The 230,686-nt window shown below is 39.4% G+C and carries 208 protein-coding genes, 2 tRNA genes and 7 pseudogenes (1 of these 217 cut by a window edge); 81 read left to right on the forward strand and 136 right to left on the reverse strand.

From position 1 onward, the window contains the following. Positions 1 to 515: 515 nt before the first annotated feature. Positions 516 to 1,661: a YbfB/YjiJ family MFS transporter gene (locus J5F42_RS00005; RefSeq protein ID WP_001263617.1), complete on the forward strand. Its 1,146-nt coding sequence runs from the start codon at positions 516 to 518 to the stop codon at positions 1,659 to 1,661. A 5-nt stretch (positions 1,662 to 1,666) separates the two neighbouring features. Here the strand turns inward: J5F42_RS00005 and J5F42_RS00010 are convergent, their stop codons facing one another. Then, positions 1,667 to 2,632 (reverse strand): CobW family GTP-binding protein, encoded by a 966-nt coding sequence (locus J5F42_RS00010; protein ID WP_097699522.1) that lies wholly within the window; start codon positions 2,630 to 2,632, stop codon positions 1,667 to 1,669. A 12-nt stretch (positions 2,633 to 2,644) separates the two neighbouring features. Beyond that, positions 2,645 to 3,013: a hypothetical protein gene (locus J5F42_RS00015; protein ID WP_097699521.1), complete on the reverse strand. Its 369-nt coding sequence runs from the start codon at positions 3,011 to 3,013 to the stop codon at positions 2,645 to 2,647. A 95-nt stretch (positions 3,014 to 3,108) separates the two neighbouring features. Between J5F42_RS00015 and J5F42_RS00020 the strand changes: the two genes are divergently transcribed. Continuing rightward, entirely contained in the window at positions 3,109 to 4,227 is a 1,119-nt protein-coding gene (locus J5F42_RS00020; RefSeq protein WP_097699520.1) for a DNA-methyltransferase, read from the forward strand. Between the two features lies 1 nt (position 4,228). Further along, entirely contained in the window at positions 4,229 to 4,921 is a 693-nt protein-coding gene (locus J5F42_RS00025) for a restriction endonuclease (RefSeq protein WP_078245146.1), read from the forward strand. Positions 4,922 to 4,967: 46 nt separating this feature from the next. Here the strand turns inward: J5F42_RS00025 and J5F42_RS00030 are convergent, their stop codons facing one another. The 15 genes from J5F42_RS00030 to rplU form a co-directional block, all read right to left on the reverse strand. Beyond that, the gene (locus J5F42_RS00030; RefSeq protein ID WP_097699519.1) at positions 4,968 to 5,855 is read right to left on the reverse strand and encodes a polysaccharide deacetylase family protein; all 888 of its coding nucleotides are present in this window, start codon (positions 5,853 to 5,855) and stop codon (positions 4,968 to 4,970) included. A gap of 12 nt (positions 5,856 to 5,867) precedes the next feature. After that, positions 5,868 to 6,752 (reverse strand): carbon-nitrogen hydrolase family protein, encoded by an 885-nt coding sequence (locus J5F42_RS00035; RefSeq protein WP_097699518.1) that lies wholly within the window; start codon positions 6,750 to 6,752, stop codon positions 5,868 to 5,870. 83 nt (positions 6,753 to 6,835) lie between these two features. Beyond that, on the reverse strand, positions 6,836 to 7,240 hold the full coding sequence (locus tag J5F42_RS00040; protein WP_097567224.1) for a hypothetical protein: 405 nt from the start codon (positions 7,238 to 7,240) through the stop codon (positions 6,836 to 6,838). A 15-nt stretch (positions 7,241 to 7,255) separates the two neighbouring features. Beyond that, entirely contained in the window at positions 7,256 to 7,519 is a 264-nt protein-coding gene (locus J5F42_RS00045) for an AtpZ/AtpI family protein (RefSeq protein WP_000743083.1), read from the reverse strand. Between the two features lie 4 nt (positions 7,520 to 7,523). Further along, positions 7,524 to 8,816, reverse strand: coding sequence for a glutamate-1-semialdehyde 2,1-aminomutase (gene hemL, locus J5F42_RS00050; RefSeq protein ID WP_078216928.1), 1,293 nt, complete (start codon positions 8,814 to 8,816; stop codon positions 7,524 to 7,526). 9 nt (positions 8,817 to 8,825) lie between these two features. Next, a complete protein-coding gene (locus J5F42_RS00055; RefSeq protein ID WP_000738955.1) occupies positions 8,826 to 9,380 on the reverse strand; it encodes a YceI family protein in 555 nt (184 codons plus the stop codon). Between the two features lie 264 nt (positions 9,381 to 9,644). Then, a complete protein-coding gene (locus J5F42_RS00060; protein WP_283491346.1) occupies positions 9,645 to 10,655 on the reverse strand; it encodes an alginate lyase family protein in 1,011 nt (336 codons plus the stop codon). 36 nt (positions 10,656 to 10,691) lie between these two features. Continuing rightward, the gene (gene obgE / locus J5F42_RS00065) at positions 10,692 to 11,774 is read right to left on the reverse strand and encodes a GTPase ObgE (RefSeq protein ID WP_283491347.1); all 1,083 of its coding nucleotides are present in this window, start codon (positions 11,772 to 11,774) and stop codon (positions 10,692 to 10,694) included. Between the two features lie 18 nt (positions 11,775 to 11,792). Further along, positions 11,793 to 12,599 (reverse strand): ABC transporter ATP-binding protein, encoded by an 807-nt coding sequence (locus J5F42_RS00070; RefSeq protein WP_000770467.1) that lies wholly within the window; start codon positions 12,597 to 12,599, stop codon positions 11,793 to 11,795. Next, the gene (locus J5F42_RS00075; RefSeq protein WP_078247539.1) at positions 12,596 to 13,459 is read right to left on the reverse strand and encodes an ABC transporter ATP-binding protein; all 864 of its coding nucleotides are present in this window, start codon (positions 13,457 to 13,459) and stop codon (positions 12,596 to 12,598) included. Before J5F42_RS00075 ends, J5F42_RS00070 begins: the two co-directional genes overlap by 4 nt. 11 nt (positions 13,460 to 13,470) lie before the next feature. Further along, positions 13,471 to 14,328, reverse strand: coding sequence for an ABC transporter permease (locus J5F42_RS00080; protein ID WP_000443383.1), 858 nt, complete (start codon positions 14,326 to 14,328; stop codon positions 13,471 to 13,473). Next, positions 14,328 to 15,332: an ABC transporter permease gene (locus J5F42_RS00085; protein WP_000947978.1), complete on the reverse strand. Its 1,005-nt coding sequence runs from the start codon at positions 15,330 to 15,332 to the stop codon at positions 14,328 to 14,330. Before J5F42_RS00085 ends, J5F42_RS00080 begins: the two co-directional genes overlap by 1 nt. Before the next feature lie 10 nt (positions 15,333 to 15,342). Further along, positions 15,343 to 16,992 carry an ABC transporter substrate-binding protein gene (locus J5F42_RS00090; RefSeq protein ID WP_283491348.1) on the reverse strand — a complete coding sequence of 550 codons (1,650 nt, stop codon included), beginning with the start codon at positions 16,990 to 16,992 and terminating at the stop codon, positions 15,343 to 15,345. Positions 16,993 to 17,108: 116 nt separating this feature from the next. Next, a complete protein-coding gene (gene rpmA / locus J5F42_RS00095) occupies positions 17,109 to 17,375 on the reverse strand; it encodes a 50S ribosomal protein L27 (protein ID WP_000940618.1) in 267 nt (88 codons plus the stop codon). Positions 17,376 to 17,388: 13 nt separating this feature from the next. After that, positions 17,389 to 17,703 (reverse strand): 50S ribosomal protein L21, encoded by a 315-nt coding sequence (gene rplU / locus J5F42_RS00100; protein WP_000119313.1) that lies wholly within the window; start codon positions 17,701 to 17,703, stop codon positions 17,389 to 17,391. Between the two features lie 232 nt (positions 17,704 to 17,935). Here rplU and flgL point away from each other — a divergent pair, with 232 nt between their 5' ends. Then, a complete protein-coding gene (gene flgL, locus J5F42_RS00105; RefSeq protein WP_283491349.1) occupies positions 17,936 to 20,422 on the forward strand; it encodes a flagellar hook-associated protein FlgL in 2,487 nt (828 codons plus the stop codon). 83 nt (positions 20,423 to 20,505) lie between these two features. Here flgL and J5F42_RS00110 read toward each other — a convergent pair whose 3' ends face one another. The 13 genes and pseudogenes from J5F42_RS00110 to J5F42_RS00170 form a co-directional block, all read right to left on the reverse strand. Then, positions 20,506 to 21,525: an aliphatic amidase gene (locus J5F42_RS00110; RefSeq protein ID WP_001215709.1), complete on the reverse strand. Its 1,020-nt coding sequence runs from the start codon at positions 21,523 to 21,525 to the stop codon at positions 20,506 to 20,508. A gap of 194 nt (positions 21,526 to 21,719) precedes the next feature. After that, on the reverse strand, positions 21,720 to 23,399 hold the full coding sequence (locus tag J5F42_RS00115) for a bifunctional chorismate-binding protein/class IV aminotransferase (protein ID WP_283491350.1): 1,680 nt from the start codon (positions 23,397 to 23,399) through the stop codon (positions 21,720 to 21,722). Further along, positions 23,400 to 24,272, reverse strand: coding sequence for a DUF2156 domain-containing protein (locus J5F42_RS00120; RefSeq protein ID WP_000461883.1), 873 nt, complete (start codon positions 24,270 to 24,272; stop codon positions 23,400 to 23,402). A 12-nt stretch (positions 24,273 to 24,284) separates the two neighbouring features. Then, the gene (locus tag J5F42_RS00125; protein ID WP_001171371.1) at positions 24,285 to 24,575 is read right to left on the reverse strand and encodes a chorismate mutase; all 291 of its coding nucleotides are present in this window, start codon (positions 24,573 to 24,575) and stop codon (positions 24,285 to 24,287) included. Between the two features lie 4 nt (positions 24,576 to 24,579). Then, the gene (gene lysA, locus J5F42_RS00130; RefSeq protein WP_283491351.1) at positions 24,580 to 25,797 is read right to left on the reverse strand and encodes a diaminopimelate decarboxylase; all 1,218 of its coding nucleotides are present in this window, start codon (positions 25,795 to 25,797) and stop codon (positions 24,580 to 24,582) included. A 47-nt stretch (positions 25,798 to 25,844) separates the two neighbouring features. Further along, positions 25,845 to 34,558, reverse strand: a pseudogene (gene imaA, locus J5F42_RS00135) (immunomodulatory autotransporter protein ImaA). Between the two features lie 53 nt (positions 34,559 to 34,611). Continuing rightward, entirely contained in the window at positions 34,612 to 35,085 is a 474-nt protein-coding gene (locus J5F42_RS00140) for a DUF4149 domain-containing protein (protein WP_128053600.1), read from the reverse strand. Positions 35,086 to 35,097: 12 nt separating this feature from the next. Further along, positions 35,098 to 35,616 (reverse strand): pimelyl-ACP methyl ester esterase BioV, encoded by a 519-nt coding sequence (gene bioV, locus J5F42_RS00145; protein ID WP_283491352.1) that lies wholly within the window; start codon positions 35,614 to 35,616, stop codon positions 35,098 to 35,100. Between the two features lie 2 nt (positions 35,617 to 35,618). Then, positions 35,619 to 37,271 carry an AAA family ATPase gene (locus J5F42_RS00150; protein ID WP_283491353.1) on the reverse strand — a complete coding sequence of 551 codons (1,653 nt, stop codon included), beginning with the start codon at positions 37,269 to 37,271 and terminating at the stop codon, positions 35,619 to 35,621. Continuing rightward, positions 37,258 to 38,514 carry a tRNA (N(6)-L-threonylcarbamoyladenosine(37)-C(2))-methylthiotransferase MtaB gene (mtaB, locus tag J5F42_RS00155; protein ID WP_283491354.1) on the reverse strand — a complete coding sequence of 419 codons (1,257 nt, stop codon included), beginning with the start codon at positions 38,512 to 38,514 and terminating at the stop codon, positions 37,258 to 37,260. The genes J5F42_RS00150 and mtaB overlap by 14 nt, the downstream gene beginning before the upstream one ends. Continuing rightward, positions 38,511 to 40,082: a mechanosensitive ion channel family protein gene (locus J5F42_RS00160; RefSeq protein ID WP_283491355.1), complete on the reverse strand. Its 1,572-nt coding sequence runs from the start codon at positions 40,080 to 40,082 to the stop codon at positions 38,511 to 38,513. Before J5F42_RS00160 ends, mtaB begins: the two co-directional genes overlap by 4 nt. Continuing rightward, a complete protein-coding gene (gene aroB / locus J5F42_RS00165) occupies positions 40,073 to 41,104 on the reverse strand; it encodes a 3-dehydroquinate synthase (RefSeq protein ID WP_097699507.1) in 1,032 nt (343 codons plus the stop codon). Before aroB ends, J5F42_RS00160 begins: the two co-directional genes overlap by 10 nt. A 4-nt stretch (positions 41,105 to 41,108) precedes the next feature. Further along, entirely contained in the window at positions 41,109 to 42,545 is a 1,437-nt protein-coding gene (locus J5F42_RS00170) for a COG3400 family protein (RefSeq protein WP_198973066.1), read from the reverse strand. Between the two features lie 56 nt (positions 42,546 to 42,601). Between J5F42_RS00170 and tgt the strand changes: the two genes are divergently transcribed. Continuing rightward, positions 42,602 to 43,717: a tRNA guanosine(34) transglycosylase Tgt gene (tgt, locus tag J5F42_RS00175; protein ID WP_097699505.1), complete on the forward strand. Its 1,116-nt coding sequence runs from the start codon at positions 42,602 to 42,604 to the stop codon at positions 43,715 to 43,717. Between the two features lie 254 nt (positions 43,718 to 43,971). On the opposite strand, the gene J5F42_RS00180 is transcribed toward tgt, so the two are convergent. The 19 genes and pseudogenes from J5F42_RS00180 to J5F42_RS00270 form a co-directional block, all read right to left on the reverse strand. Next, on the reverse strand, positions 43,972 to 44,958 hold the full coding sequence (locus J5F42_RS00180) for a lipid A biosynthesis lauroyl acyltransferase (protein ID WP_021174211.1): 987 nt from the start codon (positions 44,956 to 44,958) through the stop codon (positions 43,972 to 43,974). Further along, complete coding sequence (waaC, locus tag J5F42_RS00185; protein WP_283491356.1) at positions 44,955 to 45,977, reverse strand: lipopolysaccharide heptosyltransferase I; 1,023 nt, start codon at positions 45,975 to 45,977, stop codon at positions 44,955 to 44,957. The genes J5F42_RS00180 and waaC overlap by 4 nt, the downstream gene beginning before the upstream one ends. Continuing rightward, positions 45,974 to 47,428: a Ppx/GppA family phosphatase gene (locus J5F42_RS00190; RefSeq protein WP_187891944.1), complete on the reverse strand. Its 1,455-nt coding sequence runs from the start codon at positions 47,426 to 47,428 to the stop codon at positions 45,974 to 45,976. Before J5F42_RS00190 ends, waaC begins: the two co-directional genes overlap by 4 nt. Positions 47,429 to 47,437: 9 nt before the next feature. Beyond that, entirely contained in the window at positions 47,438 to 47,689 is a 252-nt protein-coding gene (locus J5F42_RS00195) for a YfhL family 4Fe-4S dicluster ferredoxin (protein WP_000055470.1), read from the reverse strand. 56 nt (positions 47,690 to 47,745) lie between these two features. Next, a complete protein-coding gene (locus tag J5F42_RS00200) occupies positions 47,746 to 48,303 on the reverse strand; it encodes a beta/alpha barrel domain-containing protein (RefSeq protein ID WP_097699615.1) in 558 nt (185 codons plus the stop codon). Next, on the reverse strand, positions 48,291 to 49,586 hold the full coding sequence (locus J5F42_RS00205; protein ID WP_283491357.1) for a tetratricopeptide repeat protein: 1,296 nt from the start codon (positions 49,584 to 49,586) through the stop codon (positions 48,291 to 48,293). Before J5F42_RS00205 ends, J5F42_RS00200 begins: the two co-directional genes overlap by 13 nt. 35 nt (positions 49,587 to 49,621) lie before the next feature. Then, positions 49,622 to 50,020 carry a YkgJ family cysteine cluster protein gene (locus J5F42_RS00210; RefSeq protein ID WP_078272663.1) on the reverse strand — a complete coding sequence of 133 codons (399 nt, stop codon included), beginning with the start codon at positions 50,018 to 50,020 and terminating at the stop codon, positions 49,622 to 49,624. 15 nt (positions 50,021 to 50,035) lie between these two features. Then, entirely contained in the window at positions 50,036 to 50,575 is a 540-nt protein-coding gene (locus tag J5F42_RS00215) for a hypothetical protein (protein ID WP_097699617.1), read from the reverse strand. After that, on the reverse strand, positions 50,572 to 51,105 hold the full coding sequence (locus J5F42_RS00220) for a hypothetical protein (protein WP_097699644.1): 534 nt from the start codon (positions 51,103 to 51,105) through the stop codon (positions 50,572 to 50,574). The genes J5F42_RS00215 and J5F42_RS00220 overlap by 4 nt, the downstream gene beginning before the upstream one ends. Continuing rightward, positions 51,095 to 52,075, reverse strand: a complete 981-nt coding sequence (locus J5F42_RS00225; RefSeq protein WP_097699618.1) for a hypothetical protein — start codon at positions 52,073 to 52,075, stop codon at positions 51,095 to 51,097. Before J5F42_RS00225 ends, J5F42_RS00220 begins: the two co-directional genes overlap by 11 nt. Further along, entirely contained in the window at positions 52,068 to 52,721 is a 654-nt protein-coding gene (locus J5F42_RS00230) for a lysophospholipid acyltransferase family protein (RefSeq protein WP_097699619.1), read from the reverse strand. The genes J5F42_RS00225 and J5F42_RS00230 overlap by 8 nt, the downstream gene beginning before the upstream one ends. 33 nt (positions 52,722 to 52,754) lie before the next feature. After that, positions 52,755 to 54,068, reverse strand: a complete 1,314-nt coding sequence (gene miaB / locus J5F42_RS00235; protein WP_080304554.1) for a tRNA (N6-isopentenyl adenosine(37)-C2)-methylthiotransferase MiaB — start codon at positions 54,066 to 54,068, stop codon at positions 52,755 to 52,757. 9 nt (positions 54,069 to 54,077) lie between these two features. Then, positions 54,078 to 54,320, reverse strand: coding sequence for a nuclease (locus J5F42_RS00240; protein WP_000780061.1), 243 nt, complete (start codon positions 54,318 to 54,320; stop codon positions 54,078 to 54,080). 60 nt (positions 54,321 to 54,380) lie between these two features. Continuing rightward, a complete protein-coding gene (locus tag J5F42_RS00245; RefSeq protein ID WP_283491358.1) occupies positions 54,381 to 55,610 on the reverse strand; it encodes an adenosine deaminase in 1,230 nt (409 codons plus the stop codon). Further along, positions 55,595 to 56,731: an amidohydrolase family protein gene (locus tag J5F42_RS00250; RefSeq protein WP_097699621.1), complete on the reverse strand. Its 1,137-nt coding sequence runs from the start codon at positions 56,729 to 56,731 to the stop codon at positions 55,595 to 55,597. The genes J5F42_RS00245 and J5F42_RS00250 overlap by 16 nt, the downstream gene beginning before the upstream one ends. Positions 56,732 to 56,740: 9 nt before the next feature. Continuing rightward, the gene (locus tag J5F42_RS00255; RefSeq protein ID WP_283491359.1) at positions 56,741 to 57,460 is read right to left on the reverse strand and encodes a cytochrome c biogenesis protein CcdA; all 720 of its coding nucleotides are present in this window, start codon (positions 57,458 to 57,460) and stop codon (positions 56,741 to 56,743) included. A gap of 55 nt (positions 57,461 to 57,515) precedes the next feature. Next, entirely contained in the window at positions 57,516 to 60,086 is a 2,571-nt protein-coding gene (locus J5F42_RS00260) for an ATP-dependent Clp protease ATP-binding subunit (RefSeq protein ID WP_097699622.1), read from the reverse strand. A 72-nt stretch (positions 60,087 to 60,158) separates the two neighbouring features. Continuing rightward, a pseudogene (locus J5F42_RS00265) lies at positions 60,159 to 60,918 on the reverse strand (DNA-methyltransferase). Then, entirely contained in the window at positions 60,915 to 61,604 is a 690-nt protein-coding gene (locus J5F42_RS00270) for a BsaWI family type II restriction enzyme (RefSeq protein ID WP_198973079.1), read from the reverse strand. The pseudogene J5F42_RS00265 and the gene J5F42_RS00270 overlap by 4 nt, the downstream one beginning before the upstream one ends. Positions 61,605 to 61,716: 112 nt before the next feature. On the opposite strand from J5F42_RS00270, the gene J5F42_RS00275 reads away from it, so the two are divergent. Both J5F42_RS00275 and J5F42_RS00280 read left to right on the forward strand, forming a co-directional pair. Then, on the forward strand, positions 61,717 to 62,331 hold the full coding sequence (locus J5F42_RS00275) for a hypothetical protein (protein WP_097699623.1): 615 nt from the start codon (positions 61,717 to 61,719) through the stop codon (positions 62,329 to 62,331). Between the two features lie 12 nt (positions 62,332 to 62,343). Continuing rightward, a complete protein-coding gene (locus J5F42_RS00280) occupies positions 62,344 to 63,456 on the forward strand; it encodes a DNA methyltransferase (protein WP_097699624.1) in 1,113 nt (370 codons plus the stop codon). 18 nt (positions 63,457 to 63,474) lie between these two features. Here the strand turns inward: J5F42_RS00280 and xseA are convergent, their stop codons facing one another. The 7 genes from xseA to hopF form a co-directional block, all read right to left on the reverse strand. Then, complete coding sequence (xseA, locus tag J5F42_RS00285) at positions 63,475 to 64,737, reverse strand: exodeoxyribonuclease VII large subunit (RefSeq protein ID WP_097699625.1); 1,263 nt, start codon at positions 64,735 to 64,737, stop codon at positions 63,475 to 63,477. A gap of 12 nt (positions 64,738 to 64,749) precedes the next feature. Further along, positions 64,750 to 65,805 carry an RIP metalloprotease RseP gene (gene rseP / locus J5F42_RS00290; RefSeq protein ID WP_198973078.1) on the reverse strand — a complete coding sequence of 352 codons (1,056 nt, stop codon included), beginning with the start codon at positions 65,803 to 65,805 and terminating at the stop codon, positions 64,750 to 64,752. Next, the gene (locus J5F42_RS00295; RefSeq protein WP_097699626.1) at positions 65,802 to 66,470 is read right to left on the reverse strand and encodes a MotE family protein; all 669 of its coding nucleotides are present in this window, start codon (positions 66,468 to 66,470) and stop codon (positions 65,802 to 65,804) included. Before J5F42_RS00295 ends, rseP begins: the two co-directional genes overlap by 4 nt. Beyond that, the gene (locus J5F42_RS00300; RefSeq protein ID WP_097699627.1) at positions 66,463 to 66,891 is read right to left on the reverse strand and encodes a flagellar export protein FliJ; all 429 of its coding nucleotides are present in this window, start codon (positions 66,889 to 66,891) and stop codon (positions 66,463 to 66,465) included. The genes J5F42_RS00295 and J5F42_RS00300 overlap by 8 nt, the downstream gene beginning before the upstream one ends. Further along, positions 66,888 to 68,123, reverse strand: coding sequence for an adenylosuccinate synthase (gene purA / locus J5F42_RS00305; RefSeq protein WP_097699628.1), 1,236 nt, complete (start codon positions 68,121 to 68,123; stop codon positions 66,888 to 66,890). The genes J5F42_RS00300 and purA overlap by 4 nt, the downstream gene beginning before the upstream one ends. Before the next feature lie 100 nt (positions 68,124 to 68,223). Continuing rightward, on the reverse strand, positions 68,224 to 69,633 hold the full coding sequence (gene hopG, locus J5F42_RS00310) for a Hop family outer membrane protein HopG (RefSeq protein ID WP_283491360.1): 1,410 nt from the start codon (positions 69,631 to 69,633) through the stop codon (positions 68,224 to 68,226). 12 nt (positions 69,634 to 69,645) lie between these two features. Beyond that, entirely contained in the window at positions 69,646 to 71,082 is a 1,437-nt protein-coding gene (gene hopF / locus J5F42_RS00315) for a Hop family outer membrane protein HopF (protein WP_283491361.1), read from the reverse strand. A gap of 158 nt (positions 71,083 to 71,240) precedes the next feature. Here hopF and J5F42_RS00320 point away from each other — a divergent pair. From J5F42_RS00320 to nikE, 3 genes are all read left to right on the forward strand, one after another. Continuing rightward, positions 71,241 to 71,316, forward strand: a tRNA-Ala gene (locus J5F42_RS00320). A gap of 105 nt (positions 71,317 to 71,421) precedes the next feature. Then, positions 71,422 to 72,444 carry an ABC transporter permease gene (locus J5F42_RS00325; RefSeq protein WP_025455362.1) on the forward strand — a complete coding sequence of 341 codons (1,023 nt, stop codon included), beginning with the start codon at positions 71,422 to 71,424 and terminating at the stop codon, positions 72,442 to 72,444. A 9-nt stretch (positions 72,445 to 72,453) separates the two neighbouring features. Continuing rightward, entirely contained in the window at positions 72,454 to 74,004 is a 1,551-nt protein-coding gene (gene nikE / locus J5F42_RS00330) for a nickel ABC transporter ATP-binding protein NikE (protein ID WP_283491362.1), read from the forward strand. 48 nt (positions 74,005 to 74,052) lie between these two features. On the opposite strand, the gene J5F42_RS00335 is transcribed toward nikE, so the two are convergent. From J5F42_RS00335 to J5F42_RS00345, 3 genes are read right to left on the reverse strand one after another with little or no spacing between them, the layout of a single operon-like run. Continuing rightward, on the reverse strand, positions 74,053 to 74,592 hold the full coding sequence (locus tag J5F42_RS00335; RefSeq protein ID WP_283491363.1) for a DUF2393 domain-containing protein: 540 nt from the start codon (positions 74,590 to 74,592) through the stop codon (positions 74,053 to 74,055). A 6-nt stretch (positions 74,593 to 74,598) separates the two neighbouring features. Further along, positions 74,599 to 75,687 (reverse strand): prohibitin family protein, encoded by a 1,089-nt coding sequence (locus tag J5F42_RS00340; RefSeq protein ID WP_001121047.1) that lies wholly within the window; start codon positions 75,685 to 75,687, stop codon positions 74,599 to 74,601. Positions 75,688 to 75,707: 20 nt separating this feature from the next. Then, positions 75,708 to 77,186, reverse strand: coding sequence for a DEAD/DEAH box helicase (locus J5F42_RS00345; protein ID WP_283491364.1), 1,479 nt, complete (start codon positions 77,184 to 77,186; stop codon positions 75,708 to 75,710). Positions 77,187 to 77,368: 182 nt separating this feature from the next. Here J5F42_RS00345 and J5F42_RS00350 point away from each other — a divergent pair, with 182 nt between their 5' ends. The 12 genes from J5F42_RS00350 (at position 77,369) to hcpE (ending at position 87,652) form a co-directional block, all read left to right on the forward strand. Next, positions 77,369 to 78,397 carry a flagellar basal body P-ring protein FlgI gene (locus tag J5F42_RS00350; RefSeq protein WP_045005292.1) on the forward strand — a complete coding sequence of 343 codons (1,029 nt, stop codon included), beginning with the start codon at positions 77,369 to 77,371 and terminating at the stop codon, positions 78,395 to 78,397. After that, positions 78,394 to 78,711, forward strand: a complete 318-nt coding sequence (locus tag J5F42_RS00355; RefSeq protein WP_000609418.1) for a hypothetical protein — start codon at positions 78,394 to 78,396, stop codon at positions 78,709 to 78,711. The genes J5F42_RS00350 and J5F42_RS00355 overlap by 4 nt, the downstream gene beginning before the upstream one ends. Then, positions 78,708 to 79,853, forward strand: coding sequence for an acid survival sensor histidine kinase (gene flgS, locus J5F42_RS00360; RefSeq protein ID WP_097682287.1), 1,146 nt, complete (start codon positions 78,708 to 78,710; stop codon positions 79,851 to 79,853). The genes J5F42_RS00355 and flgS overlap by 4 nt, the downstream gene beginning before the upstream one ends. A 203-nt stretch (positions 79,854 to 80,056) precedes the next feature. Further along, positions 80,057 to 80,491 (forward strand): DNA starvation/stationary phase protection protein, encoded by a 435-nt coding sequence (gene dps / locus J5F42_RS00365; RefSeq protein ID WP_000846455.1) that lies wholly within the window; start codon positions 80,057 to 80,059, stop codon positions 80,489 to 80,491. 21 nt (positions 80,492 to 80,512) lie between these two features. After that, positions 80,513 to 80,797, forward strand: a complete 285-nt coding sequence (locus tag J5F42_RS00370) for a DUF2018 family protein (protein ID WP_001206051.1) — start codon at positions 80,513 to 80,515, stop codon at positions 80,795 to 80,797. Beyond that, positions 80,790 to 81,185 carry a hypothetical protein gene (locus J5F42_RS00375; protein WP_097699634.1) on the forward strand — a complete coding sequence of 132 codons (396 nt, stop codon included), beginning with the start codon at positions 80,790 to 80,792 and terminating at the stop codon, positions 81,183 to 81,185. Before J5F42_RS00370 ends, J5F42_RS00375 begins: the two co-directional genes overlap by 8 nt. Before the next feature lie 9 nt (positions 81,186 to 81,194). After that, a complete protein-coding gene (locus J5F42_RS00380) occupies positions 81,195 to 82,118 on the forward strand; it encodes a polyprenyl synthetase family protein (protein ID WP_097699635.1) in 924 nt (307 codons plus the stop codon). Further along, positions 82,118 to 83,467 (forward strand): glutamyl-tRNA reductase, encoded by a 1,350-nt coding sequence (hemA, locus tag J5F42_RS00385; RefSeq protein ID WP_097699636.1) that lies wholly within the window; start codon positions 82,118 to 82,120, stop codon positions 83,465 to 83,467. Before J5F42_RS00380 ends, hemA begins: the two co-directional genes overlap by 1 nt. 3 nt (positions 83,468 to 83,470) lie before the next feature. Continuing rightward, positions 83,471 to 85,204, forward strand: coding sequence for a proline--tRNA ligase (proS, locus tag J5F42_RS00390; RefSeq protein WP_283491365.1), 1,734 nt, complete (start codon positions 83,471 to 83,473; stop codon positions 85,202 to 85,204). An 11-nt stretch (positions 85,205 to 85,215) separates the two neighbouring features. Then, positions 85,216 to 86,136 carry a hydroxymethylbilane synthase gene (gene hemC, locus J5F42_RS00395; protein WP_097699638.1) on the forward strand — a complete coding sequence of 307 codons (921 nt, stop codon included), beginning with the start codon at positions 85,216 to 85,218 and terminating at the stop codon, positions 86,134 to 86,136. After that, the gene (locus J5F42_RS00400; RefSeq protein WP_283491366.1) at positions 86,136 to 86,501 is read left to right on the forward strand and encodes a c-type cytochrome; all 366 of its coding nucleotides are present in this window, start codon (positions 86,136 to 86,138) and stop codon (positions 86,499 to 86,501) included. Before hemC ends, J5F42_RS00400 begins: the two co-directional genes overlap by 1 nt. Before the next feature lie 92 nt (positions 86,502 to 86,593). Beyond that, complete coding sequence (hcpE, locus tag J5F42_RS00405) at positions 86,594 to 87,652, forward strand: Sel1-like repeat protein HcpE (protein ID WP_283491367.1); 1,059 nt, start codon at positions 86,594 to 86,596, stop codon at positions 87,650 to 87,652. A gap of 761 nt (positions 87,653 to 88,413) precedes the next feature. On the opposite strand, the gene J5F42_RS00410 is transcribed toward hcpE, so the two are convergent. From J5F42_RS00410 to dsbK, 4 genes are read right to left on the reverse strand one after another with little or no spacing between them, the layout of a single operon-like run. Continuing rightward, positions 88,414 to 88,944, reverse strand: a complete 531-nt coding sequence (locus J5F42_RS00410) for a hypothetical protein (protein WP_000729685.1) — start codon at positions 88,942 to 88,944, stop codon at positions 88,414 to 88,416. Next, on the reverse strand, positions 88,944 to 90,116 hold the full coding sequence (locus J5F42_RS00415; RefSeq protein WP_283491368.1) for a glutathionylspermidine synthase family protein: 1,173 nt from the start codon (positions 90,114 to 90,116) through the stop codon (positions 88,944 to 88,946). The genes J5F42_RS00410 and J5F42_RS00415 overlap by 1 nt, the downstream gene beginning before the upstream one ends. 23 nt (positions 90,117 to 90,139) lie before the next feature. Beyond that, entirely contained in the window at positions 90,140 to 90,790 is a 651-nt protein-coding gene (locus J5F42_RS00420; RefSeq protein WP_283491369.1) for a UPF0323 family lipoprotein, read from the reverse strand. A gap of 15 nt (positions 90,791 to 90,805) precedes the next feature. After that, positions 90,806 to 91,603, reverse strand: coding sequence for a protein disulfide-isomerase DsbK (gene dsbK, locus J5F42_RS00425; protein ID WP_283491370.1), 798 nt, complete (start codon positions 91,601 to 91,603; stop codon positions 90,806 to 90,808). A 106-nt stretch (positions 91,604 to 91,709) separates the two neighbouring features. On the opposite strand from dsbK, the gene kdsB reads away from it, so the two are divergent. From kdsB to J5F42_RS00440, 3 genes are all read left to right on the forward strand, one after another. Next, complete coding sequence (gene kdsB, locus J5F42_RS00430) at positions 91,710 to 92,441, forward strand: 3-deoxy-manno-octulosonate cytidylyltransferase (RefSeq protein ID WP_283491371.1); 732 nt, start codon at positions 91,710 to 91,712, stop codon at positions 92,439 to 92,441. Positions 92,442 to 92,634: 193 nt separating this feature from the next. Next, positions 92,635 to 94,086 (forward strand): porin HopA, encoded by a 1,452-nt coding sequence (hopA, locus tag J5F42_RS00435; protein WP_097699830.1) that lies wholly within the window; start codon positions 92,635 to 92,637, stop codon positions 94,084 to 94,086. 127 nt (positions 94,087 to 94,213) lie between these two features. Beyond that, positions 94,214 to 94,288: transfer RNA gene (locus J5F42_RS00440), tRNA-Asn, on the forward strand. A 34-nt stretch (positions 94,289 to 94,322) separates the two neighbouring features. Here J5F42_RS00440 and J5F42_RS00445 read toward each other — a convergent pair. Then, positions 94,323 to 95,480, reverse strand: a complete 1,158-nt coding sequence (locus J5F42_RS00445; RefSeq protein ID WP_198973112.1) for a SulP family inorganic anion transporter — start codon at positions 95,478 to 95,480, stop codon at positions 94,323 to 94,325. Between the two features lie 254 nt (positions 95,481 to 95,734). Here J5F42_RS00445 and hopM point away from each other — a divergent pair, with 254 nt between their 5' ends. Beyond that, positions 95,735 to 97,816, forward strand: a complete 2,082-nt coding sequence (gene hopM, locus J5F42_RS00450) for a Hop family outer membrane protein HopM/HopN (RefSeq protein WP_275093975.1) — start codon at positions 95,735 to 95,737, stop codon at positions 97,814 to 97,816. A 210-nt stretch (positions 97,817 to 98,026) separates the two neighbouring features. Then, on the forward strand, positions 98,027 to 98,860 hold the full coding sequence (locus J5F42_RS00455) for a sulfite exporter TauE/SafE family protein (protein WP_097699832.1): 834 nt from the start codon (positions 98,027 to 98,029) through the stop codon (positions 98,858 to 98,860). Between the two features lie 393 nt (positions 98,861 to 99,253). On the opposite strand, the gene msrB is transcribed toward J5F42_RS00455, so the two are convergent. The 6 genes and pseudogenes from msrB to J5F42_RS00485 all read right to left on the reverse strand — a co-directional run bounded on the left by msrB (position 99,254) and on the right by J5F42_RS00485 (position 105,112). Further along, complete coding sequence (gene msrB / locus J5F42_RS00460) at positions 99,254 to 100,333, reverse strand: peptide-methionine (R)-S-oxide reductase MsrB (protein ID WP_097699921.1); 1,080 nt, start codon at positions 100,331 to 100,333, stop codon at positions 99,254 to 99,256. A gap of 123 nt (positions 100,334 to 100,456) precedes the next feature. Continuing rightward, positions 100,457 to 101,803: a DNA repair protein RadA gene (radA, locus tag J5F42_RS00465; protein WP_165561108.1), complete on the reverse strand. Its 1,347-nt coding sequence runs from the start codon at positions 101,801 to 101,803 to the stop codon at positions 100,457 to 100,459. A gap of 111 nt (positions 101,804 to 101,914) precedes the next feature. Next, positions 101,915 to 102,148, reverse strand: a complete 234-nt coding sequence (locus J5F42_RS00470) for a ribbon-helix-helix domain-containing protein (protein ID WP_000858681.1) — start codon at positions 102,146 to 102,148, stop codon at positions 101,915 to 101,917. 165 nt (positions 102,149 to 102,313) lie between these two features. Next, positions 102,314 to 103,294 (reverse strand): iron-sulfur cluster assembly scaffold protein NifU, encoded by a 981-nt coding sequence (locus tag J5F42_RS00475; protein ID WP_001052011.1) that lies wholly within the window; start codon positions 103,292 to 103,294, stop codon positions 102,314 to 102,316. Between the two features lie 21 nt (positions 103,295 to 103,315). Then, entirely contained in the window at positions 103,316 to 104,479 is a 1,164-nt protein-coding gene (locus J5F42_RS00480; protein ID WP_000941688.1) for a NifS family cysteine desulfurase, read from the reverse strand. 167 nt (positions 104,480 to 104,646) lie between these two features. Then, positions 104,647 to 105,112 (reverse strand): annotated as a pseudogene (locus tag J5F42_RS00485) (helix-turn-helix domain-containing protein). A gap of 80 nt (positions 105,113 to 105,192) precedes the next feature. Here J5F42_RS00485 and J5F42_RS00490 point away from each other — a divergent pair. Next, positions 105,193 to 105,804: a YbhB/YbcL family Raf kinase inhibitor-like protein gene (locus J5F42_RS00490; RefSeq protein ID WP_430407957.1), complete on the forward strand. Its 612-nt coding sequence runs from the start codon at positions 105,193 to 105,195 to the stop codon at positions 105,802 to 105,804. A 69-nt stretch (positions 105,805 to 105,873) separates the two neighbouring features. Here the strand turns inward: J5F42_RS00490 and J5F42_RS00495 are convergent, their stop codons facing one another. The 5 genes from J5F42_RS00495 to J5F42_RS00515 are packed head-to-tail and all read right to left on the reverse strand — an operon-like array spanning position 105,874 to position 110,638. Beyond that, the gene (locus J5F42_RS00495) at positions 105,874 to 106,728 is read right to left on the reverse strand and encodes a beta-1,4-N-acetylgalactosamyltransferase (protein WP_283491372.1); all 855 of its coding nucleotides are present in this window, start codon (positions 106,726 to 106,728) and stop codon (positions 105,874 to 105,876) included. Further along, the gene (locus J5F42_RS00500; protein WP_000523487.1) at positions 106,703 to 107,008 is read right to left on the reverse strand and encodes a hypothetical protein; all 306 of its coding nucleotides are present in this window, start codon (positions 107,006 to 107,008) and stop codon (positions 106,703 to 106,705) included. Before J5F42_RS00500 ends, J5F42_RS00495 begins: the two co-directional genes overlap by 26 nt. Before the next feature lie 51 nt (positions 107,009 to 107,059). Then, positions 107,060 to 108,166 carry a 1-deoxy-D-xylulose-5-phosphate reductoisomerase gene (dxr, locus tag J5F42_RS00505; RefSeq protein WP_283491373.1) on the reverse strand — a complete coding sequence of 369 codons (1,107 nt, stop codon included), beginning with the start codon at positions 108,164 to 108,166 and terminating at the stop codon, positions 107,060 to 107,062. Beyond that, positions 108,167 to 108,967, reverse strand: coding sequence for a phosphatidate cytidylyltransferase (locus tag J5F42_RS00510; protein ID WP_283491374.1), 801 nt, complete (start codon positions 108,965 to 108,967; stop codon positions 108,167 to 108,169). Positions 108,968 to 108,979: 12 nt separating this feature from the next. Then, a complete protein-coding gene (locus J5F42_RS00515) occupies positions 108,980 to 110,638 on the reverse strand; it encodes an SLC13 family permease (protein ID WP_283491375.1) in 1,659 nt (552 codons plus the stop codon). A gap of 95 nt (positions 110,639 to 110,733) precedes the next feature. Here J5F42_RS00515 and mnmG point away from each other — a divergent pair, with 95 nt between their 5' ends. From mnmG to hcpA, 3 genes are all read left to right on the forward strand, one after another. Continuing rightward, the gene (gene mnmG / locus J5F42_RS00520; protein WP_283491376.1) at positions 110,734 to 112,599 is read left to right on the forward strand and encodes a tRNA uridine-5-carboxymethylaminomethyl(34) synthesis enzyme MnmG; all 1,866 of its coding nucleotides are present in this window, start codon (positions 110,734 to 110,736) and stop codon (positions 112,597 to 112,599) included. A 10-nt stretch (positions 112,600 to 112,609) separates the two neighbouring features. Beyond that, on the forward strand, positions 112,610 to 113,791 hold the full coding sequence (gene dapE / locus J5F42_RS00525; protein WP_283491377.1) for a succinyl-diaminopimelate desuccinylase: 1,182 nt from the start codon (positions 112,610 to 112,612) through the stop codon (positions 113,789 to 113,791). 473 nt (positions 113,792 to 114,264) lie between these two features. Beyond that, entirely contained in the window at positions 114,265 to 115,017 is a 753-nt protein-coding gene (gene hcpA / locus J5F42_RS00530) for a Sel1-like repeat protein HcpA (protein ID WP_001936337.1), read from the forward strand. 205 nt (positions 115,018 to 115,222) lie between these two features. Here hcpA and htpG read toward each other — a convergent pair whose 3' ends face one another. Further along, the gene (gene htpG / locus J5F42_RS00535; protein ID WP_097699758.1) at positions 115,223 to 117,088 is read right to left on the reverse strand and encodes a molecular chaperone HtpG; all 1,866 of its coding nucleotides are present in this window, start codon (positions 117,086 to 117,088) and stop codon (positions 115,223 to 115,225) included. 102 nt (positions 117,089 to 117,190) lie between these two features. Beyond that, positions 117,191 to 118,543, reverse strand: coding sequence for an outer membrane beta-barrel protein HofA (gene hofA, locus J5F42_RS00540; RefSeq protein WP_283491378.1), 1,353 nt, complete (start codon positions 118,541 to 118,543; stop codon positions 117,191 to 117,193). Between the two features lie 158 nt (positions 118,544 to 118,701). Between hofA and J5F42_RS00545 the strand changes: the two are divergent. Together J5F42_RS00545 and J5F42_RS00550 are read left to right on the forward strand one after the other, a co-directional pair. Continuing rightward, positions 118,702 to 118,867 (forward strand): annotated as a pseudogene (locus J5F42_RS00545) (glycosyltransferase family 8 protein). Then, complete coding sequence (locus J5F42_RS00550) at positions 118,848 to 119,951, forward strand: glycosyltransferase family 8 protein (RefSeq protein ID WP_283491379.1); 1,104 nt, start codon at positions 118,848 to 118,850, stop codon at positions 119,949 to 119,951. Before J5F42_RS00545 ends, J5F42_RS00550 begins: the two are co-directional and overlap by 20 nt. A 14-nt stretch (positions 119,952 to 119,965) precedes the next feature. On the opposite strand, the gene J5F42_RS00555 is transcribed toward J5F42_RS00550, so the two are convergent. Continuing rightward, complete coding sequence (locus J5F42_RS00555) at positions 119,966 to 121,204, reverse strand: Mrp/NBP35 family ATP-binding protein (protein WP_283491380.1); 1,239 nt, start codon at positions 121,202 to 121,204, stop codon at positions 119,966 to 119,968. Here J5F42_RS00555 and J5F42_RS00560 point away from each other — a divergent pair. After that, positions 121,169 to 124,261 carry an OLD family protein gene (locus J5F42_RS00560; RefSeq protein ID WP_283491381.1) on the forward strand — a complete coding sequence of 1,031 codons (3,093 nt, stop codon included), beginning with the start codon at positions 121,169 to 121,171 and terminating at the stop codon, positions 124,259 to 124,261. The genes J5F42_RS00555 and J5F42_RS00560 overlap by 36 nt on opposite strands. Positions 124,262 to 124,276: 15 nt before the next feature. Then, positions 124,277 to 124,660, forward strand: a complete 384-nt coding sequence (locus J5F42_RS00565; protein ID WP_050841314.1) for a hypothetical protein — start codon at positions 124,277 to 124,279, stop codon at positions 124,658 to 124,660. Between the two features lie 288 nt (positions 124,661 to 124,948). Here J5F42_RS00565 and J5F42_RS00570 read toward each other — a convergent pair whose 3' ends face one another. The 10 genes from J5F42_RS00570 to J5F42_RS00615 form a co-directional block, all read right to left on the reverse strand. Then, entirely contained in the window at positions 124,949 to 125,251 is a 303-nt protein-coding gene (locus J5F42_RS00570) for a hypothetical protein (protein ID WP_097699221.1), read from the reverse strand. A gap of 19 nt (positions 125,252 to 125,270) precedes the next feature. Next, complete coding sequence (fabH, locus tag J5F42_RS00575; RefSeq protein ID WP_097699220.1) at positions 125,271 to 126,263, reverse strand: ketoacyl-ACP synthase III; 993 nt, start codon at positions 126,261 to 126,263, stop codon at positions 125,271 to 125,273. A gap of 24 nt (positions 126,264 to 126,287) precedes the next feature. Continuing rightward, a complete protein-coding gene (plsX, locus tag J5F42_RS00580) occupies positions 126,288 to 127,307 on the reverse strand; it encodes a phosphate acyltransferase PlsX (protein ID WP_014658411.1) in 1,020 nt (339 codons plus the stop codon). A gap of 77 nt (positions 127,308 to 127,384) precedes the next feature. Next, on the reverse strand, positions 127,385 to 127,531 hold the full coding sequence (rpmF, locus tag J5F42_RS00585) for a 50S ribosomal protein L32 (protein ID WP_000290431.1): 147 nt from the start codon (positions 127,529 to 127,531) through the stop codon (positions 127,385 to 127,387). Positions 127,532 to 127,546: 15 nt separating this feature from the next. Beyond that, positions 127,547 to 127,903, reverse strand: coding sequence for a DUF177 domain-containing protein (locus tag J5F42_RS00590; RefSeq protein ID WP_097699219.1), 357 nt, complete (start codon positions 127,901 to 127,903; stop codon positions 127,547 to 127,549). A 25-nt stretch (positions 127,904 to 127,928) separates the two neighbouring features. After that, positions 127,929 to 128,342: a nucleoside-diphosphate kinase gene (gene ndk / locus J5F42_RS00595; RefSeq protein WP_000813727.1), complete on the reverse strand. Its 414-nt coding sequence runs from the start codon at positions 128,340 to 128,342 to the stop codon at positions 127,929 to 127,931. A gap of 66 nt (positions 128,343 to 128,408) precedes the next feature. Beyond that, the gene (gene metK / locus J5F42_RS00600) at positions 128,409 to 129,566 is read right to left on the reverse strand and encodes a methionine adenosyltransferase (RefSeq protein ID WP_000655155.1); all 1,158 of its coding nucleotides are present in this window, start codon (positions 129,564 to 129,566) and stop codon (positions 128,409 to 128,411) included. A gap of 65 nt (positions 129,567 to 129,631) precedes the next feature. Further along, positions 129,632 to 130,642, reverse strand: coding sequence for a UDP-3-O-(3-hydroxymyristoyl)glucosamine N-acyltransferase (gene lpxD, locus J5F42_RS00605; RefSeq protein WP_097699218.1), 1,011 nt, complete (start codon positions 130,640 to 130,642; stop codon positions 129,632 to 129,634). A 9-nt stretch (positions 130,643 to 130,651) separates the two neighbouring features. After that, positions 130,652 to 131,479: an enoyl-ACP reductase FabI gene (gene fabI / locus J5F42_RS00610; RefSeq protein WP_097699217.1), complete on the reverse strand. Its 828-nt coding sequence runs from the start codon at positions 131,477 to 131,479 to the stop codon at positions 130,652 to 130,654. Positions 131,480 to 131,488: 9 nt separating this feature from the next. Next, positions 131,489 to 132,193, reverse strand: a complete 705-nt coding sequence (locus J5F42_RS00615; protein WP_097699216.1) for a triose-phosphate isomerase — start codon at positions 132,191 to 132,193, stop codon at positions 131,489 to 131,491. A gap of 213 nt (positions 132,194 to 132,406) precedes the next feature. Here J5F42_RS00615 and J5F42_RS00620 point away from each other — a divergent pair, with 213 nt between their 5' ends. Genes J5F42_RS00620 through clsC form a run of 4 tightly spaced genes read left to right on the forward strand, consistent with a single transcriptional unit; the run spans position 132,407 to position 137,588 of the window. Further along, complete coding sequence (locus J5F42_RS00620; protein WP_001183639.1) at positions 132,407 to 133,174, forward strand: fumarate reductase cytochrome b subunit; 768 nt, start codon at positions 132,407 to 132,409, stop codon at positions 133,172 to 133,174. A 9-nt stretch (positions 133,175 to 133,183) separates the two neighbouring features. Further along, positions 133,184 to 135,328 (forward strand): fumarate reductase flavoprotein subunit, encoded by a 2,145-nt coding sequence (locus J5F42_RS00625; protein ID WP_097699215.1) that lies wholly within the window; start codon positions 133,184 to 133,186, stop codon positions 135,326 to 135,328. Beyond that, a complete protein-coding gene (locus J5F42_RS00630) occupies positions 135,321 to 136,058 on the forward strand; it encodes a fumarate reductase iron-sulfur subunit (RefSeq protein ID WP_097699214.1) in 738 nt (245 codons plus the stop codon). Before J5F42_RS00625 ends, J5F42_RS00630 begins: the two co-directional genes overlap by 8 nt. Before the next feature lie 21 nt (positions 136,059 to 136,079). Next, positions 136,080 to 137,588: a cardiolipin synthase ClsC gene (gene clsC / locus J5F42_RS00635; RefSeq protein WP_097682774.1), complete on the forward strand. Its 1,509-nt coding sequence runs from the start codon at positions 136,080 to 136,082 to the stop codon at positions 137,586 to 137,588. A gap of 5 nt (positions 137,589 to 137,593) precedes the next feature. On the opposite strand, the gene J5F42_RS00640 is transcribed toward clsC, so the two are convergent. The 6 genes from J5F42_RS00640 to J5F42_RS00665 form a co-directional block, all read right to left on the reverse strand. Continuing rightward, positions 137,594 to 138,127 carry a TIGR00645 family protein gene (locus J5F42_RS00640; protein WP_000890440.1) on the reverse strand — a complete coding sequence of 178 codons (534 nt, stop codon included), beginning with the start codon at positions 138,125 to 138,127 and terminating at the stop codon, positions 137,594 to 137,596. A 513-nt stretch (positions 138,128 to 138,640) separates the two neighbouring features. Continuing rightward, on the reverse strand, positions 138,641 to 139,453 hold the full coding sequence (locus J5F42_RS00645) for a hypothetical protein (protein ID WP_097699213.1): 813 nt from the start codon (positions 139,451 to 139,453) through the stop codon (positions 138,641 to 138,643). A gap of 21 nt (positions 139,454 to 139,474) precedes the next feature. After that, the gene (locus tag J5F42_RS00650) at positions 139,475 to 140,017 is read right to left on the reverse strand and encodes a DUF1882 domain-containing protein (protein ID WP_000138071.1); all 543 of its coding nucleotides are present in this window, start codon (positions 140,015 to 140,017) and stop codon (positions 139,475 to 139,477) included. A 10-nt stretch (positions 140,018 to 140,027) separates the two neighbouring features. Further along, complete coding sequence (locus J5F42_RS00655) at positions 140,028 to 141,278, reverse strand: serine hydroxymethyltransferase (protein ID WP_097699212.1); 1,251 nt, start codon at positions 141,276 to 141,278, stop codon at positions 140,028 to 140,030. Further along, positions 141,278 to 142,783 (reverse strand): lysine--tRNA ligase, encoded by a 1,506-nt coding sequence (gene lysS / locus J5F42_RS00660; RefSeq protein WP_283491382.1) that lies wholly within the window; start codon positions 142,781 to 142,783, stop codon positions 141,278 to 141,280. The genes J5F42_RS00655 and lysS overlap by 1 nt, the downstream gene beginning before the upstream one ends. Positions 142,784 to 142,792: 9 nt before the next feature. After that, positions 142,793 to 143,494: a CvpA family protein gene (locus J5F42_RS00665; RefSeq protein ID WP_001921684.1), complete on the reverse strand. Its 702-nt coding sequence runs from the start codon at positions 143,492 to 143,494 to the stop codon at positions 142,793 to 142,795. 224 nt (positions 143,495 to 143,718) lie between these two features. On the opposite strand from J5F42_RS00665, the gene J5F42_RS00670 reads away from it, so the two are divergent. From J5F42_RS00670 to pseI, 3 genes are read left to right on the forward strand one after another with little or no spacing between them, the layout of a single operon-like run. Further along, positions 143,719 to 144,990 carry an apolipoprotein N-acyltransferase gene (locus J5F42_RS00670; RefSeq protein ID WP_283491383.1) on the forward strand — a complete coding sequence of 424 codons (1,272 nt, stop codon included), beginning with the start codon at positions 143,719 to 143,721 and terminating at the stop codon, positions 144,988 to 144,990. Positions 144,991 to 144,992: 2 nt separating this feature from the next. After that, positions 144,993 to 145,634, forward strand: a complete 642-nt coding sequence (locus J5F42_RS00675) for an ABC transporter ATP-binding protein (protein ID WP_078216059.1) — start codon at positions 144,993 to 144,995, stop codon at positions 145,632 to 145,634. A 3-nt stretch (positions 145,635 to 145,637) separates the two neighbouring features. Next, positions 145,638 to 146,660 carry a pseudaminic acid synthase gene (gene pseI, locus J5F42_RS00680; RefSeq protein ID WP_164538823.1) on the forward strand — a complete coding sequence of 341 codons (1,023 nt, stop codon included), beginning with the start codon at positions 145,638 to 145,640 and terminating at the stop codon, positions 146,658 to 146,660. Between the two features lie 77 nt (positions 146,661 to 146,737). Here pseI and J5F42_RS00685 read toward each other — a convergent pair whose 3' ends face one another. The 7 genes and pseudogenes from J5F42_RS00685 to cbf2 form a co-directional block, all read right to left on the reverse strand. Then, a complete protein-coding gene (locus J5F42_RS00685; protein ID WP_000482614.1) occupies positions 146,738 to 147,952 on the reverse strand; it encodes an LlaJI family restriction endonuclease in 1,215 nt (404 codons plus the stop codon). Further along, entirely contained in the window at positions 147,945 to 149,294 is a 1,350-nt protein-coding gene (locus J5F42_RS00690) for an McrB family protein (RefSeq protein WP_097699817.1), read from the reverse strand. The genes J5F42_RS00685 and J5F42_RS00690 overlap by 8 nt, the downstream gene beginning before the upstream one ends. Further along, a pseudogene (locus J5F42_RS07880) lies at positions 149,269 to 150,037 on the reverse strand (hypothetical protein). The gene J5F42_RS00690 and the pseudogene J5F42_RS07880 overlap by 26 nt, the downstream one beginning before the upstream one ends. Further along, positions 150,024 to 151,268 carry a DNA cytosine methyltransferase gene (locus J5F42_RS00705; RefSeq protein WP_000049816.1) on the reverse strand — a complete coding sequence of 415 codons (1,245 nt, stop codon included), beginning with the start codon at positions 151,266 to 151,268 and terminating at the stop codon, positions 150,024 to 150,026. The pseudogene J5F42_RS07880 and the gene J5F42_RS00705 overlap by 14 nt, the downstream one beginning before the upstream one ends. A 512-nt stretch (positions 151,269 to 151,780) precedes the next feature. After that, positions 151,781 to 152,344: an elongation factor P gene (gene efp, locus J5F42_RS00710; RefSeq protein WP_021176142.1), complete on the reverse strand. Its 564-nt coding sequence runs from the start codon at positions 152,342 to 152,344 to the stop codon at positions 151,781 to 151,783. Between the two features lie 21 nt (positions 152,345 to 152,365). Continuing rightward, a complete protein-coding gene (locus J5F42_RS00715; RefSeq protein WP_000960453.1) occupies positions 152,366 to 153,289 on the reverse strand; it encodes a class II fructose-bisphosphate aldolase in 924 nt (307 codons plus the stop codon). Between the two features lie 16 nt (positions 153,290 to 153,305). Next, on the reverse strand, positions 153,306 to 154,205 hold the full coding sequence (cbf2, locus tag J5F42_RS00720) for a peptidylprolyl isomerase CBF2 (RefSeq protein ID WP_021176144.1): 900 nt from the start codon (positions 154,203 to 154,205) through the stop codon (positions 153,306 to 153,308). Positions 154,206 to 154,352: 147 nt separating this feature from the next. Between cbf2 and J5F42_RS00725 the strand changes: the two are divergent. The 13 genes and pseudogenes from J5F42_RS00725 (at position 154,353) to J5F42_RS00785 (ending at position 165,344) form a co-directional block, all read left to right on the forward strand. Continuing rightward, positions 154,353 to 154,570: pseudogene (locus J5F42_RS00725) on the forward strand (hypothetical protein). A gap of 111 nt (positions 154,571 to 154,681) precedes the next feature. Continuing rightward, positions 154,682 to 155,410, forward strand: a complete 729-nt coding sequence (locus J5F42_RS00730; RefSeq protein ID WP_097699696.1) for an EI24 domain-containing protein — start codon at positions 154,682 to 154,684, stop codon at positions 155,408 to 155,410. Next, positions 155,404 to 156,171 carry a flagellar biosynthetic protein FliR gene (gene fliR, locus J5F42_RS00735; RefSeq protein ID WP_000883725.1) on the forward strand — a complete coding sequence of 256 codons (768 nt, stop codon included), beginning with the start codon at positions 155,404 to 155,406 and terminating at the stop codon, positions 156,169 to 156,171. The genes J5F42_RS00730 and fliR overlap by 7 nt, the downstream gene beginning before the upstream one ends. A 9-nt stretch (positions 156,172 to 156,180) precedes the next feature. Then, the gene (locus J5F42_RS00740) at positions 156,181 to 157,356 is read left to right on the forward strand and encodes a molybdopterin molybdotransferase MoeA (protein ID WP_097699697.1); all 1,176 of its coding nucleotides are present in this window, start codon (positions 156,181 to 156,183) and stop codon (positions 157,354 to 157,356) included. A 60-nt stretch (positions 157,357 to 157,416) separates the two neighbouring features. After that, complete coding sequence (prfB, locus tag J5F42_RS00745) at positions 157,417 to 158,508, forward strand: peptide chain release factor 2 (protein ID WP_078247452.1); 1,092 nt, start codon at positions 157,417 to 157,419, stop codon at positions 158,506 to 158,508. A 69-nt stretch (positions 158,509 to 158,577) separates the two neighbouring features. Beyond that, positions 158,578 to 159,309, forward strand: coding sequence for a protein phosphatase CheZ (cheZ, locus tag J5F42_RS00750; RefSeq protein WP_077643254.1), 732 nt, complete (start codon positions 158,578 to 158,580; stop codon positions 159,307 to 159,309). Between the two features lie 2 nt (positions 159,310 to 159,311). Further along, entirely contained in the window at positions 159,312 to 160,592 is a 1,281-nt protein-coding gene (locus J5F42_RS00755; RefSeq protein WP_283491385.1) for a peptidase U32 family protein, read from the forward strand. 32 nt (positions 160,593 to 160,624) lie between these two features. Further along, positions 160,625 to 160,888 carry a tetratricopeptide repeat protein gene (locus tag J5F42_RS00760; protein WP_001127843.1) on the forward strand — a complete coding sequence of 88 codons (264 nt, stop codon included), beginning with the start codon at positions 160,625 to 160,627 and terminating at the stop codon, positions 160,886 to 160,888. Then, complete coding sequence (locus J5F42_RS00765) at positions 160,879 to 161,358, forward strand: CiaD-like domain-containing protein (protein ID WP_198973086.1); 480 nt, start codon at positions 160,879 to 160,881, stop codon at positions 161,356 to 161,358. Before J5F42_RS00760 ends, J5F42_RS00765 begins: the two co-directional genes overlap by 10 nt. 235 nt (positions 161,359 to 161,593) lie before the next feature. Beyond that, positions 161,594 to 162,271: an acid response regulator transcription factor ArsR gene (arsR, locus tag J5F42_RS00770; RefSeq protein ID WP_000573710.1), complete on the forward strand. Its 678-nt coding sequence runs from the start codon at positions 161,594 to 161,596 to the stop codon at positions 162,269 to 162,271. Positions 162,272 to 162,294: 23 nt separating this feature from the next. Next, on the forward strand, positions 162,295 to 163,578 hold the full coding sequence (gene arsS / locus J5F42_RS00775) for an acid-sensing histidine kinase ArsS (protein WP_283491386.1): 1,284 nt from the start codon (positions 162,295 to 162,297) through the stop codon (positions 163,576 to 163,578). 71 nt (positions 163,579 to 163,649) lie between these two features. Then, positions 163,650 to 164,621 carry a porphobilinogen synthase gene (gene hemB, locus J5F42_RS00780; RefSeq protein ID WP_283491387.1) on the forward strand — a complete coding sequence of 324 codons (972 nt, stop codon included), beginning with the start codon at positions 163,650 to 163,652 and terminating at the stop codon, positions 164,619 to 164,621. Further along, positions 164,622 to 165,344, forward strand: a complete 723-nt coding sequence (locus J5F42_RS00785; protein ID WP_097699701.1) for a YebC/PmpR family DNA-binding transcriptional regulator — start codon at positions 164,622 to 164,624, stop codon at positions 165,342 to 165,344. Positions 165,345 to 166,022: 678 nt separating this feature from the next. Here the strand turns inward: J5F42_RS00785 and J5F42_RS00790 are convergent. Further along, complete coding sequence (locus J5F42_RS00790) at positions 166,023 to 166,940, reverse strand: tetratricopeptide repeat protein (RefSeq protein ID WP_097699695.1); 918 nt, start codon at positions 166,938 to 166,940, stop codon at positions 166,023 to 166,025. Between the two features lie 152 nt (positions 166,941 to 167,092). Between J5F42_RS00790 and rfaJ the strand changes: the two genes are divergently transcribed. Then, positions 167,093 to 168,187 (forward strand): HP0159 family lipopolysaccharide 1,6-glucosyltransferase, encoded by a 1,095-nt coding sequence (gene rfaJ / locus J5F42_RS00795; RefSeq protein ID WP_097699694.1) that lies wholly within the window; start codon positions 167,093 to 167,095, stop codon positions 168,185 to 168,187. 4 nt (positions 168,188 to 168,191) lie between these two features. On the opposite strand, the gene J5F42_RS00800 is transcribed toward rfaJ, so the two are convergent. From J5F42_RS00800 to recA, 6 genes are read right to left on the reverse strand one after another with little or no spacing between them, the layout of a single operon-like run. Beyond that, positions 168,192 to 169,148: a PDC sensor domain-containing protein gene (locus tag J5F42_RS00800; protein WP_000952282.1), complete on the reverse strand. Its 957-nt coding sequence runs from the start codon at positions 169,146 to 169,148 to the stop codon at positions 168,192 to 168,194. 21 nt (positions 169,149 to 169,169) lie between these two features. Next, a complete protein-coding gene (locus J5F42_RS00805) occupies positions 169,170 to 169,658 on the reverse strand; it encodes a shikimate kinase (RefSeq protein ID WP_097699692.1) in 489 nt (162 codons plus the stop codon). Positions 169,659 to 169,662: 4 nt separating this feature from the next. Continuing rightward, on the reverse strand, positions 169,663 to 170,259 hold the full coding sequence (locus J5F42_RS00810) for an AMIN domain-containing protein (protein WP_001883549.1): 597 nt from the start codon (positions 170,257 to 170,259) through the stop codon (positions 169,663 to 169,665). A 15-nt stretch (positions 170,260 to 170,274) separates the two neighbouring features. Beyond that, positions 170,275 to 170,550, reverse strand: coding sequence for a hypothetical protein (locus J5F42_RS00815; protein WP_077655413.1), 276 nt, complete (start codon positions 170,548 to 170,550; stop codon positions 170,275 to 170,277). Next, positions 170,543 to 171,823 carry a phosphopyruvate hydratase gene (eno, locus tag J5F42_RS00820; protein ID WP_097699690.1) on the reverse strand — a complete coding sequence of 427 codons (1,281 nt, stop codon included), beginning with the start codon at positions 171,821 to 171,823 and terminating at the stop codon, positions 170,543 to 170,545. Before eno ends, J5F42_RS00815 begins: the two co-directional genes overlap by 8 nt. A 10-nt stretch (positions 171,824 to 171,833) precedes the next feature. Then, on the reverse strand, positions 171,834 to 172,877 hold the full coding sequence (gene recA / locus J5F42_RS00825) for a recombinase RecA (protein ID WP_000963119.1): 1,044 nt from the start codon (positions 172,875 to 172,877) through the stop codon (positions 171,834 to 171,836). A gap of 98 nt (positions 172,878 to 172,975) precedes the next feature. On the opposite strand from recA, the gene J5F42_RS00830 reads away from it, so the two are divergent. Continuing rightward, positions 172,976 to 173,839: a menaquinone biosynthesis family protein gene (locus tag J5F42_RS00830; protein WP_000626279.1), complete on the forward strand. Its 864-nt coding sequence runs from the start codon at positions 172,976 to 172,978 to the stop codon at positions 173,837 to 173,839. Here J5F42_RS00830 and J5F42_RS00835 read toward each other — a convergent pair. The 8 genes from J5F42_RS00835 to ccoN all read right to left on the reverse strand — a co-directional run bounded on the left by J5F42_RS00835 (position 173,836) and on the right by ccoN (position 179,996). Beyond that, positions 173,836 to 174,603: a hypothetical protein gene (locus tag J5F42_RS00835; RefSeq protein ID WP_097699689.1), complete on the reverse strand. Its 768-nt coding sequence runs from the start codon at positions 174,601 to 174,603 to the stop codon at positions 173,836 to 173,838. The genes J5F42_RS00830 and J5F42_RS00835 overlap by 4 nt on opposite strands. Positions 174,604 to 175,214: 611 nt before the next feature. Further along, entirely contained in the window at positions 175,215 to 175,796 is a 582-nt protein-coding gene (locus J5F42_RS00840; protein ID WP_078262334.1) for a hypothetical protein, read from the reverse strand. An 11-nt stretch (positions 175,797 to 175,807) separates the two neighbouring features. Continuing rightward, positions 175,808 to 176,392 (reverse strand): hypothetical protein, encoded by a 585-nt coding sequence (locus J5F42_RS00845; protein ID WP_001222042.1) that lies wholly within the window; start codon positions 176,390 to 176,392, stop codon positions 175,808 to 175,810. Positions 176,393 to 176,492: 100 nt separating this feature from the next. Continuing rightward, complete coding sequence (locus J5F42_RS00850) at positions 176,493 to 176,699, reverse strand: DUF4006 family protein (RefSeq protein WP_000670529.1); 207 nt, start codon at positions 176,697 to 176,699, stop codon at positions 176,493 to 176,495. 10 nt (positions 176,700 to 176,709) lie between these two features. Further along, on the reverse strand, positions 176,710 to 177,588 hold the full coding sequence (gene ccoP / locus J5F42_RS00855; protein WP_097699488.1) for a cytochrome-c oxidase, cbb3-type subunit III: 879 nt from the start codon (positions 177,586 to 177,588) through the stop codon (positions 176,710 to 176,712). A gap of 1 nt (position 177,589) precedes the next feature. After that, positions 177,590 to 177,808 (reverse strand): cytochrome c oxidase, cbb3-type, CcoQ subunit, encoded by a 219-nt coding sequence (locus tag J5F42_RS00860; protein WP_001860815.1) that lies wholly within the window; start codon positions 177,806 to 177,808, stop codon positions 177,590 to 177,592. Positions 177,809 to 177,818: 10 nt separating this feature from the next. Continuing rightward, positions 177,819 to 178,517, reverse strand: a complete 699-nt coding sequence (gene ccoO / locus J5F42_RS00865) for a cytochrome-c oxidase, cbb3-type subunit II (RefSeq protein WP_000490777.1) — start codon at positions 178,515 to 178,517, stop codon at positions 177,819 to 177,821. 12 nt (positions 178,518 to 178,529) lie between these two features. Continuing rightward, a complete protein-coding gene (gene ccoN, locus J5F42_RS00870; protein WP_203035207.1) occupies positions 178,530 to 179,996 on the reverse strand; it encodes a cytochrome-c oxidase, cbb3-type subunit I in 1,467 nt (488 codons plus the stop codon). 169 nt (positions 179,997 to 180,165) lie between these two features. Between ccoN and J5F42_RS00875 the strand changes: the two genes are divergently transcribed. Next, the gene (locus J5F42_RS00875; RefSeq protein WP_283491388.1) at positions 180,166 to 181,614 is read left to right on the forward strand and encodes a DASS family sodium-coupled anion symporter; all 1,449 of its coding nucleotides are present in this window, start codon (positions 180,166 to 180,168) and stop codon (positions 181,612 to 181,614) included. Continuing rightward, complete coding sequence (locus J5F42_RS00880) at positions 181,615 to 182,601, forward strand: adenine-specific DNA glycosylase (RefSeq protein ID WP_283491623.1); 987 nt, start codon at positions 181,615 to 181,617, stop codon at positions 182,599 to 182,601. Positions 182,602 to 182,624: 23 nt separating this feature from the next. On the opposite strand, the gene J5F42_RS00885 is transcribed toward J5F42_RS00880, so the two are convergent. Together J5F42_RS00885 and J5F42_RS00890 are read right to left on the reverse strand one after the other, a co-directional pair. Further along, a complete protein-coding gene (locus tag J5F42_RS00885; RefSeq protein WP_283491389.1) occupies positions 182,625 to 184,280 on the reverse strand; it encodes an L-lactate permease in 1,656 nt (551 codons plus the stop codon). Between the two features lie 55 nt (positions 184,281 to 184,335). Beyond that, entirely contained in the window at positions 184,336 to 185,985 is a 1,650-nt protein-coding gene (locus J5F42_RS00890) for an L-lactate permease (RefSeq protein ID WP_283491390.1), read from the reverse strand. A 219-nt stretch (positions 185,986 to 186,204) separates the two neighbouring features. Here J5F42_RS00890 and J5F42_RS00895 point away from each other — a divergent pair, with 219 nt between their 5' ends. From J5F42_RS00895 to J5F42_RS00910, 4 genes are read left to right on the forward strand one after another with little or no spacing between them, the layout of a single operon-like run. Then, on the forward strand, positions 186,205 to 186,933 hold the full coding sequence (locus tag J5F42_RS00895; RefSeq protein ID WP_000867254.1) for a (Fe-S)-binding protein: 729 nt from the start codon (positions 186,205 to 186,207) through the stop codon (positions 186,931 to 186,933). A 29-nt stretch (positions 186,934 to 186,962) separates the two neighbouring features. Then, the gene (locus J5F42_RS00900; RefSeq protein ID WP_097712256.1) at positions 186,963 to 188,408 is read left to right on the forward strand and encodes a LutB/LldF family L-lactate oxidation iron-sulfur protein; all 1,446 of its coding nucleotides are present in this window, start codon (positions 186,963 to 186,965) and stop codon (positions 188,406 to 188,408) included. Beyond that, positions 188,401 to 189,036, forward strand: a complete 636-nt coding sequence (locus J5F42_RS00905) for a LutC/YkgG family protein (protein ID WP_097717479.1) — start codon at positions 188,401 to 188,403, stop codon at positions 189,034 to 189,036. Before J5F42_RS00900 ends, J5F42_RS00905 begins: the two co-directional genes overlap by 8 nt. 9 nt (positions 189,037 to 189,045) lie before the next feature. Then, on the forward strand, positions 189,046 to 189,504 hold the full coding sequence (locus J5F42_RS00910; protein ID WP_000412952.1) for a peroxiredoxin: 459 nt from the start codon (positions 189,046 to 189,048) through the stop codon (positions 189,502 to 189,504). 230 nt (positions 189,505 to 189,734) lie between these two features. On the opposite strand, the gene J5F42_RS00915 is transcribed toward J5F42_RS00910, so the two are convergent. Continuing rightward, on the reverse strand, positions 189,735 to 189,869 hold the full coding sequence (locus J5F42_RS00915; protein ID WP_001222810.1) for an HP0135 family lipoprotein: 135 nt from the start codon (positions 189,867 to 189,869) through the stop codon (positions 189,735 to 189,737). Between the two features lie 292 nt (positions 189,870 to 190,161). Next, on the reverse strand, positions 190,162 to 191,511 hold the full coding sequence (locus tag J5F42_RS00920; RefSeq protein WP_283491391.1) for a class II 3-deoxy-7-phosphoheptulonate synthase: 1,350 nt from the start codon (positions 191,509 to 191,511) through the stop codon (positions 190,162 to 190,164). Between the two features lie 180 nt (positions 191,512 to 191,691). On the opposite strand from J5F42_RS00920, the gene J5F42_RS00925 reads away from it, so the two are divergent. Together J5F42_RS00925 and J5F42_RS00930 are read left to right on the forward strand one after the other, a co-directional pair. Further along, the gene (locus J5F42_RS00925; RefSeq protein WP_078265000.1) at positions 191,692 to 192,933 is read left to right on the forward strand and encodes a serine/threonine transporter; all 1,242 of its coding nucleotides are present in this window, start codon (positions 191,692 to 191,694) and stop codon (positions 192,931 to 192,933) included. Beyond that, complete coding sequence (locus J5F42_RS00930) at positions 192,933 to 194,300, forward strand: L-serine ammonia-lyase (RefSeq protein WP_097699480.1); 1,368 nt, start codon at positions 192,933 to 192,935, stop codon at positions 194,298 to 194,300. The genes J5F42_RS00925 and J5F42_RS00930 overlap by 1 nt, the downstream gene beginning before the upstream one ends. Before the next feature lie 643 nt (positions 194,301 to 194,943). Here the strand turns inward: J5F42_RS00930 and J5F42_RS00935 are convergent. After that, positions 194,944 to 195,804, reverse strand: a complete 861-nt coding sequence (locus tag J5F42_RS00935) for a hypothetical protein (RefSeq protein ID WP_097699479.1) — start codon at positions 195,802 to 195,804, stop codon at positions 194,944 to 194,946. Between J5F42_RS00935 and J5F42_RS07950 the strand changes: the two are divergent. Beyond that, positions 195,728 to 195,921: pseudogene (locus J5F42_RS07950) on the forward strand (hypothetical protein). The gene J5F42_RS00935 and the pseudogene J5F42_RS07950 overlap by 77 nt on opposite strands. Here the strand turns inward: J5F42_RS07950 and J5F42_RS00940 are convergent. The 7 genes from J5F42_RS00940 to thrS form a co-directional block, all read right to left on the reverse strand. After that, on the reverse strand, positions 195,901 to 196,062 hold the full coding sequence (locus tag J5F42_RS00940; protein ID WP_164500626.1) for a hypothetical protein: 162 nt from the start codon (positions 196,060 to 196,062) through the stop codon (positions 195,901 to 195,903). The pseudogene J5F42_RS07950 and the gene J5F42_RS00940 sit on opposite strands and share 21 nt — an antisense overlap. A 162-nt stretch (positions 196,063 to 196,224) precedes the next feature. Continuing rightward, complete coding sequence (locus J5F42_RS00945; protein WP_143408023.1) at positions 196,225 to 196,659, reverse strand: DUF1104 domain-containing protein; 435 nt, start codon at positions 196,657 to 196,659, stop codon at positions 196,225 to 196,227. Between the two features lie 353 nt (positions 196,660 to 197,012). Further along, a complete protein-coding gene (locus tag J5F42_RS00950) occupies positions 197,013 to 197,873 on the reverse strand; it encodes an outer membrane protein (protein WP_000750185.1) in 861 nt (286 codons plus the stop codon). 200 nt (positions 197,874 to 198,073) lie between these two features. Beyond that, on the reverse strand, positions 198,074 to 198,424 hold the full coding sequence (gene rplT, locus J5F42_RS00955) for a 50S ribosomal protein L20 (RefSeq protein WP_001264164.1): 351 nt from the start codon (positions 198,422 to 198,424) through the stop codon (positions 198,074 to 198,076). A 94-nt stretch (positions 198,425 to 198,518) separates the two neighbouring features. Next, complete coding sequence (gene rpmI, locus J5F42_RS00960; protein ID WP_001125542.1) at positions 198,519 to 198,713, reverse strand: 50S ribosomal protein L35; 195 nt, start codon at positions 198,711 to 198,713, stop codon at positions 198,519 to 198,521. Further along, positions 198,694 to 199,305, reverse strand: a complete 612-nt coding sequence (gene infC, locus J5F42_RS00965) for a translation initiation factor IF-3 (RefSeq protein ID WP_180463843.1) — start codon at positions 199,303 to 199,305, stop codon at positions 198,694 to 198,696. Before infC ends, rpmI begins: the two co-directional genes overlap by 20 nt. After that, on the reverse strand, positions 199,302 to 201,140 hold the full coding sequence (gene thrS, locus J5F42_RS00970; protein WP_283491392.1) for a threonine--tRNA ligase: 1,839 nt from the start codon (positions 201,138 to 201,140) through the stop codon (positions 199,302 to 199,304). Before thrS ends, infC begins: the two co-directional genes overlap by 4 nt. 358 nt (positions 201,141 to 201,498) lie before the next feature. On the opposite strand from thrS, the gene ppsA reads away from it, so the two are divergent. The 3 genes from ppsA to J5F42_RS00985 all read left to right on the forward strand — a co-directional run bounded on the left by ppsA (position 201,499) and on the right by J5F42_RS00985 (position 206,569). Then, on the forward strand, positions 201,499 to 203,937 hold the full coding sequence (gene ppsA, locus J5F42_RS00975; RefSeq protein ID WP_240729615.1) for a pyruvate, water dikinase: 2,439 nt from the start codon (positions 201,499 to 201,501) through the stop codon (positions 203,935 to 203,937). 97 nt (positions 203,938 to 204,034) lie between these two features. After that, complete coding sequence (locus tag J5F42_RS00980) at positions 204,035 to 205,264, forward strand: DUF874 family protein (RefSeq protein WP_283491393.1); 1,230 nt, start codon at positions 204,035 to 204,037, stop codon at positions 205,262 to 205,264. A 255-nt stretch (positions 205,265 to 205,519) separates the two neighbouring features. Beyond that, the gene (locus J5F42_RS00985) at positions 205,520 to 206,569 is read left to right on the forward strand and encodes a DUF874 family protein (RefSeq protein ID WP_283491394.1); all 1,050 of its coding nucleotides are present in this window, start codon (positions 205,520 to 205,522) and stop codon (positions 206,567 to 206,569) included. A 142-nt stretch (positions 206,570 to 206,711) separates the two neighbouring features. Here J5F42_RS00985 and J5F42_RS00990 read toward each other — a convergent pair whose 3' ends face one another. Together J5F42_RS00990 and topA are read right to left on the reverse strand one after the other, a co-directional pair. After that, positions 206,712 to 207,638 (reverse strand): radical SAM protein, encoded by a 927-nt coding sequence (locus J5F42_RS00990; protein WP_283491395.1) that lies wholly within the window; start codon positions 207,636 to 207,638, stop codon positions 206,712 to 206,714. Further along, positions 207,631 to 209,841 (reverse strand): type I DNA topoisomerase, encoded by a 2,211-nt coding sequence (gene topA, locus J5F42_RS00995; protein WP_283491396.1) that lies wholly within the window; start codon positions 209,839 to 209,841, stop codon positions 207,631 to 207,633. Before topA ends, J5F42_RS00990 begins: the two co-directional genes overlap by 8 nt. 165 nt (positions 209,842 to 210,006) lie before the next feature. Here topA and J5F42_RS01000 point away from each other — a divergent pair, with 165 nt between their 5' ends. After that, positions 210,007 to 211,551 (forward strand): flagellin B, encoded by a 1,545-nt coding sequence (locus tag J5F42_RS01000; protein ID WP_000010011.1) that lies wholly within the window; start codon positions 210,007 to 210,009, stop codon positions 211,549 to 211,551. 60 nt (positions 211,552 to 211,611) lie between these two features. After that, positions 211,612 to 213,495, forward strand: a complete 1,884-nt coding sequence (locus J5F42_RS01005) for a motility associated factor glycosyltransferase family protein (protein WP_283491397.1) — start codon at positions 211,612 to 211,614, stop codon at positions 213,493 to 213,495. Positions 213,496 to 213,503: 8 nt separating this feature from the next. On the opposite strand, the gene J5F42_RS01010 is transcribed toward J5F42_RS01005, so the two are convergent. Continuing rightward, a complete protein-coding gene (locus J5F42_RS01010) occupies positions 213,504 to 213,800 on the reverse strand; it encodes a hypothetical protein (RefSeq protein ID WP_078257971.1) in 297 nt (98 codons plus the stop codon). A gap of 20 nt (positions 213,801 to 213,820) precedes the next feature. Continuing rightward, positions 213,821 to 214,450, reverse strand: a complete 630-nt coding sequence (locus tag J5F42_RS01015) for a class II aldolase and adducin N-terminal domain-containing protein (protein ID WP_187232029.1) — start codon at positions 214,448 to 214,450, stop codon at positions 213,821 to 213,823. Positions 214,451 to 214,669: 219 nt separating this feature from the next. Between J5F42_RS01015 and J5F42_RS01020 the strand changes: the two genes are divergently transcribed. From J5F42_RS01020 to dnaK, 3 genes are read left to right on the forward strand one after another with little or no spacing between them, the layout of a single operon-like run. Further along, positions 214,670 to 215,491 carry an HrcA family transcriptional regulator gene (locus J5F42_RS01020; RefSeq protein ID WP_283491398.1) on the forward strand — a complete coding sequence of 274 codons (822 nt, stop codon included), beginning with the start codon at positions 214,670 to 214,672 and terminating at the stop codon, positions 215,489 to 215,491. Positions 215,492 to 215,500: 9 nt separating this feature from the next. Next, complete coding sequence (grpE, locus tag J5F42_RS01025) at positions 215,501 to 216,073, forward strand: nucleotide exchange factor GrpE (RefSeq protein WP_283491399.1); 573 nt, start codon at positions 215,501 to 215,503, stop codon at positions 216,071 to 216,073. 30 nt (positions 216,074 to 216,103) lie between these two features. Beyond that, positions 216,104 to 217,966, forward strand: coding sequence for a molecular chaperone DnaK (gene dnaK, locus J5F42_RS01030; protein WP_078272189.1), 1,863 nt, complete (start codon positions 216,104 to 216,106; stop codon positions 217,964 to 217,966). Positions 217,967 to 218,205: 239 nt separating this feature from the next. Here the strand turns inward: dnaK and J5F42_RS01035 are convergent, their stop codons facing one another. Further along, the gene (locus tag J5F42_RS01035) at positions 218,206 to 218,787 is read right to left on the reverse strand and encodes a hypothetical protein (RefSeq protein ID WP_283491400.1); all 582 of its coding nucleotides are present in this window, start codon (positions 218,785 to 218,787) and stop codon (positions 218,206 to 218,208) included. 114 nt (positions 218,788 to 218,901) lie between these two features. Here J5F42_RS01035 and J5F42_RS01040 point away from each other — a divergent pair, with 114 nt between their 5' ends. The 6 genes from J5F42_RS01040 to J5F42_RS01065 all read left to right on the forward strand — a co-directional run bounded on the left by J5F42_RS01040 (position 218,902) and on the right by J5F42_RS01065 (position 226,090). Further along, the gene (locus tag J5F42_RS01040) at positions 218,902 to 219,819 is read left to right on the forward strand and encodes an O-acetylserine-dependent cystathionine beta-synthase (protein ID WP_283491401.1); all 918 of its coding nucleotides are present in this window, start codon (positions 218,902 to 218,904) and stop codon (positions 219,817 to 219,819) included. Positions 219,820 to 219,843: 24 nt separating this feature from the next. Continuing rightward, entirely contained in the window at positions 219,844 to 220,986 is a 1,143-nt protein-coding gene (locus tag J5F42_RS01045; protein ID WP_283491402.1) for a cystathionine gamma-synthase, read from the forward strand. Between the two features lie 29 nt (positions 220,987 to 221,015). After that, the gene (locus tag J5F42_RS01050; RefSeq protein WP_198973069.1) at positions 221,016 to 221,483 is read left to right on the forward strand and encodes an S-ribosylhomocysteine lyase; all 468 of its coding nucleotides are present in this window, start codon (positions 221,016 to 221,018) and stop codon (positions 221,481 to 221,483) included. Between the two features lie 142 nt (positions 221,484 to 221,625). Further along, the gene (locus tag J5F42_RS01055; protein ID WP_283491624.1) at positions 221,626 to 223,371 is read left to right on the forward strand and encodes a bifunctional metallophosphatase/5'-nucleotidase; all 1,746 of its coding nucleotides are present in this window, start codon (positions 221,626 to 221,628) and stop codon (positions 223,369 to 223,371) included. 211 nt (positions 223,372 to 223,582) lie between these two features. Then, on the forward strand, positions 223,583 to 225,280 hold the full coding sequence (tlpB, locus tag J5F42_RS01060) for a methyl-accepting chemotaxis protein TlpB (protein WP_283491403.1): 1,698 nt from the start codon (positions 223,583 to 223,585) through the stop codon (positions 225,278 to 225,280). A gap of 30 nt (positions 225,281 to 225,310) precedes the next feature. After that, positions 225,311 to 226,090, forward strand: coding sequence for a glycosyltransferase family 2 protein (locus J5F42_RS01065; RefSeq protein WP_097699538.1), 780 nt, complete (start codon positions 225,311 to 225,313; stop codon positions 226,088 to 226,090). Here J5F42_RS01065 and J5F42_RS01070 read toward each other — a convergent pair. The 3 genes from J5F42_RS01070 to tlpA all read right to left on the reverse strand — a co-directional run bounded on the left by J5F42_RS01070 (position 226,073) and on the right by tlpA (position 230,085). Next, the gene (locus J5F42_RS01070; protein WP_283491404.1) at positions 226,073 to 226,834 is read right to left on the reverse strand and encodes an outer membrane beta-barrel protein; all 762 of its coding nucleotides are present in this window, start codon (positions 226,832 to 226,834) and stop codon (positions 226,073 to 226,075) included. The two genes, J5F42_RS01065 and J5F42_RS01070, sit on opposite strands and share 18 nt — an antisense overlap. 117 nt (positions 226,835 to 226,951) lie before the next feature. Next, the gene (locus J5F42_RS01075) at positions 226,952 to 228,058 is read right to left on the reverse strand and encodes an epoxyqueuosine reductase QueH (RefSeq protein ID WP_283491405.1); all 1,107 of its coding nucleotides are present in this window, start codon (positions 228,056 to 228,058) and stop codon (positions 226,952 to 226,954) included. Further along, complete coding sequence (gene tlpA / locus J5F42_RS01080; RefSeq protein ID WP_283491406.1) at positions 228,058 to 230,085, reverse strand: methyl-accepting chemotaxis protein TlpA; 2,028 nt, start codon at positions 230,083 to 230,085, stop codon at positions 228,058 to 228,060. Before tlpA ends, J5F42_RS01075 begins: the two co-directional genes overlap by 1 nt. Positions 230,086 to 230,288: 203 nt before the next feature. Here tlpA and thrC point away from each other — a divergent pair, with 203 nt between their 5' ends. Continuing rightward, positions 230,289 to 230,686, forward strand: partial view of a threonine synthase gene (gene thrC / locus J5F42_RS01085; protein ID WP_283491407.1) — the start only. It continues 1,057 nt past the right edge of the window; the window shows 398 of its 1,455 coding nt (coding positions 1-398); the start codon lies at positions 230,289 to 230,291; its stop codon lies beyond the right edge, outside the window.

The raw sequence follows: 230,686 nt of genomic DNA on the forward strand, positions 1-230,686 counted from the left end.
GAGATTGTGAAATCCTAGCGTTTAGCCAAATTTTTAAAATTCTTGGCACTTATAGAGTGAAAAGCAACGCTTTTTTATGACTCAGGCAGTCATAGCGAGTTGTTTTATAAACTACCCATAACGCTTAAAAAGAACACAACAATCGCAGTTAACTCTAAACCGCTATAAAAAAATAACTTAAGCGTCCAACTCTATTTTTTCTCAGTGATGCTCTCCTTTAAGCCTAGCCCATAGTTATTAGCGTCTGTTTCAGCAATAATAACCACCGCAAAGAAGCTTTATTCTAGTAGAATCCTTATTTTTATGAAGTGCTTTTGAAACAAGCTCTATAACGCTAATAACCAACTCTTTTTTATTCAGTCGTGAGATCTCTTTAATGATACGCGCGCTCACTAAATAGCATGAACGCTCCTTGAATTTATCCTCATCTCGCTCCCATTATGCACTATCAATTAACAAGTTTCAATATAATAACACAAAATCTTTTTATAACTTGTCATTTGTTAAGGATTAAAATGCGCGTGTTTGTTTGCTTTTTAGGGGTTTTTGTGTCTAACGGCTTGGCTCGTTTTGGCTATGTGGTTTTAATCCCCCTACTCATTTTATCAGGGAGTTTAACCCCACACCAAAGCTTCCAACTGGGTATTGCGGTGCTAATGGGCTATGTTTTTGGGAGTTTTTTAATCCAATTTTTAAGCCCGTTAATGTCATTAGAAAGCATCGCTAAAATCAGTTTTGGCTTAATCGCTTTGAGTTTTTTAGTCTGTTATTTTGATAGTATCCCTTTCTTTTGGCTTTGGATCTGGCGTTTTATCGCCGGTGTGGCTAGCAGTGCGTTAATGATTTTAGTCGCTCCTCTCTCTTTGCCCTATGTCAAAGAACATAAAAAAGCCTTAGTGGGAGGGCTTATTTTTAGCGCTGTAGGCATTGGATCTGTCTTTAGCGGGTTTGTTCTGCCTTGGATCAGCTCTTATAATATCAAATGGGCATGGATTTTTTTAGGGGGCAGTTGTCTGATAGCCTTTATCCTTTCCTTGGTGGGGTTAAAAACCCGTTCTTTAAGGAAAAAATCCGTTAAAAAAGAAGAAAGCGCGTTTAAAATCCCCTTTCATTTGTGGTTATTGCTCATTTCTTGCGCGCTCAATGCGATTGGTTTTTTACCGCACACGCTTTTTTGGGTGGATTATTTGATCCGTCATTTAAATATCTCCCCCACTATCGCTGGAACTTCATGGGCGTTTTTTGGTTTTGGAGCCACGCTTGGCTCTTTAATCAGCGGCCCCATGGCTCAAAAACTAGGGGCTAAAAACGCCAATATCTTTATCCTTATTTTAAAATCTATCGCATGCTTTTTGCCCATTTTTTTCCACCAAATCTCTTTACTCAATTTAAGCATCTTCATAATGGGAGCGGCCACAACCGCCAATATCAATTTATTCAGCATGATGGCTTTAAAAATTGCAGGCGCGAAGCATTTCGCTCAAGCGTCTTCGTGGGTGGTGTTTTCTTTTGGCATTTTCCAAGCGCTTTTTTCGTATCTTTTTACGATCTTTTTAGGGGATTTGGGCTATGTTTTGATTTTTGTTATTTGTGGGGTGTGTTTGGTTTTAAGCTTCATCGTTCTTTTCCCCATTAAAATGCAAACAGCTACCAATAAATAGAAAAATTATGGGGTTTCAAAACCCTTGATGCCGAGAAAATCCTTAAAACCCTTTAAGGAATTTAAGATTTTTTCACGCTCTAAATGGCGCATGATAAAAACGAGGTTAGAGCCGTTTTGATCCTTTAAAATATGCTTAGGCGGGTAAATGACATGCATCACGCCGTTAATACTCACCAAAAGATCGCTTCCAATATCAATAATCCCCTTGATGCGTAAAATCTGTGTGCCGTATTGATGCAATAACAAACTCAGCCAAATCCCAAACGCGCTCCATTCCATCGCCCCTTCAAAACTGATGCTTAAAGTCTCAAAACCTTGCGAGTGTGAATCTTTTGGCATTCTTGGCATAAAATTTCGTGCCCTATTTTTGCGTGAAAAAAAGCTTTCGTAATCTATACTTTTCTTGTCAAAAATTTCTGCACTAGGGTTAAGGGATTGTATCCGCTCTTTTAATTTGATTAAAGCCCTGCTGTCGTTTTGCAAATCCGTTTTGGTCAATAAAACGCTATCAGCAAAAACGATTTGCTCTTTAGCTTCGTTGTTGGTTAAATGCGTTTTAGCGTTCAAAACATCCACGCAAGCCACCACGCTTTGAATCTCAAAATGCGCCCCTAAAAAAACATCGCTCAAAATCGTCCATAAAATCGGTGCCGGGTTGGCTAAACCGGTGGTTTCAATGATGACGCGCTTTAAAATTTCGCCGCGCCATTCATAGTTATTGAGCGTGGCTTTTAGAGACTCCACTAAATCTAAGCGTTTGTTGCAACACACGCACCCTGCGTTAAGATAGAGCATTTTTTCACCGCAATATTGAACGCTTAAGATGCGCTGATCCAAAGCGGCTTGCCCGATTTCATTGATGATAAGGGCAACGCCTTGGTGATCTATTTGGTTTAAATATTCGCTTAAAAAACTCGTTTTACCGCTGCCTAAAAAACCGGTGATGAGCGTGATAGGGATTTTAGGCATCAGTGATAGGCATCAGTGAGTGGCGTGTGGGTTTTGATTTAAAAACGCTAACAGATGAGAATCTAGCGCGTCCATCTCTTTTTTGGCTAATTTTTGCGCCTTATCCCACAAATCACCTAAATCATTCACGATCACGCTCTGCCCTTTTTTATCGCACAGCACAAACTTCGCGCCTTGCCAATCATTAATTTTTAGCCCATAAAACGCCAGGATTTGATTGAGTAATCTTACTCGTTTGAGCCGTGCTCTTTTGCGTTCTCTGGCGTTTTCATTGGTGCTAATAAGTGCATTTGGCTTTCTCAAATTTTCATCAATCTCATAACTATCGCTCCTATCAGTCCAATGAAAAGAACTGATAAGCTCCCCGCATAAAACGCACATCTTTTAACCTTTTAAACCTAAAATCATGCTACAATTTTACTGAAAAAAACAAGAATAAATCTAGTGCTGTTTAATTGTTTATTATAGGGAATTTAATGCAGGATTATAGAACTCTTACGCTAGAAAATATTTATGCACCAGATGAGATAACAGATGCACTTTCATTGTTACAATCTTGCGGTATTGAATCAATTGTCAATCCTTCAAATATCATGCTTAATTTTGACATTGTGGATTTAAAAATGCTTGAATCTACTACACAAAATACGCTGGTTCAAAAAACATTAGAGGAGTTGTATAAAATTCGCTCATTTTCTAGTCAAAATGGCAAAATCGTATTTAAGAGCTTCAACAAAGCCAAAAAAGTCGCCAACAAAAAGCAAAACGCAAAGGCGAGATTGGCTTACGAATCTTACAAAAAAGAGTTTAGCAAGGAGACGAATGAAATCCAAAACTATCTTAATCAAATTTACTGCGAAGATAGCTTGGAGTTTTTAAAAAAGCTCCCAAATAATTGCATAGATATAGTGCTAACTTCCCCACCTTACAACTTTGGCATCAATTACAACGCAACGCAGGATGCAAATCTTTGGCAAGAGTATTTCAACACGCTTTTTGCCATTTTTAAAGAGTGTATTCGTGTATTAAAAAGCGGAGGGCGAATCATTGTCAATATCCAGCCTATGTTTAGCGATTATATCCCTACGCACCATTTTATCAGCAAATTTTTTATTGATGAAGGGCTTATTTGGAAAGGCGAGATTTTATGGGAAAAGAATAACTACAACTGCAAATACTGCACTTGGGGAAGCTGGAAAAGCCCTGCTGCACCATATTTAAAATATTCGTGGGAATTTATTGAAATTTTTTGCAAAAATAGCCTTAAAAAAGAGGGCGATAAAGACAACATTGATATAACCGATGATGAGTTTAAAAAGTGGGTTTATGGCAAGTGGAACTTTGCCCCAGAACGCAACATGAAACAATACGGGCATGATGCAATGTTTCCAGAAGAATTAGTAAAGCGGTGTTTAAAGCTGTTTTCCTATCAAAATGATATTATATTAGACCCATTTAATGGTGCAGGGACAACGACAAAAGTCGCCAAACAATTAGGGCGTAGATTCATAGGCATAGACATTAGCGAAAAGTATTGTGAAGTGGCAAAAGAGAGATTAAAAGAGGCAACAAATCTCTTTAATGCGGAGGCTTAATGTGGTTTCTATAAAAGATATTATAGAACTTTATAATAGCGTGATTAAAGATATTGATAAAGATGCTCACAGGCAAGATAGCAGGGCATATGGCGGAGTTATAAGAAGCGCTAAAGGCAAATTGCAAGAATATATCAGCGAAGAGATTGTAAAAATAGCGTGGCAAAATATTGGCGGCAAAGCTAATAGGCTTGAAATAAATTCTAATAAAATAAAGATTCCTATCAAAGACAGCTACATAGAAAATATAGCCAACAAACAAGTAAGGGCATATATATTAGAGCGTAAGAAAGATTATTATTACGGATTGAGCGTTGATAAACATATATTTGTGGATAATCAATTGGTTATGGGGATAGAATGTAAAGCCTATACGGAAAACGCTATGCTAAAGCGAATATTAGTAGATTTTCATCTCCTTAAAACTTTATATCCAAATATATCTTGTTATTTATTTCAGCTAGAAAGTCAATTAGGAGGGGATTATTCAGCTTTGCCAGAAACCCTATTGGGATCAAAACCCACGCATTCTATAATGAGCTACTTTGAAAGCGTGAATCTAAATATAGTAACCTTACTCAAAGGCGAAAGAGACATAAACCAACCCATACACAAAAATTTCAAACCTTTAGAAGAAGAGAATCTGAATAAAACAATCAAACTAATGGAAAATGAATTGAAAGTTTATTTGTAGTAGGTGGTGTGAATCCCACTAAATTCACACCAACTTAGACACGATCTCAACCGCTATTTTTTCTAGGGTTTCGTTTTAAGAAATCATCAGCGATTTCATTGAATGTTACCCAACGCACGCCCTCGTGCTGGTTGATATGCTCAATGATTTTTTCATGCATGAGCAACACTTGCGGACGGGCGCTCACATCAGGGTGGATTGTCATGCTAAATACCGCATAATCCATCTCACGATAAACCCAGTCAAATTGATCGATCCACATTTGCCCTATATCGTGCGGGCTTACAAAACCAAAACTATTGGGGGATTTTTTGATAAACATCATCGGCGGCAAATCGTCCAAATACCAGTTTGCAGGGATTTCCACCAGATCGGTTTCCACCCCACGGATTAAAGGCTTCATCCAATCCTTGGCTTCCAAACTATAATCAATCTTGCTCCAACTATCCCCCATGCGCACATAATAGGGCGTGAAATCATTGTGCATGAGCGAGTGGTCGTATTTGAAGCCGTGTTTTAAAAGCAATTCATTAGTGATATTAGAAAACTCCCACCACGGCGCCACATAGCCTGTGGGGGCTTTGCCGGTGAGATCTTTAATCAATTCAATGCTTTTTAACAAAACGTCTTCTTCTTGCTTGGCCGTCATAGCGATAGGGTTTTCATGCGAATACCCATGCGCACCCACTTCATGCCCTGCATCCACAATCATTTTCATTTGTTCAGGGAAAGTTTCAATAGAATGCCCAGGTGCAAACCAAGTCGCAGGGAGATGGTATTTTTTAAACAATTTCAAAAGCCGTGGGATCCCCACTTCACCCGCAAAAAGCCCGCGCGAAATATCATCAGGCGAATCCTCCCCACCATAGCTCCCTAGCCAACCAGCCACCGCATCAATATCCACGCCATAAGCCACTAAAATTTCTTTTGCCATAATCGCTCCTTTTTAAGTGAGTTTTCCAAACCCCTTTTTGGTGAGTTTGGTGTCAAAATCTTGTAAATAAGGGATTTTTTGGCGTTGCAGTGCCACTTCGTTCAAATCCATTTCAGCGATAACGACTTCATTAAGCTTGGTGGCTTGCGCGATGATTTTCCCATTGGGCGCGATGATTCTTGAATCGCCGGCAAACTCTAGCGTTTGTTTTAATTGAGCGTTAGTTTCTTCCCCACTATGATTGCAAGCGCACACAAAACAGCCATTTTCTAACGCTCTAGCCCTGCTCAATAAATCCCAATTATAAGCCCTAGCTTTGCCAAACGCGCTAGGATAGATTAAAACCTCAGCCCCTTGTAACGCTAAAAGATTCGCGCCCACGCCAAAGCCGATTTCATAGCAAATTTGCAAACCCACTTTCGTGCTAAAATCCCCAAAATCCAGCGTAAAAACCTCGTATTTTTTACCCCTTCTAAAGCGCGATTTTTCATCACCCCACAAATAGATTTTACGGTGTTTGCCAACGATTTTACCTTTTGGTGAAACAATATAAGCACTGTCGTAGAGTTTTTGATTGGCTTTTTCAATGCTACATGCCACTAGATGCACTTTATTAGATTTTGCAAAATTACTTAACGCGCTCAACGACTCGTTTTTTAGCGTTTCCTTTCCATGCTCTATCGCTTTAAAATCTATCCCAAACTCTGCGTCTTTATCATTCACGCAATAACCGCTATCAAACAATTCCGGTAAAACAATGAGATTCGCGCCTTTGTCGTGGGCTTCTTTGGCTAGGTTGAGCGCTAATTGCAGGTTTTCATTTAAGGCGTAGGGTTTGGATTGCATTTGAATCACGGCGGTTTTTAGGATTCTTTTGGCGGGATTTTTTGTTTTCAAGATCCACTCCCATTTTTGTTTTTATTGTATAAGATTAAAAATTAAAAGAGGATTAAAGGGGTTAAAATCCATATGAGTTTGTGTCAAAACTTACCATTATTGTTTAAGAATCGTAATAACGCGCTAGAGAGCGAGCTCACAAACACGCCGATAAGAAAGATTAACCCGTTAAAAAGATGCAAGAATAAAAGCGCTCCTAAAATGCCTAATAAAACCCCATACCCCCCTAAACGCCACACATTGAAAGACATTTCCAAACCCAGAGCAAATTTTTGGAATTTTTGCTTTTCGTCTTTTTCTCCTGAATTTTGTTTCCTTAAATCCAAACGCTTTTTAACGCCATAATACGAAGACAACGCCACGATAAAAAACCCTAAAAACCCCCCTTCAAAATTCAAAACCCCTTGAAACGCTTGGAAAAAATAAACGATGATCGCGCTAACTATATTGATAAAAAGTAAAACAAGCAAGCATTGGATTTGGCACATGGGCTTTTATGGTATTTATTTTGTTTTGTTTTGTGTGTATTTAGGGTCTTTGGCTAATTCTTCATAATCCTTTTGCATGTTTTTATAAGCTTTATAGACATTGAGAAAGCTCGCTAACACGCCCCAGATAACCCCAAGCCAAAAAAGCCACGGAATGTGAGTGAGCTTTTTAAGCCCATAGCCTATAGCCACGCCCATAAGGATCGCTACCACCATAGAAAGCCCCAAGCTCAAATAATTCGCCCCCTCTATGAATTTATAATACTTTGGCTTTTTCAAAAATTCACACGCCTTTTATGATTTCATCAAAACTTTCATCAGCCTTTGCAACCACCAAATCAATCATCTCTTCAGTCATAGGCTCACAAATAAAGCCGGTTTCAAAGCTTGAACATGCCAAATACACGCCTTTAAAGAGCATTTTTTGGTGGAATTTCGCAAACATTTCGGTATCGCTTTTTAAAGCGTCATCAAAATCACGCACCGCATTTTCGTTAAAGAAAAAGCCAAACATGCTCCCTCTGTTGAGCGTCTCTAAAGCGATGTTATAGCTTTGAGCGCTCTTTTGTAAACCTTGAGTCAAACGAATAGCTAAAGCGTTCAAGCGGGTATAAAGGGTTTTGTCTCTTTTGATTTTATAAAGCGCACTCAACCCTGCGCACACCGCTAGGGGGTTACCGCTTAATGTTCCTGCTTGATACACGCCTCCAATGGGCGAAAGCAAGTCCATAATTTCCGCACGCCCCCCAAAACACGCCAAAGGAAGCCCCGCACCTATCACCTTACCAAAGGTTACCAAATCCGGCACCACGCCATAAAATTCTTGCGAACCGCTCAAACTCGCTCTAAAACCGCTCATCACTTCATCTAAAATCAGCACCGCTTGGTATTTTTCACACAAAGCCTTTAAGCCTAGTAAAAACTCTTTTTGAGCCGGCACTAACCCCATATTCCCAGCAATGGGTTCAATGATGACGCAACCCACATCGCCTTTTTTAAAGCATTCTTCTGTGGAGTTTAAATCGTTATAACGAGCCACTAGAGTGTGTTTGCTAAAATCGTTCGGCACGCCTAAAGAAGAAGGAGATCCAAAAGTAGCACACCCGCTACCCGCTTTCACTAATAACGAATCGCTATGCCCATGATAGCACCCTTCAAACTTGATCAAATCGTCTTTTTGGCTAAAAGCTCTAGCGAGTCGTATCGCGCTCATGGTCGCTTCCGTGCCGCTATTGACTAAACGCACCTTATCTAAGCCTTCATAACAAGAAATGATTTCCTTAGCTAAAGTGGTTTCTAACTCTGTGGGAGCGCCAAAAGAAGTGCCTTTTTTTAATGCATTAATAATATTTTCTTCAATCTCTTCATCAGCATGCCCAAAAATCAAAGGCCCCCAGCTTTGCACAAAATCTATATAGTGGTTGTTATCCACATCATAAAGATACGCCCCCTTGCCTTTTAAGATAAAGGGCGGAGTGCCTTTAACACTCTTAAACGCTCTCACAGGCGAATTGACCCCCCCAGCGATCACCTGCTTGGCTTCATTAAAATCATTAATGCTGTGCAACAACTCCATGATTTTACATTATCCCTTGATCATGCTTTCAAATTGGATTTCCACTTGCGACCAAGTCAAGCCCTCATGAAAACTCTCGCATCGTTTAGCCAAGCTCGCTAATTCGTTTTTCAAGCCAAAATTCAACAAATCCAAAACCCCTTTAACCACGAGCTTATCCTCAGCAATCGTGTATTGCATAGGCACTTTCACTAGCTTTTCATTCATCCTCACATAAGCCGTAAGAGAACCTGCATGATCGCCTTCTATCACATTTCTAAAAGTTACTTTAATATTAGTGTTTTTAAAAAGAGCGAAAAAAGCTTCCTTAACATTTTTGTTTTTAGTGTCATCGCCCAAATTGACTTTCAAGCTATCCATGCTTGCGCTCGCTCCCTCTAAAAGGGTTTTTAAACTATCTTGAGATTTACCCAATTTATAGGTGATGCTTTCAAAGCTTCCATTTACTGGTGTTTTAGCCTTAGTTTTAAAGGCCGTCCATGTTAGCTTAGCCGAAGATAAATCCAAATTCACCGCTTGCAAAAACCCTGCTAGTAAAACCGATACCAAAACCATTTTTTTCATTCATTATCCTTTAATGTGGTCTTATCAATAACGCTTATTATTTTAGTGTAAACAAGCATGCTTACAACTAAAACGATTCATTTTGATAATCATTTGCACTCTAAATACGACTTAAAGATACAATTGCATTTATTTTAAACTCTTTTTGTAAATAATGCTGACTGAACCAAACATTCTCAAGCAGTAAAAAAATATTTTTATTGGAGTGCATGACTTAAGAAAAGGGAACAACCTCTACGCTATGATCTTGAATACAGAACTAATTCACGGCGATCGGAGTTTCAGCCTGAAACCATCTTCATGCAAATCGCCTTGCTTTAAAAGTTCATCCGCGCTAGGGCTAGAATAATGCTTGGCTAAAATAATGAAATAGGCGTTGTTATGCACCCCGATAAGGTTAGGCTGGAAATAAGGGAAAGTTTCAGGGTTTAAAATCCATGTTGCAACTTTGTTATACGCTATAGAGAGCCTTTGTCCGGCTCCACTACCCCACAAATCATACCCGTTCTCAAAAAGCAATTCGCCTGATATAGTTATCGCAAGAAGCGCGAAATTGGTATAAGCTATCCCCTTAATGCCCTTTGTAGGGCCGCCATGATAATCGCTCGTATCGCTCCTAGTGATCGCGCTAGCAATAACCCCACTCTCATCTATGGCTTTAAACACCCACTCTTGCCACCGATTAGCGCTATTGTGCAAAAGGGCATGATCATCTAACGCTAGCGCAGAGCTCACATCAAAGAGAATGCCCCACGCCCCATGGTTAGTGTTAAGATCTGATTGAGAATATTGGCGCATCCGCTTAACGAAATCTTCGTATTCTGGGCTAGGGAATGCCTTTTTGACAAACCAATAAGCCATGTTCATATAAGGCATGTAAAAATTGATATTATCCTCGCTCTGATAAGTGTCTACGCTTTGAAGCTCTTTAGCCCAAGAGTTTAAAATTTCTATAGCTTTTAAGCCGTATTGTTTGTTTTGGCTCACCCAATAGCCTAGCGCTAAGTCATAAGACATGAGAGCGGATTTTTTAAAACTCTTTGTGCAGGCATCAGGCTCTCTAACCCCGGTAGAAGTGTAGTGTTTTGATGCGTTAAGTTGCATGCATGGCTGTATTGTTTGGGAGAGCTTTTTATCAAGATGGAGTTTTTTAGGCAAATCTCTAGATTTAAAATCCCTAAAAAAGTAATCTTGCCCGGCGTAAGCTTGCCCGGCGTAAGCTTGAACGCAAACGCAAACACCCATGAGTGATAAAAACAAAACAAATCTTTTCATTCCACGCCTTTATTTGAATGGTTTAAAAATAGCGTTTTAGGGTAACGCTTTTAACAACACAAATTTAAGCACATGCGTATTAAGAGCGCTAACCGCTGAAAGGGGCAAGACAAAGAGCGCTGATTTTTCATTAGGGTCATTTTCAAAATCGCTGGTTAAATTGGGGTGCAAAAACCCCAAATACGGCTCTAAATCAAACGCCTCTAATTTTTGCGCTTCTAAATTTAAAAAGGCGCAAAAATCCTTAGTCATCTCATCAATGTTTTCTACAACATCGCATTTATTGAGCAACACCCCAAAAGGCTTATTGGCTAAAGCGGGTGAAAATTTCTCTAACTCCAATCTCAAGCGTTGGTATTGCTCTTTAATGCCCAAATCCAGCCTGGAAGCGTCTAAAACAAAGGCTAAAACCTTAGTGCGTTCAATGTGCTTTAAAAAGCTAATCCCTAAGCCTTTTCCCTGACTAGCCCCTTCAATAATGCCAGGAATATCCGCCATTAAAAATCCGCTTTTTTCATCCACGCTCACAACCCCTAAATTAGGCACTAGAGTCGTAAATTCATAATTAGCGATTTTAGGCTTAGCGTTAGAGATGGTGGAAATGAGCGTGGATTTACCCGCATTAGGGAAGCCCACTAACCCTATATCAGCGATGAGCTTTAATTCCAAGCGCACGCATTTTTCAACCCCCTCCAAGCCTTTTTGCGCGTAAGTGGGTTGTTGTTTAGTCGCGCTTTTAAAATGTGCATTCCCTAACCCCCCCTTGCCTCCTTTTAAGGCTAACACCCTTTCTTCAGGCGCGATCAAATCAAGCCACAACTCATCACCTACAAAAACTTGCGTTCCTGGTGGCACGACAATAATTTTGTCTTCGCCCTTTTTGCCTGTGCAATTTCGTGTGCCTCCTGGAGCCCCGTTTTTAGCCTTATGGTGTCTGGTGCCTCTAAAACTCGCTAAAGTGTCGGTATTGTTATCCACTTCAAAATACACATCGCCTCCATCGCCTCCATCGCCCCCATCAGGGCCTCCTTTGATGACAAATTTTTCTCGCCTAAAACTCACCATTCCAGGCCCCCCCTTACCCGAAGCGATGATAATTTCCACACTATCTACAAACACAGCTTAATACCCTTTCTTTTATTTGGCAAATCTTTGCATGGATTTTTCCAAATGCGGCACCGCATTGAGTAATTTCTGCGTATAAGGGTGCTTTGGAGCGCTTATCACGCTATCCACATCCCCCGTTTCTACGATTTGCCCTTGATTCATTACGATGATTTTATCGCTTATATGCTCCACCACCCCTAAATCATGGCTGATAAAAATATAAGTCAGCCCCATTTCTTTTTGCAAATCCAAGAGCAAATTCAGCACTTGCGCTTGAATGGACACGTCTAACGCAGACACAGGCTCATCGCAAATCACCACGCTAGGATGCAAAATGAGCGCCCTAGCAATGCCGATTCGTTGCCTTTGACCGCCTGAAAATTGGTGGGGGTAACGATCGATCCATTCTAATTTCAAGCCCACTTTTTGCATGATCTCTAGCACTTTTGCTTTGATTTCTTTTTTTGAAAAGTGAGAATTTAACAGCAAGGGTTCAGCGATGATCTCGCCCACTTTCCACCGAGGGTTTAGGCTAGAATAAGGGTCTTGAAAAATCATTTGCACCTTTTTGCGGTAATCAAACCAATCCTGTTTGCTAAAATGCAAATGGCGCTTACCATTGAAATAAATCGCCCCGCTATCTTGCCTTTCAATCCCGGCTAAAATTTTGGCTGTCGTGCTTTTCCCGCAACCGCTCTCCCCCACGATGCTTAAAACTTCATTTTGTTCCACTTCAAAACTGATCCCATTGAGCGCATGGATCACTCTTTTAGGCTTGAATAACCCCCTGTCTATCGCATAGGATTTTTTCAATTCTTTAATTTCTAAGAGCTTCATCGTAACTCCTTTGGAAAACTCAAATAATCTACATTTTCATCCACGGTTTCTAAGCGTTTTTTGCGGTATTCTTTGCCCGGTTTAGGGATTGCGCTTAAAAGAGCTTTGGTATAAGGGTGTCTTGGATCAGCGAAAAGCTCTTTCGCATTCGCTTGCTCCACCACATGCCCTTTATACATCACCACCACTTCATCAGCGATTTGCGCCACCACGCCTAAATCATGGGTGATAAACAAAATAGAAGTGCCTTTTTTTTGTTGCAATTCTTTCATCAATTCTAAAATCTGCGCTTGAATGGTTACATCTAACGCTGTCGTCGGCTCATCAGCGATCAAGATTTCAGGCTCACACACCATAGCCATAGCGATCATCACCCTTTGGCGCTGCCCCCCGCTGAGATTGAAAGGGTATTCATGGTATTTATCCCCGGCATGGGGGATGCCTACGCGCTCTAATTCATAGACCACCCTTTCTAAGCGTTCTTTTTTATTAAGGCTTGGGTGGTGGATTTTCAACACTTCATTGATTTGAAACCCCACCGTGTAGGAAGGGTTTAGGCTTGTCATAGGCTCTTGAAAGATCATGCCAATTTTTTTGCCTCTGATTTCTTTTTGCATCTGCTTTTCTTTGAGTTGCAACAAATCCTGCCCTAAAAATTGAATGCTCCCCCCCACAATTTTCCCGGGCTTTTCAATCAACCCCAAAATAGAAAGCGAAGTGATGCTTTTCCCGCTCCCGCTCTCCCCTACAATGCAGAGCGTTTGAGACTTTTTCAAGCCAAAACTCACGCCATCTACCGCTTTATTCACGCCCTTATCGGTGAAAAAATAAGTTTTTAAATCTTTAACTTCTAAAATCATGCAAGCTCCTTTTAAGAGGCGCGTTTAGGATCTAAAGCGTCCATGATGCCATCGCCTACCAGATTAAAACTCATGACCGTTAAAAAAATCATCACCCCAGGGAAAACAAGCATCCAAGGAGCGGTAGCGATGTATTGCATGGAGTTCATCAGCATCGCTCCCCATTCGGGTTTAGGAGGTTGGGCCCCAAGACCTAAGAAGCTCAGTGCGGCCGCTTCCAAAACCGTGGAAGCAAAACCCATTGTCGTTTGCACGATCAAAGGGATAATGCAATTAGGGAAGATCACCTTACACATCAAACGAAGATGCGAAGAACCATTGATTTTAGAAGCGATCACATATTCTTTTTCTTTTTCGCCTAGCACAGAACTGCGCACCAATCGTGCAAACCCAGGAATCCCCACAAACCCAATAGCGAGCATGGCGTTAGTGAGTGAAGGCCCTAACACCGCGACCACAATCACGATCAATAAAATAGAGGGCAAAGCGAACATGATGTCCATGATACGCATGATAATTGCATCTGTTTTCCCTCCAAAATACCCCGCTATTAGCCCTAGTATCGTGCCAAAAAAGACCGCAATCCCCATAGAAACAATCCCTATGGTTAAAGAAATCCTAGCCCCATAGATCAAGCGGCTCAAAATATCGCGCCCCAAATCATCGGTGCCTAAAAGGTATTTAGCGTTCCCTCCATGCTCCCATATAGGCTTTAAAAGGCGATCTTGAGCGTTTTGCACATAAGGATCATGCGGGGCTAAAAGGGGCGCAAAAACAGCGCAAACCACCAACAAAAGCACAATCCATGCCCCAACGACCGCCGCCTTATTTTTTTTGAATTGTTGGATAAATTCTCTAAAAGACTCCATTATGACAACCTTATTCTAGGATCAATAAAAGCGTATAAAATATCCACTAAGAGATTAGCCCCAATATACATCATGGCAATAATCAAAGACATGGACTGGATAATGGGGAAATCGCGCTGGTTGAGCGCATTAACAATCCACTTACCAATCCCAGGCCATGAGAAAACCGTTTCAGTTATCATGCTCCCCCCTAAAAGCCCAGCCAGCATCAAGCCTGCGATAGTCGTTACAGGGATTAAAGCGTTACGCAAAGTGTGCACAAAAATCACCCTAAAGGAGCTACACCCCTTAGCTTTAGCGGTGCGCACATAATCTTCTTTAGACACTTCTGCCATGCTCGCGCGAGTCATTCTGGCAATAACAGCGGTAGAAACCGTGGCTAACACAATGCTAGGCAAAATCAAGTGCTTGATCGTATCCACAAACGCCCCATAATCCCTTGCGATCAGGCTGTCTATCAAATAAAGACCTGTGGGGCCATCTAAATAATACACATCGCTCAAACGCCCAAAAACAGGCAACCACCCCAATTGCACGCTAAAGATATAAATCAGCATAAGCCCTAGCCAAAACACCGGCATAGAAATCCCAGCTAAAGCGAAAGTCATGCTGGAATAATCAAACACGCTATAGCGCTTGATCGCAGCTAACACGCCAACGCTAATACCCAAAACAAGAGCCATAAACAAAGCGATCAAAGCCAATTCCACCGTAGCCGGGAAGCGTTGCCAAAACTCATGCATCACAGGCTCACCAGTCATGATAGAAGCGCCAAAATTGCCATGCAACACGTTATTGATAAAGAAAAAATACTGCTCTATCAAGGGCTTATTCAATCCAAATTGCTCTCTTAAAGCGTCAATAGCGGCTTGATTGGCCTTTTCGCCTAAAATCACTAACGCCGGATCTCCTGGCACTAAATGCACCATCATAAACACAATGATACTCACTCCAAACAGCGTGGGGATCGCCCACAAAATACGCTTAATGATAAAACTCAGCATACAACCCCTTTCATTTTTCTAAATACACCTTAAAGAAGCGATTCACGCTCACTCCGGTCGTTTTATAGCCTTTGACTTTAGACAAATGCGGCACCACTGAATAAGGATAAGCTAAAGGCACATAGGGCGCATCTTTATGGATAATTTCTTGTGCCTTTAAATAAAGGGCTTCCCTCTCCTTTTGATCCGAAACCCGTTTAGCCTTTATGAGCAGATCGGAAAAGGCGTCGCTCTTATAAAAGGAACCATTTTGAGTGGGTATAGCTGAGGCGGCTTGCTTGCTCCATAAGGTGTATAAGAAATTATCCGGATCCGCAATGTCTGCCATCCAGCCTGCAAACGCCATTTCATGTTCGCCTAATCCCGTTCTTTTCAAATAAGCCCCCCACTCATACACTTCAATTTTCACATCAATTCCAATTTTAGCCAGGCTCGCTTGTATGAACACCGCTCCTTTTGGGTTACGAGTGGAAGTGGTAAAAATGGTGGTTTTAAAGCCGTTAGGATACCCCGCTTGTTTCAGTAACTCTTTAGCCTTTTTCAAATCGTATTCATAGGGTTTGATGTTGTAGTTATAGCCCCATATAGTGGGCGGGAAAGGATTGACCATTTTTTGGGCAAAGCCTTCATAAATCACCTTAATGTAATCATCAACATTAATCGCATGGTTGATAGCTAAACGCACCAAAGGGTTGTTAAAATACTTTTTTTGCGTGTTCAATGAAAGCCAATTGGCAATCAACCCAGGGCTTCTATCCACCACGATATTAGGAAGTTTTTCTAATTGCTCCACTTCATTGAGGTTAGGCCCAGTCATTAGCATGATTTCGCCGGTGCGCAACGCTAAGGCACGAGTGGAAGAATTAGGAATGGTGCGCACCACCACCTTATCCAAATACGCTTTAGGCCCCCAATAATCCTGGTTTTTGACCAGAATGATTTTCTCATCTTTATTCCACAAAAAGAATTTGAAAGGCCCCGTCCCAACAGGTTTTTTAGCCAACTCGTCTTTTTTATTATTTTGAGCCAAGTAATCAGCGTAATCCTTACTCAAAATGCTCAAAAAGTCCATGCCCAAATTCGCTAAGAAAGGGGCTTCTGGCCCATTAAGCGTGAATTTAATCGTGTAATCATCTAAAGCTTCAATGCTCTTGATAATATGAGACATGCCCATGCCTTCCCAATACTTATAGCTTTTAGCCCCCGGGCTATAGTATCGTTTAGCCTTATCCATTTGGCGCTCAAACGAAAACAGCACGTCTTTAGCGCTAAACTCCACTTTTTTATTCCAATACTTCGTCTGGTGGAAATAAACCCCTTTGCGTAAATGAAAGGTATATACAAGACCATCTGGGGATATGTCCCAGCTTGTCGCTAAGGCGGGTTCAATTTCTGTGGTGCCGTATTTGAATTGCACGAGTGTGTCATAAATATTGCCTGTTGCCACATAGCTTTCGCCATCAGTCACTAAGGCCGGATCCATGCTCGAGCCATCAGCACCTCTTGCAAAAACCAAAACGCCTCCAAAACGCTTTTGCTCTTCAACAGAAATATTTTCTTTAGATGGATTAAGAGTAGCGTTTGGGCTTTCTGAAGCTTTCAAAAAAGACCCAAACAATAAAAGAAAAAAAAACAAACCCTTAACAAAAACATTATTCATAAGCCAATCTCCACAACAAATTCTATAAAGGATAGAGATCTAAATTATAAATATTTTATTGCGTTTATAGGCGTTTAACGAACACCTAAAGGTTTAATTGACCTTTAAAGGTTACCCTACTCCCCAAAATTTTGACTAACCACAGAAACTTTTTTGCGGTTTCTGTCTTTATGCTCAAACTTCACAACGCCATCTATGAGCGCGTATAAGGTATGGTCTTTCCCCATGCCTACATTATTACCGGGGTGCATTTTAGTGCCTCTTTGGCGCACGATAATATTCCCTGCTCTCACAAATTCTGAGCCAAATTTTTTCACGCCTAAGCGTCTTCCTGCAGAATCTCTGTTATTCTGCGTGCTCCCTTGACCTTTCTTGTGTGCCATTGTTTAATACTCCTTATGCTACAATTTTAGTGATTCTCACACGAGTGAAATCTCTTCTAAAACCACGCTTGGTTTTGCTGTCTTTTCGGCGGCGTTTTTTGAAAGTGATGACTTTTTTGCCGCGCCCTTCATTGATCACTTCCGCTTCAATTTTAGCCCCATTCACAAAGGGTTTCCCACAAGAGAGTTTGCCCTCTTTGGATACGGCTAACACTTCCACTAATTCCACTAAAGCCTTAGGCTCTTTATTTATTTTATCTAGTAAAACAATATCGCCTTCAACGACTTTATATTGCTTACCGCCATGCTTGAATATTGCGTATGACATTTCTATTCCTTAAAAATTGAACGCTCTTTTTAAAATAAACGCTTATTATAGTGAGTATTTGCTAAAATTTAACTTTAAATTTAGATTAAATTCACATTAAAAGAATTTTTTTACTCAAAAACACCCCATTTAACCCGCCATTATTACCCCGCATTGCCCCACTCACAATTGTTATTAACTTGTTTTGGAATACTTTTAGCTTGTTTGTTAAAAAACCAATAAGGATTTGATCATGCGCGTTACCTTTGGCTCAAAATACAACCAAATGAATAACTATCAAAACGCTTTACAAAATAAAATCAACGACGCTAACACGCAGATCGCTTCAGGGCTAAAAATCCGTTATGGTTATCAAAACAGCGACATTAACAACCAGAATTTAAAATTCCAATACGAAGAAAACACCTTGGATCAAGGCATTGATGTGGCTCAAAACGCTTACACTTCAACGCTCAATACCGACAAAGCCTTGCAAGAATTTTCTAAAACGATGGAGGCGTTTAAAACCAAACTCATCCAATCCGCTAACGATGTGCATTCAGAAACTTCTCGCGCCGCTATCGCTAACGATTTAGAACGCTTAAAAGAGCATATGATAAATGTTGCTAACACTTCTATAGGGGGGGAATTTTTATTTGGGGGCAGTAAGGTGGATAGACCTCCCATTGATAGCGAGGGGAAATACCATGGCAATGGCGAAGATTTAAACGCGCTTATTAGCTCTGATAACCTTGTGCCTTATAATATCAGCGGGCAAGATTTGTTTTTAGGCGCGGATAAAGACAAACACAAACTCATCACCACCAACATTAAATTACTCAATCAAAACAAGCTCCACCCTGATGTGATGGACGCTTTAGAGCATTCTTCATTACCTGAAGAAGTTTTCATTAAACCTAGCGATACCTTGCGAGAACTCATCGGCGATAACGATAAAGACCCCACTAATGACCCTAAAGAGTTTTTTTATTTGCAGGGCGTTAGGCCTGATGGCTCTAGTTTTAAAGAAAAATTCGCGCTCTCTAAAGCCTATCAAAATCAAGAAAGCGCGACTAAAGTGAGCGATTTATTGGATAAAATCGCTCACGCTTACGGGAACACTTCACAAAATAAAGTCGTGGATGTGAGTTTGAACAATTGGGGGCAAATTGAGATCAAAAACCTAACCCCCGGCAGTGAAAATTTGGATTTTCATTTGATTTCTAGCGATGGGGATTTTGACGATTTAGACGCCTTACGATCTAGCGGTAAAAGGGTTACTGAATACGTCAAAAGCGCGTTTGTAACGGATAGGAGTTTGAGCCAAGTTAAAGCGGTGCCTAACATGTATAATCCCAAGGTGCTTGAAATCCCTAGCGTGTTTATCACTAAAGATAATGTTTTAGCCAACAAAAACACCAAATTGAGCGAGATTTTTGGCGATAAGGTGGAAACTTTAAAAATCAACGCCAGCCGCTTGGACGAAACAAGCGCTATTAAAATCCCAAACCTCCCTATTAATTTGGATATTCCCATTCTTTTAGACGTGAAAAACTCTACGATTAAAGATTTGAAAGACGCGATTAAAGATCGTTTTAATAATGAAGTGGATGTGGAAATTGCAACGAACGGGCGTTTGAGGATCATTGACAATTCTTCTAAAGAATCGCCTATTTCTTTGGCTTTAAGCACTTTAGATGATAAAGGGCTAGAAGTGGCCGGCATTCCTACCAATAATGCGAGCGAATACCAAAAAACCTACTTCAATAAAGAAGGGGCAAAATTAGAAAGCAATGTCGCTCAAACCGCTCAAAATGGCGCGGCTAATGGCTCTACTAAACTGAGTGAAGCCGCTAAGGGGAGTTTAGAAAATAGCGTTTTTAACATGAAATTAAACGATGTGAATGGCTTATTTTTGGAAGCACAAATAAACTTGGATAATAATGGGGCTTTTTTGAGTTTGCCTAATGGCGTTAAAATCCCGCTTTATGACCCCACAAGCGCTGATATTCAAGCGTCTAAACCCAATGAAGTCACTTACAGGCAGCTCATGGATGCGATGAGCATCGCGCTCAATTACAGCAACACTGACCCTGCAATCTACCAACAAATCAGCGATAACCCTACTTCAAAAGAAAGCAAGGAGCGCTTTATTGGATTGTTAAAACAAGCTAAAGACAACCTTTCTGTCAATTTGAATGAAGAGGGAAAAGTCATTATCCAAGACAACATGCATTCAAACACCAAAATGCAGTTCATGCTTTTTGATAAAGACGCGAATGATTTTTCTCAAAACGCCTTACACAGCGACAAACCAAGCCTTAAATTAAACGCTAATAACGCTCTAATTATTGACAAGCCAAGCGTGAATTTTTTTGATCAATTAGAAAATACCATCACCTCTGTAAGAAAGGGGATTTATCGCCCGGACGCTTTAGGGGATACTTATTCTAGCGACATGCGTAATTTAGGCATTCAAAACGGCATCACCCTTATAGATCACTTGAGCGATCACATAGAAAAAATGATCGCTAAAAACGGCGCTCATGGCAAAGCGTTTGAAAACATTATCAGGCGTAATGAAGTTTTAAAAACGCAAGTTCAAAGCATTCGTGGGGAAACGACCGGCACGGATATGGCAGAAACTTATAACAAATTTTCCAATCTCACTAACAACTATAATGCCGTTTTGGCTTCCACGAACAAAATCAATAATCTGTCTTTAACGAAGTATTTATAGTCTTTTGGTGGTTTTTAAGCGTTCTAAAAAGAGGTATTAAAATGCCTTTTAAGCTTCTATGAAGCCCCCCCTCCCCTTATCCTTTATTTCGTGGGCAAATCGCCTACAGGACAAGCGGCCACACCCACGCTTGGGCGAGTGAATTTTTCTACATTTTCTTGAGCTTTTTTGGGGTCATTAACCCAAGTTTTATAGAACTCAAAAGGGCATTCCGCCACACCCTTATCCCCATCGCCACTAGCAAAAACCCCACTATAACCTCTGTGTAAGAGTTTGAAGAGTTGGTTTTGGCTTTGGTCGTATTTCCTCGCATCACGGATTTGTTGCACGGAAAGTTGAGCGTATTGAAGACCATTTTCTTCTTCCCCGCATTCGCCCAAAGTATGCCCATCAAAACCAATAATGCTAGAATGCCCAAAATAGGAATACACCCCATCAAAACCGGTCGCATTCGCTACCGCTACATAACATTGATTAGCCCACGCCATGGCTTTCACTATCGCAATTTGTTGCTCCTTAGCCGGATACATGTAACCTTGACAGCGCACAATGAGTTCTGCCCCACGCATCGCGCAATCGCGCCAAATTTCAGGGTAGTTCCCATCATCGCAGATGATCAAAGAAACTTTCAAGCCCTTAGGCCCATCAACCACATAGGTTTTATCCCCAGGATACCAGCATTCAATAGGGCACCAAGGCAAGATTTTGCGGTATTTTTGCACGATCTCACCCTTATCGTTGACAAGAATCAAAGTGTTATAAGGATTCTTTTTGGCTTGCTCGTGTTTTTCCCCAGTCAAAGAGAACACTCCCCAAACCTTGTTTTTCTTACAAGCCTCAGCAAAGATCGCAGTTTCTTCTCCAGGAACGCTTGCGGCTGTGTCAAACATTTCTTGTCTGTCATACATGATCCCATGCGTGCTGTATTCGGGGAAGATAATCAGATCCAATCCGGGCAAACCTTGTTTGACCCCACCGATCACCTTAGCGATATTGCGACAATTTTCCAACACTTGTTCTTTAGTGTGGAGTCTAGGCATCTTATAATTAACTACCGCTACACCCACAGTATCGGGGCTGCTACTAATATCTCCATGTCTCATATTATGTTCCTTGTTTTTTGATGAGAGTTCCTACAAACCCTCTACTTGGATTTATAAAATAATTGTGTAAATGGATCTATAATGAATATAAAAACTTTAATCATTATGATTATTGTGGGTGAGTTTTAACTTTTTTGCTCCATTTGGTAACCTATTTCTAGAAAAATGAGTTTTTAGCCACTCTGTTTTTATGGTTATTTTATTCCCACCTCCACTAAGCCATGTAGTGCGTTAATGCAATAGATTTTAGCCGCTTTTTGCAAATCGTGTAATTTTAAAGGGGCATGCTCAACAAGACCCTTTTTTAACAATCCCACAACACCCGTCCCGTTTAACGCGCCCGCGCTGAAATAAGGGGTTAAAAGCCTGTTGTGGATTTCTAAAATAAGATTGCTCCTAGCGCCCTCAGTGAGTTCTAGATCCTTGTTATAAAAGATTTCATCAAACATAACGCCTTTTTTAATGAGCGCTCGAGCCTTTTGATAAAAAGGGGCGTAAGTGGTCTTGTGGTATAAAAAATCGTTGTGTTTGTCAATGGGGGCTTCACTCAAACGGATTTCTAGGCTTTTTAAAGGCTCTAAGGTTTTGTATTCTTTAATGAGCTTGCCCTTTTTGTTGAGTAAAACCCTTAAAACCCCTTCTTTTTCCAATTCAAAGTCTAAAAGATTGTCATCGTATTTAAAGTTAAAGTATTGGGCGCTACTAATAAGGCGTTCTTTATGGGCGTTTTTATTATTGATCTCTAATTTTTGATCCTTTTTGATAATTTTCATCGTCTCTACAATCTCAAATTCTATTTTGGGCATCACAAAAAAGGATTTTAAAAAGCTCTCTTCATATTCCTTTGAAGCTTTACTTTTATAAGTTACCCCACTCCCTACCCCCAAATGCAAAAAATCTTCATGCGTTCTTTTTTCTAAAGTGCGGATAGGCACGCTAAAAAGGGCTTTTTTTTCTTCAACCATGCCTATCGCCCCGCAATACACCCCCCTAGGGCGTTTTTCTAATTCTTCAATGATTTGCATGGTTTTTATTTTAGGGCATCCGGTCACAGAGCCGCAAGGGAACAACGCCTTAAAAATCTCAAACAAGCTTGTTTTTAGGGGCAATTGAGCTTCAATCTCGCTTATCATTTGATACACGCTCGGCAAGCTAATGATTTCAAACAATTGATTGACTTTCACGCTATTTTTTAAGGCTAAACGGCTCAAATCGTTACGCAATAAATCCACAATCATCACATTTTCGCTTCTGTTTTTGTCATCATTTTGCAAAAACAATCGGTTTTTTTCATCTATCAAGGGGTTGTTTGAGCGAGCGATCGTGCCTTTCATGGGTTTTGTAATAATCTTAATCGCTGTGTCCAAAAACTCTAATTCAAAAAACAATTCCGGCGAAAAGCTTAAAACGCTCCCAAACTCATTTTCTATAAAAGCCTTAAAAGGCGTGTTTTGGTTGTGTATCACTTCCTTAAAAACGCGCTTCAGTTTGGCTTTAGTGTCTAAAAATAAATCCATCGTGAGATTCACTTGATAGGTATCGCCGTTTTTGAGGTATTCTTTAACGGCTTTAAACTGCTTGAAATAAGTTTTTTGATCTAAAGAGCTGTGGATTTTAGGGTAAAACGCATGCTCTTTTAAAGGCTCTAAAGAATATTTTTTTCTTTCTAAGAATTGTTCAAAATACAAAAAAGGGGTTTGACTTTGAAAATTTTCATCTAAAAACGCTAATCGCGCTTCGTATAAAAGATACCCCACAAAATACCCATTCCCCCTATTTTGAGAGATGAAATCCAAGGCGTTTTTAAGCTCATTAAGATTAGTGGCTGTGAGTTTTTTAACGCTTTTTTGATATTTAAAATCCCCAAAAATCATTTAATTTTTAGCAACCGCTTCGTATTTGTCTATCAAAAACACCGGGTTATAGCTCATTTTAGACCTTCTCAAACCCTCTAATCCTAGATCTTCTTCTCTGTTAGCGTAAGTTAGATGGCTAAATTCATTCAAAAGCAATTGTTGGTTGATGATCTGATACGCGCCTGCAATATCTGCGCGGGCTTTTTCAATGTGAATGAGCGCGCTCTCTTCGTTTAAAACTTCTCCAAAACTAAACGAGACTATTTCTCCATTAACCCTAACAAGCCCCCCTTTCACATCCAAGCTTTCATAATTTTCTAACACGCTTTGAATGCCCTTATTTTCATTGATTAGCCCTATATCATCGGTTTGGCTTTCTAAAAACCACTCTTGAAAGGCTTCTAAAACTTCCTTTTTATTTTGAGGAGAAATTTTTTCATAAACAAAATTCGCATAATTGGTTAAAAACTGGTTTAAGTGGTTTTTTTTCTTATGGTATTTTTTCCCTTTGAGCGCGATCAATTCTTCAACAGAATAAACATAATCGCTCCTGTCTCGGTTGTAAGTGAAATCAAACACCCCTACAAAATTGTCTTTCAAATCGTCTTTTTGCTCTAAAGTCAGGGAGTGGAATCTTAAATTTTTTTCTAATTTCAAAAGCTCTTCCACACATTCAAACGCATTCTTACCGATAGGATAGAAATAAAAGGGTTTTTGATTTTCATAAGTGGTTTGAATCACCAAGCAATCCCTAATCACAGCCACTTGAATAAGCCTTGCGTGCTGCCATAAAAAACAATTGGTAAAACTCACATCTGATAACACGATTTTTTGAGCGCTTAAAAACCTTGAAAACAAGTCCTTATGCGCTAGGGTAATTTTTTCAAACATAACAACTCTCTTTTATTTTTTTAACTCTTTTAGGGCGTTTTCTTGAAATTTTCTAGAAATCTTAAAAACCTCTGCATAAAAACCCGCAAGGATTTCTCCATTCAAATGCTTGAAACCCCTTTGGCTGAGTCGTTTTAAAATCTCTTGTTCTCTTTTAGGGCAATAAATGGGGTTTTCTTGTTTAATAAGAGCGATTTTTAAAGCGATTTCTAAGCGTTTGTCTAAAAGATCGCTCAATTCATTATCCAACGCATCAATTTCAGCCCTTAAATTTTCTAAAAGACTATCCAAATTCTTTTGCATCTAATCAAACCCCCTTTAAGCCTTCTTCTTCTAACCGCCATAAATCTTCTAAAGCCTCTCTTTTTCTAATCACTCTGATTTTGTGATCTTCTAGGGCTAATTCTAAGAGTTTGGGGCGCGAATTGTATTGACTGGCCATGCTAGAGCCATAAGCCCCAACCTTTTCTATGGCTAATTTATCGCCTGGCTCTAATTCTGGCAAATTGGCGTCTTTTAAAAAAGTGTCGCTGCTCTCGCACACAGGCCCTACCACATCGCAAGGCGAAATCTCACGCCCCCTACAAGGCGTTATGACCCTTATGGCATGCTTAGCATGATACAAACTGGGGCGTAAAAAATCATTCATGCCCGCATCCACGATTACAAAGCGCTTGTTTTGAGCCTTTTTTTCATACAAAACCTGCATGATCAATTCCCCACTCTCAGCCACGATGGATCGGCCCGGCTCACAAATAATGGTCAAATCCAAGCCTTGAAGCGCGTTTAAAATCCCTTGCGCGTAATCATAAAGCTTGATAGTCTCTTCATTTTCATAGCTCACGCCAATGCCTCCACCCACATCAAAAAAACGCAAATCAATCCCTAAAGCTATCAAAGATTTAGCGATTTTAGCCACCTTTTGACTCGCTTCTATAATCGGATCTAAATCTAAGAGCTGCGATCCGATATGAAAATGCACGCTAACAGGCTCTAAAAACGCGCTTTTTTTAGCCCAAAGAAACATTTCTAAAGCTTCTTTTTCTCCCACGCCGAACTTATTTTCTTTCAAACCGGTAGAAATATAGGGGTGCGTTTTAGCATCAATGTTAGGGTTGATTCGAATGGAAATCCTAGCCTTTATCCCTAAAGATTGAGCGGTTGTTTCAATCGTTTTTAATTCCATAAAACTTTCCACATTCAAAAATAAAATGTTGAGTTTTAGGGCTTGCTCTATTTCAAATGCGCTCTTACCCACCCCACTAAACACGATCCTATAAGGCTTGATCCCGGCTTTTAAAGCCCTATATATCTCGCCTATGGAAACGCAATCCGCCCCGCTCCCTAAATGCGCCAATAAAGAGAGGATACTCAAATTAGAATTCGCCTTTAAAGCGTAGCAAATCAAAGATTTACGCCCCTTAAACGCTTCTTTATAATTCAAAAAAGCCTGTTTGATCTTGTCAAAATCATAGAGGTAAAAAGGGGTTTTATAAGTTTGAAACAGCTCTTCATAATTAAACATGGAAAAACCTAACCATAAAATTTGAACGAAGCATTATAGCAAAAAAGCTAAAACGCCACTCGCATGCCCACATTCCCAGTTATATTAATGTCCTGGTATTGTAAACCCATTTTAAGCCCCACCCCCGCATTCACATACATCAAACGCCACAAATGCATTTCGCCTCCTGTGATCACGCTCGCAAAAGTGTTGAAAATTTCCCCCTTGCGATACAATAAAGTGTCCCCACCCACAAAACGCACCATATTGCCGCCTTTAGCTTTGATCAAAAGATCCCTGCCCAACCTCGCCGTTACAAAATAATAGGAATTTTGACCAAAATATTTACGGCTCTCTAGCCCCATGTTGAGCGTTAAAACCGATTCGTTAGAGGGGTTTGAATGCATGACGAATTGTTGGTAAGCTGGATTTTGCATTTTGCCTTTCATCCCGCTCAAGCCTATGAAATGATAGCTCAAGCCTACTTGAGGTTTTAGCACCACGCTTTTTTGTTTGAACATGAAATCATAGCCGTAATTCCCATTCACGCTTGTTGTCCAAGTGTTGTAGTTGTAGCGTTGGTTCAACACAGAGAGCAAAGAATTAGAAGAATTGATATGACTCGCATTGCCTCCATAAGTTTCATTCGCGCTCAAAGTGAATTCGTTTCTTTTTAAAAAAGCCCTCGCATACATCCCCACATCCACATTATTACCCAAAGAACGCATGATATTCCCATTAAAGTCGCTATAGCCATAAGCCACATAACCCCCAAGGATCACGTTTTTAACCAACCGGTCATAACCCACGTTCAAGCCATAAAGCGTGCCATTGCCCCCAGAAATAAAGCTCGCTCCTCCCACCCCTTGAATCCAAAGGTTATTTGGGTGTTTGCTGAGTTGAGAGTATTTGACAAAAACCTCGCTAGGGTTAGGATCGCTAAAACGCTTGTTTTTAAGATCTAACAAGCGCTCTGAAAAATTGGACTCTCCCTCTCTAGCCCTAAAATCAGAGAGTTTGGTTAAACGGCTGGTTTGTTGGGTGTAACTCGCCAATTCTAAAAGGTTGGTAGCGTTATTTCTAAAATTAGGGTTAGAAATCAAGCTTGCGGTGTTTTGAAGATCTTTTGTTACGCCTAAGATTTCATTCAAAGAGTGGTTTTTTAAATAAATCGGCGCAAAAAGCGGGTTTTCTTTAGTGTCCATCATCAATGTTGAAAGCCACTTGATAGCGTTCCCCCCAACAGCCTCAATTTGATTGAGCGCGCTTTGCCCTTGAATGCCCACAATGTAATCTTGTAAAGTAGGGGGGGTAAAGTCCATGATCCTATCGCCATAAGACATTTTAATCTGGTCATGAAGAACAGAAAGGCTTAAAATGTTGTTTTGATGGGCGTTGTTTGAGTCAGGCAAGACTACGCTTAATAATAACCCCTTATCTTGTAATAAAACCCGTTGACCCAAATAAGTCAATACGCCGTTTTTTTCCTCTATGTGGTTTCCGTTGATATTGATTAAGGTATAGAGCTTCAAATACGATTGCAAGCTGTTAGGGTTGATATTGTAATCAATGTAACGGCTGCTTTTTAATAAGGTGTAAGTCGTGTTATTGGCCATGCTGTTATTGACATTGATAAAAGGCGTTTGAGTGGCATTGAGATTGATGATCCCCTCTGCTTGAATGAGCGGATTTACAGGCGTTTGAGAATTTTCTAAATTAAAATGGATCGTTCCCAAATTATTCAAAGCCCCCCCTATTTCTAACCCATAAATCCCGGTGCTTAAAGAAGCGTTTGAAGCGATCACTAAATTTTGAAGCACCTCTATTTTTTGCGTGGCGTTGTTGTTGAACGCTCTTTGAATGTTTAAGTTATTCGTTACAAAGCTGGCGTTTTTTTCTAACACCGCTTGGTTGGAAATCGTGAGGTTGTTGGCTTGGAATTGAGCGTTATTGTAAAGATACAGGTTTTTAACGTTTGCAGAGCCTTTAATCTTTGAAAGATCAACCACCCCGTTAGCGTAAATATTGCCTGAAAAATTGAAACCATTCGCCGTAACTATCAAACTCTCATCGTTATTATTCAAGGCGATTGGCGCGTTATTTGACGCGTTACTAGAAGAAGCGTTATTTTGAGTGGTGAGCGCGCAAGGGTTTGTAGCGTTAGCTGCAGTTGGAGTGCTTTGTTGCACGCAACTGGCGTTGATAAACAGATCGCCTTGAGACACAGAAATATTGTTACTACCGGCATTAATCTTAAGGCCGTTGCTGGCATCAAGCGTGGTGATGTTAATGTTAGAAACTTGATTGGACAATAAATTGAGCGTTCCAGAATGGTTAGTGAAAGCGATGTGGTTGTTTCCGGCAAAAATCAATGAATTTCCTGCGTTAAAAGAAAGCGTGCCTCCATTAGCGTTAGAGAAAGTGGAATTTTGCACAAAAACATTGCCTTGCGCGTTGAAACTAAAATCCCCTTTTTGCCACACTTGACTCAAACCATAGGGAGCGAAAAGCCCCTTTTTACCAAGATTAGGCATCAAATCCCCCAAACCTTGTTCATAAATAGGCCCTAAGCCTTTAGCCGCTAGGACTTTGTCTAAAACGCTTTTAATCTGCTGGTTTTGCAGCAAGCTTTCTAAAGAATTGAGCGTGTCTTGGCCTAAAAATTCGCCAATCATTTGCTTGCCTAAAGCCACTACATCGTTTTTTAAAGCGTTGCTCGGTTTGACAATATCTTGCAACATCACGCTTATGATTTGCCCTATATCGTTAGCGGAAATAAAGCTAGTGATCTGATTGAACAACCCTTTTTTACTCAATAAATCATTGATTGACATGCTGCCTATCAGCTTTTCAGGGTTTTGCAAATCAATGCCCCCTAGTCCGGCTAATCCCCCCACTAGCCCGGTCCAAAAGCCTAATTTTTGTCTGATCAAATCCTTAATCGCCGTGTTCAAACCGCTATCATTCATGAGGTTATCAAAATTATTCTGCCCCAAAAGTTGGCTTAGGGTTTGATTTTTTTGTTCAGGCGTTAAATACCCCCCAATCACACTACCACTCCCTAGCGTATTTACTATCAAATTCCCTAATCCCCCGGCTTTGTTAATGGATTGCACCGCCACTTCGCCCAAAATATTAGCGAGCCCGGCTTGATTGAAAACCTTATTAATACCCTCTTGGCCTAGCATGCTAAAAATCCCATCGGTTTGCGAGCTTACGATATTAGCCTGATTGAGAATGAGCGAAGTTTGGCTGTTAAAAGTTACACTAGCACTCCCCCCAGTCCCCCATGCGTTCCCACTCCCTAAAGTGCCGGTAAGATAAATTTCTTTAGCGTTAAAAGTCGTGTTAATATAGCCCAAATCAGCCGAGCTAGACTCCAAAAGCTGCCCTAAATAAGTGCCTCTAAATTTTTGGCACACAATATCAGTATAATCACAAGGTGTTTGATAGCCCAAGCCCCCAAAAACCACCGCGCTATTAGTGTCTGTTTGCCCTATTTTAGTCGCTCCTATAATCAAAGCGCCGTTATTGAAATTTTGCACCACCGAATTGTTTGCATTATCAATCAACTCGTTAATGTTTTTCCAATCGCTAGGCGTGATGAGTTTGGTAAGCTGGTTTAGCGCATTAGAGTTTAGATCGCTCAAACTTGAAAGCGAAAAATCATTCCCTAATATCTTTTTGATTTCAGGGTAGAGTTTGAGCGCCATTTGCCCTAACGCTTTGATATTATTGAAATTATAGCCCTTGTTATAGATGTGTAACGCGCTAATAGGGTTGCCTTGCGCGTTATAGGTTTGCGAGATGACAGAAGACTCAGAGGTTAGATTGTTATTTTTCGTAGTGTTGTTACTGCCGTTAGCTTGATAGGATTGATTAGGGTTGTAATAGCCTTTCACGCTGCTCGTAAGGTAAAACACGCCTTCTGCATCATCGCTATAAGAATACACACCATTAGCGTTGTTATAAACTTTTTGGTAGTTAAAAATTTCAGAGCCAATATTATAGAGCGTGTTTTTAATGCCCGGGATTTGAGAGAGCGTAACGCTTAGTTGGTTGTCTTTAAAGCTCTCGGTGATTTTTAGGGCGTTATTAAGGGGGTTAGTGAAACTATAAGTTTGGTTTTTAGCGTCATAAATCCCGTCATTGATGCGCATGCCAAAGAAGCTGATACGCTCATACCAATTATCATTCATGTCCGCTTGAATGATGTTATACACACGATTTTTATTATCGTTTAGATCGCTTAGTAAATCAATGTTAGCGATATTCAAACTCCCTTGATCGCTAAAAACAAGCTGGCTGTTTTTTAAATCCAGCACGCTACTGCTGTTAGGGTTTAAGAGGTTGCCTCCCAAACTCAAGGGCGCTTTAATATCAAGGGCTTGATGGAAAGTGATGGGGCTTTGAGAAAAAGCGTTATCATAGAAATTAAACGCCGTGTTAGAGGTAATAGCGCTAGAGCCTTGAAAATCTAAAGAAGAGTTATTGCTTAAATTAAATTGCCCTCCTAAAAAGCTCGCTCCCTTAAACACGATAGAGGAATTATTCAAACTCGTAGTAATATTCGCTGAATTGAAATTAACCGCCCCGTTAAAATTAAGGTGAGAGCCATTACTCGCAATCAAGCTCGCATAATCGTTGATCGTGGCGTTATTGGAAACATTAATGGTGCTTTGGTTGAGGTTGAGCGAGCTGGTGTCGTTCACATTCAAATCGCCTTGAAGATCCAAGGTTGAATGGTTACTCGCATTGATAGAGGCATTTTGAGAAAGATTGATCGCATTGGCTTTAATACTGCTTGTCCCCACTGAAACGCTTAAATTGGAATTGTCAAACGACACGCTTTGAGCTTGCATTTGATACAAACCAGAGCTTAAATTCGTGCTGTTGGTGAAACTGATCGCATTAGTGGCATTGAATTTAAAAACAGATTGCGTTTGCCCCACATAGCCCCTAAAAGAGCTGTTAGAAAAATCCAGATTCAAAGCGTTGAAACTGAAATTAGGGTTGCCGCCATTTTGCGCGGTATCGTCTATAAAATAGGAGTTTTGAGCCTGAATGTTCGCGCTGTTAGAGACAAAATTCATAGAAGAGCTTTGCGTCCCAGCGGCGCGGTTATACAAAGTCGCGTTCGTTAAAAGAATGCCTTGAAGCCCGTTAAAATTAAGGTTCGCGCCCCCACCGCTAGAAATGCGATTCCCGCTTTCAATGCTGCCGGTGATGTAAATCTTTTGCGCTTCATAATGCCCTGTGATAAAGCCTATGCATTGCAAATTCCAGCAATGCCCGCTCGCATCATTACTCCCTGCTCCCTTATTGTCCCCAAAGCGAATGATTGCATTAGATTGCGGCGCATCGCTTACGCTCGTCCATATATTTTTAGCCCCAAAAACGATCGCGCTGTTTTGCCCGGTGAACGTTTGAGAAAATTCCGCTTTAGTGAATAGAGTTTTCCCGCTCGCATAAAAGTCAATGCTGTTGTCGTAATAATAAATGGTGTTGTTTGCATTCCCTAAATTATTGTTATAGCTGTTAGGCATGTAGGTCATAAAACCGAGAGCGTTTTGATAATACAAACGATCCGATTTTTCCATATCCACATAATCAAACACCATGCCAACGCCCAAACGCCGGATAGAAATGCTGTTGGGTGAAAAAACCTCTTGGAAATTGTAGGTTTGGTTATTGAAAGAATACACCACATCATAAATACCATTACCCGCACTAGAAACGAGCTTTTCACTGCTAGCCCCATGCCCTTGGTAGTTGATAAGCTGCCATAGATTTTTACTAAAAGCGTTGTTGTATTCAATTTCTTTAGAAGAGCTTACAAGGGTGATAGGGTTGCCATTTGTGATAGCTTCACCAATATTAATCACCGAATGAGCGCTAAAAGCAATCGTTCCATCGCCAAAAGACAAAGGAGCGTTCAGGTTTTTTAAAGTGATGTTATTGAGAGTAACTTGCCCTTTCACGCTCGTATTCGTAGGGCCATTAAAAGCCACGTTATCAAAAGTTGCATTCCCTGCAATATTAACAGAGCCGGTATTATTAAAATTAGCGGTATTTTGAGAGTCATTAGTAGAGTTCCCAAAAACAGCGTTCCCGGCGATTTGCAAATTTGAATTAGCGTTAGTGAAATCCCCTATAAACGAAGTGGTCGCGCTAGAATTATTGAAATTAAAAGAAGCACTATTGTTAAAGTTAGCGTTATTGAACGAAGCGTTTTTTGCGCTAATCTCAAACGAACCGCTGTTGAACTGGTTGTTATTTGAAAAATTCAAGCTATCGCCGCTGAATTGGTAACTCCCTCCATTAAAGTTGGTGTTTTCAAAAGTCGCTTGCCCTGCATTGAAAGTGAATTTCCCGTCTTTGGCTTGGTTAGTGAAAGTTGCGCCATACACTGAAAGTTTGCCGTTAGCGTTTAGACCATTCAAATTCTGCGAACTATCCATGTTTTGCGTGGAAAAAGTCATGGAGCTTGAATAAGCCCCGGCGTTATGCTGCGTGATAGTAGCGTTAGCGATATTGATACTATCTACCCCATTAAAGATTAGATTAGCTGCCCCACCCGTGCCTACACGATTGCCAGAACGCAGATTCGCTGTGATATAGACATGATAAGCGCTATAAGTGCCGTTAGTCGTGCCTGTGCATTGGTAATAGGGCCAAGGCCCACAATGCCCATTAAGAACGCTCCCTGAAGTGTCCCCAAAAGACACCGTGTCGCTAGAAGAAACGCTATTTCCAGTCCATGTTGAGTTATACCCAATCACCAGATTACTACCACTAGCGCTAAAGGTTTGTTTAAACGAGTTAGTGTAGCTCCCCCATATTTGAACGCTCGGCAAGTAATAAGTCCCGCTCTCTGTAAAATTTTGGGATTTGGGGATGTAATATTTATGATCATACCAAGGCATGTCAGCATTAATATAATTTGAAGCGGATAAGTCAAATTGCGAGCCGCTGATTGTAGGGGGTGGCGTGTAAGTCCCGCTCTCTAAAGCCTGGATAATGATGGAATTAGGGCCAAAAGTTTCTTGCAGTTTGTAGATAGTATCCCCTATTTTATAGCCCACTTGATAGACTTGCGTAGAGTTTGAAGAGGATTTAGAGGGCGAAGAGTCAGTGTTTTTAGATGTTGCAGCGTTTTCGCTCAAAAGCTGTCCAGTAACCCCATTGTAAGTGATCATCTCCCACAAACCTTGAGCGAAACTTTGCGGCTTTGAAGGGCTTTCACTCGTTTTTAAGGCGTTTGTCAAGCTATTGATCGCATGGTTTAAGAGATGATTGTAAGTGATCCCACCGCTAGAATTTAAAATCGTTACGCTCTTCTCACTGCCTAAACTTGTGAGGTTGAAAGTCGTCCCTTGAGTGAGAGTGATTTTAGAACTCCCAAAATCAAGGGTTGAGCCATTGTTCAAATTATTCTTACCGCTTAAAGTAACGCTACCGGCAACACTCATGTTGTTTGCATCAACAGAAGTGTTGAATATCGTATTGTTAAAACTCGCCTCTTTTTCTATGGTGATTTTACCGGTATTGTTGAAAGTAGCGTTATTGAACGAAGCGTTTTGGATCGTCAATTGGTGGTTTGAATTGTTAAAGGCTTGTTGGAAATTCACAAAGCCCTTAAGAGTGGTAGCGTTACCGCTAAAAGAGCTGTTTTGAATTTGGGGGTGCTGAGCGCTTTGATTGGTTTGGTTACTAAAAGTAAAAGTCCCCCCATTAAAGGAGCTGTTTTGGAAAGTGGCTTGATTGTCAAAAGTATAGGAAGCGTTACTAAAAGTAGCGTTATTAAAAGAGCTTGTGCCTTTAAAAGTGAAGCTACCGCTATTAAAAGCGGTGTTATTGGTAGCACTAAATCCTTTATTGAAAGTGAATGCCCCCCCATTTAATTTCGCCCCGCTAAAAGTGGCGTTCTCTTCAAAAGTGAAACTGCCGCTTGCATTGCTAAAGGTCGTATTAGTAGCGTTAGTCGTCCCTTTAAAAGAATAGCTAGGCCCTAAACTGGAGCAATTAGCCCCACTGCCAATTTTAGCTAAAGAACTGCAAGTATCCCCACTTAAATAAACCGAACCGATAGTAATAACGCTGTTAGCATTGCCTATATTCACTTGCGAAGTTTTATACGCGTTGATATTGGAATTGATAGTAACCTTATTAGCGTTCAAGTTTAAAGTGGCTATTCCCGTGTGTGTGCCAGCTCCCGATCCCACACGATTGCCCACTTCTACGCTGTTATTCACATTGATAGTCCCAGCGCTAAAAGTAACATTAGTATGCCCATTAGGATACCAAGAAGTGAAGCTATTCCCACTACTCGCACCTAGATTAAAAGTAGCGTTACTGCCTAATTCAATATTTAAATTCCCCCCATTATATTCCCCTCCGGTGTAGTTATACAGACCGCTTAAAAAATAAGTGCCGTTATCATTTTTTAAATTGGCTGTAATATTTTGGTTGTTTTGAGTGTGGTAGTAATTAGCCGCATTACCCCCTGCCCAAGTTTTTGTGATGAGTTGGTTTCCTGTGTATTGTTGTGTTTTTTCCTCCCATTTATCGCAACTCCATACAGCATACCATGGACGATGCACGCATACCTTTTGGCTTTTTCCCCCCAACTAAGCCCCAAAATGTCTGTTCCATCAGCATACACCCCACTAGCAAACCCACCGATCAGTAAAGGTGCAAGCCATAAAGGACGCTTTAAGATTGTTTTTTGATTTTGATGCGATCGTTTTATACTTTTTGGTTTCTTTTTAAACTTTTTCATTAAATGCTACCCTCTCATTTCCTAAATAGTAACTAAAAATCCTCCCCTTTAAATCAAAGCGCATTTTTTCCAAGCAAACGCCAAAAAAACAAAGCGCACACCAGCACAAACAATTCCTTAAACAGCCATTCGCTTTGAGCGTGCGAGCGGGCAAATTCAGCGCTTTGAAGCGCAACTTCGCCTATTTTTTGAGCGTTTAAAATATAAGGCGTGTAATAAAAAACAAAGAGCAAACACAACGCCCCTATCGCCACGCCAAGGATCAAATACACTAACGATCTTTTATAATAAATAAACGAAATGATTTCATAAAGTAACACCACAAAACCGATCGCACCTAAAACATAATTGAAACGCACAAAGATTTGCGCCATGAGTTTCCCGCTCTCAAAGGGAGTTAGATTCAATTCGGGTAAAATGCTTGAAGCTTTGAAAACAATGGGCGCGACTATCGCTCCTAGAATGATCAAAGAGCCGCCCAAAATACCTAAAAGAAGCAAATACACCCCTAAACCAAATTTTTTCATCTTCCACCTTTTTTAAGATTTTTGCAACAAATGGTTACAATCCTTAAACTGCCACACTTGAACTAAAGGCATAAAAAATTCTAAAAGGGCTTGAATGTCAGTGATTCTGTCCTTTAACCCGATAAACACTTCAATCTTCACGCCTTTTTCTAATAAAAGTCTAATTATAGAATCACTATACTTGTAATCCAATAAAAATTCTAATTCTTCTAAAGAACCCTCTTTTTTAAAACGCTCCAATTGAGCGTTCAATCCCACTTCCTTATAAAAGTTATCCATGTAGCTTTGCGGATCTTTTTGAAACAAAGAAAGTTGCAAGCGTTTGAACGCCAAACTCTTATGCGCTAGCATGCAAGGCGAAAACAACAATAAGGAATTGATACGGCGCTGTTGTGAGATTTCATTATAAGCGTATTCTATCGCCTTAATCGCCCCCATAGAAAAGCCTGAGATATCATAAGCCCCTTTTAAAAGCCACTCTTCAAACAAAACGCTTTCATTAACAAACCCAAAACCACTAAAAAAACGCATTTTCACCCGTTCAACCAATCATACAAATTAGAATGTTCTAAATATTCTTGCTCTAATAGTAGAGCGCTTAATCGCTTGCAAGCTGCAATTTGTGGCTTTAAAAACTCCAGTTGCTCTTCATAAAGAACGCTTAAAGACTCTTTTGTAGGGGCTAAAAGAAGCTCACTAGCCATAAATTCATTCAAAAATTTCGCTTTTTGCAAGTCTTGTTTGGACAAACTATAACGCTCCTTATAAAGCAACTCTAAAACAATTGTCCCGCTCAAATACACTTTAATGTAATTTTTAATCTCGCTTTCGCTATGGATTTTATTTTCATTAAAAGCGATAAATTCCCCTAATATTGGCGCTTTATCAAATTCAATTTCTAGCCAATACGCGCTCAAGGCTTTCGCGCTTTGATACAAAGCGACTAATTCTTTTTGGTTTTCGTCTAGGGTTTGGGGCTTTTTCTTGCCGTAAGCAATCTTGTCTTTCACTTCTAAAATGTCGCTCTCAGTGATTTCGTTTCGTTGGTGTTTTAGGGCGTTTAGAGCGCTTTCATTGATTAAAGTCGCTAACATCGCCCCGCTAAAACCCACGCAAATTTTAGCGATCTTAAGATAATCTAGCGTGTGCTTTTTGTTTTCTAACAGCTTTTCTAAAATGCTTTGTCTTTCTAGTAAATCCGGTAAAGAAATAAAAATGCGCCGATCAAAACGCTTGCTCCTTAATAGCGCTTCATCCATCACCTCCATTTGGTTAGTCGCTCCTATCACCACCACCTCATCGTTTTGCAAAAACCCGTCCATTTCGGTTAAAAGCTGATTGAGCGTGGCCTCTCTTTCATCGCTCCTATGCCCTCCCCTAGCCTTACCCAAAGCATCAATTTCATCAATGAAAATAATAGAGGGGGCATGCTTTTTAGCGTGCATGAAAAGTTCATGCACTTTTTTAGCCCCAGCCCCTACATAAATTTGAGAAAACGCACTCCCGCTTTCATAAAAAAACGGCACTCTAGCTTCACTCGCTAAGGCTTTAGCGATCATGGTTTTCCCCACTCCAGGAGGCCCGATTAAAAGCACGCCTTTAGGGAGAAAAATCCCTAAATCCTGGTATTTTTTAGGGTTTTTTAAATAATCTATCACTTCTAATAGTTCTTCTTTAACTTCATCCACCCCTGCAATATCTTCAAAACGCACCCCTAGCGCATCGTATCGCTGGAATGCATTTTCTAATTCGTTTTTAGTCGTGCTCTCTAAACTCATTTTAGTATCCAATCGTTTGGGCAAGCGCCAAAAGATCCCAAAAAGCATGCTAGAGATGAAAAAAAGCAACGCTAAATTCATTTTAGAACCCTTGCTTAAATTTTCTCGTCTTTCTATGGGCATGCTTTCTGGGATTTTATAGGCTCTTAAAAAGGCTTCTTTGTTGGTTTTATAAAGACCCTTGTTAGCATAAAAATAATTTTCATCTTCAATTAAAGTTTGTTTGGGGTGGGATTGGATCACATAAAAAAAGTCCTTACCCGATATGAGCCTAGAAACATCGCTCAAAACTAAAAAAAGAAGCAAACAAAAAGTAAGGATCAAAAACCCTAACGCCAAAACAAGCGAGCGGTTTTTGATGCGTTTAAAGGGAGCGGTGAGGTTTTCTAAAAATTTAGAAAACGGCATGATTTTCCCTCTCCTTAATTTCATACTCTTTGATTTCTAAAAAACTGGCCCTTAAAGGCTTATCGCTTTTGATTTTAATGGGGTTAAAAAATTGATCTAAGGCTTTAAATTCGCCGTCTTTTTGCGCTTCCACTAAGGCTTTTAGGGGCGTGTTGAGTTTGAGTTGCAATTGCCTGAACGCCTTATTTTTATGCAAAATCAAATCTTTGATCGCATTCAAACGCTTTTTAGAATCTTCCAAACTCACGCTATCACGCATCAAGCTAGAGGGGGTGTCTTTTCGTTTGCTGTAAATAAAAGGGTGGATGTGCGTTAAAGGCAAGCTTTCTAAATTTTTAAACGCTTTTTCAAAAACGCTTCCGCTCTCGCCCGGATGCCCCACAATAAAATCCGTGCCGATAGCAAAATTCTTAGAAGCGATTGTTTCTAATAATTCCCTATCGCTTTTAGTGCGGTTTCTTCTATTCATCCTCTCTAGCATGAAATCATGGCTGTGCTGTAAAGCGATATGCAAATGTTTTTCTAAAAAATCCTCTTCTAAAAGCTCTAAAAATTCATCGTTGATTTGATTAGGCTCTAAGCTCCCAATCCTTATGCGTTTTAATCCAGCGATCTGGCTTAATTTTTTAATCAATTGCGCGATATTGCTTCCTCTATCTTTCCCATAGCTCCCCACATTGGTGCCGGTTAAAACCACTTCTTGAACCCCTTTAGAGCATAAAAGGCCCACTTGCTCTAAAATTTTCCTCTCTTCAAAACTCCTAGCCCTCCCTCTCACGCTTGGGATAATGCAATAATTGCAATCAAAATCACAGCCCTCTTGGATCTTGATAAACGCCCTAGTTTTTCCCACAAACTCGCTCACCATCGTGGTGTCTAAGTGCTTGTTTTCTAAATTGTCATCTATAAAAAAACGCTTTTTTTCTTGTAAAAGCGCGTTAATCTTTTCTTTATTGTCATGCCCAAAAACGCCCTTTAAAAACCCTTTTTCAAAAAGCTCTTTGCCTTGAGTTTTCACCCCACAACCAGTAAATAACACTTCCTTATCCAATCGCGCCATTTTTTTAGCGTAACTCCTTACCGCGCTATCGGCCCCATTAGTCACGGTGCAAGAATTGATCACAATAATATCGGCTTCTTGTTCTTCTAAGGTCGCACTAAAATCCTTCAAATTCTCGCCCATCACTTGCGTGTCAAAAAGATTCGTCCTGCACCCAAAAGTTTTAAAATAGACTTTTTTCATTTTTGTTCCCTTTTATTCCCAAAACCATCGCCTAGAGCATCAGCATCCACTTTAAGCAGCTTGCTGGTCGTATAAGCGATATGGATATTTTCTTCTTTCAAAAAGGCTTCAACGATTTCAGCCACAATCTTGCTCCTTAAAGACATGGTCGCATACGAATTGGTTTGATACCACACCGAGATTTTTATCCCGTTACTTTCAGGCATCAAAAAGCATCGAGGCTTCACGCTCAAACTCCTTAAAGAATACCGGTCGCGCATTTTATTGAGCTGTTTATAGGTAATATCCGTGTATTCTTTAGACAATTCTGTAGCGATATTGAGCACAATTTTAGACGCTTTTTTAAAATCAGAATCAAATGTAATGCAAAAATCCACGCCATCCCAAACCGTTTTCATCCCAAAATGGCTGTAATTAGCGAACATGGTGGTGAAAATATAATTATTAGGCACAAAAATAATCCGGCCCGCTCTCCTGTTGTTCGTGTAAGTGGTAAAGGTTACGTCTTCTAAAATCGTAATGTGCAACATAGAAATATCCAACACATCGCCAATAAAAATATCCGTCCCCTTAGCGATACGCACCCTATCGCCCACATGCACGCTCCCCCCAATCAAAATAATAAACCACCCAAGCAAGCTCATGAATAAATCCTTCATCGCAATCGCTAATCCCGCACTCGCAAAGCCTAAAACCGTTACCAAGTAAGTAACATTTTCCAAATAAGAAAAAAGAAAAATTAAAATGATCACGCTCACATTCACGAAGTTAATGGCTTTATTCACGGTATAGACGCGCTCATTATTTTCAATGTATTTACTGGAAATGATTTTTAAAATCCAAGCAAACACCACGCTCAAAAGGGCCGCTAAAAACACATAAACCAATTTAAAAAGCTGGTTTTTAACTTGAGATTTGACAATGCTTATAGCCTCATCGCTGTCTTTTTGGAAAATCCCGATCGTGGTTTTTAGAATGTTTTGAGCCCCTTGCAATTCTAAGCGTTTGGCTTGAGTTTGATAAATCTCATCGCTCAATTTCGCGCTTTTATCCAAAGCATGCCACTGATTTAAAAGCTGGTGTTTTTGATCTAGAAGCTTTAAAACTTCTTCTAAAGCAGTTTGGTTATTTTTAAGACTTTCATGCTTTAAACGCATGCTTTTAATGAAAGAGATGCCATCAATGATTGCAATAGGGTTAGCGATATTAGGGATATTGGGGATATTGGGGCGCTCTATCAAGTCCTTAAAAGGATTGACCCCATAGCTTTCAAACATTTTTTGTTGAGACTCTAAAGCCTTTAAGGTATGCTCTAAGGTGCTAATCTTTAATAAATCCTTGCTTTTTTTGTTTTTTAAACGCCTTAACTCCTGTCTCACGCTCTCCTTTTCGGTATAAATTTGGTTGTAGATCTTATAGTTTTCAAATTTTTTCAACCACACGTTATCGTCTTTAGCGAGTTTTTTATCCACCAAAGCCATTTGTTTTTGTATGGATGATAATTCTTGGCTTTTATCTTCTGCTTGTAAAAACAAAAAACAAAAGAATAATAATACCCTTAATGCCATTTTTCTAACACCTTTAAAATCGTTTCTTTAGGGATATGAGAGGCAGCCTCAAACGCTCCAATGCCTTTAGGTAAAATGAATTTTAGGGTTTGGTTCTCGCTTTTTTTGTCTAAAAACAAGCGTTCATAAAATTTTTGAAGATCAAGGATTTGGTAATTGAATATCAGATCAAATTTTTTCAATAAATTTTCTATGCGTTCGCATTCTTTTAAAGTGAGCATGCCTAAAGAAAGGGCTAAATCATTAGCCATGCGCATGCCAATAGCGATCGCTTCGCCATGCAAAAATCGCTCATAATCAGTCTCTTTTTCTATCGCATGCCCAAAGGTATGCCCGTAATTCAACCCGGCTCTGATATTTTGCTCTTTTTCATCTTGAACAACGACTTGAGCTTTGATACTGACGCTTTGAAAGATTACTTCTTCTAAACAATCTTTTAAATCCTTTGTTTCCAATCTTTCTACCAAGTTTTTATCAAAACACACCGCCATTTTAATGATTTCAGCCACCCCTGCTTGAAATTCCCTTTTTTCAAGGGTTTTTAAAAAAGACAAATCAATATAAACCGCTCTAGGCTGGTGGAACGATCCAATTAAATTCTTGCCATAAGCCGTATTGATCCCTGTTTTCCCCCCCACGCTCGCATCCACTTGAGCGAGCAAAGTCGTAGGGATATTAATAAAATCAATCCCCCTAAAATAAATACTGCTCGCAAACCCCACCATATCGCTTATCACTCCCCCACCAAGGGCTATCATTAAAGAATGGCGGTTTAATTGCATTTCAAAGGCGTTGTTTAAAATGCGCTCTAATGAATGAAAATTCTTGTATTTTTCCCCAGACTCTATCACGCACACTCTGACTTCTAAGGCTTTCAAGCGCTCTAATAAATAGGGCAAATGCAACCCGGCCACGATGCTATCGCTAATGATGAGGGCTTTTTGTTTCAATTTTATTTCAGGCAGTTCCCCCAAAAACACTTTATAGCTTTTTTCTTTTAAGGGGATTACAATTTCTTGCATTCTTTCACTCCGCTACAGGGATAAAAATTTGAGGGTTATCATCGTTTAAAAACGCTAATTTTTCCACTTTAGTGGATAAAAACCACCAAAAGCGCGTGTGCGTGATGCACTCTTCAAAAGGCATGAAATGCAAAATGGGATTTCTTAAAGAATTGAGATACATAATAGGATTTCTAATATCGGTTTGAAAAATCTCAATCTTGCGGTTGAATGCGTTGGCTAAATTTTCATAATGATTGACAATCTCGTTTTTATAGCGCTTGTTAGGGTCAAAATCATAGAGCAACAAGCCCAAATCCATTTGCATAGACACATCAAAGATCACTGAAGACATGTCCTCATTAATATCCAAGCTTTCATTCAATACCACCACGCTTTGAGAGGTTTTAGACAAGCCAAAAGTGTTGGTTTTATAAACCGGGGTGGCTGTTTTATACAAGGCCTTTCGGTGTTTTTTAGATAAAAAAAGCTCTCTGCCTACCACGATTAGGCCCATTTTTTTCTGGTGGTCTTCATGAAGTTTTTGGATAAAACTTTTCCCATAAAAATCAAAATTCACTTCAATGCTTTCGGTTTCTAGCGCTAAAAATTTGTGGTAAAACTTAGGGCTAGTGGGGTGTAAAACCTGAATGTAGAGCTTGTAGCTCTTTAAACGTTTGTGCAAAAACAAGGCTTGATACACATCGCGCATCATCGCTTTTCTGTTCTGCAAACGCATATCAATGTATAAATAAATGCTCTTACCAAAGGGGGCTGGGAACTGCCCGACATTGCTTTTGACTTGATGATACACCGCATTCAAAATTTCAGGATTGCCCGCCACTAAAAGAATGTCTCGCGGCTGGATAACCAAAGATTTAGTGGAGAGCAACAAAACATCGTTGCGATAAAGCCCTACAATCCTGTATTCTTTTTGCCTGATAGAGCCAATATGCCTGTAAGCAAAAATGCTCCCAAAAGGCACATCAATCTCCATGATTTCGCCCTTGCCTAACCCAAACTCTCTAGGGGTGCTAGGGATATTAGGCAAACGAGAAATGAATTTATTGGCTAAAACTTCAAATTCATCAATCAAAATAAGCTTTTCATCTTTATTTTCTTCATTGTTTTCTAAAGTTTTTTCGCTATCTCTTTTCACGCTCAAAACCACGCGCATGCGTTTGAAATGGGTTTGAATGATTTTATGGATGATGCGTTGCTCTTTAAAATCCTGTATGATTAAAAACGCATCGCTCACCTCATCGTTTAACACCTGCAAAAGCCTAAAACTGGAAGTCGCATCAAAACAATGAAAAGCGAAAGTGCTCGGGTAATTTTTAGGGATAAGGCTCTCATCTTTGACAACCACTATATAAAAATTATGATTAGAATAATGCCTTAGCACCAAGTCTAAAAAATTTTTTGCTACAATGCCATCTAAAATAAGGGCGATTTTCTTCAATTCCAAACTTCCTAAAAAATGATTACGCCATTATATCCAAGATTAAGGCTTAAACGATGGATTTTCAACTCCAAGCTGTTGATGATAACGCGCGAGCTGGCGTTTTGAATTTAGCTCATTCTCAAGTAGAGACACCCGTTTTTATGCCAGTAGGCACGCAAGGCTGTATCAAATCTTTAGACGCTACAGATGCGCAAGAAATTTTAGGCGCTAAACTCATTTTAGCCAACACCTATCACATGTATTTAAGGCCGGGCGAGAAAGTGGTTGAACAATTAGGGGGCTTGCATCGTTTCGCTCAATTTCATGGGAGTTTTTTAACCGATAGCGGAGGGTTTCAAGCCTTTAGCTTGAGCGATAACGTCAAATTGCAAGAAGACGGGATCGTTTTTAAATCCCATATTGATGGGAGCAAGCATTTATTCACACCCGCTAAAGTTTTAGACATTCAATATTCTTTGAATAGCGATATTATGATGGTTTTAGACGATTTAGTGGGCTTGCCCGCTCCGCTAAAACGCCTTGAAGAATCCATTAAAAGAAGCGCTAAATGGGCGAATCTCAGCCTAGAATACCACAAAGAAAATAACCACCCCAACAACAACCTTTTTGCCATTATCCAGGGTGGGACGCATTTGAAAATGCGCAGCCTTAGCGTGGGGTTAACGCATGAAGGTTTTGATGGCTACGCTATAGGCGGTTTAGCGGTGGGGGAAAGCGCTGATGAAATGCTAGAAACCATCGCACACACCGCCCCCTTGCTCCCCAAAGACAAGCCTCGCTACTTAATGGGCGTAGGCACGCCTGAAAATATCCTAGACGCTATCAGTTTAGGGGTGGATATGTTTGATTGCGTGATGCCCACCAGAAACGCCAGAAACGCTACCCTTTTCACGCATTCTGGCAAAATTTCTATCAAAAACGCGCCCTATAAATTGGACAACACCCCCATTGAAGAAAATTGTGCTTGTTATACTTGCAAACGCTATTCTAAAGCCTATTTGCACCATCTCTTTAGGGCTAAAGAACTCACTTACGCTCGTTTAGCCAGCTTGCACAATTTGCATTTTTATTTAGAGCTGGTTAAAAACGCCAGAAACGCTATTTTAGAAAAGCGGTTTTTGAGTTTTAAAAAAGAATTTTTAGAAAAATACCACTCTTGTTCGCATTGAGTGGTATAACTAAAACTTTTTAACTTTTTTAAAAAATGGGATTTTTAACTTTATTTTTATAGTAAAACTCATTTTCTTAAGGGGATAGGGGGGTATTTTGAAATAATTCTCCCCCTTAACCCCCCAACTAAATCCCCCTAACCCAAGAAGACCGCCTTAAGAAATTATCGCTTGATTAAAATCAAGCTCTTTACTATTTATTTTTAAAAAATGCCTTTTAGCATTTTTTAATTTTTATCATTCCACTCAAAACCCTATCTTTGATAAATTTCAGGGTGGGTGCTTTTAAAACGCCTGTGGAACCAAAAATAACTTTCCGGGTGGTTTCTAATCACTTCTTCACACAAACTCGCTTGGGCTTGCGTGCATTCTAAAATATCGTTCTCAGCGTTATCGGTGATTTGAGAGCGGATACTTTCGTAATAGGTCGCTGTGTAATGCGAATAATCGTCATTAAAATCAATGAATACCGGCTGGATGTCTATATTGTAGCGGCGCGATAAAATAGAAGCGATCGTGGTGTGCGTAGCGTCTTTATTAAAGAACTTCACCACCACCCCATCTTTAGGCACGACATTTTGATCCACTAAAATCCCCACAAGGCCATTGCCTTGATTATACATTTTAATGAGTTCTTTCATCGCTCCCACTTTATTGACAAAACGCACCCCAAACGCCTCTCGCCTGCTCATGATCATGTGATTGATGGGAGCGAATTTAGTCAAACGCCCCAAACACCCCCTACCATAATTTTCATAATATTGCGCCAAAGTCGTGCCTACCGCTTCCCAATAGCCAAAATGCATGCATAAAGTGATCGCTTGGCCTTCCTTGTTTAAAGACTTCCACACATTTTCTTCATTGATGAGCGTGAAACGAGCGTCGTATTCATCTTTAGGGATAAAGATCACTCTAATGGTTTCTAAAATGATGAAAGCAAAATTTTCATAACCCTTTTTAATAATCCTTTTTTTCTCTTCTTCGCTTTTAGAATCCCCAAACACAAAATCCAAATTGGCTTTAGCGTCAAAATAACGGCGTCTATCAAAGGTTCTCATCAGCCACGCTAAAGCTTTAATGCACCTTAAAAACCAAAAATGGGGCATTTTAGCCAACATAAACCCCAAAATATTCACTAAAGATTCCACGATAAAAATACTCAAAATGCGCAGTTCTGTTTTAAAACCCTTATCGTCTTTGTTCAATATTTTTTCGTGTATGAGTCGTTCTTTGTAAGTCATTCTTTTTCCTTTAAAATGTTTAAAACGCATTCTTTAATTTTTTTAGGTTCTATGTTTTGGATAGAAAAATCCTTTTTATGGTAGCTGGCGTTTGAATTACCGGTGAGCGAAACATTGATCGGGCTTTCCAATTTAAAACGCTCCATGGGCGTGTTGCCATAAAGGGTGATGCTAGGTTTTTGCAACGCCCATGCTAAATGCGTGATGCCCGTATCGCCCCCAATAATCAAATCCATTTTAAAAAGCAACGCCTTAACCTCGTTTAAAGTGAGTTTAGGGAGCAATAATATATCGCGCTGGTGTTTTAAAGCGTGATAAAGCGTAGTGGCTTTATGTTCATCAGCATGCCATAACAAGCAAATTTGAAAATTTTCTAGCATTAACGCTAACTCTTTAAAACGCTCTGTGGGGTAAGTTTTATTGATTTTAGAAGTTTCTAAAACAAAAAGGATTTTTAGCTTATTCTCATTCAAATTTAACGCATTGATTTTTGGAGAATCTTGGTAAGAAAACACTTTAGATCTAGAGCTTAAGCCCTCTGAAATTTCTTTTGAAATTTCTTTTTGGGGCAAGTTTAGAGCATGGGATAGGAGCGTGAAATTGCGCTTTAAAATGGGCTCATCATAAGCGATAGAAACTTTTTGCGAGTAAAAAAACGCACTCAAACCCTCTCTAGCTGAAGCGTAATCAAAGCCGACTTTTTTAGGGGCTTTCAACATTTGAGTGATGAGAGCGGATTTGACTAGGCCTTGCATGTCAATGATTATATCGTATTCATAAGCCCTTAAAGATTTAAAAAGTTTGAAAATCTTCAAAGGGTTAAAGGTTTTGAGCGCGCTTTTTAAAGCGATGGGGTGTAATTTATCAATATAGGGGGAATGCTCTAAAATCGCGCCAAATCTTTCATCCACGAACCATTCTATTTGAGCGTCAGCGAAACGCTCTTTAATCAGCACTAAAAACACCGCGCTCACGATAATATCCCCAAGCGCTGAAAGCCTGACAACCGCTATTTTCAAGCAAACTCTATCGTCAAAGGAATGGGCTTAATGAGTTTGGGGAGCATCTCTTTAGCCAAGTAAAGCGCATCATTAGAATGGATCACAAGCTTGTTTTTTTCTAGCGTGTATTTTAGATGATGGCTGTCTGTCAGGCACAAATTTTCGGCTAAAGAAAGGATAAAACTCAGCCATTGTAAGGTTAAAAGGCTTGGCATCATCGCGCTCATGTGGGCGATAGCGTTGTCTTTAGGGATTTTTTTATGGCTGAATTGCGCTAATAAGCAAATGATCGCTCTATCCTGGTGGCTAAAGCCATAACTCAAAGCGTTTAAAATGAAATACGCGCTGTGCTTGTGGGCTAAATAGACGCTTAAAATCTTACCCATGCTCGCTAATTCCCCCGCAATCTTTAAATGGAAGAGGTATTTTTCATCTATTTTATGCAAAGGCGATAAGGCTTCAAACAATTTCACGCATTCTTTTTTGACTTTTTGGCTGTGCTTTTCATGGGGTAAAAAGCGATCTTTTAGAGAGATGAGAGAGGGGTTGATATTGGGGGGGAATTTATGGTAATGATGGCGCAATAAATCGCTTAAAAACACGCCTTCTCTCACCCCTACGCCACTGGTGATCATTAAAGAAGTTTTTAAATGCTCTAACACGACTAATAAAATCAACGCCCCGCTCCTGATGCTATCTAAACGCTCTTCATTCACCCCCAAAAGCCGTAATTGATCTTCTTTAAGCATGACGATTTTTTCAATGAACGCTAAATTTTTATGTGCATCTATTTCATAACCATGCAAAGAATCAATAGGGTAATCAAAGCGTTTCATGAGTATCTTACTCAACGCCCTAATCGTCCCCCCCACCCCAAAGGCGTTTTTGTGTTTAAAGGGCAGTTTAGAGACTTCTTTTTGGATAAAGGCTTTAGCCAATTTGACCTCTAAGTCTTTGTCTAAAAACATTTCTTTAATGCGAATCGTCCCAACATCAAGCGAGATTAAGTCCTTAATCTTGCCTTTTTCAATCAATGCGCACTCGGTGCTACCCCCTCCAATATCTATCGTGATCCCTGAATTTTTATGCAACAAATTCGCGCACGCGATCCCGCCATAGAGCGCTTCTTTTTGCCCATCAATGATTTTGATTTGCAAACCGCAAGCCTTTTTCACCCTCGCTACAAACTCTAACCGATTAGGGGCATCGCGCACCGCTGAGGTCGCCACGCACAGGATTTTTTTGCTTTTGTATTTGAGGGCGATTTCTTTAAATTCGCTCAAGGCTTTAACGGCTCTTTGCATGGGGATTTCTTGTAAGATTCCATTAAACGCATAACAGCCCTCTGAAATCCTAACCTTAGACTTAGTCTCAAAAAGCAAGTAAAACCCAAACTGGCTCGTCTTTTTAAAGACAGCCAAACGCACTGAATTAGAGCCTATATCAATCACGGTTGTGATTTTAGCCATTGCTAGCCTTTAATCTTGCTCTTTTAAGCTTTCGTATTTGTATTTCAATTCCTCTTTGCTCTCTGCATTGTTAGGATCCGGCAAGATCGCATCTACAGGGCATACGCTCACGCAACGAGGCTCATCATCATACCCATAACACTCCGTGCATCTGTCTGGATCAATATTATAAATAGGATCGCCCTCTTCAATCGCCTCACTAGGGCATTCTTCTCTGCAAGCATCGCACGCAATGCATTCATCATTCACCAATAATGACATGACTAACTCCTTTTAAAAAGTTTGAATACGATTTTTACTCTAAATTAGCTTAAAATTCAATCTAAAAAGACTATTTTTTTTTGATTATAAGAATGGGGGCTAATTTCTAGCACGCCTAAAACCCCTAAATCTTTTAAATGGGTGTAGTCTGGTTTGTGGGTTTCTACAAACACGCTCAAGCCCAAACGCCAAGCGAAATCTACCATGCCTTTTAGATCTTCTTTTAAAAGCTCTTCATCTAAAATGACCCCATCAGAGCCTTGAACAAGCGATTCTAAAAGCTGGTAATGGCTGATGAAAAGATCCTGATGGACAATCAAAGAGCTCGCATGGCGGCGCAATAACCCTAAAACTTCTAAATCAAACACGCTTGGCGCACCCATTTCGTATAATCCTTTGAAATTGACAATGACGCAATCGGTGCGGGTGTTTTCTTTCAAAAGCTTTTCTAAAACCTCATCAGGGGTTACAAAAACGCAATCTTTGGTTTGAGGAATGACTCTAGGCAAGTAAGGGTTATACGACAGGCTTTTACCTAACATTTCATAAGAAAGTATGCCCTCTTTTAAGGCTAAGCTTTTTTGTAAATTGTCTAAAATCCCTATTTCTTGCATTCTTGAATGATCTTATTGTGTTCTTTTAGTTCGGGTTCGGCTTGAATAGACTCTTTAGCGATGCTAGAAAAGATTTTTTTAGCCTCCAAACAATTCCCTAATTTGTAATAACCCCATGCTAAAGAATCCAAATAAAGCACTGAGCCAGAATCCAACGCTAAGGCTTTCCTCACAAGATCCATGCCCCTTTTAACATCCATGTCATAATCTATTAAGGAATACCCTAAAAAATTATAAAAGAAAGCGTCTTGTGCGTCTTCTTTATCTTTGGTTTTAGCAAGCCATGCTTGGCGCTCTTTGGTGGCTTGCTCTAATTTTTGAATGATAGGCAGCATCTCTTCTTTGGTGAGCTTTTTTTTGTTCGCGCTCAAGCTTTCATAATGATAAATGGCCTCTAAGCCTAAGAATTTAGGGTCTTTTCTTTCTTGATAGATCAAAGAAGCCTGTTTGGAAGCTTGATCGAATTTTTTTTGCGCAGTGTATAAGTCTAGCAACAAACGCCTGTCAAAGGGGAATAATTCTGCGATTTGCTGGGCCTTATCAAACTCTTTTAACAAGATTAATACCCCTATGTAAAATTGGGCGTTTTGAACAATAGGGTTTTTTTCATACAAACGAGCAAAAGTCGTTTTAGCCAAATCAAGCTCGTTAAATTGCGTGAAGGTGTTGAGCGCTTTTTGGCACAATTGCTCTGAGCAACCATACCTGTCTATATGGGATTGCAACAAATCCAAGCCTTCTTTTTTGCGGTTTTGCAAAAAATAGATCGTAATGAGTTTTTCTAAGCTGTCTTCATCATGCACTTGGTTATAAAACTTATTCAACAACGGGAAAGCCTTATCCAAACGCTTTTGAGTCAAATACAAAGTCCCTAACACATTGTCTGTGGCTATGGTCTTTTCTTCTTTACGGATTTTGTGTAATAGTTCAATCGCTTTATCAATCTGCCCCATTTGCGCATAGCCATCCACTAAAATCTTATTGATAGAAACATCATTACGATTATTGGTGATTTTTTGATAGAGCATGGCTAAATGCATAGCGGTTTTAATGTCCCCTAAACTCGCCGCTGAAATGGCCGCTTCTTTAGCATACACCACCTTATTGGTTTGCTTGTAAAGATTCATATAGCCTTTTTGAGCGGCAGCAAAATCCCCTCTATGGAAAGCGTCTGAACTCAACAGGATTTGATGATCTTCTGAAAGGGTTTCAGCCTTAAGGCAAGAAAACAGACTAAAAAGCAATATATTTGCTAAAAATCTTTTCTTTATTGGAATATCCATTATTTTATTTCCTTTTTGTGTCACTATAATGAATTTTAGCGCACTTTAGTTTCTTTGGTTTTTCGTATAATCCCCGGACAGCTTTGACAAAAAGCTTTTTTTTGCTCTTTAGAGAAAGTTTTCACGCTCTCCCAAAAAGGAAAAGTTTGGCATTGTTTAGGGCGTACGCTATAAATCTGGCATTTTTTGGTTTCTAAATCCAAAAACACGCACGCCAAACCCAACTCTTTAGCGTCTTTTTCTAATAAAGAGAACTTATACCCCACCTTTTTAACGTATTTTTGACTGAATTCTTCTAATTCTAATTTTAAAAAAGCACTAATTTGTTGCATTTCTTGGATATTCAAAAAAATATACCCGCTTTCCCCCACGCAACACTTTGCCCCACAACCCTCGCATGCCTTAGGATTAAAACTGAAATCAAAATCTTGCATTAAACTACCCCTATCCTATTGGAGATCAATACTCACGCTAAATTGCACCAACAGCCCTTCATTATCTTTAGAAATTTTTAAGGGCAATTGGCTTTGAGCGCTCGGTAAATACTTGTTCATTAAGGTGAAAAAAAGATAGGTCTTTTCTAATTCGCTCGCTCTGGCCATGATAAAAAATTGGGTTTTTTGAAGGGGGTTTTGAGAGAGCAAGGGTTTGATTTTATAGGCATCAAAACATTTTTTTAAAATCTTTTCTAAAATCCGCCTGGACTCTTCATCATTAAAAATCTTTAATAAGGATTCGCTGGTTTCTTTTTGATTGCGATAGTTCGCTAGGGCTGTTTCAAAATGCCTTTGCGCGTATTCTAAAACGCTTTTTTTACGATTTTCTTCTAAAAGGATTTTTTTTAATTCCAGCATGCTAGGCCATAGAAAATACTCGGTATTGAGCCAACCCAATAAGGAAAAAACCCCTAAAAAAATGATGTTTTTAATGATAAACCCTACATCGCCTGATTGTTCTCTGTCTAAGTGTGAAAAATGCAATGGCTTCATTTAATAGACTCCGGGTTTTTTATCAGTAAGGAATTAGAAAAGTTGGTGGAGACAAAATTAAACCACCCGTCGCTTAAAGGGAAAAATTCCGCCCTAGAATAATCAAACATGGGGTTTAGTTTGTTTTGAAACAAAAAGTAAAAGGCTTCTTTAGAGGGGGTTTTACCGCTAACCACCACGCTTTGCTGGTCTATTTCAATGCTATTAATAGTGATAAGATCCGGCACAATGTTTAAAAGCCCTTGCAAAACATCTCGTATATCATCGTTATAATTCAAACGCTTTTTAGCTTCTTTAATGAGTTTTAAGGTTTCATCAGTCTTTACCTGTAAGCGGCTGATTTCATGGCGGTAAAGCCTTTCTTGGATCGTCAAACTGGACACATTGTCTTGAGTGTTTTTAATGGCGTTGTGCATAAACCACACCAACCCCCCTATCACCACAAAAGATAAAAAAATGTAAAAAACCCAAATTTTAGAAAGCTTGCTGATAAGGTATTTCGCTCTTGGCTCAATGTAACTAAAACGCATGCTTTTCATTCTCCATGCGCGCTAAAATGTTCAAGTGCTCCACTAAAGAAAAATCAAGCCTATCCACTTCTATCATCAAAGTTTCTTGCAAATGCATTAACGCTTTGTGGTGGATTTGACAGCTGTCTAAAACAACCACTTTTTCTACAAAGTCTATATCCCTAGAATGATAGACGCTGCGTAATCCCTCTTGCAAAACATCTGCAATTAAGGGGATATTCGTCATGCCTTCAATCAAACTATAAGCGTCCTCATTTTTTTCTTTACTATCCTTACTGCTATCTAGCCCCATCGCTTCTTCAAGGCTGTCAATATCTTCTTGGATTTCACTCAAAAACAAATTCACAGTCTCATTATCCATTCCCATAGAATCTTCTTCTTTGCTCTCTATAAACTCTTCAGGTTGTTCTTCTAAAAACACGGATTTGGCTAAAAAAATCTCTTTTTTATCCGCAATCAAAAAATAAAATCTTGAACGCTCCAAAAGCAAATACAACAACGGCTTATTTTCTAAATGATCGCGCACAAAATCATAAATAAGGCTAAAAGGCGAAAACAAAAAATCCACATCCTGGATTTTAAAACGCTTGAAATCCTTTAAAAAATCCTTAGATTCCACATAAACGCAATACTTTTGATTGACTTCGCAAGCATGATAATCTTGATTTTCTTGTTTGATTTGTTCAAACGCCTGCTTTTCGCATAAAACCTCTTTAGCTTTACTCATCGCGCTGAAATAGGTGTAGGGGTATTTTTGGCTATAAGTTCTGGCGATTTTTAAGGCTTGAATAGGGACTTCGCCGTTTTTTGTTTCCACTTTAGTCTCAAAAGTTTTAAAAAAATTCTCTTTAATGCGGTGGTTTTTGACCCTTAAAATTTGAGCGGATAAAAGATTGTGATCCACATTAAAAGAGATATACACTTGAGAGCAAAACCTCTCTTTAAACGCTTTTTTTAACCCCTTAAGCACCCAAACCCCTTTGAGATTCTTCAAATTCAACAGAATCCATGCGCGCCTTTAAATATTCTTTAGCCTTTGAAAGCTCCCATTCTTTAGGGATGATTACCGATTCTAGCATGTAATAATGCACTTCGCTAAAAGGCTTAGGGATTTCAAATTGATCCCAAGTGTTCAACCGCCATGCGTTTTTACAAACCACCCGACAAGCGCTAATCCCCACGCCTGATTTTTGAGCTAGTGCGATCACCCCATCCGCTATGCTGTGTCGTGGGCCTTTGGGGCCATCAGGGGTAATGCCTACATCATAGCCCCCTTTTAAATGCTTAAGCCCTTCTATCAAAACCTTAACCCCCCCTTTTTTGCTAGAACCTCTAATGTTTTTAAAACCAAAGCTTTCAAACAAACCCGCCGCAATGGATCCGTCAAAATGTTGGCTTGCGATCACATAAATACAAGGTTTTTTAAGTTTTAAATAAGCAAACCCAATCATGCCAAGCTCGCCATGCCAACAGCTTGCGATAAAGGGTTTTTCTTTTAAATCTTGAGCTAAAAAATAGCGGTTTTTGCAAGTTTTATGCAACAACCAAAGGATTCCCCAAACTAAGCACGGAACAACTTTTAAGACTGCTTTTTTTCTAAAAAACTTTAAGTTCAATTCTTACCTTTAAACCTGCTCTTTATGGGGTGTTTAGTTGCCTTTAATGGCCGCTATCAAGCGCCCTTTGGAATGAGAAATAATCTCCACTTTTACAAGCTCGCCCGGATTTCTTTTTTCTTTACAAGTTACTTCAATGAATTTCCCCGTATCGCTGCGCCCTTCAAAACCCACGATTTGATTATCCATTTCACGCCTGTTTTCCACCAACACCACATGCGTTTTACCCACTTCTAGCTTGGCTTTTTCTTCTAAAATTTCTTTGTGCCTGTTTTGCAACCTCTCCAACCTTGAAGATGAAACCTCTAAAGGCACTCTTTCTTTCCAAGCTCCCGCTTCAGTGAAAGGGCGTGGGGAGTAAATGAAACTATAGAGCGTGTCAAAGCGCACTTTTTCTAGCACCTCCATCGTGTCTTCAAAATCCTTATCGCTCTCATTAGGAAAGCCCACGATAATATCCGTGCTAATGCCCACTTCAGGCACTAAAGCTTTTAACCTCTCCACCCGATTTAAAAACCACTCTTTACTATAACCTCTTCGCATCATCTTTAACACCGCGCTAGATCCACTCTGTAAGGGCATGTGGATACTCTTACACACTTTAGGGTTTTTGGCAAAGCGTTCTAAAAATACATCATTCATGTGCAAGGGGTGAGGCGAAGTGAATCGTATCCTTTCAATGCCTGGAATTTCGCTCAATTTATCCAACAAATCGCTAAAATTAACTTTCGCATGCTCGCTGCTAAAACGCACGCCATAATTATTCACATTCTGCCCTAAAAGCATGAGCTCTTTAGTGCCGTTATTCGCTAATTTCTCAGCTTCTTTTAAAATCAAATCCATAGGGATAGAAATTTCTTTCCCCCTAGTGTGCGGGACAATGCAATAAGCGCATTTCTTATCGCAACCTATAGAGATGTTTAATAGCGATCGGATTTGAGCCTTTTTTTCAAAAAATTCAAACGCATACGCGCTTTCATCATAATCAATCGCCACTTCAACGGCCTTTTCTTTATGGATCACTTGAGAGATTTTAGACACATTCCTAGCCCCTAACACAAAGCTCACGCTTGGGGCTTTTTTCAAAATATCCGCTCCCATGTGGCTTGCGGTGCACCCGCAAACCCCGATTTTGGCGTTAGGTTTTTTGATTTTAGCGAATTGACCGATTTCTGAAAACAATTTCCGTTCAGGCTTTTCGCGCACGCTGCAAGTGTTGATTAAAATCAAATCCGCCATTTTAGGGTCGTCAGTCTCTTTGTAATCCAATTTGGATAGTTCGCTTAGTAAATGCTCGCTATCCCTAGAATTCATGGCACAACCCATGGTTTCAATATAAACTTTCAATACAAGCCTTTAAATAATGTGCAATTCATAAAGAAAATCTTTTTCATCAGTGCTGACCCTCACCTCATCTAAATAAGCCGTATGGCCCTTTTCTTTGAAAAAATCCACCGCTTTGAGCATGTCTTTATGGGCGTTTGTGGGGGCAAAATAGAAAATAGAACGCTTGTCTTCACTAAATTTGCGATACAAATCCTCTAATTCCACGCTCTTAGCGTCTGATTTTCTTGTATTCTTGGCTAAAACTAATTTCATTGACTCTTTCCTTAATTGATTTGGATTTCTCATTTTAACGCATTCTGTCTTTAAAACAAATTAGATCACCCTTTTCCCCCCTAAAAACAAGCGCTCCACTTCTTTAGCATGCAATAAAAATTGCAAGATCGCTTGCTCTTTGGTAAATTTTTCATTAAAACCAAACACGCTCAAATCCGCCCTTTTGTTGGCTTCTATCTCGCCATTATTTAAAGCTAAAGCTTTAGCCCCATGCCTAGTCGCCCCTAAAAGAGCTATTTTAGCTAATTCTAATAACGGCATGTTATGGGTGAGCAAAAACGCTCTTAATTCGTCTAAAAGGCTCAGCGAAATGTTAGAACTCAAGCCATCAGTGGCCACGCTCACGCTCAAACCGGCTTCTTTAGTTCTTTCTAAATCCAACGCTTTCCCACTCAATAGGCGGTTAGAAAAGGGGCATGTGATTAAAAAAGCGTTTTTGACTTGAGATTTAATCCTTTTTAACACCTCCAAAGAAGCGAACTGGTTATGCACAAATAAAGTGTGCGTGTCTTTAAACATGTCAATGTAATCGTTCGCGCCTTTATAGAGCGATTTGAAATGAGACTCTTTTAAAAAATGCTGGTAAAAATTTTCAAACCACCCTTTAGAGTTTTCCACCCATTCTAATTCTTCAAGCGATTCTAAAAAATGGGTAGAAAGCAGGCTTTGTGAATCTTTAGCTAATTGGATGACGCTTAAAGCCATGTCTTTTTGAACCGAATAAGGGGCATGCACAGCCAGAGCCGCTTTAAGCTTTTTGTCTTCTAAATCTTTTAGCTCTTTAAATTTGGTCTCAAACGCCTTTAATTTTTCTAAAGAATAGCTGCTCCCTAAAAACTCTAAAAACACGACAGCATTCAAAGGGCTTTCTTTTAACAAATTAACTTCTATCAGGTGGTTAGAAATCGCCCCCACGCTCCCCACCCCGCTTTTTAATTGCGTAATGATGGCGTTTTGAATAGCCCCTTGGCAATTTTCTAAAATCGCTCCCCCATTGTTTAACACGCTCCCTAACCAGCCAGAAAAACTCCCGTAATCAAAACTCGCCTTGTTGTTGGAAAATTCAAAATGGGTGTGCGCGTTGATAAAAGCGGGCAACAGAACGGAATTTTCAAAAAACTGCGCCTTTAAGTGGGGGTATTTAAGCGTTAAACTTTGATAATCGCCCGCTTCAACAATCTTTTCATCAAAGACCACGCCATAATCTTCTAACACTTCGCACTTTTCATTACACAAAAAAACTAAAGACGCTCCTATGATTTCTTGCATGCATTCTCCTTAATAAATGTGGTTTGCCCTTTTAAGATCATTCTTTGCACTTCACCATGCAATTCCAAACCATAAAAGGGCGAATTTTGATTACTCACTCTTGTTTGAGCGTTTAAATCCACGATCATCAAATTGGCTAATTGGTTTTCTTTAACCTCGCCTGCATTGAGTTTTAAAAACTTAGCTTGGTTAATCGCCATGACTTTAATGAGCTGTTGGAGGCTGATAACCTTTTTTTGAACTAAAAAAGTATAAGCCACGCTAAAAGCGTCCTCTATGCTCTCGCACCCAAACGCGCTTTCTTCAAAAAGCTCTGCGTTAGAATTTTTAGAAGCATGAAGGCTTGTGAGCATGGCGATTTCGTTATTTTTTAGGGCTTCTTTTAGGGCGTTTTGACCTTCCTTATCCCTTAAAGGAGGGGCGATTTTAAATCGTGGCTCATAATCTTCATACACGCTCTCATCTAAAACTAAATGGCTTAAGGGCGTTTGGGCTTGTAAAAGCGCTCCTAAATCGTTAAAGGCTTTGATGAGTTTGAGCGTGGTAGCGCTATTCACTTTATCTAAAAGCACAGGGATTTGTAACGCTCTAGAAACTTCCATGAAACGCACCAAGCGCGTGTTTTCAAACGCATTTTCCACAAAATTTTGCCCCAATTCATAGGCTAATGCCCCACTATTTAGGGTTTCAAAAGAATTTTCTAAAGAGACTAAAAGAGGCAAGTTGTAGGATTTGGCATAATGGCTGATGAGTTCTAAAAAAGCGTCAGATGGCGCGATTAAAATTTCCCCCCCTTTATTTTTAAGCGTGGCGATATCGGCTAGTTGGTTGTTTTTAATCGCCATGATATTTTTAATGCTGCTTTGATCGCCATTAAAAACATTGAGTAACCCTACCCCCCCTTTAAAAGCCTTCTGTTTTAAATTTTCATAACCCTCCAAACAAGTAACGCTCAAATCAATGAAGCTTGGCAGCACGAATAATTTATCGCACTCAACCACTTCTTCATTATTAACAGGGTTTAAGTTTTCTTCAATCTCTGTAATGAGGGAATCTTTTAAGCGGATATCCGCTCTTTTTAAAACCTCATCATCATAAAACGAAGCGTTTTTTAACAGCATCAAACCCTCCTAATTTTGTAAAAAGTTAGTCAGGCTTTCTAAAGAATTTGTCATGATCAATATTCCCATTAAAATAAGCACCAACCCCGAAACAATTTCAATCGCGCGGTTGTATTTCCTTAAGGATTTTAAAAACAAAAGCGCTCTTTCTAGCATTAAAGCCACCAATAAAAAAGGGATCGCCAAGCCCATTACAAACACCACCATAAGGATTAAACCATAAGTGTCCTTACTCGCGCTCATGATCACTATAGAAGTGAATATCGGTCCGATGCATGGCGTCCAGCCCAAAGCGAAACTCATGCCCAAAAGAAAGGGGTAAAAGCGCTGCATGCTATTAGATTTGCTCGCTAAACGAACGCTTTGAGTTTTATACAAAAATGAAAAACGAAACACGCCTAAAAAATGCAAACCAAAAAGGATCACAATCCCCCCAGCGATATAATTCACCCAGGCAAACGAAAAGCTATGGATAAGCTTAGCCATAGACATGCCAACGCCCAAAAACACGAGCGAAAACCCCACCACAAACATCAAGGATTTTAAAAAAACCGAAACCCTTTTAGCCTTACCATCTTTAATATCCTCTAAAGAAATTTGAGAAATATAAGACATATACGCCGGGATCAAAGGCAACACGCAAGGGCTTAAAAAAGTTAAAATCCCAGCTAGAAGCGAAGTTAAAAGAGGCGCTGTGTCAAAGAGATTAACAAGCGTGTTATCAAACATCATTCAATCCTTTTTCAAAATAACCATTTCTTGTCTTTTTTAGGATAACCAAACCTCACTTAATCTTAGGCACAATCTCGTTATTTTCTACCACAAACGCCACGCTGTCATTCTCTTTAATTTTATCCTCTAAAATGAGTTCAGCGAGCTTGTCTTCTACCATTTCATAGAGCGCGCGCTTTAAGGGTCTAGCGCCATAAAATCTGTCAAATCCCGCTTCGGCGATCAATTCTTTTGCCTTTTCGTCTAGGGTTATATTAATGCCCCTTTCAAGCGCTTTTTTTTGAATGTTTTCAAAGAGTATCCCCACGATATTTATGATAGCATGACTATCTAGGGCGTTAAAGGAGATGATTTCATCTAGGCGGTTTAAAAATTCCGGCTTGAAAAATTGCCTCAAGCTCTCTTTGATCGCTTTTTGTTTGTCGGCTTCACTCAAATTTTCTTCTAAAAGCACGCCGCTAGCCACATTGCTGGTTAAAATCAAAATCGTGTTTTTGAAATCCACCCTCACGCCCTTACTATCGGTTAAATGCCCCTCATCTAAAACCTGCAACAAGAGGTTAAACACATCCGGATGGGCTTTTTCCACTTCATCTAATAACACCACGCTATAAGGCTTTCTGCGCACCGCTTCGGTCAATTGCCCGCCTTCTTCATAGCCCACATACCCAGGAGCGGCCCCAATAAGACGGCTGATAGCGTGCTTTTCCATGTATTCACTCATGTCAATTCGTATAAGATTTTTATCGCTATCAAACAAGAATTGTGCCAAAGCTTTAGCGCTCTCGGTTTTACCCACGCCTGTTGGTCCTAAAAAGAGGAAACTCCCTATGGGCTTGTTGCTATCGCTAAGGCCGGCCTTATTCCTTTTAATCGCTTTAGCGATCGCTTTGATCGCTTTTTCTTGCCCCACCACTCTTTTTTGCAATTCGCTTTCAATGTTTAAAACCCTATTTTTTTCGCTTTGGAGCATTTTTTGGACCGGGATGTGCGTCCATTGGCTCACGATCTCAGCGATGTTGTTTTCGGTTAAAGCGTTTTGCAACAACGCCCCGTTTTGTTGCATCGTTTCCCATTTATACTGCAATTCTTTTTCTTTCTTTTCCTTTTCAGGGATTTTAGAGTATTCAATTTCAGCCGCTTGCTGGTAATCCCCATTGCGTTTAAACCTTTCGGCTTCTTTTTTCAAGCTTTCCATTTCCATTTTCAAGCGTGAAATTTCTTTGAACACTTCTTTTTCGTTTTCAAATTGCGCTTCTAATTGGATTTTTTCTTCTTTCAAATCGCTCAATTCTTTAAGGATTTCTTGCATGCGTTTGTGGTTGCTCTCTTTGTTTTCCATTTCAAGGGCTTGTTTTTCCATTTCTAGTCTTTGAATGGAGCGCTTCACGCTAGAGAGTTTGGCCGGCTCTGATTCCATTTGCATTTTTAATTGAGCCGCCCCCTCATCAATCAAATCAATCGCTTTATCGGGCAAAAACCTATCGGTGATATAACGGCTAGAGAGTTTAGCGCTCGCTATGAGCGCGGAGTCATTGATGGTGATATTATGGTGCGTTTCTAAAGTTTCTTTCAACCCCCTCAAAATCTGTAAAGCTTCATTGATGCTAGGCTCATTGAGTAAAATGGGTTGGAAACGCCTTTGTAGCGCCATGTCTTTTTCAAAATACTTGCGGTATTCTTTTAGAGTGGTCGCTCCAATCGTGTGCAATTCCCCCCTAGCGAGCGCGGGTTTTAAAATATTGGCCGCATCCATGCCCCCCTCACTAGCCCCAGCCCCTACAATCGTGTGGATTTCATCAATGAATAAAATCACATTCGCGCTTTTTTTAACTTCTTCAATCACCTTTTTCAGGCGCTCTTCAAACTCGCCTCTGTATTTCGCTCCAGCCACCAATAAGCTCAAATCTAAAGCGATAACCCGTTTGTTTAAAAGCGTTTTAGGCACTTCCTTATTCACAATGCGTTGGGCTAGCCCTTCCACAACAGCCGTTTTCCCCACTCCAGGCTCACCTAGTAAAATAGGGTTATTTTTTGTTTTTCTTATCAAAATTTGCATCATGCGAATGATTTCTTCATCTCTTCCGATCACGGGATCCAGCTTATTTTCTAGGGCTTTTTGCGTCAAATCAATGCCAAATTTTTCTAAACTTTCCAAGTTAGAATCATCGTTTTTATCCTGAATAGTCCTGCCTTTTCTTAAAGATTCTAAAGTTTTTTGCAATTCCTTAGTGTCTAAATAAGGTTTTAAAACGCTTTCAAAAAGGCTCATGTTCGCCAAAAGATACACATCGGTAGCGATGAAAGAATCGCCCGTTTTAGCCATCAAACCTTGAGCGTTTTCTAAACTTTGGATTAGAGCTTGGTTTAATTGGATATTTTGCTTGCTGATTTGTGAAACTTTAGCGAACTTATTCAACTCGCTTTGAACGCTAAGCCTTAAAGCTTCAATATCCACAGGCATTTTTTGTAAGGCTTGAATGAGAATGCCTTGGGAATTATTGAGCATGGCAAAAAGCATGTGCAAGGGCGTTACTTCAGCGTTTTTATGGTGCAAGGCTAAAGCGAGCGCGCTGTCTAAAGTCTCATGCAATTGGTCAGTCATTTTTTCAAATAAATTCATTATCAATCCTTTTTGAGTTTTAAAATCTTTACTATTTTACACTATTTTAACCCTCAAAGGTTTTTAAAACGCTCACACTAACGACAAACTCTCTAAAATACGCTTTTTAGACAACTCGCAATATTCTTTTTCAATCTCTAAACCCACGCTAAAACGCCCTAAAGCGTTCGCCTCTAAAATAGTCGTGCCAGAGCCGCTAATAAGGATCAAAAATCGTGTCTTCTAAAAAAGAAAACAATTGGATGCAACACCTGGGTAATTCCCTTGGGAATGGGGCTGGGTGCTTTAAGCGTTTTTTGGATTCACCGCTAAAACTCCATAACCCATTAGTATAGAGTAAAAATTCCTCTTTACTGATTGTAGAAGTTTGTTTTTTTCGCTTGTATTCGTTTTTATAAAAAACAACAATCAACTCCACAGGAGCGATCGCATAAGGTGCGCTAGCTTGCAGCCAACTCCCCCAAGCGGTGCGTCTTGAAATATTGCTTTCATTCCAAATGATCGTATTTTGGTATTTCCAACCGCATTCTTTAGCCACTATAGTAATATCAGCCCCTAAACTTTGCTTGCCGTGTTTATTCGTATCTAAAGGGACATTCAAGCACAACCTCGCCTGTTCCTTACCCCAAAAATAACAATTTTTAAGCCAATTTTTACACCAATTCAAATAATCATCATAAGCCCTAAAATCATTGCTCCCTTGATACTCAATACTCAAATTATAGGGCGGTGAAGTGATGCATAAATCATAAAAACCTTTTTCAAAAGTCTCTAAAACGCTCGCATCGCCATGGTATAAATCCAATTTCTCCAAACTGAAATAAGGTTTCATAAAAGCCTTTTTAAATCTTCTAACAAATTTTCTATGCCCTTAATTTTAGAGCTTTGATCAAAATGGCTTTTGGCTAAATAAAGGCCATCTAGTTCATGCTCCATAACGATCCTAGCCTTTTTAGGCTTGTCTTTAAAGCTGATTTCATCATCGTTATCCGGCGTTATCATGAAAACTTTAATGTGAGAAGTTATAGGCGATTGTAAGAGTTTTAATTTCCAATAAGGCGTTTCTGTGAAACGCTCTCTAAACGAATTTTTTACCGATAAAATCGCTAGGATTTTGACATTATCCTTGTTGGTTTGATAAAGAATAATATCTGGCAACACGCTATATTCTCCAAAATGCACCAATAAAGCCCGTTTGACTCTATCCAGCTCGCCATTAATGCACTTAGCCCTTAAGATTTTATCGTTCGTCATTTTGACATTGTTTTTAATACAGAAATCTTTTAATAAAAGTTCTATGATTTTTTCTAACGCTCTTCCAACCGCGCTGACAAAGCCTTGTCTGGCCAAAATACTGGCCTCTTCCTTGCTTTTATTTTGCTTCATATAATCGTTCATTTTATGGTTTAAAAAGCGTTCTTTTTCTTGCGCGTAAAAAACCTGCAAAAACTTGTAAGGCTCAGGGTATTCTCTCATAAAATCTTTAAAACGCTCTAAAATAATATCCGCTAAACCCAATCCAAACACCTTAATCAACAGGAATCAATCAAATTATAATACAAAACTTTTTGATAATGGCTGGCGTTTGAAACAAGCTATAATATTGACATAATTTAATCAAGGGTCAGATATGCAATTTTTAAATCAGTCTTTAGGATTTTTTAATAAGGGGTGCTTTGAACCCATTGACAGAAACTTCATTACAGAAAGCTATCAAGCACTAAAGCCGATTGAAGAAATTCAAAATAAATACAATAAACATGACAACGATTCATTTTTGAATGAATTGAGAGATAGCATGGTAGCTTTATATTTAGATTATGATCTCATCAATACCCAAAAGCATGGCCTTGATGCTAAAAGAAGTTCAAGCGATGAATTTTTAGAAATCAAACAAGTATCTTTTCAAAGTAAAACTTGGAGTGCGACTTTTAATGACACCACTTTAGAAAAAGCCAAAGTTTTTTGCGATATTAAAACGACTTTAGCCGTGGGTGTTTGGAATAATATTTCTAATCTTTTATTCATTGTTTATGGAAAGCACCCTGAAATGGGATTGTATTTAGAGCAAAAAGTGAAAGAGTGTCATAACGAAAGGAGGCATTCAACTCAAACGATAGGAATTAGTAAATTAATCAAAGAATTTGAATTTAAAATGAAACCCATTGATTCAAAAGAACAAGAGCTTATCAATCTTTTTAATCTTAAATTTGGTCATTTTTCTTGGGAAAACCATCTTGCATAAAGTTTTTATAGCATCCAAACGATCTATATAGACCCCCCTTATAACACCAAGAGTTTTAATTTTGAATATGAAGACGATCATGCTGATTATGAAAAATGGATTGAAGAACATTTGATTTTAGCAAAGGCTGTGTTAAAACAAAGTGGTTGCATCTTTATTTCTATGGACGATAATAAAATGGCTGAAGTTAAAATCATTGCCAATGAAATTTTTGGAACGCGCAATTTTTTAGGCACTTTTATCACCAAACAAGCCACAAGATCCAACGCTAAACACATCAATATTACCCATGAGTATGTTTTAAGCTACGCCAAAAATAAAGCGTTCGCTCCTAGTTTTAAAATCTTACGAACGCTTTTGCCCATTTATGCTAAACCCTTGAAAGATTTAATGCAAACGATTAAGAATGTTTTTAAACAAAAAGGACAAGCTCAAGCCCAACTTGCCCTAAAAGAACAAATCAAAGAGTTATCTCAAAAAGAACATTTTAATTTTTTAAAAAATTATAATTTGGTGGATGAAAAAGGTGAGATTTATTTCGCTAAAGATCTATCCACGCCTTCACACCCACGCAGTGTAGCGATACAAGAAATCAATCTTTTTTTAGAACCCTTAAAAAGCAGAGGGTGGAGCAGCGATGAAAAGCTTAAGGAGTTATATTATCAAAATAGGCTTATTTTTAAGAACAATCGCCCTTATGAAAAATACTACCTAAAAGAATCGCAAGATAATTGTTTGAGCGTGTTAGATTTTTATAGCCGACAAGGCACAAAAGATCTAGAAAAATTAGGCTTAAAAGGGCTTTTTAAGACGCCAAAACCTGTAGCATTGATTAAATATTTATTATTATGCTCCACCCCTAAAGATTCTATTATTTTAGATTTTTTTGCAGGCAGTGGGACAACAGCGCAAGCGGTTATAGAAGTTAATAAGGATTATTGTTTGAATTGGTCTTTTTATTTGTGCCAAAAAGAAGAAAAAATTAAAAATAACCCGCAAGCTGTTAGCATTTTAAAAAACAAGGGGTACCAAAACACGATTCCAAACATCATGCTATTGCGTTTAGAAAAGATCATCAAAAGAAGTGAATACGAGATTTTAAAAACAAAATCTATTTTATTTTAAATATTATTTTTCAAACCCCTATACCCTATCCACGCTCAAAATTTCAGCGCTCGCTCTGGCTTTTTCATTACTCAATTCAATTTTATCGCCCCTTTTTAATGCCTCTAATTCTATCGCTTGATTATTTTTATTCACCAACGCCCCGAATTGGGGTAATTTCAAATATGCATGAGCGAGTTTGAGGGCGTTTTCTAGCCTGTTTAAGCGCTCTGTTTTAGTTTGTAAAAAAGGGCTTGTTAATGTTTGAATAGAGATTTTTTCTAAAAGCGTTTTTTTAAAGCGTAAAAATTCTAGGGTTTTATTTTCTAGAGCGATTTTTAATTTTTCTAGTTTTAAGGTGTTTAAATGGTGCTTGTTTTCAAAACTCAATCGTTTCAAAGAGACCGCTAAATGCTCTAAATGCACCTTTTTTTGGTGGAGCAAAGTTTTAAAAGAGCGGTGCAATTTCACATTAAACCCATCAAGTCTTTGCAACCATTCATCGCTATTAGGGAGTAAAATCTCCATCGCGTTTGAAGGCGTAGAAGCCCTTAAATCCGCCACTAAATCGCTCAATAAAAAATCGCTCTCATGCCCAATAGCTGACATGCTGAAAGTTTTAGCCAAATACAGAGCGTCAGCGATTTTTTCATCATTGAAAGAATACAAATCCTCCATGCTCCCTCCACCCCTAGCCATTACAATCGCATCAAAAGCGTTTTTTGTGTCATGAAAACTATCCGCATAAGCGATGCTCTCCACCACGCTTTGAACGCACCCTTCCCCTTGCATTAAAGTGTTGATACAGACTAATTCGCATATTGGCCATCGTTTGGAAGCGATCTTTTTCATGTCCGCCCAAGCGGCTGAATTTTGAGAAGTGATGACTGCCACTCGTTTAGGAAAACTTGGCTTGGGTAATTTATTGGCTTCATCAAAATAGCCTTTAAGGCGTAATTTTTCTTTCAATTGCTCTAAAGCTAAAGTTAATGAACCTATCTCTTTAGGCTCTATTTCAAAGCAATTGATTTGATAATCCCCCCTTGGAACATACACGCTAATGCCCCCAAAAACAACCATTTCCTGCCCTTCTTTTAAAGCGAATTTGAGCCTGTTAGCGTTCCCTTTAAACAGCACGCATTTAATAACCGACTGGCTGTCTTTGAGCGAAAAATACGCATGGCCGCTCACCTTATGGACAGTCAAATTACTCACTTCCCCTTGAACCCTAACTTGCAAAAAAGTCGCTTCTAGAAGGGCTTTGATTTGCGCATTGATTTCGCTCACGCTCAATACATGCATCAACTCCCCCTTTTATAGCAAACGAGTGATGTCATTGAAAAGCCCTAAAAACATGATAAAAACCAAAAACCCCACCCCCGCTAGCCACAACGCATTTTGTATGGGCGTTGGCAAAGCGATATGAAAAATATTTTTAAAAACGACCCCTAGCATTTGCGCCCCATCTAAGGCTGGAATGGGTAATAAATTTAAAATCCCTAAATTGATAGACAAAAACGCCCCAAACAACAAAAGCATGCTCAAACTATTCGCATGGCTTAACGCTCCCACAATGCCTACCACCCCACTCAATTCTTTAACTGAAGCGCTTCCCATAATCAAACGCCTTAAAGAATCCCCAATCAAAACAACGCCCTCTTTAAACCGACTCAAGGCCTGTTCAAACGCTTGAAACACGGAATAAGAGACAACGCCCATTTTTTGCATGTCCGGCTTGATGCCTATCGCTTTATACCGGATCATTTCATTAGGATCATTAGATTCGCTTATCATCGCTACGATTTTGGGGGTTAGGCGTTTTTCTAAAATCTGATTGTTTCGCTCTATTTCTAAAATTAACTCGCCTTGAGAATGCACTACTATGTCTCTAATCTCTCTAAAACTCGCTATTTTTTGATGGTTGATAGAAAGGATTTTATCCCCCTTTAACAGCCCGGCCTCTAGCGCGTTTTTTTCTAAGTCGCCAATGATTGGCAGTAAGACTTTTTCCCCGCTCAATGCCAGAAAAAAATACACTAAAATCGCAAAAAGAAAATTAAAAAACGCCCCCCCAAATAGTATCCATAGCTTTTGGAAAGGGCTTTTTTGCGCGTAGCTATCATTTGCTTGATTAATTTCATTTTCTTCATTTTCTTCTTTATCCATGCCCTTTAATTTCACATAGCCCCCAAGCGGGATCAAAGACAAAGCGAATTGCGTGCCAAAAAGCTTAAAAAAACAGAGTTTTTTACCAAAACCAATGCTAAACACTTCCACCTTGACCCCGCAAATCCTAGCAATAACAAAATGCCCTAACTCATGGACAAAGATTAAAAACGCCAGCATTAAAACCGCTATAATGAACATCATACCCCTGCAGGCTCTTTGGTGTTAGGATCTTTTAGGGTTGGCTCTTTGGGAGGCGTGGGTGGTGTGGGGGGCGTGGGATCTGTGGTTTTTTGGCTTTCTTTATTTTCTTTATTTTCTTTTGGGGGTTTTTGCCACAACTCTGTCAAAGCCGCCGCTTTTTTAGGATCCATTTTGGCTAAAATTTTGCCTAATTCTTGAGGTTTTAGCGCCATTAAAATTTCTAAAGCGTTTTGAGTGGGCAAATTTTCTAAAATCAAGGCAGACTTAGAATCTTTCATTTTAGAATAAGTCTCGCCAATCTTGCTGTCTTTAGCCTGCTTGATTTCTCTTAAAATGCCTTCATTTTCTTCTATCAAATTTTTAAGGCGTTTTTTTTCTTCCGTTTGTAAGGTTTTAAAGGCTTCTTCTTTAGCGGCTAAATTTTTCAGTTTTTCGTCTATTTCTTTTTCTTTTTTGCTTAACAGATCGTTTTTTTCATCTAAAAGGCGGGCGTTTTCGGTTTGCAAGATCCTTAAAGACTGCTCTTTTTCACTCAATTGGCGCAAATCGTCTTTTAATTCGGCTTTTTTAGATTCAAAAATCGCAGAGCATTGCAACAATTCTTGCGCGGCTTCTTCGCCAAAGAGCGCTTGTAAAATCAAGCCCATTAACAAGATTTTACGCATGCAAGCCCCCTTTTTGCCAGTGTAAAATCATGGCGTTTTCGTCCAAAAGGGCCTGCTCTTTTTTTTCCAAAATTTTCTGTTCTTTTTGCTTTTCATTTTCTAAAATGATTTTAGCTTTTTCTAATTCCTGGTTAGCCAAAAAATAATCTTTTTCTAAAACTTTTAAATCCTTGTTTAAATTCTCGCCCTCTTGTTGGCAATATTCTATCTCCATTCTTAGAGTGCTTTTTAATTGCTGGGTTTGTAAAAAAAGGCTCATTCCCCCCAACTCAGGGTTTTTAAACGCGCTCAATTGGGCTTGTTTGTCCAAAATTTCTCGCTCGTTTTGTTGCAATTCTAAACGCTTGCTTTCAAGCTTTCGCTCTATTTTTTCTAACGCAAGGGTTTTTAATTGCACCAACACAGAAGCGAATTTTTTCATAGAAAAATCGTGTCTTCTCTTTCAGGGCTTGTAGAAATAAGACCAATTTTCACCCCCACTTCTTTTTCAATAAAACGGATATACTCTCTAGCGTTTGGCTCTAAATCGTCTAATTTTCTCACGCCCACGCTTTTTTCCCAGCCTTTAAAAGTTTGATAGATCGGTGCGCAACCTTTCAAATCGCTAGGGAAAGCCTCTAATCTTTCGCCCTTTCTTTCATAAGCCACGCACACCTTAATCGCATCAATCCCGTCTAAAACGTCTAATTTCATTAAGGCTAATTGCGTACAACCATTCAAAGCGCAAGCGTATTTTAAAGCCACCAAATCCAGCCACCCGCAACGCCTTGGGCGCTTGGTTGTCGTGCCAAACTCTGCGCCCTTAGTCCTTAAATGATCGCCCATGGGTGTAGCGTCTTCGCTAGGGAAAGGCCCATTACCCACACGAGTAGAGTAGGCTTTCGTGATGCCTATCACTTCATTGATCGCTTTAGGGTTTAAGCCGGTGCTCACGCATGCGCTAGCGCTCGTGGTGTTAGAGCTTGTTACAAAAGGGTAAGTCCCTAAATCAATGTCTAAAAGCGTGCCTTGCGCCCCTTCTAGCAGGATTTTTTCACCCTTTTGGTTCGCTTCTATCAGCATGCTTGTCGTGTCTTTGATAAAGGGGCGGATTTTTGGGGTGTATTGTTTAAAATACTCTCTCAAATCTTTTTCGTAATCCTCGCCCAAATCATACGCTTCTTTAAAAGGCTCAATAGCTTTGAAATGCGCTTTTAGTTTCTCTTCTAATATGGTATCGTCTAATAAATCCCCCATTCTTATCCCGCTCCTGGCCATTTTATCCTCATAGCAAGGGCCTATGCCTTTTTTAGTCGTGCCGATGTTTTGAGATTTTTCTTTAAAAGCGTCTTTTTTGGCATGATAAGGCAAGATCACATGGGCTCTGTCGCTGATAAACAAACGATTTTCTAAATCCTCAAATGCGCTGATTTCTTCGCACAAATCCTTAATACTCACGACCACCGCGCTAGAAATGATATTCTTGCATTTGGGGTATAAAACCCCTGAGGGCATTAAATGCAAAGAATGCTTAACCCCCTTATGCACAATGGTATGCCCCGCATTATGCCCGCCTTGATAGCGCACCACAAAGTCATAATCTTTAGCGATCCTATCAACAATCTTTCCTTTCCCCTCATCTCCCCACTGAATCCCCACAACGACATCTGCCATAAAATATTATCCTTAAAACAAAGTAGATTGGATGGTTTAAAAGCTTGTTAGAATACCAAAAAAAAGTAAAAAGCCCCTTTAAGCTCTAATAAAAAAGAGCTTAAAACCCTATCGTGTAATTGATATAGAACGCATACAAACGCCTGTAATCCACATCAGCCCCATTGGCCCTCAAATACCTTTGATTGATAGCTGGGATTTTCACGCCAAATTCCATACCATGCTGAATGCTTTGAGACGCGCTCAAAAACCGGCGGTGCATGGTGCTGGCAAAATGAGCCCTTAAGCCCAAATTAAACAAAAATTGGAAATTCGTGGGAGTGGGGTATTCTTTAAACGAGTTTTCAATTTGACCTCTTAAAGAGCTATCCCAAGTGTTACCCGCTATTTGAATGCCCCCAAACACCCCCACATTCAAGGACTGATCGCTAAAAACCCTTCTAAAGATATTCCATAAAAAGTCCGTGCCAGCGCCATAAGTAAAGATATTCGCTTTAACAGCACTGCTAAGACTGCCCAATTGCGTAAAGCCATAATCAAAGAAAGCGTAATATCGTAAGCCTATATTCCTCTTGTTCCCAAAAAATTGCTTGTAGCCCACTTGAATACCAAAGCCATTAATAACCCCATGCTGAGAGCTTTTGCCTGGCCCAAATTGGGGCAAGTAAGGTTCATCGTAATTCTTTAGCATTCCTCCTAGCTGTTTTAGATTCTCTTGGTAAATAGCGATTCGATCCGAGATGGTTTTCACATCCTTTTGGAGCATGGCCCCTGCACCACCGTTCTTCAAGTTTTCTGCAATTTGGCCTAGCTTTGCTGCAGAAGTGTCATTAAAAAGCTGCATTTGGGCTAATAGCCCTTTTAAAAACACCGAATTGCTATCTAAATTCACTCTTGTAAGCGCGTTTAAAAGCGCCACGCTTTCCGTGGCTAAGAGACTGAATTCATTTTGAGAACCATAGAGAACTTTTATAATCCCCACATATTCAGGAACAACTCCATTATTGCTGCCATTATTACTATTATTAACCAAGTTATACAACACATTACTCAAATACACTTGCAAGGCTTGAACGCTATAAGCGTTTTTATTCGCTTCAAAGCGTTGCTCAATTTGGGGGAGTATTTTTTTAAACTGGGTTAATTCTGCGTCGTTGTTGCCAACAGTTGTATTAGTATTGACAATTTGATTGCCTATCCCTAAAAGAGCGTCCATGGTCGTGTTTGTCGCTAAGGCTAAAAGCCCGTTACCCCCTGCCATACCCACGCCCACTTGGCGGAAATCATCAATGACACTATTCCTTAGGGTGCTGCCTTTGTTATTGATGTTTTGTTGTGCACCACCGATTTGATAGCCCACTCCCATATAAAAGCCATCGTCTTCAGCTAACGCCACGCTTAAGGGAAGGCTAAAAAGCAGAGCGGTTTTCAAAAGCCCCTTTTTAAGCGCGTGGTATTGACCTTTTTTCATTCTTGTATTCTTTATCTCTTTTGTATTGGTGTTTTTCATCAAGAGCCTTCCTTAAAAACCGACTGAATAGCCCACATAGAAGCTAAAATTCCTCATATAGCTCGCGCTTGAGCCTTGGGTTGCAAAATATTTATGAGCGATAACAGGGATTTTCACCCCAAATTCTATCCCTTGGTCTAGCCTGTGCTTGTTGAAATTGGTTTTTGCAAAGTTGGTGCGCACGCCCAAATCAAACAAAAACTGGAACGAGCTAGACTTGACATCAGGCCTTTGCCCGCTCAACAAGTTCGTTACATTCGTGCTCCAAGTTTGCCCTGCAATTTGAGCACCAAAGAAAAGACCGATCGTAGTCCTTTCCCTCCTTCTAGAGCGTTCATACACATTGTATAAAAAATCCGTTCCTACCCCATAAGTAACAAGATTCGCTCCCACTTTTAAATTCGTATCGCCAAAATTTGCATAGCCATAATCCAAAAACCCGTAATACCTTAAGCCAACATTTTTCTTATGGGTGAAAAATTGTTTATAGCCCATCTTAGCCCCAAAGCCGTTCATGCTCGCTGACTGATAATCTTTGAGCGAAAAGAGGTTAGGAATATAAGAAATCTTATAAAGAGAACTAGCCGAAGATTCAAACTGACCTAAGCTCGCGTTAATGATGTTTATGACTCTATCTAGCCCTTTCCTATAGATAAGCTGACTCCCGCTAAAACAAGGCGATGCACTGCTACAGATATTTTTTTCAATAAAACTCCCTAACCCCAAAGTCTCACGATCTAAAGAAATCCCGCTCTTAATCAAAGCATTCAGCTCGCTAACCGTAGAATTAGCCCCTATCAAGCCCGTTTGCGAAGAAAAATTTTGCATGCCCGTGGCAATATCGCCCACGCTCACGCCGTTATACGATCCATTAGTCCCGCCCGCGCCTAAAAGCATGACTTTCATGATGTTTTCGTATAGCTGTCCGTTATTGTTTTGTTGGATTTTGCTCAAATCCACTTGCCCTAAAGCTAAAACGATGTTTTGAGCCACTAAGAGCATGCTATCAGTGATACCGATTTGTTCTTTCCCTACATCCACCACCAAAGGCTTAATGACACCCTGACTAGCGTATTGTTGAGATAGATCTAATAGTTTTCCTAAAATCCCTAGAGATTCTTTTAAATTGACTAAGGCTTGGTTTGATGGTCCGTTTTGTGGTTGTGCATTGTTTTTCAGGCTTTCACTCAAAAGAGTTGCTGTTTTATTCCCTAAAATATCCAAGTAGTAGGATAAGGGAATGGCAGAAGTTTGCAACCTCACAGCCCCATCTCTAATCAATTGCTTTAATTCTTGCGCTTGGGTAAAGCCTGGATTTTTCAATTCCTGTCTGGCCAAACTCGTTTGGTAATCTATGACAAAAAACGCCCCATCTTCTTCAGCGTTACACAAAGACATGCTCGCTAGCAAGGAAAGAGCGATCATTTTTTTAAAGGAGTGGTTTTTCAAAAATATCCTTTTTGCTTTGATAAGTGATTTTACTTAATCCATAAAAGAAACTTTCTAATTTTAAGATAATCATTCTTAATTTGCTATTAAGTGTTTCAAAAAAGCATCAAATTGACATCTTTTAAGCAAAATGTTATAATGCTCGCTTAATTTTATTTGGGGTGTTAGCTCAGTTGGGAGAGCACAACGCTGGCAGCGTTGAGGTCAGGGGTTCGAACCCCCTACACTCCACCATTATTTATTACGCTTATCCTCTTTCTTTATGGATCAAACCCATTTTCTTGCTAGTATTACCCATAATTAATTATAATCTTAGGAATTGTTTTTCATCAAGGGAGTTTGAGCGTGAGCAGTTTGTTTAAAATGCGTATTCTTAGTTTTAAAAAGAATAAGCGGGCGGTGTTTTCACTCTATCTTTTTATCGCTTTATTAGCGCTTTCTCTTTTAGCCCCCTTGTGGGTCAATGATCGCCCTTTATTCATCTATAAAGACAATAAAGCGTATTTCCCCATGTTTAAAAATTATGCGGAAGTGGAGTTTGGAGGCGATTTTTTCACCCCTACGGACTATAACGATCCTTATGTGAAGAACACGCTTTTAAAAGACGCTTTCATCATCCATGCGCTCATCCCTTATAGCTACGATACAATCATTATGGATTTAGACTCGCCTGCCCCCACCCCCCCAAGCTTCAAACACCTTTTAGGCACAGACGATCAAGCCAGAGACGTGTTAGCCAGGCTGGTTTATGGCTATCGGGTTTCGTTAGTGTTTGGGATTTTACTCACCCTTTTTAGCGTTCTTATTGGCGTGAGTTTGGGGGCGTTTCAGGGGTATTATGGAGGGCTAGTGGATTTAGTGGGGCAAAGGTTGAGCGAGATTTGGAGCGCGATTCCTATGCTTTTTTTACTCATTGTGATTTCTAGCGCATTTAATTCCAATTTTTGGATCATCTTGTTTTTAGTCTTGCTCTTTAGCTGGATGGGGCTTTCTCAAGTCGTGCGCACGGAATTTTTAAAAGCAAGGAATATGGACTACACTAAAGCCGCTAGAGCGCTTGGGGTGAATGATTTAAAAATCATTTTCTACCATGTTTTGCCCAACGCTTTAGTAGCGACGATCACTTATGTGCCGTTTTTAATGGCGGCCAGTATTTCTACTTTAGTGTCTTTGGATTTCTTGGGTTTTGGCATGCCCATAGGGAGCGCGAGTTTGGGCGAATTAGTCAATCAAGGCAAGGATAATCTCACCACGCCCCATTTGGCCATCGTTGCGTTTGTAGCCATTAGCTTGTTGCTTTCTGTTTTGGTGTTCATTGGCGAAGGGGTGCGCGATGCTTTCAACGCTAACATGCTCAAATAAGGGGGTTACATGCTAGAAATCAAAAATTTAAACTGCGTTTTGAATGCGCATTTTTCGCTCCAAAACATCAATATTTCGTTAAATCCTAGCGAAAGGGTGGCGATCGTGGGCGAGAGCGGGAGCGGGAAAAGCTCTATCGCTAATCTCATCATGCGTTTAAACCCCAGATTCAAACCCCATAATGGCGAAGTGCTGTTTGAAACAACCAACCTTTTAAAAGAAAGCGAAGAATTTATGCAACATTTAAGGGGAAATATTATCGCTTATATCGCTCAAGACCCCCTATCCAGCCTAAACCCCTTGCATAAAATCGGCAAACAAATGAGTGAAGCCTATTTTTTACACCATAAAAACGCTTCTCAAACGCTCCTTAAAGAACAAGTTTTAAACGCCATGAAACAAGTCCAATTAGATGAAAAATTTTTGGATCGTTACCCTTATGAGTTGAGCGGAGGGCAGCGCCAAAGGGTGTGTATCGCTATGGGTATTATTAATGCGCCCAAACTGCTCATTTGCGATGAGCCTACCACCGCGCTAGATGCGCAAATCCAAAACCAGATTTTAGACTTGCTCAAGCAATTGAGCGTGGAAAAAAACATCGCCCTTTTATTCATTAGCCATGATTTAAAAGCGGTCAAACGCTTGGCTGATAGGGTTTATGTGCTAAAAAAAGGCGAGATAGTAGAAACCAATTTGACTAAAGATCTTTTTAATGACCCTAAGCACGAATATTCAAAACTCTTGATTCAGGCCTCAAACTTGCCCGCTAAAAATTTAAAAGCGTTAGACGAGACGCTTTTAGAGGTAAAAGATTTTAGCGTTTATTACTTGCAAAAACGCTTTTTCAGGCCTTCTCTAAAAAAACCCCTTATCGCATCAGTGAATTTTTCCCTCAAAGCCAAAGAAAACATCGGCATCATTGGCGAAAGCGGGAGCGGGAAAAGCTCTTTAGCGTTAGGGCTTTTAAAACTCGCTTTAAATAGCGGAGAAGAAAAGATTTTAGGCCAAAGCGTGGGGCTTTTAAGTTCTAAAGCGTTCAAACCCTACCGCAAGATCTTGCAAATGGTGTTTCAAGACCCTTACGCTTCATTAAACCCTCGCTTAAGCATTCAAAGCATTTTAATAGAAGCTTTGTGCTTTGCTTACCCTAAAGCTTCCAAAGAAGAATGGCATCATTTAGCTGAACTTTGTTTAGAAGAAGTGTGTTTAAACCCTGAATTGCTTAACTTTTACGCTTATGAGCTCAGTGGAGGGGAACGCCAAAGAGTAGCGATCGCTAGAGCGATTGCCTTAAAACCTAAAATCATTCTTTTAGATGAGCCCACTTCTGCTTTAGACAAAAGCATTCAAAAAAGCGTGTTAGAATTGTTGTTAAATTTACAAGAAAAGCAGGATTTGAGCTATTTGTTTATCAGCCATGATTTAGACGTGATCAAAGCGTTTTGCGATAAGGTGTTAGTGATAAGTGAGGGGAAAGTCGTAGAAATGGGCGCTATTGAAGAGGTGTTTGAAAACCCCAAACACGCTTATACGAAGCGTTTGTTAGAATCCAGGCTTTAAAGCTTTATTTTAAAATTCATGCCTTTAAGCGTTTTTAATCGCTTTTTTCTACAAACAAAACAAAGAAACTTGATAAGGGGCTGTTTTTGAATAAGGGTAGTTGTCAATAAAGAATGAAAAGACCTTAGATTCTTTGGGTAAAATCTTTTCTTTAAAGGTTTTTTCATAGCTTTTTTTGACAAACCATTTAAAAGCATGCTCTTCTACAAAATTGTGAGGGTTTTTAAGGACTTCTAGGCGTAAAACGCATTTGTTTAGACTGAATTTGGAATGGTTTTTGACTCCCACTTGCAAAGAAAAGGCGTTGCTATAACTTAAAGGGTTAGCGTGCAAGATGCGTGTTTCTATGGGGTAAATCGCTTGAGTGAGTAAAACCTTCAAAACAAAAGGCATGCTTAAAAACGCACCCAAAAAAGCTGTTGTTGCTATATAGCTAGCTATGCGGTTTCTTAAAAGCAGAGCCAAAAGGAGCAAAACCGCGCAAAAAAGGATTAAAACGCTCGCTATTAAAACGCTGATTAAAGTCGCTTGATTTAAAAAGCCCTTAAAAGACTCCAAAAAAGCTTGGATAAAGGCAAGAGACGCCATGCGTTTTTAAGGCTCTTTAGTCTCAGCGATACTAGATTTAACCTTACTTTTAGTGTCAATCCAAATATTAGGCACAGCCCCACCTGGAGTGAGCATGATTTGAGCGTTGTTGTTCGTTTTTAACGCTTCATTAAACTGGCCTTGAACTTCAATTTGGCGCAGCCTTAAAAGCTTGTCGCTCAAGCTTTGCGAAATGCTTAAATTGGCTTGAGATTTCGCTTTAGCTTCAATCACGATCGCATCCGCCACGCCTTGAGCCTTAATCCTGTTAGCGTCCGCTTCCCCTTTAGCCAGAGCGGCTTGTTTTTGAGCTTCTTGCTTGGATCGTTCCACCTCGTATTTTACCCTTTCTGATTCTTGGCGCGCGATTTGGACTTTTTCAATTTGTTCTTTGATCTTAGCGGGTAAGACGATTTCTCTCAATTGGATAGAGCTTAATTCCACAGGGGTGTTGGGGAGCTTAGAAACTTCTTTATTGATACCGCTATTGATAAGAGCGGCAATCTCGTTGCGCTTAATGGGTAAATCTTCAGCCGGATAGCGCCCCACGACAGATCGCACCACATCGCGCACCACAGGGTTGATGATCTTTTGCTCCCAAGACAAGCCATAAGTAGCGATCGTTTGGGGGGTGGTTTGGGGGTTTAGGCGGTATTGCACGGTGAGTTCAATAGAAACGGTCAAACCCCTACTATCCATCACATTAATAGCGTCGTTTCTAAAAATCCCTTGGTTTTTACCCGCCACGCCCATGTCTTCGGTGCGTGAAAAATTGATATTTCTGATCCTTGTATCCACAATAAGAATGTCTTGAATGATAGGCACAAAAAAGTGGATTCCTGGCTGTAAGGGGGTGGGTTCGTATTTCCCGGCGGTAATTTTAATACCAATTTCTCCTGAGCTAATCACTTCAAAAGGCTTGGCCAAAAAAGCGATAACGCCCAAAAGGACAATGACAATCAAAACCGATAGTTTTTTGGAATTAAAAGAGTTAGACGGCGGGATGAAACGCCCCCCATTATTAGGTGTGTTGGGCGTGGGGTTTTCTCTTTGAGGATTTTTCTTTTTTAAATGTTCGTTCAAATCAATGGGCATGAATTTCCTTTTTAAATATTTTAACGGCGTTTGGGTTTTTTAGAATAACGATTCGTTTTGGGGTGTTTGTCTCTGTGCTGACCCTTTTTAAAAGAGTGCGCTGGCTCGTGCTGGTGCGTTTTTTTGTGAGAGGGTTTTGGCGTTTTTTCTTTAGGGTTTTGAATCGCATCAATTTCTTGCTGGTTCAAGCCGATTTTGCTGGTTTCAAACTGCAAACTCAAAAGTTTTAAAACCAATTGAGACGGCTCAAAAATTTCGGTAAGCTGTTCATAAAGGCTGATGATCCCTTCAGACACTTTAGCGTCATGCAAGGTTTTGATGATCTGATTTTCGTTAATGGTGGGGATTTCAAAAAGTTCAATCTCTGAATCAATTTCTTTTTGCATGCGTAAAAGCTCTTTGTATTCTAAAGGGGTTACTAAAGTGATCGCCATGCCTTTTTTGCCCGCTCGCCCGGTTCTCCCGATGCGATGGATATAGCTCTCAGTGTTTAGGGGCAAGTGGTAATTAAACACATGGCTTACACCGCTAATATCAAGCCCACGGCTCGCCACATCCGTAGCCACTAACACATCAGCGTCATTTTTTTTAAACGCCATGATAGAAGCACGCCGATCCCTTTGATCCATATCCCCATGCAAGGCGGTGCTTTTGTAATTTTTAGAAGCAAGGAATTGGTGCAATTCATCGGCTTCTTTTTTGGTGCGCGTGAAAACAATGCTCTTTTTGGGTGCTTGGGTGTCTAAAAGGCGCATGATCGCTTCGGCCCTCTCATGCTCGTTGATCACATAAAAGCGTTGGGTGATGTCGGTGTTAGTGATATTAGAAGGAGCGATATGGATTTTAATAGGGTTTTCTAAAATCTTATCCGCTAGTCTTTTAATCGGCTCTGGCATCGTGGCTGAAAAAAGCAAAATCTGCGCTTCGCTAGGGAGGTAGTCAAAAATCTCTTCAATATCGTCTAAAAACCCCATATCCAACATTTCATCGCTTTCATCTAACACGACCACTTTAGGCACAAATTTATGGATGCGCTCATTCTTTAAATGATCCAACAGCCTTCCTGGTGTAGCGATCATCACTTGGGGGTTTTTCTTAATGAATTCGCATTGTTTTTTAACGCTCTGACCTCCATACACGCACACGGTTTTAGTCCTGGTGTGTTTGCCCAATTTAAAAATCTCATCGCTAATTTGCATGGCTAATTCTCTAGTGGGCGTGATCACTAAGGCCTCTATGGTGTGGTTGTTTTTAAGGTTGTTGATAATGGGCAGAGCGAAAGCGGCGGTTTTTCCTGTGCCTGTTTGGGCTTGCGCGATGACATCTCGGCCTTGCAAAACAGCCGGAATGGCCCTTTCTTGAATGGGGCTTGGGGAAGTGAAACCGGCTTCATAAACGGATTTTAAAACCGATTCTTTTAAGCCCAAATCATTAAAACTAGGCTTATGATAAGCGTCATCATCAATTTCTGTAGGAAGTGGTGGTTGATTCAATTCCATGGGAGATTCATACCTCAATTTAATTTGAAACTTTAAGCTGATAAAAGGCTAAAATTAAAATCTTTGATTTAAAGTTTATAAGATTTTTGAGTATAGCATAAAAATGCGCTCAATTAAGTTTAAAGTTTTTATAAAAGGCTTATGCTAAAATAATTAGAATTAAGGAATAAGAAAGGGTTTGATTGAAACGGGTGTTTTTGTGGCTTATTTTTGTATTAGCTTTCCACAAGCTTTTGGCCGAAAAAATAGGCGATATAGCGAGCGTGGTGGGCGTAAGGGATAACCAGCTGATTGGCTATGGGCTTGTGATTGGCTTAAATGGCACAGGGGATAAATCCGGCTCAAAATTCACCATGCAATCCATTTCTAACATGCTAGAGAGCGTGAATGTCAAGATCTCTGCAGATGATATTAAATCTAAAAATGTCGCTGCCGTGATGATTACAGCCTCCTTGCCCCCCTTTGCAAGACAGGGCGATAAAATTGATATTCACATTTCTTCTATTGGGGATGCAAAATCCATTCAAGGAGGGACTTTGGTGATGACCCCTTTAAATGCGGTGGATGGGAATATTTACGCCCTCGCTCAAGGGGCTATCACTTCGGGCAATTCTAATAACTTGCTCTCAGCCAATATCATCAACGGGGCGACTATTGAAAGGGAGGTTTCGTATGATTTGTTCCATAAAAACGCCATGACTTTAAGCCTGAAAAACCCCAATTTTAAAAACGCTATCCAAGTGCAAAACACTTTAAATAAGGTGTTTGGCAATAAAGTAGCCATAGCGCTAGATCCAAAAACCATTCAAATCACCCGCCCAGAGCGTCTTTCTATGGTAGAGTTTTTAGCCTTAGTGCAAGAAATCCCTATTAATTACAGCGCGAAAAATAAGATCATTGTAGATGAAAAATCAGGCACGATCGTTTCAGGAGTGGATATAATAGTGCATCCTATAGTGGTTACAAGCCAAGACATCACGCTTAAGATCACTAAAGAGCCTTTAAATGACTCTAAAAACACGCAGGATTTAGACAATAACATGTCCTTAGACACCGCTCATAACACGCTGAGCTCTAACGGGAAAAACATCACCATTGCCGGGGTGGTAAAAGCCTTACAAAAAATTGGCGTGAGCGCTAAAGGGATGGTTTCAATCTTGCAGGCCCTAAAAAAAAGCGGCGCGATTAGCGCTGAAATGGAGATATTATGATAAACAACAATAAAGCCATGTTAGAGCAATACAACGTTTCTAAATTAGCGAGCGAAGAGAAATTAAAAGCGCTAGCTCAAACTAAAAACGACAAGCTCCTCAAAGAACAAACCGATTCTTTTGAAGCGTTGCTTTTAAAATTCATGCTAGATACTGCTATGAAAATGGATAACCCCTTGTATCCTAAAGCCCCTGGCGATGAGATTTATGCGTCCATGTATAAGGATACTCTCTCTAAAGAATTGAGCGGGAATTTTGGCTATAGCGAAATGCTGTTTAATTTCTTAAAAGAGCAAGAAAAACAAAAACCATGAAAAAATCCAAGCGCTTAAAACGCCCTTATTTAAAGCGTTCCCATTTGAAACACTCTAATAAGGCTTCTTCTTTCAAGGAGTTGTTAAAAAAAGAAGACAATGTGATTTCATTAGAAAATTTTAAACCCAAAGAGAGCGAAGATTTATTAGAAAATTTTTCCAACAAAAAAGACATGCAAGAATTGCTAGGGCTTTTAAACCAATTCATTTTACAAAGCTACAAGGTGGAAAAGGAATTTAAGGATTATAAAGCCCTCTATGAATGGGTCATAGAGATTTTACCGCAAGCGATTTGGGTGATGAATGAAAACGGGAGCTTTTTTTATAAAAATTCTTTAGCCAATCAAAGCCATGAGGTGTTCAATAAGGCTAAATTAGAAAATTTTAACACCGAAATTGAACATGAAAATAAAAGCTATTTAGTCCAGCAAAACAGCATTCAAGGCAAGCAAATCATCACCGCAACCGATATTAGCGCTCAAAAACGCCAAGAGAGGCTCGCTTCTATGGGGAAAATTTCAGCGCATTTAGCCCATGAGATCAGAAACCCCGTAGGCTCTATCTCCCTTTTAGCTTCGGTGTTATTAAAGCATGCGAACGAAAAGACTAAGCCCATTGTTGTAGAATTGCAAAAAGCTTTATGGCGCGTAGAAAGGATCATTAAAGCCACCTTGCTTTTTTCTAAAGGCATTCAAGCCAACCGCACCAAGCAAAGTTTGAAAACGCTAGAGAGCGATCTCAAAGAAGCCCTAAATTGCTACACTTACTCTAAAGACATTGATTTTCTTTTTAATTTTAGCGATGAAGAAGGGTTTTTTGACTTTGATTTAATGGGGATTGTGTTGCAAAACTTCTTGTATAACGCTATTGATGCGATTGAAGCCTTAGAAGAGAGCGAACAGGGGCAGGTGAAGATTGAAGCGTTCATTCAAAATGAATTTATCGTCTTCACCATTATTGATAATGGCAAGGAAGTGGAAAACAAAAGCGCTTTATTTGAGCCTTTTGAAACCACCAAATTAAAGGGTAATGGACTAGGGTTAGCCCTGTCTTTACAAGTCGTTAAGGCCCATGAAGGGAGCATTGCGCTATTAGAAAATCAAGAAAAAACCTTTGAAATTAAGATTCTTAACGCTTCTTGAGTGATAATATCCCCCTTAAAAAATGAGTTTTACGATAAAACAAAATTTTAAAAAGATTAAATAATATTAAATTGAATAGGGTTTATCAGTTTTTGACAAAAATAAGATCAAAAAAATTTTTTATTAACTCTTTTGGTGTAGGATAGCGATCAAGGTTTTTATGAAAGTAAAAGCCTAAAACAATTTTAAAAAAAGGACTTTTGATGAAAACATTTGAAATTTTAAAACATTTGCAAGCGGATGCGATCGTGTTATTTATGAAAGTGCATAACTTCCATTGGAATGTGAAAGGCACCGATTTTTTCAATGTGCATAAAGCCACTGAAGAAATTTATGAAGAATTTGCGGACATGTTTGATGATCTCGCTGAAAGGATCGCTCAATTAGGACACCACCCCTTAGTCACTTTATCCGAAGCACTCAAACTCACTCGTGTTAAAGAAGAAACTAAAACGAGCTTCCACTCTAAAGACATCTTTAAAGAAATTCTAGGCGATTACAAACACCTAGAAAAAGAATTTAAAGAGCTTTCTAACACCGCTGAAAAAGAAGGCGATAAAGTAACCGTAACTTATGCGGACGATCAGTTAGCCAAGTTGCAAAAATCCATTTGGATGCTAGAAGCCCATTTGGCTTAAGCTATCAAAAAGAAGCCCAGCATGAGAGATTACAGCGAGCTTGAAATTTTTGAGGGAAACCCCTTAGACAAGTGGAATGACATTATTTTTCATGCGAGTAAAAAGCTTTCTAAAAAAGAGCTAGAAAGGCTTTTAGAGCTTCTGGCTCTTTTGGAAACTTTTATAGAGAAAGAAGACTTGGAAGAAAAGTTTGAATCTTTCGCTAAAGCTTTAAGAATGGATGAAGAGTTGCAACAAAAAATAGAGAGCAGGAAAACAGATATTGTGATCCAATCCATGGCGAATATTCTCAGCGGGAATGAATGAGCTTATCCGCTATGGCTTGATATTCCTCTTTTTTTTAAAGGCGTTTGGGCTTGATTATGGGATAGATAAAACGCTAGAATTAAAAAAAGATGAAGTGTTTAAAGCGATCATCAAAGACACTTCAAATGAACAAACCAAAGAAATTACGCTCTGTTGGACGCTATATGCAAATAAAGGTTTAGTCATCAACATGCGTTTTAACCATTTCCCTTACCAGTTTATTTTATACACCGATCATGCGAGAAACACCTATAACCTCAAAGTTTTTGAAGAAAAATTTTCTTCTAACAGCGCTCTGTCGCTTGTGTTTAAAGATTTTAAAGAAGATAAAGCCACTTTAAGGCTTTTAGCCCTTATGCCCCTTGTTTTTTCCCCTAAAGAGCCTTAAGGAATTTGCATGCAAGAAAAACAACTTCAAGCCATTCAAAATAAAATCGCTTCTTGGATCAAAGAAATTGAAAGCGGCTTTATAGATGCATTGTTTTCTAAGATCGGCCCTTCAAAAATGCTGCGTTCCAAACTCATGCTCGCTTTGTTAGACGAAAAAACAGACGCTATTTTATTGGATAAAGCCTTCAATTTGTGTGCGATTGTGGAAATGATACAGACCGCTTCTTTATTGCATGATGATGTGATTGACAAGGCGACCATGCGCCGAAAACTCCCCAGCATTAACGCTCTTTTTGGCAATTTTAACGCCGTGATGCTTGGGGATGTGTTTTATTCTAAAGCCTTTTTTGAACTATCTAAAATGGGCGAATCCATCGCTCAAATCCTCTCTAATGCGGTTTTAAGGCTCTCTAGGGGCGAGATTGAAGACGTGTTTGTGGGGGAATGTTTCAATAGCGACAAACAAAAATACTGGCGTATTTTAGAAGACAAGACCGCCCATTTCATGGAAGCGAGCTTAAAGAGCATGGCGATTCTTTTAAATAAAGACGCCAAAATGTATGCGGATTTTGGGTTGCATTTTGGCATGGCGTTTCAAATCATTGATGATTTGTTAGACATCACTCAAGACGCCAAAACTTTAGGTAAGCCCAATTTTAGCGATTTTAAAGAAGGCAAGACCACTTTACCCTACTTGCTTTTATATGAAAAATTGAATCAGTGCGATCAAGGGCTTTTAATTTCCTATTTCAAACAAGATAGTCATGAAATCATAGAATGGACTAAGGAAAAATTCAAGCAACATGGTATCATAGAAGAAACCCTTAAAATCGCTCAAGTTTATTCTAAAAAGGCCCTTGAAGCCATTAAGGGGGAAAACAATTTGATTTTAGAAAAACTAGCGCAAGATGTCATTTATAGGACTTTTTAATGGAGTTAGAAACTCATTTGTCAAAATATTTCACCCTAGCCTTTACGCATAAAAGCATGAGCTTAGAAATGCGCGAAAAACTCGCTATTAATTCGCCCATAATGCTTAAAGAATTTTTACAAACCATTAAAACCCACTGCCCTAATATCAAAGAGTGCATGGTGTTATCCACATGCAACCGCTTTGAAATTTATGCGAGCCTGAAACACGGCGCTAATACTAATGAACAAAAAAGCGCGTTATTAAAGATTTTGGCTCAAAATAAAAAAATGAGCGTGTCTGATTTAGAAAAATGCGTTTTAATCCATACTGATGAAAGCGCGGTCCATCATGTCTTTAGCGTGTGCAGCAGTTTGGATAGCTTGGTGGTTGGGGAAACTCAAATCACAGGGCAGATGAAAAACGCCTATAAATTCGCCTTTGAAGAGAAATTTTGCTCCAAAGATTTAACCCGATTGCTCCATTTTGCTTTCAAATGCGCCGCTAAAGTGCGCAATCTAACCGGCATTTCCAAGCAAGGGGTCTCCATCTCTTCAGTAGCCGTTAAAGAAGCGCTTAGTATTTTTGAAAAAGAAAGGATTAAGGATAAAAAAGCCCTTGTGATAGGGCTTGGCGAGATGTCTCAATTGGTCATCAAGCACCTTTTAAACAAGCAATTTGAAGTGCTTATTTTAGGGCGTAATGCGGCTAAATTTGAAGATTTTGTCAAGGAATTAGAAGAGCCTAAAAAAGTAAGCTTCCAAAATATAGAAAATTTAAACGCTTATATCAATGAATACGCATTGCTTTTTTGCGCCACTTCTTCGCCGAATTTTATCGTGCGAAATTCCATGTTGAAAGAAACGATTTTCAGGCGTTTTTGGTTTGATTTGGCCGTGCCACGGAATATTGAAAAGCCGGTATTCAATAATATTTTCTTATACAGCGTGGATGATTTAGAGCCTATGGTGAAAGAAAATGTGGGAAACAGGCAAGAGAGCCGGACGAAAGCTTATGAGATTGTAGGGCTTGCCACAATGGAATTTTACCAATGGATCCAAAGTTTAGAAGTAGAGCCTGTGATTAAGGATTTAAGGGAATTGGCTAGGATTTCAGCCCAAAAGGAATTGCAAAAAGCGCTCAAAAAACGCTATGTGCCTAAAGAATACGAAAGCAATATTGAAAAGATCTTGCACAACGCTTTCAACACCTTTTTACACCACCCTACTATCGCTTTAAAAAAGAACGCTCAAAAAGAAGAATCCGATGTGCTTGTGGGCGCGATTAAAAACTTGTTTAATTTAGACAAATCTAACGCTAACCATGCCCAGAATTTGAATCTCTATAAATGCGAATATTACGAGGAATAATGCATGCTATTTTCAAAACTCTTTGCCCCCACCCTCAAAGAACCCCCTAAAGATGCCGTGTTAAAAAGCCATAAGCACCTAGCTCAAGCAGGATACATCTATCAAGTAGGCAGCGGGATTTATAATTTTTTGCCTTTAGCTAAAAAAGTGCTAGACAAAATAGAAAACATCACGCACAAACGCATGCAAGAGCATGGGGCGCAAAATATTTTAATGAGCTTTGTGGTTTTGGCGAGTTTGTGGGAAAAATCAGGCCGTTTGGATAAATACGGCAAGGAATTACTGGTTTTTAAAGACCGAAAAGACAATGATTTTGTTTTAAGCCCCACTTTAGAAGAAAATATCACCGAAATTGCCGCTAATTTCATTAAAAGCTACAAGCAATTGCCCGTCCATCTCTACCAAATCCACACGAAATTCCGTGATGAAATCCGCCCGCGATTCGGGCTGGTGAGAGCGAGGGAATTTATCATGAAAGATGGTTATAGCTTTCATGAAGACGCTGAGAGCTTGGATAAGGAATTTTTAAACACGCAAAGCGCTTATAAAGAGATTTTAAGCGATTTGGGTTTGGATTTTCGCATCGTGGAAGCGGACAGCGGGGCGATTGGAGGGAGTAAAAGCAGGGAATTTGTCGTTTTAACTGAATGCGGGGAAGACACGATCGTGGTGTGTCAAAATTGCGATTATGCCGCCAATATTGAAATCGCTAAACGCTCTAAAAGAACTGAGCCTTTAAATGTCCCCAAAGCGCAATTAGCGAAATTCCCTACCCCTAATACCTCCAGCGCTCAAAGCGTGGCGGAGTTTTTTAAAACAGAGCCTTATTTTGTCTTAAAAGCGCTTGTTAAAAAAGTGATCCATAAAGATAAAGAAACCTTGGCGTGCTTTTTTGTTAGGGGCGATGACAATTTAGAAGAGACTAAAGCCCTAAACGCCTTGAACATTATAGGAGTGAACGCTTTAGAATTAAGAGAGGCCAATGAAGAAGATTTAAACCACGCAGGGTTAATAGCGGGTTTTATAGGGCCTTATGGCTTGAAAAAGCATGTTTCTTACATTATTTTTGATGAAGATTTAAAAGAGGGCGATTGCTTGATCGTTGGGGCTAATGAAAAGGATTTTCATGCGGTGGGCGTGGATTTAAAAGGGTTTGAAAACCTTGTTTATGCGGATATTGTCCAGGTTAAAGAGAGCGATTGTTGCCCTAATTGTCAAGGAGCGTTGGAATACCATAAGAGTTTGGAGGTGGGGCATATTTTCAAACTCGGGCAAGGCTATGCTAAAAGCTTGAAGGCGAGTTTCTTGGATAGGAATGGTAAGGAGCAATTTTTTGAAATGGGGTGCTATGGGATAGGCATTAGCCGATTGCTCAGCGCGATTTTAGAGCAAAAAAGCGATGATTTAGGCTGTGTATGGACGAAAAATACCGCCCCTTTTGATGTGGTGATCGTGGTTTCTAATTGGAAAGATGAAGCGCAAAAAAAACTCGCTTTTGAAGTGTATGAAAGGCTGCTCCAAAAGGGCGTTGATGCGCTGTTAGACGACAGAGACGCTCGTTTTGGGGCGAAGATGAGGGATTTTGAATTGATTGGGGAACGACTAGCGCTCATTGTTGGGAAGCAAACTTTAGAGAATAAAGAATTTGAATGCATCAAACGCGCTAATTTGGAAAAACAAACGCTTAAAGACACAGAATTAGAAGAAAAAATTTTAGAAATGTTAGAGAGCGAATAAGGGGGAAGTGAGTGGGAAATTTAGTGATTGGCTCTAGGGGGAGCGAATTAGCCTTATGGCAAGCGAATCACATTAAAGAACGCCTGAAAAAAGAATGCTTGATAGAAAGCGAGATTCAAATCGTTAAGACTAAGGGCGATAAAATCTTAGACACCCCTTTAAATAAGATCGGCGGTAAGGGGCTATTCACTAAGGAATTAGAAGAATTGCTTTTAAAAGGCGCAATTGATTTGGCGGTGCATTCTTTAAAAGATGTGCCGGTCGTGTTTGAAAAGGGGTTGGACTTGGCATGCGTCACTAAAAGGGCTGATGTGAGGGACACTTTTTTGAGCGTGAAATTCCCTGATTTGATGAGCTTGCCTGAAGGAGCCAAGGTTGGCACGACTTCTTTAAGACGCTCCATGCAAATCAAACTGAAACGCCAGGATTTAGATACAGAAAGCTTAAGGGGGAATGTCCAAACCCGTTTGAAAAAGCTTGAATGCGGTGAATTTGACGCTATCATTTTAGCTGAAGCCGGATTGTGCCGCTTAGAAATTCAAGGAGCGAAATACCGCAAGGCTTTTAGCGTAGAAGAAATGATTCCTAGCATGGGTCAGGGGGCTTTAGGGGTAGAAATGCTCAAAAACCACAAGCATTTTGCCACGCTTCAAAAACTCAACGATGAAGAAAGCGCGTTTTGTTGCCATTTAGAAAGGGAGTTTATCAAAGGGCTTAATGGGGGGTGTCAGATCCCTATTGGCGTGCATGCGAGTTTAATGGGTGATAGGGTTAAAATCCAGGCGGTTTTAGGCTTGCCTAATGGGAAAGAAGTCATCACTAAAGAAAAGCAAGGGGATAAAAATAAGGCTTTTGATTTAGTTCAAGAGCTTTTAGGAGCGTTTTTACAAAGCGGGGCGAAAGAGATTTTAGAAAAGGCGCAGTTGTTTTAATGCGTTTGTTTATCGCGCTAGTTTTGGGGTGGTTAAGTTTGAACGCTAAAGAAGCGGATTTCATCTCTGATTTGGAATACGGGCTGGCTCTTTATAAAAACCCTAGGGGTATTGCGTGCGCGAAATGCCATGGCATTAAAGGCGAAAAACAAGAAATCACCTTTTATTATGAAAAAGGCGAAAAAAAAATCCTCTACGCCCCTAAAATCAACCATTTAGATTTTAAAACCTTTAAAGACGCCTTGAGTTTGGGCAAAGGCATGATGCCTAAATACAACCTCAATTTAGAAGAAATCCAAGCGATTTACCTTTATATCACCTCTTTAGGGCATAAAGACGAGCGTAAGGATCCTTCCAAGCCTTAATCAAAGCGCTTGATTTATGCTAAAATGGAGCGTTGCATTTTTTGTTTTGATTAAAGAGGGTTCTAAAAATCAGAATTTAAAAGAAGGAATAAATGAGTGTCAAAATTTTAAAAATATTAGTTTGTGGGTTATTTTTTTTGAATGCCCATTTATGGGGGAAAGACAAGAGCTTTTTAGGGGTTGCTGAAAGGGCCTATAAAAGCGGGAATTACTCTAAAGCAATGTCTTATTTTAAAAAAGCATGCAACGATGGGGTGAGTGAAGGTTGCACGCAATTAGGAATCATTTATGAAAACGGGCAAGGCACTAGAATAGATTATAAAAAAGCCCTAGAATATTATAAAACCGCATGCCAGGCTGATGATAGGGAAGGGTGTTTTGGTTTAGGGGGGCTTTATGATGAGGGGTTAGGCACGGCTCAAAATTATCAAGAAGCGATTGATGCTTACGCTAAGGCGTGCGTTTTAAAACACCCTGAGAGCTGCTACAATTTAGGCATCATTTATGATAGAAAAATCAAAGGCAATGCCGATCAAGCGGTTACCTACTACCAAAAAAGCTGTAATTTTGATATGGCTAATGGGTGTTATGTTTTGGGCGTGGCTTATGAAAAAGGCTTTTTGGAAGTCAAACAAAGCAACCATAAAGCCGTCATCTATTATTTGAAAGCGTGCCGATTGGATGATGGGCAGGCTTGTCGCGCGTTAGGGAGTTTGTTTGAAAATGGCGATGCAGGGCTTGATGAAGATTTTGAAGTGGCGTTTGATTATTTGCAAAAAGCTTGTGGATTAAACAATTCTGGTGGTTGCGCGAGTTTAGGCTCTATGTATATGTTAGGCAGGTATGTCAAAAAAGATCCCCAAAAGGCTTTTGATTATTTCAAACAAGCATGCGATATGGGGAGCGCGGTGAGTTGCTCTAGGATGGGCTTTATGTATTCCCAAGGGGACTCTGTTCCAAAAGACTTGAGGAAAGCCCTTGATAATTATGAAAGGGGTTGCGATATGGGCGATGAAGTGGGTTGCTTCGCTCTAGCGGGCATGTATTACAACATGAAAGATAAAGAAAACGCCATAATGATTTATGACAAGGGCTGTAAGCTAGGCATGAAACAAGCATGCGAAAACCTCACTAAACTCAGGGGGTATTGAAAAATTTAACCAATCCCCTAAATTATGTTTAACTCAAAACTTTTCAAAGATTTGGCTCTGTTTTAAGAGCTAAAGCGGAAATCCCCCCTATTAATTTTTTAATCTTTAGTGTTTTTAGGGTTTTGTCTATTTTCAAAAAGAAAACTTTTTGAATGTTTTTTGCGGTTGTTTGGTTGTGTTTGTTAGCGTGTTTTTATAGTATAAATTTTTGTTAGGTTAGCTTGAAGTGGGTTTTAGGTTTAAAAGTCCTATAAAAATGTTTTAGCGTGTTTTTGCACTATGGATAGATATGCGTTTGGTTGTGTTTTTCAATAGCTTTAATTTATGGCTTTTGCGTGGTTATTATTATAAGCACGCTATAAATGCGAATCACACGATAATAGAGCGGTATGCACACGCTATAAAAAGACTTGATAAAAATAACGAAAAATAGTTAAATTTCAAGCGTTCTTTTAAAAATTGTTGTCAGATGAGACAGATAAAAACGCTTTTAGTTTAAAGATAGGTGCGAGTTTTAAGGGTTTTTTGTGTTGGTTTAGTTATTCTTTAATTTTTAAAAAATAGGGTTTTTAAAACTCATAAGGGGGTATTTTGCACTTTAACGCCCTCTTCAAACCCAAAACTAAATCCTCCTAACCCCTTAAGATCGCGTTATGAGAGATTATCGCTTACGCAAGCTTTTTTATTTTGGTTGTCAAAACACTCAAAGGCATTTTTAGATTTCATGACCAATATCCAAAACAGAGCTGATATTTTAAACCCTATAAAGACCAATAGATCGCTCCAAAGAAAACGATACTCCCTATTAAAACGCTTATAAACATGCGTTTAGTATCCTTAAAAGCCACCATTAAAAACGCACTCAAATAAAACAACAATAAAAACACGCAAAAAATCCCCAAAAGCACTTGAAACACGATGCCCACCTTAGCCTTATGCAGCATGATGAGCGTGCCTAAAAAGCCCCTTTCAATGGTTTTGATTTTGGTTTGGTCGCCTTTAGTTTCAAGGTTGATTTCATACAAAGGCGTGCCAATGATTAACGCTCCCCTATGCTCTCTAGGCTCTATCTTTTTAGGCATAGCGATATGGTTTTCTTTTATAAAGTCTTTCAAAAAATCCAATCGTTCTTCTTTTTTCAAAGATTTTTCTAAAACCCACTCTTTGATGTTAGCGCCAGTGTCTTGGCGTACCCCAAAGAGCAATGAAAGCCCACTAATCGCAAAAAGGAGCGCCAAAGGGAAGAAAAAAGTGGTCGCATAAATGTGAAAATAACGCATCATTGCAGCCATTATTGCAACATGTGGCTCACGAATTTAGAAAAATTATCCAAGACTAGCCCCCCTTTTCTAAACCCTAGCGCGCAAGATTCATAAGCAAAAAACACATTAGGCTGATAATACAACCCGTTATGTGAATTGAGCTCGTAAAATTCTTGATAAATAGGTTTGTGGTTAGAATAAACGCCATCCGTTTTTAAAAGCGATTGCATGGAAGCTTCAAAGATTTCACTATTCGCCCCCTCCCTACCAAAAGCCACTTTTTTGATTTGCTTTTTATTGGATAATGGCTCATAGCTCGTTTCTAACAATAAGGGGTGGTTGGGGTATCTGTCCCATAAAAGTTTTAAAAAACGCTTGGATTGGAAAAGGATCGTATAAGCCGGGTTTAAAAAAATCGTGTTTTTATTTTCCATCATGCCTTGCATCAAAAGGGCTAATTCTGGCTCATCAATAGCGATATTTTCCCATGGGATCAGTTTGAATAAAAACTCATAATTCAAGCCGTTTTTAAACACGCCCTCTTCTATATTAAACTCTACTTCATCAATGTAAGAAAAATCCGTTTCAAACCCCACGCTCTGAGCAGCGTCTTGCAAAAAACGCATGGTGCGCTCTTCTTCAATATTCCCCCTAACACTTGAAAAAAGGATTTTCCACCCCTCATACATTTCCTCAAAACGGCTCGTGTCTTCGCCTAAAGTTACCATGCGTTTAAAATTCTCGCCAAGCACTTCATAGAGATTATTGAATTGCTTGTTTTCATCATAGCCATTCGCTTTGAGTAACGCCCATTGGATCACTGCGGTTTCATAGAGCATGGTAGGGGTATCAGCGTTAAATTCCAATAATTTAATGGGCTTGCCATCAAGCCCCCCGGCTAAATCAAAACGCCCATAAATGTGCCAATGCACTTCTTCTTCAAAACTCTGTTTGATCATAGGAATGAGCGCGTTAGGAATATCCAATTCAAAAAAGCGATCGTTTTTAATGGCCTCTTCAGCTGTCTCTACAAACATATCATAAAGCTCATTACAAGCGTCATAATAAACATCCGCTTCTTTTTGAGAAACAACCACCATTTCATCAGCGATATAAGATGACATGTCATCATTCGTGTGCCAATCTAAGCCGATTTCTTCTAAGGTCTTATTGTCTAAAGGTTTTAAAGGAATCACTTGCATTTTTTAGCCTTGAATCAATTAAATTATGAGTTAAAGCCCCTTGTCCCAGAGCTTACCGCCGGCGAGCTAGTAGGCCTACTAGAGCCAAAAAACCCGCTCTGCCCCTTACTCGCTCCGCCCACGCTTGAAGCGCTAGGCGTGCTTTTAGAAAAGGAATTTTGAGAGCGTTGGTAAGCTTGTGGGGATTTGTAGGTCCGTTGGGCGTTTTGCTGATAATTAGGGTTATTGAAAAGCTTATTGCCAATATAACTCCCTAAAATCGCCCCCGCCGCGCTCCCTAAAATCGCGCTCCCCAAGCCAAAGCCTGAGCTTTCATTACTCCCACCCCCATTATTAGGTTGGATAAGCTTGCTCGTGCCGTTATCAATTTTGGCTTCTTCTTCTTTGATGAGCTTTTGAATCTCTTCATTGCTTAGCACTCGTTCATTGCCTTGCAAATCGCGCACTATAATGTGGGTTCTTGAGCTGGGGTATTCTTCAACAACCTTGTAAGATTTATCCTTTTGCTCTTCTAAAATCACAAACGCGCCTTTTTGAACGCTTTGGCTCAAAGAGCTTTGCTCTTTGGGTTTGTCATCAGCATTGCTCTTACACCCCACAATGCTCACCATCACTAACGCGCTCAAACCACCCACGATCGCATAATCAGAAATCTTTCTGTAGGGTTTTTTCATGAGAGTAGCCTTATACTATGCCTTATAATGGTATAAAAAAGGTACGCCCTTAATCACGCCAGATTCAAAAATCTTCTTAGTGGTATTTTCCACTTTAGTGCGTAAATCTTCAGGCTCTTTTTGGGCGTTAATATCGTATTGGGTGGAATAAATCTTTTCAAGAATAGAGATCTTATCTTCCACGCTCGCTCCCCTAGCCCTAGCTTTCGCCATTTCTTCTTGGATCAAAGCCGCTTTTTTAGCCGAATTGACCCCAAGCCACCCCACTACAACCATCCTCACGGTGTTTTCTTTCAAGTGATCCCTGAGTTTAGTGAGCTCTTTTTGGCAATGCGGGCACATGGGATCAGAGACAATATAAAGGATTTTATCCTTATTTGCAGCGTTAGTAGAAGGCAACTCTATCGCATAATCAGCCGGTATTTCATTAAAAATAGCGTTCAATTTCGCGCTATTTTGTTGGGTGGCGTTAAGGGCTTGGATTTTTTGATTGGTTTCTGCAACTAATTTCACATCATCGCTTTTATCGCTAAAAAAGATATTGCTAAGCCCTATGACTAAATTACCATCCTTACTCACTACAAGCGGGATATTGTATTTAGTGTCCGGATCTTCAATAACGACTATTTTTAAATCCTGGCTGGATTTTAAAGGTTTGACTTCTAAAATACGCACCTTTTTATTGGTTTGTTTTTCAATCACGCTCACTAAATTATCCTGCATCCGTTTGTCATTAGCTGAAACTGAATGTTTAGGGGCTGCCCCTAAGCCTACAAGAAGTAACGCACTCAACACACTCGCTCTTAATATCATTAAAACTCCTAAAGTTCAATAGCCTAAATCCTTACAATAAAAGGAATAAGCTTTTAATGGGTATAATACCATAAAATCCCCTATTTTGGCTTAAAAAGGTTTAAAGATGATTATCATTCCTGCTAGATTAAAATCCAGTCGTTTTGAAAATAAAGTGCTAAAAGACATTTTTGGCTTGCCTATGGTAGTGCGTTGCGCTAAAAATGCGAGTCTAGTAGATGAATGCGTAGTCGCTTGCGATGATGAAAGCATCATGCAAACATGCCAAAAATTCCGCATTAAAGCGGTGCTAACCTCCAAACACCACAATAGCGGCACAGAACGCTGTTTGGAAGCGGCGCGAATTTTAGGGTTAAAAAACGATGAAAGGGTTTTAAACTTGCAAGGCGATGAGCCTTTTTTGGAAAAAGAAGTCATTTTAGCGTTATTAGAAGCCACCCAAAACGCCCCTTTCATGGCGACTTGCGCTAAAGTCATTGATGAAGAGCAAGCCAAAAGCCCCAATTTAGTCAAGGTGGTTTTAGATAGCCAAAATAACGCCTTGTATTTTTCGCGCTCCCTTATCCCCTTTTTACGAGACACTGATGCGAAACGCCAAACCCCCCTTTTAGGGCATATCGGTATTTATGGCTTCCACAATAAAGAAATATTAGAAGAATTATGCGCTTTAAAATCTTGCGTTTTAGAGGAAACAGAAAAATTAGAGCAATTAAGGGCTTTGTATTACCAAAAAAAGATTCTAGTAAAAATCGTTCAAAGCCAAAGCATAGGCATTGACACCAAAGAAGATTTGCAAAACGCTTTGAAAATTTTTAGCCCCGATCTCCTTGAGCGATAAATTTTAAAAAATACTCAAAACATTTTTCACTATCAAAAACCTTTTTTTAAATCCAAAAAAAAGCAAAGTTTCTTAATTTTTGCTCAATTTTATTAAAAATTCAATAAATTTATGGCATACTTTAAACTAATTGTAAATAAAGTTTCAATTTGATACGATTTTACAAATAAAACATTACTTTAAGGAACATTTTATGAAAAAAACGATTTTACTTTCTCTTATGGTTTCATCGCTCCTCGCTGAAAATGACGGCGTTTTTATGAGCGTGGGCTATCAAATCGGCGAAGCGGTTCAACAAGTGAAAAACACCGGCGAAATCCAAAAAGTCTCCAACGCTTACGAAAATTTGAACAATCTTTTAACCCGCTATAACGAACTCAAACAAACAGCCTCTAACACTGATTCAAGCACCACTCAAGCGATTAATAATCTAAAAGAGAGCGCTAGCAGATTGAAAACGACCCCTAATAGCGCTAATCAAGCCGTGTCCTCAGCACTCAGCTCTGCAGTAGGCATGTGGCAAGTGATAGCCTCTAATTTAGCCAGTGGCACGCTACCCACTAGCGAATACGACAAAATCAATGCGATTTCTCAAGTGCTCCAAAATACCCTAGAAAATAAAAACAATGATCTTAAAGTTGAAAATGACTACGAACATCTTTTAGGGCAAGCTAGCACCATTATTAGCACCCTTCAAAACCAATGCCCAAGCGTAGACGGGGGCAATGGCAAACCATGGGGCATTAATGCAAGCGGGAACGCATGCGCTATTTTTGGCAACACCTTTAACGCCATAAACAGCATGATTGATAGCGCTAAAAAAGCCGCTGCAGAAGCCCGAAGAACTAGCCCAGAAAATCCAAACCAACAAAACGCGTTTACCAACGCTGATTTCAATAAAAACCTCAATCAAGTCTCAAGCGTTATTAATGACACTATCTCTTACCTCAAAGGGGACAATTTAGCAACCATCTATAACACCCTTCAAAAAACGCCCGATTCTAAAGGGTTTCACAGTTTGGTGAGCCGATCTAGCTATAGTTATTCTCTCAACGAAACCCAATATTCTCAATTCCAAACCACCACCAAAGAGTTTGGCCATAACCCCTTTAGAAGCGTGGGATTAATTAATTCTCAAAGCAATAACGGGGCGATGAATGGCGTGGGCGTGCAATTAGGCTATAAGCAATTCTTTGGGAAAAATAAATTTTTTGGGATCCGTTATTATGCCTTTTTTGATTACAACCATGCCTATATCAAATCCAACTTTTTCAACTCCGCTTCCAATGTTTTCACCTATGGCGCGGGCAGCGATCTTTTATTGAATTTCATCAATGGCGGATCCGATAAAAACCGCAAAGTCTCTTTTGGCATTTTTGGAGGCATCGCATTAGCGGGAACGACATGGCTTAACAACCAATCTGCGAATTTAAAAATCACCAATAGCGCCTACAACGCTAAGATCAACAACACCAATTTCCAATTTTTATTCAATACGGGCTTAAGGCTTCAAGGGATCCATCATGGCGTTGAATTAGGCGTGAAAATCCCTACGATCAACACCAATTACTATTCTTTCATGGGCGCTAAATTAGCCTACCGCAGGCTTTATAGCTTGTATCTCAATTATGTTTTGGCTTATTGATATGGAATCGGTTCTCATTATTAATGAGGACAAGCCAACTTTTTGGCTCTCAATGCATAACGGCATCATTTTACTTGACTTTTTACAAAAAACACGCTAGAATTTCTCTTTATTTTTTGAGCGAAATTCCAGATTAGCTCAGCGGTAGAGTAGGCGGCTGTTAACCGCTTGGTCGTAGGTTCGAATCCTACATCTGGAGCCATATCTCTAGCTATCCAACTTTTTAAAATAAAACTTCACGCAATCCCTTTAGATTTGATCCATAACGCATTGACTAAAACCCCCACCACAACCCCTATCGCTAAATTATGCGTGTATAAAACCACCGCCACGACTAAGAGCATGTTGAGCGTGTCATAGAGCTTGATTTTTTTAATGTTCATAATGGATTGGAAATTAAAAGTGGTGAAAGAAATCATCACCATCACCGCCACAACCGCCACAATGGGGATCTTAACCACGTATTCATTAAACACTAATATTAACACCATTAAAGAAAAGCCGGCAAAAAAAGTAGAAAGCCTTGTTTTAGCCCCGGATTTTGCGTTGATGATAGACTGCCCCACTAAAGCGCACCCTGTCATTCCCCCTAAAAGCCCTGAGATGATATTCCCCAAGCCTTGCGCTTTAGTTTCTTTATTTTTATCGCTCACGCCGTCTTTTAAAATGACATCTAAAGTTTTAGCGGTCAATAAACTTTCTATCGTTCCCACTAGCGCTAAAGAAAGAGCGTAAGGCAACAATCCTGCCACCATTTTAAAATCCAAATTTTTGGGGATAATGATGAAATGAAAGCCTGAAACCCCTTGCTCAATACTCCCCAAATTCGGCGCATGCGTATCAAAAATTAAAGCGATCGCGCTCACTATAAGGATACAAACCAGATTAGAGGGGATTTTTTTAGTGATTAAGGGGAAGAGATAAATGATCAATATCCCAATAACAAGCAAGATAAACACCCCTAAATTTTGGTTTTGAAGGAATTTGAATTGCTCCATTAAAAGCAAAATGCCTAGCGCGTTCACAAAACCATACATCACTGATTGCGGGATAAATTTTAAAAGATTCCCTATTTTCAAATAGCCTAAAAGAATTTGCAATATTCCTGCCATAAGAGTCGCCACGCCCGCGTATTCAAGCCCATAGTTTTTAACCACGCCCACTAAAATGAGCGCCACTGAGCCGGCCGCTGCGCTAATCATCGCCTTTCTAGCCCCAAAAAGAGACAACACAAAAGCCATGTAAAAGGTCGTATAAAACGCCACGCCCACATCTAAACCCACCATGATCGCAAAGCCGGCCGTCTCTGGGATCACAGAAAGCCCCACCACAAAACCAGACAACAAATCTTTTTGAATGTTGCTCAGCCATTCTTTTTGTATCTTTTCCAACATGCCACTCTTTCTCATTAGAATGGCTTGATTGTAGCCAAAGATTTAAAAACCAATTTCAAACCGGATAAAATCCCTTTTCTTAAATCAAGCTCTATGATATTTTATTGTAAAAAATACTTAAAATTGTTTTTTTTTTTTTTCAAAATATAAATTTTAAGTTAAGAATAAGCATTTTATGGTAGAATGGCGAAATTTCATAAACATGGCTATCATGGGAATGCGAAACCAACAAAAATCTAATAAAAGGAGAAAACATGAAAATCAAAAAATCCCTCTTGCTCTCTCTTTCTCTCATGCTCTCATTATCAAGGGCTGAAGATGACGGATTTTATATGAGCGTGGGCTATCAAATCGGTGAAGCGGTTCAACAAGTGAAAAACACAGGAGCATTGCAAAATCTTGCGGACAAATACGATAATTTGAGCAACCTTTTAAACCAATACAATTACTTAAATTCCTTAGTCAATCTAGCCAGCACACCGAGCGCGATCACCGGTGCGATTGATAATCTAAGCTCAAGCGCGATCAACCTCACTAGCGCTACCACCACTTCCCCGGCTTATCAAGCTGTGGCTTTAGCGCTCAATGCCGCTGTGGGCATGTGGCAAGTCATAGCCCTTTTTATTGGCTGTGGCCCTGGCCCTACCAATAATCAAAGCTACCAATCGTTTGGTAACACACCAGCCCTTAATGGGACAACCACCACTTGCAATCAAGCATACGGGACAGGTCCCAATGGCATTCTATCCATTGACGAATACCAAAAACTCAACCAAGCTTATCAAATCATCCAAACCGCTTTAAACCAAAACCAAGGAGGCGGAATGCCTGCCTTGAATGACACCACCAAAACAGGGGTAGTCAACATACAACAAACCAATTATAGGACCACTGCACAAAACAATATCATAGAGCATTATTATACAGAGAATGGGAAAGAGATCCCAACCTCTTATTCAGGCGGATCATCATTCTCGCCTACGATACAATTGACATACAATAATAACGCTGAATACCTTTTGCAACAGGCTAGTATCATCATGCAAGTCCTTATCACTCAAAACCCGCATGTGCAAACGAGCAATGGCGGTAAAGCGTGGGGTTTGAGTTCTACGCCTGGGAATGTAGTGGATATTTTTGGCGATAGTTTTAACGCTATTAACGAGATGATCAAAAACGCTCAAACAGCCCTAGCAAAAACCCAACAGCTTAACGCTAATGAAAACGCCCAAATCACGCAACCCAACAATTTCAACCCCTACACTTCTAAAAATAAGCAATTCGCTCAAGAAATGCTCAATAGAGCTGAAGCTCAAGCAGAGATTTTGAATTTAGCCCAACAAGTAGCGGACAATTTCCACAGCATTCAAGGGCCTATTCAAGGGGATTTGGAAGAATGTAAAGCAGGATCGGCTGGCGTGATCACTAATAACACTTGGGGTTCAGGCTGCGCGTTTGTGAAAGAAACTCTCAATTCCTTAGAGCAACACACCGCTTATTATGGCAACCAGGTCAATCAGGATAGGGCTTTGTCTCAAACCATTTTGAATTTTAAAGAAGCCCTTAACACTTTAGGGAAAGATTCTACAGCGATCAATAATGGTATTTCTCACTTGCCTAACGCTAAATCTCTTCAAAACATGACGCATGCCACTCAAAACCCTAATTCCCCAGAAGGTTTGCTCACTTATTCTTTGGATACCAACAAATACAGCCAATTCCAAACCATCACGCAAGAACTAGGCAAAAACCCCTTTAGGCGCATCGGCGTGATTGACTATCAAAACAATAACGGGGCGATGAATGGCATTGGCGTGCAAGTGGGCTATAAGCAATTCTTTGGCAAAAAAAGGAATTGGGGGTTAAGGTATTATGGTTTCTTTGATTATAACCATGCTTATATCAAATCTAATTTTTTTAACTCGGCTTCTGATGTGTGGACTTATGGGGTGGGTATGGATGCGCTTTATAACTTCATCAACGATAAAAACACCAACTTTTTAGGCAAAAATAACAAGCTTTCTGTGGGGCTTTTTGGTGGTTTTGCGTTAGCTGGGACTTCGTGGCTTAATTCCCAACAAGTGAATTTGACCATGATGAATGGCATTTATAACGCTAATGTCAGCGCTTCTAACTTCCAATTTTTGTTTGATTTAGGCTTGAGAATGAATCTCGCTAGGCCTAAGAAAAAAGACAGCGATCATGCCGCTCAGCATGGCATTGAACTAGGTTTTAAAATCCCTACGATCAACACAAGCTACTATTCTTTCATGGGGGCGAAACTAGAATACAGAAGGATGTATAGCCTTTTCCTCAATTATGTGTTTGCTTACTAAAAACCCTCTTTAAAAAAGGGGTTTGTTTAAAAACGCTTAAAAGCATTTTTAAAATTAAGCAGTAAAGAGCCTAGATAATCTCTTGCAACCGCTCCCAAGCGATAAAATTAAAGTAATCAAAACCCTATTTTTGCAATCATTAAAGAAAATTTTTTAAAGATTATCACTCTTTTTTGATAAAGTAATCATTTAAAATTTAGGGAGTTTTTCATGGAAGAATCAACAGCGTTCATTTTGGCTCTTGTGGGGCTATTCACTGGCATTACCGCCGGGTTTTTTGGTATTGGTGGGGGGGAGATTGTCGTCCCTAGCGCGATTTTTGCCCATTTTAGCTATAGCCATGCGGTGGGGATTTCGCTCATGCAAATGCTTTTTTCTTCAGTGGTCGGCTCTATCATCAATTACAAAAAGGGCTTATTGGATTTGAGAGAGGGCTCATTTGCTGCACTTGGAGGGCTAATGGGGGCGATTTTAGGGAGCTTTATTTTAAAAATCATTGACGATAAAATTTTAATGGGCGTGTTTGTGGTGGTGGTGTGCTACACCTTTATCAAATACGCTTTTTCTAGCAACAAGAAACCAGAGCATTTTGAAGAAATGCATTTTGATTTGCATGCGAATAACAAAACGCCCGAAAAAAAGCGCCAAATCCCCTTTGTGTCTATGGATAGAACGCATGGGGTTTTGATGCTCGCCGGTTTTGTTACCGGCATCTTTTCTATCCCGCTAGGCATGGGCGGGGGGATTTTAATGGTGCCGTTTTTGGGCTACTTTTTGAAATACGATTCTAAAAAAATCGTGCCTTTGGGACTATTTTTTGTGGTGTTCGCTTCTTTGTCTGGGGTCATCTCTCTTTATAACGGGAAGGTTCTTGATGATATAAGCGTTCAAGCGGGGGTGATTACCGGTGTTGGAGCGTTTTTAGGAGTGGGCATTGGCATTAAGCTGATTGCTTTGGCTAATGAAAAGGTGCATAAAATCCTGTTACTCCTCATTTATGCTTTAAGCATTTTAGCGACTTTACACAAGCTCATTATGGGGTAAAAATTTAAAAATAAATCAAAGGCATTTTTAAAATTAATATCAAAAAGCTTTCTAAGAGCAAGCGATAATCTCTAAAAAAGCGCTTCTTTAGGGTTAGGGGGGTTTAGTTTGGAGGTTGTAATGGGATAACCCCCTACCCCCTTAAAAAATGAGTTTGAAACAAAAAATAAAATTAAAAACCCCATTTTTAAAAAAATAAAAAGTTTTAGTTATCTTTATTTGATGAGAACAAAACCATAAAACTTAAAAAAGAATATTTTCAAGGTAAGGGTAATTAAAAAATGAATTATTTAGGGCGTATTTTAGCGTTTTTTAAAATAACCCATAAGACAACCCAAACGCTTAAATTCCCCATTTTAACCCCCCAACATTAGGAGGCTTAGTCATACCCCCTTAATGCGTTTTTTTATCTTGGATGTATTTTTTCAATTCACCCTTTTTGATATAAGGGATAAACTCGCCATAGCCCTCTTTTTCCATGTCTTTTAAGGGGATAAACCTTAAAGCCGCACTGTTGATGCAATACCTTAAGCCCCCTAATTCTTTAGGTCCATCGTTAAACACATGCCCCAAATGCGCCTTACCAATACGGCTCAACACTTCAATGCGTTTCCTATTAAGGCTCTCATCGTCTTCGTATTTCACCACATCTTTATTGATAGGCTTAGAAAAGCTTGGCCACCCGCAACCGGAGTCGTATTTATCCGCTGAAGAAAATAGCGGCTCGCCTGTGGTAATATCCACATAAATGCCCTCTTCTTCTTTGTTGTAATACTCGTTTTCAAAGGGTTTCTCAGTGTGTTTGTTTTGCGTAACCTCATACTGGAGCTTGGTGAGTTTTTTCTTTAAAACTTCATCGCTGGGTTTGGTGTATTTATCGCTATCTACAATCACTTCATCCGCCTTTTTCAAATCAATATGGCAATAACCACCAGGGTGTTTTTTCAAATAATCCTGGTGGTATTCTTCAGCCCTCACATAATTTTTTAACGGCTCTACCTCAATGGCGATTTTGCCTTTCACTTCTTTTTGTAACGCTTTTAAGGCGTTGTCTATCACTTCTTTATCCGCGCTATTGACATAGTAAATCCCTGTGCGATACTGCCTGCCCACATCATTACCTTGCTTGTTCACGCTCACCGGATCAATCACCTTAAAATAATAGCGTAACAACTTGTCCAAACTGATCTTTTTAGGATCATAAACCACCTTCACGCTTTCAGCATGATCGCTCTCATGCAATTTTTCATAATTCGTGCTTGAAGTTTTGCCGTTAGCGTAACCAGAGCTTGCGTCTATGACGCCATAAATCCTCTCCATATACGCCTCTAGCCCCCAAAAACACCCCCCAGCCAAGTAAATCACTCTTTCATCGGTTTTGGAAAGTTTAGATCCCATGTTTTCATTCGCTTGCATAATTGCTCCTATCGCTAAAAAAAGATAAAAATTTTTCAAATAAGATAATACCTTCATTGAATAACCTTTGTTTTAATTTTAATGGTGTCCGCCATTATAACTAAAAAAGATGGTAATTGCTCTTTAAATTGAATTTAAATTTTAATAAGGCTTTGTTCTATTAGGTAACAAAATTTAAAATCACATCCATTCAACAATCTTACCCACCGCATTGGCTTCATAGCATTTGATAGAGGTTTTTTGACTGGGTTTTTTAGGCAAAATGGCTTTTAAAAAGCCGTAATTTTCCATTTCTTTCAATCTGGCGTTCAAATTAGGGGCTTCTAAAATCCTGCCATTCAAACTCACTTCGCCCAAAAACGCCGTTTTATTGTCAATTTTTCTGTTTTTAAAACTTGAAAGGATACTGGCAATGACCGCTAAATCGCAAGCCGGCTCGCTAATCTTAATGCCTCCGCTCACATTAATGAACACATCATGGCGGTTTAAGGGGATTTCTAGCTTTTTTTCTAACAGAGCAATAAGCATGTTAAGGCGGTTAGTGTCAAACCCGTTCGCCAATCGTTTGGGCGCTCCAAAACTGCACTCGCTCACCAACGCCTGAATCTCTAAAATCAACGCCCTTGATCCTTCTAAAGTGATGGTAATGGCACTCCCCTCCATAGGCTCTTCTTTGGAAAAAAACAAGCTTGAAGCTTCTTTAGCGCTCACCAAACCCTGCTCTTTCATTTCAAACAAGCCGATTTCACTCGTAGGGCCAAAGCGGTTTTTAAAACTCCTCAAAATCCTTAATTCCCTACTGGGATCGCCCTCAAAATACAGCACGCTATCTACCATATGCTCTAGCACTCTAGGCCCTGCGATGCTCCCTTCTTTAGTGATATGACCGATGATAAAAATAGCAATATCTCTTGTTTTGGCCAAACGCATGAGCTCAAAAGTGATCTCTCGCACTTGCGAAATAGAGCCGGGCGCTGAAGAAATCTCTGGCGAATAAAGCGTTTGAATGGAATCAATCACGCAAGCAAAATAATTTTCGCTTTCTATATTAGCCTTAATCACAGGCCAATTGATTTCATTGAGCAGATACAATTCTTTTTCTATGCAATCCAATCTAGTGGCGCGCATTTTAATCTGACTCAAGCTCTCTTCCCCGCTCACGTACAAAACCTTTTGCTGGTTTTTGGCTAAGCCAGAAGCCACTTTTAAAAGCAGAGTGGATTTCCCCACCCCAGGACTCCCCCCCACTAAATACAACCCCCCTTTAGCGATCCCTCCACCCAAAACAATATCCAACTCGCTTTGAGTGGAAGAAAACTTGATGACTTCTTCATGCTCAATTGCAGCGATAGAAACGCTTTTTTGCGCTTGTGGGAGCGGTTTTTTAAGCGCGTTTAAAACTTCCTTTTGGGCTTGGTTCAATTCTATAAAACTCTCCCATGCGTTGCATTGAACGCACTTGCCCAACCACTTAGGGCTTGTAAAACCGCAATGCTGACACTCAAATAAAGAAGTTTTTTTAGCCAAAATACCACTCTTTTTTAAAATCACACAGCTAAAAACTGGATAAAAACGGAGCTTTGGTTTTGTTCTGTAGCAAAACTCGTAAAGCTACACTCAAAACAAGTTAAAAAGTCATCAAGGGCCATTTTGCTCTATTTTTCTTAAAGCCTTCAAAATATAGCGTTTGATATAAGATCCCACGCTTTCTTCTTCTTCGTTAGCCATTTTTTCTAGTTTTTGGTATTGCTCATCAGAAAAATACAAGCTTACAGCACGAGTTTTTTTATTAGCGTCTGCTTTTGGTTTGCGTCCTAGTTTATTTTTAGTTCCCCTTAAGTGAGTTTCATCTGTGTTTTCTGTCGTTTTCATCAAGTTCCTTCAATCATCATCGCAAATCGCTTTAAACGAAAATAGCATATTAGCATAAAAGTAGCGTATAATGAATAATGTCGCAAGCGCTAATCATTCCTCATTTTGAGTTTATTAGCGCTTCGCTCAAAAAAGGCCTTCACCCCCTAAAAATATCAAAACAAATCAAATCGGTAACACCCTGATACTGCGATCCAATAATTCCTGCAAGGCGTTTTCAATGGCAAATAAAGTCCCGGTAGTCGCGCTCATGCACCCATCGCATGCCCCCATGTAGCGGATATACACATCAATGTAATCATCGCTTTCTTTAATGTCTAAAATCTCTAAATCCCCCCCATCCATCATAAGCATAGCGCGGATATTTTCATCAATGACTTTATCCACGGCTTTAATCTTTTGAACCATAGTCATTTCCCTAAAAGCCAATTCCCCGCTTTGGGATTTATTCGCAGCGGCTTTAAGTTTTTCAGCTTCCATTTCTTCGCGCACTTCTTTAAGAATATCCACCAGGTAATAATCCCTTTTTTCATGCCCTCCAGGCCTCACGCAGCTTTTACAAAAAGCACCGGCTTTGGTGTAGTTAGTGATTTCTTCAACGCTTTTTAAATCATTGAGCCTAATCACTTCTTTAATCGTACCTAAACTCACCCTAGCGCACTCGCACACGATGATTTCTTCTTCAAAATCTTCAGCGTTTTTCCCCAAATACATGCCGGCAGCTTTTTTGATCACATCATACGCCATCACCGAGCAATGCATTTTTTGCCCAGGGACAGCCGGCGTGTCTGGATCATCTCTCAAGCCTCTTTCCACATCTAAATTCGTGATTTTTACCGCATCTTGGACTCTTTTATTCAAACACAACTCTACCATCATGTCTGAGCTTGCGATCGCTGTCCCGCAACCAAAGCTTTTAAATTTCGCGTCAACAATCGTATCCGTGCTTTCATCTACAAGCCAATACAACCTCACCGCATCCCCGCATGCTTCTGCACCGTAATCCGCCACAATGAGCTTAGCGTTTTTGGCTTTAGCCTGCTCTTCGGTGATGACCCCTAAATGCGTAGGGTTATCCATGCGCCTTTGAACTTCTTTAGAATACGCATCCCAGAGAACCGAACCCACTAAATCATGTTTTGCCATTTTGATTCCTTTATATTCTTTTTAATAAGAGCTTGAAATATTTCTCAATCTTACAGCCGCTTGAGAGAAAACTTCAATCGTTTTATCAATTTCAGCTTCCGTGTTAAAACGGCTCAATGAAAGCCTGATAGCGGTATGAGCTAATTCCTTACTCGCCCCAATCGCTACCATTACAGGATTAGCCTCTAAATCCTCACTCGCGCACGCGCTCCCCGTGGAAGCGGCGATATTAGAGCGGTTTAAATCCCACAGCATGGCCTCTCCTTCAATCCCTCTCACGCTGATTAAAGTCGTGTTAGGCACACGATGGATTCGATCGCCTACCACCATCACATCAGGGATTTTCAAAAGCGCTTCTTCTAATTTGTCGCGCAATTTCCCTACCACTTCTTTTTCATAGTCTAAATGCTCTACGGCTAATTTCATCGCTTCGCCCATTCCCACAATATAAGGCACATTCAAAGTCCCGCTGCGCCTACCATTCATATGCTCCCCGCCATGAAAAAGAGGGGTCAATCCCACCCCACTCCTAATATACAACCCCCCAATGCCTTTAGGCCCATGAAACTTGTGCGCACTAAAAGAAAGGAAATCCGCATTCGCTTTTAACACATCTACAGGGATTTTACCAATCGCTTGCACGGCATCGGTATGGAACAACACGCCCTTTTCTTTACAAATAGCCCCAATTTCTTCAATAGGGAAAATGAGACCGGTTTCATTATTCGCCCACATCACGCTCACTAGAGCGGTTTTTTCTGTGATCGCTTCTTTGACTTGCTCTGCGGTGATACTCCCATGCTCATTAATGGGCAAGTAAGTAACCTCCACCCCCAAGCTTTCTAAAAAATTACAAGTGGATCGCACCGCCGGGTGCTCTGCAACCGTGGTTACAATATGGTTTTTGCCCTTTTTCAAGCATTCATCAAAATACACGCCCTTTAACACCCAGTTATTGCTTTCTGTTGCGCAAGAAGTGATGATCACATCATCTATATCCCTAGCGTTAATGCCTTTATAAAGCTTATCTAGTGCTTCTGCAATGGCTGGGTGGGTTTCTGTGCCAAACTGGTGCAACGAGCTAGGGTTCCCGTAATGATCCCTTAAAAAAGGATCCATGATCTCCTTGACTTTAGGGTCAATCCTAGTTGTAGCGTTATTGTCTAAATAAATTCGTTGTAACAAGTGAGTGTTCTCCTTAAAATTTTACATAGATTTCTTATCTAGGTCTAAATTATGATTAAATACAAGATATTTTCTTAATTTTAACTTAAAATAAGATGAATTTTTGAAAACATTTTGAGAAATGCGAATACCCCCATTAAAAACCAACATAGCCATTATCAACCCGCTTAAGGTTTTTTAAGGGGTCTCCCACGCCTGTCTTTTAAAGCGTCTATCCCCCCTTGTTGGTAACGCCTCTCCCACACATAAAGTTTTTGCAATTGTTTCGCTACTTCTTTTTTAGTGGGCTTAATGCCTTTAAGGTTATAAAGAGCGGTAACGATAATGGGTTTTGGGATATTAAACCTTTGGATAAATTCCAAACAATCTTTTTTGAGTTGGGAGTCTTGCTTGTTTTTAGTAATATCCACATGGCTTAAATATTGCAACACATAAAGGCGTTTTTCTTCATCTTCTTGCGCGATTTCTGGGGCTAATTCCATCCCTTGACTAATGCCCTTAAAAAGCTTATTTGAAGCCTCTTGTGGTGTGGAATAAACGCTCAAATAAGTTTCTAACAACGAAATCACTTTTTTTTTGCTGTTCCAATAGTGCGTCTATTTTGGCGCTCAAACGATTTATTCTACTTTCCATGCGTTCAATGGTAACTAGTAAAAATAAATAACTATTTAATCATTAAAAATGATTATTCTAGTATCATGCTTTAAAGTAAGATGTGTTTTTATGATCATGCTACAATAAAGGAAAATGATTTCAAAGAAAAAGGGCTTAAAATGAAAACTTTTGAAGTGATGATTCAAACCGATTCAGAAGGGTATTTGGACGCTAAATTTGGTGGCAACGCCCCTAGAGGGTTTCTTAACCCAAACGGCTTACCCACTTATTCGCCTAAAATCTCATGGCAAAAAGTGGAAGGCGCTAAAAGCTACGCTTTAGAATTAATAGATCATGATGCACAAAAAGTGTGCGGCATGCCGTTTGTCCATTGGGTCGTGGGCAATATTTCTTACAATGTCTTAGAAGAAAACGCTTCCATGATGGATAAAAGGATTACTCAAGGGGTCAATTCGCTCACTCAAGGCTTTATCCGTTCACCGCTCAATGAAAGCGAAAAACAACGCTCCAATCTCAATAACAGCGTCTATATCGGCCCCATGCCTCCTAATGGTGATCACCATTACCTCATTCAAGTGTATGCTCTAGACATTCCTAAACTAGAATTAAAAGCCCCTTTTTTCTTAGGCGATTTGCATGACAAAATGCGCAACCATATCATCGCCATAGGGAGAAAGGAATTTTTATACAAGCAGTTTGTAAGGAAATAGGCTACAAGCTTGTAGGTTTAGTTCAATGAACCTACAAATAGAGCATAGAAGCAAAAAACGATGATTGATTTAAGGCAAGCGGAATTTTTGATATACCTCTAAAATCCTCTTTTCATCTGGCATGCTTTCTTCAATCCTTGTGCCTATCAAATCGGCATGGTGTTTTTTAAATTCTTTTAAAGGGATCAAATCATCATAAACGATAGCGTTTCGTCTCTTTTTAGCCAAAGGGAAGTGCCATTGCACCATTTCCTTATCTTTAATGTGGTGTTTGTCTTTAAGTTTTAGGACTTCATAACTTTCATCATTGTAGCGCCAAATTTCAAAAGGCTCGCAATCGTTATACAATAACCAATGATCCCCCCATGCGTCTAAAAACCCAAAATCCCCATCATTACGAACAAACACTTCAAAATCTCGCACCACAAAATTAATGCGCGAATACATCACAACCTCTTTAATGCTCTTAGGGATATAAAAACTTTCATAAAGTTTTTTAGCGTCATAAATATGATCGCAATCAATTTTGACTACCCACTCATTTTTAGGGATAAAAGAAAGCGTATAATTACAGTAATGATAAAGTTGGTGCCACAAACTCGGGCAATCCTTTAGCATGACTTCATAAGGATAGCTGATAGGGATAAACGAGGGGAACTTTTTACAAAACTCTAAAATCACTTCTTTAGAGCCATCATCGCAATCATTAGAACCAATGACCCCCCTTTGAATGGCAGGAAGCATAGAAAACAAACTCTCTTCTAAAGTAACGATTTCATTTTTGACTCTAATAAAAGCCCATGGGTTTAGAGGGCTTTTAGGGTTTTGACTTTTTTTATCATAGTCAAAATAACCCGAATGCGTGGGATTGGGTAAAGTTAAAGTGGGATGGATAACCCTATCTTCTAAATGCCCCCCCTCCATAATTATAATTAAGAGAACTATTTTTATAAATACTCTTGTTGTATTCAATGAAACTTTCATTATTTAAAGAAGCGATAGCTAAAAACACGCTTTCTTGATAATCATGGTTGAATAAAGCTTCTTCTTGAAGAGAACGAAGTTTTTTAGCCTCTAACATTTCCTTAATTTCATGATTGATTTCATCATCAATGTTTTTGGCCCCTTTTAAACTACGAACATATCTCACCACAAAAGGCATTCTCTCTTTAACAAAACCCTTGATTTTATTTTTTAACCCCATAAAAACTCCTAATTGAAATAAAAACGCTATTAAAAACGAAATCTTATTATACTACACTCCCGCTACACTTTTAAAACGCTCCCTAACTTCTTTGTCTAATTCTAGCACTTCATCTAAATTAGAAAGCTTGAAAGATTTTTTAGCATACAATTCTAAGGCTTGAGAAATGGTTTTGATAAGGCCACCAAAGGCGATTTCTTGATTTAAAAACTTCTTCATCGCCACTTCATTGCTCGCATTCAGCACCACGCCAAGCTTTGGGTTTTCCAACAACAAATCTTTATAACGCCACAAAGCGTAGCGCTCCATGCTAATGGGTTCAAATTTAATCGCGTTTAAAGCGTATAAATCTAAGGGCTTAATGGAAGCACTCAAGGAAGCTAATTTAGGGTTAATGGCATAGCTTATGGATAGTTTCATGTCCGTGCTCGCTAAATGCGCGATGACAGAATTGTCTTCAAACTCCACCAAAGCATGCACGATAGAGCTTCTTTCAATCAGCGCATCAATCTTTAAAGACGCACCAAAAAGCCAGTAGGTTTCTAGGATTTCAAAAAGCTTATTGACCATGCTCGCTGAATCAATGGTGATTTTAGATCCCATGCTCCAATTAGGGTGCTTGAGCGCGTTTTGCGCGTTTTGAATAGGAATAAATTCTAAAGGCGTGTCCCTGAAAGCCCCCCCACTCGCGCTAATGATTAAAGATTTAGGCTTTAAAGTCTTGTTTTGCAACAACGCCCACAAACCAAAATGCTCGCTATCAACGGGCGTGATTTGTGAAATGTCTAATAAATGCCCCGCGCTCACTAAGCTCTCTTTATTCGCTAGGGCCAGTTTTTTGTTCCTTTGTAAGCTTTTAAAGCTCGCTTTCAATCCTGCCACGCCCACAATAGCGTTAAGGACTAAATTGGAAACGCACTCCTCTATCATCGCATCAATGCCGTCTAACCCCACAAACACTTCCGCACCCAAAGGCTCTAAACCATTCAAATCATTAGGATCTAAGATCGCCACTTTTTTGGGTTTGAAAATTTGGATTTGCTCATTGATTAAAGCGATATTTTTCCCACAGCTTAAGGCTTCTATTTTTACGCCAAATTTTTTTGCGATTTTAAGGGCGTTTTTCCCAATAGAGCCGGTGCTTCCTAAAACAACCATTCAATCCCCTAAAAACACCGCCGTCTCTTTCCAAACTTCTAAAAAATACAACAACACATGCAAGCTTAAAGCCCCAAAAAGCATGGAATCCAGTCGGTCTAAAACGCCCCCATGCCCGGGTAAAATCTTACCGCTATCTTTGATCCCGGCCTTTCTTTTCAAATAGCTTTCATACAAATCCCCAAACACCGCCATAAGCGCGATTAAAAAACTAAATAGAAGCGCCATAAGAAAGCCTCCGCTCAATTTCCCCATGCCCACAAACGATCCCAAAACGCTCGCCAAAACAACGCCAATCAACGCGCCCTCTAAAGTCTTATTCGGCGAAGTGGGCGTGAAAGGGGTTTTGCCTAAAAGCTTGCCTCCAAAAAACGCCCCCACATCGCTTGCAACCACCACGACTAAAAGCCAAATGATCGCTACTGCGCCAAAATCCTTATAAACCCCAAAAAGCGCAAAAAACCCAACGCCCGGATACAAAAAGGGTAAAATGGCTTCGCTATGGTGCGCTTTTTGATAAGCGATAACACTAGCCATGACCATCGCACTGATAAGAGCGCATTCTACAGGATGCCCGTTAAAATACGCCGCCACCCATGACAACACTAAAATAAGATACAAGCTAAAGCTCGCTTTGACCTGGAACAACCTTAACGCTTCAAAAAACCCTACCGCATAAATCCCCCCCAAAACAGCCCAAAACAACAACAAATTGTCCGCATACAAAATCAAGCCCGCCACAACGATTAAAACAACCCCTGTAATGTAACGAGACTTTTCTTTAAATAACTCTTCTTTCACTTTTTTCCTTAATCAATTAAATATTAACGAAACTAAAAAATAGCTAAACGCGCTAATCAAAACAACGCCCACTAAATTAAGCCACAAGCCGGCTTTAATCATGTCCGTTATTTTAACATACCCAGAGCCATAAGCTATCGCATTGGGTGGGGTGGCCACAGGGAGCATGAACGCGCAAGTCGCGCTCAAGGCCACAGGAATAGTCAATAACAAGCTTTGGTGGTTTTCATAACCCATGCCCATCGCCACCCCTCCAATCACCGGCAAAAACGCCGCAGCGGTGGCGGTGTTAGAAGTGATTTCGGTTAAGAAGATGACCATTAAAGTAACCATGACAATGATGAATAAAATCGGTAAATGCGAAAAGCCAGAAACCAAATGCCCGATCCACAAACTCAACCCGGTTTTAGAAAATTGCGCGCTCAAAGCTAACCCGCCACCAAATAAAAGCAGCACATCCCAAGGGAGTTTTTTAGCAACACCCCAATCAATGAGCCTATCGCCCTGATTGTTAGCGGGCAAAATAAATAAAAGCACAGAAACCCCCATAGCGATCACGGAATCAATCTTATCTATCTTAATGCCCCAAGATTTTAAAATCGTGTCTAAAAAAATCCACCCTAAAGACGCTAAGATAAAAATAATCCCCACCGAGATTTCCGCTTGACTCAAACGGCCTAGTTTGTTTAACTCTAATCTAACGACTTCCTTACCCCCTGGGATTTCTTTAATCTTTAAAGGGAAAATCACATAAGTGAGCAAGAGCCACGATAAAATGAGCATGATGAAGGCTAACGGCGTCCCAAACACCATCCACTGAGCGAAATCAATTTCAATATTGAAAGCGGTTTTCATATAGCCGGCTAATAAAGCGTTAGGCGGCGTGCCAATCAAAGTGCCTAAAGAGCCAATAGAAGCCGAATAAGCGATGCCAAGCATCAAGCAAATGCTAAAATTCGTGCGATAGATAGTCGTCTTTTCTTGAATCACTTGAGCGATGTCCTTACCCTTATGCACGATATTTCCCATAATACCCCCATGCGCTTTGGTGATTTCTTCTTTTTGGTAGAATGCATTAGAGGCGTTTTCTTTACCCACCAGTTTAGCGACTAATTGCAAAACGCTCATGCCAACAGGAAACATCATCACCGCCGTTGCGGTATTACTCACCCACATAGACAGAAAGCCTGTGGCTATCATGAAACCTAGAATCAACCTCCTAGGGCTTGTGCCTACCAATAAAATAATGCTTAAAGCGATGCGCGTGTGCAAGTTCCATTTTTGCATGCTTAAAGCTAAAATAAACCCTCCCATAAAAAGAAAGATAATCGGCGATGCGTAAGAAGAGCTGATATGAGCGAATTGATCCACGCTAAAGGCGCTAAAAAGCACCAAAGGTAAAAGCGCGGTTGCAGGCAGGTCAATGGCTTCAGTCATCCACCATATCCCCATTAAAACAGCCACCCCCGCCACAACAGGCATCGCCTTATAATTCAAAGAACTGAGCTTGGGGATTTCTTCTACAATATGAGGCATTTGAACATTAAGCGCATAACAGATAACAAGTGCGATTAACGCTCCCCCTATTAACCCCAACAAGCGCACGATCTTAGTGCTTTTATCATCGGCGCGTGTATCGGTATGCGTATTGGCATGCGAATGATTTTCCATTTTATTTTACCCTTTAAAATTACTAACCTACATGCTACAATAAAACTTTTTCAAAACTAGGGTTTTAGAAAAATAAAATCAAAACAGGAAAAAGAGTGGTAAAAGAAAGTGATATTTTAGTGGTTGGTGGAGGGCATGCAGGCATTGAAGCGAGCTTGATTGCGGCTAAAATGGGGGCTAGAGTGCATTTAATCACCATGCTCATAGACACGATCGGTTTAGCGAGCTGTAATCCAGCCATTGGGGGCTTGGGTAAAGGGCATTTGACTAAAGAAGTGGATGTTTTAGGGGGGGCTATGGGGATTATTACGGATCATAGCGGTTTGCAATATCGTGTGTTAAACGCTTCTAAAGGGCCGGCGGTTAGGGGGACTAGAGCGCAAATTGATATGGACACTTACCGCATTTTTGCAAGAAATCTTGTTTTAAACACCCCTAATTTGAGCGTCTCTCAAGAAATGACCGAAAGTTTAATCATTAAAAACGATGAGGTAGTGGGCGTAACCACAAACATTAACAACACTTATAGAGCTAAAAAAGTGATCATCACCACAGGCACTTTTTTAAAAGGGGTGGTGCATATTGGCGAGCACCAAAACCAAAACGGGCGCTTTGGGGAAAACGCTTCCAATTCTTTAGCCTTGAATTTAAGGGAACTTGGCTTTAAGGTGGATCGCCTAAAAACCGGCACTTGCCCAAGAGTGGCGGGCAATAGCATTGATTTTGAAGGCTTAGAAGAGCATTTTGGGGATGCAAACCCTCCCTATTTCAGCTATAAAACCAAAGATTTTAACCCCACCCAACTCTCATGTTTTATCACTTACACTAACCCCATTACCCACCAAATCATTAGGGATAATTTCCACCGAGCCCCCCTATTTAGCGGTCAAATTGAAGGCATAGGCCCAAGGTATTGCCCTAGCATTGAAGATAAAATCAACCGCTTTAGCGAAAAAGAACGCCACCAGCTGTTTTTAGAGCCTCAAACCATTCACAAAAGCGAATATTATATCAACGGCTTAAGCACCTCTTTGCCCCTAGATGTGCAAGAAAAGGTCATTCACTCTATCAAAGGCTTAGAAAACGCTCTCATCACGCGCTATGGCTATGCGATAGAGTATGATTTTATCCAGCCCACGGAATTGACCCACGCTTTAGAAACCAAAAAAATCAAAGGGCTTTATTTAGCCGGGCAAATCAATGGGACTACCGGCTATGAAGAAGCGGCGGCTCAAGGGCTTATGGCTGGGATTAATGCGGCATTAGCCCTAAAGAATCAAGCCCCCTTTATTTTAAAGCGCAATGAAGCTTATATCGGCGTTTTGATTGATGATTTGGTCACTAAAGGCACGAATGAGCCTTACAGAATGTTTACCAGCCGGGCCGAATACCGCTTGCTTTTAAGAGAAGACAACACGCTTTTTAGGTTGGGCGAACATGCCTATCGTTTAGGGCTTATGGAACAGGATTTTTATAAGGAATTAAAAAAAGATAAACAAGAGATACAAGACAATCTCAAACGCCTTAAAGAATGCGTGCTTACCCCTAGTAAAGAAGTATTAAAACGCTTGAATGAATTAGATGAAAACCCTATCAATGACAAGGTTGATGGCGTTAGTTTGTTAGCGCGCGATAGTTTTAATTTAGAAAAAATGCGCTCCTTTTTTAGCTTTTTAGCCCCTTTGAATGAGCGGGTTTTAGAGCAGATTAAAATTGAATGCAAGTATAATATTTATATTGAAAAACAACACGAAAATATCGCTAAAATGGACAGCATGCTCAAGGTTTCTATCCCTAAAGATTTTGTGTTTAAAGGCATTCCAGGCCTTAGCTTAGAAGCGGTAGAAAAATTAGAAAAATTCCGCCCCAAAAGCCTTTTTGAAGCCTCAGAAATCAGCGGGATCACCCCGGCGAATTTAGACGTTTTGCATTTATACATCCATTTGCGAAAAAACTCTTAAAGGATTTTTAATGAACGCTTTAGAAATCACCCAAAAACTCATCAGCTACCCCACCATTACGCCTAAAGAATGCGGTATTTTTGAATACATTAAATCGCTTTTTCCTGCTTTTAAAACCCTAGAATGTGAGGAAAATGGCGTGAAAAACCTTTTTTTATACCGCATTTTTAACCCCCCCAAAGAGCATGCAAAAGAAAAACATATAAAAGAAAAACATATAAAAGAAAAACATATAAAAGAAAATGTTAAGCCCTTGCATTTTTCTTTTGCAGGGCATATTGATGTCGTGCCTCCTGGAAACAATTGGCAAAACGATCCCTTTAAACCCATCATTAAAGAGGGGTTTTTATACGGCCGTGGGGCGCAAGACATGAAAGGGGGCGTGGGGGCGTTTTTGAGCGCGAGTTTAAATTTTAACCCTAAAACCCCTTTTTTGCTTTCTATGTTACTCACAAGCGATGAAGAAGGACCAGGGATTTTTGGCACAAAACTCATGTTAGAAAAACTCAAAGAAAAAGATTTACTCCCTCACATGGCGATTGTGGCTGAACCCACTTGCGAAAAAGTCCTAGGCGATAGCATCAAAATTGGCCGAAGAGGCTCTATTAATGGCAAACTCATTTTAAAAGGCGTTCAAGGGCATGTGGCTTACCCACAAAAATGCCAAAACCCCATTGATGCACTCGCTTCTGTTTTGCCTTTGATTTCAGGAGTTCATTTAGACAATGGCGATGAGCATTTTGACCCTTCAAAACTAGTCATCACTAACTTGCATGCAGGGTTAGGGGCTAATAACGTGACTCCAGGGAGCGTAGAAATTACCTTTAATGCGCGCCATTCTTTAAAAACCACCAAAGAGAGTTTGAAAGAATATTTAGAAAAAGTTTTAAAAGATTTGCCTCACACTTTAGAATTAGAGTCAAGCAGTTCGCCTTTCATCACGGCTTCTCATTCAAAGCTTACTAGCGTTTTAAAAGAAAGTATTTTAAAGACATGCCGCACCACCCCCCTTTTAAACACCAAAGGCGGCACGAGCGATGCGCGATTTTTTAGCGCTCATGGTATAGAAGTGGTGGAATTTGGCGCCATTAATGACAGGATCCATGCCATTGATGAAAGGGTTAGCTTGAAGGAATTAGAGCTTTTAGAAAAAGTGTTTTTAGGGGTTTTAGAGGGCTTGAGTGAAAAATAGATGGAATAAGATAATCGTTTTAAGTGGGTTTTTGTTTTTAACGCCAACGATTTTTTAGCCGATACCAACTCAAGCTTTAGCATGCTAGTATCCATTTATCATGACCTTAAGAGTGGGGTCATGCTTAACAAAATAACCAAATCTCGCTATAATCTTTTGGTCTTTTTTTGTTTTTGCAGTTTTTACATGCTCCTGTTGTTAAAGACTAAATTTCTTAAGGGGCTTTTACCAAGCCACTCTTAAAGGGGTGGCTCAACCAACTTTTTAAAACAAACTCTTTTAATACAGCTTTATTCTCACTAGTATCCCCTATCGCATGGCAATCCAGCTCAAGCGTTGGAATGCGCTTAAAAGAGAAGCAATTCTCAATCATTTTCTTTATTCCATCAATAAAATGGCATTCAATAAGGCTTTAATCATCAATATTTGATTATAATTATAAAGGATTACATTTTTTTAATAAGAGATATATCATGCTAGGGAGTGTTAAAAAAACCCTTTTTGGGGTCTTGTGTTTGGGCACGTTGTGTTTGAGATGGTTAATGGCAGAGCCAGACGCTAAAGAACTTGTTAATTTAGGTATAGAAAGCGTGAAGAAACAAGATTTCGCTCAAGCTAAAGCGCATTTTGAAAAAGCGTGTGAGTTAAAAGAGGGTTTTGGGTGTGTTTTTTTAGGGGCGTTTTATGAAGAAGGGAAAGGAGTGGGAAAAGACTTGAAAAAAGCCATTCAATTTTACACTAAAGGTTGTGAATTAAATGATGGTTATGGGTGTCGCCTACTAGGAAATTTATACTATAACGGACAAGGCGTTTCTAAAGATGCCAAAAAAGCCTCACAATATTACTCTAAATCTTGTGAATTGAACCATGCTGAAGGGTGTACGGTATTGGGAAGCCTACACCATTATGGCGTAGGCACGCCTAAGGATTTAAGAAAGGCTCTTGATTTGTATGAAAAAGCTTGCGATTTAAAAGACAGCCCAGGGTGTATTAATGCAGGATACATGTATGGTGTGGCAAAGAATTTTAAGGAGGCTATCGTTCGTTATTCTAAAGCATGCGAATTAAAAGATGGTAGGGGGTGTTATAATTTAGGGGTTATGCAATACAACGCCCAAGGCACAGCAAAGGACGAAAAGCAAGCGGTAGAAAACTTTAAAAAAGGTTGCAAATCAAGCGTTAAAGAAGCATGCGACGCTCTCAAGGAATTAAAAATAGAACTTTAGTTTTAATGAAATTAAGCTAAACGCTGCGTTTAGCTGGCTTTTACGCTTTTTAATGTTTTAATGAAAAACACGAACCCCCCACGAACCAATCTTTTAATGATCATAAAAGACTTTTATCGAATCCGTTCATTCCAAACGCCGTTTTGAGATTGGTATTTTAAGGGTTTAAGCAGTTTTTATTCAAACCCTTAAAAAGGGTTTTTTCCTACAACGCCTTTAATAGCACGCTATTTAAACGCTCATTAAAACTTTTAGCGTCTTTCAAAACCCCTTTTTCTAAAAGCTTCGCCCCATCATAAAGCAACCAGATAAAAGCGCTCAACTGCTCTTTATCTTCGCATTTTAAGAGTTTTTGCAAAATCGCATGGTTAGGGTTTAATTCTAAAGTTTTCTTGCTTTCAGGCACGCTTTGGCCCATTTGGCGCATCCAATTAGCCATCATCGCATTTGGTTCATCGCCTATTAAAGCCACCGCTGAAGTGAGATGATTAGAAAGCTCTACGCCTTTAATCTCATCTTTAAGATTTTCTTCAAACGCTTTCATCAAATCTTTAAACTGATCTTTTACCTCATCATGGATTTCTTCCAAACCAAGCTCTTTCAAACTCTCGCTATGGCTAGCGTCTCTAAAGGGCGTTTTATCGTATTCATTCACGCCTGGCATCACAAACGCATCAATTTCATCGCTCAATAACAAAACATCATAGCCTTTTTGAGCGTATTTTTCCAAAATGGGGGACGCTTTTAATAAGTCTAAATTTTCGCCTAAAAGGTAGTAAATGCTTTTTTGATTTTCTTTTAAATTTTCTTTGTATTCTTTTAAAGAAATCAATTCTCCTTTGTCTTTAGAATAGAATCTTAACAATTCTAAAAGTTTTTCTTTGTTTTCAAAATCCCCATACAAGCCTTCTTTTAACACTTTCCCGAAAGGCTCATAGAATTTATGGTAATTTTTTTCATCCTTGCTCAAGCGTTCAATCTCGCTTAAAATCTTTTTCACTGAAGCCGAACGGATATTGGCTAAAATCTTATTCTGCTGTAAGATTTCACGGCTCACATTCAAGGGCAAATCTTCGCTGTCAATCACGCCTTTAACAAACCTCAAATAAGACGGCAACAATTCTTTGTCATCATCAGTGATAAACACCCTTTTAACATAAAGTTTGACCCCGCTTTTATAATCCACCCTAAACAAATCAAAGGGTGCTTTGCTAGGGATGTAAAAAAGCGTTGTGTATTCTAAAGAGCCTTCCACTTTATTATGGATATAGCTCAAAGGCTCGCTGTTGTCATGCGCAAACGATTGGTAAAAGTCTTTGTAATCCTTGTCTTTCAACTCGCTCTTATTCATTTTCCATAAAGCGCTCGCTTGATTGATTTGCTCGCATTTTTCTTCTTTAACTTCTTTTTTATTATCCCCTTCGCCCTCAAATTTCGTATCGGTGTAAGTTAAAAAAATAGGAAAAGGGATATGCTCAGAATACTTTTTAACAACGCTATCAATCTCCCAACGGCTCGCAAAATGAGAATCTTCATCTTTTAAAAAGAGGGTGATTTCTGTGCCTTGCTCCTCTTTGACGCATTCGCTGATTTCAAACTTGCCCTTACCATCGCTCACCCATGCATAAGCTTGCTCGCTGGTAACTTTTTTGGTTTGAACGACAATCTTACTCGCTACCATGAACGCCGAATAAAAGCCCACACCAAACTGGCCAATCAGTGCACTATCTTTTTTCTTATCCCCACTCAAAGCGCTCAAAAAACTCTTCGTGCCTGATTTAGCGATCGTGCCTAGATGCTCAATGAGATCGTTTTTATCCATGCCTATACCATTATCTTTAATCGTTAAGGTTTTTTTCTGGCTATCAAAACTCAAATGAATGCTAGGCGTGGTATTGAGTCCTTTTAATTTCTCATCGGTTAGCATCAAATAATTCAGTTTATCCAAAGCGTCGCTCGCGTTAGAAATCAACTCCCTTAAAAAAATCTCTTTATTGGAATACAAAGAGTGGATCATCAAATCCAAAAGCTGGTTGATTTCAGTTTGAAAGGTGTATTCTTGATTAGACATTGAACTTTTTCCTTTAATAAAATTTTTAAGATTATACAATAAAAGCGCGCTTAAAAGGGGCATGCTATGGCTTAAAAATCACATGAAAGGATGTTTAATTCCTTAAAAACGATAACTCATAGAGCTCATAAAATAGCTTCTATCTTGAATGGTTTGAGCGAAATCAGGGTTATAACCGCTTGTAAAAAACCCTACCTTATAACCCTTATGCATCGTGATTTGATAGCCATTAACCATTAGCATGAAATAGATATGTTTTTTAAGGTTATATTTAAAAGTAACCCCTAAGCTTTGCGCATCAGCCCTTGGGGAATAGGTCAATTTCCCATACAATTGCACCAAAAGATTTTTAATGCTCTTCCCTACAAAAGCGTTAATCGTTATGGAATTAGCGTTGTAAAAATTGGAATAAGCGTCTTCATAAGGGGTGTCGTCTTTAGTGTCATAAAAAGGATCAATGGGTGAGCCGTTCCAGCCTAATTGAACGCTCGCGTTCCCAAAATTCTTATACACGCTCCAGCCAAAACGATAAGAGCGGAAATTGATCCTTTGAAACACAAACAAACTCGCGCTTTTTTTACCCACTAAAGCAGCCCTATAATAATCTTTAGACAGATAATCGCTATAGAGAGGAAACCATGCGTAAAAAGTCGTTTGGATGCGCCAAAGAGATTTCCAATAAGACTTTGTGTCATGGGTGATTTCAAATCCAGGAGCGTTAAAATTCTTAGGGTAAAACCAAATAAAAGGCGCGACCCTAATGTATTTATTTTCGTAAATGAGATTGAAATTGTGCATGCCGTAGTTGATTTTTTGCTTGTAATTGACAGGGGCGTAAAAATCCCTAATGTATTGCTCATTGGCTAAAGCCCTTCCAAAGGTGCTAAACCACACTATCTTAAACTTTTTCCACCGGTAAAAAATCTCAAACCCTTGGTTAAACCCGCTCAAAAACAAAGCCTTAGAAGGGTAACGCCCTAGTTTAATCCCAAAAATATCCTTATATTGATAATCTAAATACAAATTGTATAACACATAAGGCCTGGCGTTTTGAGCCTTTTGCTCTCTGGTCCAATTTTGGCTGTGTTGCATCAAATAACCCTCCCATCGCCCCATGTAATACCAGTTCGCCGGCTGAAACCCTGCCTTAGGGTTGGCTTCATCAATCAAAAATTTCGTGGAATCATACGCTAACGCTCCTATTTCGCCCCCCACCCCAAAACCCAGTTTGTGATCTTCAATCCCTTTAGGGAGCAAACTAGAATCAACTTGTAAAGCCCCGGTAGTGGTTACATAACTCCCTGTAGGGTAAATCCCTTTTTTGGAATTGATGATTGATTGATTCAAAGCGATGCGCGAAAACGATCCCACTCTCGCGCTGATTTGATACTCAAAAGCGTTGAGAAAAACCCCATGCAAAGCCAAAAACCCTAGCCAAACTTTTTGATTAAGCACCCTTTTATCAAACACCTTTTTTATTGAAGTCTGATATTATGCCATAAACAAACTCGCAAGTTATTCGCTCACTATAGTTTTGAAAAAAAAAAAAACGATAAAATCACAAAATCTCCCCCTTTTTTAGCGGGTTCAGTTTAAAGATTTAAGGACTATGCATGCAAGAGGTTATCCCTGTTGTGGTGGCTTTTGACAATAATTATTGTATCCCTGCTGGCGTGAGTTTGTATTCCATGCTAGCACACGCCAAACGAGAGAGAGAGAGAGAGAGAGAGTAAAACTCTTTTATCAAATCCATTGTTTGGTGGAAAATTTAAGCGCTGAAAATGTAGCCAAATTAGAAGAAACGATCGCTCCTTTTAGCGCTTTTTCCAGTATAGAGTTTTTGGATATTTCTAATGAAGAACTAGAACCACGCCACAATTACCGCAAACTTGATCCTTTAAGAGCGAGTGAAATTAAAAAATTGTATTTAAAACTCAATACTTTTTCGCAAAAACGCTTTTCTAAAATGATCATGTGCCGTTTCTTTTTTGCTTCCCTTTTCCCCCAATACGATAAGATGATCATGTTTGATGTGGACACTTTGTTTGTGAATGATATGAGCGAGAGCTTTTTTATCCCCCTTGAAACGCATTATTTTGGGGCTGTGAGAGAAAAAGATTTGATCGCTATGAACAGGAATTCGGCTAAGGATTTATACGAATTACGCCAAATGCACGCAAAATCTATCGGTGTCGCTGACGCTTTCCCTAATTTAGAAGAAGCGCAAATCCTTTTTGACAACTACTTTAACGCCGGGTTTTTAACCTTAAATTTAAAATCATGGCGTAAAGAAAATCTTGAAAACCAATTGATTGCCTTTTTCCTTTTGAAAAACGAAAAACTTTTATTTAGCGATCAAGATGCTTTGTGTTTTGTGTGCCGTGGTAGGATTTTAGAACTGCCTTATTCATACAACGCCCACCCTAGCTTCCTTGATACGCCCCTATTCCCTAGCATCAAAGAAGCGTGCATGCTGCATTTTTGGGGCGATAAACCTTGGAAACTCTTAAGCGTCATTGGCGCGAAAAAATGGCATGAAGTATTGATCCAAACGCCTTTTAAAGACGCTTATTTTAACGCTCCCTTTTTAGATCACCTCTTTGAATCCCTTCAAAATAGGGATAATGAGATCAAAAGAAGAGATGAAAGGATCATTGAAGAAGTTCAAGCGGTTCAAGCAAGAGATAAAGAAATCCAAAACAGGGATAAAGAAATCCACGCTCTTAATAAAATCCTGTCTTTTTCAGACAAACGGCATTCTTTTGAATTCCTTCTGCCCAGGCTTTCTTCTAAACTCCTTATAGAATTTTTGCTTTTTAAAGCCAAACAAAAAGTGAAACGATTGATTAAAAGGGTTTTTTAAACCCCCTTTCAAAATTAATGCGAGCAAGCATGCGTTTGTGTGGGCTGGATGTCCTTGTTATCGGCTAATTTCTCTTTTTCCACTTTGTCTAAAAAAGTGCTCAAATCTTGCGCCATTTTTTCAAAAATCTTAGCGCTCACGCTATCAGGGTGAGAAATCACAATCGGTTCGCCCTTATCCCCCCCTAAACGCACTTTAGGCTCTAAAGGGAGCTTGGCTAAAATCTGTGTGTTATAAGCCTCTAATAATCCACTCATGGAATTTGAGCCAAAAATCTCGCTCTCTTTCTTGCAATGCTCGCACACAAAACTCCCCATATTTTCTACAATGCCCGCAATAGGAATGTGTAGTTTCTTAAACATGTCCAAACTCCGTTTAGCGTCATCTAAACTCACTATTTGAGGCGTAGTAACGGTGATTCCTGCGCTCAAAGGCACGGCTTGGGCTAGCGTGAGCTGCGCATCGCCTGTTCCTGGGGGCATATCCACCACCAACACATCTAAATCCCCCCAAATAATATCGCTTAGCATCTGCTCAATCGCTCGCATAAGCATTGGCCCTCTCCAAATGAGACTCTGCCCCTCATCATACAAAAGCCCCATGCTCATCACAGAAACGCCAAAAGCTTTTAAAGGAATGAGTTTTTTACCGCTAGGATCCATAATCACATCAGCGTTTTGCAAACCCATCATTCTAGGGATATTAGGGCCATACACATCAGCGTCCAATAACCCCACTTTTTGGTTTAAATTCGCTAAAGCGATGCTTAAATTCACGCTGGTGGTGCTTTTACCCACACCGCCCTTGCCTGAGCTTATCATCACTACATGTTTGATGTTTTTAGCCAGATTTTTAGTGGCGGGCTTTGGGGCTTGGGGCTTTGGCGGGGTTTTAATATCCAAATTCAAAGCTTTCACGCCTTTTTCTTGCATCGCTTTGGAGATATTTTCCCTTAAAATCGCGCTCGTTTCTTCAGAGCTTGAGGGGATTTCTATTAAAAGCCCTAACTGATCATCATGCAAGGTGATGTTTTTAACAAAACCAAAGCTGACAATATCCTTTTCAAAATTAGGGTAAATGATCGTTTTTAACGCATTCAAGACATCTTCTTGGGTGAGCATTTTAATCCTTAAAATGATAGTGTTTGAATTTTCTTTATAGCATGTTTTGTTTAATTTTGCATTATAAATTAAATTTGCGTTTTTAAAGGATAAGGCATGAAACTTCATAAGCGTGTTTTGAAATTGCACCATTTTAGGAATTTGGGTAGAAAATCGCCTGCCAAATTGCTTTTAAATTCAAGTTTTGAAAAACATGGGGGGTTGGTGGTTTTAGTGGGGGAAAATAATGTCGGTAAAAGCAATGTTTTAGAAGCTTTAACAATCTTTAATGATGCGGATATTAAACTTTGTAATGAAGAAGATTATTTCAAAGACCATGAAAAAAACCATGAAAAAGACACCCTTTTAAGCTTGGAAGAAGAAACAATTCTTGATCACAAAATCACAGGTTTTTCTTGCGTGGATTTGAGGATCCAATCTAAAGGAGTTAGCGAAGAATTAAAAGAATTATCAAAAATATTAATCAGCTATCCTTTTTGTGTTTTTATAGGGGGTTTTATCAATCTCATCATGTCTTATGGTGTATTAGATTCGTTTTTAAAATCCTACAAAGAAAAATTAAAATTGAGCGCATTTTCAACTAGACAAGCCAATAATCTGCTTTTCAAAGAATTAATCAAACATGTAAGCGGTAATAGCGAATGGATTAAAACTTTTTGTCAGTGCATCAAAGAAATCAAAAAGCGCAATACGCCTAATAAAAAATACAACACAGATGAATTTTTTATCATGGGGAAACACAAACAAAACCAATTAGAAAAAATTTATTCTTGTTTTAAAAAACTTAGTGAAGGTGAAATCAAACCACAAAATGAAGACATCTTAAAAAAGCTAAAAAGTTTAGATGAAATTTTTAAGACTACCGACTTTACAAAATTCACACCAGAAACTGAAGTGAAAGACATTATTAAAGAAATAGATGAAAAATACCCTATCAATGAAAATTTTAAACAGCAATTTAGAACATTCCGGTTAAATATAGGCAACCTTAAAAAGAAAATTAAAAATTCTTTAAAATACCTTGAAAAAATAAGAGAGGATTTTGAGCGAAAAAAAGAGCGATTGATCCGAGAAATTGAAAATGACTGCAAAAATCAAAAAGTGCTAAAGTTTAATTATGATGTTTTGTTGGATAATATCCAACAAATATGCAAAAATTATATAGCAAGTCATGCTGTTAATGATGTATCTAAAGATATTAAATCCATGATGTGTCAGCTTTATTTGAAAAAGATAGATTTATTAGTCAATTCAGAAATCGAACAATACAGATACAATGATTTTCTTGAATCAGCAAGAAAATTTCTGTGGGAAGACATAAAAACTTTAGATGAAAAGAGTGGCGTTCATTTGTTCCCTAAAAATATTGGTGAAATCAAAGATAAATTTGAAGCAAACAAGGAAAAAGTCAAACAAAGCAAAAACTATTTTGAGTTCGCAGAATATTGCCGAGAGTGTAACCCTTATACAGCGTTTCAAAACTTAAAAAATAAAGTTCAATTCCCTTTAAGCGGTGGTTTATCTTATAAGTCTTACAAACTCGTGCCAATCATGAAAGAATACAAAGATCTAAAAATTACAGATAACGACCTTAAGACTGTATTATTTACTTGCATTGATTATTCTTCCCCTTCTGAATTTGACCAATGGGATTGGTTCTTTAGAAATTCATTGTTTAGGAAAATTGACTTTCACCCTAATGCAATTTGGAATTTTTTTGGGAGCATTTTAAAAGATGGTCAAGCGTTACAAATAATAATGTTTGATAAAAATAATGATTTAGTAATCTATGATTCTGAAAAATCGTTCAATATCCCTGAAAAATACTTGCAAGAAATAGACCAAGAATTACTAAAAGAGATCAGACAATCAAAACATCTTTTTCCAATTGAAGTAAAACGCAAATACAATAACAATGTATGTCAATTTGAATTTTTTAAAAAAGACACAAGCCATCTTTTATTTAAGGTAAATTTTACAGAAATATTAGAAAATCTTGCAGAAATCTTGGAATACAACATGCAATTAAAAATAGATTCTTTGATTACAAAAGAATTTAACAGGCTTTTAGCGATCGCTGAAGATAGTTCTCAAGATAGTTACCAATTGAAAATTCGTGTCCGACACAATAACAAATTTTATGATTATTCAAAGAAATCTACGGCATATGAAATAAAACTTAAAATTCATGATTGCAGAAAATCTGATAATCAAAATGAGCCAATTATCTTAAGCCAGCAAAGCACCGGCTTCCAATGGGCGTTTAATTTCATGTTTGGTTTTCTCTATAATTGGGGATCACATTTTAGCCTTAACGAGAATATTATCTATGTCATGGACGAGCCAGCCACTCCTTTGAGCGTGCCAGCCAGAAAGGAATTCAGGAGATTTTTAAAAGAATACGCTCATAAAAATCATGTTACTTTTGTTTTAGCCACCCATGACCCCTTTTTAGTGGATACGGATCATTTAGATGAAATAAGGATTGTGGAAAAAGAAACAGAAGGCTCTGTAATTAAGAATCACTTTAACTATCCCCTAAATAATGCGAGCAAAAACTCCGATGCCTTGTATCAAATCAAGCGTTCTTTAGGGGTGGGTCAGCATGTTTTTCACAACCCCCAAAAACACCGAATCATCTTTGTGGAAGGCATCACCGATTATTGCTATTTGAGCGCTTTCAAATTGTATTTCAATGAGCGAGAATTCAAAGACAACCCCATTCCTTTCACTTTCTTACCCATTTCAGGGCTTAAAAACAATCCAAATGAGATGAAAGAAACCATTAAAAAACTTTGCGAGTTAGACAATCACCCTATTGTTTTGACAGATGATGACAGAAAATGCGATTCTGACCAAAACGCAACGAGCGAACGATTTAAAAGGGCTAATGAAGAAATGCATGATCCCATCACAATCCTACAACTCTCAAAATGCGATGAAAATTTCAAACAAATTGAAGATTGTTTCAGCGCAAACGATAGAAAAAAATACGCTAAAAATAAGCAAATGGAATTGGCCATGGCGTTCAAAACAAGGCTTTTGTATGGCGGTAAAGACGATGTAGTGAGCGAAGAAACAAAAAAGAATTTTCTAAAATTGTTTGAGTGGATAAAAAAAGAGTGCAATAACCTAACGATTAAAAAAGGGTATATCAAATTTGATTATAATACCCCACAAATATTATAAAGTGAAAGGATTTTGATGTTTAAAAAAATGTGTTTAAGCCTGCTGATGATAAGCGGTGTTTGTATGGGAGCAAAGGATTTGGATTTCAAGCTGGATTATCGCGCGACTGGGGGGAAACTCATGGGGAAAATGACGGACTCTAGTCTTTTAAGCATCACTTCTATGAACGATGAACCGGTGGTGATTAAAAACCTTATTGTCAATAGGGGAAATTCATGCGAAGCGACTAAAAAAGTGGAACCCAAATTGGGCGATAAGTTTAAAAAAGAAAAACTCTTTGATCATGAATTAAAATACTCGCAACAGATATTTTACCGCCTGGATTGCAAGCCTAACCAATTGTTAGAAGTTAAAATCATCACAGACAAGGGCGAGTATTACCATAAATTTTCTAAATAAAACCGCCCTTTCCTCAAACAAGGGGCTTTCTAGCTAGATCACTTCGTGAGAGCACCCCTTTCTAAAGAAAGGAGATTCCTAACTAAAACATTCCATTGAATGCTAACACGAAAGGCTTTGTTCTTTAAAGTCTGCATGGATATTTCCTACCATAAAAAGACTAGTGGTATTTTAACCTCTTTTAGCCTAACGGCTATGTGCTTACATCTTGCACCCTAAAGGACAGAGTTTTTCGTGCTAGTGGGATAAAATTTAAAAAGAGTTTTGCCACAAAGCGACCAAAACCTCTCATGGAGTCTTTTGTTGGGACTGCTCTAAAGCCATTTGCGCATGCTTGCAATCCTTTTTAAAAGACTTCGTAATAAAATTAACCTTAAGAGTCGAATCAAAGGCTTCATGGCATTTTTTAAGCTTGTGATCGCGCTCTTGCGGATCTTGCAAGTAATATTTCACTGAATGCACAAAACTGAAATGAAACCCCATAGGAGGGATACGGCTATCTGGCGTGCCTTCGCAAAAATCGCTGCAATAACTGCTTTGCGACTTTAACCCCCCCAACACCACTAAAAATAAAAAAACCATCTTTTTCATCAATACTCCTTAATCCTTTTTATCCTCCAAAATACACCAACGCTGAACCCCAAGTCAATCCCCCACCAAAAGCGTCTAGAAGCATTAAATCGCCCTTTTTCAAACGCCCCTCTTCATAAGCTTCACCCATAGCCATAGGGATACTAGCTGCTGAAGTGTTGCCGTATTTATGCACGGTTAAAACCACTTGCTCATCTTTAAAATCCAAATGCTCTCGCACCGCTTGAATGATCCTAAAATTAGCTTGATGCGGGATAAACAAGCGCACATCTTCAGGTTTGAGAGCGTTTTTTTCTAAAATCATTTCCACATCTTTTAAAAGCGTTTTCACCGCTAGCTTAAACACTTCATTGCCTTTCATACATAAAAAAGGCTCTAAAGCTTCTTCTTTAGCGTTAAAGGGCGTGGGTTTTAGAGTCCTTGGCGTATAAAGATAATTAGAAAAATTCCCGTTCGCTGAAATCTGCACATCTAAAATGCTTTCTTTTAAACGCTTGGTCCTGCCTACCACGCACGCCCCAGCCCCATCGCCAAATAAAATACAAGTCCCCCTATCTTTAAAATCCAACACGCTGCTCGTTTTTTCTGCCCCCACAATCAGCACATTTTCGCACATCCCGCTCTCAACATAAGCCTTAGCCACCGATAATAAATAAATAAAACCCGTGCAAGCGGCTGAAATATCAAACGCCGGCTTGTTTTCAATGCCTAATTTCGCGCTCAACACGCAAGCGGTTGAAGGCATGGCCAAAAAATCAGGGCTTAAAGTCGCTACAACCACCAAATCAATGTCTTGTGGGGTTAAATGCGCTCTCTCTATGGCCTGTTTAGCCGCTATTACCCCTAAATCGCTGCTTTTTTCTTCATCGTTAGCGAAACGGCGTTCTTTGATACCAGTCCTTTTTTCTATCCACTCATCGCTGGTATCCAAAAATTGCTGGAACTCTGCATTTTTCACACGCTCGCTTGGAACATGCATCGCAATGGATTTAAGAGAGGCGTAAAATTCCATTCAATCCCCTTAACATAGTCATCTTTAAGCGTCTTGCTGATCACTTTGAGGCGCAGAAACGCTAGGCTTCAAGCTCTCAAACGCTTGAGTAATCCTCAAGCAAACCTGACTTTCAACAGCGCTAATAGCCTGATAAATCGCGCATTCAACCGCTCTAGCGTTGCTCTTGCCATGGCTGATGATCACGCTTTTATTCACGCCCAAAAGCGGTGCTCCCCCATATTCAGCGTAATCGGTTTTTTGTTTTAAAATACCAAACGCATTCTTAAGCATCAAAGCCCCCATTTTAGATTTAAAAGAGCTTTTAATTTCATCTTTAAAAATAGAGCCTATTGCACTAGCGACCCCTTCTGTTGTCTTTAAGACCACATTCCCCATAAAGCCATCGCAAACCACCACATCCACAACCCCTTTGAAAATATCGCTCCCCTCCACATTGCCATAAAAGAAGTCATAAGCTTTCAGCATTTTATGCGTTTCTTTAACGAGCATGTTCCCCTTAATATCTTCTTCGCCATTACTCAAAAGACCCACCTTAGGGCTGTCATAATGCAACACGCTTTTAGCGTATTCATACCCCATAAGAGCAAAATCAATCAAATATTCAGGCTTGCAATCCGTGTTCGCTCCCGCATCTAATAGCACGCTAGGGCGTTTGCCAACGCTAGGCATTAAAGTGCAAATAGCAGGCCTTTCAACCCCCTTGATGCGCCCTAAACGCAAGGTCGCTAAACCCATAGTCGCCCCGCTATGCCCCGCTGAAATCAAAGCGTCAGCCCCATTTTTCAAAATATCCATACCCAAGTAAATGGAAGATTCCTTACGCTTAATCGCCTCAGTGGCGGCTTCTTCCATCTTGATGTAATCTTGCGTGTGGATCATTTCCACTTTGCTGGCTAACTCTTTAGAAATAAAAGGGGTCGCTTTGTCTTTATCCCCCACTAAAACCGCACTAAAACTCTTATTCTCTAAAGCCCTTGAGACTCCCTCAATAATGGGTAAAACCCCATGGTCAGCCCCCATTAAGTCTATTACAATTTTCATCATGCGTCCTTAAAAGGCTTGTTGCAATCCGTTGCAATCCTTTAAAATACTTTCTATCACTAAAGATAGCTTTTATATTAGTATTCTTTAGTAAATTTGTTAATATGGTGGGGAAGCTTCCAAGTGCCATCTTTGGCTTTCACAGGTTTAGCCAACTTAACGCTATAATGCGTGCGCCTTTTTGCCGCTCTTGTCTTACTCACTCTTCTATCAGGTACTGCCATAAATTCTCCTTCATTTCAATCTGCATAATGGTAGTCTAATTTAATAGACTCCACTTCAGAGCGTAAAATTTCGCTCAAATCAATAAAACCATTGAAAGATTCAATAACATCTAAATTATCAAAATCCAAACTTTGGCTTTGCGTATCCCACAACCCGTCTGAAATATGCAAAACCAACGACTCATCAAGGCTTTTTTTAAACTCTTTACCGCTTGTATCACAAATAAGCACCAATTCACCCTTAAGGCGCGCTTCCAAGCGAAACAATTTCGCCCCCACCCGCACAACTTCGCCCTCTAAAACCACTCCCTCATGCTCTAAAGAAAACGCTTTAGGTGCATTAAAAGCGATTTTACGCATTTCAAATTGCATGCTTAACTTAAAACGCCCTTAAATCTTAAAGATCCCTAGCGGCAAAAAAGAAAGCGATTTCATTGTGTGCGTTTTCCAAGCTATCGCTCCCATGCACCGCATTAGCGTCAATGCTTTCAGCAAAATCCGCTCTGATAGTGCCTTTTTGAGCGAGTTTGGGATCAGTCGCTCCCATAAGATCTCTGTTTTTAGCCACCGCATCTTCGCCCTCTAAAACCATAACCACTACCGGACCACTCACCATAAACTCTATCAAATCTTTAAAAAAGGGTCTCTCTCTGTGGATCGCATAAAAGTTTTCAGCGTCTTTAACGCTCAAATGCAAGCGTTTCATAGCAATGACTTCCAAGCCGTTACTCTCAAAGCGATCAATGATTTTGCCTACCACTTTTTTCTTAAGTGCATCAGGCTTAATAATAGACAACGTTCTTTGTTTCAATTTAAACTCCTTGTGAATTGTTGATTATACAAAAATTTTTTAAAATATTACCCTTAAAGTATTTTTTTAACGCTTAAAGAACGCTTTAATCTCCTCAGCTTTGTTGGTTTTTTCCCAAGTGAATTCCTCTAATTCGCGCCCAAAATGCCCATAAGCTGAAGTGAGCGAATAAATGGGTCTTAACAAATCCAAGCTTTCAATAATACCTTTTGGCGTGAGTTTGAAAACCGCTTTCACGCATTTTTCCAACTCCGCGCTTGAATACTTGCTCGTGTTGTGCGTGTTCACATAAATAGACACTGGCTCTATCACCCCAATCGCATAAGCAAGCTGCACGGTCGCTTTATCGCAAACCCCACTCGCTACCAAATTTTTAGCCACATAGCGGGCCGCATAAGCCGCGCTCCTATCCACTTTGCTAGGGTCTTTCCCGCTAAACGCTCCCCCGCCATGCGGGCAACTCCCCCCATAAGTATCCACGATGATTTTTCTGCCCGTCAAACCCGCATCGCCTTGCGGCCCACCGATAACGAATTTTCCTGTGGGATTGACAAAAAACTTGATATTGTCATGCAAATATTCTTTGGGTAAAACCTTATACACGATCTCTTCAATCACGGCTTCTTTTAAATGCTTTTGCGAAACTTCTGGGGAATGTTGGGTGGAAATGACAATCGTATCAATGCTTACAGGCTTGTTGTTTTCATAACGCACGCTCACTTGAGACTTGCCATCAGGCCTTAAAAAAGGCAAGGTGTTGTCTTTTCTTTTTTGAGCCAAAGCGAAAGTGAGCTGGTGCGCTAAATGAATGGGTAAGGGCATGAGCGTTTCAGTCTCTTTACACGCATAACCAAACATAAGCCCTTGATCCCCTGCCCCAATCTCGCCATCTTCTCTATCCACGCCTTGATTAATATCAGGGCTTTGCTCGCCAACGCCATTCAAAACCGCCGCACTTCTGTAATCAAAGCCATAAAGAGCGTCTGTATAGCCAATCTTTTTAACCACTTCTCTTGCAATCTCTTGCATAGGGGCATAAACAGAAGTTTTTAACTCGCCAGTGATCATGCAAAAGCCATTAGAAACTAAAGTCTCGCATGCGACTTTGGCTTTTTGATCGCGCTCAATAATGTAATCTAAAACTGCATCGCTGATTTGATCAGCCATTTTGTCAGGATGCCCTTCGGTTACCGATTCGGAAGTGAAAAGAAAACTATCTTTCATCGTATTGTCCTTATTAAAATAATCGTTAGTGTTCAAAATGGGCTTATTATAGCTTATTTCATTCTTTAAGACTTAAAAAACCCTTTAGCTTTTTGCAACAAACTCGTTTTTTGCTGTTTCCTGAAATTCGTTCTTAAATGGGCTAAGAAATGGTGCCACTCATGGATTTCCATAGCAGGGATCGCTCCGGCAAAATTAGTGTTAGGGGGCAAGTCTTTACCCACCGCGCTTTTACCCCCAATTTGAGTGAATTCGCCCACATGCAAATGCCCTCCAATGCCCACTTGTCCGCCAAAAACCACATTACGGCCAGTGGTTGTAGAGCCGCTCAAGCCCACTTGAGAAACGACGATGCTGTGCTCGCCTAAAACGCAATTATGCCCGATTTGAACCAAGTTATCAATCTTAACGCCCTCTTTAATCAAAGTCTCGCCAAACACCGCCCTATCAATCGCCGTGTTAGCGCCAATTTCTACATTTTTTTGAATCCTAACAATCCCCACATGCTCAATTTTGACATGCTCTCCTAAAGCGGTGTGCGCATAACCAAAGCCATCACCTCCGATCACACTACCTGCATGGATGATGACATTGTCCTCTAAAATCGTGTTTTGATACAAAATAACACGAGGATACAAAACGCAATTTTTACCGATTTTGACCCCATCAGCGATCACCACGCCCGGATGAATCAAAGAGTTTTCGCCAATTTCTACGCCCTCTCCAATCATAACATTAGGCATGATCGTTACTTTTTCAAAATGTTTAGGCTCGCTAACGCTTTGTGGGTTTTTAAAAAAAGGGATCTTAAAGGCATGCGAAGCTTTAGCGAAGGCTAAATGCGGGTTATCCACGACTAAAGCTTGCATGCTTTTAGGCACTTTAGAAGATTCTTTTTTGCGGATAAACACCGCCCCGGCTTTTGAATCTTTTAAAAGTTTAAGGTAACGCGCTTGGTCAATATAGCTAATATCATTAGGCGTAGCCTTGTCTAATTCCGCTAAAGCATGCACTTCAAAATCGTTTGAAAATTCCGTTTCAATAGAATAGGCGCTTAACAATTCGCTTAATTTCATCAATACCCCTTATGGTTCTTTATGCAAATCCCACAATAGCGTAGCTTTATTATCTTTTTCTTCCACAGCCCCCATGCCCATCACATGATAGCCAGCATCCACAAAATGCACTTCCCCACTCACCCCATTAGACAAGCTAGAGAGCAAATACATCCCAGCATTACCCACTTCTTCTAAACTCACATTTTTCCTTAAAGGAGCGTTGATTTCATTCCATTTTAAAATCATCCTAAAATCAGCGATCCCGCTAGAAGCGAGCGTCCTAATAGGCCCAGCCGATAGGGCATTCACTCTAATATTATGTTTGCCTAAATCCACCGCTAAATAACGCACCGCACTCTCTAGGGCCGCTTTAGCCAACCCCATCACATTGTAATGCGCCATGTATTTGGTGCTGCCCAAATAGCTTAGAGTCAAAACAGACGCTCCGTTATTCAATAAAGGTTTTAGAGTGTTTGTCAGCTCTATTAAAGAATAAACAGAAATTTCCATAGCGGTGTTAAACGCACTTTTAGAAGTTTCCAACAAGCTCCCCTCTAAAGCCTCTTTAGGGGCAAAGGCCACGCTATGAACGATAAAATCCAATGAGCCTAAATCCTGCTTAATATTATTGTATAGCGACTTGAAATGCTCTTCTTTGCCCACATCCAATTCATACACATAGGGGCTATTCAATTCCTGAGCGATAGGCCTCACGCGCTTTTCTAAGCTCTCATTCAAATAAGTGAAAGCCAAAGTAGCCCCTTGATTGAAACAAGATTGAGCGATCCCATAAGCGATGGATTTATTGTTTGCCACCCCTACAATAAGCCCTTTTTTACCTTTTAAAAATCCCATGATTTTCCTTTATAAAAATGAAATGACTGTTTTAAAATTTTCTAATTCCAAAGACGTGCTCCCGATCAATAAGCCATCCACGCTATCAATCCCTAAAATTTCTTTAGCGTTTTGCACATTCACGCTCCCCCCATACAACAAGGGCGTTTTTTGATTTAAAATTTGCTTTAAAAAACCATGCGTGAGGTAAATATCTTCTAAAGAAGCGCTTTTTTTGGTGCCAATCGCCCAAATAGGCTCATAAGCCACAATTAAATTGGAATAATTGAGATCGATAGTTTCTAATTGCTCGCTTAAAAATTCCTTTACAGCCACTAAACCCTTTTCTCTGGTCGTTAATTCTTCGCCAATACAATAAATAATTTTAAAATTTTTATCTTTAAAAAAATCAAACTTTTCTTTCAAAAAGCTAGGGCTTTCTTTTAAAAGCGTTCGCCTCTCGCTATGCCCTATTAAAAGCGTGTGGATTTTCAATTCTTCTAAATGTTTGGAAGTGATTTCACCGGTAAAAGCCCCCAAATCCTTAGGGTAAGCGTTTTGCGCTCCTAAAGTGAAATGCAAAAACGAATTAGGCAATAACCCCAAAAAATCAGGGAATACAAACACCCTGTCAAAATGCTGCGGTTTTAAAGTCTTTTCTAATTCTTTTAAATACGCATGGCTTTTAAAAATAGGCATAGCGGATTTAAAATTAGCCATGGCAATTTTTGTCATTGAACGATCCTTTTTTATAGGTGGTAAACTATCCCTTATTATATCTAATAGCGTTTAAAAAATGTAAATTTTAAACAATAGCCCCCTTGAATTGAATTTTTTCTCAATTTAGGTTTTGTTTATAAGAAAAATTATTTCAAATGTAGTAGAATTAAGGCAGTGTTTTTGCGTCAAGCGATTTTAGGTTAATTTTGAGTTTTAGGAGCAGTTTTTATGCAACAAGAAGAGATTATAGAGGGTTATTATGGTGCTAGTAAGGGGCTTAAAAAGAGCGGTATTTACGCTAAGCTAGACTTTTTACAGAGCGCTACAGGCTTGATTTTAGCGCTCTTTATGATAGCGCACATGTTTTTGGTCTCTAGTATCTTGATTAGCGATGAAGCCATGTATAAAGTGGCGAAATTTTTTGAAGGGAGCTTGTTTTTAAAAGCGGGCGAGCCGGCTATTGTGAGCGTGGTTGCAGCAGGGGTTATTCTTATTTTGGTCGCACATGCTTTCTTGGCGTTAAGGAAATTCCCTATCAATTACAGGCAATACAAGGTTTTTAAAACCCACAAGCATTTGATGAAACATGGCGATACGAGTTTGTGGTTTATCCAGGCTTTAACCGGATTTGCGATGTTTTTCTTAGCGAGTATCCACTTGTTTGTCATGCTCACAGAGCCTGAAAGTATTGGGCCTCATGGCTCAAGCTATCGTTTTGTCACGCAAAACTTTTGGCTTTTGTATATTTTCTTATTGTTTGCCGTAGAATTGCATGGTTCTATTGGGTTGTATCGTTTAGCGATTAAATGGGGGTGGTTTAAGAATGCGAGCATTCAAGGCTTGAGAAAAGTCAAATGGGCGATGAGCGTGTTTTTTATTGTTTTAGGGCTTTGCACCTATGGGGCTTACATTAAAAAAGGTTTAGAAAATAAGGACAATGGCATTAAAACCATGCAAGAAGCCATAGAAGCTGATGGGAAATTCCACAAAGAATAAGGGTAGAAAATGAAAATAACATATTGTGATGCGCTAATTATTGGAGGCGGACTAGCCGGGTTAAGGGCTAGTATCGCATGCAAACAAAAGGGTTTAAACACCATCGTTTTAAGCCTAGTGCCTGTCAGGCGTTCGCATTCTGCGGCCGCTCAAGGGGGCATGCAAGCGAGCCTTGCGAACGCTAAAAAAAGCGAGGGCGATAATGAAGATTTGCACTTTTTAGACACGGTGAAGGGGAGCGATTGGGGGTGCGATCAGCAAGTGGCTAGAATGTTTGTAACCACTGCCCCTAAAGCCATTAGGGAATTGGCCAGTTGGGGGGTGCCTTGGACTAGGATCAAAAAGGGCGATAGGCCTGCGGTCGTCAATGGTGAGCATGTAACTATCACTGAAAGAGATGACAGGCATGGTTATATTCTAAGCCGTGATTTTGGCGGCACTAAAAAATGGCGCACATGCTTTACGGCTGATGCCACAGGGCATACCATGCTTTATGCGGTCGCTAACGAAGCCTTACACCACAAGGTGGATATTCAAGACAGAAAGGACATGCTCGCTTTCATTCATCATGATAATCAATGCTATGGGGCGGTGGTAAGGGATTTGATCACCGGCGAAATTTCAGCGTATGTTTCTAAAGGCACGCTTTTAGCTACCGGAGGTTATGGGCGCGTGTATAAACACACCACTAACGCCGTGATTTGCGACGGAGCCGGGGCGGCGAGCGCTTTAGAAACCGGCGTGGCTAAATTAGGCAACATGGAAGCGGTGCAATTCCACCCTACCGCTTTAGTGCCAAGCGGGATTTTAATGACCGAAGGTTGCAGGGGCGATGGCGGTGTTTTAAGAGACAAGTTTGGCAGACGCTTCATGCCCGCTTATGAGCCGGAGAAAAAAGAGCTTGCAAGCAGAGATGTGGTCTCAAGGCGGATTTTAGAGCATATCCAAAAAGGCTATGGAGCCAAATCGCCTTATGGGGATCATGTGTGGCTGGATATTGCTATTTTAGGGCGTAACCATGTGGAAAAAAACTTGAGGGATGTGCGCGATATTGCCATGACTTTTGCGGGCATTGATCCGGCTGATAGCGAAGAGCAAACCAAAGACAACATGCAAGGAATACCCACAAATGAGCCTGAATACGGGCAAGCGATGGCTAAGCAAAAAGGCTGGATCCCCATAAAGCCCATGCAACACTATTCTATGGGTGGGGTTAGGACAAACCCTAAAGGCGAAACCCATTTAAAAGGCTTGTTTTGCGCGGGCGAAGCGGCGTGCTGGGATTTGCATGGGTTTAACCGCTTGGGGGGAAATTCTGTGAGTGAAGCGGTGGTCGCTGGCATGATCATAGGGGATTATTTCGCCTCGCATTGTTTGGAAGCGCAAATTGAAATCAACACGCAAAAGGTTGAAGCCTTCATTAAAGAAAGCCAAGATTATATGCATTTTTTATTGCATAATGAAGGCAAGGAAGATGTGTATGAAATCAGAGAACGCATGAAAGAAGTCATGGATGAAAAAGTGGGCGTTTTTAGAGAAGGCAAAAAATTAGAAGAAGCCCTTAAAGAATTGCAAGAGCTTTATGCGCGTTCCAAAAACATTTGCGTGAAAAACAAGGTTTTACACAATAACCCTGAATTAGAAGACGCTTACCGCACCAAAAAAATGCTCAAACTCGCGCTTTGCATCACTCAAGGGGCGTTACTGCGCACCGAAAGCAGAGGGGCTCACACAAGGATTGATTACCCTAAAAGAGACGATGAAAAATGGCTTAACAGAACTTTGGCGAGCTGGCCTAGCGCTGAGCAAGACATGCCCACGATTGAATACGAAGAATTGGATGTGATGAAAATGGAAATCAGCCCTGATTTTAGGGGCTATGGCAAAAAGGGTAATTTCATCCCCCACCCCAAAAAAGAAGAGCGCGACGCTGAGATTTTAAAAACGATTTTAGAATTAGAAAAGCTTGGAAAAGACAGGATAGAAGTCCAACATGCGCTCATGCCTTTTGAATTGCAAGAAAAATACAAAGCCAGGAACATGCGTTTAGAAGATGAGGAAGTCAGGGCTAGGGGGGAACATTTGTATTCTTTCAATGTCCATGATTTATTAGACCAACACAACGCTAACCTAAAAGGAGAACACCATGAGTGATAATGAACGAACGATTGTAGTTAGAGTGCTAAAATTTGACCCTCAAAGCGCGGTGAGTAAGCCGCATTTTAAAGAGTATCAATTGAAAGAAACGCCATCCATGACGCTCTTTATCGCTTTAAATCTCATTAGAGAGCATCAAGATCCGGATTTGAGCTTTGATTTTGTGTGCCGCGCTGGGATTTGCGGCTCTTGCGCGATGATGGTTAATGGGAGACCGAGACTGGCTTGTAAAACCCTAACTTCTAGCTTTGAAAGCGGGGTGATTACGCTCATGCCCATGCCCAGTTTTACGCTCATTAAAGATTTGAGCGTGAATACGGGCGATTGGTTTTTGGATATGACTAAAAGGGTGGAAAGCTGGGCGCATTCTAAAGAAGAAGTGGATATTACTCAGCCGGAAAAAAGGATTGAACCTGATGAAGCCCAAGAAGTCTTTGAATTAGACAGGTGCATTGAATGCGGGTGCTGTATCGCTTCTTGTGGGACCAAACTCATGCGCCCTAATTTCATTGGAGCTGCTGGCATGAACAGAGCCATGCGTTTCATGATTGACAGCCACGATGAAAGAAGCGATGACGATTTTTATGAATTAGTCGGCGATGATGATGGCGTTTTTGGGTGCATGAGCTTGATCGCTTGCTATGACACTTGCCCTAAAGAATTACCCTTGCAAAGCAGTATCGCCACTTTGCGTAACCGAATGTTGAAAGTGGGTAAAAGCCGCTAATTTCTTTTTAGTGGGTCGTTTTTGAAAATCTTTTTAGTCCTTTTAAGCGTCTTTTTTTTTAATGGGTGTTTTGGGCTAGTCTATAAGACTCCCATTTCAAGCCCCCCTATCTCTTATGACCCCTACACTACCACCATTGGGAGCTTGTATGCTAAAAATTTGAAAGAAAACCCTAACCATAGCGCGGCCATTCTTTTAGAAGATGGCTTTGACGCTTTGTTGCACAGAGTGGGTCTTATTAGAATGAGCCAAAAAAGCATTGACATGCAAACTTATATTTATAAGAACGATCTTTCCTCTCAAGTGATCGCTAAAGAACTTTTAAACGCGGCCAATCGTGGGGTAAAAGTGCGCATCCTTTTAGATGATAACGGATTGGATTCAGATTTTTCAGATATTATGCTTTTAAATTTCCATAAAAACATTGAAGTGAAAATCTTTAACCCCTACTATATCCGCAATAAAGGCTTGCGTTATTTTGAAATGCTTGCGGATTATGAGCGCATTAAAAAACGCATGCACAACAAGCTTTTCATCGTGGATAATTTCGCTGTCATTATAGGGGGGCGCAATATTGGGGACAATTATTTTGATAACGATTTAGACACGAATTTTTTAGATTTAGACGCTTTGTTTTTTGGAGGGGTTGCTTCAAAAGCCAAAGAAAGCTTTGAACGCTATTGGAGATTCCACCGCTCTATCCCTGTTTCATTACTAAGAACCCATAAAAGACTCAAAAACAACGCTAAAGAAATCGCTAAACTCCATGAAAAAATCCCTATCAGCGCTGAAGACAAAAACCAGTTTGAAAAAAAAGTCAATGATTTTATAGATCGTTTCCAAAAATACCAATACCCCATTTATTATGGGAATGCCATTTTTTTAGCCGATTCACCCAAAAAAATTGACACGCCCTTGTATTCGCCCATCAAAATCGCTTTTGAGAAAGCCCTTAAAAACGCTAAGGACTCCGTTTTTATCGCTTCATCGTATTTTATTCCAGGCAAAAAGATGATGAAAATCTTTAAAAATCAAATTTCTAAGGGGATTGAATTGAATATTCTTACCAATTCCCTTTCATCAACGGACGCTATCGTAGTCTATGGGGCGTGGGAAAGGTATCGCAACCAATTAGTGCGAATGGGTGCGAATGTCTATGAAATACGAAACGATTTTTTCAACCGCCAGATTAAAGGGCGCTTTAGCACCAAACATTCCTTGCACGGCAAGACGATTGTTTTTGATGACAATTTAACGCTTCTAGGGAGTTTTAATATTGATCCGCGCTCTGCATACATCAACACTGAAAGCGCGGTTTTGTTTGACAACCCGTCTTTTGCTAAAAGGGTGCGTTTGTCGCTTAAAGATCATGCCCAACAATCATGGCATTTGGTGGTGTATCGGCATAGAGTGATTTGGGAAGCGGTGGAAGAAGGGATTTTAATCCATGAAAAAACTTCGCCTGACACTTCCTTCTTTTTGCGCTTGATTAAAGAATGGTCTAAAGTCCTTCCTGAAAGAGAGCTTTAAAACTTTTAATGCCCTTTATTTTGCGAAAAAGCGATGTTATTGGTAACGGCGGCTAAAAGCGCTGAACACACAAACACCAAATGGATCACCACTTGCCAAAAAATGGGGTTATGCGATAGGGGCGTGTCCTTAGGAATATTGGATAAAACGTCTTCTAAACTCATGTAGCGTTTGAGCAAGAAAATCGCCGAAATCGCTACAATGGAGAGTGAAACCTTTAACTTTAAAGCGTTAAAATCCGTGTGCTTTAGCCAAGTGATTTCACTAGCATCCACCTTGTCTAATTTAGAAACAAAGCTTTCATAACTGGCGAGCAACACCATCAAAACAAGCCCGGCCATAAACAACAAATCCACTAAACCTAAGGCTGATAAAACCAAATCCGTTTCACTAATGGTGTCTAAATGGCTGAGCATGTGCCACAACTCTTTCATGAACACATAGCCTAAAACCACCAACACTAACGACATGGCAATGCATAAAGGGGCTAGCAACCAACGAGTGGCAAACAACACTCTTTCAATCAACTTTTCTAGCATGTTCAAACTCTTTTTTAGGATTATTTTTAAACCCTTGATTATAGCTAATTTTAAAAAACCTATTAAAATGACTGATGCTTTCTTTTTGGTAAAATCATATGGATTGATAGTCTTAAAAGCTGTTTTAATCTTTTTTATATTACAATTCTTTCATGCGGTCTGGGTTTGTTACTCCTCCTTGACTGCTAGTAGTGGGTATGAATGTTTGATTTAAAACGCATGTTTTTCCATTTTTTACCTCTTACCCCTACTTTACTAAATGCTATTACTTTGTTTTAGCTGTCTTATATTTTGCTTGCTAGTTAAAAAGCCGTCATATTCTTTGCTATCCATTAAATTCATAACGCTCTTTATTTTTTAAATGGGATTACTTTATTTTAGTTTTATACAAAACTCTTAAGAAAATAGGGGTATTTTGCAAACTCTCCCCCATAAATCCCTCTAACCCCTAAGAGTGCATCACAAGAAATTATCGCTTGACTAACGCTAAACTCTTTTAAGTTTGTAAAATCTTTAACGAACCTCTATGACAACCGGTTTAGTCATCTTTTTGCTGACTTCATCAGCATGCATTAAGGCTTCTTGCTTGCTCTTATAAGGGCCTATGAGGTAGCGTTTAGTAGCCCCCCTATCTTCAATCTTATGGGGGAATTGGTTAAACGCTTGTAAAAACGTTTTATTAGGCGTGTGCACAAAAACCCCCACTTGCAAATAATGCCCTTTAGTAAGAGTGGTTTTAGAATTAGCTTTCTTAGAAACTTCTTTACGAGATTCTTTTTTAACTTTAGGCTCTTTTTTAGCCGCATGCTTAGCTTTATCTTTATGCGCTTCTTTATCTTTTGGCGCTACTTTAGGCTTTTTGTGGGGGGTTTCTTTTTTAGCCACAGCCTGAGATTCTTTTTGAGCGCTCATGGGAATAGGCTCAACAGCTTTTAATTCTTTTTGAGCTTCTTGCGTTTCTTCTGTTGTTTTCATCTCCGTTTGAGTTTGATTGGTTTGAGTGGGCATGTTAAACGCATCATTTTCTTGTTTTTTAACATTATCCGCCACTTTGTCTAGCTTGTCTTCTTGTTTGGGAGAATCCATATTCAAGCTTTCAAACTCATCGTCTTTTTTCTCATCTTTAGTGTTGCCTATTTTTTGCATCCCGCTATCGGTTTGTAAAAAAGTCTCTTTAGGAGCGACTCTCGTGCTTTTCCAAAACACCATTAAAAGCACCGCTAAAATGATAATGGCTATAGCCACGATCAAAAACACCTTTTTAGTGCCGCCCCCATTATTTTCTTCTTCTAAAATCACTTCATTCAGTCTTTCTTTTTCTGACATCAAAAATCCTTTCAAAAATGGTTATAAATGCTTCGCCCAAGAGCTACCGCGCTCTTTTGCAAACACTTCATAAGGTAAGGCTAAAATATTAAATTCCTTAGGCCATTCATTGCTAGGGAAGACCTTCCATTCTTTAGGCAACCCTTGCGCTAATTTCATAGACAAAGTTTTAACCAGCCTTTCACCCTCGCCTAATTCCGTATGCCCCTTATGCACATACAAATGCAAATGCCCTGGCGTCTTCGTGTTATAAGCGGTAAAATTCATAAAACCTTCCTCACGAAGCAATAACTGCGCCTTATGGTAAAAACGCTCCGGGTTCCTCCCGTTATAATCAAACACGATGTTTTCCACCTTATCGTTACGCAAAATGAGATTGTGCGCGATTTCTATCTCCCTTTTCAAATGCTTTTGAATGAGCGAGCTTGTGAGCATGGCATTCACTCTTTGGAATTTATTATAATAGCAACGCCCCGCATAATCCATTCTCTCCCCCAAGCCTGGTTTTTTTTCAAAATAATGGCTTGTATCTATCTTAATGAGCTTTAATTCCATTTCTGTCATCTTGACTCCCTTAAAAAATGGGTTGGTGGTACACAGGGAATTGACTAGCCATGGCCTTCAATTCTTCTTTCACATGCAATTGCAAACTAACATTATTAATATCATTCAAAATATCTGATATTTTATTCCCTATGATTTCAAATTCTTTAGCTCCCATGCCCCTTGCACTCAATGCCGCTGAGCCAATCCTTATCCCGCTCGTTACAAAAGGGCTGCGCGTTTCGCCAGGAATGGTGTTTTTATTCACGGTGATCCCGGCATTCCCTAATGCAATATCAGCGTCTTTCCCGCTATAAGGCTTATCTAAGAAATCCATTAAAAGCAAATGGTTAGAAGTGCCACCGCTCACTAATTTGTGGTTTTTTTCTTTTAATACTTTAGCCAAAACTTGCATGTTAGATTTCACCAATTTTGCATAAGCTTTAAACTCTGGTTTTAAATTCTCTTTAAACCCCACCGCCTTAGCAGCGATCGCATGCATCAAAGGCCCGCCTTGAGTTCCTGGAAAAATCGCTTTATCAATCTTAGCCGCTATCTCTTCATCATTAGTTAAAATAAGCCCCCCTCTAGGCCCTCTTAAGGTCTTATGAGTGGTGCTTGAAACCACATGGCAATGCGGGAAAGGATGGGCATGCTCACCGGTTACCACAAGCCCCGCCACATGGGCTATATCGCCTAATAGTAACGCCCCCACTTCATCAGCGATTTCTCTAAATTTCTTAAAATCAATTTCCCTTGGATAGGCTGAAAACCCGCACACGATGATTTCTGGCTTAACGCTTTGAGCGATCTTTAATGCTTCTTCATAATCAATATAGCCATCCAAATTCACGCCATAAGAAAAGCTCTGATAATGCTTGCCGGTTAAACTCACTTTAGCGCCATGCGTTAAATGCCCTCCACAGCTTAAATCCATGCCTAAAATCTTGTCATAAGGCTTTAAAAGAGCGTGATAGACAGCGTTATTAGCTTGTGAGCCTGAATGCGCTTGCACGTTAGCGAACTGGCAATTAAAAAGCTTTTTAGCCCTTTCTATGGCCAGGCTTTCTATTTTATCCACCACTTCACAGCCTCCATAATAGCGCTTGTTAGGATAGCCTTCAGCGTATTTGTTGGTTAAAATGCTTCCCATAGCTTCCATAACACTAGGAAAAGTGTAATTCTCGCTCGCTATCATTTCTAAATGCTCATTTTGCCGCTTATATTCTTCAAAGATCAATTCAAAAATTTCACTATCCGTTTGTTCTAAAAAATACGCCATTATTCTCCACTCTCAATATTAAAATCGTTTTTAACAGGACGCATCGCTGGGAATAAAATCACATCTTTAATGCTTTTAGCTCCAGTGAGTAACATCACTAATCGGTCAATGCCTATGCCTTGCCCTGCAGTGGGGGGCATTCCATGGGCTAGGGCCCACACGTAATCTTCATCCATGTATTGGGCTTCTTCATCGCCTTTTTCTTTCTCAGCCACTTGGTTTTTAAAGCGTTCTAATTGATCTAAAGGATCGTTCAACTCGCTAAAGCCGTTGGCGATTTCTTTTCCTGCAATAAATAATTCAAACCTGTCAGCAATATTAGGGTTACTATCGTTGCGTCTGGCTAAAGGGCTAATCTCAATAGGGTATTGGGTTACAAAAGTGGGGTTAATGAGTTGGTATTCTACAAAATGATCAAACGCTTCAGCGAGCAATTTACCATAAGTGAGATTTGGCTCTACTTTGATGCCTTGCTCTAACAAATAAGCCAAAAGCCTGTCTTCTTTTTCTAAAATATCCTTACTAATGCCCCCTATCGTTTCTAAAGCGTCCAAATAGGAAATCACGCTCGTTTGGTTGAAATCCACTTCCATATCGTTATAAATGATTTTTGAATCTAAATTTAAAGTCTTTAGCAAGTAGTCAAACAGCCTCTTACTGAGTTCAATCAAATCTTCATAAGTGTGATACGCCCAATAAAATTCAATCATCGTAAATTCAGGGTTATGGCTGTGATCCATGCCCTCATTTCTGAAATTACGATTGATTTCAAACACCGCTTCAAACCCCCCCACAATCAAGCGTTTGAGGTATAATTCTGGGGCGATTCTCAAATACCTTTCAATTTCTAAAGCGTTATGATAAGTGATGAAAGGCCTTGCGTTCGCCCCGCCAGGAATGGGGTGCATCATGGGGGTTTCCACTTCTAAAAACCCTTCCATTTCAAAGAATTTCCGCACGCTAGAAACAATCAAACTGCGTTTTTTAAACACATCTTTAACGCTAGGATTGACGATTAAATCCAAATAGCGCTGGCGGTAACGCAATTCTATATCGCTTAATCCATGAAACTTTTCAGGTAAAGGCACAATGGTTTTGCTTAAAATATGAAATTCTAGGGCATGAACGCTCAATTCACCGGTTTTGGTAGCAAAAGGGAAACCTTTCACCAACACAATATCGCCCACTTCTAAATGCTTTTTCAGGCTTTTAAATTCATCATTCAATTCATTTTGCGAAACATAAGCTTGCAAAATCGCGCTTTCATCTTCAATTTTAATAAAACAAGCCTTACCCATTAAGCGCAAAAGCTTGACCCTCCCTACAATACTCTCGCATTTTTCTTTGTCTTTAGGCTCTTCTAAGTCCTTAACATAAGCGTATTTTTCTAAAAAAGCGGCGTTGGTGAGGCTTCGTTTCAAGCCATTTTGATAAGGGTTTTTCCCTTCTTCTCTCAAGCTATTGGCTTTATGAATGCGTTGTTGGATGTATTGGTTAGAAAACATGTGATGCCTTTATAGGGGTTCTTTATTAGATGGGGTGGGGTTTGGTGGGGTTTGGTTAGCTTTTGGATCTAACATGTTTTTAGGCAAATCTTTAGCCTTTTCTTTTAAAGATTCCATGCCCTTATCCATCGCTTTATTAAAAGATTCTTTATTTTTATTGAAAGATTCTTTATTTTTGACTTCATCGCTCATTTCTTCAAGGTTGTCTTTAAGGTTTTGCTCCACATGTTTGACGCCATCAAGGCGCATGATCTTACTAGCGACGCTTTTCATAGTAGAAAAAAAAGCACTTTTTTCTTGCAAGTAAGCGTTAGCGTCTTTCATGACTTCCATTTTAGAGAGTGCATAAAGGATGAAAGAAAGCACTAAAAAAGTCTTTAAGCATGAAAAAATAAACCCTAAAGCTTTGTCTATAATGCCTAACCCACTAAAGACTAACACCTTGCCTAGCAACACTCCAAAAGCTAAAAAAAACACCCAAATAGACGCTAACACCAATAAAAAACCAATGAGATTCGTCATGGTTTCATTTCTCAAATCATACAAATGTTCTGAAAATAAATTCCCAACAGCCACAGAATAGCGAGACGCTAAATACACGCCAAGCACAATCCCTAAAGTCCCCGCCACTTCACTCACGAAGCCATGATAAAATCCTCTAATCCCAAAGGCTACCACCACCACAAGTAACGCCAAATCAATATAATTCAAACCCTAAACCCAAACCTTTCTCTCATATATCTCGCATAAAGATAGTGAGCGTTCAAAAACACCCATTACTCTTAAATCATGCCAATTCACGCTCTTTAGACTTGAAATTTGAAAATAATAACACAACTTAAAAAAAACTACCCTTAAAAAAATCAATCTAAAATTCTTAAATTAAAATATAGCTATAATACACTAAAACAATCTCAAGGTTTCAAAATTTAGCCATGCGTCTTCTCCTATTCAATCAAAACGCTTTTTTATTAGCGTGCATGTTTGTTTCAAGCGTGTATGCGAACGCCGTTTTGGACGCTTATGCGATTGAAAACCCTTATATTACTATCACACTCACGAGTCTATTAGCCCCTTTAAGCATGCTGGCGTTTTTAAAAACCCCCAGAAACAGAGCTTTTGCTTTGGGGTTTTTTGTGGGGGCGTTATTGTTTTATTGGTGCGCTTTAAGCTTTCGCTACTCGGATTTCACTTATTTATTGCCCTTAATCATTGTTTTAATAGCGTTAGTTTATGGGGTTTTATTTTATTTGTTACTCTATTTTGAAAACCCCTACTTCAGGCTTTTGAGTTTTTTAGGCTCTAGTTTTATCCACCCTTTTGGATTTGATTGGTTAGTCCCGGATAGCTTTTTTTCTTATAGCGTGTTTAGGGTGGATAAATTATCTTTAGGGCTTGTTTTTTTAGCTTGCGTTTTTTTGAGCGCTAAACCCTTTAAAAAGTATAGGATCATAGCGGTTTTATTGTTGCTTGGTGCGTTGGATTTTCATTTCTTTAAAACAAGCGATTTAAAAGAGGTTGGAAATGTTGAATTAGTCTCTACAAAAACGCCCCAAGATTTGAAATTTGATTCAAACTACCTTAACAATATTGAAAACAACATCCTTAAAGAAATCAAACTCGCTCAAAGCAAGCAAAAAACCTTGATTGTTTTTCCAGAGACCGCCTACCCCATCGCTTTAGAAAATTCCCCCTTTAAAGCGAAGCTAGAAGATTTAAGCGATAAGATCGCCATTTTAATAGGGACATTGCGTGCCCAAGGCTATAGCCTTTATAATAGCTCGTTTTTATTTTCTAAAGAAAGCGTTCAGATCGCTGATAAAGTGATCTTAGCCCCCTTTGGCGAGATAATGCCTTTACCCAAGTTTCTTCAAAAACCCCTTGAAAAGCTCTTTTTTGGCGAGAGCGCTTATTTATACCGCAACGCTTCCAATTTCAGCGATTTTACATTAAATGATTTTACTTTTCGCCCCCTGATTTGCTATGAAGGCACTTCCAAACCCGCTTATTCAAACAGCCCTTCAAAAATTTTTATCGTGATGAGCAATAACGCATGGTTTAGCCCAAGCATTGAACCCACCTTACAAAGAACGCTTTTAAAATACTATGCAAGGCGTTATGATAAAATCATCTTGCACAGCGCGAATTTTTCAACTTCTTACATTTTAAGCCCTAGCTTATTGGGCGATATTCTTTTTAGGAAATGATCATGATTAAAGCGATTAATATTTCTCATGCTTTTGAAAAGCCTCTTTATAATGGCGTGAATTTACACATCAAGCCCAAAGAAAGCCTAGCGATTTTAGGCGTGAGCGGGAGCGGTAAAAGCACGCTTTTAAGCCATTTGGCCACCATGCTAAAACCGGATAGTGGGACGATTAGTTTGTTAGAACACCAGGATATTTACGCTTTAAATCCCAAAAAGCTTTTGGAATTACGGCGCTTAAAAGTGGGCATCGTTTTTCAATCGCATTACCTTTTTAAGGGTTTTAGCGCTTTAGAAAACTTGCAAGTCGCTTCAATCCTAGCCAAGCAAGAAATAAATCATTCCCTTTTAGAACAATTAGGCATAGCCCACACCCTAAAACAAGGCGTGGGTGAATTGAGCGGCGGCCAGCAACAACGCTTAAGCATCGCTAGAGTGCTTTCTAAAAAACCTAAAATCATTATCGCTGATGAACCCACCGGGAATTTAGACACCACTAGCGCTAATCAAGTCATCAGCATGCTGCAAAATTACATTACAGAAAAAGAAGGGGCGTTAGTTTTAGCCACGCATGATGAGCATTTGGCTTTCACTTGCTCTCAAGTCTATCGCTTAGAAAAAGAAGTTTTGATTAAGGAAAAATAAGAAATGTTGCAACGCCCTAAAATTGTCGCTGAATTGAGCGCTAATCATAACCAGGATCTAAACCTAGCCAAAGAAAGCCTTCATGCCATTAAGGAAAGCGGCGCGGATTTTGCCAAGCTCCAAACCTACACGCCAAGCTGCATGACTTTAGATTCTAAAGAAGATCCTTTCATCATTCAAGGCACTTTATGGGATAAAGAAAATCTGTATGAATTGTATCAAAAGGCTTCTACCCCCCTAGAATGGCATGCTGAATTGTTTGAGTTGGCTAAAAAGCTTGATTTAGGCATTTTTAGCTCGCCCTTTAGCTCAAAAGCTTTAGAGCTTTTAGAGAGCCTAGATTGCCCCATGTATAAAATCGCTAGTTTTGAAATCGTTGATTTAGACTTGATTGAAAAGGCCGCTCGCACACAAAAGCCCATTATCCTTTCTAGCGGTATCGCCACACACGCCGAACTGCAAGACGCTATCTCGTTGTGCAAAGGAGTGAATAATTTTGACATCACCCTTTTAAAATGCGTGAGCGCTTATCCTAGTAAAATAGAAGACACTAACTTGTTGAGCATGGTTAAATTAGGCGAAACCTTTGGCGTTAAATTTGGCTTGAGCGATCACACGATTGGCTCTCTTTGCCCCATTTTAGCCACCACTTTAGGGGCGAGCATGATAGAAAAGCATTTCATCTTAAACAAATCCTTACAAACCCCAGACAGCGCTTTTAGCATGGATTTTAACGAATTTAAAAGCATGGTTGAAGCCATCAAGCAAAGCGTTTTAGCCTTAGGCGAAGAAGAGCCAAGAATTAATCCAAAGACTTTAGAGGAGCGAAGATTTTTTGCACGCTCTTTATTTGTCATTAAGGATATTCAAAAAGGCGAAGCATTGACTAGCGATAATATCAAAGCCTTACGCCCCAACCTTGGCTTACACCCTAAATTTTATAAAGAAATTTTAGGTCAAAAGGCGTCAAAATTTTTAAAAGCCAACACCCCTTTAAACGCTGATGATATAGAACGCTCACTGTAGGTTTGTTTTGATTAAAAAATGGAGGTTTTTAATTTTGTTTTGTGGTTTTAGATTTGATTTTTGATTAAAATTTAAAATCATATTTTAGTTTCTTCCACATTTTTTGCTAGTAATTTTAAAAGATCATTGGATTTCTTGTTATAATTTTGCATTAAAAATTTAGTGTCCATTAAAATTCCTTGTATATTTTCATATTGCTTTAGATTGTCTCTCCACTCTCCATTTGCAAAACCTATATTTTCAAGAATATTACCCAATTTTAGCGGATTGTTAAATCTGTTAAAGGGCATTAAAAAGACATTGTAAATCTCTTTTTTTGTTTCTCGTTTTGCCGCATATTCGCCATAAACAATCTGTTTTATGATGGATGTGCTACTAGGCAAATCGCTTGCAACCCCACTTATGCCATATTTATAATATTTTGCATCTAATATGTAAATTTTATCGCCAAACAGCATGATGCTATCTGGTTGCAATGAATAATCAGGGTTTTGATTAGAACGTCGCAAATTCCATTTTGTTTTAGGAAAATAAACTTCTTTATTTTTTATACCAAATGCCTTGTCTATCATTCTTTCCCAAACAACATAAAAATGATATGTTCCAAATTTAAAATCAGTCTTATCCAAAATATTATCATCTTGTAAAAGAATATTTTTCATAGATTGAAAAAGGATTTTCTTGTCATCATTAAAGGTGTTGTTTAGCTTGTTTTCAAGCAGATAAATGCAATAATTTTTATCAGTGGGTAGGTTAAATTTTGATGGCATAAACGAGCTAAACACAAAGCCAAATTTAGAAAACGCTTCATGCACACAATATTTGTTTATAGCTGTTATCAATTCATTTTCATTAATCATTTCCTTTTTAACTTGAAAACGAGTATAAACAAAAGAGTTTTTATTGTTAAAAGTTTGAATAATGGGCCTATTTTTCTTCATCGTTTTGGAAAAATTTATCCTGCCTTTTGCGTTATTTTCATAATAGCTCTTATTTTCTATATAATAACCATGCGATAAAAAATATTCTATGACATTTTTATACGCTATGAGTGGAAAATTTGATCTTATAATCTCATTTTTATTATTTAACAAATTTTCACATACAATTGTTTTATTGTATTCTAAAAGAATAGAAACAAGCTTTTTTACATCTACTCTAATGTTTTTATCATCGCTTATATCAAATCCTAGTGGGAAACAAATTTGCAAGTCATTATTGATGCTTCTAATACCTACAAAATTGTCGTTCAGTTCATTGTCTGTAAAACAGCGCTCTTTTAAATTAAACATTGAATAAAAGTTCTTTTATATCATCGCTAAAAATATCAAATTGGGTTCTACCTTTTTCTCTGGTAAAATTCTTTACAACAGCTTCAAGCGTATTAAATTTTATAGTGTTAAATATTATATTTCTATCAAATTTAAAGACATCGTCCCAAAGGTATTTTATAACTTTATGTGCAAAATTTTCTTTGCTCTTTAGATCATCAATACTTACAAAATAAACGCCAAATCGCTTATCTTCCATAGAACTCAGCCCCTCGTTATTTTGAGCTATTTTTTCATTGATGGTGGTGCAAAATTTTTGCCAAGTTATATCAGTATCTAAAATTTTCATATTTTTAAAATCATCATCAACATTTTCAAAGGAATTTTCAATGAGTTGCATAGAAAATCTGCGCTGAAAAGCAGTATCTAGTGTGAATACATTTTGATCGCTCGTATTCATTGTAGCGACTATCCATAAATTTGACGGGATTCTTATACTTGCATTTTTATCGTTATGGACAATATTTGCAATATCCGTATTATTGATAGCATACTCACTAGAGCCTTTTTTAAAGCCATCTTTGTCATGTTTTAGTCTGTCAAGAAGTTGAAAAATTTCTCCAAATATGGCAGGTGCATTACCACGATTTATTTCATCAATCACCAGAACATGTTTAGTTTGTGGGTTATGATACGCTTTTTTTAGGATGTTTGTAAAAGGTCCAGCTAAAAATTTATAACTGACTATACCGCTATCATCCACACTTGGCATAATCTGTCCCACAAAATCGCTATAAGAATAATCAGGGTGGAACACTATCTTTTCTACCACGCTATTATCATTGCAATAATCTCTTCGTAAAGTATAACTTTTGCCGCTGCCAGGAACACCATAAAGGATGATATTTTTTCCCCCATCTATTCTAACGCTTTCATCTATTTTACCATCATCTAAAGATCTCGTTTCATTCTCGCTAAAAACCAATAAATGCTTGTTATTATTGATTAAGCCATTTAAAACATTGTATCTTGTGTCAGTGGGTAAAATGATTTCTAATGTGTATTTTTTATAAGATATGTGAGTAAAAAGCAGAATATCATCAACATTTAATTCATAGTTTGATCGGTTTTCTTTTATTTTATCAACTTCTGCCCTGATGATTCTCATAATGCCTCCACCAAATCTGGGATCTGTTGTTAAGAGGATGCTAACTTTATCGTTATAGTTAGATAAGATACCACTCATATCTACTTCGTCTTGGTTGTTGGCTTTATCAAAAAAATGCTCTAAAATACCTCTTGTAATACTGATTCGTTTATTATTAATGATTTGATTATCAATTTTCCTTAAATAAACTTTCATTTTTCACCTTTTTAAACATCTCATTTTTTACAAACTCCCCCCACTGCTCTGCCATCGCCTTTGCAAATCCTGGAAATGTTTTACTCCTCCAAATTTGACGCTCTTTGGCTGATTTTGTTTTAGTCAGTCCATCGCTATACCATTTTACTATTTTTTTACCGCTTTTAAATTCTATAAACTCGCCAGGATCAACGATATTTGTATATTTTAAGGGTGGTAAGTTTTTAAGCCACAAACAAGTCTTTTTTGATGTGCTATCGCCAAAGTGGTAAGGTTGGACTATTTGATTGGGCTTTTTGTATCTTGTATTCATTATGCCAATGGGGTTTTCTATTGCAATATAAGGGATTTTTGCTTCCACTAAATCCATAAAGAATTTTGAAGCTTCTTCTCTGTCTTTTGCACGGTTGGGGAATTTGGGGTGGGGTCTTTTTTGTTCTATGGGCAAATCTTTATCTTTAGGGTGTTAATACCACTTCGCTCCACTAACAGCTAAAAAGGTGCAAGGCGGGTGCGCTATCGTCATATCCCATTGCGAAACTTTTGCATGTTTGCCATTTTGCAAAACACCGCCTTTATTTCCAATCACTTCAAAAACATCGCAATTAAAATGCCACTCAGGATGCCCGCCACTACATTCTAATAAATCACAACTATAAGCGTTGAAACCAAGCTTTCTAAATTCATCACACCCTTTGGCTTTCTTCACAAGCTACTAAAATATTTATATTAGTTTTTTTCATCTAAGACCTTTGCCACTGCTAGGGCTATATTTTTGGCAAAATTAACTGGCACTGCATTGCCTATCATTTTAAAACAAGCCGCTTGCGATCCGATAAATTCAAAATCATTAGGGAAAGTCTGCAAAATCGCTGCTTCTCTTATGGTGATTGAGCGGCTTTGATTGGCTTCTGGGTGTATAAACATAAAACCATCTTTTTGCAAATGCACCACTAATGTTGGCGATGGTTTATCCCATTCTAAATTCCTGTATTTGTTATGGTTTGAGACTTTTCCCGTAATCTTAGTGTAAAAGTCAAGCTTTTCTTTTGCAGAAGCGTTATTCATGTTGTTTTCAATCCAAAATTTCATCGCTTTTAAATCTCGTAAATTATTATATCGTGGAAAATTTTGTGTCAAATTATTTGTGCCAATAAGTTCGTGAGAAATGTTTTTATTATTGATTTTTAAGGGCGTTTTGAGTGGTCTAAACTTGGGTAAATGGCCAATAGCGTCTTTAACGCTAAGCGGTGGGTTTTTTGATTTGAGATTGTCTAGATTTTGATAAAATTTGAATAACCATTCTTTATTATCTTTACGAACGCCAAATACAACCACTCGTTTTCTGGTTTGTGGGACTTCATGATCATCGCTAGAATAGATTATCTCTTTCATTTCATTTGGTTTTTTAATTTCATACCCTATTTTTGAAAAAGATTCATAAATCCTATCTTTTACAAATTGATTACCCGGTTTTGCGCTAAGCATGCCAGGAACATTTTCAAACACAAAGCATTGTGGTTGGTAATAATCAACTATTTTAACAAAACTTTCAAAAAGATAATTCCTATAATCATATTTCATAGAGTGTTTATCTTGCACTCTACCCACAAGAGAATAAGCTTGACAAGGAGGACCGCCAAAGATAACATCTATTTTTTTACCACTAATTACGCCATTTAACCCAAATTGGCTAACGCTTTCATCATTATCAGATCCATAAATTTTAAGAGTTTCATCACTCCAAGAGCCATTTATCAATTCATCAGTTTTTTGAATATCAAATTTAATAACTCTTTTTTTTGTTTCTTTTTCACTAATCTTGAAGCGTTTGTTTAAAGCGTTTCTCAGTGTAGCAACCATAGGTTTTTCCCACTCAATGTGGGCTAAAATATTGAATCTATTTGTATTCGCAAAGCCCAATGATAAACCGCCAGCCCCACTAAATAAATCTATGCAATTATATTTGCTCATTTAAACTCTTAACGCCATCATGGTATTGTAAAGTCTGTTTGATATTTTATTTCTTGTTTCATTCTATCCGCCAACTATCTTCTGCTTTAGTATGATTGTAGCAAAATAAATTGGGTCAAAATAATTTAAGTGGATTTTTATATCTATTTCAATAAAACTCGGTGCAAGTCCTTATGTCTAAACTCACACTCTTTTAAATGGGGTAATAAAATTCTCTCTCTTTTATCCCCCTAACCCCCAAAGAATGCTTTTTAAGAGGTTATCCGCTTGATTATATCAATCTTTTATATCAATCTTTTATATCAATCTTTTATATCAATCTCTTATGTTTAATCTTAAAAAATGCCTTTGAATATTTTTATTGACAATCAATAAAAAAGTTAATCCATTTTAAATAATTTTTAACCACAGATTCCACACGCATTTTAAACAAAGCTCAAATAAGGGGCTGATAACACCCCTTATGACAAAAAGGCTGTGTTTAAAAACGCTAACTCAATAAAAAGATAATCTCATTTCACCTTTTCAAGATACTCTTCTGTTTCGGTATTCACCTTAATCGTCTCACCCTCTAAAACATGGAAAGGCACTTGCACGACCACACCGGTTTCTAAAGTCGCTGGTTTTTTGCTCGCGCTGGAAGTATCGCCCTTAAAATTAGGAGCCGTTTCCACAATCTTTAAAGCCACAACTTGCGGCACATCCACTGAAATCGCCTTGTCATTATGCAATAAAACCTGCACTTGCATGCCATCTAGCATCCATTTAGAAGCCTCGCCCACTTGAGAGTCGTTCAAAGCGATTTGCTCATAGCTCTCTATATCCATGAATTGGTATGTATCGCCATCGTGATAAAGGTATTGCATCGTTTTTTCAACTAAATTAGGCTCTTCACACTTATCCCCCGCATGGAAAGTCTTCTCAATCACCTTACCATCTAAAAACGACTTGATTTTCGCGCGCACAAAAGCCGCACCCTTGCCGGGCTTGACATGCTGGTATTCCACGATCCTATAAGGCACACCACCCAATTCAATTTTCAAGCCCTTTTTGAGCTCGCTCATCCCAATTGCCATGTTACACTCTTTCCTTGTTGATTAAATTTTATTAGCGCTGCCCAAAAGTTTCATGCGCTCTTTGACCACATTTTTAAGCGCTAATTGGGCCGGAGAAAAAAACTTCCTCAAATCAAATTGGCTCTTATCTTCATTAGCCACCTTGCGCACTTCCGCAATAAAAGCGATCCTTAAATCCGTATCGGTATTGACCTTATTGATCCCCCCTTTTATAGATTCTTGTAGAAATTCAAAAGGCACGCCCTTAGAACCTTTCAAATCGCCTCCAGCGTCCAAATAAGATTTCCTCACATCATCTGGTATCGCACTCGCTCCATGCAAAACTAAAGGGATATTAGTGAGCCTTTTGACTTCTTGCAAGCGTTCAAAATCCAATTTTGGCTCGCCCTTAAACTTAAACGCTCCATGGCTTGTCCCAATGGCTGGGGCTAAGTAATCCACTTGAGATTCTTTGACAAACCGCTCCGCTTCTTTAGGATTCACTAACACCGCATCTTTTTCATCCACTGAAATATTGTCTTCAATCCCCATTAAACGCCCCAACTCCGCTTCCACGCTCACTCCAGCGTTATGCGCCATTTTGACCACTTTAGAAGTCAATTCCAAATTTTCTTCAAAAGCATGGTGAGACGCGTCAATCATCACAGAAGTGAAGCCCGCTTTCACGGCTTTTTCGCAGCTTTCAAAAGTCGTGCCATGATCTAGGTGTAAGGCTACAGGAATGTGCGGGTAGCGTTCGCACATGATTTTCACCATGCCCACCGCCATATCAATCCCCATGTATTTGATCGCCCCTTCACTCGCTTGAATGAAAAGCGGGGAATTTTCCTCGTTTCCTGCTTCAAAAATAGCGTTTAGCATTTCAAAATTCACGAAATTAAACGCCCCTACCCCATAACCTTCTTTATGGGCTTTCAATAAGATTTCATTGCCTTTAACTAACATGATAACACCTCATCAATTATTTGTTGATAACAATTTTAGCGTGCTTCCTTAATTCCTCGATTCGTTGATTCATGCGTTCTTGGAAAAGCTTTTCTTGTAACATCCCCTTAATGGTGGGTTTAGCTTGCTCATAAGTATAAGTTACAGGGCTATCTTTAGAAATCAAATAGATAATATGATAACCAAACTCTGTTTTAACAGGGGTTTTAGTGTAATCCCCAGGAGTTAAAGCGAAAGCGGCTTTAGAAAAATCCGGAGCCATTTGGTTTTTCTGGAATTTCCCTAAATCACCGCCATTTTGCGCGTTCTTGCTGTTAGGATCAATCGTATCCCGATTGGCTAACTCAATGAATTTGGCTTCTTTTTTAGCCTTTGGCTGTTTGTCAATCTCAGAAATAATCCGTTTAGCCTCATCTTCGGTTTTCACTAAAATATGCCTAGCATGGGCTTCTTGCTTGACAAAAAGCTGATCTTTATTAGCGTTGTAAAAATCTTGCATTTCTTTTTCTGGGATTTGGACTTTTTTCACTTCTTCAGCCTGTTTTTTAGCCCAAAATTCCACTAAAGCCTGTTTTTTAACCGCTTCCATCATCGCTTTAAATTCTGGAGTCTGATTAAGCTTTTCTGCCTTAGCCTCATTTTCTACAAGCGCGGTGCGGATAGCTTGCTCAATCAAGGCTTCTTTTTCTTTCTCTTTAAGCTTGTCAAAATCAAAATTAGGATTTCGTTGCTTAATCATGTCAAAATCGCTTTTGGTGATAGGCCTGCCATCCACTGTCGCTAACACGCCTGCTGAAGAATCAGTCGTTTTTTTCGTGTTATGTGCAGCGTTATTCGCATTATGAGCCGGCTTAGCCATCAAAAACGACGCACTCAACGCGCCCACTAACGCTAAATTTAAGATATTTTTTTTCATTGTGTGTTCTCCACTCTAAACTAATTTTCATCATTAAATTCACATTATAGCAAATTTAAAACAAAATCAGCTATCATGATTATAGAAAACTCACATTGAGGGGTAAGAAATGCTTAAAGTTATTCATTCCATTCAAAGCGGGTAAAAGTGTTCGCCTCAGATGTTGTAATAATATTGATTATCTTTTTTGGTGTTAGTTTTATTCTTTTTGGAAAGGAAAAGAATGTTAAAAAGGATTCAAAAATCCTCGATGCAATTATGAATATAATATTCGTAATTATTGTTGTATGATTCTCTTTCCTTGGTTACCAATGTTATTATTCTATGTATTTGGTTTTTTAGCATTACATGTTATTCCATATTAAAAACTTCTACACTCCTTTAGTCAATCTCATGTTGATAAGCTTACTATATAAGATAAGATTAAGGGACTTTGCACTTAAATATCCCTTAAAAAGTGAGTTTAAAAAAGGCTTATGGTTTTGTTTCTATCCATTTTTAAAAAAAGTTTTAATGATTTTTTAAGTGCTAGAATGCTTTTAATCAATCTTGGCCCTATCCTTTTGAGTTTGGCGTTTTTTGGAGCTATCTTTTACTACAATGGCGAAAACGTTGTGAATTATTGCCAAGCTTTATTACCGCAATCTTTGAATGATTACGCTCATTCTCAAGGCTTTTTTGCTAGTGTGTTCGCTTGGGTTTTTAAAGCGTTGGTGTATTTTCTTATTTTTTGGATTGCGATTCTTTTGAGTTTAGTCATCAATGTTTTTGCGTCTATTTTTTACACCCCTTTAGTGGTCTCTTATTTGCACCAAAAATATTATCCCCATGTCGTTTTAGAAGAATTTGGCTCTATCCTTTTTTCTGTTAAATATTTTTTAAAATCGCTCGCTTTTATGCTTTTATTCTTAGCGGTTTTAACGCCCCTTTATTTCATTCCCTTTATAGGGGTCTTTGGGGTCTTTTTTTCTATAATCGCGCATTTTCTTTTTTTCAAAAACACCATGAGTTTGGATATAGCCAGCATGATTTTTAATCATCAAAGCTATCAAAATTTACTCAAACAGCACCGGTTAAAGCATTATCGTTTCTCGTTTTTTTGCTATCTTTTTTCCTTAATCCCTTTTTTTAATTTTTTTGCCACCTTATTGCAAACCCTAATGCTAGCACACTACTTTTTTATCCTTAAAGAAAAAGAATGCTAGATTTTATTCAAGAGCTTAGCACCCCCCATGTTAGGGATTTTTTCTTGTTGTTTTTAAGGGTTAGCGGCGTGTTATCTTTTTTCCCTTTTTTTGAAAACCATTTAGTGCCTTTATCGGTGCGTGGGGCTTTGAGTTTGTATGTGAGCGCGATTTTTTACCCCACTTTAGAGTTTTCAAACGCCGCTTACACGCCAGAGGGTTTTATTATTGCATGTTTATGCGAGCTGTTTTTAGGGGTGTGCGCGTCTGTCTTTTTACAAATCGTCTTTGCAAGCTTAGTGTTTGCAACCGATAGCATCAGCTTTTCTATGGGACTTACCATGGCGAGCGCGTATGATCCTATTTCAGGATCGCAAAAACCCATTGTGGGGCAAGCCCTTTTGTTGTTAGCAATTTTAATTTTATTGGATTTATCGTTCCACCATCAAATCATTTTGTTTGTGGATCACAGCTTAAGAGCCGTCCCTTTAGGGCAATTTGTCTTTGAGCCAGCGTTGGCTAAAAACATTGTCAAAGCCTTTTCGCATTTGTTTGTCATAGGGTTTTCTATGGCGTTCCCTATTTTATGCTTGGTGTTATTGAGCGATATTATTTTTGGCATGATCATGAAAACCCACCCTCAATTCAACCTGCTCGCTATCGGGTTTCCGGTTAAAATTGCTATCGGGTTTGTGGGCATTATTTTAATCGCTTCGGCTATCATGGGGCGTTTTAAAGAAGAAATCAGCTTGGCCTTTAGTGCCATTAGCAAAATCTTTTAAAGGATAAACATGATTAGTTTTAAAGAAGCTCTAAAAATCCATTCTAGCATTCCCTTAAAACCCTTAGAAATAGAGGTTGTCTCTTTGTTTGAAAGCATAGGGCGCGTTTTGGCAGAAGATATTATTTGCACTCACGCCTTGCCCAAATTCAATCAAAGCGCAATGGATGGCTATGGGTTTAAGATGCAAGATTTAGGCCAAAAAACTCAAGTCATCCAACACATCTTTGCCGGAGATGATGTGAGCACTTTAGAAGTTAAAGAAAATGAATGCGTTAAAATCATGACTGGAGCGATGGTGCCAAAGGGAATAGAAACGATTGTCCCTATAGAATGCATGTTAGAAAGCCATGAAAATTTTGCCCTAGCTCCCAAAGATTTTAAAATTCACGCCAATATCCGTCAAAAGGGCGAGAACGCTTCTTTAAACAGCGTGTTAGTCCCTAAAAATACCCGTTTGAATTATGGCCATATCGCGCTCATTGCCTCTCAAGGATTCAAAGAAATCAAAGCGTTTAGGAAATTAAAAATCGCTCTCTTTAGTAGCGGCGATGAATTAGTGCCTTTAGGGCAAAACGCCCTAGAATGCCAAGTTTATGATGTCAATTCAGTGGGTGTTTTTAACATGCTTAAAAACTACAACACGCATTTTCTAGGGGTTTTAAAAGATGATAAAAATTTACAGCTTAAAATACTTGAATTGCAAGACTATGATGTCATCCTTTCAAGCGCGGGGGTGAGCGTGGGGGATAAAGACTTTTTTAAAGACGCCTTGAAAGAAAAAAACGCCCTTTTTTATTACGAAAAAATCAATCTCAAACCGGGAAAACCGGTAACTTTAGCCCAACTCAATCAAAGCATTATTATAGGCTTACCGGGTAATCCTTTAAGTTGCTTACTGGTTTTACGAGTTTTGATTCTACCCTTATTGGAGCGCTTATCCTTGAATAAAGATTTTAAACTAAACCCCTTTAAGGCTCAAATCAATGCCCCTTTAAAGCTTAATAACAAACGCACGCATTTGATTTTAGGCAACTATTCAAACCACCAATTCATTCCTTACAACAACAACCGCTATGAATCAGGAGCGATTCAAGCCCTTGCACAAGTGGATTCTATCGCTTTAATTGATGAAGGAGTGGGATTGGTTCAAGGCGAAATTGAAATTTTAAGGTTTGAGAATTAAAATGGCCTCTAACAATGCTATAATGGCAAGTTCAAAACCCCACTCATAAAGGTTCTGTTTGTGGATAACTACACCTATAGCGAATTGTTAAAAAGCCTGCAAAACAAATGCGATAATATCGCCTTAATCATCAAGCCTGAAAAGATCAAACAGGAATTAGAACGCATTGAAAAAGAGCAAGAAGACCCTAATTTTTGGCAAGATGTCTTAAAGGCTAGAGACACTAATAAAGAGAAAGTACGCTTAAACCGCTTGCTAGAAACCTATCAAAAAATGAAAAATTCTTTAGATGAAAGCGTAGAATTGTTTGAACTCGCTCAAAACGATAACGATGAGGTTACTTTATCCTTGCTCTATGAAGAGGCTCCTACTTTAGAACACAGCGTGCAAAAAGTGGAAATTGAAATCATGCTAAGCGGTGAAAACGACGCTTCAAACGCTATTATCACCATTCAGCCTGGAGCGGGGGGGACTGAAAGCCAGGATTGGGCGAGTATTTTGTATCGCATGTATTTGAGGTGGGCAGAAAGAAGAGGCTTTAAAAGCGAGATTTTAGACTATCAAGATGGCGAAGAAGCGGGCATTAAAGGGGTCGCCTTTATCATTAAGGGCGAAAACGCTTATGGCTATTTGAAAAATGAAAATGGGGTGCATAGGCTTGTAAGGATTTCACCCTTTGATGCGAACGCCAAACGGCACACGAGTTTTGCGAGCGTGCAAATTAGCCCTGAATTAGACGATGATATTGATATAGAAATTGATGAAAAAGATGTCCGTTATGATTATTACAGAGCCAGTGGGGCAGGCGGTCAGCATGTCAATAAAACAGAAAGCGCGGTTAGAATCACGCATTTCCCTACCGGTATTGTGGTGCAATGCCAAAACGACAGGAGCCAGCATAAAAACAAAGCGAGTGCGTTAAAAATGCTTAAATCCAAGCTTTATGAATTGGAATTAGAAAAGCAACAAAGCAGCGCCAAAAATGAAGAAAAAAGCGAGATCGGTTGGGGGCATCAAATAAGAAGCTATGTTTTAGCCCCCTACCAGCAAGTCAAAGACGCGCGCTCCAATATTGCTTATAGCAATGTGGAAGCGATTTTAGACGGCGATATTGATGCGATTTTAGAGGGCGTTTTGATTGCTAAAGCTTAAGTGCGCTAAAATGATAGCCGATAAATTATGGTTACTATAAAACGCTTTTTAAACGCATAAGGAACAACAATGACACAAGAAGAATTAGACGCTTTGATGAGTGGTGGCGATTTAGAAAACTTGGAAGCCTTAGAAACCAAAGAGGAGGCTAAAGAAGGAACTAAAGAAGAGCCTAAAGAGAGTAAAGAGAATTCCGGTTCTAGTGAAAAAATGACCGTCAAAAAAGAGGACGCTGAAAAATACGGCAAGATTAGCCCCAATGAATGGCCGCCCCCTCCCCCCACTGAAGAGCATAAGGTCGTGCATCAATTAGACGATGTTACAAGAGATTCTGAAGTGAAAGCCACGCAAATTTTTGATCAATTGGATCTGATTGGGGCTAGCGCTGAAAAGATCGCTAAAATGGTTAAAAAAATCCAAGAACCTTTGCAAAAACACCAAGAAATTTTTGAAAATTTGCATGGTCATTTCCCCCATGTTGAATCTTTTAAAACCGCGCTCAATGAGCAACAAGAAATCCTAAACGCCCTTAAGAGCATTGAAGAAGAGGCCACCAATTGCTCTGATAGCTCCATGCAAGCGATGGATATTATGCAGTTTCAAGACATCCACCGCCAAAAAATTGAGCGAGTGGTTAATGTCATGCGAGCGCTCAGCCAATACATGAATTCGCTTTTTGAGGGCAAAATTGATGATTCTAAGCGCGTGAGTTCAGCGACTTTTATCACCGGCGATGACGACAAAGATTTAGCCAGTGCTGATGATATTGAAGCTTTGATCGCTTCTTTTGGAGCCAAGTAGTTTTGAATCAAGTTGAATTACTCTCTCCAGCCGGTAATTTAAAGAAACTTAAAATCGCTCTCAACTATGGGGCTGATGCGGTTTATGGGGGGGTGAGCCATTTTTCTTTACGCAATCGCGCTAGCAAGGAATTTACTTTAGAGACCTTTAAAGAAGGGATTGACTACGCCCATGCGTTGGATAAAAAAGTCTATGCGACCATCAATGGTTTCCCTTTCAATTCACAGCTCAAACTTTTAGAAGAACATCTTTATAAAATGGCAGAGCTAAAACCAGACGCTTTCATTATCGCTGCACCTGGTGTCATCAAGCTCGCTTCAAAAATCGCCCCGCATATTCCTATCCATTTATCCACGCAAGCGAATGTCTTAAATTTGCTCGATGCGCAAGTGTTTTATGATTTAGGGGTTAAACGCATCGTGTGCGCTAGGGAATTGAGCCTGAATGATGCGATTGGAATTAAAAAAGCCCTACCCGATTTGGAATTAGAAATCTTTGTGCATGGGAGCATGTGCTTTGCCTTTTCAGGGCGTTGCTTGATTTCGGCTTTACAAAAGGGACGCGTGCCTAATAGAGGGAGTTGCGCGAACGATTGCCGGTTTGATTATGAATATTATGTGAAAAACCCTGATAACGGCGTGATGATGAGGTTGGTTGAAGAAGAGGGCGTAGGCACGCATATTTTTAACGCTAAAGACTTGAATCTCTCTAGTCATATCGCTGAAATTTTAAGTTCCAACGCCATTAGCGCGCTTAAGATTGAAGGGCGTACCAAGTCCAGTTACTACGCCGCGCAAACCACGCGCATCTATCGTTTAGCGGTTGATGATTTTTACCATAACACCTTAAAGCCGAGTTTTTATGCTAGCGAATTGAACACGCTTAAAAACAGGGGTTTTACCGACGGCTATTTGATGCGAAGGCCTTTTGAAAGGCTAGACACTCAAAACCACCAGACAGCCATTAGCGAAGGGGATTTTCAAGTCAATGGTGAAATAACAGAAGACGGGTGCTTTTTTGCATGCAAATTCACCACCACCACTAACATAGCTTATGAAATCATCGCTCCCAAAAATGCCGCTATCACGCCCGTAGTCAATGAAATTGGCAAGATCTATACCTTTGACAAACGCTCTTATTTAGTGTTGTATAAAATCCTTTTAGAAAATAACACCGAATTAGAAACTATCCATAGCGGGAACGTGAATCTGGTGCGGCTGCCTGTGCCTTTACCGGCTTTTAGTTTTTTGCGCACCCAAGTAGAGTCTAAAAATGGCGTTTAGAGATTAGGTATTACAAACGATTAAGAGAACGCATGCCCTTAGAAACTATCACGCTCGCTCGTATTTATGAAGAACAAGGGTTTTTTGAAGAAGCGTTGCAAATTTATACTAATATTTTAAACAAAACCCCTGACCATACAGAGGCGTTAAAACAAATAAAGCGTTTGGAAAAAATCCAAAAAAATTGTGCTCCTTTCAAACACGACGCAATACTAGAGCGGCACTATTTGAATTTTATCAAAGGGGATTTTTTGAGCGTTGAAAATTTAGAACAATGGCTGGTAGAATGGAATTGAAAAACATTATTTCAGAAACCCTTAATGAAATTGAAAAAATGGCTAAAACGATTGATAATAACTTTGATGCGGCGCAAAAAACGCCCTCTTTTTTCAAAACACCCCCTTATTTGCAAAACGCCAAAAACGCTGAAACGCCACCAATGAGTAACACGGAGTCAAAAAACGCCACCAAAATAGAAACGCAAGAAAAAATCACAGAAGAAAATACAGAAGAAAGAGAAGAAGAAGCACAAGAAATCATTACAGAAGAAATCGTGCAAGAAAACCCCACGCAAGTGTTAATTCCAAACGAAAGGGTTTTTTTAAAAAACTTACTAGAAAGAACCTTAGTGTTATTGAAAGGCATGCAAGCTTTAGAAGAAAAAGACGCACTGAAGCGTTTGGATTTAGTGGCGCGTTTCTTGCAATACCAATTGAGCGTGCTTGAAAAACGATTAGAATCTTTAGAGCGAGAAAACACAGAGTGAAAAACGATCAAAGGAATTTTTTAAAAACATTAAAAAATAAGGCTTTGATTTTCAATATTCCATGAAAACAAAGCCTTAAATTTCTATTAATAACTATGATAATGTTTTGAATTTTTATTTTTAAGACATCTTTAAGGTATCTTTAGTAATAAAATGCTAAAATCAAGCCCTTAAAACATTAACAGAGTTAATCGTTTTTAAAGTTGCAGAAATCATTGAAGGAGTTAATTGAAGTATGATAGAAGTTTTAATGATAGAAGATGATATAGAATTAGCCGAATTTTTGAGCGAGTTTTTGCTCCAACATGGCATTCATGTAACCAATTACGATGAGCCATATACCGGCATTAGTGCGGCTAACACACAAAATTATGATTTGTTGTTGTTGGATTTAACTTTGCCTAATTTAGACGGGCTTGAAGTGTGTAGGCGCATTTCCAAACAAAAACATATCCCTATTATTATTTCTTCAGCGAGAAGCGATGTGGAAGATAAGATTAAAGCGCTGGATTATGGGGCTGATGACTACCTCCCTAAACCCTATGATCCTAAAGAATTATTGGCTCGTATCCAATCCTTACTCAGGCGTTCTCATAAAAAAGAAGAAGTGAGTGAGCCAGGCGATGCGAATATTTTTAGGGTGGATAAGGATAGCCGAGAAGTGTATATGCATGAAAAAAAGCTAGACTTAACTAGGGCTGAATATGAAATCCTTTCGCTTCTCATTAGCAAAAAAGGTTATGTGTTTAGCCGTGAAAGCATTGCGATTGAAAGCGAGAGCATCAACCCTGAAAGCTCTAATAAGAGCATTGACGTGATCATTGGTCGTTTGCGATCTAAGATTGAAAAAAATCCTAAGCAACCGCAATATATCATCTCTGTTAGAGGGATTGGTTATAAATTAGAATACTGATTCTAATAAGGAGTTAAGGGGTTTTGCGTTTCTCTATCTTTTTTAAGGTTGTCGCTTTGTTTGTGGTAACGCTCTTTAGTTTTGGAGCGTTCGCTTATTATTTTGTGTCTTCTCAAATCAGTCACGAAAACTATCAAAACGAAATGCGCCATTACCAGTTTGTTACCACTATCAATGAAATTTTAAATAACTACTCTGATTATACAGCCATAGAAGATTACCTCTATAAAATCGGTTTTAGAGAAACCACGATAGAAAATTTAGAAAAGGTTTTAGCCAAAAGACGCCACCAGTTGCACCACAGAAATATTGGGTATGCTGAAGTGTTTAAATTCAGCGATATGGTTTTTATCCTTTTAAAAAAGGATGAGCATTTTGTGCTTTATAAAGATTTGCATTCGGTTTCTTATAGGAATTATTTCTTAGCGATTACGGTGGGTTTATTATTGATTTTATTCCTCTTTTTATTTGTTTTGCAGAGTTTGTTGCCCTTAAGAGAGTTAAGATCCCAAGTGAAACGCTTCGCTCAAGGGGATAAAAGCGTGAGTTGTAAAAGCAAGCAAAAAGATGAAATAGGGGATCTGGCTAACGAATTTGACAATTGCATTCTAAAAATCAATGCGATGAATGAATCTCGGGTTTTATTTTTGCGCTCTATCATGCATGAATTGCGCACCCCTATCACTAAGGGCAAGATACTAAGCTCTATGCTCAAAGAAGAATTGCCACAAAAGCGCTTCGTTTCCATTTTTGATCACTTAAACACGCTGATTGAGCAATTTGCCCGCATTGAGCAGCTCGCTTCCAAAAATTATGGGAGCAATAAAGAAAAATTTTTAATGAGCGATTTGATCGATAAAATTGAAAAAATGCTTTTGATTGATGAGGATAAAGAAAGCCCTATCCATGTGTCCTCTTCCAATTACATTATTGAAGCGGATTTTGAATTGTTTGCTATAGCGTTAAAAAACATGATAGACAATGCAATCAAATACAGCGATGACAAACAGGTGTTTTTGGATTTCATCGGCAATAATTTAGTGGTGTCCAATAAAAGCAAACCTTTAAAAGAAGATTTTGAAAAGTATTTGCAACCCTACTTTAAATCTTCTAACCCCAGCCAAGCCCATGGTTTTGGGTTAGGCATGTATATCATTAAAAACGCTTTAGAGGCTATGGGGTTGAATTTGAGCTATCATTATAGCAATGGAAGAATTTGTTTCACTATCCATGATTGCGTTTTTAATAGTTTTTACGATTTAGAAGAGGATAACGAAGAGCTACCCCCCCCCCCCCCGAAAATTTGAAAGAGATGAGCGGAATGAAGGGGGTAGAAAAAGCCAATTGTGGGGTTAAAGAAAAACAATAAAGAGAGAACATGTTCAAACGATTGAGAAGATTACGAAGCAGCGAAAATTTAAGAGCGATGCTAAGAGAAACGCGCCTAAATATTGATGATTTCATCGCTCCCTTATTTGTCATAGAAAGCGATAGTTGTATTAAAAATGAAATCAGTTCCATGCCTGGCGTGTATCAAATGAGCATGGAGCCTCTTTTAAAAGAGTGCGAAGAATTAGTGGGGCTTGGTATAAAAGCCGTTTTATTGTTTGGCATTCCTAAACATAAGGACGCTACAGGAAGCCATGCGTTAAATAAGGATCACGTTGTCGCAAAAGCTACGAGAGAAATTAAACAACGATTTAAGGATTTAATCGTTATAGCGGATTTGTGTTTTTGCGAATACACCGACCATGGGCATTGCGGGATTTTAGAAAACGCTTCTGTGTCTAACGATAAAACGCTAGAGATTTTAAATCTTCAAGGGCTTATTTTAGCTGAAAGCGGTGTGGATATTCTAGCCCCAAGCAACATGATGGATGGGAATGTTTTGAGCTTGAGAAAAACACTAGATAACGCCGGCTATTTTCACACGCCCATCATGAGCTATTCCACTAAATTTGCGAGTAGCTACTATGGGCCTTTTAGAGATGTGGCCAATTCTGCGCCGAGTTTTGGCGATCGCAAAAGCTATCAAATGGATTACGCTAACCAAAAAGAAGCGCTTTTAGAAAGTTTGGAAGATGAAAAACAGGGCGCGGATATTTTAATGGTGAAGCCGGCTTTGGCGTATTTGGATATTGTTAAAGAGATTAGAGATCACACTTTGCTCCCTTTAGCGCTCTATAACGTGAGCGGGGAATACGCCATGCTCAAACTCGCGCAAAAACACAACCTGATCAATTATGAAAGCGTTTTGTTAGAAACGATGACTTGTTTTAAAAGAGCGGGAGCGGATATGATTATCAGCTATCATGCTAAAGAAGTGGCTAACTTATTGCAAAGGAATTGAATGGGACGAGCGTTTGAATACAGAAGAGCGGCCAAAGAAAAACGATGGGATAAGATGAGTAAGGTTTTCCCCAAGCTGGCTAAAGCGATCACTCTAGCGGCAAAAGATGGCGGGAGCGAGCCGGACACGAACGCCAAACTGCGAACAGCGATTTTAAACGCTAAAGCGCAAAACATGCCTAAAGACAATATTGATGCAGCGATTAAAAGAGCGAGCAGTAAAGAGGGGAATTTGAGCGAGATCACTTATGAGGGCAAGGCGAATTTTGGCGTGCTAATCATCATGGAATGCATGACTGATAACCCCACTAGAACGATCGCCAACCTTAAAAGCTATTTCAATAAAACGCAAGGAGCGAGCATCGTGCCTAATGGCTCTTTAGAGTTTATGTTTAATAGAAAAAGCGTGTTTGAATGCTTGAAAAGTGAAGTGGAAAATTTAAAACTCAGCTTAGAAGATTTAGAATTCGCTCTCATTGATTATGGTTTGGAAGAATTAGAAGAAGTGGGAGACAAGGTCATTATTAGAGGGGATTATAACAGCTTCAAGCTCTTAAATGAGGGGTTTGAAAGCTTGAGATTGCCCATTTTAAAAGCAAGTTTGCAACGCATCGCCACAACGCCCATTGAATTGAATGACGAACAAATGGAGCTTACCGAAAAATTATTGGACAGGATTGAAGACGATGATGATGTGGTCGCGCTTTATACGAATATTGAGTGAAAGGCTAAAAGGCTCAAAGGCATTTTTATAATCCATAGTGAAAGTGAAACGCCCAAACGCTAAAGGCATTTAAGCTTTTTTAGACTGATGTTAGGGGAGAGTTTGGCTTTCACTCTGTGTTTCTATCATAGGGATTTTACAGAGTTTGAGCGTTCAAAGCGCATTTAATCTTTTACGCACCATACCTTTAAAAGGCGTAACTCCCAACGCTTCCTACCATAGATGCGAATGCATGGGGATATTACACTATGAATGAGTAGCATTCAATTCAAACGCTAAAGGTATTTGGGCTTTCCGCTAAGGAGTTTAAAAATACTCAAAGTATTTTTAAAAATAAAAATAGTAAAGAGCTTGATTTCCAGTCAAACAATAGCTTTTAGAAGCAATCTTGGGGTTAAGGGAGGGTTGTAAGAGGATTATTTCAAAATACCCCCTACCCCCTTAAGGAAATGAGTTTGAAAATAGAGTGATCAAAACCCTATTTTTTAAAAAATTAAAAAATCAATAAGGCTTTAGTTATTAGCAGATGAGAGCGGATTCAAATTCTAAGCGTTTAGATTTTATTGCGTCTCAATACCCATCAATAGAGACGCTTCAATCCCTATTTGAATAGCAAGAGAGGTGAAAGATTCCTATAAGATGAGTTTTGAGAATTGTTTCTAGCCTTTAAGCTTTGGCTTATTGCACGCTATCTTGCGTGTCGTTTTGCACGTCATCTTGCAAATTATCAGACTCCTTGCCAATCACTTCTAACACCTTACAACTACCACTAAAGCCTAAAGTGCAACCTTTCTTATAATACGAAATGGCTTTATCTAAATCCTTTGGAGCTCCCTTACCCGTGTAATACATCACCGCCACATTATGACAACCGCTCCCCTCTTTTAAAAAACAACCCTTTTTATAAAGATTCAAGGCTTGCTCTCCATTTTGTTTGACATTCATACCGACTTCATACATGTATCCCAAACTCACACAGCTCGCTCCGTCTTTTAAATGGCACCCTCTTTTAAAATTCGTAAGGGCTTTTTTCAAATCCTTCTCCGCGCCTTTGGCGTTCCTATACATATACCCTACAAAGTTACAACTAATGCCGTAATTCAAACTGCAAGCGTATTTAGAAAGAGAAAGGGCTTTGGCATAATTTTGCTTAACGCCCGTGCCATTAAAATACATAAAACCTAAACTCCCGCAACTCACCCCACCCTTTAAGTGGCACCCTCTCCTGTAATAATAGATAGCCTTTGGAAGGTTTTTTTGCACGCCATCGCCATCTTCATACATAGATCCTAAACTCGCACAAGCGAGATAATTCCTTAAATTGCACCCTCTTTTATAATAAAAAACGGCTTTTGGAATACTCTGATCCACGCCATCGCCATATTCATACATAGAGCCTAAACTCGTGCAACCAACCCCCACCCTCAAATTACAGCTCCTCTTATAAAAAGCCACCGCTTTATGGTAATCCCCTCTCTTAAAGGCTTGATTGGCCATCTTAAAATATTTCTCACCGGTTGTAGCCACCAAATAACTGAAACAACTTGCCATTAAAAATAAAATCAAAAACCACTTTTTAGTCCAACTCTTTATCATCTCATTCCTTACAAAACTAAGCCAAAGCTCACACAAAGACAAATCAGTAAAACCCCAATCTAATTGGTTATTATAGTATAATATTGTCAAAAAATAAATTCAACTTTTGGATTGAATTTAATTAAAAACCTATTTTAGGGAAACAACTTAAAATGAGCATTACTATTCCTATTGCCATCGCTTTTGACAATCATTATGCCATCCCGGCTGGCGTGAGCTTGTATTCCATGCTGGCTTGCGCTAAAACAGAACACCATGATAAAAAACTTTTTTATAAAATCCACTGCTTGGTGGATAACTTAAGCCTTGAAAACCAGCGCAAATTAAAAGAAACTCTAGCCCCCTTTAGCGCTTTTATGAGCGTGGATTTTTTAGACATTTCAGAGCCCGATCATTCCACAATTAAAATAGAGCCTTTTGTCATTGATAAAATCCATGAAGCTTTTTTGCAACTCAATATTTATGCTAAGACTCGCTTTTCTAAAATGGTCATGTGCCGCTTGTTTTTGGCTTCTTTATTCCCGCAATACGACAAAATCATCATGTTTGATGCAGACACTTTGTTTTTAAACGATGTGAGCGAGAGTTTTTTTATCCCGCTGGATTCTTATTATTTTGGAGCGGCTAAAGATTTTGCTTCCAATAAAAGCCCTAAACATTTTCAAATAGCGCGAGAAAAAGACCCTCGTCAAGCCTTTTCCCTTTATGAGCATTACCTTAATGAAAGCGATATGCAAATCATCTATGAAAGCAATCATAACGCCGGGTTTTTAGTCGTGAATTTAAAGCTGTGGCGTGCTGATCATTTAGAAGAACGCTTACTCAATTTAACCCATCAAAAAGGCCAATGCGTGTTTTACCCTGAACAGGATCTTTTAACGCTCGCATGCTATCAAAAAGTTTTAATCTTACCTTATATTTATAACACCCACCCTTTCATGGCCAATCAAAAACGCTTCATCCCTAACAAAAAAGAAATCGTCATGCTGCATTTTTATTTTATAGGGAAACCTTGGGTTTTACCTACTTTTTCATATTCTAAAGAATGGCATGAGACTCTTTTAAAAACCCCTTTTTATGCTGAGTATTCCGTGAAATTCCTTAAGCAAATGACGGAATTTTTAAGCCTTAAAGACAAACAAAAAACCTTTGAATTTCTTGCCCCCCTACTCAATAAAAAAACCCTTTTAGAATATGTTTTTTTTAGATTGAAGAGGATTTTCAAACGCTTAAAAGAAAATTTTTAAACTCTTAGCGTTCTCGTTTGGGCAACACGCTATAAGCGAATTTAACATAAATCGCCAAACTGATCAAAAGCACCGCCACGCCAATAGCCAAATACACCGCATAAGTGATTTTATCCGGTTCGCTCACGCTGAATTTAAACACTAGCATTAACGCTTCAATGGCTAATGCGATAATGATAGAGCCTAAAAACCTGATCATCGTGCGGTGGATCGCATGGTGGTTGTCCCCGCTATTTTTACCCAAAACTTCCTCTTCAAAAATCGCCTTGACCAGATCAAAGGTGGCTAAGGCTAGGGTTAAAAGCACAATGGGGTGGAACACTTCTTTAATGTCAAAACTGCTAAAATTGACAATCGCTGTCCAAAAGCTAGAAATGCATTTCACAAATAAAAGCAACGACACTAAAGTGAGCATGATAGAAATCATAAAATACATGACCATGCTCCCTTCGCTAAAGGTCCTGAAATACTTTGAAGGCGAGCTGATTTCAATCGCCACCCTCAAAGGGATTTGCAAGCACACCACAAACGCTAGATCGTTATTTTGATCATACACCGGGTAAGATGCGCTCACTACTAAATGGTTTCCTTTTTTAGAAGGATAGGGGTCCGTTAAAATGCAACGCTTTTCACTCACGGCTTGATAAAAATAATATTTATCGCTAAAACTGGCATGCGATTCTAGTTCAATCCCTTCTGTTAAATCATGCTCTAATATCCCTTCCTTATGCCCCTGCTCTTTAAGTTGGCTTGGCTTAAGAATTAGCATGCCTTTAGCGTCTAACACAAAAAAACTTTTTGCCATTTTGATTTCAGCGTGCATTTTTCTGATCTGTTTGTTCAAATAATCCAAAGTGATTTCAGGGAGGTGGTTGCGGATATTGTGCGAAAACAAATAGGTAAGATAAGCGTATAACTCGGTGCGGATCTTGGAATATTGGACAATGTCTCTACTTAACATCAAAAGGCCTTTAAAAAAAATTTATGGGATGAATTGTAGCACTTGTTTTAAAGAATTATTTAAACCACCCCTTGCATCAATGATAAAGGAGGCGTTTTTTTCATAGAGGGCTTGGCGTTTTTCAAAAAGTTCTTTGGCTTGAGTGAGGTTATTCAAAAGGGGGCGTTTCTCCCTTTCTTTTTGATTCAAACGCTTAATCAAGGTCTCAAAATCCATTTTGAGGTAAAAAGTTGTGCCTAAACCCTTAAGATTTTCATGCATCACAATGCCCCCACCGGTAGAAATAACATGGGGGGTTTTGAGCGTTTTTATTTCATCAATCAAATTTTTTTCAAACATCCTGAAATTGTCTTCGCCAAGCTCTTCAAAAATCTCCCTCACGCTCAAGCCCACTCTCTCGCTAATGATCATATCCGTATCCAACACTTCCAATTTCAAAGCAAGCCCCAATTCTTGCGCTAAAGAGCTTTTACCGCTCCCCATAAAACCGATTAAGACTAAATGCTGCATGCTTTTATTTCAATTTTAATTCATACGCCCCGTTTTTTTCTTCCAAAAGATAGCGGTATTTCCCATCTAAAATGAGCGTGATGCGGTAATAATCTTTGTGCGTGCCGACTTTAATTTGAGAAAAAAACTTCTGGTTTAAATCCATGTTTTGATAAATATCCAAAGGGCCTTTTTGCGTGTCTAACACGATTCTATAAGGATTGACTAGCACAAAAGAGCGCAAAATTTTATAAGGGGAACGCAAAATCATCGTGTTGTTTGCCATTAAAAAATCAAAATCTTGGATCTGGTAGCGTTTTTCAAAGGCGGCTTGATCAAGGGTGTGTTGGGAGAGCTTTAAGGGGTAGTGCCAATCAATGCTTTTATCAATACCCACGACTTTAGAATGGATAGAGCCATCAATATCTTGGTAAGTGAGCGTGATTTGTTTTAAAATCCTAGCGCTCGTGGGCAAATCCACATGGATTTCTTTAAAATAACTATCATAGATCCCATTAAAGCCCCCTTGCAAATTCTTGGAATTGATTTCAGACTCAAAAGGGTTGTCTCTAGCCAATAAAACGCTTAAAACCACCACCAAACCTATCATCTTTTTTAACACAATCATTCCTTAAATCTAATCTCTAGGTCGTAATTCCTTCAACTCAAACAAACGCTTTTGCAAACGCACATTCTTGCTTTGCAATTCGGTGATTTCTTGCTGCAATCGTTCATGCTTGTCTCTTAAATCCAAATAAACCTCTAAAGAAGAACCCCCAAAAAGCAACTTCCCTAAATAATACCCAAACCCAAGCAGTAAAAGGAAAAAGACAATAAGGGAGCTATGGCTATAAAAAAAATCTCGCGCTTTATTGTCTTTGATTCCATCGTTTTCAAAAAGGCTACTAGCCATGCTTAAACAACTCTTTACCGATATAAATCCCCCCTTTTAATTCATGCTCAATCTCTAAAAGGCGGTTGTATTTAGCGATCCTTTCACTCCTTGCGGTGGATCCGGTTTTAATCTCTCCCGTATTCAATGCGACCGCAAAATCAGCGATAAAGCTGTCCTCACTCTCCCCGCTTCTATGGCTCATCACGCATTGATAGGCATGGTGTTTGGCCAATCTTATGGTCTCTAAAGTTTCACTAATGGTGCCGATTTGATTGGGTTTGATCAAAATGGCGTTCGCAACGTTTTTTTCAATGCCTTTTTGCAAGATGCTTGCGTTCGTTACAAACAAATCATCGCCCACTAATTGGATTTGACGCCCTAATTCCTTGCTCAAAAACGCCCACCCCTCCCAATCGTCTTCGCTCAAACCATCTTCAATGGACACGATCGGGTATTTTGCCACCAATTCTTTGTAATAAGCCACTAATTCATGCGAATCTAAAATCTTATTTTCACCCTTTAAATGGTAATTGAAATGTTCATCCACTAACTCACTGCTCGCCACATCTAAAGCGAGCGCGATTTCTTCGCCTAATTTATAGCCGGCTTTTTCAATGGCTTGAGAAATGACTTCAAGAGGTTCTACATTGTTGTTAAAATTAGGCGCAAAACCCCCCTCATCGCCCACGCTTGTGAGCTGATTCTTTTCATCTAAAAGTTTTTTAAGCGTGTGATAGACTTCTGCACTCGCTCTTAAGGCTTCTCTAAAACTTTCAAACCCTAAAGGCATAATCATGTATTCTTGAAAGTCTATGGAATTATTCGCATGCGTTCCGCCGTTGATGATATTGAGCATCGGCACCGGCAAAGTCAAAGCGTTAGCCCCCCCTAAATAGCGGTATAACGGCAGATTTAAAGCCTTCGCGCTAGCCCTTGCTAACGCCATAGAAACGCCCAAAACAGCGTTCGCCCCTAAATTAGCGTAATTAGGCGTGCCGTCTAAAGCCCTTAATCTCTCATCCACAAAGGCTTGATTGATCGCTTCAAGCCCTATTAAATGGTGTTTGATCACGCTATTGACATTTTCGCATGCCCTTAAAACCCCTTTACCCAAAAAACGGGTTTTGTCATTATCCCTTAACTCTAACGCTTCTCTTTTACCAGTGCTCGCCCCGCTAGGCACAATCGCGCTCGCCTTAGTGTTATCGCTTAAAATCACGCTGGCTTGAATGGTAGGATTACCCCTACTATCCATCACTTCTAAAGCATGAATATCTTTAATGGTTAGCATCAAAATCCTTTTATTCCATTTCTTCTAAAGGCTCATCGGGTAAGGGCATGATCTCTTCATTAGAGCCAATACTCTCTTTAATCTTAAGAGTGATTTCATTCGCTAGGGCTTTATCTTCTTTCAATAGGGCTTTAGCGTTTTCTCGGCCTTGCCCTAGCTTTTTATCCTGGTAGCTAAGCCATGCCCCGCTCTTATCCACAATGTCTAATTTCACGCCATAATCAATGATTTCGCCCTCTTTAGAAATCCCTTCCCCAAACATGATGTCAAATTCCGCTTCTCTAAAGGGCGGAGCGACTTTATTTTTAACAACTTTGGCTTTAGCCCTATTGCCAATATGCTGTTCGTTTTGTTTTAAAGCGGCGATTCTTCTAATATCAATCCTAACGCTCGCATAGAATTTTAAGGCATTACCCCCGGTTGTGGTCTCTGGACTCCCATAACCCATCATGCCAATCTTCATCCTGATTTGATTAATAAAAACGAGAGTAGTGTTCATTTTGTGCAAAACACCGGTGATTTTTCTTAACGCATGGCTCATAAGCCTTGCTTGCAAGCCCACATGCTGATCGCCCATATCCCCATCAATCTCCGCTTTAGGCGTAAGGGCCGCCACCGAATCCACCACCACCAAATCAATCCCTCCGCTTCTGGTGATCGTTTCTAAAATCTCTAAAGCTTCTTCGCCCGTGCTTGGTTGGGAAACGAGTAAATTTTCCGTATCCACGCCCAATCTCTTAGCATAATACACATCTAGGGCATGTTCAGCGTCAATGAACGCGCACACACCGCCATTTTTTTGGCATTCTGCAATAATATGCAAGCTTAGAGTGGTCTTCCCGCTTGACTCTGGCCCATAAATTTCAATGATCCTACCCTTTGGAACGCCCCCAATCCCTAAAGCTAAATCCAATCCTAACGAGCCTGTAGAAATAGCGTCAATCTTTTCTACTTGCTTATCCCCAAGGCGCACCAACGCCCCCTTACCAAAAACCTTATCAATTTGTTTGATCGCTAAAGAAATCGCTTTTTGTTTGTCTTCATCTATTGCCATTAAATTACCTTATTGAATTTGATTTGTTTATTCTATCAAATCCTAGCCTAAAATCTATTATAATAAAAGGACTTACCCTATCACAAAAGGATTTTACTTTGATTAGTGTCGCTCATAGCCCTGATGCTGATGATATTTTCATGTATTATGCGATTAAGTTTGGCTGGATAGATTGCCCCATTAAAAATAAAACATTCCATAACATTGCCCTTGATATTGAAACCCTAAACCAAGAAGCCCTAAAAAACACTTATGATGTGAGCGCGATAAGCTTTGGGCTATACCCTAAAATTGCGAACGATTATGCTTTGCTCCCCACAGCGACAAGCTTTGGGAATGGCTATGGGCCTAAATTAGTGAAAAAAAAGGGCGTGAAATTGAAAAAAGATTTTAGAGTCGCATTAAGTGGGGAGCACACCACTAACGCCCTCTTGTTTAAGATCTATTACAAACATGCACGCATCGCTTACATGAATTTTTTAGACATTGAAAAAGCGGTTTTGGAAGAAAAAGTGCATGCGGGTGTGCTAATCCATGAAAATATCTTGGATTTTCATAACGAATTAGAAGTGGAAAAAGAATTGTGGGATGTTTGGAAAGAACTCATTGAAATGGATTTGCCCCTGCCTTTAGGGGGCATGGCGATTAGGCGCTCTATCCCCTTGTATCGCGCGATTTTGATTAAAAAGGCTTTGATTAAAGCGGTTGAAGCCGCGCTAAAACACCAAAATTTGCTCTCTAGCATGCTGTTAGAGCGCTCGCTCATTCGTGTCAATAAAGAGCGCTTACGAACTTATTTAAGCTTGTACGCGAATGAAACTTCAACGCGCTTAAGCGAGGTTCAAATTCTCGCCATAGACAAGCTTTTTGAATTGGGCTATCAGCACGGATTTTATGCTAACTTGTTAAAGACTAAAGATTGCTTGCTCACTGATGAATATTTAAAATACCGCTTTTCTTAATCCAATTCTAGTTTATGCATAAGCAAGTAACGGATCACCCCATATAATAAAAGGATTTTTAAAAAATCCACCCCCCATAAAAGGTAGTATTTGTTTTCTTGTAATTCTTGTTGTTGCAAGAAATAATAAAATCCCTCATTGATGCTTAAACTAGAGCTCATTAAGGGTAGTAGCGAATTAAACGCTAATTCCAAAACAACCCCCACCAAAATGAATAACAGCCCCCCTAGTAAAAAACGCGCTTTTTTGATCCTAGCAGCGTTTAAAACGCTCAAAACAAATAAAAATTTCATTAAAACAAGCCCTAAAAACAGCGCAACGCCTATAGTTTTAGTGGGTTTTAACACAAAGGTTTTTAAAGCGGTGTGCAAGATAAACAACGCGCTGGATTGCGCGTTAAAAAGGTAATAGCCCAAACGCACGCTCGCCACAAACCAAAACAAACTGAAGATAAAAAACACCATGGGGAGCAAGATTTTAGGGAGCAATAAAGACTCTAAACTAATGGGTAAAGAAAAGCTTAAAACCCCCCTTTTAGAAAAAAGCGCGTTGAGATTTTTGATCGATCCCACACTGATTGCGACCAGTAAAAACGCCCCCAAGACAAAAAAGAGCGTGTAGCTTAGGGTGAGCATGGTCGTTTCTTCAACGCTTTGAGAGGAAAAACAAACCGCTAAAACAGTGAGCGTGATTAAGAAATTCCCTATAACAATATTCCCTACTTGCCCTAAAGCGTCATGTTTCAAAACTTTTAAAAAACCCATGCGATTATTATACCCATTTGGATAGAAAATTCAGGCTTTTTATCATCAAATACTGATAACTAAAAGTCTTACTTTAATCGCTCTTTATCTCACAAAATAAAAAACTTAATTAGCCAAAAAATCCACTCAAGGCAACAATAAAAACCGATTTCTAAACGACCGCGCAAAGCGAGTTAATTTGAAAAATCCGAGCGTTTTCAAGGTTTCAAATCCCCAAAACCCATGCTCTCTTAATTGTCTCACAATTTAACAAACTTTTTTAAAAGCTAGCGCCATTTTAATTTTTGTAACCTCCTTAAAAAGAGCGTTACAACAAGAAAGGTTTTTTAAATTTTTAGAATAAATTGATGCGAGTTTATGGGGGTTTTTTGTTTGTTTTGGATCACTCTTTAATTTTTAAAAATGGGATTTTGATCCCTTTATCATAAGCTCATTTTTTAAGGAAATAGGGGGTATTTTGAAATCCCCCCCTACAACCCCCTTATAATCCCCCTAACCCGCAAAGACCGCTTTTTAAAAATTATCGCTTGTTTTTTCGCAAGCTCTTTTATTTTTTGTATTTAAAAAATGCTTTAGCGTTTTTTAAAATTGATATACCCATACAAGCCATGCTACTTAAAAAAAGCCAGTTGCTCTAAAATCAATTCTTCTTTATTTTTAAAAACAAATTTAAAAAGGATCTTATAACGCCCCCTTTTATCGCTCTCTAACAAATCAAATTTTAAAGGCTCGCATGCGCTTCTACAATCAAGCGTCCCTAATAATCTGGGCTGTGATGGGCTGGGGTAAAACGCTAAATACACTTGAATATTTGGCGGATCTAAAGCGGGTTTGAGCGGTTGCAATTGCGCATAAAGCGTGTTGGATTTTTCCAAAATCAAAGCGTTGTTTAAAAGGGTTTCTTGGAGTTTTTTATCCCCATGCGTGCCTTTAGAAAAATAGGGCAAAATGGGGGTTTTAGGGCTTTTAGTAAGGGGTTTTAAACCCACTAAAAAACGATAATTAGACTTAAAATTTTCATAAATTTTAAGCATGTCATTAAAGTTTAAATCCACTTCGTTATGACCCTTAAAATACACTAAATCGTTTTTAGGCGAATTTTTTAGGGCAAACACCACCAAAAACACCACAATCCCAAGCCCAAAAATAAGCACGCCCATGATCCCTAAAGGCCAAAAGTTTTTTTCTTTCATTAGTTTCTCTCTTAAGATTTTTTAAAAAAATAAAGCCCCAAAAACGCGCCTAAAAGCGTCAATAATAAAATATAAATAACCACCTTTACAAAAGTTACTCCCTTAGGAGCGTTAAAATTCTGCACGATATTCACATGATATTTTTCCGCTAAAGCATCTACTGCGACCGAATAGCCGTTAATGAGCATGGCTGAAATCCTTTGGGGCGTGTATTCTTTAGCGTTTGTGGGGAGTAAGGGAGCGATTTTTTCAAAAAAGATTTTATCAGTATCTAACAAATCTTTAGGGTTAGCCACTAATTCTATTTTTTGAGCGTCATGGTAGAAAAAGAATACCACAAAAGGGGGTTTGAGCTGTTTTAAAAAGCCCTCTTGATACTTTTGGCGTTCCTTTTTATCCGCCAAAGCGATAGGATTTTTTTCAAAATCCGTCATATCAATCGCAAAACGCACGCCTGTTTTAAGATAAAGCTCTTTAGAAACGCCCTCCACAAATACAACGCTTTTTTCTACCAAACGCCCCTTAGAATTATTCAAAACATAATCATTAGCCCCCAAACAACAAACAAAGGCTATTACAAGCCATAAGATCCTCATGTGCTAAACAAAAACAAGTTAGGCACAAAAGAAATAACAATTGTCATTAAAATGGTCGCTACTACCATTAAGGCTAAGATTTTTTCTAAAGTCGTGAATTTCATTTTTTACTCCCTTGATTGACTAATTCATAATTGGCCCGGTTTTGGGTGTTTTTTGTCTCTAAAGCGTTAATATCCTTATAGCGGTAATAATTGGTGGCTTGCTCTTTTTGGATATGGATCGCTTTGAGCGTAAAAAAAACGACCACACACAATAAAATAACCACAATCAGTAAATTCCCTGCTAATCCGTTTAAAAATTTCATCTCTTTTCCTTTAATCTTCTAAGGGTTTTAGCGATTGGATAAATTCGGCTAACGCTTTAACTTGCAAATCGCTAAAGTTTTTATACTTGAACGATGGCATATGCCCTATATTGCCCTTTTTGCCATGCGTTAAGATATTTCTCAAAAAATTCTCTGTGCCGTAAGCGGTCAAATCGGCCGCAAACACTTGATTTTCTTGCAAGCCCTTACCATCATTGCCATGACAACCTGTGCAGCCCATGCTTTCAAACAGCTCCTTGCCCTTATCAATGAGTTGAGGGTTTTTGGTTTTTTTAACGCTAGAAAGTTCTGCCATCACATAGCTCGCGATCGCTTTAGCGTCTTTTTCTTCCAATTCCATAGCGGGCATTTCCCCAGCGAGATAATCCATGCCCTTAGAGCCATGCTTAATGGTGTCCATAATGCCCTCTTCTTTACCCCAACGCACCAGATTTTGAGCGCTCCCATGCAAGCCCTCAGCGGTGATGCCATGGCATTGCGAACAATGGACTAAAAAGATGCCTTGACCCATATCCACCAATTCCTTTTGACCCAAATGCTTCCATTTGGCCTCAAATTTTTGGTTGTGCGCTTTAACTTCTTCATTGTATTGCCCGATTTGAGAAAAGCTATTCAGCGGATACCCAAAGAAAAAATACCAAAAAGCCCACACAATCGTGCACATAAAGCTTGCGATCCAGCCTACTGGCACATTATTGGCAAACTCCCCTATCCCATCAATCAAATGCCCATTTTCTACAAGCTCACCTTGGGATTTGCTGTCGCGCATTTCTTTAATGAGCGAACTGGATTCATAGATGGTTAAAACTAAAATCACAAGCGCTGCAATCAAGCCAAAAACATTTATATGGTCGTTTAAAAAATCCATTTCAACTTTCCTTTATGCCATTATCATGAACTTTTTTATGGCGTGGTTCAATCAACTCATCTTCTAAAGCGTCATTTAACGCTAAGTATCCGTATCGCTCATAATCCACGATGCCCTTTTTTTGCTTTCTATACATGCTAAAAATATAGGCATACAAAAAGAGCGTAAAAAGAATGGTAAAAAACGCATACGCAAAACCTCTCAAACTTTCTAAATCCATCACTCACCCCTTATTTAGCGTTTTGATTGGCGTTGATCCTGGAATTACCCAAGCTATTCAAATAAGCGATCAAAGCCACAATTTCTAACACTTCACCTCTTTGAATGGCGTCTAGCACCCTCTTATCTTTCATGTCGGCTGTGATTTTTTTCGCTTCTTCTAAATAGGCTTTTTTCGCTTCTTCTACGCTCCCTAATTTCACGCCGTTTTCGGTGTCGTAAGGCACGCCAAAAACCTTTTTTTGCGTCAAAGCTTCTGCATAAGCGGTGTCAAAATCGCTCTTTTTTATGAATAAATGCTTATAGGCCGGCATGATGCTGTGCGGCACAACGCTTTTAGGATCAAACATGTGCTTTTCATGCCAATCGGTTGTGCGATAATCCCCCACCCTGTGCAAATCAGGGCCAATCCTTTTAGATCCCCATAAAAATGGCCTGTCATACGCATATTCCCCACTCAAACTATACGCGCCATATCGATCCACCTCAGCTTGGAAAGGGCGAATGAGTTGGGAATGGCAATGATAACAACCTTCTTGGATATAAATTTGCCTCCCTGCTGTCTCTAAAACCGTATAAGGCCGTAAGCCTTCAATGGGGCGAGCGGATTTGAAGAAGTTGGGCAAAATCTCCACCAAGCCTGCGATCGCAAACACAAAAATAAACGCAAGAGTGAAAAAGAACGGATTCTTCTCTAAAAAACTAAACATTTCCAACCTCCCCTATCTAGACATAGGCGTGGCGTAATTGGGCTCACGCTCTAATTTTTTGCCTGCTGCGATGGTCATAAAAATATTGTAGGCAAAAATAATAAATCCAATAAAATACATAAGACCCCCAACGCCTCTAATATTGTAATAAGGGATTAGCACCTTAACCGTGTCAATGAACTGGTAAGTGAGATTCCCATACTGATCCACATCCCTCCACATCATCCCTTGCGTGATCCCTGCAATCCACATGGACGAAAAGTAAAGCACAATCCCTAAAGTCATGATCCAAAATTGGAAATCCACAAGCCTGCCTGAATAAATCTCTCTTTTGAAAAGCCTAGGCGTCATGTGATACATGCTCGCAATCAAAGTGAAGCCTACCCATCCAAGCACGCCGTCATGCACATGCCCTATAATCCAATCGGTAAAATGCGCTAAGGCGTTCACGCTCTTAATGGCTTGAATAGAGCCTTCTAAAGTGGAAAGCATGTAGAAAGTTGAAGCTAAAACTAAGAATTTAATCAAGGGGCTTTCTTTGAGCTGGTGCCACTGGCCCCTCATCGTTAAAAGCATGTTAATGGCTGTCCCCCACGAAGGCAAGATCAACACCACTGAAAACACGCTAGAAAGGGTTTGCACCCAATCAGGCACGGTGGAATAAATCAAGTGGTGCCCGCCCGCCCAAATATAAACAAACATCAAGCTCCAGAAAGAAAACAAAGTGAGTTTGTAAGAAAAGATAGGCTGACCGCTCTCTTTAGGCAAGAAATAATAAATCGTGCCAATCACCCCACTCGTAAAGACAAAAGCGACCGCATTATGCCCCCACCACCATTGAATGAGCGCATCATTACTGCCTGAATACATAGAAATAGAATGCCAAATACTCCCCATATCAGCGACAAAATAGGTGGGGACAGAAAGGTTATTGAAGATATACATCACCGCTATACCCACATAAGTAGCGATGTAATACCATAAAGACACATAAATGGTATTCTCTCTCCTAACGCTCATGCTCCCAAACATATTAACCCCCCATAGCACCCATGCCACAACCACAATAATATCTAAAGGCCACATCAATTCGGCGTATTCTTTAGATTGAGTAAGACCAGCAAACAGGCTAATGACCCCTAGAATTAAAAGAAGAATCCAGAGCCAAAAATGCAATAACCCTACAATTTTCAAAAAAGGGTGTTGGTAATAAGTGATTTTAAGCACCCTTTGACCGATATAATACCAACTCGCCCAAATCCCCCCAAGAGTGAAACCATAGATCACCGCATTCGTGTGTAAGGGGCGTAAGCGGCCAAAAACGCCATACTCCCCTGCAATGTAATTCAAGTTAGGGAAAGACAATTCAAAGGCTAACACGATCCCTATTAACATGCCTATTATCCCAAATGCAACCATCGCATAAAGAAACAATTTGCTAATGGAATAATCATAACTCAAAGGCACATTTTCTTGCATGCAATACTCCTATTTGTAGTAAATTCAACAAAGATAAATGTAATTATAAAATTTTATCTTTTTCAAAAAGCTTAATTTTTAATCTTTTTCTGTAACATTGTAATAACTCAATCCCATTTGAATGGCATTTTTAAGCCAAATTGCTACTATCTTTGGCTAAAGGTTAAACATGATTAAACAAACCCTCATCATTCTTGCCCCTTTTTTTATCGCAACGCTATTGTATTTTTTAGGCGCACCGGACGGGCTAAACCCTAACGCATGGCTTTATTTTTGTATTTTCATGGGCATGATTATAGGGCTAATTTTAGAGCCGGTACCATCAGGTTTGATAGCATTAAGCGCGTTAGTGTTGTGTATAGCGTTAAAAATTGGAGCGAGCAGTGAGGTAGCGAGCGCTAATAAGGCTATTTCGTGGGGTTTGAGCGGGTATGCGAATAAAACGGTGTGGCTTGTGTTTGTCGCTTTTATTTTGGGTTTAGGGTATGAAAAAAGCTTGTTAGGGAAACGGATCGCTCTTTTGCTCATTAGGTTTTTAGGGCAAACCCCTTTAGGTTTAGGCTATGCGATCAGTTTGAGCGAATTGTGTCTAGCCCCCTTTATCCCTAGCAATTCCGCTAGAAGTGGGGGCATACTCTATCCCATCGTTTCATCTATCCCGCCTTTAATGGGATCCACTCCAAATAATCACCCTGACAAAATCGGCGCGTATTTGATGTGGGTCGCTTTGGCTTCAACTTGCATCACTTCGTCCATGTTTTTAACCGCGCTCGCTCCTAACCCCCTAGCAATGGAAATCGCTGCCAAAATGGGCGTGAATGAAATCTCATGGTTTTCGTGGTTTTTAGCGTTCTTGCCTTGTGGGGTGATTTTGATCTTACTTGTGCCTTTATTAGCGTATAAAACCTGCAAACCCACCTTAAAAGGCTCAAAAGAAGTGAGTTTGTGGGCTAAAAAAGAATTAGAAAGCATGGGGAGGTTTTCTTTAAAAGAAATTTTAATGTTGAGCCTCACTTTATTGGCTTTATTGGGTTGGATTTTTGGCAAACCTTTAGGCCTGCATGCGAGCGCGACGGCTTTGATTGTCATGGTGTTAATGGCGTTTTGCAAGATCGTAAGCTATGAAGACATCATTAAAAACAAGAGCGCGTTCAATATTTTTTTATTGCTGGGTTCACTACTCACAATGGCTGGCGGGCTTAAAAATGTAGGCTTTTTAAATTTTATTGGCAATGCGGCTCAAAATTTTTTAGAGCATGCTAACTTGGATCCGTTAATAGCGGTATTGTTTATTGTAGCCTTATTCTATCTGTCGCACTATTTTTTCGCTAGCATCACCGCTCATGTGAGCGCGTTATTTGCGCTTTTTGTAGGGATTGGTTCGCATATTCAAGGGGTCAATTTGCAAGAATTGAGCTTGTTTTTAATGCTTTCTTTAGGGATTATGGGGATTTTAACGCCCTATGGCACAGGACCATCCACCATTTATTACGGGAGCGGGTATATTCCAAGCAAGGATTTTTGGAAATTAGGGTTTATTTTTGGCTTTTTGTATTTAGTCGTGTTTTTAAGCGTGTGTGCACCTTGGGTCAAATTCATCGCTTATAGGTGGTTGTAGCTGGAAACTTTACACAACGCCCTTTTAGAATGGTATGAAGAATGTGGGCGAAAGGATTTACCTTTTAGGAATTTAAAGGGCATTAACGCTCCTTATGAAGTCTATATCAGTGAAGTGATGAGCCAACAAACCCAAATCAACACGGTGGTTGAGCGTTTTTATTCCCCTTTTTTAGAAGCTTTCCCCACTTTAAAAGACTTAGCGAACGCTCAATTAGAAGAGGTTTTATTGCTCTGGCGAGGGCTTGGCTATTATTCAAGGGCTAAAAATTTAAAAAAAAGCGCTGAAATTTGCGTGAAAGAACACCACTCACAGCTACCCAATGACTATCAAAGCCTATTAAAACTCCCTGGGATTGGCGCATATACGGCTAATGCGATCTTGTGTTTTGGTTTTAGGGAAAAGAGCGCATGCGTGGATGCTAATATCAAGCGCGTGCTTTTAAGGCTTTTTGGATTAGATCCCAACATTCACGCTAAAGACTTACAAATTAAAGCGAATGACTTCCTCAATCTTAATGAAAGCTTTAATCATAACCAAGCCCTAATTGATCTAGGGGCTTTAATCTGCTCCCCTAAACCCAAATGCGCGATTTGCCCTTTCAATCCTTATTGTTTGGGTAAAAACCACCTAGAAAAACACACGCTTAAGAAAAAACAAGAAATCATTCAAGAAGAGCGTTACTTGGGCGTTGTGATCCAAAATAACCAAATCGCTTTAGAAAAAATAGAGCAAAAACTCTATTTGGGGATGCACCATTTCCCCAATTTAAAAGAAAATTTGGAATGCAAACTCCCCTTTTTAGGCGCTATCAAACACAGCCACACTAAATTCAAGCTCAATTTAAACCTCTATCTCGCTACGATAAAGGATCTAAAAAACCCCGTTCGTTTTTATAGCCTTAAAGACTTAGAAACTTTACCCATAAGCTCTATGACGCTTAAAATCTTGCATTTTTTAAAACAAAAAAATTTATTTGGGGGCTAAACCCTGCCAAATCTAAAATGGCCCTACTTTATCGCAGGCACCACTTCAGGGATCAAATACGCAATCGCGCTGATCACGACTCCCATGATCGCTACAAAAATAAGGGAGTATTTAACGGTGAATTTGAACAAATCGCTCTCTTTCCCGGCTAACCCCACCGCCGCGCAAGCGATAGCGATGCTTTGAGGGCTTATCATCTTGCCCAAAGTGCCACCCACGGTATTAGCCGTTAGGGTTAAAATCTCAGGGAGGTGCAATCGTTGGGCGGTGAGTTGCTGTAAAGAGCCAAATAAAAGATTAGAACTCGTATCGCTTCCGGTTAAAAACACGCCAACCCATCCGATCAAGGGCGAGAAAAAAGTAAAAGCCAAACCCGTATGGGTGAGTGCTAAGGCTAGAGTGGAAGAAATCCCGCTGTAATTAGACACATAGGCAAAGCTTAAGACTAAACCAATAGTGAGAATGGGGTAGCGCATTTCTTTTAAAGTCTCGCCAAAAACGCTCACTGCATCGCTCACTCGCACCCTTAAAACGAGCATGCTAACAAGAGCGGCTAAAAAAATGGAAGTGCCTACGGTGTTGATTAAGAGAAATTTAAACACCACCGGAAAACTCACGCTTTGATTGGCTTCTACAAAAGGCGGGCTTTTAAAGATGTGGTTGCTGATGTTATTGAACTCAAAATAAAAATTAGAAAAAGCTAACAAGCCGTCTTTTTCAAACAAGGCTTTAAAAAAAGGCTGTATCCATAACACAATCACTAAAACCAAAATCACAAAAGGAGACCAAGCGACATAGATTTTACAGATATGATGGTTAGTTTTAGTGAATGAGACCGCTTTGCCGTCGCTTCTAAAAATGACTTTAGGCTGCCAAAATTTCAAAAAGAGTGCCGTTGCAACCAGTGAAACAAGGGCTGAAATAATACCAGGCAATTCTGGCCCTAAATAATTAGAGCTTAAAAATTGCGCGCCAGCGAAAGAAAAAGCCGCAATAAAAACGGCCGGAAAAGTCTCTTTAATCCCCTTAAAGCCATCCATTAAAAACACAATAAAAAACGGCACTAACAAGCTCACAAAAAAGAGGATTTTACCCGTCATGGCTGAAATTAAAATCGCTGGCACCCCTACCGCGCTCGCCATCGCGCTTATAGGGATACCCACTGCACCAAAGGCCACAGGAGCAGTATTAGCGATTAGGCATAACCCAGCAGCGTATAAAGGGCTTAACCCTAATCCCACTAAAATCGCTGCGGTAATGGCAATAGGCCCTCCAAAGCCGATTGCACCTTCTAAAAACGAGCCAAAACAAAAGCCAATCAAAATCACTAAAATGCGGTGATCTAAAGTGATGGACTGAACGCTTTCTTTTAAGATTTCAAAATAGCCGGATTTAACGCTGAGTTTGTATAAAAAAATCGCTGCAATGATGATCCAAGCGATCGGCCATAAGCCATAAAGGAAGCCATAAAGGAAGCTTGAACCCACCATGCTAACAGGCATTTTATACACTAAAACCGCAATAATGGCTGATAAGGCCACGCTCAAAAAGGCCGCTGTATAACCTTTGAGCTTAAAAATCATTAAAGATAAGAAAAATAATAAAATCGGCAATAAGGCCACAAGAGCGCTCAGCCAAATGTTACCCAAAGGGTCATAAATTTGATGAAATTCTAGCACTAAAAAATCCCTTTTAAAAATATTCTCTTAGCGCTAGATCTCTTTAAAAACCCCCTTATTTAGGAATGATGGGGATAATAAAGGGGAAGACATAAGCAATAAGAGTGAAAATAATCCCCATAATGATCGCCAAAGCGACGGAGTATTTTACCGTAAATCTGAACAATTCGCTCTCTTTCCCCACTAACCCCACCGCCGCGCAAGCGATAGCAATACTTTGAGGGCTTATCATTTTGCCCACAACGCCCCCGGAAGTGTTGGCCGCTAAGAAAAGCACTTCAGGCAAGCCAAGCTGTGTGGCGATGAGCATTTGCAAAGAGCCAAATAAAAGATTAGAGCTCGTATCGCTTCCGGTTAAAAACACCCCAAGCCAGCCTACAATAGGCGAAAAGAAAGTGAAAACATGCCCGGTATCTGCTAACGCTAAAGCGAGCGTAGCGCTCATGCCGCTATAATTAGCCACATACGCAAACGCTAAAACCACGCCAATGGTTAAAATCGGCAAACGCATTTCTTTTAAAGTGGCCCCAAACACCCCTATCGCATCGCTGATTTTCACGCGCAACAAAAACACGCTCAAAATGGCGGCTAAAAAAATGGAAGTGCCTGTCGTTAGAATCAAGGGGAATTTGAACACGACAGGAAAGCTTTTTGCTTCAGTAACAATGGGAGCGGTTTTAAAAATCTTTTGACTGATAGAATCAAATTCAAACGCAAAGCTAGAAAACGCCAAAGCCCCGCCTTCTTTAAAGAGCGCTTTAAACCAGGGTTGCGTCCATATGATAATCGTAATCGTGAGCAACACAAAAGGCATCCACGCCACGATCACCTTACAAATATGGTGTTTTTCTGTGCCAATCGTAGGCTCTTTGCCATTGCTGGTGAAAATGCGTTTGGGTTGCCAGAATTTTAAAAACAAAGTGGTAGCGATCAATGACACTAAAGCTGAAATAATATCCGGGAGCTGTGGCCCTAGATAATTAGAGCTTAAAAATTGCGCGATAGCGAAACTAAATCCGGTAACGGCCACTGCAGGAAAAGTCTCTCTAATCCCTCTAAAGCCATCCATTAAAAACACGATGAAAAAAGGAATACCAATGGAAAAAATGGGTAACACTCTGCCCACCATTTGAGAAATCTCTAACTCAGGGATACCCACCACGCTAGCCATCGCCGTAATAGGAATGCCCACCGCGCCAAAGGCTACAGGAGCGGTGTTAGCGATTAAGCACAACCCAGCAGCGTATAAGGGGTTTAGCCCAAGGCCGACTAAAATCGCTGCTGTGATCGCTACCGGGCCTCCAAAACCGATCGCTCCTTCTAAAAACGAGCCAAAACAAAAGCCAATCAAAATCACTAAAATGCGATGATCCGGCGTTAAACTCAAAATGCTTTCTTTTAAAATCTCAAAATACCCGGATTTCACTGAAAGGTTGTAAAGAAAAATTGCAGCGATCACAATCCAAGCGATCGGCCACAAGCCATAAAGAAAACCATAGAAAAAACTCGCGCTCACCATTTGAGCGGGCATTTTATACACGAATAACGCAATAAGGATTGAAAGCAATAAGCTTAAAAACCCAGCGCTATACCCCTTAAGTTTAAAGACAATAAGAGAGATAAAAAAGAGTGCAATAGGCGAAAGTGCGACTAAAGCGCTCAACCAAATATGGCCTAATGGGTCATAGACTTGATAAAATTCCATGAATTTTCCTTGAATAATTAAAAGTATTCTTTATCTTACTTAAAAGAAAAAACTAATTTTAAGTAGCATTTAATATTAAGTCAAATTTAATGGGTTTGTGGTTTATTTTAGTAACAACATTTGAGCGAGTGGGTTTATCAACTTGTGATTACAATCTTACTAATTTTGAGTATTATATTGTGTTTGAAACTCTTAATTTAGAATTTTAAGGAGTCTTCTTTGAAAGTCAATTTCTTTGCTACTTGTCTAGGAGCAGCCATATACAGCAACGCATCGCTTAACGCTATCAAATTACTCCGTAAGGAAAATTTGGAAGTGGTTTTTAAAAAAGACCAGACATGTTGCGGCCAGCCAAGCTATAACTCAGGATACTATGAAGAGACAAAAAAAGTCGTTTTATACAATATCAAGCTTTATTCCAATAACGACTACCCTATTATCTTGCCTAGCGGTTCATGCACAGGGATGATGCGGCACGATTATTTGGAATTGTTTGAAGGGCATGCGGAATTCAACATGGTTAAAGATTTTTGCTCTAGGGTGTATGAATTGAGCGAATTTTTGGATAAAAAATTGCAAGTCAAGTATGAAGATAAGGGCGAACCCCTTAAAATCACATGGCATTCTAATTGCCATGCCTTAAGGGTGGCTAAAGTGATTGACTCAGCGAAAAACCTCATCAGACAGCTTAAAAACGTGGAACTCATTGAATTGGAAAAAGAAGAAGAATGCTGCGGGTTTGGGGGGACTTTTTCGGTTAAAGAACCTGAAATTTCAGCGGTTATGGTTAAAGAAAAGATTAAAGATATAGAGAGCCGTCATGTGGATGTGATTGTTTCAGCGGATGCTGGGTGTTTGATGAATATCAGCACCGCTATGCAAAAAATGGGCTCTTTGACAAAACCCATGCATTTTTATGACTTTTTAGCCTCAAGGCTTGGGCTTTAACATTAAAGAATTATTTTAAGGAATAATCAATGGAAAAATATCATAGCGACCAAGAATACGAAGAAATCATCACCGACCAATTAGGCGATATGCAATTAAGGGAAAATTTGCGTTCTGCAATGGATACCTTAAGGGCTAATCGTAAGAATCTCCTTAAAAATCGTTACAGCGAGTGGGAAAATTTAAGGGAATTAGGCAAAGAAGTCAAGCTTAAAATCTTATCCAGGCTTGATGAATATTTGGAATTGTTTGAAAAAAACGCCACCAAAAACGGCTTTAAAATCCACTACGCTAAAGACGGCGATGAAGCTAATGAAATCATTTACAACCTCGCTAAAGAAAAGAATATCAAGCGCATTTTAAAACAAAAATCCATGGCGAGCGAAGAAATTGGCTTGAACCATTACTTGAAAGAAAAGGGCATTCAAGCGCAAGAAACGGATTTGGGCGAATTGATTATCCAACTCATTAATGAACACCCTGTGCATATTGTCGTGCCAGCCATCCATAAAAACCGCAAGCAAATCGGTAAGATTTTTGAAGAAAAACTCAACGCCGCTTATGAAGAAGAGCCTGAAAAGCTCAATGCGATCGCCAGAAAACACATGCGCAAAGAATTTGAAAGCTTTAAAATGGGGATCAGTGGGGTTAATTTCGCTATCGCTAATGAGGGAGCGATCTGGTTAGTGGAAAATGAAGGCAATGGCAGAATGAGCACCACCGCATGCGATGTGCATGTCGCAATTTGTGGGATTGAAAAATTAGTAGAAAGCTTTGATGATGCAGCGATTTTAAACAATCTGCTCGCCCCGAGTGCGGTGGGTGTGCCTATCACATGTTATCAAAACATCATCACAGGCCCCAGAAAAGAGGGCGATTTAGACGGCCCTAAAGAAGCCCACATCATTTTATTAGACAACAACCGCTCCAATATTTTGGCTGATGAAAAGTATTACCGTGCTCTTTCATGCATTCGTTGCGGGACTTGTTTGAACCACTGCCCTGTGTATGATAAAATCGGTGGGCATGCCTATCTTTCTACTTATCCTGGCCCTATAGGCGTGGTGGTATCCCCCCAACTCTTTGGCTTGAATAATTACGGGCATATCCCTAATTTGTGCAGTCTTTGCGGGCGTTGCACTGAAGTATGCCCTGTAGAAATCCCTTTAGCCGAACTCATTAGAGATTTACGATCGGATAAAGTGGGCGAGGGCAGGGGCGTGGTCAAGGGGGCTAAAAGCACCCAACACAGCGGGATGGAAAAATTCTCTATGAAAATGTTTGCCAAAATGGCAAGCGATGGGGCTAAGTGGCGTTTCCAATTGAAAATGGCTCAATTTTTCTCGCCTTTAGGCAAGCTTTTAGCACCTATACTGCCTTTAGTCAAAGAGTGGGCAAGCGTTAGGACCTTACCCAATATGGACACGAGCTTGCATGCCAAAGTCCAACACTTAGAAGGGGTGATTTATGAGTAAAGAGCTTATTTTAAAGCGCATTAAAAAAGCCAGAGCCAAGCACGCCATTCAGGGAGCAAACCCTGTTTATAGAAATATCATTAAAGTGGAGTTTGAAGACTTGGTGGAAGAATACAAGCATTTCCAGGTGTTGAATAAAGCTGAAGTCATTGAAAGCGCTAAAGAAAATTTAGAGCAAGCAATCTTAAAGGCTTTAGAAAATTTTCAAAGCAAAAAAGTCTTACACTCTACGGATTTAAATTTGAATTTTGAAGCGTTTAAGGATTTCACTTTACAGCCCTATGATAAAGAAATTGAAGCGATGCGTGAAGAGTTGTTTGAGATTGATACGGCTTTATTGCATGGGGTTTGTGGGATTTCAAGCTTGGGCATGATTGGGGCGGTTTCTTCGCATGCAAGCCCACGATTGCTTTCGCTCATCACCCTTAATTGCATTATCTTATTGAAAAAAGAATCCATTGTGCGCAATTTAAGCGAGGGCGTGCAAGCTTTAAAAAATCAAGGCCAAAACGGCGTATTGCCCACGAACATGCTCCTTATTGGCGGGCCTAGCCGGACAGCTGATATTGAATTAAAAACCGTTTTTGGGGTGCATGGACCTCAAAAAGTCGCTATCATTCTCTACTAAAGGATAAGAATGGAAAAATTAGAAGTAGGGCAATTAGCCCCTGATTTTAGGTTGAAAAACAGCGATGGCGTAGAAATTTCTTTAAAAGATTTGCTCCATAAAAAAGTGGTGCTGTATTTCTACCCTAAAGACAACACCCCCGGATGCACCTTAGAAGCCAAAGACTTTAGCGCTCTGTTTAGTGAATTTGAAAAGAAAAACGCTGTTGTCGTAGGCGTAAGCCCTGATAACGCTCAATCGCATCAAAAATTTATCAGCCAATGCTCTTTGAATGTGATTTTGCTCTGCGATGAAGATAAAAAAGCCGCCAATCTTTACAAAGCTTATGGCAAACGCATGCTTTATGGGAAAGAGCATTTGGGGATTATCCGCTCCACTTTCATTATCAACACGCAAGGCGTTTTAGAAAAATGCTTCTACAATGTCAAAGCGAAAGGCCATGCTCAAAAGGTTTTAGAGAGTTTGTAGTTTAACTCTCTAGCTTTCGCCCGTTTTAATTTTAGGCTTTTTGGCCATTCTCTTATTTTTAAAAACTTGTTTTTTAAACTTTGTTTTAGTTTTATAATAAAACTCATAAGGGATAAGGAATGTTTTAAAATCATTCCCTTACAACCCTAAGATCGCATCACAAGAAACCACCACTCGCTAGCTTTTTGATTGTGTTATTTTAAAAACGCTTTTGAGTATTTTTACAATTTTTATTTTTGTTCAGGTTGCCAAATGGTTTTTTCTGAAGGGGTGCTATCGGCTTCGTTTTGTAAGATTTGTTTTTTAGTTTCGTGGCAAGCCACAAACAATAACGCTAAAATTATAGCTAAAAAAGAAATTCTCATTTCAAGATCCTTTGAATAATATTAAAATGCTAATGATAATTATAAAGAAAAAGAGTTAAAGATAGATTAATATTTGGCTCTGTTTTCATCAAATGTCGGCACTCAAAACCTTATTTAACCTTATTATCCTTTAATTTTTAAAACTTTATTTTACACAAAACTCATTCTCTTAAGGGGATAACTGGGGTATTTTGAAATAACTCCCCCCCTACAACCCCCAACTAAATCCCCCTATAGAACGCATTACAAGAAACGATCGCTTGACTAAAGCCTCTTATTATCTTGATTTCAATCAAGATCGTTGTTTTTTAAGCATGTCAGCGATTAAAAAAGCGAGCTCTAGGGCTTGAGTGGCGTTTAATCTTGGATCACATTGCGTATAGTAATGGCAGCTCAAACCCTCTTCGGTGATTGCTTGCGAGCCACCGATACATTCTGTAACATTCTCACCTGTCATTTCCAAATGAACCCCTGAAGCCAAACTCCCTTCAGCCCTATGGATTTCAAAAAAGCTTTTCACTTCATCTAACACGCTATCAAAAGCCCTTGTTTTAACTCCTAAGCTGGTTTTGACCGTGTTACCATGCATGGGATCAATGCTCCATAAAATATGGCGTTTTTCTTTCAACACCCCTTGTAAAAGTTTAGGCAAACGCTCTTTAATCATCTTAGAACCCATGCGCACGATCAAATTCAAACGCCCCTTAATGTTGTGCGGGTTTAAAGCATCGCACAATTCTAACACTTCGCTCACGCTCGCATTAGGCCCGATTTTCACGCCAATAGGGTTACAAACCCCCCTTAAAAACTCCACATGCGCGCCCTTAGGATCTCTTGTCCTTTCGCCAATCCATAGCATGTGCGCGGAGCAATCATAAAACTGGTTAGTCAAACTATCCTTACGCACCAACGGCTCTTCATAATGGAGCAGTAACGCTTCGTGGCTGGTGTAAAATTCCACTTCCCTAAGAATAGGCGTTTTTTCTATCTCCACTCCGCATGCTCGCATAAACCCTAAAGCTTGCGTGATCCGATCAGCGATTTGCTGGTATTTTTGCCCAAAGTCGTTGTTTTTGACAAAATCCAAATTGAAACGATGCACTTGCTCCAAATCCGCTAACCCGCCTTGGGCAAAGGCTCTGATAAGGTTTAAAGTCGCTACGCTTTGATGGTAAGCTTTAAGCATTCTTTCAGGCTTTGGCTCTCTTTCTTTTTTGGAAATCCCATTGATAATATCCCCTCTGTAACTCAACACTTCTTCATCATCCAGTATTTCAGTCGCATTGGAGCGAGGCTTGGCAAATTGCCCGGCAATGCGCCCCACTTTCACGATCGGTATAGAGCCAGCAAAAGTTAAGACAATCGCCATTTGCATCATCACTTTAAACATGTCTCTAATTCGGTTAGCGCTAAATTGAGAAAACGACTCCGCGCAATCGCCCCCTTGCAACAAAAACGCCTTATTGTCAATGACTTGGGCTAAACGCTCTTGCAAGTTCCTCGCTTCGCCAGCAAACACTAAGGGAGGGTAAGAGTGCAATTCTTTTTTGACCCTTTCTAATTCCTGTTTATCTTTATAAGTGGGGTGTTGCTCTATCTTAAAAGAATGCCATGAAGTGGGCGACCAGGTTGTGTTTGACATTTCTATAATCCTTTATTAATCTTTTTTTAAGCGTTATTATAGCTTGTGCGGGTTAAATCGTGGATTTTAGGGAATAAATGCGCTCCCAAAACCACCCCTTAATCTCAAAAAACCCCAATCATAAAAAGCTTTATGCTACAATGAAAGCTCTTTAACACGATAAAAGGGCGGTTTAATAGCATGGCACAAGAAAAAGCGGTTTCAAGCGATCTCAAAAAGATCAATGCGTTTGATTTGCGTTGGATGGCGTCCTTATTTGGCACGGCGGTGGGGGCTGGGATTTTATTTTTGCCTATTAGAGCCGGTGGGCATGGGATATGGGCTATTGTGGTGATGAGCGCGATCATCTTCCCTTTAACTTATCTAGGGCATAGAGCCTTAGCTTATTTCATAGGATCTAAAGATCAAGAAGACATTACCATGGTCGTTCGCTCCCATTTTGGCGCTCAATGGGGTTTTCTTATCACTTTGCTTTATTTCTTGGCGATTTATCCTATTTGCTTGGCTTATGGGGTGGGTATCACTAACGTGTTTGATCATTTTTTCACTAACCAGTTGCATTTAGCGCCTTTTCATCGGGGCTTACTGGCTGTAGCGTTAGTCTCTTTAATGATGTTGGTGATGGTTTTTAACGCTACGATTGTAACACGCATTTGTAACGCTTTAGTGTATCCTTTATGCTTGATTTTATTGCTTTTTTCTTTGTATCTTATCCCTTATTGGCAAGGCGCTAATCTTTTTGTGGTGCCGAGCTTTAAAGAATTTGTGTTAGCCATTTGGCTAACCTTACCGGTGCTTGTGTTTTCGTTCAACCATAGCCCCATTATTTCAACCTTCACTCAAAATGTGGGAAAAGAATACGGCGCTTTCAAAGAGTATAAACTCAATCAAATTGAATTAGGGACATCGCTGATGCTTTTAGGGTTTGTGATGTTTTTTGTGTTTTCATGCGTCATGTGCTTGAATGCTGATGATTTTGTGAAAGCAAGGGAACAAAACATCCCTATTTTAAGCTATTTCGCTAACACTTTAAACAACCCTTTAATCAATTATGCGGGGCCTGTGGTGGCTTTTTTAGCGATCTTTTCATCTTTTTTTGGGCATTATTATGGGGCTAAAGAGGGTTTAGAAGGCATTATCATTCAAAGTTTAAAATTGAAAAAAGCTTCTAAAACCTTGAGTGTTAGCGTAACGATTTTTTTATGGCTGACTATCACGCTTGTGGCTTATATTAACCCCAATATCTTGGATTTTATTGAAAATTTAGGCGGCCCCATTATCGCGCTCATTCTGTTTGTGATGCCCATGATAGCTTTTTATAGCGTTTCTAGTTTGAAGCGTTTTAGAAACTTCAAAGTGGATATTTTTGTGTTTGTCTTTGGGAGCTTAACGGCTTTGAGCGTGTTTTTAGGACTATTTTAATGGCTAGTTTTTCTATTTTATCCATTTTTAAAATCGGCGTGGGGCCTAGCTCTTCACACACCATAGGGCCTATGGAAGCGGGGGCGAGATTTTGCGGGTTGTTAAAAGGCATTTTAGAGCAGGTTGAACATGTTCAAATCACCTTGCATGGCTCATTAGCTTTAACCGGTAAAGGGCATTTGAGCGATGAGGCGGTTTTAATTGGCTTGCATGGCATTTATGCTAACGAATTGGAGGTAACAACCAAAAAAGCCTTATTGCATGAGGTGTTTGAAAACAAAGTTTTAAAACTCGCTAACCAACGCAACATTCAATTTGATTATGCTAAAGATTTGATTTTTGACAACAAACCTTTAGCCAGACACCAAAACGCTCTCATTCTAAAAGCTTTTAACGCTAAAAATGAGGTTTTAAAAGAAGAGACTTATTATTCTGTTGGCGGAGGGTTTGTCTATACTGAAAAAGAATTAGACAACCTGTCTAAAGAGAGTGAAAATGAAAGCATTGCCTATGATTTTTCAAGCGCTAAGGAATTGCTAGAGTTGTGCCAAAAACACCAAAAAAGCATCGCTGGAATCGTGCGTTTGAGAGAAGACGCCCTGAAAAACCACCCTGATGCAATGATGGTTAAAATTTATCATGCGATGCTTGAGTGTTATGATAATGGGGCTAATTCTAAAGAAAAGTATCTGCCTGGTTCTTTGAGAGTAACACGATTAGCCCCAAGCATTAAAACGCGTTTAGAAAAACACCCCACAAGCGGGAAAGACCCCTTAGCGTTGATTGATTACATTTCGCTTTACGCTCGCGCCATTGCTGAAGAAAACGCCAGCGGAGGAAAGGTGGTAACCGCCCCCACTAATGGAGCGTGCGCGGTGGTGCCAAGCGTGCTTTTATACGCTAAAAACCATTTGTTTGAAAATTTATCGCAAAAGGCCATCAATGATTTTTTACTCACTAGCGCGGCGATTGGCTATCTTTACAAAAAAAACGCTTCCTTGAGCGGCGCAGAAGCGGGGTGTCAGGCTGAAATTGGTGTGGCAAGCTCTATGGCTGCGGGGGGGTTAGCCCATTTGTGCCAAGCGACCACGCAACAGGTTTTAATCGCTAGCGAAATCGCTATGGAACACCATTTAGGATTGACATGCGATCCGGTGGGGGGCTTGGTGCAAATCCCTTGCATTGAACGCAATGTTTTAGGAGCGATTAAAGCGATCAGCGCTTCTAAACTGGCTTTAGAAGATGAATACAAGCCTAAAGTGAGCCTAGATGAAGTGATCGCTACGATGTATGCGACCGGAAAAGACATGAATGAAAAATACAAAGAGACTTCGTTAGGGGGGTTAGCCAAAACCTTAAAATGCTAAAAGATAGCTCTAATCTTTAGGGGTTTTATTTCCTAAAAAAGGCTTTGTTTTTATCAAATGCAAATAAATCTTATCCAACTTTAATATCCTTCAAAAATTTTTAAACATAGGGTTTTAAAGCGTTATTCCATCGTTTTGGATTCCATTTTATAGTAAAAAGTTTATTCAAGCTCATAAGGGGATAGGAGGCCTTTTGAAATCATTCCCCTAACCCCCCAAAACTCCCCATAACCCTATAAAAGCGCGTCATGAGAAACTATCACTCGCTTTTTGCAAGCTTTTTTTAAATATGAAAAATACTCAAAAGCATCAATTTGATTACCAATACCCCACTAAAATAAAACCAAAAATTTTCACATGCTTTTATGTAAAATGCATTGGAATATCTTAAGGTTATTTTATCATGGCTCTATCCGTCATTATGTTTCAAAGATTTTTGCGTAACAAAAGAGCTAATCATTAAGCGTAAAAAGAGCTGAAAAGTTTAAAAACTTCAAAAAAGCGGTGGTTTTTAAAAGAGATAGTCCTAACCAATAGGACACAGAGCTTAGCGATAGAGAGCTATAAAGCCTAGAAAAGAAGCACTTAAGAGACTTATTTAAAGAAAGCCCCCTACTCAAAAAGGTAAGCTAGGGCTATTTTACTATTTTTCAGACTTACTAGAGTCGCTAATTTGCTTTTCAAACTCTTGTTGCAAGGCTTGTTGTTGTTTTTCTTTCTTTGAAAGGCGGCGTTTTTTCTTAGGTTTTTTCTCTTTTTTTGAAGAAGTCTCTGGCTCTTTTGAAGCTGTTTCTTTGAGTGCGTTAGCATTAGTCGTAGAATCTAGATCCGAATTAGAAGCGTTCTGTGTTCTCTTAGAAGAGCTTATAAATTCAGGGCTATCAGTATGGTTTTGAAGCTCCCCACTGCTCCTCTTTTGAAACGCTGCTTTAGTGTCTTTCTCAGCTTGATCTTCCATTTTTTTAAGAGTGACTGCATCCAGTTTTCTAGCCTTTTCTTTTTGGCTTACTCTAACCATGCTGATCAAGTATTTGATATACCCATCATACATATCCCCAAACTGCTCATGCAAAGCCCCAAAATCCGAGCCTTTGTAAAGCCAGTTGAACAAAGGGAGTGAAAGCTCTGTCCCTAAGTCTTTAAGCACATGTTTATAAAATTTCTCCCTGTCATTCACCACAAAAGAAACCTTGCCATCTTTATGCTCATAATAACAAATCTTTTGATCCACACAACTTTCCAAACTCCCCTTAAAGAAAGCTCCAAAAGCGGATAAGTCGCCCTTACTCATCTTGGTTTCAGAATACTGGTTAAAATTCTTCACGCGCTCTTTTTCCAAATTAACCATGCTCTTTAAAACCCTCTTGCGGTCTTTTTTCACATTCCCTGTGGAGCTTTCAGAAAACATAACATTGGGATCAACTGTAGTGTTAATAGTGGCAGAATCCGTTTCTGCTCTCAACAAAAAAGTCGTAGCCGCTAAAAAAAATAAAATCCGTTTCACACCAAACTCCTAATCAATATATAACCGCAACAAAAATAGATACTGTTCTTCATAAAAGCTCCCTTTTGAAATTTTCTTCTATTGATAAAAAACCACCTAGAATTCAAGCTGTTTTAACTGTCTTAAAATACAGACTTTCAAAGGGTCTTTACTATTGGGTATGATACTATAAATATCCAAAAAATACAAACACTCCAAAAACTTTAACTCTAAAAAATTGGCATGCCCTTCACAGCTAAAGGGTTTTAAGAGTAGCAAAGCCCACCCACCAGATAGATAGCCTCTATTTTAAGAGTCAATGCCCAAACGCCATGACAATTATAACACGAAAACGCCCTAATCCCCACAGCCAAAAGCTAGGGGCTTATGGCGTGGTTTTACAAAAATCAAAAAAAATTAGCACACCCTAAGCGCTAATGCTTATGATGGCTTGGTTTTTTCCCTTTTTTTCCCTTTTTTTCCCTTTTTTTCATGATCATGAAAAGGGCCTTCACATGCACAATCATGCAAATCTAGCCCCTCTTCACGATATTCTTTCATGGTCATTGTTTTCTTTTTGTTAGCAATCGCTTCAAGAATTTCTTTTTTACGCTTGTTGCGATCTTCTTGGCTTAAAGAAGCTAAATTCTTATCCATCGCTTTCTTAAAATCCGCTTTATAATTTTTACGATCTTCTTCTTTCATCACCGCTAATCGCTTATTGATTTCTGCGCGAAACTCTGGAACTTCGCTAGGAGCGACTTTCCCTGCTTGCTCCAATAGTTGCTTATCATTCATGCTCTTAAAATCACTCGCATTCAAAAAAAGCCCAAAAAAAGTCCCTGTAAATAATAAAGAAAACGCCAATTTTTTCATCAAATGCTCCCAATTCAAAAATAAAAAATGAATTCTATCATCTGATTGATTAAAGATAACTTATAGTGCTTTAATAGCCAATTGATTTTTAGATTTTATGATCAGCACTCCATTAAAACAGCTAACCTATATTCCCTATCATTATTTTCAAAAATAATCAATTTATTTTTGATTTTTCAAAGAATTGTTTGTGTGCTGTTGTTGGTAAGTTCAATTGCTTGTAAGGATTGTGCTTTAATTTTTAGCAAGTAGCCGTATTGATTTTTTAAAGCCTTTGATACAAGAAAATCATAAAAGGCTATAAAGAGCAAAAGCCCTTTTCTATGCCCCCATAAGATTAACCCTAAAACACCTTAAAAGCTTACAATGTAACGCCAATAAAAGGCATAGGGGCGGTGAAAGGTGAATCTATAAGTAGTCCCTTCAGGCACATTATCCGCACTAGCGGTGTAGTAATTGTTGCGGATGGTTTGGATTTTCAAGCCAATTTCAAAACCTTGGTGTTTCGTGCCTAAACGAATCCCTCCATTCACTAAGACCTGGAAATTTGAAGGGTGGAAACTCCCTCTGTATTCATCAGCCAAGTCCTTGAAATAATAGTTTGTTGGACCCCAAGAGGTGCCACCAATCGCAACGCCTAAGAAAAACCCAAAATGCAAGTTCTCACGATTGAAAATAGCCGGGTTAAACAACACATCTGTGCCAGCCCCATAGCCAAACATGAAACTTTGAGAACCCTTGCGAGCGTCTCTCATGCCATAATCATTATAAGTGTAATACTTATAATAAGAGCTTGCAAAATCAAAGAATCCGTAATAACGCATTCCAAATTGCGGGGATTTCTTAAAAAAATGCTTATACCCTACAACAAACCCAAAACCATTGATAGCGTATTGTTGGTTGCTTAAGCCCTTATACCCACGAGTCCCTAGAGCGCCATGGGTAAGCCCTCCTGTGGGGTTTGACGCTGTGGGCATGTTAGGCGTATTAGAGCCATAAGCCCCACTTTGATTACCATTACAATTCCCATGGGAACAATTTTGAGCGGTAGTGCTGAGCATACCTAACTGGTAATCAATCCCTATAAAAGCAGCATTTCTTTCACCTTTTTTGGTAGGGCTAGTCTTAATAGCTTTTTCTTGCTTAGGGGTCTCTGCTGACAACAAGCTTGTCATTGCTAGAGAGATAGCACCTACTATAACAGATTTCTTCATGTATTCCTTCCTTCTACATTTTCTCTATTTGAGTTCTAAATGCTACATTCTACTATAAAATTGCTTTCTTTTTGATTAAATATAGCGATTGAATGAGAATAAATTGAAACAAAAATCAATTTTAGGAACTTTTTAGTAAAAATTCCTAAATCCTCTCACCTTTTTTAGGCTAAAACTAAAACCTTAACAGCCAATAGAGGTTAAAGATGCTCTTTCACGCTCTCTAACACGCTCTTAAAGGCTTGCATGTCGTTCATCGCCATGTCTGCTAAAACCTTGCGGTCTAATTCAATGTTAGCCACTTTTAAAGCATGCATGAAGCACGAATAACTTGTATTGTGCATCCTGCAAGCCGCATTGATCCTTACCACCCACAAACTCCTGAACTCTCTTTTCTTTTGTTTGCGATCCCTAAAGGCATAATACATGCTCCTTTCAAGCTGTTCTTTAGCCTTTCTAAAATGCTTTCTTCTGCCACTATAAAACCCTCTAGCGAGTTTTAAGACTTTTTTATGGCGTCTTCTGCGCACAACGCCTGTTTTAACTCTCATTTCTTTACCTTTCTTTTTAAAATATTTTTAGGTGCGTTTTTCAAACGACTTTCCCTTAAATAAGGGGATTAACTCCACTTCCTAATGAGCATTCCTAAGCCCTGCAAAGCAACGACATGACAGAATGCGCGTTAGTGTGATGCACATGTTTTGGCGCGTTTAAATTGGCTTTACGCTTGGGGCTTTTTTTAGTCAAAATATGGCTTTTAAAAGCGCTGCCACGCTTAATCAAGTTTTTTTTGACTTTGAAACGCTTAGACGCGCCACGATTAGTCTTCATTTTTGGCATGATTTTCTCCTTTCATAAGGTTAATACGATTAAAAGGCGGGTTATTTTCTTTGGTTTTCTTTTCGTTTTTGGGAGCTTCTTTAGCCTTAGGCACAAACATCCATGAAACAAAACGCCCCTCGGTTTTTGGCTCTTTTTCAGGGTTGGCTAAATCTTGCATCATCGTTTGGACTCTAAAAAGCACATCAAGCCCGGCTTTTGAATTTTGACTCTCCCTACCCTTTAAAACCACTTTGAATTTGACATGTTTGTTGGCTTCAATAAATTCCCTCGCATGCTTGACTTTATAGTTAATATCGTTTTGCGCGATCTGAGTGGAAAGCTTGATCTCTTTGATTTCAATTTGCTTTTGCTTTTTCTTGGCTTCCTTGATTTTCTTTTCATTTTGGTAGCGGAATTTATTATAATCCATCACCTTACACACGGGAGGTTTCGCGCTCGCTGAAATCAAAACCAAATCCAAACCTAAATTTTGAGCGATATTGAGCGCTTCTTTGGAAGAAATGATCCCATACACTTCGCCATTATCGCCCACGCAACGCACTTCTTTAAAATTAATGTCTCCGTTTAACAACGCTTCGTTTCTACTCAAAAACTAACCTCTTGCATCTTGGATTCAACCATGTTTAAAAACTCCTTTAAGGGCATTTTATATTGAGCTTGTTTTTCTCTGTCTCTAATGGATAGAATTTCGGTCTCCACCTCTTCATTCCCTAACACTAAAATCATAGGGATTTTTTGCTTTTCGGCTAAGCGCACCTTTTTATTCAAGCTGTCGTTTTTATCCAACACTTCTACAAAAATATCGCGCTTTTTTAGCGCCTCTTTTAATTTCAAAGCAAAAACATGATGCTCTTCATTAATAGGAATGAGAGCGATTTGAGTGGGCGCGACAAAGAAAGGGAAATTCCCTCCAAAATGTTCGCTCAAAATCGCAATAAACCTTTCAAACGAGCCTAAAATCGCTCTGTGGATCATCACCGGCTGTTCAGCGTGATTGTGTTCATTAGTGAAAGCGAGCTTGAAGCGTTCAGGCAAATTCATATCCACTTGAATCGTGCCGCACTGCCACTTACGCTTCAAAGCGTCAGTGATTTTAATGTCAATCTTAGGCCCATAGAAAGCCCCTCCCCCCTCATCAATCTTATAATTAATGTGGTGTTCTTTTAGAGCTTCTTTTAAAGCGTTAGTGGCCTTTTCCCAAACTTTATCATCGCCTATGGATTTAGCCGGCCTTGTGGATAATTCCATTTCATAGCTAAAATCAAACGCTTGCATAATCTTATGCGTGAAATCTAAAATCGCACTCACTTCGCTTTGGATCTGTTCAAAAGAGCAAAAAATATGTGCATCGTCTTGGGTAAATTCCCTAACCCTTAAAAGCCCATGCAACACGCCGCTTTTTTCATGCCGATGCACCACGCCGTATTCATAAAACCTTAAAGGCAAATCTCTATAGCTGTGTAAAGCGCTTTGATAAACTTTAATATGCCCCACGCAGTTCATGGGCTTTATGCCGTATTCTTGCTCATCAATCGTGGTGAAATACATGTTTTCTTTATAATTGTCATAATGCCCGCTGATTTTCCACACATCGCTCTTTAAAATCTCAGGGCCTTTGACCGGCTCATAGCCTCTTAAAAGTAACGCTTTGCTCAATAAATCTTCAATGCGCTTCCTAAGCCTTGCCCCTTTAGGCAGCCATAAAGGTAAGCCTGCCCCTATCTCATCATCAAAGCTAAAAAGCCCTAGCTCCACGCCTAACTTTCTGTGATCCCGTTTTTTCGCTTCTTCTATTTGGAAAAGATAGTCTTTTAAGCCCTCTTTGGTGGCAAAAGCGATGCCATAGATTCTAATGAGCATTTCATTGTTTTCATCGCCGCCCAAATAAGCCCCAGCCAGTTTAGTGAGCTTGAAATGGTTTAAAAAACGGGTGTTTGGGAGATGCGGCCCCTTACACAAATCTTCAAACTCGCCTTGTTGATACACGCCAAATATATCGCCACTGATTTTACTCATCACCGCATGCTTTAATTCATCGCCCTTAAAACGCTCCAAAGCTTGCTCTCTGGTTAAAGTCTCTTTAGTGATAGCGAGCTTTGACTTCGCAAACTCTTTCATTTTCGCTTCAATTTTAGGCAAATCCTCTTCGCTGATTTTTGAAGAAGTCTTAAAATCGTAATAAAACCCCTCTTCTACCACAGGGCCTACAAAAAATTTCGCGTCCGGATAAAGGGCTTTCAAGCTTTGCGCGAGCAAATGCGCGCATGAATGCCTGATCACCTCTAAAGCCAAAGGCGAATCATCAAAATATATCGGCTCACTCCCTTTTAACGCTTTAATCCCATCGCTCAGCCCTAAGACTTTCGCACTCTCTAAATCTATTATTTGCTCGTCTTTATAAACAGCAATCAGTTCCGCACTCATTCTTTAAAACTTATGTTTCCTTTCTTATAAACCTTAAAATTTAGCAATCTTTTGATCCAAACCCGCATTGCACTTGCGAATCCACTTTCTCAGCTTTAGGGTCGCTCATAGGCTTTAAACACGCTTGTAAAAATACCATACAAAACAAATTCAATAGCAACCGCCTATACAAAACCACCCTTTCTGTATTCAAAAATACCTAACTAATCGCCTATTATACAATAAAATCATAAATCAAAAAGAATACACCCCTATTAGCAAGCTTAGAATACAAACTGGCTAAAACTAAAGCTCTATCATGCTATCATTATTATATTTTATGTTTTAAGAGACTTAATGATCATTTTAAGGGAGTTTTGTGCGATATATCAAGTTTTTCAAAGAGTTGAACAATAAGAATGTGAATCTGGTTGGGGGCAAGAACGCTAGCATTGGCGAGATGTTTCAAGAACTAGTGCCAATTGGGATTAAAGTGCCTGATGGCTTTGCGATCACGAGCGAAGCGTATTGGTATCTTTTAGAGCAAGGGGGGGCTAAACAAAAAATCATAGAGCTTTTAGAAAATGTTGATGCCACCGAAATTGATGTGTTAAAAATCCGCTCCAAACAAATCAGAGAGCTTATTTTTGGCACGCCTTTTCCTAGCGATTTAAGAGATGAGATTTTTCAAGCTTATGAGATTTTAAGCCAGCAATACAACATGAAAGAAGCCGATGTGGCTGTAAGGAGTTCCGCTACTGCAGAAGACTTGCCGGACGCTTCTTTTGCCGGGCAGCAAGACACTTATTTAAACATTAAGGGTAAAACAGAATTGATCCACTATATCAAATCCTGTTTAGCGTCGCTTTTTACCGACAGAGCGATTAGCTATAGGGCGAGTCGTGGGTTTGATCATTTAAAAGTCGCCTTGAGTGTGGGGGTGCAAAAAATGGTGCGAGCGGATAAAGGCAGTGCGGGCGTGATGTTTTCTATTGACACCGAAACCGGTTTTAAAGACGCGGTGTTTATCACTTCAGCGTGGGGGTTAGGCGAAAATGTGGTGGGCGGCACGATAAACCCTGATGAATTTTATGTGTTTAAGCCCACTTTAGAGCAAAACAAACGCCCCATTATCAAACGCCAGCTCGGCAATAAAACGCAAAAAATGGTCTATGCCCCAAGGGGTAGCGAACACCCCACCAGAAACATTAAAACCACCAAAAAAGAATGGCAATCCTTTTCATTGAGCGATGAAGACGTGCTGATTTTAGCCAAATACGCCATTGAAATTGAAAAACACTACTCTAAAGAAGCCAAACAATACCGCCCTATGGATATAGAATGGGCTAAAGATGGCGAGAGTGGGGAGATCTTTATCGTTCAAGCACGCCCAGAAACCGTTCAAAGCCAAAAAAGTAAAGAAGAAAGTCAAGTCTTTGAAAAATTCAAATTCAAAAACCCTAACGAAAAAAAAGAGATTATCTTACAAGGCAGAGCGATTGGGAGTAAAATCGGCTCAGGGAAAGTGCGTATCATCAATGATTTGGAGCATATGAATTCTTTTAAAGAGGGCGAAATTTTAGTTACGGATAACACCGACCCAGACTGGGAGCCTTGCATGAAAAAAGCGAGCGCGGTTATCACTAATCGTGGGGGGCGCACTTGCCATGCCGCTATTGTGGCTAGAGAAATTGGCGTGCCAGCCATTGTTGGGGTGAGCGGGGCGACCGATAGCCTTTATACCGGCATGGAAATCACGGTTTCTTGCGCTGAGGGCGAAGAGGGCTATGTGTATGCAGGCATTTATGAGCATGAAATTGAAAGGGTGGAGCTTTCTAACATGCAAGAAACGCAAACAAAAATTTACATTAACATTGGAAACCCTGAAAAAGCCTTTAGCTTTTCTCAGCTCCCTAATCACGGCGTAGGGCTGGCCAGAATGGAAATGATTATTTTAAATCAAATCAAAGCCCACCCCTTAGCTTTAGTGGATTTGCACCACAAAAAAAGCGTGAAAGAAAAAAATGAAATTGAAAACCTCATGGCAGGCTATGCTAACCCTAAAGATTTTTTTGTGAAAAAAATCGCTGAAGGCATTGGCATGATCAGCGCGGCGTTTTACCCTAAACCTGTGATTGTAAGGACTAGCGATTTCAAATCCAACGAATACATGCGCATGCTTGGCGGCTCTAGCTATGAACCCAATGAAGAAAACCCCATGCTTGGATATAGAGGGGCTAGTCGGTATTATTCAGAAAGCTATAATGAAGCGTTTTCATGGGAGTGCGAAGCCTTAGCGTTGGTGAGGGAAGAAATGGGATTAACCAACATGAAAGTGATGATCCCTTTTTTACGCACCATTGAAGAGGGTAAAAAAGTCCTAGAGATCTTAAGAAAAAACAATTTAGAATCCGGTAAAAACGGGCTTGAAATTTATATCATGTGTGAATTGCCGGTGAATGTCATTTTGGCTGATGATTTCTTAAGCTTGTTTGATGGCTTTTCTATTGGATCAAACGATTTAACCCAGCTCACTTTAGGCGTGGATAGAGACAGCGAGTTAGTTAGCCATGTCTTTGATGAAAGGAATGAAGCGATGCTAAAAATGTTTAAAAAAGCGATTGAAGCTTGTAAAAGGCACAACAAATATTGCGGGATTTGCGGGCAAGCCCCAAGCGATTACCCTGAAGTGACAGAGTTTTTAGTCAAAGAGGGCATCACTTCCATTTCTTTAAACCCTGATAGCGTAATCCCCACTTGGAACGCCGTAGCCAAGTTAGAAAAAGAGTTGAAAGACCATGGCTTAACTGCGCCTTGATAATAAATGGGTTGATCTAACTTGAGTGGGTTTTTCGTATTAGTTTCCATGGTATAATTTTGAAAAGTGGGATTGTTTTTTGAAAAAAAGGTTGGTAATGGAATCAGTAAAAACAGGAAAAACAAGTAAAGTTGGCAAAAACACAGAGACAGCTGACACAAAGGCAAATAAAGAGACTCATTTTAAACAAGCGAGTGCCATTACAAATATAATCAGATCAATTGGTGGGTTTTTTACAAAAATTGCAAAGAAAGTTAGAGAACTTGTAAAAAAACACCCCAAGAAAAGCAATGCGGCATTAGTAGTATTGACCCATGTTGCATGCAAGAGGGCAAAAGAATTAGACGATAAAGTCCAGGATAAATCCAAACAAGCTGAAAAAGAGAATCAAATCAATTGGTGGAAATATTCAGGATTAACAATAGCGGCAAGTTTATTATTAGCCGCTTGTAGCGCTGGTGATACTGATAAACAGATAGAGTTAGAACAAGAAAAACAGAAGACAGAACAAGAACAACAGAAAACAGAACAAGAAAGACAAAAAGCAAATAAGAGTGGGATAGAGTTAGAACAAGAAAGACAGAAAACAAATAAGAGTGGGATAGAACTCGCTAATAGTCAAATAAAAGCAGAACAAGAAAGACAAAAGACAGAACAAGAAAAACAAAAAGCAAATAAGAGTGCGATAGAGTTAGAACAGCAAAAACAAAAGACAATTAATACACAAAGAGATTTGATTAAAGAACAGAAAGATTTCATTAAAGAAACAGAACAAAATTGCCAAGAAAAACATGGCCAATTGTTTATTAAAAAAGCAAGAATTAAGACCGGTATTACTACTGGTATTGCTATAGAAATAGAAGCTGAATGCAAAACCCCTAAACCCACAAAAACCAATCAAACCCCTATCCAGCCAAAACACCTCCCAAACTCTAAACAACCCCGCTCTCAAAGAGGATCAAAAGCGCAAGAGCTTATCGCTTATTTGCAAAAAGAGCTAGAATCTCTGCCCTATTCACAAAAAGCTATCGCTAAACAAGTGGATTTTTATAAACCAAGTTCTATCGCTTATTTAGAATTAGACCCTAGAGATTTTAACGCTACAGAAGAATGGCAAAAAGAAAATCTAAAAATACGCTCTAAAGCTCAAGCTAAAATGCTTGAAATGAGGAGTTTAAAACCAGACCCACAAGCCCACCTTTCAACCTCTCAGAGCCTTTTGCTCGTTCAAAAAATATTTGCTGATGTTAGTAAAGAAATAGAAGCAGTTGCTAATACCGAGAAAAAAGTAGAAAAAGCGGGTTATGGTTATAGTAAAAGGATGTAGGCATAAGAAAACACCATAAAATCGTTTTAGCTTCTAGAAGACATCAATCAGTTTCTTGCCATAGAAAAATCGCTTATTATTATTCCATTTAAAAGGGTGTGAGTTTAAGGTATAAGGAAAACTTGTATCAAGTTTTGTTAGAATGGATTAGAAAAATCTGATTGGATTGACCCTTACAATTTCTCAAACCAATTGTTTAATAGCGGTTAAATATGGCTATATACACTACAATAATAAGATTTTGAAAGGTTGGTAATGGAATCAGTAAAAACAGGAAAAACAAATAAAGTTGGCAAAAACGCAGAGACAGCTGACACAAAGGCAAGCAAAGAGACTCATTTTAAACAAGCGAGTGCCATTACAAATATGCTCCGATCAATTGGTGGGTTTTTTACAAAAATTATGAAGAAAGTTAGAGAACTTGTAAAAAAACACCCCAAGAAAAGCAATGCGGCATTAGTAGTATTAACCCATGCTGCATGCAAGAGGGCAAAAGAATTGGACGATAAAGTCCAGGATAAATCCAAACAAGCTGAAAAAGAGAATCAAATCAATTGGTGGAAATATTCAGGATTAACAATAGCGGCAAGTTTATTATTAGCCGCTTGTAGCGCTGGTGATATTGATAAACAAATAGAACTAGAACAAGAAAAAAAGGAAGCTGAAAACGCTAGGGATAGAGCAAACAAGAGTGGGATAGAACTAGAACAAGAAAAACAAAAGACAATTAATACACAGAAAGATTTCATTAAATACGCAGAACAAAATTGCCAAGAAAATCATGGCCAATTCTTTATTAAAAAAGGAGGAATTAAGGCTGGTATTGGTATAGAAGTAGAAGCTGAATGCAAAACCCCTAAACCTGCAAAAACCAATCAAACCCCTATCCAACCAAAACACCTTCCAAACTCTAAACAACCCCGCTCTCAAAGAGGATCAAAAGCGCAAGAGCTTATCGCTTATTTGCAAAAAGAGCTAGAATCTCTGCCCTATTCACAAAAAGCTATCGCTAAACAAGTGGATTTTTATAAACCAAGTTCTATCGCTTATTTAGAACTAGACCCTAGAGATTTTAAAGCTACAGAAGAATGGCAAAAAGAAAATCTAAAAATACGCTCTAAAGCTCAAGCTAAAATGCTTGAAATGAGGAGTTTAAAACCAGACTCACAAGCCCACCTTCCAACCTCTCAAAGCCTTTTGTTCATTCAAAAAATATTTGCTGATGTTAGTAAAGAAATAGAAGCAGCTGCTAATACCGAGAAAAAAGTAGAAAAAGCGGGTTATGGTTATAGTAAAAGGGTGTAGCGATTAAAACATTACACCAAGTTTTTAATTATTTTTCAGCTTTTGAGATCATTTTTTATGGTAGCGTTATTTGGTAATAAAAGGGATTCTTATTTAAAAGCTTAAACTATCCCTAAAGTAAGGTAAAACTTACAAATGGAGGTTAAAACGCACAATAAAACTCCAAAGAGCCGACTTTTTTAATCGTAATTTGCTTATGGTTTAATAAAGTTTCTAAATGCTTAAAAGCGTTAGAATCCAGTATTAAGGGGGCTTCTTCTGCACTTAAAGGGCGCCTGGAAATCAAAGCGAGCAATTCGTCCGCATCGCAAGAAATCAATTTTTTAGCTTGAGTAATGGATCGTTTAGGCAAACTCACGCAAAGCCCTTCAAAAAATAAAGAACATTTTAATAATTCATCTTCGCTCAATCTTGGGGCTTTAAAGCTTGAGGGCCTGTCTATGGTGCTTAAATCCACTCTGGCTATATTGATTTGTTTTAAAAAGGTAGCGATGAGCTTTAAATTATTCGCGCTATCATTCACGCCCTTAATTAACAGCACTTCAGCCACCAGTTGTCCCTGATAGATTTGAGAAAAGCGCAAAATCCCCTCTAAAATCTTGTTAATGTCTTTGGAATAAGGCTTATCCACTCTTTCAAAAGCTTTCAAATCAATAGCGTCTAAAGAAAATTTAACGATGTCAAATTCCTTTAAGGCTTGTTGGACTTTTGGCTCATAAAAGAGTGAGCCGTTGCTTAAAATCAAAGTTTTAATACCCTTTAAAAAAGGCTTGATGCTTTGGATAAGCTCTAATAAATGAGGGTATAGCGTGGGTTCGCCATTAGCGGTAATGGTTAAAACATCAATGGGGGTAGCAAGGTTGTTTAAGGCGTTTTGAATGGCGTTAATCAAGGTTTCTACTTTTATCACTTCTTTCATGCGTTCAATGGGCTTGGCTTTACCCAATTCGCAATAAATGCAATTGTAATTGCATTGTTTTTTAGAGGGCGATAAATCCACGCCCAAAGACTTCCCAAAACGCCTGGATAAAATAGGCCCAAAAACGACAGGCGGATTTTCTTTAGCCATTATCTTCCTCTAAAAACACGCGTTCTTTGCATTTGATGCATTCATGCGCCTTTTTTTTGCGATAGATCCTTTCACTCATTAAATAATGGCATTTCTCACAACGCTTGTTGATGGGCTTATGGTTGGATAAAAAATTGCATTTAGGGTAATTGTTGCAGCCATAAAACGAGCCTTTCCTGCTCCTTTTTAAGGCAATATCCCCCCCGCATTCTGGGCATTTCACGCCTTCTATTGTTTCTTTGGCGTTAGGGGTGTTTTTTAACGATTTGGTGTTTTTGCATTCAGGGTAGTTGTTGCAAGCCAAAAACGCCCCGTTTCTGCTGAATTTTTGCACCATTTCCCCTCCGCATTTTTCGCACAATTCTTGATTGGCTCCATCGTGAGCGTTTTCAGCTTGTTTGACATATTTGCATTTAGGGTAATTGTTACAAGCGATAAACTCCCCATAACGGCTATTCTTTTTGACTAATTCCCCCCCGCATTTAGGGCATGATTGGCCGGTTTTTTCATGCACTTTTTGAGAGATGATATTCTTTTTCCCGGCTTCAATTTTATCCATAAAAGGGTAGTAAAAGTCCTTTAAGACTTGCTGGTAGTCGGCTTTATTTTGAGCGATATTGTCTAGTTCCTCTTCTAAAGAAGCGCTGAATTTGGAATCCACAATCTCTTCAAAATGCTTTTCTAAAATTTCTATCACTTTAAAAGCGCTCTCTAAAGCGCTGATTTGCTTTTTTTCTACCTTAATATAGTCTCTGTTTTGTAAGAGGGAAATCGTTGGGGCGTAGGTGCTAGGCCTGCCTATGCCTAAACTTTCTAAAACTTTAATCAAACTCGCTTCTGAATAGCGTGCTGGAGGCTCTGTAACATGGGCGTTGCTCTCTAATTTTTCTAATTTAATGGGGTCATTTTCTTTCAAATTGGGGAGCAATTTGTCCTTATCGTCATTGCCTAAAATTTTATAATAGCCATCAAAAAGGAGTTTCCTCCCACTAGCTTTAAACTCGCCTTTTTCGCAAGCCACAACCACGCTTTGGCTTTCAAAAAGAGCGTCTTGCATTTGAGAAGCTAAAAAGCGTTTGTAAATTAAGGCATAGAGTTTTAATTCTTCAGGCTTAAGGTAGTCTTTTAAAGCGTTTGGCTCTAAAATAATAGAAGTGGGCCTGATCGCTTCATGGGCTTCTTGGGCGTTTTTATTCTTGCTGGAATAGACTTTGGCTTTAGGGGGTAAGTAGTCTTTGCCATAATCTTTTAAAATCTTATTCCTCGCTTCTTCTAAAGCCTCTTTAGCGATATTCAAGCTATCAGTCCTCATGTAAGTGATCACCCCCATAACGCCTTGCGGGGTGGCTACGCCTTCATATAACTTTTGAGCGATACTCATGGTTTTTGTGGGCGAAAAGCCTAAAAGACTGGAAGCGCTTTGCTGTAAAGTGGAAGTCATGAAGGGGGGCGGTGTGGGGGATTTTTTGGACTTTTTAATAATGCTAGAAATAATATAGCTTTCTTTTTCCAATTCGCTTTTAATCTCATGGGCTTTTTTTTCATCAATCAACTCTTGGGCTTTGAGTTTGTTGCCCTTATAGCTGATGAGTTGCGCTTCTAAATGCGACTCAAAGTAAGCGTCTAGCGTGAAGTAGGTTAGAGGCTTAAAGGCTTTGATTTCCCTTTCTTTATCAATCACAAGCTTTAAAGCCGCACTCTGCACCCGTCCAGCGCTCAAACCTTTAGTGATTTTTGATGAAATCAACGAGCTGAGCTTAAAACCCACGATTCGATCTAAAAAGCGTCTGGCTTGTTGGGCATTGACCTTAGACATGTCAATTTTTCGTGGGGTTTTTAGAGCGTTTAAAATCGCATTTTGCGTGATCTCATGAAAAACAATCCTAGGATAGCTCTCCAATTTCCCCCCAATCAAGCATGCCACATGATAGCCTATCGCTTCCCCTTCTCGGTCTTCATCGGTAGCGATGTAGGTGGTAGATGCCTTTTTAGAAAGCTCTATGATCTGTTTGACAAGCTCTTTATGGTCTTTATCCACGACATAATTAGGGGTAAAGCCTGTTTCATCAATCTTAATGCCTAAAGCGAATTTGGATAAATCCCTAACATGCCCTTTAGAGGCGATGACTTCGTAATTTTTATCCAAAAAATTTTTAATGGTTTTGGCTTTTGCTGGGGATTCTACAATAATAAGGTGCTTCATGGAACGCCTTTAATGGAATGTTTATACCTATTAATGAATGATTGTAGCATAGAATTTTGACTAAACGATTCATTAAACCATAAAAACCATAACAGCGTTAAAAATCAAAGAGTTGGAACACCCTTTGCTTGACTAACAGCAAATATCTATGCAAAGGATGCAAACATGAGTTTTAGGATAAATACCAATATCGCCGCTTTAACTTCTCATGCGGTAGGGGTTCAAAACAACAGAGACCTTTCAAGCTCGCTTGAAAAGTTAAGCTCAGGGCTTAGGATCAATAAAGCCGCTGATGATTCTAGTGGGATGGCGATCGCTGATAGCTTAAGGAGTCAAAGCGCGAATTTGGGTCAAGCGATCCGCAATGCTAATGACGCTATTGGTATGGTTCAAACCGCAGATAAAGCGATGGATGAGCAAATCAAAATCTTAGACACCATTAAAACCAAAGCCGTTCAAGCCGCTCAAGATGGGCAAACTTTAGAAAGCCGAAGAGCGCTCCAAAGCGATATTCAAAGGTTGTTAGAAGAACTAGACAATATCGCTAACACCACAAGCTTTAACGGCCAACAAATGCTTTCAGGAAGTTTTTCTAACAAAGAATTTCAAATTGGCGCGTATTCTAACACCACGGTTAAAGCGTCCATTGGCTCAACGAGCTCAGATAAGATTGGGCATGTGCGCATGGAAACCTCTTCTTTTAGCGGTGCAGGCATGCTCGCTAGCGCAGCGGCGCAAAACTTGACTGAAGTGGGATTGAATTTCAAACAAGTCAATGGCGTGAACGATTATAAGATTGAAACCGTGCGCATTTCTACAAGCGCTGGCACTGGGATTGGGGCGTTAAGCGAGATCATCAATCGCTTTTCTAACACCTTAGGCGTTAGGGCTTCTTATAATGTCATGGCTACCGGCGGCACTCCCGTGCAATCAGGAACCGTTAGGGAGCTCACCATTAATGGCGTAGAAATTGGAACCGTGAATGATGTGCATAAAAACGACGCTGACGGGAGGTTGACTAATGCGATCAACTCCGTCAAAGACAGGACCGGTGTGGAAGCGAGCTTGGATATTCAAGGGCGCATTAATTTGCACTCCATTGATGGGCGCGCAATATCAGTGCATGCAGCGAGCGCGAGCGGTCAGGTTTTTGGGGGAGGGAATTTTGCAGGGATTTCTGGGACACAGCATGCGGTGATTGGGCGCTTAACCTTAACTAGAACCGACGCCAGAGACATCATTGTGAGCGGTGTGAATTTTAGCCATGTGGGCTTTCATTCCGCTCAAGGGGTGGCAGAATACACCGTGAATTTGAGAGCGGTTAGGGGTATTTTTGATGCGAATGTGGCTTCAGCAGCCGGAGCGAACGCTAATGGTGCGCAAGCGGAGACCAATTCTCAAGGTATAGGGGCTGGGGTAACAAGCCTTAAAGGGGCGATGATTGTGATGGACATGGCGGATTCAGCGCGCACGCAATTAGACAAGATCCGCTCGGATATGGGTTCGGTGCAAATGGAATTGGTTACCACCATTAATAATATTTCTGTAACCCAAGTGAATGTTAAAGCGGCTGAATCTCAGATCAGAGACGTGGATTTTGCTGAAGAGAGCGCGAACTTTTCTAAATACAATATTTTGGCGCAAAGCGGGAGTTTTGCTATGGCGCAAGCGAATGCGGTGCAACAGAATGTCTTAAGGCTTTTACAATAACAGCCCTTGATTCAAAGGGGCGTTAGCCCTTTTTATCAGTTATTTTTATAAGTTAGAATGATGGATATTTATCAAAAAAACTTGCAAGCTCTTTTCAAAAAAGACCCTCTCTTATTCGCAAAGCTCAAAGCCATTAAAGAAAACAAAAAATACGAAGTGTTTTTAGGGAATGATAGCGCGAATTTCAATCTCTTAGATAAAGAAACAAACACGCCCTTATTTGAAAAAAGCCCGCTAGATTCAAGCTTAGAGCTATACAAAAATAGCGAAATTTACATGCTTTATCCTTATTTGTATTATTTTGGCTTGGGTAATGGGGTATTTTATCGCTTGCTTTTAGGTAATGGCAATTTAAAACGCTTGGTGGTCATTGAGCCTGAAATAGAAATTATTTTCATTGTGTTGAATCTTTTGGATTTTTCCACTGAGATTTTAGAAAATCGTTTGATTTTGTTGCATGCAAGTTTTTGCAATTACAACATGATCGCTTCATTGTTTGATATGGATAAAAAGTCTCGTTTATACGCAAGAATGTATGATTTAAAACTTTTTAACGCTTATTATGAACGATACTCCCATCAAATGATAGAAATCAACCAGCATTTCACGCGCGCTTTAGAGCATGGCGCTATTAGCGTAGGCAATGACGCTAAAGACGCGCTCATAGGCATCAAACAGCATGCCGCTAATTTGCCTGAAGTCATCAAAAGCCCTAGTTTGGTGGATTTTGTGAACGCTTTAAAAAACAGAGACACCGCTATTATCGTTTCAACCGGGCCTAGTTTAAATAAGCAACTCCCCCTTTTAAAAGAAATCGCTCCTTATGCGACGCTTTTTTGCATAGACGCTTCTTTCCCTATTCTAGCCAGAGCCGGTATCAAGCCTGATATTGTGCTGTCTTTAGAAAGGGTGGATTTAACGGCGAAATTCTACGAAGAAACCCCCTTAGATTTTCAAGAAGGCGTTATTTTTGCTCTGACTTCCATTGTGCATAAACGATTGATTCAAGCGATTAAAAAGGGGGTTAAGCAATTCAGTTTCCGCCCCTTTGGCTATACCAACCTTTTTGATTTGCACCAGTATGGTTATGTGGGCATAGGCATGAGCGCAGCGAACATGGCGTATGAATTAGTGGTGCATTCTCGTTTCAAAAGGTGCGTGTTTATCGGGCAAGATTTGAGCTTTTCACAAAGCGGTAACAGCCACGCTAGTGGGGCGATTTATGGCGATAGAGAGATCAAGCCTAAAAAGGATAAAGACAAGATCTTTATAGAAAAATATGGGGGTAATGGGGAAGTAGAGACCACTTTAGTGTGGAAACTTTTCTTAGAATTTTTTGAAAAAGATATTTTCAACACGCCCTATAAATTAGAAGTCATTAACGCTACTGAAGGGGGGGCTAGGATTAAAGGGACTAAAGAAATGCCCTTTAAAGAAGTGTGTGAAAGAATAGATAAATCCAAGCCAAAGCCTCCTATCAATCTTATTTATCCCACCCGATCAGAGCAAGATAAAAATTTAAAGATTGCCAAGCAAAAATGCGAAGAAATCATCAAATACGCCAATGAGAAAAAAACGCAAGTTGAAGAAACGTTTTTAAAGGTGGCAGAGTTTTTAGAAAAAGTGGAAAAGCTTCATGAAGAAAAAAAATTAGAAGAGTTGGATTTTAAGGAATTAGAAAATTTGAGCGCTGAAATTGATAATATTAAAGAGCTTTTTGACGACAAGCGATTCAATTCGTATTTTATGGATGCGATACAATCTTACATCTTCCACCAGGAATTGCACATCGCTGAAATCGTGTGTAAAAAAACGAATAATGAAGACGAATTAAGGGCTAAGCAATTAGAATACATTTACGCACACAAATACTGGCTTTTTAGTTTAGCGGGTGGGATGGATTGCGTGATAGAAGCGATCAAAATGGCTTTGAAGGAATGGTAAAATCCTTTTTAAGCATATGTGTCTAGTCTGGAATAAATTTCAGGGATATTTTCGCCATCAACAAGGTTTTTCTCAACTTGGGATTTATCTTTAATCTCGCCGTCGTTATTGATAGCGTTTAAAGCTTGTAACCGGTCAAAATCGGGGGCGTTTTGCGTATTATTTTGACTGAAACCATCTTGAATACTGCTTTGTTGTAAATCCTGCTCTACTTGATTCCTATCCTTTATGGTTGCATCATTATTGATATTGTTTAAGGTTTGGAGCTGTGTGAAATTGGGGGTGTAATGGGTGTTGATGGTCATGTTTTATCCTTTTTAGCTTTTTACACGCTCAATCGTGGATCATCATTATAGCAATAATCCATTAAATCGCCCAATCGTAAAACCTTGCATGAGTTTTCAATCAAATCAAAAACTTCCATGAGTTTAGAAAGCTCTCTGTGGTAGGCAAAAATCCCACACCCCTTAATGAAAACAAAATATTTTTTGCTCTCTTGTAATTGGCGTAAAATTTCTGTATCCGCTCTTTCTTGCCAGCTGTCATAGTCTTTGGGGTTAAAAATGGAAATTTCTTCGCCCAAAGAACGATACCCTAAATAATCCCTAGGGAGCAATCGGTTGTGGCGCAAGGAATACGCCAAACTATAAGGAGGGCGTGCATAAGCGATGAATTTAGCGTCCAAAAACTCCCTATACACGCTCGCATGAATGGGCGAATCCAGACTCGCTTCTTTCCAGCGATAATCCATCTTGTCATGCAAAACCAATAAGGTGTTTTCATTCAATTGATCAAAAACAGCGTTTCTTTTATTGATCACAAATTGATTCGTGCCAATGCGCGCTGAGATAGAGCCTTGATAAAGCCCAAAAAAACCCTTTCTAAACATGGATAATGAAATGCTTTTGAGCGAATGAATCAGATTGCTGTCAATGCCTCTTGTGTGTGTGTTCATGTTTAACATGATAACAAGTTTTTTTAATAAAAGGTATTAGTTGCCCAATAGATCTAAATTAAATCAACTCTATAAAAAATCCTAATTTAATGCTAGTAAATAAATTTAGTGATATAGACTAAAGTTTAAAGAAAAATCGGGTAATTTTTATCACTTTTTCAAAACAAGTGATAGATTATTAACTTTTTGCGCTATAATGCGAGGGTTCTTTCATCAAGAATGGTGATTGACGAGATTTTTCAAATAATGATGTTAAGAAGAATTAAAGTAGGTTCTGATTTGAATAAAAAAGAGAGTTTGTTAGATGCGTTTGTTAAAACCTATCTGCAGATTTTAGAACCCATTAGCTCTAAACGCTTAAAAGAGTTGGCAAACTTGAAAATATCTTGTGCGACAATCAGGAATTATTTTCAAATCCTTTCTAAAGAAGGCATGCTCCATCAAGCCCATTCTAGCGGCGCTAGATTGCCTACTTTTAAGGCGTTTGAAAACTATTGGCACAAGTCGTTGCACTTTGAAGTTTTAAAGGTGAATGAAAAACGCTTAAAAAGCGCGAGTGAAAATTTTGGGCTTTTTACGCTGTTAAAAAAACCCAGTTTGGAGCGTTTAGAAAGAGTCATTGAGTGCGAAAAACGCTTTTTGATTTTGGATTTTTTGGCGTTTTCTTGCACGCTGGGTTACAGCGTTAAAATGGAGAAGTTTTTATTAGAACTTGTGGGCAGGAGCGTTAAAGAAGTGCGCTTAATCGCTGCTTCTGTCAACGCGTTGAGTTTGGCCAGACAATTAGAACGTTTGGAGTATTCCAGCACACAAATGACACGCTTTAATCTAATGGGGTTAAAAACGCTTTTAAACAGCCCTTTATTTTTTGACATTTTAGAGGGTAAGGTTTTGGAGCGTTTGAAAAAGGGTTTGCATTTTATAGAGCCTGATTGCATGCTGGTAATACGCCCCATAGAATTTCAAAACAAACGAATGCAACTACTTTGCGTGGGGAAATTGGAATGCGATTATGAAGGGTTTTTTCAAACGATTTCTTAAGGAGGAATAATGAAAGATGAACACAACCAAGAACACGATTTAAGCCCAAAAGAGCCAGAGTCTTATCAAAAGGCTTGCACTTGTAAAGGACAACAAGGTGGAGAAAAGCAAGAAGCGCACGAAAAAGAAGGCGAGATCAGGGAAGATTTTGAGCTTAAATATAAAGAAATGCACGAAAAATATTTGAGGGTGCATGCGGATTTTGAAAACGTGAAAAAGCGCTTAGAAAGAGACAAGAGCATGGCGTTAGAGTATGCGTATGAAAAAATCGCATTGGATCTATTGCCGGTGATTGATGCGCTTCTTGGGGCTCATAGAAGCGCTGTAGAAGTGGATAAAGAGAGCGCTTTAACCAAAGGCTTGGAGCTTACGATGGAAAAGCTGCATGAAGTTTTGGCAAGGCATGGCATTGAGGGGATTGAATGCTTAGAAGAATTTGATCCCCATTTCCACAATGCGATCATGCAAGTCAAAAGCGAAGAAAAAGAAAACGGGAAAATCGTGCAGGTTTTGCAACAGGGTTACAAGTATAAGGGTAGGGTTTTGAGGCCGGCAATGGTGAGCATTGCTAAAAACGATTAAAACATTTATTTTAATAAGAAAGGATAACGCATGGGAAAAGTTATTGGAATTGATTTAGGGACAACCAACTCCGCAATGGCGGTGTATGAAGGCAATGAAGCAAAGATTATTGCGAATAAAGAGGGTAAAAACACCACTCCTTCTATTGTGGCTTTTACGGATAAGGGCGAGATTTTAGTGGGCGAGAGTGCCAAAAGACAAGCGGTAACCAATCCAGAAAAAACCATTTATTCTATTAAAAGAATCATGGGCTTAATGTTTAATGAAGATAAGGCTAAAGAAGCTGAAAAACGCTTGCCTTATAAGATTGTGGATAGGAATGGGGCTTGCGCGATTGAGATTTCGGGTAAAGTTTATACCCCTCAAGAGATTTCAGCCAAAATTTTAATGAAGCTCAAAGAAGACGCTGAAAGTTATTTGGGCGAGAGCGTTACGGAAGCGGTTATCACGGTTCCGGCTTATTTTAACGACAGCCAACGAAAAGCGACTAAAGAAGCCGGCACGATTGCAGGGCTTAATGTTTTAAGGATCATCAATGAGCCTACCAGCGCAGCGTTAGCCTATGGCTTGGATAAAAAAGAGAGCGAAAAAATCATGGTTTATGATTTGGGTGGGGGGACTTTTGATGTTACCGTTTTAGAAACAGGCGATAATGTCGTGGAAGTTTTAGCCACAGGGGGCGATGCGTTCTTAGGAGGCGATGATTTTGACAATCGTGTGATTGATTTTTTAGCGGCTGAGTTTAAAAACGAAACGGGCATTGAGATTAAAAACGATGTGATGGCGTTGCAACGCCTGAAAGAAGCGGCTGAAAACGCTAAAAAAGAACTAAGCTCTGCGATGGAGACTGAAATCAATTTGCCCTTTATCACAGCGGACGCTACCGGGCCTAAACACTTGGTTAAAAAACTCACTAGGGCTAAATTTGAAAGCCTAACAGAAGATCTCATGGAAGAAACGATTTCTAAAATTGAAAGCGTGATCAAAGATGCAGGGCTAACCAAAAATGAGATTTCAGAAGTGGTGATGGTGGGAGGCTCTACTCGTATCCCTAAAGTCCAAGAAAGGGTGAAAGCGTTTATTAATAAAGATTTGAATAAAAGCGTCAATCCTGATGAGGTCGTAGCGGTGGGCGCGAGCATTCAAGGGGGCGTGTTAAAAGGCGATGTGAAAGATGTGCTTTTATTAGATGTTACGCCTTTAAGCCTTGGGATTGAAACTTTAGGGGGCGTGATGACTAAAGTGATTGATAGAGGCACGACTATTCCTGCGAAAAAATCTCAAGTGTTCTCAACCGCTGAAGACAACCAGCCCGCTGTGTCCATTATGGTTTTACAAGGCGAAAGGGAATTGGCAAGGGATAATAAATCGTTGGGTAAATTTGATTTGCAAGGCATCGCTCCCGCTCCAAGAGGCGTGCCGCAAATTGAAGTAACCTTTGATATTGACGCTAACGGGATTTTAACCGTTTCAGCGCAAGATAAAAATACCGGCAAAAGCCAAGAGATTAAAATTTCTGGATCTAGTGGGTTGTCTGATAGCGAAATTGAAAAAATGGTGAAAGACGCTGAATTGCACAAAGAAGAAGATGCTAGGAAAAAAGAAGTGATTGAAGCGAGAAACCATGCCGATAGTTTGGCGCACCAAACCCAAAAGAGCCTTGATGAGCATAAGGCGAATTTGAATGAAAACGACGCTAACGAGATCCAAAACGCCATTAACGCCCTTAAAGATTGTATCAAAAACGATAACGCCACTAAAGCGGAGCTTGAAGACAAAACCAAAGCGTTAGCGCAAGCGGCTCAAAAACTAGGCGAAGCCATGGCGAATAAAAACAACGCCGAGCAGCCCAAGAAAAAAGACGATGATGTGATTGATGCGGAAGTGGAGTGAAACGCTTTTAAAACTTCTTTCAAGCGAGCGGTTTTAATGAAAACCCGCTTGCTTTTCTCATTTTCATCAATGGGATACCAATTATAAAATATAAAAGACACTCAAAGCGTTTTTTTAATCCAAATATCAAAGCTTGATTGTAACCAAACGATAGCTTTTTTAAGGTTTAGCTTAAAAAGCGTTGGTGGGATTTTAGGAAAATCCCTTAGGGGAGTTCCTTTTTGGTATGGGGTTGTTTCTCAATGGCTTGCGCTAGATGGCTCTAATTCAAAAAACGCAGTAGGGATTTGATTAAATTCGTTAGCAAAGCGTAAAAAATCGTTGGTAATGTTTTCAAGATCGACTTCTAAATCGTCATAGCTCTCTTGATAATAAGCGTCTCCATCAGGATCAATGATTTTGTCATACGCTAGGCATTTTTGACACTCTTTTTCCCCATTCTCCTCTATGGATCGACCTATACAAAGATCGATCTTTTCTGCATCATTGCGCCAATAGTAAGCAAGCCAAATAAAAAAACCTTTTTTTGGGGTTGGTTTTTCACGATTGACAAATCCTTCCCCTAAAATATCCTGACGGCAAAAGGCGATTGATGGCTCATGGGATAAACGCCCATGGCTGCCAGGACTGATTTTGCACGCATAACCCCATGGCGTTAAAAACTTGTTCAGCCCGTTTTGGCATGAACCATACTTTGGTATTTTTGGAGTTCTGCCTGTTTGTTTTTCCTCTTGCGCTTTAGTGTTTATTAACGCTGTAAATTCTCTTAACAAGTCCTGAAACGCTTTTCTTTGCTCCTCATTCCATTCTATCGTTTTCATTGAAAGCTCCTTAATCCATCTCAATAAACCAACATTTTATCCTAAACTTATTCCATTTAACGAGTTTAGGCATAATCGCAAAATTGAATTTTATTGTTTGTTATAGGAGGAATGATGATTATCACCACAATGCAAGACGCCATAGGCCGCACTCCCGTTTTTAAATTCACTAACAAGGATTACCCCATTCCATTAAATTCCGCCATTTACGCCAAACTAGAGCATCTAAACCCGGGAGGGAGCGTTAAAGATCGCTTAGGCCAATATCTCATAAAAGAAGCGTTTAGAACGCACAAAATCACTTCCACAACGACCATCATTGAGCCTACTGCAGGCAATACCGGCATCGCTCTAGCTTTAGTGGCGCTCAAGCACCACTTAAAAACCATCTTTGTTGTCCCGGAAAAATTCAGCACAGAAAAACAACAAATCATGAGAGCTTTGGGGGCTTTAGTAATCAACACGCCTACTAGCGAGGGGATTTCTGGCGCCATTAAAAAAAGTAAAGAGTTAGCCGAAAGTATCCCTGATAGCTATTTGCCCTTGCAATTTGAAAACCCTGATAATCCCGCAGCCTACTACCACACCCTAGCCCCTGAGATTGTCCAAGAATTAGGCACAAATCTTACGAGCTTTGTAGCCGGGATAGGGAGTGGTGGCACTTTTGCTGGCACGGCTAGGTATTTGAAAGAGCGCATCCCTAATATTCGCTTGATTGGGGTGGAGCCGGAGGGTTCTATTTTGAATGGAGGCGAGCCTGGGCCTCATGAGATTGAGGGCATTGGCGTGGAGTTCATCCCTCCTTTTTTCGCAAACTTGGATATTGATCGTTTTGAAACGATCTCAGATGAAGAGGGTTTTAGCTACACTAGGAAATTAGCCAAGAAAAACGGCTTATTAGTGGGGAGCTCTAGCGGGGCAGCTTTTGTGGCAGCATTGAAAGAAGTGCAACGCCTCCCCGAAGGCAGCCAGGTTTTAACCATTTTCCCGGATGTTGCCGATCGTTATCTTTCTAAAGGTATTTATTTATAAAAATTCAATAAAAAAGGAAAAACCATGCGCATGCAAACAAAACTAATCCATGGGGGCATTAGTGAGGACGCCACAACGGGGGCGGTGAGCGTGCCTATTTATCAAACTTCCACCTACCGCCAAGACGCCATAGGCCGCCATAAGGGCTATGAATACTCTCGCTCAGGCAACCCCACGCGCTTTGCTTTAGAAGAACTCATCGCCGATTTAGAAGGGGGGGTTAAGGGGTTTGCTTTTGCTTCTGGATTAGCTGGAATCCACGCCGTTTTTTCCCTCTTGCAATCAGGCGATCATGTGTTGTTGGGCGATGATGTCTATGGGGGGACTTTCCGCTTGTTTAATAAAGTGCTTGTCAAAAACGGGCTTTCTTGCACCATTATAGACACTAGCGATCTATCCCAAATCAAAAAGGCTATCAAGCCCAACACCAAAGCCCTTTATTTAGAAACCCCTAGTAACCCTTTGCTTAAAATCACGGATTTAGCGCAATGCGCCAGTGTCGCTAAAGATCATCATTTGCTCACTATCGTGGATAACACCTTTGCCACCCCCTATTGCCAAAACCCGCTTCTTTTGGGAGCGGACATTGTGGTGCATAGCGGCACAAAATATTTAGGCGGGCATAGCGATGTGGTTGCCGGTCTTGTAACCACTAATGATGAAGCGCTAGCCCAAGAGATCGCTTTTTTCCAAAACGCTATCGGTGGGGTTTTAGGCCCTCAAGACAGCTGGCTGTTGCAAAGAGGGATTAAAACGCTAGCATTACGCATGCAAGCCCATCAAAAAAACGCTCTTTGCGTGGCTGAGTTTTTAGAAAAACACCCTAAAGTGGAAAGGGTTTATTACCCGGGTTTGCCCACCCACCCTAATTACGAGCTAGCCAAAGCCCAGATGCGTGGCTTTAGCGGGATGCTCTCTTTCACCCTCAAAAATGACAGCGAGGCGACTCTTTTTGTAGAAAGCCTTAAATTATTCATTTTAGGCGAGAGTTTGGGCGGGGTGGAAAGTTTGGTGGGGATTCCGGCATTTATGACCCATGCGTGTATCCCTAAAGCGCAACGAGAAGCTGCCGGGATTAGAGATGGCTTGGTGCGCTTGTCTGTGGGGATTGAGCATGAACAGGATTTGTTAGAAGATTTAGAGCAAGCGTTCGCTAAAATAGGCTAAAATTTACCATTTATAAAGGAGTTAAAAACATGAAAACACCAAAAATGAATGTAGAGAGTTTTAATTTGGATCACACCAAAGTCAAAGCCCCTTATGTGCGTGTCGCTGATCGCAAAAAGGGCGCTAATGGGGATGTGATTGTCAAATACGATGTGCGCTTCAAGCAACCCAACCAAGATCACATGGACATGCCTAGCCTGCACTCTTTAGAGCATTTAGTCGCTGAGATCATCCGCAACCATGCCAATTATGTCGTGGATTGGTCGCCTATGGGTTGCCAAACGGGATTTTATCTCACGGTGTTAAACCATGACAATTACACAGAGATTTTAGAGGTTTTAGAAAAGACGATGCAAGACGTGTTAAAGGCTACAGAAGTGCCTGCCAGCAATGAAAAGCAATGCGGTTGGGCGGCTAACCACACTTTAGAGGGTGCTAAGAATTTAGCACGCGCTTTTTTAGACAAACGCGCTGAGTGGTCTGAAGTGGGGGTTTGATTGGTTTGGGGAATGATTTTACTCCCCTACCCCCTTACCCGTTTTACCCATTTAGGCGTTACATTCCAATCAAAAATCGTCGTATCAGTGTTAATATTATGTAAAAATTAATGCAATGAATCTCTTTTATGGAAGGATTTCAATGAGAAAATGGATTTTGGTCATCTTTTTAACGCTAACGCTTTCAGTATCTGCAAAAGAAGTCAAAATCGTGTTTTTAGAAACTTCAGACATTCATGGGCGGCTTTTTTCGTATGATTATGTGATTGGCGAACAAAAACCCAATAATGGTTTGACAAGGATTGCGACTTTAATCAAAAAGCAGAGGGCTGAGAATAAAAATGTGGTTTTGATTGACAGCGGGGATTTGTTGCAAGGCAATAGCGCGGAGTTGTTTAACGATGAGCCTATCCACCCGCTAGTTAGAGCCGAAAACGATTTGAAATTTGACATTCGTGTGCTTGGGAATCACGAGTTTAATTTCAGTAAAGATTTTTTAGAGAAAAACATTAAGGGGTTTAATGGCGGTGTCGTGAATGCGAATATTATCAAAATTGCGGACAATAAGCCGTTTGTGAAGCCTTATATGATTAAAAAAATTGATGGCGTGAGGGTGGCGGTTGTGGGGTTTTTGGTGCCGCATGTCCCAACTTGGGAGGCCTCTACGCCTGAACATTTTGCAGGGTTGAAGTTTTTGGACGCTGAAGAAGCGTTGAAAAAGACCTTGAAAGAGTTAAAAGGGAAGTATGATATTTTGATTGGTGCTTTTCATTTGGGGCGAGAAGATGAGAAAGGTGGCGATGGGATACCTGATTTAGCGAAAAAATTCCCGCAATTTGACATCATTTTTGCAGGGCATGAGCATGCGGTTTATAACACTAAAATAGGAAAGGTGCATACCATTGAGCCTGGAGCGTATGGGGCTTATTTGGCAAAGGGCGTGGTGGTGTTTGACACCCAAACGAAGAAAAAAATCGTAACGACTGAAAATTTACCCACAAAAGATGTTCCAGAAGATGAAGAATTAGCGAAAAAATACGAATATGTGGATAAAAAATCAAAAGAATACGCTAATGAAGTGGTCGGCGAAGTGACAAAAACCTTTATTGACAGGCCTGATTTTATCACAGGAGAAGAAAAAATCACCACGATGCCAACCGCCGCCTTGCAAGAAACACCGGTGATAGAATTGATCAACAAAGTGCAAAAATATTATGCAAAAGCCGATGTTTCAGCGGCAGCCTTATTCAATTTTGGGGCGAATTTGAAAAAAGGGCCTTTCAAAAGAAAGGATGTCGCCTATATTTACAAGTTCGCTAATACGCTCATTGGGGTGCATATCACGGGTGAAAACCTGTTGAAATACATGGAATGGTCGTATCAATTTTACAACCAGTTGCAACCGGGGGATTTGACGATCAGTTTTAATGAAAATGTTCGCGGCTATAACTTTGACATGTTTTCTGGCGTGAAATACCAAGTTGATGTTACCAAACCCGCCGGGCAAAGAATCATTAATCCGACAATTAACAACAAACCCATTAACCCTAAAGCGGTGTATAAATTAGCGATCAACAATTACCGATTCGGGACATTATCCACGACTTTAAAATTGGTTACAGACGCTGATAGGTATTATGATTCTTACGATGAACTGCAAGATAACGGGCAAATACGGGATTTGATTATTAAATACATCACTGAAAAAAAAGGTGCAAAAGTAACCCCTGAACTGGAGCATAACTGGGAAATCATCCACTACGATTTCAAAAACCCGTTGTTGGAAAGATTGGCAGAAAAATTAAAAGAGGGGAGCGTCAAAATCCCCACTTCAAAAGACGGGAGGACTTTGAATGTCAAATCCATTAAGGAAAGTGAAGTTAAATAAGATTTTTTATTTTTATTATTTATTCTTTAAGCCTAACTTAAAAAAGGGTGTTCTATAATCCTATTGTTGGCTTTTCACTTTGTTAGCGGTTTTCAAACCACCGGATTTTAATTTTACTTTGCGCCACTCATTTTTCGGGGGGGGGGGGGTGCATTTGGAGGCTAAACTCTAAAATTAGGGTTTGACTTAAAAATGATTTATTAGGAGATAAATGATGTTTGCTTCAGTATTTGCTTCGCTAGGGACTCGTATCATGCTGGTCGTGTTAGCCGCTCTTTTAGGTTTAGGGGGGCTTTTTATTGGTTTTGTAAAGGTTATGCAAAAAGATGTGTTAGCGCAACTCATGGAGCATTTAGAAACCGGGCAATACAAAAAGCGTGAAAAAACGCTCGCTTACATGACAAAAATTATTGAACAGGGCATTCATGAGTATTACAAAAGTTTTGATAATGCTACTGCAAGAAAAATGGCGTTAGATTATTTCAAACGCATTAACGACGATAAGGGCATGATTTATATGGTGGTGGTGGATAAAAACGGGGTGGTGCTGTTTGATCCAGTCAATCCTAAAACCGTAGGCCAATCAGGGCTTGACGCTCAAAGCGTTGATGGGGTGTATTATGTTAGGGGGTATTTGGAGGCGGCTAAAAAAGGGGGAGGTTACACTTATTATAAAATGCCCAAATACGATGGGGGCGTGCCGGAGAAAAAATTCGCCTACTCGCATTATGATGAGGTTTCTCAAATGGTGATCGCAACGACTTCTTATTACACTGACATTAACACCGAAAATAAAGCGATCAAAGAAGGCGTGAATAAGGTTTTTAATGAAAACACCACGAAATTATTCCTTTGGATACTGACAGCGACGATAGCGTTAGTGGTTTTGACGCTCATATACGCTAAACTAAGGATCGTGAAACGCATTGATGAACTGGTCCTTAAAATCAACGCTTTTAGCCATGGGGATAAGGATTTGAGGGCCAAAATTGATGTGGGTGATCGCAACGATGAAATCTCGCAAGTGGGCCGTGGGATCAATTTGTTTGTGGAAAACGCCCGCTTGATTATGGAAGAGATTAAAGGGATTTCCACTTCCAATAAAACTTCAATGGATAAATTAGTCCAAATCGCGCAAGAAACCCAAAAGAGCATGAAAGATTCATCAACCACCTTAAATTCCGTAAAAAATAAAGCCACGGATGTAGCGAGCATGATGAATATTTCCATAGAGCAGTCTCAAGGGTTAAGGAAGCGTTTGATTGAAACGCAAGGGCTTGTCAAAGAGAGCAAGGATGCGATCGGGGATTTATTTTCTCAAATCATAGAGAGCGCGCACACTGAAGAGGAACTCTCTAGCAAAGTGGAGCAATTAAGCCGTAACGCTGATGATGTCAAATCCATTTTGGATATTATCAATGATATTGCCGATCAAACCAATCTTTTAGCCCTAAATGCCGCTATTGAAGCCGCAAGAGCCGGCGAGCATGGCAGAGGCTTTGCGGTGGTGGCTGATGAAGTTAGGAATTTAGCCGGGCGCACTCAAAAGTCTTTAGCCGAAATCAATTCCACTATCATGGTGATTGTCCAAGAAATCAATGATGTGAGTTCGCAAATGAATCTCAATTCGCAAAAAATGGAGCGCTTGAGCGATATGAGTAAAAGCGTGCAAGAAACTTACGAAAAAATGAGTTCTAATTTAAGCTCAGTCGTGCAAGACAGCAATCAAAGCATGGACGATTACGCCAAATCCGGACGCCAAATTGAAGCTATGGTAAGCGATTTTGTAGGAGTGGAAGAAGTGGCTTCTAAAACTTTAGCGGATTCTTCAGATATTTTAAACATCGCTACGCATGTGAGTGGAACGACCATGAATTTAGACAAACAAGTGAATTTGTTTAAAACTTAATCAGGGGGAGTTTATTAAAAAAGGGTTGGATTGTTAAAAGTTTCTGTGATCACGGCGTGTTTTAATAGCGAAAAAACCATTGAAGACACCATTCTTTCCGTGCTTCATCAAACTTATAAAAACATTGAATACATCATTATAGACGGGGCTAGCACGGATAGCACTTTAGAAATCATCCAAAAATATAAGGATAGAATCGCTTGCGTGGTGAGTGAAAAAGATAAGGGCATTTATGACGCTATGAATAAAGGCATAAAGCGTTCTAGTGGGGATATTATCGCTTTATTGAATAGCGATGATTTTTATATTGATGAGTTTGTGATAGAAAAAGTGGTGCATGAGTTTGAAAACAAAAATTGCGATAGCGTGTATGCGGATCTGGTTTTTGTCAAACCGGATCGTTTAGAAAAAGTGGTCCGTTATTATGAAAGCGGGGAGTTTAACCCTAAAACCTTGCTTTATGGCGTGGTGCCAGCCCACCCCACGCTCTTTGTTAAAAAAGCCATTCATGAACGCTACGGGCTATACAAAACCGATTATAAAATTTCAGCGGATTTTGAGATGATCATCCGCTTGTTTGTGGTGCAAAAAATAAGCTTTTCTTACTTGAAAGAAGTGTTAGTGGTGATGCGCACCGGGGGAGTTAGCACGAGCGGGTTTAAAAGCCTTTTATTAAGGAATAAAGAAAACATAAGAGCATGTAAAGAAAACGGCATTCAAGCGAATGTTTTTTCCATGTTTTTGAAATACCCTAGGAAAATCATGGGCTTATTTAAAAGGGGAAAAGGGGGATTAAAACGAAACGATTAAAGAAAGATTAGCGTTAAATCGTGGCTTGAATCTTTCTTGATGGTTATTGTAGGTGTAAAAAACATTTCTCACTAAGGGCATTTCAATCCCTAACTGCAAAGACAAATAGCCGATAAAATCCACGATAAAACCAAAACGCAAAGGGACTTGAAAAAAGGTTTTCTTGGTTCTTGGGATAATCGTTGTGATAGCACCGGTTTTAATCGTATCCACTAACAACACCCCTTGTTCTAAAGCGATCCCTAAATAACTCCTAAAACGATAAATATTTTTATCTACAAAAATCCAAGAAAAATCTAACGCGCCCCCATAATTTTGCACCATTAGGATTTGAGGCTGGGAGAGCGAAACAGAATGGAAATAGTTATAGACGCTAAAGATTCTAAAACCGACTTTAGGGTGGTTTCTTAAAAAATGCTCTAAACCGGTAGCGGTGTTAAACCCTATACTATTGGCTACAAAAGTCAAGCTTTGATTAGAAGTTGAAAAAGTGGCTTGCGAATAGTTGTACCCAAAAATAAAGAAAAATTTAAGGCTTTTTTCTAAAGCCCTTTTTAAGATTTGCTGGTTTTTGTCTAAGATTTGCTGTTTTTCATTGTTTTTATCAATAGTTAGGGGTTTGGGTTTGTCATCGTCATTCTTGTTTTTAAAATTTTCTAAGAATTTAGACCAAGTGATTTCATTAGCTTCTAAAAAGAGTGGATTCAACGATAAAAAGAGATAAATACTAAATAGAGTTTTCAAATACAGCCTTAAACTTTTTACGGCTATTGTGCCTAATTATCTTAAATTAACTTTAAATTACTTGCATGTTTTTACTATAACCCTACTTACACGCAACGCTATATTTTAAAATTTAGCTTAGAGCAAATAAAACACCTTTTCTTCTTGAAAAATACTTTTAATTTCTACAAAAAGGGTCTTTTCTGTGCGTTCTTCTAGCACGATAATAGGGTTAATACTCTCGCTCCCGCTCACTAACGCCCTTAAAGACAACTCTTCTTCATAACTTAAGGGGTTAAGGTTTAACTCTTTTAAAGTATCGTAGTTTTTTGCCATAAGGGTATTAAGGCCCTCTAAAGTTAAAAACAGGGTTTCATCTCTTTGGCTATAGCCCACTAGAGCGCTTAAACGCTGAGAAAAAACCCACCTTAAATCGTTGATCCTAACCTTAGCCTTGCTTTTAGAGCGCGCTAGAATGTAGCAATTCAAGGGGTTTGAATTTTTAGAAAGCCACACGCCCCCATTCAATAAGCGGTAAGTTGCGATCGTTTTTTGGGCTAAAAAAGGCTTATTGCCATTCTTTTTAGCTGTTTCTAATGTTCTAAAAACTTGCGTCCTTTCTTCAATACTTGCGGGTAAAATCTGGCGTTTTAAAGGCGAGTAAAGCTCAAAGGGGCTTCTGTTTTGGGATTCTTTTTGGATTTTTAAAGCGAATTGGCAACCGCAATAATTTTGCCGATAAAGCTCATTTTCTCTCGCCAAAGCTTGCAAGTTTAAATCCAACTCGCTCTTGAAATGTTCAAAATTATCGTTTCTAAACACAACAAATTCCAAATTGTGCCTTTGCGCGATGTGTTGTCCCTTAGCGATGAGCTGGTTAGGGTCTTTTTTAGGGCTTGTGAGTAAGGTGGTGGTGAATTTTTCTTCTCCTAATTCAAAGGCTTTCAACGCGCTCGCTTCTAAGCGTAAATCAAAGCACTCAAAACAGCGTTCGCTTTTTTCCCCTAACAATTCCTTACCCTTAGCTTTATCTAAAAATTTTTCTAATTCATAATCGCCCTCAAGCAATTCAATTCCTAGCATCTCGCAAGTGCGTTTCACGTCTTCTAAACGCAACAAGTATTCGCTATAAGGGTGGATATTGGGGTTATAAAAAAACCCTATGATTTTTTCACCCGCAAAAGCCTCTTTAGCCTTTTTTAAAAAATAGAGATTATCCACTGAGCAACAAATATGAATGAGCATTAAAACTGCTTTTTATTCACATCTTCTAAAATATCGTTAGAGACTTTGTCAATTTCTTGACTGATTTCTAACGAATCGCTAGCGATTTTTAGATTGCCCTCAATAACTGATCTTAAGGCTTCAATAGAAGCGTTGATTTCTTCCACTTCTTTAACCTGATTTTTAATGCTTTCGCTCGTGTCTGAAATGCTTTGAACGAGGATATTGATATTAGCTTCAATTTCGCTGAGCGATTTTTGCGTCCTTTCAGCGAGCTTTCTCACCTCATCAGCCACTACCGCAAAGCCTCTGCCATGCTCGCCGGCTCTTGCGGCTTCAATAGCGGCGTTTAGGGCTAAAAGATTGGTTTGATCGGCAATATCTCTAATGATTTCTACAATGCTTTTAATGTCTTGCCCTTGTTCAATCATGGCTTCACTTTGAGAGCTCACGCCTTGAATGGAAGTGGTGATATTTTCTATCGTTTTAGAAGTTTCCATCAAGCTTTTGTGTTGGGAGTTTGAAGCCTTTTCTAAATTTTGCACGCATTCTTTTAAATTCGCGCTATCGTTCGCTAAATCTTTGGCAAAATTAGACGAAGTTTCTAGCATTTTTTGGATTTCTTGCCCTAAAGCGTTGGTAACCAATTCCACCCTACCCGAAGCGTTTTGGATTCGGCCTCTAAAATCCAAACCAGAATAGCTTTCAAAGATTTTGAAAATGCTTGGCATGTGAGTCCCTACGCTTTCTTGCAAATAATCCATGATCCCATTTAGCGCGTCCCTCAATTCTTTCAAATCAGGGCTTGCGGGCTCAGCCGTGATGCGCACCGCAAAATTCCCTGCTTTCACGTCTGAAACCACTTTAATGGTGTCTTGGACGGCTTGCCTGTCTTCTTGCATGGTTTTTTGGGTTTGCAAGATATTTTTATTGATCGCTGTTTGCATGCGCCCTAATTCGTCATTAGATTTCGCTTCAACCAATTTAATACCGCTGGAATTGGCTTGATTGTTCAATAATTTGAAGAAATGAGATAAGGTGCTAGAAACGACTTCCAAACGATTGCTCACAATCGTTCGCATTAAGAGAGTGATCGCTATAATCAAGGCTAACACCATGATAGCGCTCGCTACAATCACCACAAAACGCACCGATCCTACTTGCTCATAGACCTTGTCTTTTTCAATGATTAAAGCGATCATCCAATTAAGATTGTCTTTACTTTCTGTTTTGCCTAGCATTTTAAAGGTTTCAACGGCTAAAAAATTTTCCTTATGGCTAAAGGGATCCAGGTATTCTAAAGTCGCTTTAGAGCCGTTTTCTAAAATTGCCAGCACTTCGTTGGTGGCTTTAGGCACGCTCTTATAAATTTCTGCGATAGATTTGTCTTGCAAACTCTTATTCGCGCTCAAAAGCACTTTACCCTTAACGCCAATTAAAAACAAATCGCTCCTGTTTTTAGTGATTTCATTACTGAAGCTGTCAATAGAAAAGAAAATCATCAAAGCCCCTACAGCCTCTTGAGTGTTTTCATTCAATAAAGGTAAAAGAATATCAACCCCATAAACTTCCGCCCCATTAGGCATTTTCCTATAATAAGGCAAGCTTTTAGAAATTTCTTTATTTTTCATCGCTTTTTGCGCTAAAGGGTTATTCCCCAATGACGGATTTTCCATTAATTTAATCGTATCGTTATCCCTTAAAAGCGTTAATCTTAAATCTTCTCTGTTTTTAAAAAATATGCTCACCCCAGCGACATGCGAATTGGCTAAAATGAAGTTTTTTAACAAGTGGATTTTGATTTCTCTTTTGGTGTCTTTAGGGAGCATTTCTTTGACAATGCCCATGCTCGTATAAGTGTTTTCCAAAACCCCTTGCACTTCCTTAACCTTAAAATGCAAACTATCTTGCATAGAACGCAAGGTGTTTTCTTTTAAAATCTCTTTCACCCTGCTGTTTAAGGACACCCCTAAAATGCTCACGCACACGATCACAATCAACGCCACCCACAATATGATTTTATTACCGATACTCAAACCTTTAGACAAAACACAACCTTACTATGATGAATTTTTTGCCCATTTGCGGCAAAATTTTAAACCGCATTATAGTATTATAAGCATAAATCCAAAATTAAACTGAATAAAAAAAAGCGATCAACCATTCTCATTAAAAAATTGTTTTAAGGTTGCATTCGCTCTTTTAGGGTATGCTACGACTTGAAATTATCCAAATATAAAAAGGAATCATTATGCCTTTTGTCCCCACGCGCTCTTTGAAAGAAAAAAAGATTGATTTTATTGAAGCAATATTAAACCCCAACGCCCCCAAAGGCGGGCTTTACACTTTAGAAAATTTTGAAACGCTAGAATGGCAAGATTGTTTGAATCTGAGCTATAACGAGCTAGTAGAATGCGTGTTTGAGCGGTTGGGTTTAGAGATTCCTAAGGGTTTATTGACAGACGCTTTAAAACGCTATGAAAATTTTGATAACCCTAAAAATCCAGCCCCTATTTTTGCACTCAATGAAAGGCTTTTTGTCCAAGAGCTCTACCATGGGCCTAGTTTGGCGTTTAAAGACATGGCGTTACAGCCTTTAGCGAGCTTGTTTTCTAATCTAGCGGTAGGGAAAAACGAAAAGTATTTAAT

The sequence above is a fragment of the Helicobacter pylori genome (assembly GCF_030062585.1).
In the GTDB taxonomy this organism is placed as follows: Bacteria; Campylobacterota; Campylobacteria; order Campylobacterales; family Helicobacteraceae; genus Helicobacter; species Helicobacter pylori_CN.

Excerpts from the sequence above, each read along its gene's own strand:
- J5F42_RS00005 (WP_001263617.1), top strand. The coding sequence starts at position 516 with ATGCGCGTGTTTGTTTGCTTTTTAGGGGTTTTTGTGTCTAACGGCTTG.
- J5F42_RS00010 (WP_097699522.1), bottom strand. The coding sequence starts at position 2,632 with ATGCCTAAAATCCCTATCACGCTCATCACCGGTTTTTTAGGCAGCGGT.
- J5F42_RS00015 (WP_097699521.1), bottom strand. The coding sequence starts at position 3,013 with ATGTGCGTTTTATGCGGGGAGCTTATCAGTTCTTTTCATTGGACTGAT.
- J5F42_RS00020 (WP_097699520.1), top strand. The coding sequence starts at position 3,109 with ATGCAGGATTATAGAACTCTTACGCTAGAAAATATTTATGCACCAGAT.
- J5F42_RS00030 (WP_097699519.1), bottom strand. The coding sequence starts at position 5,855 with ATGGCAAAAGAAATTTTAGTGGCTTATGGCGTGGATATTGATGCGGTG.
- J5F42_RS00040 (WP_097567224.1), bottom strand. The coding sequence starts at position 7,240 with ATGTGCCAAATCCAATGCTTGCTTGTTTTACTTTTTATCAATATAGTT.
- hemL (WP_078216928.1), bottom strand. The coding sequence starts at position 8,816 with ATGGAGTTGTTGCACAGCATTAATGATTTTAATGAAGCCAAGCAGGTG.
- J5F42_RS00055 (WP_000738955.1), bottom strand. The coding sequence starts at position 9,380 with ATGAAAAAAATGGTTTTGGTATCGGTTTTACTAGCAGGGTTTTTGCAA.
- J5F42_RS00060 (WP_283491346.1), bottom strand. The coding sequence starts at position 10,655 with ATGAAAAGATTTGTTTTGTTTTTATCACTCATGGGTGTTTGCGTTTGC.
- J5F42_RS00070 (WP_000770467.1), bottom strand. The coding sequence starts at position 12,599 with ATGAAGCTCTTAGAAATTAAAGAATTGAAAAAATCCTATGCGATAGAC.
- J5F42_RS00075 (WP_078247539.1), bottom strand. The coding sequence starts at position 13,459 with ATGATTTTAGAAGTTAAAGATTTAAAAACTTATTTTTTCACCGATAAG.
- J5F42_RS00080 (WP_000443383.1), bottom strand. The coding sequence starts at position 14,328 with ATGGAGTCTTTTAGAGAATTTATCCAACAATTCAAAAAAAATAAGGCG.
- J5F42_RS00085 (WP_000947978.1), bottom strand. The coding sequence starts at position 15,332 with ATGCTGAGTTTTATCATTAAGCGTATTTTGTGGGCGATCCCCACGCTG.
- J5F42_RS00090 (WP_283491348.1), bottom strand. The coding sequence starts at position 16,992 with ATGAATAATGTTTTTGTTAAGGGTTTGTTTTTTTTTCTTTTATTGTTT.
- rpmA (WP_000940618.1), bottom strand. The coding sequence starts at position 17,375 with ATGGCACACAAGAAAGGTCAAGGGAGCACGCAGAATAACAGAGATTCT.
- rplU (WP_000119313.1), bottom strand. The coding sequence starts at position 17,703 with ATGTCATACGCAATATTCAAGCATGGCGGTAAGCAATATAAAGTCGTT.
- flgL (WP_283491349.1), top strand. The coding sequence starts at position 17,936 with ATGCGCGTTACCTTTGGCTCAAAATACAACCAAATGAATAACTATCAA.
- J5F42_RS00110 (WP_001215709.1), bottom strand. The coding sequence starts at position 21,525 with ATGAGACATGGAGATATTAGTAGCAGCCCCGATACTGTGGGTGTAGCG.
- J5F42_RS00115 (WP_283491350.1), bottom strand. The coding sequence starts at position 23,399 with ATGATTTTTGGGGATTTTAAATATCAAAAAAGCGTTAAAAAACTCACA.
- J5F42_RS00120 (WP_000461883.1), bottom strand. The coding sequence starts at position 24,272 with ATGTTTGAAAAAATTACCCTAGCGCATAAGGACTTGTTTTCAAGGTTT.
- J5F42_RS00125 (WP_001171371.1), bottom strand. The coding sequence starts at position 24,575 with ATGCAAAAGAATTTGGATAGTCTTTTAGAAAATTTAAGGGCTGAAATT.
- lysA (WP_283491351.1), bottom strand. The coding sequence starts at position 25,797 with ATGTTTAATTATGAAGAGCTGTTTCAAACTTATAAAACCCCTTTTTAC.
- J5F42_RS00140 (WP_128053600.1), bottom strand. The coding sequence starts at position 35,085 with ATGAAAAAATTTGGTTTAGGGGTGTATTTGCTTCTTTTAGGTATTTTG.
- bioV (WP_283491352.1), bottom strand. The coding sequence starts at position 35,616 with ATGCGTTTTTTTAGTGGTTTTGGGTTTGTTAATGAAAGCGTTTTGTTT.
- J5F42_RS00150 (WP_283491353.1), bottom strand. The coding sequence starts at position 37,271 with ATGCCGTTTTCTAAATTTTTAGAAAACCTCACCGCTCCCTTTAAACGC.
- mtaB (WP_283491354.1), bottom strand. The coding sequence starts at position 38,514 with ATGAAAAAAGTCTATTTTAAAACTTTTGGGTGCAGGACGAATCTTTTT.
- J5F42_RS00160 (WP_283491355.1), bottom strand. The coding sequence starts at position 40,082 with ATGGCATTAAGGGTATTATTATTCTTTTGTTTTTTGTTTTTACAAGCA.
- aroB (WP_097699507.1), bottom strand. The coding sequence starts at position 41,104 with ATGCAAGAAATTGTAATCCCCTTAAAAGAAAAAAGCTATAAAGTGTTT.
- tgt (WP_097699505.1), top strand. The coding sequence starts at position 42,602 with ATGGATTTTCAACTCCAAGCTGTTGATGATAACGCGCGAGCTGGCGTT.
- J5F42_RS00180 (WP_021174211.1), bottom strand. The coding sequence starts at position 44,958 with ATGACTTACAAAGAACGACTCATACACGAAAAAATATTGAACAAAGAC.
- J5F42_RS00190 (WP_187891944.1), bottom strand. The coding sequence starts at position 47,428 with ATGGCTAAAATCACAACCGTGATTGATATAGGCTCTAATTCAGTGCGT.
- J5F42_RS00195 (WP_000055470.1), bottom strand. The coding sequence starts at position 47,689 with ATGTCATTATTGGTGAATGATGAATGCATTGCGTGCGATGCTTGCAGA.
- J5F42_RS00200 (WP_097699615.1), bottom strand. The coding sequence starts at position 48,303 with ATGCAAGAAATAGGGATTTTAGACAATTTACAAAAAAGCTTAGCCTTA.
- J5F42_RS00205 (WP_283491357.1), bottom strand. The coding sequence starts at position 49,586 with ATGGATATTCCAATAAAGAAAAGATTTTTAGCAAATATATTGCTTTTT.
- J5F42_RS00210 (WP_078272663.1), bottom strand. The coding sequence starts at position 50,020 with ATGCAAGATTTTGATTTCAGTTTTAATCCTAAGGCATGCGAGGGTTGT.
- J5F42_RS00215 (WP_097699617.1), bottom strand. The coding sequence starts at position 50,575 with ATGAAGCCATTGCATTTTTCACACTTAGACAGAGAACAATCAGGCGAT.
- J5F42_RS00220 (WP_097699644.1), bottom strand. The coding sequence starts at position 51,105 with ATGCGTTTTAGTTACATTGAGCCAAGAGCGAAATACCTTATCAGCAAG.
- J5F42_RS00240 (WP_000780061.1), bottom strand. The coding sequence starts at position 54,320 with ATGAAATTAGTTTTAGCCAAGAATACAAGAAAATCAGACGCTAAGAGC.
- J5F42_RS00245 (WP_283491358.1), bottom strand. The coding sequence starts at position 55,610 with ATGCAAGAAATCATAGGAGCGTCTTTAGTTTTTTTGTGTAATGAAAAG.
- J5F42_RS00250 (WP_097699621.1), bottom strand. The coding sequence starts at position 56,731 with ATGCTGTTAAAAAACGCTTCGTTTTATGATGATGAGGTTTTAAAAAGA.
- J5F42_RS00255 (WP_283491359.1), bottom strand. The coding sequence starts at position 57,460 with ATGTTTGATAACACGCTTGTTAATCTCTTTGACACAGCGCCTCTTTTA.
- J5F42_RS00260 (WP_097699622.1), bottom strand. The coding sequence starts at position 60,086 with ATGAATTTATTTGAAAAAATGACTGACCAATTGCATGAGACTTTAGAC.
- J5F42_RS00275 (WP_097699623.1), top strand. The coding sequence starts at position 61,717 with ATGCAATTTTTAAATCAGTCTTTAGGATTTTTTAATAAGGGGTGCTTT.
- xseA (WP_097699625.1), bottom strand. The coding sequence starts at position 64,737 with ATGCATGTATTGAGCGTGAGCGAAATCAATGCGCAAATCAAAGCCCTT.
- rseP (WP_198973078.1), bottom strand. The coding sequence starts at position 65,805 with ATGATGTTCATTATAGCGGTTTTAATGCTGGCGTTTTTAATCTTTGTC.
- J5F42_RS00295 (WP_097699626.1), bottom strand. The coding sequence starts at position 66,470 with ATGCGTAAAATCTTGTTAATGGGCTTGATTTTACAAGCGCTCTTTGGC.
- J5F42_RS00300 (WP_097699627.1), bottom strand. The coding sequence starts at position 66,891 with ATGAAAAAATTCGCTTCTGTGTTGGTGCAATTAAAAACCCTTGCGTTA.
- purA (WP_097699628.1), bottom strand. The coding sequence starts at position 68,123 with ATGGCAGATGTCGTTGTGGGGATTCAGTGGGGAGATGAGGGGAAAGGA.
- hopG (WP_283491360.1), bottom strand. The coding sequence starts at position 69,633 with ATGAAAAACACCAATACAAAAGAGATAAAGAATACAAGAATGAAAAAA.
- nikE (WP_283491362.1), top strand. The coding sequence starts at position 72,454 with ATGCTAGAAATCAAAAATTTAAACTGCGTTTTGAATGCGCATTTTTCG.
- J5F42_RS00335 (WP_283491363.1), bottom strand. The coding sequence starts at position 74,592 with ATGGCGTCTCTTGCCTTTATCCAAGCTTTTTTGGAGTCTTTTAAGGGC.
- J5F42_RS00340 (WP_001121047.1), bottom strand. The coding sequence starts at position 75,687 with ATGCCCATTGATTTGAACGAACATTTAAAAAAGAAAAATCCTCAAAGA.
- J5F42_RS00345 (WP_283491364.1), bottom strand. The coding sequence starts at position 77,186 with ATGGAATTGAATCAACCACCACTTCCTACAGAAATTGATGATGACGCT.
- J5F42_RS00355 (WP_000609418.1), top strand. The coding sequence starts at position 78,394 with ATGATAAACAACAATAAAGCCATGTTAGAGCAATACAACGTTTCTAAA.
- flgS (WP_097682287.1), top strand. The coding sequence starts at position 78,708 with ATGAAAAAATCCAAGCGCTTAAAACGCCCTTATTTAAAGCGTTCCCAT.
- dps (WP_000846455.1), top strand. The coding sequence starts at position 80,057 with ATGAAAACATTTGAAATTTTAAAACATTTGCAAGCGGATGCGATCGTG.
- J5F42_RS00370 (WP_001206051.1), top strand. The coding sequence starts at position 80,513 with ATGAGAGATTACAGCGAGCTTGAAATTTTTGAGGGAAACCCCTTAGAC.
- J5F42_RS00375 (WP_097699634.1), top strand. The coding sequence starts at position 80,790 with ATGAATGAGCTTATCCGCTATGGCTTGATATTCCTCTTTTTTTTAAAG.
- J5F42_RS00380 (WP_097699635.1), top strand. The coding sequence starts at position 81,195 with ATGCAAGAAAAACAACTTCAAGCCATTCAAAATAAAATCGCTTCTTGG.
- hemA (WP_097699636.1), top strand. The coding sequence starts at position 82,118 with ATGGAGTTAGAAACTCATTTGTCAAAATATTTCACCCTAGCCTTTACG.
- proS (WP_283491365.1), top strand. The coding sequence starts at position 83,471 with ATGCTATTTTCAAAACTCTTTGCCCCCACCCTCAAAGAACCCCCTAAA.
- J5F42_RS00400 (WP_283491366.1), top strand. The coding sequence starts at position 86,136 with ATGCGTTTGTTTATCGCGCTAGTTTTGGGGTGGTTAAGTTTGAACGCT.
- hcpE (WP_283491367.1), top strand. The coding sequence starts at position 86,594 with ATGAGTGTCAAAATTTTAAAAATATTAGTTTGTGGGTTATTTTTTTTG.
- J5F42_RS00410 (WP_000729685.1), bottom strand. The coding sequence starts at position 88,944 with ATGGCTGCAATGATGCGTTATTTTCACATTTATGCGACCACTTTTTTC.
- J5F42_RS00415 (WP_283491368.1), bottom strand. The coding sequence starts at position 90,116 with ATGCAAGTGATTCCTTTAAAACCTTTAGACAATAAGACCTTAGAAGAA.
- J5F42_RS00420 (WP_283491369.1), bottom strand. The coding sequence starts at position 90,790 with ATGAAAAAACCCTACAGAAAGATTTCTGATTATGCGATCGTGGGTGGT.
- dsbK (WP_283491370.1), bottom strand. The coding sequence starts at position 91,603 with ATGATATTAAGAGCGAGTGTGTTGAGTGCGTTACTTCTTGTAGGCTTA.
- kdsB (WP_283491371.1), top strand. The coding sequence starts at position 91,710 with ATGATTATCATTCCTGCTAGATTAAAATCCAGTCGTTTTGAAAATAAA.
- hopA (WP_097699830.1), top strand. The coding sequence starts at position 92,635 with ATGAAAAAAACGATTTTACTTTCTCTTATGGTTTCATCGCTCCTCGCT.
- J5F42_RS00445 (WP_198973112.1), bottom strand. The coding sequence starts at position 95,480 with ATGTTGGAAAAGATACAAAAAGAATGGCTGAGCAACATTCAAAAAGAT.
- hopM (WP_275093975.1), top strand. The coding sequence starts at position 95,735 with ATGAAAATCAAAAAATCCCTCTTGCTCTCTCTTTCTCTCATGCTCTCA.
- J5F42_RS00455 (WP_097699832.1), top strand. The coding sequence starts at position 98,027 with ATGGAAGAATCAACAGCGTTCATTTTGGCTCTTGTGGGGCTATTCACT.
- msrB (WP_097699921.1), bottom strand. The coding sequence starts at position 100,333 with ATGAAGGTATTATCTTATTTGAAAAATTTTTATCTTTTTTTAGCGATA.
- J5F42_RS00470 (WP_000858681.1), bottom strand. The coding sequence starts at position 102,148 with ATGAAAACGACAGAAAACACAGATGAAACTCACTTAAGGGGAACTAAA.
- J5F42_RS00475 (WP_001052011.1), bottom strand. The coding sequence starts at position 103,294 with ATGGCAAAACATGATTTAGTGGGTTCGGTTCTCTGGGATGCGTATTCT.
- J5F42_RS00490 (WP_430407957.1), top strand. The coding sequence starts at position 105,193 with ATGTGTTTTTATGATCATGCTACAATAAAGGAAAATGATTTCAAAGAA.
- J5F42_RS00495 (WP_283491372.1), bottom strand. The coding sequence starts at position 106,728 with ATGGAGGGGGGGCATTTAGAAGATAGGGTTATCCATCCCACTTTAACT.
- J5F42_RS00500 (WP_000523487.1), bottom strand. The coding sequence starts at position 107,008 with ATGGGGTTAAAAAATAAAATCAAGGGTTTTGTTAAAGAGAGAATGCCT.
- dxr (WP_283491373.1), bottom strand. The coding sequence starts at position 108,166 with ATGGTTGTTTTAGGAAGCACCGGCTCTATTGGGAAAAACGCCCTTAAA.
- J5F42_RS00515 (WP_283491375.1), bottom strand. The coding sequence starts at position 110,638 with ATGGAAAATCATTCGCATGCCAATACGCATACCGATACACGCGCCGAT.
- dapE (WP_283491377.1), top strand. The coding sequence starts at position 112,610 with ATGAACGCTTTAGAAATCACCCAAAAACTCATCAGCTACCCCACCATT.
- hcpA (WP_001936337.1), top strand. The coding sequence starts at position 114,265 with ATGCTAGGGAGTGTTAAAAAAACCCTTTTTGGGGTCTTGTGTTTGGGC.
- htpG (WP_097699758.1), bottom strand. The coding sequence starts at position 117,088 with ATGTCTAATCAAGAATACACCTTTCAAACTGAAATCAACCAGCTTTTG.
- J5F42_RS00560 (WP_283491381.1), top strand. The coding sequence starts at position 121,169 with ATGAAACTTCATAAGCGTGTTTTGAAATTGCACCATTTTAGGAATTTG.
- J5F42_RS00555 (WP_283491380.1), bottom strand. The coding sequence starts at position 121,204 with ATGGTGCAATTTCAAAACACGCTTATGAAGTTTCATGCCTTATCCTTT.
- J5F42_RS00565 (WP_050841314.1), top strand. The coding sequence starts at position 124,277 with ATGTTTAAAAAAATGTGTTTAAGCCTGCTGATGATAAGCGGTGTTTGT.
- J5F42_RS00570 (WP_097699221.1), bottom strand. The coding sequence starts at position 125,251 with ATGAAAAAGATGGTTTTTTTATTTTTAGTGGTGTTGGGGGGGTTAAAG.
- fabH (WP_097699220.1), bottom strand. The coding sequence starts at position 126,263 with ATGGAATTTTACGCCTCTCTTAAATCCATTGCGATGCATGTTCCAAGC.
- plsX (WP_014658411.1), bottom strand. The coding sequence starts at position 127,307 with ATGAAAATTGTAATAGACTTAATGGGGGCTGACCATGGGGTTTTACCC.
- rpmF (WP_000290431.1), bottom strand. The coding sequence starts at position 127,531 with ATGGCAGTACCTGATAGAAGAGTGAGTAAGACAAGAGCGGCAAAAAGG.
- J5F42_RS00590 (WP_097699219.1), bottom strand. The coding sequence starts at position 127,903 with ATGCAATTTGAAATGCGTAAAATCGCTTTTAATGCACCTAAAGCGTTT.
- metK (WP_000655155.1), bottom strand. The coding sequence starts at position 129,566 with ATGAAAGATAGTTTTCTTTTCACTTCCGAATCGGTAACCGAAGGGCAT.
- lpxD (WP_097699218.1), bottom strand. The coding sequence starts at position 130,642 with ATGAAATTAAGCGAATTGTTAAGCGCCTATTCTATTGAAACGGAATTT.
- fabI (WP_097699217.1), bottom strand. The coding sequence starts at position 131,479 with ATGGGATTTTTAAAAGGTAAAAAAGGGCTTATTGTAGGGGTGGCAAAC.
- J5F42_RS00615 (WP_097699216.1), bottom strand. The coding sequence starts at position 132,193 with ATGACAAAAATTGCCATGGCTAATTTTAAATCCGCTATGCCTATTTTT.
- J5F42_RS00620 (WP_001183639.1), top strand. The coding sequence starts at position 132,407 with ATGCAACAAGAAGAGATTATAGAGGGTTATTATGGTGCTAGTAAGGGG.
- J5F42_RS00625 (WP_097699215.1), top strand. The coding sequence starts at position 133,184 with ATGAAAATAACATATTGTGATGCGCTAATTATTGGAGGCGGACTAGCC.
- J5F42_RS00630 (WP_097699214.1), top strand. The coding sequence starts at position 135,321 with ATGAGTGATAATGAACGAACGATTGTAGTTAGAGTGCTAAAATTTGAC.
- J5F42_RS00640 (WP_000890440.1), bottom strand. The coding sequence starts at position 138,127 with ATGCTAGAAAAGTTGATTGAAAGAGTGTTGTTTGCCACTCGTTGGTTG.
- J5F42_RS00645 (WP_097699213.1), bottom strand. The coding sequence starts at position 139,453 with ATGTCAGAAAAAGAAAGACTGAATGAAGTGATTTTAGAAGAAGAAAAT.
- J5F42_RS00650 (WP_000138071.1), bottom strand. The coding sequence starts at position 140,017 with ATGACAGAAATGGAATTAAAGCTCATTAAGATAGATACAAGCCATTAT.
- J5F42_RS00655 (WP_097699212.1), bottom strand. The coding sequence starts at position 141,278 with ATGGCGTATTTTTTAGAACAAACGGATAGTGAAATTTTTGAATTGATC.
- lysS (WP_283491382.1), bottom strand. The coding sequence starts at position 142,783 with ATGTTTTCTAACCAATACATCCAACAACGCATTCATAAAGCCAATAGC.
- J5F42_RS00670 (WP_283491383.1), top strand. The coding sequence starts at position 143,719 with ATGCGTCTTCTCCTATTCAATCAAAACGCTTTTTTATTAGCGTGCATG.
- J5F42_RS00675 (WP_078216059.1), top strand. The coding sequence starts at position 144,993 with ATGATTAAAGCGATTAATATTTCTCATGCTTTTGAAAAGCCTCTTTAT.
- pseI (WP_164538823.1), top strand. The coding sequence starts at position 145,638 with ATGTTGCAACGCCCTAAAATTGTCGCTGAATTGAGCGCTAATCATAAC.
- J5F42_RS00685 (WP_000482614.1), bottom strand. The coding sequence starts at position 147,952 with ATGTTTAATTTAAAAGAGCGCTGTTTTACAGACAATGAACTGAACGAC.
- J5F42_RS00690 (WP_097699817.1), bottom strand. The coding sequence starts at position 149,294 with ATGAAAGTTTATTTAAGGAAAATTGATAATCAAATCATTAATAATAAA.
- J5F42_RS00705 (WP_000049816.1), bottom strand. The coding sequence starts at position 151,268 with ATGAGCAAATATAATTGCATAGATTTATTTAGTGGGGCTGGCGGTTTA.
- efp (WP_021176142.1), bottom strand. The coding sequence starts at position 152,344 with ATGGCAATTGGGATGAGCGAGCTCAAAAAGGGCTTGAAAATTGAATTG.
- J5F42_RS00715 (WP_000960453.1), bottom strand. The coding sequence starts at position 153,289 with ATGTTAGTTAAAGGCAATGAAATCTTATTGAAAGCCCATAAAGAAGGT.
- cbf2 (WP_021176144.1), bottom strand. The coding sequence starts at position 154,205 with ATGAAAAAAAATATCTTAAATTTAGCGTTAGTGGGCGCGTTGAGTGCG.
- J5F42_RS00730 (WP_097699696.1), top strand. The coding sequence starts at position 154,682 with ATGGTTTTGTTTCTATCCATTTTTAAAAAAAGTTTTAATGATTTTTTA.
- fliR (WP_000883725.1), top strand. The coding sequence starts at position 155,404 with ATGCTAGATTTTATTCAAGAGCTTAGCACCCCCCATGTTAGGGATTTT.
- J5F42_RS00740 (WP_097699697.1), top strand. The coding sequence starts at position 156,181 with ATGATTAGTTTTAAAGAAGCTCTAAAAATCCATTCTAGCATTCCCTTA.
- cheZ (WP_077643254.1), top strand. The coding sequence starts at position 158,578 with ATGACACAAGAAGAATTAGACGCTTTGATGAGTGGTGGCGATTTAGAA.
- J5F42_RS00760 (WP_001127843.1), top strand. The coding sequence starts at position 160,625 with ATGCCCTTAGAAACTATCACGCTCGCTCGTATTTATGAAGAACAAGGG.
- J5F42_RS00765 (WP_198973086.1), top strand. The coding sequence starts at position 160,879 with ATGGAATTGAAAAACATTATTTCAGAAACCCTTAATGAAATTGAAAAA.
- arsR (WP_000573710.1), top strand. The coding sequence starts at position 161,594 with ATGATAGAAGTTTTAATGATAGAAGATGATATAGAATTAGCCGAATTT.
- hemB (WP_283491387.1), top strand. The coding sequence starts at position 163,650 with ATGTTCAAACGATTGAGAAGATTACGAAGCAGCGAAAATTTAAGAGCG.
- J5F42_RS00785 (WP_097699701.1), top strand. The coding sequence starts at position 164,622 with ATGGGACGAGCGTTTGAATACAGAAGAGCGGCCAAAGAAAAACGATGG.
- J5F42_RS00790 (WP_097699695.1), bottom strand. The coding sequence starts at position 166,940 with ATGATAAAGAGTTGGACTAAAAAGTGGTTTTTGATTTTATTTTTAATG.
- rfaJ (WP_097699694.1), top strand. The coding sequence starts at position 167,093 with ATGAGCATTACTATTCCTATTGCCATCGCTTTTGACAATCATTATGCC.
- J5F42_RS00800 (WP_000952282.1), bottom strand. The coding sequence starts at position 169,148 with ATGTTAAGTAGAGACATTGTCCAATATTCCAAGATCCGCACCGAGTTA.
- J5F42_RS00805 (WP_097699692.1), bottom strand. The coding sequence starts at position 169,658 with ATGCAGCATTTAGTCTTAATCGGTTTTATGGGGAGCGGTAAAAGCTCT.
- J5F42_RS00815 (WP_077655413.1), bottom strand. The coding sequence starts at position 170,550 with ATGGCTAGTAGCCTTTTTGAAAACGATGGAATCAAAGACAATAAAGCG.
- eno (WP_097699690.1), bottom strand. The coding sequence starts at position 171,823 with ATGCTAACCATTAAAGATATTCATGCTTTAGAAGTGATGGATAGTAGG.
- recA (WP_000963119.1), bottom strand. The coding sequence starts at position 172,877 with ATGGCAATAGATGAAGACAAACAAAAAGCGATTTCTTTAGCGATCAAA.
- J5F42_RS00835 (WP_097699689.1), bottom strand. The coding sequence starts at position 174,603 with ATGGGTTTTTTAAAAGTTTTGAAACATGACGCTTTAGGGCAAGTAGGG.
- J5F42_RS00840 (WP_078262334.1), bottom strand. The coding sequence starts at position 175,796 with ATGAAAGAAAAAAACTTTTGGCCTTTAGGGATCATGGGCGTGCTTATT.
- J5F42_RS00845 (WP_001222042.1), bottom strand. The coding sequence starts at position 176,392 with ATGAGGATCTTATGGCTTGTAATAGCCTTTGTTTGTTGTTTGGGGGCT.
- J5F42_RS00850 (WP_000670529.1), bottom strand. The coding sequence starts at position 176,699 with ATGAAATTTTTAAACGGATTAGCAGGGAATTTACTGATTGTGGTTATT.
- ccoP (WP_097699488.1), bottom strand. The coding sequence starts at position 177,588 with ATGGATTTTTTAAACGACCATATAAATGTTTTTGGCTTGATTGCAGCG.
- J5F42_RS00860 (WP_001860815.1), bottom strand. The coding sequence starts at position 177,808 with ATGGATTTAGAAAGTTTGAGAGGTTTTGCGTATGCGTTTTTTACCATT.
- ccoO (WP_000490777.1), bottom strand. The coding sequence starts at position 178,517 with ATGTTTAGTTTTTTAGAGAAGAATCCGTTCTTTTTCACTCTTGCGTTT.
- ccoN (WP_203035207.1), bottom strand. The coding sequence starts at position 179,996 with ATGCAAGAAAATGTGCCTTTGAGTTATGATTATTCCATTAGCAAATTG.
- J5F42_RS00875 (WP_283491388.1), top strand. The coding sequence starts at position 180,166 with ATGATTAAACAAACCCTCATCATTCTTGCCCCTTTTTTTATCGCAACG.
- J5F42_RS00890 (WP_283491390.1), bottom strand. The coding sequence starts at position 185,985 with ATGGAATTTTATCAAGTCTATGACCCATTAGGCCATATTTGGTTGAGC.
- J5F42_RS00900 (WP_097712256.1), top strand. The coding sequence starts at position 186,963 with ATGGAAAAATATCATAGCGACCAAGAATACGAAGAAATCATCACCGAC.
- J5F42_RS00905 (WP_097717479.1), top strand. The coding sequence starts at position 188,401 with ATGAGTAAAGAGCTTATTTTAAAGCGCATTAAAAAAGCCAGAGCCAAG.
- J5F42_RS00910 (WP_000412952.1), top strand. The coding sequence starts at position 189,046 with ATGGAAAAATTAGAAGTAGGGCAATTAGCCCCTGATTTTAGGTTGAAA.
- J5F42_RS00915 (WP_001222810.1), bottom strand. The coding sequence starts at position 189,869 with ATGAGAATTTCTTTTTTAGCTATAATTTTAGCGTTATTGTTTGTGGCT.
- J5F42_RS00920 (WP_283491391.1), bottom strand. The coding sequence starts at position 191,511 with ATGTCAAACACAACCTGGTCGCCCACTTCATGGCATTCTTTTAAGATA.
- J5F42_RS00925 (WP_078265000.1), top strand. The coding sequence starts at position 191,692 with ATGGCACAAGAAAAAGCGGTTTCAAGCGATCTCAAAAAGATCAATGCG.
- J5F42_RS00930 (WP_097699480.1), top strand. The coding sequence starts at position 192,933 with ATGGCTAGTTTTTCTATTTTATCCATTTTTAAAATCGGCGTGGGGCCT.
- J5F42_RS00945 (WP_143408023.1), bottom strand. The coding sequence starts at position 196,659 with ATGAAAAAATTGGCGTTTTCTTTATTATTTACAGGGACTTTTTTTGGG.
- J5F42_RS00950 (WP_000750185.1), bottom strand. The coding sequence starts at position 197,873 with ATGAAGAAATCTGTTATAGTAGGTGCTATCTCTCTAGCAATGACAAGC.
- rplT (WP_001264164.1), bottom strand. The coding sequence starts at position 198,424 with ATGAGAGTTAAAACAGGCGTTGTGCGCAGAAGACGCCATAAAAAAGTC.
- rpmI (WP_001125542.1), bottom strand. The coding sequence starts at position 198,713 with ATGCCAAAAATGAAGACTAATCGTGGCGCGTCTAAGCGTTTCAAAGTC.
- thrS (WP_283491392.1), bottom strand. The coding sequence starts at position 201,140 with ATGAGTGCGGAACTGATTGCTGTTTATAAAGACGAGCAAATAATAGAT.
- J5F42_RS00980 (WP_283491393.1), top strand. The coding sequence starts at position 204,035 with ATGGAATCAGTAAAAACAGGAAAAACAAGTAAAGTTGGCAAAAACACA.
- J5F42_RS00985 (WP_283491394.1), top strand. The coding sequence starts at position 205,520 with ATGGAATCAGTAAAAACAGGAAAAACAAATAAAGTTGGCAAAAACGCA.
- J5F42_RS00990 (WP_283491395.1), bottom strand. The coding sequence starts at position 207,638 with ATGGCTAAAGAAAATCCGCCTGTCGTTTTTGGGCCTATTTTATCCAGG.
- topA (WP_283491396.1), bottom strand. The coding sequence starts at position 209,841 with ATGAAGCACCTTATTATTGTAGAATCCCCAGCAAAAGCCAAAACCATT.
- J5F42_RS01000 (WP_000010011.1), top strand. The coding sequence starts at position 210,007 with ATGAGTTTTAGGATAAATACCAATATCGCCGCTTTAACTTCTCATGCG.
- J5F42_RS01005 (WP_283491397.1), top strand. The coding sequence starts at position 211,612 with ATGGATATTTATCAAAAAAACTTGCAAGCTCTTTTCAAAAAAGACCCT.
- J5F42_RS01010 (WP_078257971.1), bottom strand. The coding sequence starts at position 213,800 with ATGACCATCAACACCCATTACACCCCCAATTTCACACAGCTCCAAACC.
- J5F42_RS01015 (WP_187232029.1), bottom strand. The coding sequence starts at position 214,450 with ATGAACACACACACAAGAGGCATTGACAGCAATCTGATTCATTCGCTC.
- J5F42_RS01020 (WP_283491398.1), top strand. The coding sequence starts at position 214,670 with ATGGTGATTGACGAGATTTTTCAAATAATGATGTTAAGAAGAATTAAA.
- grpE (WP_283491399.1), top strand. The coding sequence starts at position 215,501 with ATGAAAGATGAACACAACCAAGAACACGATTTAAGCCCAAAAGAGCCA.
- dnaK (WP_078272189.1), top strand. The coding sequence starts at position 216,104 with ATGGGAAAAGTTATTGGAATTGATTTAGGGACAACCAACTCCGCAATG.
- J5F42_RS01035 (WP_283491400.1), bottom strand. The coding sequence starts at position 218,787 with ATGAAAACGATAGAATGGAATGAGGAGCAAAGAAAAGCGTTTCAGGAC.
- J5F42_RS01040 (WP_283491401.1), top strand. The coding sequence starts at position 218,902 with ATGATTATCACCACAATGCAAGACGCCATAGGCCGCACTCCCGTTTTT.
- J5F42_RS01045 (WP_283491402.1), top strand. The coding sequence starts at position 219,844 with ATGCGCATGCAAACAAAACTAATCCATGGGGGCATTAGTGAGGACGCC.
- J5F42_RS01050 (WP_198973069.1), top strand. The coding sequence starts at position 221,016 with ATGAAAACACCAAAAATGAATGTAGAGAGTTTTAATTTGGATCACACC.
- J5F42_RS01055 (WP_283491624.1), top strand. The coding sequence starts at position 221,626 with ATGAGAAAATGGATTTTGGTCATCTTTTTAACGCTAACGCTTTCAGTA.
- tlpB (WP_283491403.1), top strand. The coding sequence starts at position 223,583 with ATGATGTTTGCTTCAGTATTTGCTTCGCTAGGGACTCGTATCATGCTG.
- J5F42_RS01075 (WP_283491405.1), bottom strand. The coding sequence starts at position 228,058 with ATGCTCATTCATATTTGTTGCTCAGTGGATAATCTCTATTTTTTAAAA.